Genomic DNA, 192,443 nt, shown 5'->3' with positions numbered 1-192,443 from the left:
GAGGCGTAGGAGGCGCCGCCGCCGCCGTGCACGTGCAGGTCGACGAAGCCGGGCACCACGGTGTACCCGGTCAGGTCGAGGTCACCCGGCTCGGGGTCACCACCGACGCCGGCGATGCGGTCGCCCGTGACGGTGAGGCGGTCGCCCTCGACGACTCCGCCCGACAGGACCAGCCGGGCGCCGGCCAGTGCGATGCCCTCGGGCCGGGCCGCCGATTCGATTCGCGCGGTGGTCACGCGGTCACCTCCATGGAGAGCAGATCCCAGGCGAGCAGGCCCGCGCCCAGGGACGCGGCGGTGTCTTTGAGCATGGCCGGTACGACCTCGGGGGGCATCTGGAAGGTCAGCCGCTCGGAAACCGCTGCGCGCAGCGGAGCGAAGAGGGTGTCGCCGGCCTCGGCGAGCCCGCCGCCGACGATCACCGTGGACGGGTCGAGCAGGCTCTGGGCGAGCACGATGCCGTCGGCGAGGGCGTCCACCGCGTGCTGCCAGACCGCGACCGCGCGGGGGTCCCCGGCGTCCACCGCGACGGCGCAGGATGCCGCGTCGGCGTCGGGGTCCCCGCTGGCCCCGGCCCAGGCGCGGGAGACGGCGGAGGCGGAGGCGAGGGTCTCCAGGCAGCCCCGGGCGCCGCAGCCGCACTGCGGGCCGCCCGGGCGGACCACGACGTGGCCGATCTCGCCGCCGTAGCCGTGGGCGCCGGCCTCGATCCGGCCGCCGATGCCGATGGCGCCGGCGATGCCGGTGCCCAGCGCGATGAACAGGAAGCGCTCCACACCCCGCCCGGCACCGAGGCGGCCCTCGGCGAGGCCGCCCGAGCGCACGTCGTGGCCGAGGGCGACCGGCATCGCGGTGCCGCCCGCCCCGGCCAGGCGCTCGCCCAGCAGCCTGCGCAGCGGCAGGTCCCGCCAGCCGAGGTTGGCGGAGAAGACCGCGATGCCGTTCTCCTCGTCGATCGTCCCCGGGACGGCGACGCCCGCCGCCAGCGGGGCGACGCCGAAGCGGCTGCGGCCCTCGTCCGCCAGATCGGCGGCGAAGTCGAGGATGGCGGCGACGACGGCATCAGTGCCGTGCTCCCGCCCGGTCGGTCGGCGTGCTTCGAACAGCACGGAGCCGTCCTGGGCGAGCAGCGCGGCCTTCATGCCGGTGCCGCCTACATCGAGTGCGATGACGTGCTTCACGGAGGACAGTTTCCCTTGGCTGGGTCGGAGAGGTCTAGTCCAGTTGTCGGATTGGTCTGGTCCAAAGTAGGTGAGCTTTGTCGCAGAACCATGTGGTGTGCGGCACTTTGCGCGGCCCCGGAGCGGGCGGTTTTCGCGCCGTTTCATTGCGCATCGTGCAATGACCTCCGCACTTCGATAACTACCCGGCGGGGAGGGCCCACAGGTGTGGACCACTGTGCACTGTCTTTGGCAGTGTTGCCGCCTCCCCCTGCCGGATCCCCCCGTCCGGCGCCCCGCTTCCTTTCACCCCCCGAAGGCGGTACCCGCGTTGATCAGGCGCGCTCAGGCCCCCACCCGGCTGCTCGGCACCGCGCTGGCCGGAGCGCTGCTGCTCACCGGCTGCGGCGGCCAGGACGACAAGACCGTCACCCTCAAGCTGGTGGCGGCCGACTACGGCGAGGACGCGGGCACCAGCTCCAAGCTGTACTGGGACGACGTCGCCCGGCGCTTCGAGGCCGCCAACCCGGACATAAAGATCAACGTCGACGTGGTGAGCTGGACCGACATCGGCAAGCGGGTCGACGACCTGGTGGCCGCCGGGAAGTCGCCCGACCTGCTGCAGACCGGCGGCTTCGCCGACCAGGCCGTGGCGGACCGGTTGTACCCGGCCGGGGACGTGCTCTCGCTGGAGACCCAGGCCAACATCATGGAGTCGTTCTCGCACGCCGGGCAGGTGCTCGGGACGCAGTACGGCATTCCGTTCGTCTCCTCGTCCCGGGTGCTGTTCTACAACAAGGCGGTCTTCCAGAAGGCCGGGATCACCCAGCCGCCGGCCACCTGGAACGAGCTCCGGCAGGCCGCCGAGAAGATCAAGGCCAAGGTGCCCGGGGTCACGCCGTACGGGCTGCCGCTCGGCCCGGAGGAGGCCCCGGCCGAGTCGATGCTGTGGACGCTGAGCGGTGGCGGCAGCCTCTCCGACGACGTCGGCAACTACACCATCGACAGCACGGAGAACCAGGCCACCTTCAACTGGCTGCGCACCAACCTGGTCGACACCAAGCTGACCAACCCCGACCCGGGGAAGACCAACCGCACGCCGATGTTCACCGACTTCGCGGCGGGCAAGGTCGCGATGCTGAACGGGCACCCGACGCTGCTGCGGATGGCCGCCAAGGGGAAGATCGACTTCGGCACGGCACCGATCCCCAAGAAGGACGGGCTGGCGAAGACGGGCAGCCTCGGGGTGGCCGACTGGATGATGGCGTTCAAGGCGAACGGGCACCGGAACGAGATCCGGAAGTTCCTGAGCTTCGTGTACGCCAAGGACAACCAGCTCAAGTTCGACGAGACGTACAACCTGCTGCCGGTCACCCAGGACGCCTTCACCGAGGTGACCAAGGACGGGCGGCACGAGGACCTGAAGCAGTTCGCGGCGGGGCTGACCAACGCGAGCTTCTACCCGTTCGGGGACCCGGCCTGGGCGGACGTCAGCAACCGGATCAAGACGGGGATCGGCGCGGCGGTGACGGGCGACGCCAAGCAGGTGCTGGAGGGGCTCCAGACGGCCGCGGTCAAGGAGGCGGCCCGGGTCCGCAAGTGACGGATCCCGGGCCGGCCGGCGGGCGCGGACGTCAGAGGCTGATGGCGTAGGCCTTGCGGAGGGTCTCGTGGACCGTCCAGGTGGTGCGGTCGCCGGCCCGCAGGACGGCGCAGTCGCCCGGACCGACCTCCAGGGTCGGGCCGCCGTCGATCTCGATGGTGGCCCGGCCGCTGAGCACCACGAACATCTCGTCGGCCTCGACATCGGTGACCACGCCGGGGGTGATCTGCCAGAGGCCGCGCAGCTGGCGGCCGTCGGGGGACTCGGAGAGCACCCGGCCGGAGACCTCGGGGGTGCCGGAGACGATCTGGGCCGGGTCGAGCGGGTCGGGTTCGAGCTCGGCGGTCGGGATGTGCAGGGCGAAGCTGGGCGTCATGGGGCTGACGCTAACCCGGGCGGGAGCCCGGCGGGGGGCGCAAGGTGTGTCCGGACCCCGGGGGAGAATGACACTCCGTAGTGGTGGACGGAGGTGGGTCGCGGATGGGTGCGGGCACGGGTGGGCTCGACGAGCGGGACACGGCGGTGCTGGAGCTCGAAGGACGGCAGTGGCGGACGGCCGGGGCCAAGGAGCGGGCGATCCGGGAGGAGCTGGGGCTCTCCAGTACGCGCTACTACCAGCTGCTGAACGCCCTGCTGGACCGGCCGGAGGCGCTGGCGCACGCGCCGGTGCTGGTGAACCGGCTGCGGCGGGTGCGGGAGGCGCGGCGCGCGGCCAGGTAGGCCGGGATGCGGCCCGGTAGCCGGTACGGGGACGGGGCCGGCGTGGGCCGTGCGGGGCGCGCGGGCATTCGGGCGCGTGCGGGAGGGTCGGGCCCGGGAGGCTGGGTAGGGTCCGGACATGGCTCTTGAGGAGATGGCGAAGCCGGGGACCGAGGCCGGGCGGACGGGGCTGGAGGCGATCCTGCGGGCGCCCCGGGAGGCGGTGGTGGCGCTCGACTTCGACGGGACGCTGGCACCGATCGTGGCGGATCCGAGTGCGGCACGGGCGCATCCGGGGGCGGCCGGTGCGCTGGCGGGGCTGGCGCCGCTGGTCGGGTCGATCGTGGTGGTGACCGGTCGGCCGGCGGCCCTGGCGGTGGAGTACGGCGGGTTCGGCGCGGTCGAGGGCGTGGTGGTGCTCGGGCACTACGGCGCCGAGCGCTGGGAGGGCGGCGAGCTGACGGCGCCGCCGGCGCACCCCGGAGTGGCGGCGGCGCGGGCCGCGCTGGACGGCGTACTGGCGCGGGCCGGGGCGCCCGCCGGGACGTGGGTGGAGGACAAGGGGCGCTCGCTGGCCGTCCACACCCGGCGGACGGCGGCACCGGAGCAGGCGTTCGAGCTGCTGCGCGCGCCGGTGGAGGCGCTGGCCGCCGAGCACGGGCTGGTGGTGGAGCCGGGGCGGCTGGTGCTGGAGCTGCGCCCGCCGGGGGTCGACAAGGGGGCCGCGCTGACCGGGTTCCTGCGCGAGCGGGGCGCCCGGGCGGTGCTGTACGCGGGGGACGACCTGGGGGACGTGGCGGCCTTCGCGGCGGTGGAGAAGCTGCGCGGCGAGGGGCTGGCCGGGCTGCTGGTGTGCAGCGGGACGGTCGACGGCGACGCGCCGGTGCGGGAGCTCGCCGACCGGGCGGACCTGGTGGTCGCGGGCCCGGCCGGCGTGGTGGAGCTGCTGACGGAGCTGGGGGCGGCGCTCGCCCGTCGGTGACGCCGCGGCGGCCGTCAGCCCAGCGCCGCCAGCTGGTCGAGGAACCACTGCTGCGGCGGCAGCGCCGTCGCGGCGGCGGCGAGCCGCTTGGTCCGGTCGGCGCGCTCGTCGGCGGGCATGGTGAGCGCCGCGTGCAGGGCCTCGGCGGTGGCGATGACGTCGTACGGGTTGACGCTCAGGGCGTCGTCGGCCAGCTCGGCGTGGGCGCCGGCCTCGCGGGAGAGCACCAGGGCGCAGCCGTGGTCGGAGACCACCGGGACTTCCTTGGCGACCAGGTTCATCCCGTCGCGGATCGGGTTGACCAGCGCGACGTCGGCCAGCCGGTAGGCCGCGAGCGAGCGCGGGAAGTCGTCGTTGACGTGCAGGATCAGTGGCTGCCAGTCGGCGGTGGCGAACTCCGCGTTGATCTCGGCGGCGAGCCGCTCGACCTCGGCGGTGTAGGCGCGGTACTCGGCCAGGTCGGTGCGGGACGGGTAGGCGAAGGCGATGTGGACGACGCGGTCCAGCCACTCGGGGCGGGTGCGGAGCAGGTGCCGGTAGGCCTGGAAGCCCCGGACGATGTTCTTGCTCAGCTCGGTGCGGTCGACCCGGACGACGGTGCGGCGCCCGCCGACGGCCGTGCGCAGGGTGGCGAGCCGCTCGTCGACGTCCGGGCGGTGGGACCGCTCGCGCAGGAAGTCGGCGTCGGCCCCCAGGGCGTGCACGCCGAGCCGGGTGGTGCGGCCCGCGTGGGTGACGGTGAGGGCGTCGCGGTCGACGGTGGCGCCGAGGACGGCCGCGCAGCAGTCGGCGAAGGCGAGGGCCCAGCGGCGGGTGAGGAAGCCGGCCCGGTCGGCGCCGAGGATGCCGGTGAGGACGCTCTCGGCGACGTCGTCCGGCAGCAGCCGGAAGTACTCGGGCGGGGCCCACGGGGTGTGCGAGAAGTGGCCGATGCGCAGGTCGGGGCGGGCGGCCCGGAGCAGGGCCGGGGCCAGCGAGAGGTGGTAGTCCTGGATCAGCACCGCGGCCCCGGGCGCGGCCTCGGCGGCGAGGGCGTCGGCGAAGGCGGCGTTGTAGGCGGTGTAGGACTGCCACTCGGTGCGGAACTCCGCGCCGAAGGAGGGGGCCGTCGGGGTGGCGTAGAGCAGGTGGTGGACGAACCAGAGGGTGGAGTTGGCGACGCCGTTGTAGGCGTCGGCGAAGGTCTCCGGATCTATGTCGAGCATCCGGACGGCCTGCCCGCCGACCTCGTGGCCGGCGCGGTCGAGGCGGCCGTCCGGGGCCTCCCGGGCGGCCCGGCGGTCGGCGTCGCCGAGCGCCGCGCAGACCCAGACGGCGTGCGGGTCGTCGATCGCGGAGAGCCCCGACACCAGCCCGCCGCCGCCTCGGCGCAGGGTCAGGGTGCCGTCGTCCGCCGTGCTGAAGGACACCGGTCCCCGGTTGGAGGCCACCAGGACGGCGGCGGAACCGGTCGCACTCGAACGTTCGGTCGTGAGATCGCCCATGGTTGGCATGTTGCCGTGGGCCCGGGTCGGCAAACCCCCGCCCGGCCCCCGGACCTAACCGCCGTGGCGGTTCGCGTACTCGGCGACGGTGTGCATCGGGGGCCGCTCCACCGCGGTGACCGGGTGGGTGTGCGCGGTGAAGGCGCGGGTCTGCGGGTCGCGGGTGAACTGGGTGAGCAGCGGGTGGACGAGGTCGGCCGAGGCCTTCAGCCGGTGGGTGCGGTCGAGGCGCTCCAGCGCGGTGCGGTAGATGGTGGCGGCCATCCGGCCGAGTGCCTGGCCGTCCTGGTGGCGGTGGTGGCGTACGCCGACGTCCACCTGGGCGAGGGCGTCCAGGCCGGCGAACTCCAGGGCGTCCACCAGGAGGCCGAGCTCGACGCCGTAGCCGGTGGGGAACGGCAGCCGTTCCAGCAGCGAGCGGCGCGCCGCGTACTCGCCGCCGAGCGGCTGCACGAAACCGGCGAGTTCCGGCCAGTGCAGGTTGAGCAGCGGGCGGGCGACCAGCTCGGTGACCCGCCCGCCGCCGGAGGGGACGACGGCGGCGTCGCCGGTGGCGGAGCCGCTCGACGCCACTTCGAGCGGGCGGTCGTACATGGCCTTGACCAGCTGGATGTCCGGCTCGGTGAGCAGCGGGCCGATGATGCCGGAGACGAAGGTGGGGTCGAAGGCCCGCAGGTCGGCGTCGACGAAGCAGACGATCTCGCCGGTGGTGACCAGCAGCGAGCGCCAGAGCACCTCGCCCTTGCCGGGGGCGGCGGGCAGCCGGGGCAGGATGTCGTCGCGGTGGACCACCCGGGCGCCGGCCGCGGCGGCCGCGGCGGCGGTGCCGTCGACGGAGCCGGAGTCGACGACGACGAGCTCGTCGACCAGGGGCAGCTTCTCCATCAGCTCGCGGCGCACCGTGCGGACGATGTCGCCGACGGTGGCCTCCTCGTCCAGGGCGGGCAGCACCACGCTGACGGTGCCGGCCGGGCCCGCCGCCTGCTTGGCCTCCAGCAGGGCGTGCACCGGGCGGTCGGCCGCGCTCCACGAGCGGCGGCGCAGCCAGGACGCCGCCTTCGGGAGGAGCGCGGGTGTCGGTTCGGCGGGCACGGAACTCTCCTCGGCGGATCGGGGTGGGACGGGGCATCTCGCGTGGCGGACGGTCCCGTTCAGGGTTGACGCCTTCGGATACAGTCTTCGTACAGCGATCGGACCTTCGCACGCCGGGGTCACCGCTGAGCAGGACCACAACTTCACAGAGCTCATCCAGAGGGACTGAGGGAACGGCCCGTTGACGTCCCGGCAACCTTCTCGCACGGCAGGCTTCGGCCCCGGCGGGACAGGTGCCAATTCCGTCCTGTGGCGCGCCCGCGTCACGGGGAAGATGAGGAGAGAGGCCTCCGCCATCATGGCTGTCGACACCGCCGCACCCGCACCCGCAACCGTTGATCTCGGCCCTGCCGTCGCACTGTCCTGTCGGGAGTGCGGCACCCGGTTCCCGCTCGGTCCCAGCTTCGCCTGCCTGGAGTGCTTCGGGCCGCTGGAGATCGCCTACGACTTCGGCAGCGAGGGCGCGGAGGAGCTCCGCAAGCGGATCGAGGCCGGTCCGGCGTCGATCTGGCGCTACGCCCCGCTGCTGCCCGTCCCGGCCGACGTCGCCGGCAAGCCGAACCTCAACCCGGGGTGGACCCCGCTGGTGAAGGCGGACAACCTGGGCCGCGAGCTCGGCTTCACCGCCCAGCTGCACGTCAAGGACGACTCGGGCAACCCGACGCACTCGTTCAAGGACCGCGTGGTCGCCTGCGCGATCGAGGCGGCGCGGGCGTTCGACTTCACGACCCTCTCCTGCTCCTCGACCGGCAACCTGGCCGGTGCGGTGGGCGCGGCGGCGGCCCGGGCCGGGTTCAAGTCCTGCGTGTTCATCCCGCACGACCTGGAGCAGGGCAAGGTCGTGATGGCCGGTGTCTACGGCGGCGAGCTGGTCGGCATCGAGGGCAACTACGACGACGTGAACCGCTTCTGCTCGGAGCTGATCGGGGACCCGGCCGGTGAGGGCTGGGGCTTCGTGAACGTCAATCTGCGCCCGTACTACGGCGAGGGCTCCAAGACGCTGGCCTACGAGATCTGCGAGCAGCTCGGCTGGCGGCTGCCGGAGCAGATCGTCATCCCGATCGCCTCGGGCTCGCAGCTGACGAAGATCGACAAGGGTCTGCAGGAGCTGATCAAGCTGGGCCTGGTCGAGGACCGGCCGTACCGGATCTTCGGCGCCCAGGCGGCGGGCTGCTCGCCGGTGTCGGCGGCCTTCAAGGCCGGCCAGGACGTCATCCGGCCGGTCAAGCCGGACACCATCGCCAAGTCGCTGGCGATCGGCAACCCGGCCGACGGCCCGTACGTGCTGGACATCGCCCGCCGCACCGGCGGGGCCGTCGAGGACGTCACCGACGCCGAGGTGGTGGCCGCGATCAAGCTGCTGGCCCGCACCGAGGGCATCTTCGCCGAGACCGCGGGCGGGGTGACCGTCGGCGTGCTGAAGAAGCTGGTCGAGACGGGGCAGCTGGATCCGGCCAAGGAGACCGTCGCGATCAACACCGGTGACGGCCTGAAGACGCTGGACGCCGTCTCCGACTCCGGGATGACCGCCGTCATCCGCCCGACGCTGGCCTCGTTCCGCGACGCCGGCCTCGCGACCGCCTGACCCGCCCGCAGCCCCGCCGCACCGCCGTTCCGCCGTTCTGCCCGAGGAGACCCCCATGAGCGCCACCGTCCGCATCCCGACCATCCTGCGCACCTACACCGGCGGCACCGCCGAGGTGACCGCCGAGGGCGCCACCCTGGGCGACGTCATCGCCGACCTGGAGAAGAACCACGCCGGGATCGCCGCCCGGATCCTGGACGACGCCGGCAAGCTGCGCCGGTTCGTGAACGTCTACGTCAACGACGACGACGTGCGCTTCGCGGAGGGTCTGGCCACCGAGATCAAGGACGGCGCGAGCGTCTCGATCATTCCGGCGGTGGCCGGCGGCTGCTGATCCGCCCCTTTCCGACCAGGCCGTTTATCGGCCGGGCCGTTTCCGACCGGGCCGTTCGTGCGTACGGAATTCCGATCTCCGTACGCGCGGGCGGCCCGTCGCATTCCGGCGGGAATATTTCGCGGTCCGGGGGAGTAGAGTGTCGCTCGTCCGGGAAGAGGGCCTCCCCTCCCCCCTCGCCCCGGTACTCGAATCCGTCCGCGCCCGTACCGCCGGTGTCTGTCCGGCCGCTGAGACCGGCGCCGGGGCCGTGACCGTGAAACATGTCAGGCCGATGTCAGAATTCTCGAAGGCATTTGGGTAATTCGTCCGCTATGTCCGGCGTGAAATGCCGATTTCCTCCCGCTTTGGCCTGGGCTGTCCCTTGACGGGCCGGGTGAATTCCCGGCGGTTGACCCTGTTGCAGAGGGCGTCGATCCGGATACATTCAGCCGCGGTCGACGCAATCACCCGCTCACCGGATGCCTTCCGGTGGTCTCCGCGGACGATTGTGGCGTGCACGGCTGCGCCCAGGGGGGGTTCCCCGGGCCGGCCTCAAACCAGACCCGGGCCCGCGACCTGCGGGCGCGTGAAGGGCCAGCACAGCACTAGGGGAGTTCGGAATGGCTCAGGGCACCGTCAAGTGGTTCAACGCGGAGAAGGGCTACGGCTTCATCGCGGTCGACGGTGGTGCGGACGTCTTCGTCCACTACAGCGCGATCCAGATGGACGGCTACCGCACCCTTGAGGAGGGCCAGCGGGTCGAGTTCGAGATCTCTCAGGGGCAGAAGGGCCCGCAGGCGGACATGGTCCGCGCCGCGGTCTGACCTTTCCGACCCCAGGAGTTCGGCTCGGCCCAATCGGCTGGTGCACCTCTTGCTTCACGACGGGCCCGTACGACACATGTCGTACGGGCCCGTCGGCATGTCCGGCGCACGGGCCGGCGCACGGGCCGGCGCGGCGGTCGGCGAGAGGCCGCCGGCGGCCCGGCGGGGGCCCGGCGAGGGCGGTCCGCGGGGGCGTGCGCGGCTCGCGGGTTGGGCGATTGGGCTTGCACTCGCCTACCCGGAGTGCTAATCATTGGCGTTAGCACTCACAGTGTGAGAGTGACAGCGGACCGGGTCGGTGAGGCCCCCGGGAGCGGTAGGGGAAAGGACCCCCGCACACCAGGGCCGTCCGTCGCGGGCACCCCTTGGTCCGAGCAGTCGACCGTGTCCCGGAGGACCACTTCTGATGGCCAAGATCATCGCCTTTGATGAGGAAGCTCGCCGCGGCCTTGAGCGTGGCATGAACCAGCTCGCCGACGCGGTGAAGGTCACGCTCGGCCCCAAGGGCCGCAACGTCGTGCTGGAGAAGAAGTGGGGCGCTCCCACGATCACCAACGACGGTGTCTCCATCGCCAAGGAGATCGAGCTCGAGGACCCCTACGAGAAGATCGGCGCGGAGCTCGTCAAGGAGGTCGCCAAGAAGACCGACGACGTCGCGGGTGACGGCACCACCACCGCCACCGTGCTGGCCCAGGCGCTCGTTCGCGAGGGTCTGCGCAACGTCGCCGCCGGCGCCAACCCGATGGCCCTGAAGCGCGGTATCGAGAAGGCCGTCGCGGCCGTCTCCGACCAGCTGCTGGCCCAGGCCAAGGACGTGGAGACCAAGGAGCAGATCGCCTCCACCGCCTCCATCTCGGCCGCCGACACCCAGATCGGCGAGCTCATCGCCGAGGCCATGGACAAGGTCGGCAAGGAAGGCGTCATCACCGTCGAGGAGAGCAACACCTTCGGCCTGGAGCTCGAGCTCACCGAGGGCATGCGCTTCGACAAGGGCTACATCTCCGCCTACTTCGCCACCGACCTGGAGCGGATGGAGGCGACGTTCGAGGACCCGTACATCCTCATCGCCAACTCCAAGATCGGCTCGGTCAAGGACCTGCTCCCGCTGCTGGAGAAGGTCATGCAGAGCGGCAAGCCGCTCGTCATCATCGCCGAGGACGTCGAGGGCGAGGCCCTGTCGACCCTGGTCGTGAACAAGATCCGCGGCACCTTCAAGTCCGTCGCCGTCAAGGCCCCGGGCTTCGGCGACCGCCGCAAGGCCATGCTCGGCGACATCGCCATCCTCACCGGTGGCACCGTGATCTCCGAGGAGGTCGGCCTCAAGCTGGAGAACGCCGGCATCGACCTGCTGGGCACCGCCCGCAAGGTGGTCATCACCAAGGACGAGACCACCATCGTCGACGGTGGCGGCGACAGCGACCAGGTCGCCGGCCGCGTGAACCAGATCCGTGCCGAGATCGAGAACAGCGACTCGGACTACGACCGCGAGAAGCTCCAGGAGCGCCTCGCCAAGCTGGCCGGCGGCGTGGCCGTCATCAAGGCCGGCGCGGCCACCGAGGTGGAGCTCAAGGAGCGCAAGCACCGCATCGAGGACGCCGTCCGCAACGCGAAGGCCGCCGTCGAGGAGGGCATCGTCGCCGGTGGTGGCGTCGCGCTGCTGCAGGCCGGTGTCGCGTTCGACAAGCTGGAGCTGGAGGGCGACGAGGCCACCGGTGCCAACATCGTCCGCGTGGCGCTGGAGGCCCCGATCAAGCAGATCGCGACCAACGCCGGCCTCGAGGGCGGTGTCGTGGTGGAGAAGGTGCGCAACCTCCCCGCCGGTCACGGCCTGAACGCCGCCACCAACACCTACGTCGACCTCATCGCCGAGGGCATCATCGACCCGGCGAAGGTCACCCGTTCCGCGCTGCAGAACGCCGCCTCCATCGCGGCGCTGTTCCTCACCACCGAGGCCGTCATCGCCGACAAGCCGGAGAAGGCCGCCGCGGCCGCCGGCGGCGGCATGCCGGGCGGTGACATGGACTTCTGATCCTTCCGGATCGGTCGACTCCCGATCGCACGGGCGGTTCCCCTCGGGGAGCCGCCCGTGCGGCGTTGTGTCCGGCTCCGTTTTGGGACAATGGGCGGATGGCTGCCACCGCTGACGACATCGAGACCGCCCTGCACAACGCGCGGGCGCTGATCCTGGCCGACCTGACCGCGCGGGACGTGGCGGACGCCGCCGTGGTGTCCCTGGTGGAGAACGCCGTGACGCACCGCCGCTGGTGGCTCGAACAGTGGCCGGACGGCGCCGACTACGTGCTCGGGCTGGTCGCCCAGGACGTCCAGGACGCGCTGCTGGAGGCGTACGGGCGCTGGCCGCTCTGCACCTCCTGCGCGGCCGACGGGGATCCGCACGCGCTCGGTGTCGAGCCCGAGCTGGGGCCGGAGCCGCACTGGGTCTGCGGCAAGGCGGGGGTGGTGGTGGCGCCCGTCGGGGAGCTCTCCTGATCGTGACCGGCCCGGCTCCGGCGCTCCGTGCGCCGGGCCGGGCCTTTGCGTGCGGTGCGCCGGGCCTTTGCGTGCGGTGCGCCGGGCCTTTGCGTGCGGTGCGCCGGGTACGCCAGGCGCGTCCGGTGTGCCCGGCGCGTCCGGTCAGCCTTCGAGCCGGCCGAGTTCGGCCGCCAGGTTGGCGCGGGCGGCGGCGTCGAAGCGCTCGCGGGCGACGGGGGTGCGGTAGAGCGCGGGCAGCGCCAGGAGCCCGCGCAGGACCCCGGCGCGCCCGGCGCGGAAGTCCGGCTCCGGGACGAAGGCGTACTCCTCGCGGACCGCGGCCGCGTAGGCGGTGTACGCCTGCGGGTCGCCGCCCAGGACGGCGAGGTCCGCGTCGCAGAGCACCTCGCCGCCGCGGTCGCCGGGCTCGGGGTGGTGCGTGACGGTGAGCCGGACCAGCCGGGCGACCTCGGCGGTCCGCCGCTCGGACAGCCCCGCCTCGCCGAGCGCCCGGACGGCGAGGGCGGCGCTGCGCTCCTCGTTCTCGGAGCGGTCCGGGCGGTAGACCGCGTCGTGGAACCAGGCGGCCAGCCGGACGGTGTCCGGGTCGTCGGCGTGCGCGGCGAGCGCGTCCACGTGGCCGAGCACCGCCCGCAGGTGGTCGGTGGTGTGGTAGCGGCGCTGCGGTTCGGCCCAGCGGCCCAGCAGGTCGAGACCGTACGGCAGGGGGTCCACGGCGGCGCCGCAGCGCTGGAGCAGGGCGGTCCAGTCGGCGAGCAGGTCGGCCGGGACGGGGGCGGCGGGCTGGTTCGGCATGGGCTCATTCTGGCGGGTGCCGGCCGTGGTGGGGCCGGGAATCCGGTGGGCCCACTGGACCGCATAGGTAGTTTGACGATATATGTAGTTCCATGACAGAACGAGCCATGCAGGAGCCGACGCTGCTTCTGCTCACCGCGCTGGCCGATGCGCCCAGACACGGCTACGCGCTCATCCAGGAGGTCGCCGCGATCTCCGACGGCCGGGTCAAGATGCGCACCGGCACGCTCTACGGCGCGCTCGACCGGCTGCTCCAGCAGGGCCTGATCGAGGTCGCCGCCGAGGAGGTCGTGGACGGCCGGGCCCGGCGCACCTACGCGCTGACCGCGGGCGGCCGAGCCGCGCTCTCGGCCGAGGCGGAGCGGCTGCGCGCCGTCGCCTCCGAGGCCGAACGCCGGCTGTCCGTCGTCCTCTCCAGGGTCAGGGGGAACCTCGCGTGAGCATGCAGACCATCGACCGGCCGATCGCCCTGCGGGCGGCGCTCCAGCTCTACCCGGCCCGCTACCGCCGCGAGCGCGGCGACGAGCTGGCCGCGGTGTTCGCCGACAGCACGGCGGAGGCGGACCGGCCCACCCTGCTGCGGGAGGCGCTGGACCTCGCCGCCTACGGGCTGCGGATGCGCGCCCGGCTGACCGCGGCCTCGGCGGCCGGGCGGCTGCTGGCGCTGGCCGTGCCGCTGGTCGCCGGTACCGCCGCGGGGGCCGGCCTGTACCCGTGGGTCAACGACCCGGACCTGATCGCCTGGAAGCTCGACTCGCCGCTCTCCTCGCCGCTCATGGTGCTGGCCGTCTTCGGGCCGCCGGTGGCCACGATGCTGCTGGCCGTGGCGGCGGTGCTGGGGCACTGGGCGGCGGCCAGGGTCCTCTCGGTGGCGGTGATCGGCACCGGTCTGGTGGGCCTGGCGGACTCCCTCGCGCTGGGGCACCTCGACGGGTGGTGGGTCCTCTACAGCTCCACCTCCGCGTTGCCGTTCGTGCTGTCCGGTCTGCTGGTGCTCGCCGCGCCGGGGGACCTGCTGGGCCGGCCGAGCTGGCAGAACCGGGCCCTGGTGCCGCTGGGGGCGGCCGTCGGCCTGCTGGTCGTCACCGCCCAGGGCGGGTACGACACCCACTACCTGATGAACGACCCGTGGGCCGCCCTGCTGCTGCTGGCTCCACTGCTGCTGGTGTCCTTCGCGGCGCGCGGCCTGCTGGTGCCGGCGGCGATCGGCCTGGCGGTGCTGCCGCTGACCGTCTCGTTCAGCCTCTTCAGCCTCTGGGAGTCGGCCGGTGGGATCTGGAACCTGTTGGCGATCGGCGGGGCCGGCGCTTCGTTCGTGGCGGTGGCCGGGCTCGGCTGGCGGGGTCTCGAAGGCATGCGCCGCTCGGAGGCGTGACCGATCGGCCGTACGGGTCTCGCCGGGGGCTTCGGGATGTGGCAGGCTGTCTGATATGTCTAGACCAATTTTCGAAGTCATCGCGCTGACGCCCCAGGACGCCCAGGCCGCCGAGTCGGGCGGCGCCGACCGCCTCGAACTGGTCACGGACATGGCCGCCGACGGGCTCACCCCGTCGGTCGAGGACTTCGCCAAGATCCGCGCCGCCGTGGAGCTGCCGCTGCGCGTCATGCTGCGCGTGCGGGACGGCTTCGGGCCGGGTGACCTGGACGAGCTGCGGGCCCGCGCCGCCGCGCTGCGGGCCGAGGGCGCCGACGAGTTCGTCTTCGGCTTCCTGACCGCCGACGGCGCCGTCGACCTCGCCGCCACCGCGGCCGTCGCCGACGCGGTGGCGGGCTGCCGCTGGACGTTCCACCGGGCGATCGACCACAGCGCCGACCGGGCCGCCCTCCGCGCGGCCGTGGGCGCGCTGCCCGGGCTGGACACCTTCCTCACCTCGGGCGCCGCCGGTGGCGTGGACGCGGGCCGGGACGTCCTGCTGGCCGAGCTGGCCAGGGCCGGCGAGCCCGGGTACGGGCAGCGGATCCTGATCGGCGGCGGCCTGCGGGCCGAGCACCTGCCGGGTCTGCGGGCGGCCGGCTTCAACGGCTTCCACGTCGGCGGCGCGGTGCGGGTCGACGGTTGGCAGTCCCCGGTGGACGCCTCCAAGGTCGCCGAGTGGCGGTCGCTGATCGATGGCTGAGCGTGAGAGCGCCGACGGCTGAGCGATCGGTGGCCGGCAGCTCGGTGCGAAGAAGGGGACCGGCGGTATCCGCCGGTCCCCTTCGCGCTGCTCAGCCCAGTTGCGCGGGCAGCGGCTCGGCGTGCAGCACCGCCAGCCCGGAGACGGCGCGGGTGAGCGACACGTACAGGCGGCGCAGACCGGTCCGCTCGTCCGGCTCGCCGGCCACCACCGCGGCCGGTTCGTCCAGCACCACGTGGTCGTACTCCAGACCCTTGGCCAGCGAGGCCGGGACGAGGGTCAGCCGGGCCTCGGCGCTGGTCTCGGCGCCGGGGGAGAGGTACGGCAGGCCGGCCGCGGTCAGGGCCTCGGCGAGCAGCGGGACGCGCGCGTCGGCGGCGATCAGACCCGTCGAGCCCTCGTGCTCCAGCGCCCGGTGGCAGGCCTCGACCACCGCCTTCTCCAGCCCCTCGGCCGGGACGGGGGTGATCGTCAGCGAGCCGGGCGCCGTACGGACGGACGTCGCCGGGGCGAGGCCGGGGGCGATCGCGGGCAGCAGCCGGGAGGCGTAGGCGATGACCTCCTCGGGGACGCGGAAGCCCTTGGTCAGCTCCTCGATGTGGGCGGCCGGCTTGCCCAGGTGGTGCAGGGCGTCCGGCCAGCTCGCCGTGGCCCAGGGGGTGGTGCCCTGGGCGAGGTCGCCGAGGACGGTCGCCGAGCCGGTCGTGCAGCGGCGGCCGACCGCGCGGTACTGCATCGGCGAGAGGTCCTGGGCCTCGTCCAGCACCACGTGGCCGAGCGAGGCCGTGCGCTGCACCAGGTCGGTCGCCTCGTCCACCAGGACGGCGTCGGCCGGCGTCCAGCGGGCGGTCCGCACCGAGCGGCCGGGCTTGGGCCAGAGGACGGTCCGCTGCTCCTCGGGGGTGAGGACGCCCTCCGCGCACCGCGCCAGGAACTCCGGGTCGGAGAGCAGCCGGTGCACCAGCTTGGCCGGCTCGACCGCCGGCCAGCACTCCTTGACCACCGCCTTGACCGCCGCGTTGCGGGCCACCGCGTCCTGCACCCGGTCGTCCGGGGCCTCGCCGCCCTGCTCCATCTTCAGCAGCACGGCGTGCGAGATCCGCTGCGGCAGGGCGTCCCTGGCCGCGCCGTAGCGGATGTCACGGCCCTTCAGCTCCTCGACGATCTCCGCCAGCTCGTACACCGGCACGCGCCAGCGGCGGGAGCCGCGGACCACCACGCAGGGCTCGGTGGGCGCGGTGATGCCCGCGCGCACGGCCCGGCGCAGCACCTCGGCCATCCGCGCGTCGCCCTTCAGCCGGGCCGCCTCCGCGTCGTCCTCGCCGCGCACCTCCACGTGCGCCACCAACTGCTGCACGGTGGCCTGGGCCACCTCCAGCTCGCCGAGGGCGGGCAGCACCTGCTCGATGTAGGAGAGGAAGGCGTTGTTCGGGCCGATCACCAGGGTGCCGGTGCGGGCGAGCCGCTCGCGGTGCGCGTACAGCAGGTACGCGACGCGGTGCAGGCCGACGGCGGTCTTCCCGGTGCCGGGGGCGCCCTGGACGCAGACCGTGCCGGTGATGTCGGCGCGGACGATCTCGTCCTGCTCGGGCTGGATGGTGGCGACGATGTCGCGCATCGGGCCGACGCGGGGCTTCTCGATCTCGGCGGCGAGCAGCGCGGAGGAGGTCTCCGTCTCGGCCGGGTCGGTGAGGTGCTCGTCCTCGTAGGCGGTCAGCTCGCCGCCGGTGTAGCCGAAGCGGCGGCGGCGCTCGACGTCCATCGGCTCGGTGCGGCTGGCCCGGTAGAACGGCTGGGAGACCGGCGCGCGCCAGTCGATCACCATCGGGTCGCCGTCGGCGTCGTGGACGTGCCGGCGGCCGATGTAGAAGTTCTCCCCGCCGGCCCCCTCGGAGAGTCCCTCGCTGATCGCGTGCGCGTAGTCGAGGCGGCCGAAGAAGAGCGGGGTGTGCGAGAGGTCGGCCAGGGCGGCGATCCGGGCCTCGATCTGGTTGTGGAGCACGACGGCGGTGACCCAGGTGCCGGTCACGTCGCTGATGTCCAGGGACTCGACGTCCTCGCGCATCGCACGCAGCGCGGAGCGGGAGGCGGCCAGGTGGTCGCGTTCGCGCTGGAGGGGGTCGGTGGTGGGGGTGGCGGGCACAGCGAACCTTCCCGGCTGCCCCGGAGACGGGCGCAGCGGATCGTTGGAGCTCACGGTGGGTACAGCCGACCGGTTGCCGAACGGTCGGCGCCTCCCCCGGCTGCCTGCGCGACTCAGCAGGTACCACGGTTCGGGAGGGGGCAGACGGATGATCCTAGACCCGGCGGCCTCGGGGTTCCACCCCGATACCCGGGGGGTGGCCGTCAGGGCCCCGTACACCTGGAGGACGACCTACGTCCTGCCCGGTACGGCCTTTGGGGTGATGTGTCCGGGGCGCCCGGAAACTACCGTGGAAGACATGAGCACCGTACACATCACGGCGCCGCGAGTGCCGTCCCAGAAGTCCGCCCCCGCCCGCCCGGCCGGGGCCACCGCCGCGGCCGGCCCCGGCCGCCGCCGCTCCCCGCTGACCACGGCCGTCCGCAACGTCGGCATCGTCCTCGACACCGCCGCGCGCGTGGTCTTCCTCGGGCGCGACGGCGTCAAGTACTGAGCGATCCCCCGTCGGGGCGCTCCCGGTCAGGGCCCGGTCAGAGCACGTCGTCCGCGTCGATGATGCGGTAGGCGTAGCCCTGCTCCGCCAGGAAGCGCTGGCGGTGCGCGGCGAAGTCCTGGTCGACGGTGTCGCGGGCCACCACCGAGTAGAAGTGCGCCGAGTGGCCGTCCGCCTTGGGGCGCAGGACGCGGCCGAGCCGCTGGGCCTCCTCCTGGCGGGAGCCGAACGTCCCGGAGACCTGGATGGCGACGGTCGCCTCGGGCAGGTCGATGGAGAAGTTGGCGACCTTGGAGACGACCAGCACGCTGATCTCCTTGGTCCGGAAGGCCTCGAACAGCTTCTCGCGCTGGGCGTTGCTGGTCTCGCCCTTGATCACCGGCGCGTTCAGCACCTCGCCGAGCTCGTCGAGCTGGTCGATGTACTGCCCGATGATCAGCGTCTGGTCCTTCTCGTGCTTCTTGACCAGCGCCTCCACCACCCGGCGCTTGGTCGCGGTGGTGGCGCAGAACCGGTACCGCTCCTCGGGCTCCGCGGTCGCGTAGGCGAGCCGCTCGGAGTCGGTGAGGGTGACCCGGACCTCGCAGCAGTCGGCGGGCGCGATGTAGCCCTGCGCCTCGATCTCCTTCCAGGGGGCGTCGAAGCGCTTGGGGCCGATGAGCGAGAAGACGTCGCCCTCGCGGCCGTCCTCGCGGACCAGGGTGGCGGTCAGGCCGAGCCGGCGGCGCGCCTGGAGGTCGGCGGTGAACTTGAAGACCGGCGCGGGCAGCAGGTGGACCTCGTCGTAGACGACCAGGCCCCAGTTGCGGGCGTCGAAGAGCTCCAAGTGGGCGTAGACGCCCTTCCGCTTGGTGGTCATCACCTGGTAGGTGGCGATGGTGACCGGGCGGATCTCCTTGCGCGTCCCGCTGTACTCGCCGATCTCGTCCTCGGTGAGCGAGGTGCGCTTGACCAGTTCGTGCTTCCACTGGCGCGCCGAGACGGTGTTGGTGACCAGGATCAGCGTGGTCGACTTGGCCTCGGCCATCGCCGCGGCGCCGACCAGCGTCTTGCCGGCGCCGCAGGGCAGCACCACCACGCCCGAACCGCCGTGCCAGAACCCCTCGACGGCCTGGGCCTGGTAGGGGCGCAGCTGCCAGCCGTTCTGGTCCAGCTCGATCGGGTGCGCCTCGCCGTCCACGTACCCGGCGAAGTCCTCGGCGGGCCAGCCGAGTTTGAGCAGCACCTGCTTGATCTGGCCGCGCTCGGAGGGGTGCACGACGACGGTGTCCGGATCGACCCGGGCGCCGACCAGCGGGGCGACCTTCTTGGAGCGCAGCACCTCCTCCAGCACGGGCCGGTCGGTGGTGGAGAGCACCAGCCCGTGGACGGGGTGCTTGGTGAGCTTGAGCCGGCCGTAGCGGGCCATGGTGTCGGCCACGTCCACCAGCAGTGCGTGCGGCACCGGGTAGCGGGAGTACGTGACCAGGGCGTCGACCACCTGCTCGGCGTCGTGCCCGGCGGCGCGCGCGTTCCACAGCCCGAGCGGGGTGACCCGGTAGGTGTGCACGTGCTCGGGCGCGCGCTCCAGCTCGGCGAACGGCGCGATGGCGCGACGGCAGTCGGAGGCCCTGGGGTGGTCGATCTCCAGAAGAAGAGTTTTGTCGCTCTGGACGATGAGCGGTCCGTCGTTCACGCGGGGAAGCCCTCCACTGGCTGACAGGTCTGTCGGGACGCAGACCCTCCAGTGTCGCGCATCGCGGCGCGAACCCGGGAGGCTACTTCCACTCGTGCACCGTGACCTTGCCGGTGCCGCTGCCGTCGGTGTCGTACTCGAAGAGCCCCACGGTGTCGTTGAGCTGGACGAAGGACTCGGACTGGCTCTCGAAGAACACCGCTCCGCGCCAGGCCATGGCGCCGCCGGGGCCGGTGAAGCGGCCGATGCCGCTGCCGTGCCAGCTGTACGTCTCGCCGCGCTCGCTCATGCCCACGCCCTGGCCCTCGCCGAACAGCGTGCCGTCCGAGCGCAGCTGCGACTCGTAGGTGGCGAACTCCTTGACCCCGACGCCGAGTACGTCGCCGGTCGCCTCGAACGAGACCTCGACCACGGGGTGCACGCCGTCCGTGGTGGCCAGCACCCGCCGGCCGGTGTCCTGGGTGGTCTGGGTGACTATCTGGTTGCCGAGCACGATGGCTCCCTTCGCGATCCCCCACCTTCCGGAGTACGCCGGGTACGGCCCGCGCGTCAACCGGCGGCAGTGACCGGCGGGCGGATCGGTCGTTGTGCCGGGCATGAACAAGTCGAAGCGCGCCCTCACCGCTCTCGCCCTCCTCGGTTCGGCCTTCGCCGCGACCGCCTCCTCCGCCGGCTCCGCCCACGCCCTCGCGGGCGTCGGCGAGGGCCCGGGCGGGTTGCTGGCCGCCCCCGCCTTCCTGCTCGCCGACACGGTCGGCGGCGGCAGCCTGCCGATCGGCCAGGGCGACATCTCGAAGCTGGCCGACAAGGCGATGGAGGAGAAGGCGAAGGAGCAGGCCGCCAAGCAGGGGCACTGACCGCGGGGGTGCACTGACCGCGGGGCCGCCGACCGCGCGGCGGCGGGTCCGGCCGTCCGCACCGCCGGGGGCGGGCGCTACTCCTCCAGCTCCGCCACGCCGGTGATCCGGTGCAGGGCGAACGTCCGGAGTTCGTCCGCATGGTGGTCGAAGGCGGTGACGTAGCCGCCCTCGACCTTGACCGGGTCGATGATGCGCTGGCTGGCGATCCCCTCGGCGTTCAGGTAGCCGATCCACATGCGCTCACCGAGCAGGACGGCGGTCTGCAGCGAGGCGAGCGTCTCGGCCGCCGCGGTGCGGGGGAGCCGGCGCGGGTCGGGGGCGGGCTCGCGGCGGACGGCGGTGGCGGCGCGGTCGCCGGCTCGGATGGCCTTGATGGCGGCCGCGAGCAGGGTGTCGTCGGGCGTCGGCGGGCCGTCCGGTACCGGGGTGGGGGCCGAGCGCGGCGGGGTGCGGTGGCTGTCCGGGCGGGTGATCAGGACGTCGCCCTCGGCGGATTCGGCCGCGGGCGCGTAGCCCATGGTGCGCAGGGTGGCGAGCAGCACGTCCGGCGGGGCCTGGGAGGCCAGCACGGTCGGGGCGAGCAGGCGCAGCCGCAGGTCGGCGGAGCGCCGGTCGGCCAGTACCTCGCCCAGCAGGGCCGGGTCGTCGCAGCGCAGGTACGAGGAGGCGGCGCCGACCCGCAGGATGCCGTGCCGCCGGGCCACGTCGTCGATCAGGTAGCTGAGCGGCTGCGGGACGGGCGTGCGCGAGTGCTGCTCCAGGAAGGCCTGGAGGTCGGCGGCGCTGCGGCCGGCGTCGAGGGCGCGGCGGACGGACTCGGGGGTGAACCGGTAGACGGTGGCGCCGCCCTTGGACTCGATGTCGGCGCAGAGCGCGAGCGCCTGGGCGAGCGGGGTGAGCAGCGGGCCGGGGGCGATCGCGGTGAGGTCCGGCTGGAGGATGACGTGGTCCAGCGGCTGCGGCAGCAGCGGGGCGAGCACCTCGGCGGGGTCGGCCTCGGCGGTGAGCAGCGCGCGGGCGGGGGCGGCCAGCGCACCTCGGCCGGTGATGCCGAGCAGTTCGGCCTCGGCGAGGGTCCAGGCCGTGAGGTCGTCCCGCAGGTCGCGCCCCGGCCCGGCGGCCGCGTTTGGCCCGGTGCCGGTGCCGTTACCGGTGCCGGCGGGCGGCGGGGTGACCGGGCCGCCGCGCAGCGGGCGCTGCCACCGCAGGGTGGGCAGCAGCTCGTCGGCGGTGGCCGGGGTGCCGGGCGGCAGCTCGGCGAGCAGGGCGAGGGCGGCGCGGCGCACGGACGGCGCCAGCGTGCGGTCGAGTTCGGGCCCGAGGGCGGCGCGCTGCTTGCCCTTGCCGTCCGGGGTGCCGGTGAGGGCGGGGACGCGGGTGGCGCCGAGCCAGCCGGCCGCCAGCAGGGCCCAGCGGTCGGCGGTGCTCTGCTGGAGCCAGCCGTCGAACGCCGGGGTCGGGGACCAGCGTTCGTCGGCCTCGCCGTCGGGGGCCAGCAGACCTGCGGTGTAAGCGAGTTCGAGCCAGAACGCGGTCTTCTGCTCGGTGCTCTCCAGGGCCTGCGCGGTGCGCTTGAGGTCGCGGACGCCGAGGCCGCCGGCGCGCAGGGTGGGCGGCGGGTTGAGGCCCCAGAGGTCGAGCAGCTCCTCGACCGTGCGGACGGCGGTGTACGCCTGCCCGGCGGCGGCGCCGTCCACAGCCTGTGGATCGCGCGGGGCGCCGGCCGGGGCCGGCTCGGGCTGGACGGGCTCGACCAGGCGGTGGGTGCGGCCGCCGCGCAGGTGCAGGGCGAGTTCGCGGGGCAGCACCACGCTGCCGGGGCTGCTGGGCAGCAGCAGGCCCCGGGCCAGCAGCCACTCGACCGGGCTCTGCGCGTCCTCGGCGGTGACCGGGCGGGTGGCGTCCGGGACGGTGCCGGTGGGCGGGCCCCAGACCAGGCGGTCCAGCAGGCGCAGGGCCGGCTCGGGGGCGGTGGCGAGCAGGGCGTCGCACCGGGCGCGGTCGGTGAGCAGCTCGGTGAGCGCGGCGACGGCGGTGACCGGGTCGGGGGTGGCGGGCTGCCCGGCGGAGACCAGCAACTGCTGGATCCGGGCCGGGGACATCCCGGTGGTCGCGTCGGCGAGCGTCGGGCCGAGGCCGGTGCGGCCGGGGTTGGCGGCGGTGGGCGCGAGCGCCTCGCGGGCCGCGATGACCAGCCGCAGTCCGTTGTCGGGGCCCCAGAGCAGCGCGCGGTCGCGCAGGGTGGTGAGGGCGCGGGGCAGTGCGGCGGCGACGGCGGCCCGGTCGGAGGCGCTCAGCGGGGTGGCGCCCGGGTGCGGCTTGACCTTGGCGGGGCCGGTCAGCAGGGTGCGGACGGTGGCCGGGGTCGCGCCGTCGGGGGCGGCGGCCAGGGCCTCGGCGACCTGCAGGGTGAAGCGGTCCAGCCGCTCCAGGGCGCGCAGCGCGGAGGCGCGGGAGGAGAGCCGGGCGGCGAGCTGGGTGAGGTCGCCGGGGACGGGGTTGAGCAGGTCGGGGCGGGACCGGAGCAGGGCGGCGAGGTCGTCGTCCGCGCGGGTGCGGAGCTCCTCGGCGAGGGTGCGGGGGCCGGCGGGCGCTTTGCCGGTGCGTTGGGGGCCCTGCTGTGTGGTCATTCGACCTAGGTTAGTCGCGTCGGGTGTCGGTGGGGATCCGTCGTCGGAGGGTGGTTCGCGCCGGTGGGAGGGGCGCTGGGCGCGCGGGCGCCCGGGCCGGTGGGCGGGACGGGCTCGCGTGGGCGGGGGCCGGGTGGGTAGCGTCACGATCAGCGGGAATCCGCGGGGAGCCGCGGAGCCCCGCGGGTCCTGCGAGGTCTTCGGGGACGGGCTCGGGCGAGGCGGGGTGGTGGTGATGGCGGACGGCGAGTGGTGGCGCAAGCGCGGGCCGTGGAGCGAGCCGTCGGGCGGCGGTGCCGGTGGTTCCGGCCGTGCTGGCCGTGCTGGTGGTTCTGCCGGTTCCGGCGGTGGCGCGGGCGGTGGTGACGCCGGTGGCCCGGCGGACGGGGACAGCGTGTACGCCGTCGGCGCGCCGGTGGTGCCCCCGCGCCCCTCCTCCCCGCCGTCCGCTCCTCCTGCCCCGCCCGCGCCCCCGCGGTCGAGGCCGGCGCCCGGGCCGGGCGACCCGGGCTCGCCGTGGGTGACGGAGTCGGTCCGGGACGCCCCGGCGGACCCGGACGCCCTGCCGCCGCCGCAGCTGTACGCGTCCTCCGACACGGGCGGTTGGGACCTGGTGATGCTCAACTTCTCGGACGGCCCGGGGGCGGCGATCAAGCCGATCCCGGAGCAGCGGGCCGAGGACGGGGCGGCGGACGAGGCGGCGGCCGAGGCCGAGCCGCCCGCCGAACCCGCCCCGGTCAAGGGCCGGGAGAAGTCCGCCGGCAAGGCGAGGGGCGGCGGCCGGGGCCGGGGCCGGGCGAAGACGCCACCGCGGCCCGAGACCGCCGGCAAGCCCCCGAAGCTGTCCGCGCCGGCCGGGCGCCGCCCGTCCCCGCTGCTGCTGCTCGCCTCGGTGACGCTGGTCGGCGGCGCCGTCAGCGGCCAGATCGTGGTGATGCTGGTGGGCTGGGCCCTCGGCTACATGTCACGGCAACTGAGCGACCTCACCCGCAAGTTCGCCATCCTCGGCATCCCCCTGGCGACGATCAGCGGTACCAGCCTCTGGTACTGGGGCCGCGCCCAGGGCCGTTGGGGCGGGGGCCTGCAGCCCGGGCAGCCGGCCGGCGAGATCGCCTGGTCGGCCGCGCCGGGCGTGATCCGCCTCGCGGCCGTGCTGTCGGCGGTGTTCCTGCTGGCCGTGGCGCTGAAGAAGCGTGCCCAGCCGAAGGGTTGAGCCCCTCGTCGGCCGGCGGGGGAGTCAGCCGTCGGCGATGGCGATCCGGTGGCGGAAGGTCGCCGCGACGCCCAGGTGCCGGACGATCCAGGCGGCGACCGTGGCCCGGGTGGCGGTGCCGGCGCCGGGCAGCGGGAGGTCGAAGGAGACGCGCGGGACGGCCGCCGGCGGGCCGTCCTTGAGCATCGGAGCGCGGACGACCGTCCAGGCGGTGTCGGAGTTGCTCAGGACCGCCTCCATCCGGGCCAGGTCGTGATGGATCTCCCGGTACAGCCGGTCGACCACCAGACGCGTCACCACCCTTTGGGCGAAGGGGAGATGACCGGTCTCCAGTCCGGCTGAGGACATCACCACGAGGTGTCCCACCCCGCCGGCCCGGGCGGCGGACACCAGCTCCCGTGCGCCGTCCGAGAAGACGGTGGTGGCCGCCCGGCCGGTCGTGCCGAGGGCCGAGACCACGGCGTCCTGGCCGGCCAGTGGTGCGAGCAGGGAGCCGGGCCGGCGGACGTCGGCCTGTGCGGTGCGCGGGGTGCCGTGCGCGAAGGGCGGTAGCCGGTCCGGGGTGCGGGCCACCGCCGTGACGGTGTGTCCGGCGGCGAGGGCGAGGTCGACAACCAGGCGGCCGGTGCGTCCGGCGGCGCCCACCACGGCGAGCTTCATGGAGTCCTCCCAGGGGGTCGGGGCGTCGGGCTGCGGTTCCCGGCAGGGGTTCTCGGCCCGGAGTCCCGGTGCGGTTCGGTCTTGTCATTCATTCAGACAGACTGTATGACTGAAATCAAGTGAACCACAGACCGACCAAAGGAGCGATGACACATGGGAGTTCGCTATCCCGACCTGGCCGGCAAGGTCGTCGTGATCACCGGGGGCAGTCGCGGCATCGGTGCGGAGACCGCCCGGGCGTTCGCCCGGCAGGGTGCGGCGGTCGCCGTCCTCGGGCGGGACGAGGCCGCCCTGGCCGCCGTCTCCGGGGAGCTGCGCGCGGCCGGGGCCGCCGCGCTCGGCCTCACCGCCGACTGCACCGACGCCGCCGCGCTCGCGCGGGCGGCGGCCCGGATCGAGGACGGGCTCGGCCCGGTCGACGTGCTGGCGGCGTTCGCCGGGGGGAACGGCCGGCCCGTGCCGACCGTCGAGGAGACCGAGGAGCACTGGCGGGCCGTCCTGGACACCGACCTCACGGCCACCTTCCTCACCGTACGGGCCTTCCTGCCGGGCCTGTTGGAGCGCGGCAGCGGTTCGGTGATCGCCATGGCGTCCACCGCCGGCCGGCTGCCCAGCGGCTCCTCCGCCGCGTACGCCGCCGCCAAGGCGGGGGTGCTGATGTACGCCCGCCACCTCGCCCTGGAGGTGGCGGGTGCGGGCGTCCGGGTCAACGCCCTCGCGCCGGGTGCCGTCCGGACGGAGCGGACGGCCACGGCCATGCCGCCCGAGGTGCAGGCGGTGGTGGCCGCCGCCCACCCGCTGGGCCGGCTCGGCGAACCGGCGGACATCGCGGCGGCCACGCTCTTCCTGGCCTCCGCGGCGTCCTCGTGGATCACCGGGCAGACGCTGGACGTCAGCGGCGGGCGGGTCATCGTCTGACCCCGTGCGGCCCTCGCCCGCCCGCCCGGTCGGGCCCGTCGGGGATACTGCCTGTTCACGAGGAGCCCGACGGCGGCGTCACCGGCGGCGGGGCGAGCGAGTGGAGGCGAGCACGATGAGCCCCCGGCCCTACCGGATGGGACAGCGGCAGGCGGACGTGGACGGGACGCGCGCGCGGATCGTCGAGGCCGCGCGGGCCCGACTGGTCGAGACGGGCGCGCTGTCGCTGGACGCGGTGGCCCGCCGCGCCGATGTCGCCCGGGCCACCGTCTACTACCAGTTCGGCTCGCGGACGGGCCTGCTGGAGGCGGTCTGCGACGCGCTCGCCGAGCAGGGCGGGATGGCCCGGATCGTCGAGGCCTTCACCCTGCCCGACCCCTGGCCGGCGGTGGACCGCTTCGTCGAGGTCATGGGCGGGTTCTGGGCGGTGGACCGCGTCTGCACCCGCCGGCTGCGCGCGCTGGCCGCCCTGGACGAGGAGGTCGGCCGGGTCGTCCGCGCGCGCGACGCCCGGCGCCGGGAGGGCGCGGGGGTGCTCACCGGCCGGCTCGACGGTGTCCCGCAGGACGCGGCGGCGGTGCTGTTCGTGCTCACCGGCTTCGAGACCTACGACGCGCTGGCGGAGGAGACGGTCGGCCCCGACGGCGATCTGCGGGCGGCCGTCCCGGCCGTGACCCGACTGGTGCGCGCTGCCCTGGGCGGACCGGCGGCCTGAAGGGGGCGGCCGGCGGGGCCAGCTCCTCCGGGGGCGCTCAGCCGGCCGACGCCGCGTCGGTCGGCACCGGAGCCGGGGCGGGAGCCGCGGCCGGGGTCGGGGTCTGCGTCGGGGTCGGGGTCTGGGCGGGAGTCCACAGCGGGTCGCGGCCGGAGGCGGCGAGGGCGCGGTCGAACAGGGGAGCGCCGGCCGGCACCGGTACCGGGTCGGTGAACCCGCCGTACTGGCGGTAGATCTCGGCGTACTCCTCGACCACCCCGAGGACGGTCCCGGCCAGGTCGTCCGCGACCTCGGCCCGCTGGCCGGTGGCCCGGGCGACGTCCCAGCCGTGCACCACCAGCTCCTTGATCAGCATCCGGGCGACGGCCGCCGCGGGCATCGCCGTCCCGCCCAGGTCCACGTCCCCCTCCCAGACGGCCGGATCGGCCCAGGCCGCCACGGCCCGGTCCAGCTGCGCCGCGTAGGCGTCGGCCCAGGCGGCGTCGGCGGTGAAGTCGCGCTCGGTCAGCTCCTGCGGCAGCGGCTCCCGGCGGGCCCGGCGCTCCAGGCCGTGGGAGGTGTAGAGCACCCAGTGGTTGACCAGCACCCGGGTGTCGAAGTCCGCGCAGGGGGTGGGGCCGTCCAGCTGTCCGGGCCGGACACCGCGGGCGAGGCGCGCTGCTTCCGTCGCGGCGCGGGCGAGCAGGGGGTGGAGTGGGTGACCGTTCATGTGCCGATCCTGGGCCTGCGGGTGGTGCGGGGTCTTGAAGAAACGCGACGGCTAGCCTGGCGGGTATGGCTCCCCCCGACCCCGGCTCCGCCCGCCCCGGATCGCCCGGCCCCGGCTCCCCGGGCCCCGGATCGTCCGGCGCCGGATCGCCCGGCCTCGGGCCCGGGGTGCTCCACCCCGGGCGGGCGGCGGGCGTGGTCGACCTGGCCCGCTACGAGCCCGCCCCCGGGCTGGCGCACCTCGTCGAGTTCCACTGGCTGGTGCGCTGGGACCGTCGCGGCCTGCCGTGCCACGAGCAGAAGGTGCTCGCCCACCCCAACGTCCACCTGGTCTTCGAGGCGCCGCGGGCCCGCGTCTACGGGGTCGACCGGTCGCTGTTCGTCCGACGGCTGGAGGGGGTCGGGCACGTGCTGGGGGTCAAGTTCCGGCCGGGCGGGCTCCGGCTGTTGACCGATCGCCCGGCGGCCGGGCTCGCCGACCGGGTGGTGCCGGCCGCCGAGCTCTTCGGGCCGGCGGTCGACCGCCTCAACGAGTCGGTGCTCCAAGGCGGTTCGGAGCGGATCGGGGCGGTGGAGGCGTTCCTGCTCGGGCGGCTGCCGGAGTCGGCGGCGGCGGACCCTTCGGCCGAGCTGGCCGCCGCGATGGTGGAGCGCGTCGCCGCCGGGTCCGATCTGCACCGGGTGGACGAGCTCGCCGCGGAGTTCGGGGTCTCCGTCCGCCGGCTCCAGCGGCTCTTCGCCGAGTACGTGGGCGCCACCCCCAAGTGGGTCCTGCGCCGCGCCCGCCTGCACGAGGCGGCCCGGCGCGCCGACCAGGGCGTGGACGTGGACTGGGCGGCGCTCGCCGCCGACCTCGGCTACGCGGACCAGGCGCACCTCACCCGGGACTTCACCGCGGCCGTGGGCATGTCGCCGGCCCGCTACGCCGGGGGCGGGCCGGGCTGAGCGGCCGGTGGGCGGGCTCGGCCCCGTTCGCGCTCGACCCGCAGGGCGCCGAGCAGGCCGGGGAAGGCCTCCTCGAACTCCTCGCGGCGCAGCGCGTTCATCCGCGAAGTGCCCACGTAGTACTGGCGGATGAGCCCGGCCTCGCGCAGCACGTGGAAGTGGTGGGTGGCGGTGGACTTGCTGACCGGCAGGTCGATCGTCCCGCAGGCGAGGTCCTCGGCGGCGGCGTCCAGCTCGGCGACGATCCGGCGGCGGACCGGATCGACCACGGCCTCCAGGACTTGCTGAAGGCTGATCCCCCGGACGTCCGGGTGCGGCGGGACGCGGTCCCGCTGCCCGTTGCGCTGCGTTGTCACCATCGATGCCCCTGCCTCTCGCGGCCATGGTACGGCAGCCATCAAAGTACGACGATCATCGAAGTTTGACAGCTGACGTACTTTCGGATTCAGTGAGCTGCGGCGGCGCGCACTCCGCACCGCCGTCACCGATCGGAAGGGGGCGATGCGCGATGGCCAGGACGGTACGGTTCCACGAGCACGGCGGGCCGGAGGTGCTGCGGCTGGAGGACGTGGAGGTCGGCGGCCCCGGCCCCGGCGAGCTGCTGATCCGGGTGGACGCGATCGGGATCAACCGGGCCGAGGTGCTGTTCCGCAGCGGCACCTACATCGAGACCCCCCGGCAGTTCCCCGCCGGGCTCGGCGCCGAGGCGGCGGGCGTGGTCGAGGCCGTCGGGGCCGGCGTGACCGGGTTCGAGCCCGGGCAGCCGGTCAGCGTGGTGCCCGCCTTCTCGATGAACGACCACCCCGTGTACGCCGAGCGCGCGATCGTGCCCGCCGCCGCCGTGCTGCACCGCCCCGACGGGGTCGGCGCCGTCGACGGCGCGGCCGTCTGGATGCCCTACGTGACGGCCTACGGCGCACTGGTCGAGGTCGGCGGCATGCGGGCGGGGGACACGGTCGTGCTGACCGCCGCCTCCAGCAGCGTGGGCCTGGCCGCGATCCAACTCGCCCACCGGGTGGGGGCGGTGCCCATCGCCACCACCCGCGGCCGAACCAAGCGGGACGCCCTGCTCAAGGCGGGCGCGGCCGAGGTGATCGTCACGGACGAGGAGGTCGTCTCCGAGCGCGTGCTGGCCCTGACCTCGGGCCGGGGCGCCGAGTTCGTCTTCGACGCCGTGGCCGGCCCCGGCGTGGCGGACCTCGCCAAGGCGGTCGCCCCCGGCGGCACGCTGCTGCTGTACGGGTGGCTGAGCGGCGAGCCGACCCCGTACCCGGCGTTCGAAATCGGCATGCCCGCACTGAACATGCGCAGCTACACGCTGCACGAGACGACGCGCGACCCGGAGCGGCTGCGCCGCGCGGAGGCCTTCATCGCCTCCGGTCTGCGCAGCGGTGCCTTCACGCCGGTGGTGGACCGCGTCTTCGGCCTGGACGAGATCGCCGAGGCCCACCGCTACATGGAGGCCGGCACGCAGGTCGGCAAGATCGTGGTCACCGTCGACCACTGACCGCCCGCGGCGGCCGTCGCGGGGGAGCGGCACGACAGCCCCCTCGCTCGAAGGAGCGAGGGGGCTGTCGTCGTGGCCGCCGGCCGGTCAGTACAGCGAGCCGGCGTAGCCCCAGGTGCCCGCGTACGCGCCGCTGAGGGCGTACGTCGAGGCGCCGGGCCGGTAGATGCCGTAGCTCATCCGGCCCTTGTTGAACCAGTCGCCGACCATCGGCCGGTCGCCCGGGTTGCCGAACACCGCCGTGGAGACGGAGCCGTCGTCGTGGCGGAGCGCGAAGGTCGCGGCGCTCGAACGGAAGATGCCCAGCTGGAAGTGGCCGACGCCGTCCCAGTCGCCGGCCACCGGGGTGTCACCGGCGTTGCCGAACACCGCCGTGGTGACGCTGCCGTCGTCGTGCCGGACGGCGAACGTCCCGGAGCCCGGCCGGTAGATCGCGAGCTGGGCGTGGCCGTTGCCGTCCCAGTAGCCGGGCACCGGGATGTCGCCCTGCTCGCCGAACGGGACGGTGGTGGTGCTGCCGTCCGCGTGGCGCAGGACGAAGGTGCCGGAGCGGTAGAGACCGAGCTGGTCGTACCCGACGCCGTCCCAGTCGGCGACGGCCGGGAGGTCGCCGGCCTGTCCCCACTGCAGCGTGGCCACGTCGGCCCAGCCGCCCTGGCCGGTGGGGCGCAGGGCCCAGAGGCCGTCGGTGAACATGCCGTTGGTGGCGGGCTTCCCGGCCGACCAGCGGCCGGCGATCGGCACCTCGCCGGGCACGCTGAAGTCGATGCCGACCTTGCCGTCGGCGGTCGCGGTCCGCGCGTGGTCGTCGGTGACGGTCAGTCGCACCTTGTACTGGCCGGGCTTGGTGTAGACGTGCTCGACGGGCTGGGAGCCGGGCAGGCCGGCGCCGGTGGCGCTCTGGCCGTCGCCGAAGTCGAGCGTGTAGGAGGACACCGGCCACGGGCTCCGGACCTGGTCGAGGTAGACCGCGATGCGCTGGGCCTGCGGGGTGCGGTAGATCGACACGTTGGCCGTCAGCGGGCCGGCCGGCTGCACGTCGACCTCGGTGACGGCCTGCTTGACGAGACCGTTGGTGTCCTTCGCGGTCAGCGTGACGGTGTACTTGCCCGGGGCGTAGGCGTGGGCCAGCGGCAGGGTCGGCGCGGACAGGACGGGAGAGCCGTCCCCGAAGTCCAGGGTCGTCGTGACCGGGTACCAGGGCGAGTTCGCGCCGCCGCTGAAGAGGACGTCCAGCGGGCGCCCGGGCAGGCCGTTGCTGTCGTCGAGCGACACGTAGAAGGGGTTCTGGCGCTCGACGGCGCCGCGGTCCTGGATGCCGCCGCCGGTACCGGTGTTGGGCACCAGCGGGTCGTCGACGCGCGGGTTGCCGAAGATGTCGGTGTCCAGGCGGCCGGGCGCGGTGGTGTCGGCCGAGTCCATCACCGCGGTGTCGGCGGTGGGGGCGACCTGGCCGATGCCCACGCCGTAGAGCTGGAACTTCGGATCGGTGGCGAGGTCGTGCTTGCCCTGGCCGACCGCGTTCGCGAAGTCGGTCGGGCTCCAGTACGCCGAGCCGTTCCAGGTGTAGGGGGCGCCGATGAAGGCGGGCGAGTGGACCACGTTGTAGTCGGCCCGGGTGCCCTCGGTGGATCCGGCCGCGACCAGCAGGCCGCTGCCGGGGGTCCGGCAGTGTCCGGCGATGTTCAGGACCACGACGTTGTTCACCACGGTCGCGCCGGCGGAGTTGCCGTTCAGTGCGATCCCGGCGGCGCAGCCGTCGCCGATCGAGTTGCTGTTGATCACGGTGCCGGGGGCGTCGGTGACCGCGATCGCACCGCCCTCGTTGGCCAGGAGGGCGTTCGTGGTGACGACCGTCCCGGTCACACCCGCTTCGACGCTGACACCGGCTCCGCCGCTGGCCCCGATCCGGTTGCGGCTGAGCGTGACGTCGCTGGTCTTCCCGGAGACGCGGACGGCGGGCCGGGGGTCGTTCTCCCGCCACCTGCCCGAGTACTCGATGGTGGTGCCGTCGACGGTGACCCGCGCGGAGTCCGTGACGAGGACGGCCTCCTCGGGGGTCTCCAGGGAGAGGTGCTTGAGGGCGATTTCCTGGACGCCGGTGAGCACGAAGGCGTGGGGCCGTTGTCCGCCGTCGCCGTGCACCTTGGCCGGCGGGGTCAGGGCGGGCTCGCCGAGGCCCTCGAAGGTGATCGGGTTCCCGGGAGTACCCGACTTCGTGAGCGTGACCTGCTCCAGGTAGTCGCCGCCGCCGATGTGGACGGTCTGGCCGGGCCGGGCGGTGTCGGCCGCGGTCTGGATGCTGCAGAACGGCTGGCTCTGCGAACCCGGGCCGGTGTCCGAGCAGGCCTCGCTGCGGTTGTTGACGTAGAGATGGGTCGCCTCGGCGTGCGCGGCGACGGCCGGCAGTACGGAGCCGATGACGGTGGAGCTCACGAGCGCGGCGGCTAGGCCGACGCGGCGTCCGCTGGACACGACTTGGTTCCCCCAACAGCTGATGTGTAGGCGCGCCGGGCACCCCGTGCCGGACAGATGTGATGATCATCCGTTTGGCGCGCGTGGATCAGTATCCACAGCCGGCGGGCCCCTGCGTGATGTGGGGGTGTACGAATGAGTAGGACTTGTGAAGGGCTGTCGGCTCGGGCGGATTCGGCGCCTGTGGAGCGGTTCGACCGGGCCCGACGTGACCGCCGTACCGTCGGAGGTGTGCTCCGACCTGTCCGCGGAGCCGATGAAGGAGGGCCACCTCCTGGGGGCGTGCGATGCCCTGACAACGCGCAGGCCCCCGCCCGATCCGGGGCAGGGGCCTCACCGCGCACGACAGGCGCTCAGTCCTCCGGGAAGAAGAAGTCCTGCGTCTGCCGCCGGTACGGCTGCGGGACGGCGGCCAGCCGGCGTGCCGGCCAGATGTCCGAGCGCTCGCTCAGGCTCAGCGCGCCGCCCTGGCGGACCAGCCAGACGTCCTCGTAGTCGAGGTGCAGCACGGCATCACCGGTCACCTGCCCGAGCAGGCCGAGCGTCAGCCGGACGGTGTCGTCCTGCTGGCCGGAGATGTCGGCGTCCTTGTCGAGGCGGAACGCCACCGAGACGGTCGCCCCGAACGGGCGGCCGCCGATCAGCGGGTCCCCCCACGGGATCGCCTTCGTCGCCACCACCCGGACCCAGGTGCCGTGGACGGTGACCGCGCCGTCGCCGACCAGCGTGCCGGCCGCCGGCTCGGCGCCGAACAGGCCCTGCGGGCGCGCGATGTCGTCGAGCTTCTCTGCGACCTCGGACGCGGTGAGCGGCGTCACCAGGTCGAGGCTGTAGGCAATAGCCATGCTGGGTGTCTCTCTCGCTGTGTCTACGGGTAGAAGTGGACGACGTTGCCGGACGAGTCGATGACCTTGATCTCCTTGAGACCCTCGATCGGCCAGTCCTGCAGCTGCTTGCGCATGGCGGCCGCGTCGACACCGCTGTCGGAGAGGTTCAGCACGATGCGGTCGGCCTGCCCCGAGTCCACCTTCTTCTGGATGCCGGTGGAGATGGAGCGCGGGTTGGAGGCGGTCGGCGCGTAGCAGTCGAACACCTCGCCCTCGATGCGGTAGTCGGGGTTCTTGGTCGTCCCGGTGACGTTCGGGTTCTGCTCGACCTTGTAGCCGTTGCGCGCCATGATCTCGGCCGACTCGTTCTCCCGCTGGAACGCGCGGACGGTCGTCGCGTCGGCGTTCTTCGGGATGGTGGTGGTGTGCCCCTCCGGTGTCGCGGCCGGGTCCACCCCCTTCGACGGCTGGGTGTGCAGCTCGCTCGACGCGCTGCCACCGCCGCCGCCCTCGCCCTCCATGTGGACCCGGCTGGACCCCATGGCGTCCTTGCCGATCTCGCTCGCGCCCATGCCGGCCACGCCGAGGCCGGTGGCGATGACACCGGCCGAGAGCACACCGACCGGCACGCCCACGACCGCGCCGACGCCGGTGAGGTCCAGGCCGACGCCGAGGACCTCGCCGCCCGCGCCGAGGGTGGCGAGGGCGAGCCCGCCCGCGACCTCCAGGGCGGCGCCCGGGTTGTGCAGCATGGCGTTGCCGACCGAGGCGAGGTCCTCCACGGCGACCTGGCCGACGTCCAGCAGGAAGTCCCCCGCGTCGGAGAAGAAGTCGCCCACGTCGTCCCAGAAGCCCGGCTCCTCGGGCGCCTTGTCGCGCGCGGTGGCGACGGTCTTCGCCGCCGCGTCACCGGCGGACTTGAGCTGGCTGCGGGCGTTGTTCAGCGTCGCCTTCGCGCCGTTGCGGGTGCCCTCGCCGGGGTCGGTGAACGGCAGCTCGTGACCGGCGTTCTTCTCCGCGTCCTGGTGGTCGCTCCTGGCCTTGCTGCTGGCGCTCTGGCCGGCGTCCCACTGCCGGATCGCCTCGGCCGCCTGCCCCTGCGCCCAGGTCAGGGTCGACTGGTAGGCGGTGAGCGCGGTGGCGGCGTTGTGGAAGCAGTCACCGGCCTCCAGCCACTTGCCCGGCTCGCCCTCGAAGGCGTCCCGGAAGGCGTCGCCGGCCTTGCCCGACCAGCCCTCGACGGTGTCGATCTTCTTCAGGCCCTCGCCGGTCGAGTGCAGGGTGTCCCCGTAGCTCTTGAGCCAGGCACAGGTGGAGGAGATCGATTCCGGATCGCCCGGTACGAGCTCCTTCGGGTCGGACGTGCCGCCCAGTTCCTTCGCCATCTACTTCGCCCCCGGGTCCTCGCCGCTGTCGCGGCTGAGGGTTCCGTTCAAGTGGCCGACGACGTGTCCGTCGACCTCGCGGTAGGCCTTCACGCTGGCGTTCAGCCGCGCCGTGACGGACTGGGCGTCCTTGGCCAGGTTCTCGACGCCCAGCTCCCAGCGGGTGCAGAACTTCTCGACGACGTCGGCCAGGTGGCCGTGCCCGAAGTCCTCCTTCTTCGGGTCGAGGTCGCTGACCTTCTTGAACTGCAGCTTCGCCAGGGTGTTCGTGATCCCCGAGGCCGCGTCGTCCAAGGCACCCAGATCGACCTTGAATCCGTCCGCCATGAGTCCCTCCCCCGTGTGCTTCGATCGGGCGCCGTACGGACGCCCGGGATCAGTGACGCGGGCCCGGATGGTCCGGTTCCGGCCCGGTGTGCTGATCATTGTCCGATTCGGTGAAGAGCGGCGACCACCCGGCCCCGACCACCCGGCCCCGGCCTCCCGGGGCGGCCCGCCTCAGGCCCCCAGGAAGCGCTGGAGCTCGGCGAGGACGAAGTTGGCGCCCGTGTACCCGATCCCCTGGAACCAGAGCTGGTCGTCCACCTCGAAGGCCCGGTGGGCGCGGACGGCGCCGAGCCCCTGCCAGGCGGGGGACGCCAGCACGGCCCGGGTGCCGGCCCGCTCCGGGTCGCCGTAGGTGGCGTACAGCAGCAGGTCGCCGTCGGCCCTGGCGATCTGGTCGGCCGGGACCTCGACGTCGAACTGGTCGACGTTCTGCGCGTCCGGCCGGCCGAGCTGGACGTCGGCCAGCACCGTGCCGAGGAAGTTCTGCCTGGCGTACAGCCGGATGCCGCCGCCCTCGACGAACCTGACCAGGCTGACCCGGCGCCCGGAGGCCTTGGCGTTGGAGAGCGCCTGGACCACCTGGGAGACGTGCCGCTGGTAGGAGGCGACGAAGGCCGCCGCCGCGTCCTGACGGTTCAGCGCCTGCGCGTGCACCTGGACGTCGGCCTTCCAGGGGTAGCCGGTGGTCTGGGTCAGCACGGTGGGGGCGATCTCGCGCAGCTGGTCGTAGCGGGCGCCGTCGCGGGTCTGGTTGGAGAGGATCAGATCGGGCCGCAGGGCGCGGATCGCGGCGAGGTCCGGGGCACCGATGTCGCCGACCCGGGTGATCCCGGCGAGCCGGGAGGTGGGCCAGTAGTCGGGGAACCCGGCGTCCAGGGGCGCCAGGGCCGCGCCGACGGGGGTGATGCCGAGGGTCAGCGCCGAGTCCAGTTCGGCGGTGTCCAGGGTGACGACGCGCATCGGTGCGCCCGGCACGGTGACCGGGCCCGTCGCGGCGGTGACGGTGACGTCGGGCACCGGGGTCGGGCTCGGTGTGACGGTCGCGGCGGCGGTTTCGGCGGGCAGGTCGGTGTGCCGGGTGCTGCACCCGGCGAGGGCGGCGGCGCCGAGCCCCGCGAGCAGGGTGCGGCGGGTGATCGGGGGCATCGGCGGTCCTCGGGCGGGGTGGACGGGGGGCGGGCGTGCCCGCGACGGCCGCAGGCGCGTCGATTATGTCCGAAATGCCCGCTAGGCGTCCGCCTTCACCGCCCACGGCGCGCCCGGGACGACCAGCGGGGTGCCGGTCACCGGGTCCGGGACGACCACCGAGTCCAGGCCGAACACCTCGCGCACCAGCTCCGCCGTCACCACCTCGGCGGGCGGGCCCTGCGCGACGATCCGCCCGGCGCGCATCGCCACCAGGTGGTCGGCGTACCGGGCGGCCTGGTTGAGGTCGTGCAGCACGGCGACCACCGTCCGCCCGCGCTCGACGTTGAGCCGCCGCACCAGGTCCAGCACCTCCACCTGGTGCGCGATGTCCAGGAACGTCGTCGGCTCGTCCAGCAGCAGGATGTCGGTGCCCTGGGCGAGCGCCATCGCGATCCAGGCCCGCTGGCGCTGGCCGCCGGACAGCTCGTCCACGCTGCGCTCGGCCAGCTCCGCGGTGGAGGTGCGCTCCAGCGCCTCGGCCACCGCCCGCTCGTCCTCGGCCGACCACTGCTGCCACCAGCTCTGGTGCGGCTGGCGCCCGCGCGACACCAGGTCGGCCACCGAGATGCCCTCGGGCGCGGTCGGGGACTGCGGGAGCAGCCCGATCCGCTGGGCGATCCGCTTGGTGGGCAGGCGCGCCAGCTCGGCGCCGTCCAGCAGCACCGCGCCGCGCGCCGGCTTCAGCAGCCGGCCGAGCGCGCGCAGCAGCGTCGACTTGCCGCAGGCGTTCGGCCCGACGATCACCGTCACCCGGCCGTCCGGGACGGTGAGGTCCAGCCCCTCCACGACCGTGCGCGCCTCGTAGGCGAGGGTCAGGCCCCGGGCCTCCAGTCGGTGGGCCGGCATCGGGCGGGCGGACATCAGGAACCTCCACGGCGGGATCGGAGCAGCAGCCACATCAGGTACGGCGCGCCGACCAGGCCGGTCACCACGCCGACCGGCAGCTCGGTGGGCGAGAGCAGCCGGCGGGCCAGCAGGTCGGCCAGGACGACCACCAGCGCGCCGGTCAGCGCCGAGCAGAACAGCGGGATCTGCGCCGAGCGGGCCAGCCGCACGGCGATCTGCGGGGCCATCAGCGCGACGAAGTCCACCGGCCCGGCCGCGCCCGCCGCGCAGGAGGCCAGCACGATGCCGAGCAGTCCCATGCCGAGCCGGATCCGGTCCAGCCGCAGGCCCAGGCCGACGGCGGTGGCGTCGTCGAAGGAGATCGAGCGCTGCGCCCGCGCCGCCCAGAGCGCCAGGGGCACGGCGGCCAGCAGGACCAGGGCGAGCCAGCCGGCCTGGTCGTAGCCGGAGCCGTTGAGGCTGCCGGTCATCCAGACCTTCGCCGCCTGCGCCTGGAAGCCGTCGCCCTTGGTGAGGAAGACCGAGGTGAGCGAGGAGAGCGCGACGCTGATGCCGATGCCGATCAGCACGAACCGCTGGGCGTGCAGCCCGCGCCGCCAGGCCAGCGCGTACACCAGCAGACCGGCCACCAGCCCGCCGGCCACCGCCGCGTACGGCACCTGGCCGGCCGAGCCGACCACGCCGTACGCCATCAGGCCGACCACGGTGGCGGTGGCGCCCCAGGAGACGCCGACCACGTCGGGGCTGGCCAGCGGATTGCGGGCGACGGTCTGGACCAGCGCACCGGCCAGGCCGAGGGCGGTGCCGACCAGCAGCCCGACCACCACCCGGGGCAGCCGGAACTCGCCGACCACCAGCTCGTGCGGGCTGGGCTGCCCCAGCACCACCTTCACCACCTCGGCGGGGGAGACGGTGGACTCGCCCAGGCAGAGCGAGGCGACCACGGTGACGGCCAGCGCCAGCAGCAGCCCGAGCACCGCGACGGCCGAGCGCAGGTGCAGCAGGAAGGAGGCGCGCCCGGCGCGCAGCACGGTGTAGCCCCGCAGGTGGACGGCGGACGCGCTCACGCGGCCACCACCTTGCGCCGGCGGACCAGGGCGACCAGCACCGGCACCCCGACCAGCGCGGTCATCACCCCGGCGGGCACCTCGGAGGGCGGGAAGAGCACCCGGCCGAGCGCGTCGGCGAGCAGCAGCAGCGCCGGGCCGAGCACGGCGGAGAAGGTGAGCACCCAGCGGTGGTCCGCCCCGGCCACCGCGCGGGCGGCGTGCGGGACGGCGAGGCCGACGAACGCGATCGGGCCGGCCGCGGCGACCGCCGACCCGGTCAGCACGGTCGCGCCGAGCGCGCCGACCGCCCGCACCCGGGCGGTCCTGGCGCCGAGCCCCTTGGCGGTGTCGTCCCCGAGCGCCAGCGCGTCCAGACCGCGCGCCACCGCGAACACCAGCACCGTGCCGACCAGCAGGAACGGCAGCAGCTGCCAGGCCACGTCGGCGGTGCGCCCGGAGAGCGAGCCGACGTGCCAGAACCGGAACTGGTCCATCGCGGCCGCGTCGGTGGTGAGCACCATGGTGTTGAGCGAGGCGATGAACGCGGACATCGCCGAGCCGGCCAGCGCCAGCTTGATCGGGGTCGCCCCGCCCCGGCCGCGGCCGGCCAGCCCGTACACCAGCACGGTGGCGATCACGGCCCCGGCGAAGCCGAACCAGACGTACCCGGTGAGCGTGGAGACGCCGAACGCGGAGATCGCCAGCACCACGCCGGCCGCCGCGCCCTGGCTGACGCCGAGGATGCCCGGGTCGGCGATCGGGTTGCGGGTGATGCCCTGCATCACGGCGCCGGCCAGACCGAGCGCCGCGCCGACCGCGAGGCCGACCACCGTCCGCGGCACCCGCAGCTCGCGGATCACCACCGCGTCGGTGCTGTCCCCGCCGTACAGCAGGGCGTGCAGGGTCTCGCCGAACGGGATGGTGCGGCTGCCGACGGCGAGGCTCAGCAGGACGGCGGCGGCCAGCAGGGTCAGTGCGGCGGCGAGCCACAGTATTCGGCGGCGCAGCAGCAACCGCTTGCCGGGCGCGGGCGCGGACCGGAGTGCGGCCGTCGGCGCGGTGGTGTCGGTCATGGCTCTCTCTCGCAGATAGCTCAGGCAAACCTAAGTTCCACGGAGAAGTCGGAGCAAATCGCTCCGGGACATCCGGCGGGAAGCCGGACCGGCGGGGCCGGAGCCCGGCACCGCGGCGGTGGGGTTGGATAGCCTGACGGTATGCCTGCGACTTCGGATGTCCCGCTCACCGTCGGCTTCGACCTCGACATGACCCTGCTGGACACCCGGCCCGGCATCCGGGCCACCTACCTGGCGCTCGCGGCGGAGACCGGCGCGTACATCGACGCGGACCTCGTGGTCACCCGGCTCGGCCCGCCGCTCCTGGACGAGCTGCGCAACTGGTTCCCGGCCGAGCGGGTGCCGGCGGTCGCCGACCGCTACCGCGAGCTGTACCGGGACCACGCCTTCGCCCCCACCGTCGCCCTGCCCGGCGCGCACGCCGCGATCGACGCGGTGCGCGCGCACGGCGGCCGGGTCGCGGTGATCACCGGCAAGTACGAGCCGAACGCCCGGCTGCACCTGGAGCACGCCGGGCTGCACGCGGACGCGCTGGTGGGGGACCTCTGGGCGGAGACCAAGGGCGTCGCGCTGCGCGAGCACGGCGCGACGGTCTACGTCGGGGACCACCTGGGCGACATCGTGGGCGCCCGGCACGCGGACGCCGTCGCGGTGGCCGTGGCCACCGGGCCGTACGGCGCCGAGGAGCTCCGGGCGGCGGGCGCGGACGTGGTGCTGGCCGACCTCACCGGCTTCCCGGCCTGGCTGGCCGGGCACCTGGCCGCGCGCCCGGTCGGCTGACCGCGCACCGGCGCGGACCCGGGCGCGCGCCCGGGGGCGCCGGCGCTCCGGCGGTCAGGCGCCGGCGTGCACCCGGCGGCGCTGGGCGCGCGCGGAGAGCAGCAGGCCGGTCAGGGCGAGCAGGAAGCCCAGCGGCATCAGCATGCTCAGCCAGTACGCGGCCGTCGGCAGCGGCGTCAGGTGCAGGAACAGCGGGACGAAGGTGACCAGGGTGGCGAGCGCGCCGAGCCCGAAGACGATCGCTCCGGCCTTGACGTAGGCGTCGCCGCGGTCGGCGCTCTGGCTGCTCACTGGGGTGCTCCTCTGCGGTCGGTCGGCCGTCCCAGTCTGGCAGAGGCCGCCGGTCGCGGCGGCGGCGGAGCGCTTCGCGGACGACTCGTCCGGTCACGTTGCGCAGTTTCCCGGAAGCTGGGAGTTTTGATCCCTGCTGGGCGGGGGTATGCAGGCTGTGCCGAGGGGTGCGACAGGTGCGCCCCGTCTCCTCAGACCGGGGGTGTGAGCCAGTGGAAAGCGCGAAGTCGCGCCCCGGCCATGCCGATACCGGGTCGCCGGTGGTCACCAGAGCCCGGTACGGATCTTCCGCGGACCGCGGATGAGGCAGTGACGGACCGTTAGTCTGCTCCCCACAGCGTGCTGACCATGAGCGCCCCCACGGGCGCGGAGCCGAGGTCGGCCCGCCCTTCCACCCAGTGATCCCCGGCCAGGGCCGGGATCCCTCACACCCACATCGAGGACTGTTCGAGATGCCCACCGGCCAGGTCAAGTGGTTCAACGAGACGAAGGGCTTCGGCTTCCTTTCGCGCGACGACGGCGGCGACGTCTTCGTCCACACCAAGGCGCTGCCCGCCGGTGTCACCGTGCTGAAGCCCGGCCAGCGGGTCGAGTTCGGCGTGGTCGCGGGCCACCGCGGCGACCAGGCGATGGCGGTGCAGCTACTGGACGCACTGCCGTCGGTCGCCGCCGCCACGCGCAAGAGCCCGGACGACATGGCGGCGCTCGTACAGGACTTGATCACCATGATGGACGCGGTGCTGCCCGGCCTCCAGCACGGCCGCTACCCGGCCAAGCCGACCGGCCAGAAGCTGGCCGGCGTGCTGCGCGCGGTGGCGGACCAGTTCGACGTGTAGGCCCCGCGCGGCCGGGCCCGGTTCGGCCGGGCCCGGCCGTTGCCCTCAGGCGTCCAGCGCACCCGGGTCGAGCGGGGGCACCAGCCCCTCGGCGGCGGCCCGGGTGAGCAGCGCCCGCACGGCGGCGTAGCCGTCCTCGCCGAGGTCGGCGGTGAACTCGTTGACGTACAGGCCGATGTGCTGGTCGGCGACGGCCGGGTCCATCTCCTGGGCGTGCGCGAGCACGTACTCCCGGCTGGCCGACGGATCCGCCCAGGCCTGCCGGACGGAGGCGCGGATCGCCTCGGTGATCGCGCGCAGCCGCTCGGCGCCGAGCGAGCGCCTGGCGATGATCGCGCCGAGCGGGATCGGCAGACCGGTCTCGCGCTCCCAGGCCTCGCCCATGTCGGCCAGGCTGCGCAGCCCGTACTGCCGGTAGGTGAAGCGGGCCTCGTGGATCACCAGACCGGCGTCCACCCGGCCGTCCCGGACGGCGGGCATGATCTCGTGGAACGGCAGGACGACGATCTTCCCCAGGCCGCCGGGCACCGCCTTGGCGGCCCAGAGCCGGAACAGCAGGTAGGCGGTGGACCGCTCGGAGGGGACGGCCACCGTCCGGCCGCTGAGGTCGTCGCCGGTCCCGGGGCGGGTGAGCACCAGCGGGCCGCAGCCACGGCCGAGCGCGCCGCCGCAGGGCAGCAGCGTGTACTCGTCCAGCACCCAGGGCAGGGCGGCGTAGCTGACCTTGAGGAGGTCCAGCTCGCCGCGCTCGGCCAGCCCGTTGGTGACGTCGATGTCCGCGAAGGTGACCTCGGGGGCGTCCGCGCCGGGCACCAGGCCGTGCGTCCAGGCGTGGAAGACGAAGGTGTCGTTCGGGCAGGGCGAGTGGGCGATGCTCAGCCGTTCAGCCACGGCGGGCCTCCTTGGACGTCGTCAGAAGCTCCGGGTAGGGGAGCGCGGCGAAGGCCCGCTCCAGCGCGGCCAGGGCCTCGCCGATCCGCCAGGCGGCCCGGTCGCGGGGGCCCACCGGATTGGACACGGTGCGCAGTTCGAAGGCCGGCACCCCGTGCCGGGCGGCGGCCTCGGCCACCCCGAAGCCCTCCATCGCCTCGGCCACCGCGCGGGGGTGGCGGGCGATCAGGGCGGCGGCGCGCTCGGCGCTGCCGGTCACCGTCGAGACGGTGAGCACGGTGCCGGTGACGACGGCGGGAGCGGGAGCGGCGGCGCCCAGCGCCTCGGCGGCCAGCGCCACGGCGGCCGGGGCGGGGGTGTGCAGGACCGTCCCGAAACCCAGCTCGGTGACGTCGGCGAAGCCCTCCGGGGTCTCCGCGCCCAGATCGGCGGCGACGATCGCCTCGGCGACCACGGTCGCGCCGACCGGCGCGTGCGGGGCGAACCCGCCGCCGATGCCGGCCGAGACCACCAGGTCGTAGCGGCCGACGGAGAGCGCCGCGGACGCGGCCGCGGCCGCGGCGGCCGGGCCGACCCCGCCCGCCAGCACGTCCACGGTGACCCCCGGGGGGTGCTCGGCGCGGTGCAGCTCACCGCCGGGCACCGGCACCGGGCCGGGTCCGGCGTCGCCCTCGGACCGGCCCAGGCCCCGCAGCACGGCCGAGGCCTCGGCGGGCACCGCGACGACGACGAGCAGCCGGCCCCGCCCGGGGGCCGACTGCTCGTCGTCGTGACGTGCGTGGAGTCGCGCGGTCATCGGACGGCCGGTCAGGCGTCCTGGGTGTTCAGCTGGAAGTACCAGACGCCGTAGATCGCGTCCGGCTGCTTCGGGTCCGACTCGACCACGGTGACCAGGGTCTTGCCGGTGGCGTTGAGGGCCTTGGAGGCCGACACCGAGCCGGAGTAGGTCGAGCCCTTGGCGGCGGAGGCGAGGATGAAACGCCCGCCCTGGGCCTGCTGGCCGCCGTTGGTGTTGGCCCACCAGCCGCGGTCGGCCACGTCCGGGGTCACACCGAGGCCGAGCTGGTCACTGGCGACCACGTCGGAGGTGGGGAGCTTGCCCGCGTCCAGGGCCTGGCTCGCCCGGTCCTGGCACTCCTCCTGCTGCTGCTCGGTGAGCGGCTTGCCGTCGTTGAAGCAGAACGGCCCGACCTCCATGGAGGAGCGGCCGACCGTGAGGGTCACACGGTGGCTGGAGGGTTCTTCCTGGCCCATCGCGTAGGCGATGGACCCGCCGACCGTGCCGGCGCCGATCACGACGACGGCGCCGACGGCGGCGATGACACGGGTGCTGAGGCTCATGCGTCAGAGGCTACCGGGCTTTGCCGATCACGCTACGCGGGGGTCGGCAACCGCGTGTTGCGCCCGGGGAGGCCCGGCTCGACCCGGCCCTGCCACGGACGGGACCTAGGCGACGCGCGGTGCGGCCGCGCGGCGCCGCACCCCCACCTTGAACAGCGCGCGGACGGTCCAGAGCAGCACCACGCCGACCACGGCGGCCGCCACCGACAGGCCCAGCGCGCCGTCCAGCGGCAGCAGGATGCCGACCGCGCCGCCGGCCACCCAGGACAGCTGGAGCAGCGTCTCCGAGCGGGCGAAGGCCGACGTCCGCACCGACTCCGGGACGTCCCGCTGGATCAGCGCGTCCAGCGCCAGCTTGCCCAGCGAGGCCGCCACCCCGGACGCCGCGGCGACCACCACCACCGTCACCACGCCGTACCAGAGCGCGGCGGCGGCCGTCGCGCAGGTGGCCAGCAGCAGCATCGCGGTGACCGTCGCCTCCGAGCCGCGGGTCCGCAGCCAGGAGCCGAGCACCGAGCCGAGCGCGTTGCCGGTACCGGCGGCCAGCGCCACCAGGCCGAGCGCCAGGGTCGGCTGCAGCCCGCCGATCGGATCGTCGCGCAGCAGGAACGCCAGGAACATCACCAGGAAGCCGACCAGCCAGCGCAGCGCCGACATCGCCCGCAGGGCCAGGATCACCGACGGCCCGACGGTGCGCAGGGACGCCTTCGGGGCCGCCGCGCCGGCGCCCTCGCCGTGCACCTCGGCGTGCAGGACGGCCCGCTGCTCGCCCTTGGCGGAGTCCACCTCGTGCGGCAGGTGGAAGGCCATCAGGGTGCCGACCACGAAGACCAGGAAGGCCCCGCGCAGCGGCCAGCCCGGCCCGATCAGGTGCAGCAGCCCGCCGACCCCGGCCGCCACCATGGTGGCCAGCAGCCCGGCCAGGGTGACCCGGGAGTTCGCCTTCACGAGTGACAGCCGGCTCGGCAGCAGCCGGGGCACCACCACGCTGCGCACCACCCCGTACGCCTTGGACGCCACCAGCACGCCCAGCGCCTCCGGGTACAGCGCCAGGCCGCCGCCGGCCACCGTGCCGGCCATCGTCCACGCCAGCACCGCGCGGGCCAGCATCGACATCGCCATCGCGGCCCGGCGGCCGTGCGGCAGGCGGTCCAGCAGCGGGCCGATCACCGGGGCCAGCAGGGCGAACGGCGCCATGGTGATCAGCAGGTAGAGGGCGACCCGGCCGCGCGCCTCGCCGGTGGGGACGGAGAAGAAGATGGTGGACGCCAGCGCCACGGTGATCAGCATGTCGCCGAAGGAGTTCAGCGCGTGCAGCTCGATCAGCTTGGCCAGGCCGGACTCCCCGGCGCCCTCGGCGGAGGTGGCCCGGCGGATCCGCCGGCCGGTGCCGTGCACGACCTTTCCGGTTCGCGAGCCGGCGGCGGAGGCGGTGCGGACCAGGAAGTGGCGGCGCGGCTCCGCGGCCCCGTCGAAGTCCTCGTCGGCCCGGTCGTCGACCGGCCGGTCCGGGTGCTTCACGAGGTCCACCGGCGGCCCGTCGTGACCGCCTCCGGGCGCCGTCGAGGCGCCCACCGGCTGCGGTTCGCCCGCAGCGAGGGCCGGAGCCTGCTGTCGCGGCACGGCGTTCGCCTCGTCGGGGCTGCCGGCCTGCGAGGCGCGCAGTGCGTGCTGCGACGGTTTTTCGTCCGCCACAAGCCCATCCTGCCCCAGAATCGGTTCTGCGACGCGGGATTCCGGTCCGCTCGGCGCGGCCCTTCCGGGGCCGGCGGCCGCCCCGGACTGTGCCGGGTGGCCGACCGGCGGGTAGCCTGCCCAGGGTCCGCCCGAACGCGCGCCGGACTCCGGGGGACCGGACGAGCGGCGCGGCCGGTATCCGTGGCGGCCCGTGGTCGCGCAGAATGGTCGAGGGACACCGAGCCGCGACGGAACAGGGCAACACGCCGTGGGCAACAGAAGAACTGGGAGAGAATCGACGCCGTGAGTGCTGCGATGCGAAGCCGTACCCCCGATCGGCTCTGTGCCGAGGCCGTCGAACTCGCCCGGCAGGCAGCGGACGAGGCCGTCGGAGCAGAGACCGTAGGGGCGCACCTCGGCGTCCAGGCGGATGCCGACCGCGTCGTCACCCACACCTTCGAGTGCCTGGACGCGGCATACCGGGGCTGGCACTGGGCCGTCACCGTCGCCCGCGCCCCGCGCGCCAAGAACGTCACGCTGGACGAGGTCGTGCTGCTTCCGGGCGACGACGCCGTCCTCGCGCCGCAGTGGGTGCCGTGGAGCGAGCGACTGCGACCCGGCGACATGGGCCCCGGGGACCTCCTGCCCACCGACGCCGACGACCTGCGCCTGGAGCCCGGCTGGACCGGCGAGGACGAGCCGTCGCCGAACTCCGCGGTGGCGCTGGCCGCCGACGAGGACGTGGTCGTCTCCGACCCGAACGTCCAGCCCGCGCCGGCCCGCGCCCAGATCGGCGCCATCGCCGAGGAGCTCGGCCTGGGCCGCAGCCGGGTGCTCTCCCGGCTCGGTCTGCACCTGGCCGCCGACCGCTGGGAGAAGGCGCACGGCCCGCAGACCCCGATGGCACAGGCCGCACCGGCCTCCTGCGCGAGCTGCGGCTTCCTCGTCCCGATCGGCGGCTCGCTCGGTCAGGCCTTCGGCGTCTGCGGCAACGAGTTCGGCCCGGCCGACGGCCAGATCGTCTCCTTCGCGTACGGCTGCGGCGGTCACTCCGAGGCGGCCGTCATCCCGGCCCCGCCGGCGCCGTCCGAGCTGATCCTGGACGAGCTGGTCGTCGAGCCGCTCCAGCTGCACCCCGACCGCACCTCCGGGTCGGTGGAGCCCGACGGCCCGGCCGAGGAGCTCGGCCACTCCTGAGTCCGGCAGCGCCGGCCCCGCCCGGCGGGGTCGGCCGGCGGGCCGTCGCCCGCACCGGGCGTCGTGGTCGCACCCCGCCGGGCGCGCCGGCGGCCCCGGCACCGGCCCGGCCGCACCCCGGTCCGGCGGGGGTGCCCGTACGGGGGAGAATGCCCCCCGTACGAAGTACAGGGCGGCGGAGGGTGGCAGTTCCAGTGGAACCTCGGATCATCGGCAGCGGCACGGACGAGCCCCACGCGGACCCCTTCGGCAGCGCCACACTGCGCCGCCGGGTGCTGGACGCCTGGGCCGCCTCCCCGGCCCGGTTCCGGGAGGACGCCAACGCCGAGGAGGAACTCGCCCTCGGCGGCTACCGCGACCGGCTGGTCGTCGAGTTGGCGCAGAACGCCGCCGACGCGGCGGCCCGCGCGGGCGGCGCCCCGGGCCGGCTGCGGCTCACCCTGGCGGACGGGGTGCTGGCCGCCGCCAACACCGGCGCGCCGCTGGACGCCGCCGCCGTCGAGTCGCTCTCCACCCTGCGCGCCTCCTCCAAGCGCGCCGACGAGCAGCCCACCGTCGGCCGGTTCGGCGTCGGCTTCGCGGCCGTCCTCGCCGTCACCGACGAGCCCGCCGTGCTCGGTGCCGCCGGCGGCGTGCGCTGGTCGCTCGGCGAGGCCCGCTCGCTGGCCGAGGCGCAGCCCGCGCTCACCGAGGAGCTGCGCCGCCGCGACGGCCACGTCCCGTTGCTGCGCCTGCCGTTCTCCGCCGAGGGCCCGGCCCCCGACGGCTACGACACGGTCGTCGTGCTGCCGCTGCGCGACGCCGCCGCCGAGGACCTCACCCGCCGGCTGCTGGCCGGGATCGACGACGCGCTGCTGCTCACCCTGCCCGGGCTCGCCGAGATCGTGGTGGAGACCGAAGAGGGCACCCGCACCCTCACCCGCGTCGCCACCGAGCCGCGCCCCGACGGCGCCACCGGGCCGCACCCCGACGGGGTCACCGAGGTGACCGTCACCGACGACGCCGACGGGCGGCTGCGGCGGACCGTCTGGCAGACCGCCGGCGCCTCCGGCAGCCTGGACGCCGCCCTGCTCGCCGACCGGCCCACCGAGGAGCGCGCCCGCCCGTACTGGACGGTGACCTGGGCCGTCCCGGTCGCCGCCGACGGCAGCCCGCAGCCGACCGGGATCGCCCCGGTGCTGCACGCGCCCACGCCCAGCGACGAGCCGCTCGGCCTGCCCGCGCTGCTGATCGCCTCCTACCCGCTGGACTCCACCCGCCGGCACGTCGCCCCCGGCCCGCTCGCCGACTACCTCACCGAGCGCGCCGCCGACAGCTACGCCGACCTGCTGCGCGCCCGCGGCGGCGACCTCGGCTCGCTCGGGCTCGTCCCCGGCCCGCTCGGCCAGGGCGCGCTGGACAACGCGCTGCGGGCGGGGATCCTCTCCCGGCTGCCCGGCACGCCGTTCCTGCCGCACCCGGCACCGGTCGAGGAGGGCACGCCCGCGCTGCGGCCCCGGGACGCCACGGTGCTGGAGGGCGCGGACGGCTCGGTCGTCGAGGCGCTCGCCCCGATCTTCCCCGGGCTGCTGCCGGCCGGTCTGGAGCGCCGCACCGAGCTGCGGGTGCTGAACGTGCGCCGGGTGCCGCTGGCCGAGGTGGTCGACCAGCTCGGCGGCCTGGACCGCGAGCCCGCCTGGTGGCGCAACCTCTACGCGGCGCTCGGCGCGGCCGACCCGGAGGCGCTCGGCGCCCTGCCCGTGCCGCTCGCCGACGGGCGGACGATCACCGGCCCGCGCCGCGTCCTGCTGCCCTCGGAGGACGCCGACTGGGCGGCCTTCCCCGGCTACCCCGAGGCGCTGGCCGGCGCGCTGGCCCTGCTCGACCTGCGGCTGGCCCACCCGGAGGCGGCGCACCCGCTGCTGGCCAAGCTCGGCGCCGGCACCGCCACCCCGGCCGGCGTGCTGGACACCCCCGAGGTGCGGGCCGCCGTCGCCCGCTCCTACGAGCTGGCCGAGGACGACCTGGACGCCGCCACCGACGTCGCCGACTCCGTGCTCGCCCTGGTCAAGGCAGCCGCCCCGGCGGTCGGCGAGCACCCGTGGCTGGCCCGGCTGGCGCTGCTGGACGACGAGGGCGAGCCGGCCCGCGCGGGCGAGCTGATCCTGCCGGACAGCCCGTTCGCCGCGCTCGCCCGGGAGGAGGACGCCGGCTGGGTCGACGACGATCTGCTGGACCGCTGGGGCCCCGAAGTCCTGGCCGCGGTCGGCGTGTTGGCGGAGTTCGTACTGGTCCGCGCCGAGGACGTGGTGCTCGACCCGGACGACCTGGAGCGGCTCGACCCGACCGCCCCCGCCGACCGGGCGGCCGGCGGCCACCCCACCGGGCTGCTGGACGAGGCGCCCGACGGCCTCGCCGAGTGGGCCGAGGACGCCCTGGAGGCGCTGCACGCCGACGACGCCGACTCGGTGGGCGTCCCGCCGGTCGCCGCCGAGCTGCTGGCCGTGCGCGACCTCGACCTGGTGGACGACGACGCGTGGCCGCAGGCGCTCGCCGCGCTCGCCCGCCCGCCGTACCGGGACGCCGTGGTCAACCCCGTCCGCACCCTGCTGCCCGACGGCTCGTACGCGGACCTGCCGCCGTACACCGCCTGGTGGCTGCGCGACCACCCGGTGCTGGACGGCCGCGAGCCGGCCGGGCTGCGCGCGGCCGGCGCCGACCCGCTGCTGCGCGGCCTCTACGACGAGGCCCGGACGACGCTGGACGAGCAGTTCCTGCACGCGCTCGGGGTGCGCACCACGCTGGCCGCACTGCTGGCCGAGCCGCACGGGCCGGACGAGCTGCTGGACCGGCTCACCGATCCGGCCTCCGCGCTCGGCCACCGCCAACTGCACGGCATCCACAGCGCGTTGGCCCGGGTCGAGGCGGACCGGATCGACCCGCTGGACGTCGTCCGGGCGCTGCCGCCGCTGGACCCGGAGACCGGCCGCCGCCCGGCGCACACGGTGATCGTGGACGCCACCGAGGCGGTCGTCGCCGACGCCCCGGACCTCGTCCAGCTGCTCCACAGGTACCCGCTGCTGCCGGTCGCCCCGGCGCTGGCCGCCGACCTCGCCGAGCGGCTGCACGTCTCGCTGGCCAGCGAGGTGGCCGGCGGCCGGGTGCTCTCCGAGGGGCAGCTGCACCGGGTGCCCGCCGTGGTCCGCGAGCTGCTGCCCGGCTGCCCGGTCGCGTACGAGGAGCACGAGGAGCTGCTGGTGGTCGGCCCCGACGGCGAGGAGGCCGCGGTGGACTGGCGGTGGGACACCGCGGGCGGCACCCCGGAGGCGCCCTACGACCCGGACGCGGCCGAAGCCACCGACGAGGACGACGAGTTCGAGCTGCCGCCGGTGCCGGGGCTGCTGCACGCCGCCACTCCGGAGGGGCTGGCGGCCGGTCTGGCCTGGTCGGTCGGGCAGTGGCACCGCCGGTTCGAGGTGCTGGCCGCGCTCACCGAGCCGGACCGCGCCTACGAGCTCTCGGCCGCCCGGGACTTCGAGGGCTGACCGGGCTGGCGGGCCCCCGGCCGGCCCGCCGGGCCGGCGCCCGGTCGGGGCGGCGGTCGGACCCGGCCGGGCGCGGGGAGCCCGCCCGGGGCCCGGTCCGCGCACCGGCCCGGGCGGCCGTGCCCAGCCGCAGGTAGAGGCCGACCGTGACGGCCAGCCAGACCGCCCCGACCACCACCGGGGCGGCCCTGCGCAGCCACGGGCCCGGCTCGATCAGCTCATGGGCGCCGACCAGCGCGAGGCCCGCCACCCCGGCCGCCAGCAACCCCCCGAGGAAGGCGGTGAACGCCTCCAAGTCCCCACCCCTGCGCGCCATTCGAGACCCCTTTCGGGGTCAATCATCGGCCTTGCGCCGCATGATCCGCCAGGTGACCTCCAGCAGCAGCCCGGCCACCAGGGCGATGCCGACGCCGATCCACGGATCCCGGGTGCCGGAGAGCGAGAGCTGGAAGAAGTCCGACAGCCAGGGCACCGTCAGCACCAGCGTGAACGCCCCGCCCATCGCCCCGATCAGCAGCAGCCGCCACCAGTTGTACGGCCGGGCCACGATCGCCAGCACCCACATCGCCACCAGGAACAGCGTCAGCGTCGCCACGCTGGTGTCGGACTCCAGGTCCGTGGCGTGGTCGGCCCGCGCCAGCGCGTACGCGGTGAAGGTGGCCGTGCCGGCGATGATCCCGCCCGGGACGGCCAGCCGCAGCACCCGGCGGACGAACCCCGTCCGGGCCCGCTCGTTGTTGGGCGCCAGCGCCAGGAAGAAGGCCGGGATGCCGATGGTGAGGGTGGAGAGCACCGTCGAGTGCCGGGGCAGGAACGGGTAGGGCGAGTGCGTGAAGATCACCAGCAGTGCGAGCAGCACCGAGTAGACCGTCTTCACCAGGAAGAGCCCGGCCACCCGCTCGATGTTGCCGATCACCCGGCGGCCCTCGGCGACCACCGAGGGGAGGGTGGCGAAGGAGTCGTTCAGCAGCACGATCTGCGCGACGGCCTTGGTCGCGTCGCTGCCGGTGCCCATCGCCACGCCGATGTCGGCGTCCTTGAGCGCCAGCACGTCGTTCACGCCGTCGCCGGTCATCGCCACGGTGTGCCCGCGCGACTGCAGCGCGCCGACCAGCTCGCGCTTCTGCTGGGGGGTGACCCGGCCGAAGACGGTGGTCCGCTCGGCGGTGTCGGCGAACTCCACCGGGTCGGCGGGCAGCCGGCGGGCGTCCACCGGGTTCTCGGCACCGGGCAGGCCCAGGTGCGAGGCGACCGCGCCGACCGAGACGGCGGCGTCGCCGGAGATCACCTTGGCCTGGACGCGCTGCCCCTCGAAGTAGCGCAAGGTCTCGGCGGCGTCCTCGCGCAGCCGCTGCTGGAGCACCACCAGGGCGAGCGGCTGGAGGTCGGCGGCCGGATCCGGCGCGTCCAGCGGGACGGGTGTGCGCCCGAGCAGCAGCACCCGCAGGCCCTTGGCGCCCAGCTCGTCCACCTCGGCCAGGGCCGGGTGGCCGGCGGGCAGCAGCACGTCCGGGGCGCCCAGCAGCCAGCTGGCCTCGCCGCCTTGCGGTTCCAGCAGCTGCACGCCGCTCCACTTGCGGGCGGAGGAGAACGGCATCGCCTCGATCACCCGCCAGTCGCCGGCGGGGCTGCCGCCCGCGGTGCCGCCCGCGTCGTCCCGGCCGTACGCGTCGATGACGGCCTGCATGGAGGGGTTGGGGCGGGCGTCGGCGCCGGCCATCACCCCGAGCGCGCGCTTGACGACGTCCGGGTCGGCGAGGGCGTGCCGGGCCGGCGGGGCGTCCGGGTGCGGGTGGCCGCCGGGGTGCGGGTGGCCGTCGGCCTCCGGCGGCTGCGGCAGGGTGCGCAGCTCGACGACGTCCATGCCGCCCTCGGTGAGGGTGCCGGTCTTGTCCAGGCAGACGGTGTCCACCCGGGCCAGCCCCTCGATCGCGGGCAGCTCCTGCACCAGGCACTGCTTGCGGCCCAGCCGGACGACGCCGATCGCGAAGGCCACCGAGGTCAGCAGGACCAGCCCCTCCGGGACCATCGGCACGATGCCGGCGATCATCCGGCGGACGGCCTCCCTCCAGTCCCGGCCCTCCACCGCGAGCTGGCTGATGATCAGACCGATCGCGGTGGGGACGAGCAGCCAGGTGATGAACCGCAGGATGCTGTCGATACCGCTGCGCAGCTCCGACTTCACCAGCGTGAACCGGCTGGCCTCCTCGGCCAGCTGCGCGGCGTACGCCGCGCGGCCGACCTTGGTGGCGGTGAACGCGCCCGCGCCGGCCACCACGAAGCTGCCGGACATCACCTGGTCGCCGGGCTGCTTGAGGACGGGGTCGGGCTCGCCGGTGAGCAGCGACTCGTCGATCTCCAGGCCGTCCGCCTCGGTGACCTCGCCGTCGACGATCACCTTGTCGCCGATGCCGAGCAGCACGGTGTCGTCCAGCACGATCTCGCCGGTGGCGATCTGCTGGACGGTGCCGTCCCGGCGGACCTCCGGCCGGGCCTCGCCGATCAGCGCGAGGCTGTCCAGGGTCTTCTTGGCGCGCAGCTCCTGGATGATGCCGATCGCCGTGTTGGCGACGATGACCAGGCCGAACAGGCCGTCCTGGAGCGGGCCGACGACCAGGATGATCCCGAACATCACGCCGATGATCGCGTTGAACCGGGTGAAGACGTTGGCCCGGACGATCTCCCGGGTGGAGCGGCTGGACCGCACCGGGACGTCGTTGACGTCGCCGCTCGCGACCCGCTCGGCCACCTCGGCGGCGGTCAGCCCGCCGCGCCTGCCGGGCAGCAGGCCGAGCGGGTGGGCGCCGTCGTGCCGGTCCCCGGGCGTCTCTTCGGCAGGCTGCGCAGGGTGCGTCATGGCACCGACTCTACGGGCGCCTTATGTCCGATGCGTGCTACTAAAGGACTATTCAGTCCGACTGGGTGGCCGGGTCCGTGCCGTCACCGGCGGCGGCCTGCGACGCGGCCTCGGCGGCGCGGTCGCGGGCGATGGCGTCCCGGCGGGCGCGGCAGTACCAGAGGCCGATCAGGCCGAGGCCCGCCCCGGAGAGGCAGATCCACGGCCAGCTGCCGTGGCCGTGGTCGGAGAGGGTGCCCTGGAAGGGGAGCAGGACCAGGAAGGCGACGAACCACAGCACCGTGCCACCGCCGACGATGGCGACGTCGTTGGCCTCCAGCGGCGGGGGCGAGGGGTGCAGCGGGCTCTTCGGCATGAGCCCTAGCGTACGGGGCGGGGCGCGGTTGTCCGCCACCGCGCGGGCCGCATCCGGGCGCCTTCGGCGGGCGGGGCCGGGCGGGTGGCGGGGTGGAGGTGGGGCGGTGCCGGCGTGTGGGTGGGGCGGTGCGGGGCGGGCTCGGGCTCCCCGTTCGTTCTACGCGCGAAGATAGCGCGTGTGCGATCGGGGAACTCATACTTGTGATTCCGGTTGGCCGCGCCATGCCCAGGACGCCTGTGTTCGAGCCCGTCCCACCGGGCCCGCCCGGCCACCGTCGCTCCGGGCGTCCACCCTCTCCTCAGCCCCCACCAGAGGACGCACGCATGCCTGTGGTCCAGCCGACCACCGAGTCGCCCGAGCCCGCCTCCAGCGCACCGAAGCCCCCCGCCGGTGCGCTGGACCGCTACTTCCGGATCTCCGAGCGCGGCTCCACCCTGTCGCGCGAGATCCGCGGTGGCATCGCCACCTTCTTCACCATGGCCTACATCCTGGTGCTCAACCCGATCATCCTGGCCAGCGCCACGGACATGACCGGAGCCCACCTGGACAGCGCCCAGCTGGTCACCGCGACCGCCCTCACCGCGGGCCTCACCACCCTGCTGATGGGCGTGATCGGCAACGTCCCGATCGGCCTCGCCGCCGGCCTGGGCGTCAACACCATCGTCGCGCTGCAGCTCGCGCCCAGGATGACCTGGCCGGACGCCATGGGCATGGTGGTGCTGGCCGGCTTCGCGATCATGATCCTGGTCGCCACCGGCCTGCGCGAGCGCGTCATGAACGCCGTCCCGCTCGGCCTGCGCAAGGCGATCGCGATCGGTATCGGCCTCTTCATCTGCCTGGTCGGCCTGGTCGACTCCGGTTTCGTCAGCCGCATCCCGGACGCCGCCCACACCACCGTCCCGCTCCAGCTCGGTGGCAACGGGCACCTGCTCGGCTGGCCGGTGCTGGTCTTCGTGCTCGGCCTGCTGCTCACCCTGGTGCTGGTCGTCCGCAAGGTGCCCGGCGCGATCCTGATCTCCATCGTCGTGATGACCGGCCTCGCCGTGGTGATCGACAAGGTCGCCGACATCCCGGCGATGAACTGGGGCCTCACCGTCCCCAGCTGGCCCGGGAACCCGGTGGCCGCCCCCGACTTCGGCCTGGTCGGCAAGGTCAGCCTGTTCGGCGGCTTCGAGAAGGTCGGCGTCCTCACCGGCGTCCTCTTCGTCTTCACCGTGCTGATGTCCTGCTTCTTCGACGCGATGGGCACCATCCTCGGCGTCGCCGACGAGGCCCACCTGCTGGACGAGAAGGGCGACCTGCCCGGCATCAACAAGATCCTGATGGTGGACGGCATCGCCACCGCCGCCGGCGGCGCGACCTCCGCCTCCGCCAACACCTGCTTCGTGGAGTCGACGGCCGGCGTCGGCGAGGGCGCCCGCACCGGCTTCGCGTCGATCGTGACCGGCGCCTTCTTCCTGGTCGCCCTCTTCCTGACCCCGCTCGCCACCATGGTCCCCGCCCAGGCCGCCACCCCGGCCCTGGTCACCGTCGGCTTCCTGATCCTGGCCAACTCGATCAAGGACATCGACTGGGCCGACTACACGATCGCCGTCCCGGCCTTCCTGACCATGGTGATGATGCCGTTCACCTACTCCATCACCAACGGCATCGGCTTCGGCTTCATCGCCTTCTGCGTCCTGCGCCTCGCCGCCGGCCGCGGCCGCGAGGTCCCGATCGCGATGTACGCCGTCTCGGCGGTCTTCGCCTTCTACTACCTGATGCCGGCCCTCGGCCTGCTCTGATCCGTCGATGCCGCCCGCGGCCCCGCACCCGTTCCGGCCGGTGCGGGGCCGCGGGCGTTTCAGAAGGAGGAGATCCGCAGCCCGGCGAGCTCCTCGGCGCGGTTGACCAGATCGGCCGGCCGGACCGGCGCGGAGGACGCCAGCGCGGCCATGCACAGGCCCGGGACGTCGACCGTCGTGGGCCACCAGTCGGCCGGGCCGGGGAGGGCGGAGACCACCCAGCGGCCTCCGAGCGGTGGGGTTCCGTCGCCGAGCCAGGCCCACCGGACGCGGTGGACGCAGTACAGGTACTCGCCGACCACGGCCATCAGCATCGCGAAGAGCCGGAGCCGGTGCCTGTCGGACAGGCCGGCCGGGTCGTCCAGCCCGAGTCCGGCCAGCTGTTCGCCGAGCACCCGGATCGCGGCACCGGGATCGGTCTGCATCAGGTCGGCCCGCGCGCCGACCGAGTCGAGGATGTCGGAGGTGAAGTCCCGGTTCTCGGCCGCCCAGTCGGCGGGGTCCTTGGGCTGCTTGTCGTGGTCTTCCATGCGGTCTGGATAGCACGGGCGGGAGAGCGTTCGCACGCCTGTGCCGGTGCGGCCGCGGGGCGGGCTCGGTGCTGTCCGCCCGAAGCGGCGGTCGTCCCGGGGGCGGGGTGCCGACTCCGGCCCCGGGTTCGGGCGGGGCAATGCCGGGCTTCGCCTGCGTACGGCGTGCGGGCTGGGGCAGAATCAGCCACGCCGACGGGGGGGCGCAGGTGACCGGCCGGGCGGCGTCCGATCACGTGGGGGAGCACATTGGTCGTCGGGCCCATTCCGATTCCCGGGCATCTGAAGTTGCCGGCCGGGCGGCAGGGCGTTGCCAGGCGCCTGCGCCGGAGCTGGCGCTCGCGGAAGGCCCTCACGGGCACCACGCAGTGGGTCATCGACTGGGGGATCCCGATGGCCACCGGCCTGGGTGTCCTCTACCTGTTCGCGGCGCGGGCGGGAGGCGCGGGCTCCGTCTACCGGACCCTCACCCTGATCGATCCGCCGAAGCACGTGCTCCTGTGGGTGGCGTCCCTGCTCGGCTGGCTCCTGGTGCCGGCCATCATCGGTGGATTCGCCGGGCACATCATCGCCCAGCGCATCAGCAGCGTGAAGGCGATCTCGACCAACAGCATGTTCCGGCGCCGACCGCTGAGCCGGCGCCTCAGGCCGCCGGGGCTGATCGACGACCTCGGGCCGTACTTCCACGGCACCTACGCGCAGCAGGAGTTCGTCGACGCCTGGGTCCGGGTGGTCCACCGCAACGACTGGACGAGGGCCCAGGACCACTGGGAGGTCTACATCCGGGACCTCATGTCGACCCAGCAGTACGCCCACCTCGACCGGCACGAGTGCCTGCGCCAGGCGCAGAACGCGGGCCGGATCGTGCTCAGGTTCACGGGCCGGACCGGGGACTGCATCGTGTGTGACAGGAGGCGGTGACCGGTGCGTTCCGAGGACGCGGTCGAGATCGTGCGGGCCACCCTGGCCCTGGCCTTCCCGACCGCCAGCGCGGAGGGGCTGACCCGGGCCGCGGAGACGGTGATCCGGTGGGGGTCGGAGGAGAGCGCCCAGCAGCTCGACGAAGAGCTGACCACCCGCATGCTGCTCGACCTGCTGGGGGCGGCCGGGGTGTCGCCGGCCGACTTCCGGCCCGCTGAGCCCGGCTGGCTGGCGCGGCGGTACGAAGGGGCCGCGCGGTACCGGACCTGGTCGCACTCCCAGGGCATGCCCCGGTTGCCCTTCCTCCCCCGGCCTCTGGACGAGCCGATCGAGCCGACCGGTCCCGACGGCCCGGACGGTCCGGACGGCCCGGACGGCCCGGACGGTCGAGGCTCCGCGTTCGAGCGCTGACCGACGCGGCGGCTGCGCCTGCCCCGGAGCGGGAAGTCGGCGGGTCCGACCTCCCACTCCGCGGGGACTACTGCACGCAGAACTCGTTGCCCTCGGGGTCGGCCATCACGACGTGCTCGCCGCCCGGCTCCTTGACGTGGCGCAGGGCGGTGGCGCCGAGGGCCTCCAGCCGCTCCACGGTGGCGTCGCGGTCGGCGGGGCCGGGGTGGAGGTCGAGGTGGAGGCGGTTCTTGGTGGTCTTCGGCTCGGGGACCAGCTGGAAGAGCAGACGGTGGCCGAGGCCGGTGTCGCTGACGGGGTCGAAGGGCTCGTCGGGGTGGCGGACGGCGGCCAGGGCCCGGAAGGCCGGGTGGCCGTCGACCTCGGTGAGGAGGTCGGGGGTGACCGCGCCGGCCGACAGCAGGCGTTCGATCAGGGTGCTGTGGTCCTCGATCCGGTACTCCAGGGCGGCGGCCCAGAACGCGGCCTGGCGGTGCGGGTCGGCGCAGTCGATGACGAGCTTCCAGTGCAGAGGCATGCCCCCGTGTATAGGGGGTGCGCGGCGCGTGATCAATCACCGGCGTGAAGGATCTGTCAAAAATGGGTCTGTGTAGGGCAGTTGGTGGTGGGCATACTGCCTGGACGGGAGACGGGGAGGGGGCTCTACCGATGGTGCAACAGGATCCGCCCGGGGGAGACGAGGCGAAGCTGCTGCCGGAGCTGTTCCGGACGGCGGACCAGGCCTCGCTGGACGGTCAGCGCGAGACGCTGCGCTGGTACCGGGGGCTGATCGGGATGCTGGTGATCGCGGCGGTGGTCGGCTCGCTGCCGGGGCCGGAGCACCAGGGGGACAGCGACATCACGCCGCTCTTCTCGGTGGTGGCGTTCCTGGTGGCCGGCTACTTCTGGTCACGGCTGCGCCGCAGCAACCCGCAGGGGCGGTGGTACGAGGCGCGGGCGGCGGCCGAGTCGGTCAAGACGCTCGCCTGGAAGTACTCGATGCGGGCCCGGCCGTTCGACGGCGAGGCGGAGTCGGCGGAGGTGGACCGCGGCTACCTGCTCCAGCTGGAGGACGTGCTGCACGCCTTCGAGGACCCGGAGATCGTGCCGCCGGGCACCGTCCCGGAGATCACCCCGGAGATGCGCCGGGTGCGGGCGGACAGCCTGGTCGCGCGCCGGACGCTCTATCTGCGCACCCGGGTGGAGGGGCAGCGCACCTGGTACCGCTCGCGGGCCGAGGCGTGCGAGACGCAGGCGGTCTCCTGGGGGCTGGGGATCGCCGCGCTGATCATCATCGGTGCGGCGGCGGCGATCGCGCAGGCGGTCGGCGCGCTGCCGGTGCACATCTTCGGTGCCAGTTCGGCGGCGGCCGCCGCGGTGATCGCCTGGACCCAGCTGAAGCAGCTGCGTCCGCTGGCCGCCGCGTACCAGCTGGCCGCGCGCGAGCTGGAGAACGTCGGCAACCAGCTCTCCGACCTCGACCTGAAGGCGCCGGACGCCGAGCCGCGGTGGGCCCGGTTGGCCGCCGAGGCGGAGGACGCGGTCTCGCGCGAGCACACCACCTGGCGGGCCCGGCGCGCCTTCCCCCGCTGAGACCGGCGAGGACCGGCGAAGACCGGCGAGGACCGCCGGGGCACTGCCGGAGGGGCCGCCCGGTAGGGCGCGGAATCGGGAGGTCGTGGGGAGATCGGGCGAAGCGTCCGGGGTGCCGTCGGCACAGGTGTGCAAGGTGGGTGAGGGTCGGCCGGGGAAGCCCCGGCCGTAATCGTTACGTGTCCATGCCCTGGTTTCATCGCCTGCGCGCACGACGTCAGTCACTGCCCGGAGGCCCCCTTTGCGCGTTCTTCTGATCGCCACCGCGTTCAACAGCCTGACCCAGCGCGTCCACACCGAACTACGCGAGCGCGGTCACGAGGTGGCCGTGCAACTCGCGCTCGGCGACGAGCAGATCCGGGCCGCGGTGGCCCGCACCGACCCCGAGCTGATCGTCTGCCCGATGCTCACCAAGGCGATCCCGGAGGACGTCTGGTCGACCAGGACCGTCCTGATCGTCCACCCCGGCCCCAAGGGCGACCGGGGCCCCTCCTCGCTCGACTGGGCGATCACCGAGAACGCCGAGCGGTGGGGCGTGACCGTCCTGCAGGCGGTGGCGGAGATGGACGCCGGGGACATCTGGGCGTCCGTCGAGTTCCCGGTGGAGGCCTGCGGCAAGAGTGAGCTCTACCGGGGCGAGGTCGCGGACGCCGCCGTGGAGGCGGTGCTGCTCGCGGTCAGCCGCTTCGAGGGCGGGCTGTTCACCCCCGAACCGCTCGACTACGACCGGCCGGACGTCCGCGGACAGCTGCGGCCCTTCCTCAGGCAGGAGGCCCGCCGGATCGACTGGTCCGCCGACGACACCGCCACCGTGCTGCGCAAGCTGCGCGCGGCCGACTCGCAGCCGGGCGTGCTCGACGAGCTGTACGGCCGCGAGTACTTCCTGCACGGCGGCCACCGCGAGGACGAGCTGCGCGGCCCCCGGCCCGGCGCGGTGATCGCCACGCGGGACGGCGCGATCTGCCGGGCCACCGTGGACGGCGCGGTCTGGATCCCGCAGCTGCGCCCGCGCCGGACGCCCGGCGGCCCGGCCACCTTCAAGCTGCCGGCCGCGACGGTGCTCGCCGACCACCTCCACCGGGTCCGCGAGGTGCCCGTCACCCCGGCCTCGGCGGCCGGGCGGGACACCTGGTCGGAGATCCGCTACCACGAGCGGGACTCCGTCGGCTTCCTGGAATTCGCCTTCGCCGGCGGGGCGATGAGCACCGAGCAGTGCCGCCGTCTGCTGGCCGCCTACCGGGAGGCGGCGGACCGGCCGACCTCGGTGCTGGTGCTCGGCGCCCCCCGGGACTTCTTCTCCAACGGCATCCACCTCAATGTGATCGAGGGGGCGTCGTTCCCGGCGCTGGAGTCCTGGGAGAACATCAACGCGATGGACGACCTGGTCGAGGCGATCCTGACCACCACCGACAAGCTCACCGTCTCGGCGCTGGCCGGGAACGCGGCCGCCGGCGGGCTGATGCTGGCGATCGCCGCCGACGAGGTCTGGTGCCGGGAGTCGGCGGTGCTGAACCCGCACTACCGGCTGATGGGGCTCCACGGCTCCGAGTACTGGACGTACACGCTGCCCCGGCGGGTCGGCGCCGAGCAGGCCGAGCTGCTGACCACCCGACCGCTGCCGGTGGGCGCGGCCCGGGCCGAGCGGCTGGGCCTGGTGGACCGGACGTCGGGCGGCAGCGCGGCCGAGTTCCGCCGCTGGGTGGAGCGCGAGGCGGACCGGCTGGCGGGCTCGCCGGAGCTGACCGGCCGGCTGGTGGAGAAGAAGCGCCGCCGGGCCGAGGACGAGGAGGCGCGGCCGCTGGCCGACCACCGGACGCAGGAGCTGCGGCGGATGCACCGCAACTTCTACCGGGACGGCGAGCCGTACCACGGGCTGCGGCGCGACTTCGTGCACAAGGTCTGCCCGGTGGCCACGCCGGAGCACCTGACGGGGCTGCTCGGCCGGCCGGAGTGAGCGCGGTCGGGCGGGGGCGTCGCCGATCGGGCGACGCCCCCGCCCGATGCGGTGCTCAGCGCCCGCGCGGGGCCAGCGGGGCGGCCCGGCCGATCAGGACCGGCTGCGCGTTGACGGTGCTGCGGCTGGGCGAGACCGCGAAGGCCAGCGAGCCGAAGAAGATGTAGCAGCCCAGCCCGACCACCAGCGGGAAGATGAACTGGAGCGCCATCACGCCGCCCTGGGTGCCCTGTTCGGCGTCGAGCCGGACGGAGACCGCCGCCATCCCGGTGTAGTGCATGGCGCACACCGCGACGCCCATCACCGGGGCCGCGGCCAGCACGGCGACGGTGCCCTTGATGTTCAGCGCGGCCCAGAGCGCGGCCGTCGCGGCGAAGATCGCGATGCCGACGGAGAGGCCCACCGTGGTGTGGTCGTAGCCGATGTGGCCGGGCAGGACCATCGCGGCCATGCCGAGGTAGTGCATCGCCGCCACTCCGAGCCCGGTGGTGAGCCCGCCCGCGAGCAGCGCGGTGCGGCGGTGCCGGCTGTAGCCGACGGTGAAGATGCCGAGGCCGACCACCGCGATCGCGACGAGCAGGCTGAGCACGGTCAGCCCCGGGCGGTAGGTGATCTCGATCCCGGTGACGGAGAAGCCGAGCATCGCGATGAAGTGCATCGACCAGATGCCCGCGCCGAGCGACGTCGACGCGAACAGCAGCCAGTAGGTCCGGGTGCGGCCTGACGAGACCAGCGCCCAGCGGGCGCTGCGCAGGGCGACGAAGGCGCCCAGACAGGCGACGAAGTACGAGACCGCCGGCGTCACCCAGCCGAGGTCGGCATGGTGGATCTCACCCACGAGGAACTCCCTGGACGGGTTGGGGGAGGACTGACGCCAGGAATCGGGCGGACTCGTCGGCCGGGAACGGCCGGTCATGGGTGGCGGCAGTGCCGGGACGCGGTACGCGCGGCGTCGTGGTCCTGCCCGGGGGAGACCTGGCGTGTGGTGCCCCTGACAACGGGGGACAGTAACCACTACCGGTGAGTCGCACAATGTTCGGTCATTTGGTGAAAGTGCAGGTCAGAGGCGCTCTTCACGTGACCGGCAAGATCTCGCCACCAAGCCCTGACGCCGCCCGCGCATGCACACCCCGCCTGCGCATGTGCGGCTCGGAGCCGCCCCGGGCGCCCCGGGACGGCCGTGCCGCCGCGCCGTGACCGGGCCCCGCGGCGGTGTCGGGTCGCCCCCGCGGGTCACTCCAGCGGAGCCAGTCCGAACGGGTGGCCGGCCGGGTCGATCAGCACCTTGAGCGTGCGGCCGTGCTGGTACTGCGGCTCGGTGGCGCCGAGCGCGAGTGCCCGGGCGGTGGCCTCCTCCAGGTCGTCGACGTAGAAGTCCAGGTGGAAGTGCTTGCTGCCGTCGGGCTCGGTCCACGGCTCCGGCCGGTACCCCGTGACCCGGCCGAACCCGAGCGGGCTGCCGCCCTCGGGGTTGTCCAGGATGGCGAAGCGCTCGTCCACGTGCCTGGTCTCCCACCCGAGCAGCTCGCCGTAGAAGGCGGCCAGCGCGACCGGGTCGGCGCAGTCGATGGTGACCATGGCGAGGCGGGCGAAGCCGGTGTCGTTCTGCTCGGCCTGCTCGGCGGCGACGTCGGTCATTTCTGGTCGGCCCTTTCGCTGGGGGTGGTGCTGGTCGGCCCTTCCGTCGGGGGTGGCCTGGCGTCGGGGGTCCGCGCGCGTCAGGCCCCGGATCCAGCATCGCACCGGGAGCCACGGAGGGCACGGCCAGCGGCCCGGACCGGGGGAGCCCGCTCCGGGGGCCGGGGTCGGGGTGGCCGGTCGGCAGGAGCGGCGCGCATCCGTCCGGATCGGTGCGGTTCGGTGGATCGGTGCACTTCAGTACAGAATCGGCACGTTCCGGAGGGCTGCACCTGATGGTTCATTGGATAAAGTTTCGGCGGCTATATCGATGGATTGGTGTTCATAGGGGGATCTGATGGCGATCGAGCTGCCCGGCGAGGTGGCGACGCTCCTCGACTTCATCGGCATTCACTGGCCCTCGGTCAACGAGGACAAAGTCCGCGAATTCGGGCAGCACGTCAAGGAGTTCGCGAAGGGGCTCGAGGACCTGCACGCGGACTCGACCGCGACGGTCCATCAGCTCGGCGGGGCGTACGAGGGCGCGTCGTACGAGGCGCTGATCGCCAAGTGGGCGCTGATGTCCGACAAGCACTTCAACGAGGTCGTCCAGGCGGCCCACGTGGTGGCGAAGGCGCTGGACGTCGCCGCGGACGTGATCATCGCCATGAAGATGGAGGCGCTCGCCGAACTCATCCTGCTGGCCGCCTCCTTCGTCGCCGCCCAGGCCGCCGCCGTGGCGACCCTCGGCCTGGCGGAGGCCGGGGTGATCGCGATCCAGCAGGCCGGGCGCAAGCTGATGTCCTACCTGGCGCACCAGCTGGAGGACCACATCATCTCCGAGGTGATCGAGGCGGCGATCACCCCGCTGGTGGAGATCGTCTCGGGGGCGGTGGCCGGGTTGGTGTTCGAGGCGGCCGAGGCCGCGCTGAGCGGCGGCGGCGGTTCGGCGGGCACCCAGTTCAAGATCGACCCCGCGGTCGTGGAGACGCACGCCCGGGCCCTGCACGAGCAGGCGGACAAGGTCGCCCAGCACGCGCAGCTCTTCGGCGCCCGAGTGGCGGGGCTGAGCTTCGAATGACCGATCCGATCGTCAAGGCGCTGCAGAAGAGCGCCAAGCAGGTGGGCAAGGCCCTGGCCGACGACACCGGCAAGGCCGTCAAGAAGATGTACAAGCAGGCCGGCGACAACCTGGCCAAGACCGCCAAGCACCACAAGGACAACGACTCCAGCACCGCCCACGGCTTCAACGAGAAGGGCAAGGAGAAGGCCGCGCCGCCGCCCATGGCGGGCAGCGGCAGCGGGGGCGACGGCCCGAAGACGCCGCCCCGGAAGTACTTCATCCACGACGACGGCCGGGTCCAGGAGGTCAAGGACGGCAAGCTGGTCGACCTGGACGGGAGCGACAAGTCCCTCAAGACCCTGCTGGACGGGACCTCGGACAAGGTCAAGGACGCCTCCCCGGACGACCTGAAGTCGACGTACAACGCGAAGAAGTACAAGAAGTCCGACACGGACAAGGACGGCAAGCCCAAGCAGGACGAGAAGGTCGTCAGCAAGAAGATCGACATCCCGACCCAGCTGTCCCGGGCCGTGGAGGAGGCCCGGCGCGCCGAGGGCAACTACGGCGGCAAGAACTACGCCTCGCTCAGGTACCGGGACGAGCACGGCGAGTTCATCCTGGTCGGTCGCAGCGACTACGTCCGGAGCCACTCGGAGCGGTCGATCGGCAAGCCGCTGCTGGGCGGCAAGGAAGGCAACGTCAGCCACCTCTACACCGAACGGGCGCCCTGCCAGGCCGGTCCGAACTGCGAGCGCTGGCTGGCCCGGCACTTCGAGTCGGAGAATCCCGACCTGAAGGTCACCCACGGCGTGGACTACGACAACAAGGTCCCCACGAAGGACCGCGACTGGGGCCACAAGGCCTATCTGAACCAGCTCGAGGAGGACCACTTCACGGGCAAGCATGATGGCACGATGGGCACGAAGGACTTCGACGCGCAGGGGCAGCAGGACAAGGCGGCCTCCAACGCGAAGCACCCCGCGAAGAAGCACAAGGGCCTGTGACGGCCGAGTACGAAGGATGGATGACTGGTGCTGGTACAGATTGACTGGCCCGTGGTCGTCGAACGGGCCGAACCCGGTGATCTGCTGAGGTTCCGGCCCGAGGTGGCGGCCCGGATCTGGCCGGACGGCGACGGCGCGCGCTTCGTGACGGAGGTCGGGATCCCGCACTCCAACGGGCTCTTCCGGATCCTGGAGGAGTTCGCGGACCGGGATCCGGCGAGCCCGGAGCGGGCCTTCGCGACCTGGCCCGGTTCCGAGCCGGTCGACACCCCGCACGGCAGGTTGCAGCCGCTGGGCATGCTCTACCAGGCGGTCGTCCTCGTGCACCTCGGCGACGGCACGGTCTGGGCCTCCGACCCGGATGCCGAGATCGAGTACGAGCTGATCCACGGGGACGTCTCCTCGCTGGGCTACCTCGTCTACAAGTTCGAGGTGGAGCGGCCGGGGCCGGACGAGCGCCCGGACCCCAACGACTGGGCCGAGGTGGAGGAGCTCGTCCGCGAGGGGATGGAGCGGTGGGACTCGCTGCCGTTCAAGAGCGAGTTCTGGACGTCGTTCCTCGACTCCTACCCCATGCTCTGAGAGGGCCGGTCAGGACGTGAACGCGGACAGGGACGACGACGAGCTGACGGCGGCGCTGCTGGCGCACTTCGGGCCGCGGGGCCTGCGGGCGCTGCCGATCGCGCCCGCGGGGCCGTTGCGGCACCCGGGGCTGCCGCTCCAGGTGGGCCCGTACTTCCGGGCGGCCGAGGAGGCGGACCCGCTGTCGGTGGGCGAGTACGCGGCCGCGGCCGGGCTGGACGCGGGGCCGGCCGCCGGGCAGCTGCGGATCGGCACGGACGGCGGGGCCGAGCTGTACTTCGCGCCGGACCGGTCGGTGCGGGCCGTGCTGCCGGGCGAGGAGCCGGTCGACCTGCCGGTCTGTTCCGGCGTGGCGGCGTTCGCGGCCGGGCTGCTGCTGCTCGACCGGCTGCTGCCGGCGGTCGCCGCGACCGACCGGCCGGAGGAGGCCTTCGCCGCCTACCGCGAGTTGCGCCAGGGCCTGCTGGCGGTCGACCCCGCCGCGTTCGAGGACCGCGAGGGCTGGTGGCCGCGGGTGCTGGACGACCTGCGGCGCCCCCTGAACGTCGAGTCGTCGGCGGCCTTCGAGGTGGCCGACGAGCAGGGTGAGCGGCGGATCGTCACGCAGGTGGGCGGCCCCGGGCTGCTGCACCCGGAGGAGGTGCTGTGGCACCGCCTCCGGGCGGACGGCGTCGAGGCCGAGCAGGTGGTCCGGGTGCACTGCGAGCTGGAGCCCTGCATGATGCCCGGGCACTACTGCGCGCGCTGGATGGCGCAGGAGTTCCCGCAGGCGGAGTTCACGCACAGCTTCGAGTACGGGGAGACGGCCACGTCCCGCGAGATCGGGGTCAAGGCATTGATGATCAGCCTGGCCGAGCGGCAGGGCTGAGTCCGGGCGGGGCCGAGTCCGGGCGGGGCCGATTCCGGACAGGGCACGGGCCCGAGCCGGGCCGGGCCCGCGCAGGGCCGGTCCGGGCACGGTGGGAACACGGGAGAGGGAAGCAGGGGAATGGTGCGGGACGGGCGACGGATGCCGCCGCTGGGGGCGGGGCGCAGGGCGGCCGGACTGGCACTGCTCGGCTGGCTGGACGACTCGCGGGCGCCGCGGCTCTGCCGGGTGGCGGGGCCGCCCGGGGCCGGCAAGTCGCACCTGCTGGCCTGGCTGGTCCGCGGCGGCACCGCGGAGGGGGTGCCGGGCGAGCGGCGGATCCACGCCGTGCTGCCCGCCGCCGGGGCCACCGTCCGGACGGCGGTCTGGTCACTGGGGCGCCAGCTCGACCTGGTCGCGCACGCCCCGGGCCCGCTGATCGGGGCGATCGCGGCGGACGGCCGGCCGACCCTGATCTGCGTCCCCGGGCTGGACGCGGCCGAGGACCCGGCCGGCCTGGTGACCGGACTGCTCGACCCGCTGCTCCGGCTGCCCGGCGTGCGACTGGTGATCGAGGCGACCACCGGGGGCGCGGCCGCCGGGGCGTTCACCGCGGTGCCCGCGCCGGCGGTGCTGGACCTCGGCGATCCGCAGTGGACGGACCGGGCGCGGTTCGCGCAGTGGGCGGCGGCCCGGGGCGGCGACGCGGCCGCCTACCCGCTGCCCGGCCCGGCCCTCGGGACGCCGGCCGCCCCGCCGGTGCCGCCGGCGCTCCCGGCCGGTGCCGACCTGCGGTCCGCCGGTGAGGAGGCGCTGTCGGCGCTCTGGGCGGCCGCCGCGGCCGGTGGCGACCCCGGCCCGCTGGCCGCCGACCCGCTGCTCTACGCGCTGGCCCGCCCCGTCCCGGTGACGGCGGCCGTCGAGCGGCGGGACGACGCGCTCGGCCGGGCCTGGCGCGCCGCCGGTCCGGCCGTGATCGAGGAGCCCGACCCGGCCGTCCGGGCCGCCGTGCTGCGGACCAGGCTGCTGGGCGCGGACCCGGCCGCCGCGGCCGCCGCGGCCGTCCTCGCGCAGCTGCCCGCGCCCTGGTCCGGGCGCTGGGCGCGCTGGGAGGGCGCCGACCGGGACTGGCCGGGCCCGTCCGTCGCGATCACCGCGGGGGCGGGGCCGTACCTGTCGCAGGTGCTGGTGGCCGACCCGACCGGCGCGGTGCGGACCTTCGACGCCGCGACCGGCCGCCGCGTCGGGGCCGTGGTGGTGCCGTCCCCGCGCCCGCTGCGGGGGCTGGCGGTGACGGCGGGCGGCTCCGCGGTGCTGCTGGACGCCTGGGGCCGGGCGGAGCTGGTGGTCGCGGCCGAGCCGCGGCCCGGGCTGGACGCGTACGGGCTGATGGCGGCGCTGGACGCGGTCCGCGCGGTGGCCGGCGGCCCGGGCGGCGGCCTGAGCGCCGTGGCGGCGATCGGCGGGCTGGCCGACTCCGCGCCGGCCTTCGGCGACGCGGCCGGAGCCGTGCACTGGTACCAGGACGGCAGGGTGGTGACCGAGCGGCTGCACCACGGGCCGGTCACCGCGCTGGCCGGCGCCGCGCTGGGCGGCGGACCGCTGTCCGATCCCGAGATCCCGCTGCTGGTGAGCGGCGGTTTCGACGGCGCCGTCCGGCTCTGGGGTCCGCGTTCGGCGCCGATGCCCGAGCCGTCCGACCGGCGCGGCTGCCCGGTGACGGCGGTGGCCGCCGGGGCGACGGCGGCCGGTCCGGTGGTGGCCGCGGCCTGGTCCGACGGGCTGGTCCGGGTGCGTGACCTCGGCACCGGCGGGGTGCTGGACCTGCGGACCGGCTCGGAGGTCTGGTCGCTGGCCCTGGCCGGGACGCTGCTGGTGCTGGGCATGCCGGACGGCCTCGCCGCGGTGGACACCCGGCCCCGGACGCCCGGGTACGGGGCGCCGGCCCCCGAGCTCCGGGCGGGCGCGGAAAGCAATTTTCCTTAGCGAGAGTAATGACATAGACTAAGGACATGCCCGAGATGTCCGAGCAGGACCTCGCAGCCGTCAATCAGCTGCGGTCGTCCACCATGCGCCTCTCCCGCCGCCTGCGTCACCAGCGGGTCGAGGAGTCGCTCAGCCCTACCGAGATGGGGGTGCTGGGCACCCTCGCGCGCTGCGGGAAGGCCACGCCGGGTGAGCTCGCCCGGAAGGAGCACGTACAGCCGCCCTCGATGACCAGGATCGTCGCGATGCTGGAGGAGAAGGGCCTGGTGCGGCGGGAGCCGCACCCGGAGGACCGCCGGCAGGTGGTCGTCAGCAGTACCGAACAGGCGGAGGTGATCCTCGCGGAGAGCCGCCGCCGCCGCAACGTCTGGCTCGCCGAGCTCGCCGAGGGTCTGGACGAGGAGGAGTGGGCCGCCCTGCGGGCGGCCGCGCCGGTGCTCTACAAGCTCGCACACCTGTAAGACACGCTCTGGGCCCAGCCGTTCCGGTCAGCCGCCGGAGGACGAAGGAGAACCGCATCACCGCAGCACCGACCACCGACACCAGGAACGCGACGACCCCCCGACGGGTCGTCGCGTCGCGAGGGGAGAGCACCGTGACACCGCCGGCCGCAGCCAGCGCCGCCATCCGCACCGACGACCCGACCACCGAACCCGCCGCGGCCACCGCCGCGGCCGCCGACGCCCAGGCACCCGCCCCGACGGGGCTGCCGGGCAACGGCGACGACGACCCCGACGAACGCACCGCGGCGGTCACCCCCGCCGCTCAGGAATCCCCGACCGGAGCCCGCTTCACCCGGCCCGGAGGGATGTTCTCCTCGCTGCGCGTCCGCAACTACCGTTACTACTTCGCCGGCCAGGTGGTTTCCAACACCGGTACCTGGATGCAGCGGATCGCCCAGGACTGGCTGGTCCTCAGCCTCACCGGCAGCCCGCTCGCGGTCGGCATCACCACCGCCATGCAGTTCCTGCCGATGCTGCTGCTCGGCCTCTTCGGCGGCGTGCTCGCCGACCGGATGCCCAAGCGCCGGCTGCTGATCTACACCCAGGGCGCAATGGGCCTGCTCGCCGTGGGCCTGGCCGTGCTGACCATCGGCGGCGTGGTGACGCCGTACTACGTGTACGCGTTCGCGCTGCTGCTCGGCCTCGTCACGGTGGTGGACAACCCCACCCGGCAGGCCTTCGTCTCCGAGATGGTCGGCCCCAAGGACCTCGCCAACGCGGTCAGCCTGAACGCCGCCAACTTCCAGACCGCCCGGCTGGTCGGCCCCGCCGTCGCGGGCCTGCTGATCGCCGCGGTCGGCAGCGGCTGGGCCTTCGCGGTGAACGCGCTCTCGTTCGCCGCCGTGATCGGCGGGCTGCTCGCCATGCGACCGGGCGAACTGCGCCCGACCGCGCCGATCGCCCGCGAGAAGGGGCAGTTGAGGGAGGGGCTGCGGTACGTCAAGGAGCGGCCCGAACTGCTCTGGCCGATGGTGCTGGCCGGTTTCATCGGCACCTTCGGGTTCAACTTCCCGACGCTGCTCTCCGGGTTCGCCCACGACACCTTCAAGGTGGGCGCCGGGCAGTACGGTCTGCTGAACACCGCGATGGCGGTCGGTTCGCTGGCCGGCGCGCTGCTCGCGGCCCGTCGCGGCGCCCCCAGGCTGCGCCGGCTGGTCGCCGCCGCGCTGGCCTTCGGCGCGCTGGAGGTGCTGGCCGCCTTCGCGCCCGACTACTGGTCCTTCGCGCTGCTGCTGACCCTGATCGGGGTGTTCGGGCTGAGCTTCAACACCTCGGTCAACTCGATGCTCCAGCTGGGCACCGACCCCGAGATGCGGGGCCGGGTGATGGGCCTGCTGGTCCTGGTGTTCACCGGCGGCACGCCGATCGGCGCGCCGGTCGTGGGCTGGGTGACGGCCTCGTACGGGCCCCGACTCGGGCTGCTGGCCTGCGGGTTGGTCTCGGCGCTGGCGGCCGGCGTGGTCGGCCTGGTGCTGGCCCGCAGCGCGGACCTGCGGGTCCGGGTCGATCTGCACCCGGGCCGCGGCGGACGGGTGGTGGCCTTCGTGCCGCGCACCGTCACCCCCGCCAAGTCGGAGCTGGCCGCCGCCTGCTGACGGACCGTCGGCCCCGGGCGCACCGCTCGGGCGCACCCGGGGAGCGGGGTCAGAGCCGGATCTCCAGGATCTGGCCCCGCCAGGGCCGGCCCTTGTACTCGGACTCGAAGGACTCGGTCTCGGTGAACCCGAGCGCCCGGTACTGGCCGACCAGGCGGCGGTCCTCGCTCGCGTAGCAGTCCACCCGGACCAGGCCGATGCCGCGCCGGCGGGCCTCGTCGAGGGCGTCGGCGATCAGCGCGGCGCCGATGCCGGAGCCCTTCAGCGAGCGGTCGGTGACCAGGTTGCGGATGTACAGCTCGCGCTCGTCGACCGGGGTGGCGTAGGCGTTGGCCTGCTCCGAGACCACGCAGCAGCCGATCGCGCGGCCCTCGTCGTCCGTCGCCAGCCGGATCAGGAACGGCTCGGCGGTGTAGCCCTCGATCCGGTCGATCATGGCCGGGTTGGTGCTCCAGGGCTGGTCGCCCCACTGGTCGGCCCGGCCCCGGGCGGCGAGCCAGGCCACCGCGCCGTCGAGCAGCGAGAGGATGTCGGCGGTGTCGGCGGGTCCGCCGGTACGGATCTTCATGAAAAAGGTTCTAGCCCAAACCGTGAGGAGAGGGAAGATGAGCCCATGAGGCTCTTTGTGGCGGTGTTGCCGCCGGTCGAGGCGTTGCAGGGGCTCGTCGACGCGGTGGCCCCGGTGCGCGATCTGCCGGGGGCGGACCGGCTGCGCTGGACGTCGGTCGAGGGCTGGCACCTGACCCTGGCCTTCCTCGGCGAGGTGCCGGTGGAGCGGCTGCCGGAGCTGGCGGACGGGCTGGCGGCGGTGGCCGGGGTGCACGCCGTGCACCGGCTGCGGCTCGCGGGCGCCGGGCGGTTCGGCGACCGGGTGCTCTGGGCCGGGGTGGAGGGCGAGGCGTGGGCGCTGCGGCGGCTCGCCGAGGCCGTGAACGAGGCCACCGCGGACGTCGTCGGCGAGGTGGACGCGTTCCGCTTCCACCCGCATCTGACCCTCGCCCGGGCCGGGTCCTCCCGGGGGCACCGGCGGGCGGTGCAGCGGCTGGCGGCGGCCGAACTGGACTCGCTGGCGCTGGCGCTGGGCGAGTACCGCGGGCCGGAGTGGGAGGCCGCCGAGCTGCATCTGATGAAGAGCGAGCTCGACGGCGGGTTCGCGCACTACGAGACGGTCGCCTCCTGGCCGCTGGCGCGCTGGAGCTGAGGCCCGCTCGCCGGGCCGGTGGCGGCCGGGGCCGGGCCCCCGTGCGTCCGGGCCGGATCGCCGCTCCTCGGGGCCCGGCCGCCAGGCGTCGGGGCCGGATCCGCGCCGGTCAGGGCCAGACCCGCATGGCGTCGGCGGCCACCCGCTCCAGCTCGGCCCGCCCGGCGCCGTCGCGGGCCCGCTGGGACATCCCCTGGAGCACGGTGGCGGTGAACTGCGCCAGTGCCGCCGGGTCGGTCTCGGGGGGCTCGTGACCGGCCGCGACGTCCGCCCGGATCAGTGACTCCAGCCCCCGGACGTTGGCGACGCGGATCGCCCGGACCGCCTGTTCGACCTCGGGCGAGGTGCAGTTCACCGTCGAGCTGATCAGCAGGCAGCCCCAGGGGTGGTCCGGGTCGGTGGCCTGGGCCGCCGCCTCGCGCAGCATCCGGGCGATGCCGGCCCGGGCGGTGGGCTCCTCGGCCAGCGCGTGGGTCGCGTACGCGCCGTGGCTCTCCCGGTAGCGGGCGACGACCTCCTCGAAGAGCGCCCGCTTGTCGCCGAAGGCCGCGTACAGGCTCGGCGGGCGGATGCCCATGGCGGCGGTGAGATCGGCGACCGAGGTCGCCTCCCAGCCGCGCTCCCAGAACAGCCGGAGGGCCTGCTCCAGGGCCGCCTCGCGGTCGAAGGAGCGGGGGCGTCCGCGCTGCGGGGTGCGGGTGTCCGCACCGGTGGCGGCCGGAGTGCCGGCGGCGGGGGTGGTGGCCATGCGCTTATTCTATATCGACCACTACAGAAGCTCTGGTACGGTTCATTTCATTAGCGACCGCTACAGAAATGAGGGGGCGTAGCCATGCGCACGCTTGCGGGCAGGACGGCACTGGTGACGGGCGGCAGCCGGGGGATCGGGCGGGGCATCGCCGAGCGGCTGGGGCGGGACGGCGCGCTGGTCGCCGTCCACTACGGCCGCGACGCCGAGGCGGCGGAGCAGGTCGTCAAGGCGATCGGGGCGGCCGGCGGCCGGGCCTTCGCGGTCGGCGCCGAGCTGGGGGTGCCCGGCGACGCCCAGGCGCTCTGGGCCGGCTTCGACGCGGCCCTCGCCGCGCACGGCGGGGGCGAGGGTCTGGACATCCTGGTGAACAACGCCGGGATCGGCCAGTACGGGCGGATCCACGAGGTGGCCGAGGCGGACTTCGACCGGGTCTTCGCGGTGAACGTCAAGGCGCCGTTCTTCGTCGTCCAGCACGGCCTGGACCGGCTGCGGGACGGCGGCCGGATCGTCAACGTCTCGTCCGGGGTCACCCGGGTCGCGTTCCCGACGGCCGTCTCCTACGCGATGACCAAGGGGGCGCTGAACACCCTGACGCTGACCCTCGCCCAGGAGCTCGGCCCGCGCGGGATCACCGTCAACGCGGTGCTGCCGGGCGTCGTCGACACCGACATCAACCCCTGGCTGGCCGACCCGCAGGCACGGGCCGCCGCGGCCGGCTACTCGGCCTTCGACCGGGTCGGCGAGGCGGCCGACGTGGCGGACGTCGTGGCCTTCCTGGCCTCCGACGACGCCCGCTGGGTCACCGGCCAGAACCTGGATGCCAGCGGCGGATCGAACCTCGGCGTCTGAAGGCCGGCGGGCCGGAGGTACGCTCGATGACCGTGGATCCCAAGACTCGTATGCGTATCGTGACCGGCGCCCTGCTGCTGCTGCTGGTGATCGTGCTGATCAGCTCGCTCGTGAACAAGTAGCGCGACAGACGGAAGGGCCACCGCCCGCAGGCGGTGGCCCTCACGCGTGTGCCGGCCCGCTCGGGGCCGCGCGACCGCGGTGCCGATCAGGGCCGCGCGACCGCGGTGCCGATCAGAGCTGCTCGACCACGTAGTCGATGCAGGCGGTGAGCGCCTCGACGTCCGCCGGGTCGATGGCCGGGAACATCGCGACGCGCAGCTGGTTGCGGCCGAGCTTGCGGTACGGCTCGGTGTCGACGATGCCGTTGGCACGCAGTGCCTTGGCGACGGCCGCGGCGTCCACCGCGTCGTCGAAGTCGATCGTGCCGACCACCTGGGAGCGCTCGGCCGGGTTCGCCACGAAGGGGTTGGCGAACGACGACTTCTCGGCCCAGCCGTACAGCCGGGAGGAGGAGTCGGCGGTACGGGCGACCGCCCAGTCCAGCCCGCCGTTGCCGTTCAGCCACTCCAGCTGGTCGGCCAGCAGGAACAGGGTGGCGATCGACGGGGTGTTGTACGTCTGGTCCTTCGACGAGTTGTCGATGGCCGTCGGCAGGTCGAAGAACGGCGGGATGTAGCGGCCGGAGCCGGCGATCTCGGCGGCGCGCTCCAGGGCGGCCGGGGAGAACGTCGCCAGCCAGAGGCCGCCCTCGGCGGCGAAGGACTTCTGCGGGGCGAAGTAGTAGACGTCGGTCTCGGTGATGTCGACCGGCAGGCCGCCGGCGCCCGAGGTGGCGTCCACCAGGACCAGCGAGCCCTGGTCGCCGCCGGCCGGGCGCCCGATCGGCATCGCGACACCGGTGGAGGTCTCGTTGTGGGTGAGCGCGTAGACGTCCACGCCCGCCTCGGCGACCGGCAGCGGGTGGGTGCCCGGGGCGGTCTTGATCACGGTCGGCTCGCCCAGCCAGGGGGCCGCCTTGACCGAGGAGGCGAACTTGGAGGAGAACTCACCGAAGTCGAGGTGCTGGGACTTCTCCCGCACCAGGCCGAAGGCCGCGATGTCCCAGAAGGCGGTGGAGCCGCCGTTGCCGAGGACCACCTCGTACCCCTCGGGGAGGGAGAAGAGGCTGCTCACGCCCTCGCGCACGCGCTTGACCAGGTTCTTCACCGGGGCCTGGCGGTGCGAGGTGCCGAGCAGGGAGGTCTCGGTGGCGGCGAGGGCACTCAGGGCCTCGGGGCGCACCTTGGACGGGCCGCAGCCGAAACGGCCGTCTGCGGGCTTGATGTCAGCGGGGATCTGGATCTGAGCCACGGGCGGCAGCCTACCGGCCGCGATTGCGGAAGTGTTACGGCAGTCCGCCCGCTGAGATGCGATCTTTACGGCCCCGAGCTGCGGAAACAGCGGGTCCGACGGAGTGTCGGACCCGCTGCTCACCAGGCGTTTTCAGTGCGCGATGGCCTCGTAGCCCTCGATGTCGCGCGGGCTGCGCGGGGCGGGGCCGATGTAGCGCGCGGCGGGGCGGACGAGCCGGCCCGTGCGCTTCTGCTCCAGGATGTGCGCCGACCAGCCGGCGGTGCGCGCACAGGTGAACATCGAGGTGAACATGTGCGCCGGGACCTCGGCGAAGTCCAGCATGATCGCGGCCCAGAACTCGACGTTGGTGGCCAGCACGCGGTCGGGGCGGCGGTTGTGCAGCTCCTCCAGCGCGGCCTTCTCCAGCGCCTCGGCGACCTCGAAGCGCGGCGCGCCGAGCTCCTTGGCGGTGCGGCGCAGCACGCGGGCGCGCGGGTCCTCGGCGCGGTAGACGCGGTGGCCGAAGCCCATCAGGCGCTCGCCCTTGTCCAGCGCGTTCTTCACCCAGGCCTTGGCGTCGCCGGTGCGCTCGATCTCCTCGATCATGCCGAGCACCCGGGACGGCGCGCCGCCGTGCAGCGGGCCGGACATCGCGCCGACGGCGCCGGAGAGCGCGGCCGCGACGTCGGCGCCGGTGGAGGCGATGACGCGGGCGGTGAAGGTGGAGGCGTTCATCCCGTGCTCGGCGGCGGACGTCCAGTAGGCGTCGATGGCCTTGACGTGCTTCGGGTCCGGCTCGCCGCGCCAGCGGATCATGAAGCGCTCGACGACCGTCTCGGCCTTGTCGATCTCGCTCTGCGGGACCATCGGCAGGCCCTGGCCGCGGGCGGACTGCGCCACGTAGGAGAGGGCCATCACGGCGGCGCGGGCGAGGTCGTCGCGGGCCTGCTCGGCGGAGATGTCGAGCAGCGGCTTGAGGCCCCAGACCGGGGCCAGCATGGCGAGGGCGGACTGCACGTCCACCCGGATGTCGCCGGAGTGGACCGGGATCGGGAACGGCTCGGCGGCGGGCAGGCCCGGGTTGAACTTGCCGTCCACCAGCAGGCCCCAGACGTGGCCGAAGGACACGTGGCCGACCAGGTCGTCGATGTCGACTCCGCGGTACCGCAGGGCGCCGCCTTCACGGTCGGGTTCGGCGATCTCGCTCTCGAAAGCGACGACTCCCTCAAGCCCGGGTACGAAGTCGGACATGCGACGGCTCCTTCAGCTCTGTGATCGGCGGCCCGCCGTGGTGGGGCGGTTCGCCAGTGACCGAATGGTGGTTGGCACTCGGTGCCAGCGTGACAGGCACGGGGTGCATTGCGCCATACACCACAGCGGTGATGTTTCCCGCAGGACCGCCCGACCTTCATCCGGAGGCCGGTCGCGCCCGGCGAATCTCCGGAATCAATCACCGGTTTCCGGACAATTGCCCGTAGCTCGGACGGCCGAGCGGTGGCGAGACACCTTATCTCCCACCGGGGTTTGTCCGGAGGTAGCGGTGCCGGTTGCTTGTCGTACGGGATGATGTTGACGTGCAGACCCCGGAACGCGCCCAGTCGACGCCCTCGAGCCCCGCCTCCCGGATCCTGGCCGAGGAGGCCCGGCCCGGGCCGGACCTCACCGTGATGCGCAAGCACTACACCCACGAGGGCCTGGTCGAGGAGAAGCTCGCGGCGGACCCGATCGCCCAGTTCACCCGCTGGTTCCACGAGGCGGACGAGGCCGGCCTGGTGGAGCCGAACGCGATGGTGCTCTCCACCGCCGACGTCAGGGGGCGGCCGAGTTCGCGGACGGTCCTGCTGAAGGGCTTCGACCGGCGCGGCTTCGTGTTCTTCACCAACTACGGCTCCCGCAAGGGCACCGAGCTGGCCGCCAACCCGCAGGCGGCCCTGCTCTTCCCGTGGATCGCGCTGGCCCGCCAGGTGATCGTGCAGGGCCGGGTGGAGAAGGTCGGCCGGGACGAGACCGCCGCCTACTTCCGCACCCGCCCGCACGGCTCCCAGCTCGGCGCCTGGGCCAGCGAGCAGTCCAGCCCGGTCGGCAGCCGGGAGGTGCTGGAGCAGCGGTACGCGGAGCTGGAGCGCCGCTACCCGGAGGGCGAAGGGGTGCCGGTGCCGCCGTTCTGGGGCGGGTACCGGGTGGTCCCGGAGAACGTCGAGTTCTGGCAGGGCCGCGAGAACCGGCTGCACGACCGGCTCTGCTTCCTCGCCGACCCGTCGGCGCCCACGGGCTGGCAGGTGGAGCGGCTCTGCCCGTGAGCGGGCCGCGGGCGGCGCGGCCGGCGCGGCTGGACGGATGACAGCGGCGCGGTGCGACCGGGTTCCTGAAGATGGGTCAGGTGTAGGATGCGCGTCGCGGACCGGCTCCGAATCCGAACCGAGCCCGCTGGGCCGCGAGACCGAGTGAGGGACTGATGGGCGTCACCGATGCGGGAATCGGCTCGGGAATCGGCTCCGACCTGGTCGACGTCACCGCGCTGCCCCTCGACGGGCTCGACGGGCTGCCCGACACCGTCCTCGGCGACCTGCTCCGCCGGGTGGTCGGCGACGTCCTCGCCCCGGGCGCCGAGCCGGTCGCCGCGTTCCAGTCCGCGCTCTAGTCCGTCCGACGTCGCCCGCCCCGCGGGACCGGGTGCACCGAGGCCGCCGGCCACGGTCTTCGCCAACTCCCCGGCACGACCGGCCGGGTCCACGACATGCTGGGGGGAGAGCGGCGCAGTCGCGGCGTGAACGGGTCCGGGGGGTGCAGTGCGGCCGTACTTCTTCTTCAGCTACGCGCGGCGGGACTACGAGGCGGGGGACGCCTTCGTCGACCAGTTCTTCAACGACCTGCGGGACGAACTCGGCCGGATCGAGCCCGCCGCCGGTGCCGACGAGCTCGCCTACCGCGACACCGAGCGGCTGCGGCTGGGCGACAACTGGGAGCAGCAGCTGGCCCAGATGCTGGCCCGCTGCCGCGCCATGGTCGCGCTCTACTCCCCGGCGTACTTCGCCAGCCTGTACTGCGGCAAGGAGTGGACCGCCTTCCGCGGGAGGGTCCGCCGCCACCAGGAGCTGGCCGGCGACGTCGTCCCGGCGCTGATACCCGTGCTCTGGGAGTCCCTGCCGGACGAACTGCCCGACGAGGTCCTGAAGATCCAGTACGTCCAGCTCGGCATGGGCGACACCTACGTCCGCTCCGGCCTGCGCGACCTGCTGCGCACCGACCCGCTCGGGGCGGAGTACCGGCACGTCGTCCGGGTGGTCGCCGAGCGCGTCCGGGACGCGGCCGCCCGCCGGCTCACCGAACTGCCCGAGTTCGACCTGGGCGCGATCCGCGGCTACTTCCCGGTGGCGCCGCCGGTCCGGCCGGCACCCACCGCGGGGATGGTCCGGCTGTTCGTCGCGGCGGGCCGCGCCTCGGACGCTCCCGCCGGCCGCGCCCCCGCCGCCGCCGCGCCGGAGGGCGGCGTCCACCGCGGCGGCTGGTACGGCCCCAAGCCCTGGCACTGGGCGCCCTACCACCCGCCGACCCAGCCGTCCCTGGTGGTCCGCGCCCAGCAGGTGATCACCGCGGCCGGGCACACCACCACCCTGGAGGAGATCGGCACCGGCCTCGGCGAGAAGCTCGACCAGGCCCGGGAGGACAACCAGGTCAGCGTCCTGCTGGTGGACCCCTGGATGGCCGGCAGCGAGCGCTACCGGCCGGCGCTGCGCGAGTACGACGACCAGAACCACCCGGTCACCGGAGTGATGGTGCCCACCGGCAGCGACGATCCGCTCGCGGGCCCGGAGCGCGACGCGCTGTGGGCCGGCGTGCGCGGCGTGTTCCGCCGCAACTGGCTGCGCCGGAGCGATCCGGAGCACCTGTTCCGGGTCGCGGTGCCCCGGGAGAGCTTCGACGACCAGCTCACCATCATGGTGACGGTTGCTCAGAACAAGCTGATGGACGACAACTTCGATTGGGGGGACGATGTCGACGGTGCTGCCTTCGGCCTCGGCCCCGGCGGTGCCGACGCCGGTCCGGCGATGCCCGGGCTGGCCATTCCGGCGTGGCCGCCAGGCCCTCGCCGCAGCCCGGACGGCGCGGCGGTGCCGCTGAGGGGGGAGCAGGACGATGTTCGCTGAGCCCGGTGTCGAGCAGGAGCGGACCGGACCGGGTTCGGTCGTCACCTTCTACTCCTTCAAGGGCGGCACCGGCAGAACGATGGCCCTGGCCAACGTCGGGTGGATCCTCGCCAGCCGCGGCCTGCGCGTCCTGGTGGTCGACTGGGACCTGGAGGCGCCCGGCCTGCACCGCTACTACCACCCGCTGCTGGTCGACCCGGAGTTGCGCGCCACCGACGGCCTGATCGACCTGCTGCGCTCCTACGTCAAGCAGGCGCTCCCCTCCGCGGCCGGGCCGTCCAGCCTCACCCCCGGTGCCTGGCTGGACGAACCGGGCCGTCTCGACGGCTACATCTGCGGCCTGGCCCTCGACCTGCCGCCCGGCGGACGGCTCGACTTCCTGCCCGCCGGCCGGCAGAACGCGGCCTACTCCGCCGCCGTCACCAGCTTCAACTGGCGCAGTTTCTACCACGGCCGGGACATCCGCGGCGGGGAGTTCCTGCGCGAGCTGCGCGAACGCTGGGCCCGCAGCTACGACTACGTGCTGATCGACTCCCGCACCGGGGTCAGCGACACCTCCGGCATCTGCACCGTGCTGATGCCCGACACCGTGGTCGACTGCTTCACCTTCAGCGCCCAGAACATCCGCGGCGGCGTCGACGCCGCCCGGACCATCGCCGAGGCCGAGGAACGGGCCATCCGGGTGCTGCCCGTCCCGATGCGCGTCGAGGACGCCGAGCAGGAACGGCTCGAGGCCGGCCGGGACTTCGCCCGCGAGGCCTTCGCCCCCTACCTCGGCCGCTGGCTGCCCGCCGAGCGCCGGGCCGGCTACTGGAGCGACGTCGAGGTCCCGTACAAGCCCTTCTACGCCTACGAGGAGGTGCCCGCCACCGTCGCCGACCGGCCGCAGGAGGCGCGCAGCCTGCTCAACGCCTTCGAACGGCTGGCCGGGTGGATCACCGACGGCCGGGTCCGCGCCCTGCGACCGCTCGGCGGCGAGGCCCGCCGCCGGCTCTACGGCGCCTACCTGCGCGCCACCCGCACGATGCCCCGCCAGGTGTACGTCAGCTACGCCCCCGAGGACCGGATGTGGGCCGAGTGGGCCGCCGCCACCCTGACGGGCTTCGGCTACCAGGCCTCGCTGCACAATGCCGCCGAGTCGTACGGCGGCCTGCCCGCCGAGGCCGCCGGACCGCTCGACGGCCAGGGCCGGGTGCTCGCCCTGCTCTCCCCCGAGTACACCGCGCTGCCCCGCGCCGCGGAGGTCTGGCAGCTCCTGGGCGGGCGCGAACTCACCACCGGCTCACCGCTGCTGGTCGCCCTGCGGCTGCAGGGCTCGGACGAGCCGGTGCCCCGGCCGTTCGTCGGCCCGGCCGCGCCCGACCTGGTCCGCTCCTCCGCCGTGCTCGCCGAGTCCCAGCTCTACAGCGAACTCGGCCCGCCGCCCGGCGCGAGCCGCCAACCCGACACCGACAGCGGCGAGTTCGCCGCTCCGGCACGCTTTCCCGGCGCCGCCCCGCAGGTCCAGGACGCGCCCTCGCGCAACGCCTCCTTCACCGGCCGCGGCCGACTGCTCGAACTGCTCCGCAACCGCTTCACCGCCGGACCCACCGCCGTGCTCAGCCAAGTCCTCTACGGCTTCGGCGGCGCCGGCAAGTCGCAGATCGCCGCCGAGTACGCCCACCGCTTCAAGGCCGCCTACGACGTGGTCTGGTGGGTGCCCGCCGAGGAGCCCGCCAACATCCCGCAGAAGCTCGCCGAACTCGCCCCCCGGCTCGGCGTCCAGAGCAGCGACGACGTCGCCCACACCGCCGCCGCGGTGCTCGACGCGCTGCGCCGGGGCCACCCCTACCGGCGCTGGCTGCTGGTCTACGACAACGCCGGGACCCCGGACGAGCTGGCGCCCTGGCTGCCGGCCGGCTCCTCCGGCGGGCACGTGCTGATCACCTCCCGCAACCAGGGGTGGTCCAAGCACGCCGGCCTGGTCGAGGTCGACGTCTTCCTGCGCGAGGAGAGCGTCCGGCTGCTGCGCCGCTTCAACACCGGCCTCGCCCAGGACGACGCCGACCAGGTCGCCGACCGGCTCGGCGACCTGCCGCTCGCCGTCGGCCAGGCCGCCGTCTGGCTCCAGGAGACCTCCATGCCGGTCTCCACCTACCTCGAACTGCTCGACGACGCGCTCACCGAGATGCTCGAACGCACCCGGCTGCGCCCCGCCGAGTACCCGCACTCCGCCGCCGCGACCTGGCGGATCTCGGTCGAGGAACTGCGCGGGGTCAACGCCCCCGCCGCCCAGATCCTGGAGATCTGCGCCTTCTTCGGCCCCGACGCCATCCCGATGCGGCTGCTGTACAGCCGGGCCGTCACCCACGCGCTGCGGCTGCCCCCGCGCGCGCCCCGCGACAAGCTGGCGATCGGCGAGTTCCTGCGCGCCATCAACCGGTACGGCCTGGCCCGCACCGACCAGGGCAGCGAGACCATCACCGTCCACCGGCTGGTCCAGGCCGTCCTGCGGGACCAGGTCGGGGAGGAGCAGCGCACCGGCATCCGGGCCGTGGTGCACGCCGCGCTGGCCACCGCGAACCCGGGCGACCCGGACATCCCCGCCAACTGGCCGCAGTACGCCGAACTCCTGCCCCACCTCTGGCCGTCCGGTGCCGCGAGCAGCGGTGACGAGGACGTCCGGCAGTGGATCATCGACTCGGTCCGCTACCAGTGGAAGCGCAGCCTGCACGAGTCCGGCCGGGAGCTCGCCGAGCGCACCCTGGAGCACTGGCGCCAGGACGGCTACGGAGGCTCCGGCTTCGAGGTCGAGAACGACGCCCAGACCCTGATGCTGCGCACCCAGCTCAGCAACATCCGCCGCTCCCAGGGCGCCCTCCAGGAGGCGTACGAGATGGACAAGGACATCCTGGAGCGGTTCACCGCCACCCTCGGCCCCGAGCACTCGCACACCCTCGCCGTCGCCAACAGCCTCGGCGCGGACCTGCGCTTCCTCGGCCGCTACGAGGAGGCCAGGGCGATGGACCGCAGGACCCTGGACGCCGCCCGGCGCACCCTCGGCCCGGACCACCCCCGCACCCTCATGATCACCAACAACCTGGCGGTCTCCGACTACCTCGCCGGGGACCGCAGGGCCGCCCTCGAACGGCACCGCAGCAACTACCTCCAGCAGCGCGACGCCCTGGGCGCGCACAGCCTGTACGCGCTGTCCTCGGCCAGCAACTACGCCCGCGACCTGCGCGAGACCGGCCGGCTGCGGGAGGCGCTGGACCTGCTGGAGGAGACCGTCCGGATCTACCAGCAGACCATCGGCGACGGCCACACCGACACCCTGCGCGCCCGCAAGAACCTCGCGGTCGCGCTGCGCCGGGCCGGCCGGTACAACGAGGCGCTGGAGATCGACGAGGACATCTACCAGCGCTACCTGGACATCAACGGCGCCGAGCACCCCGACACGCTGGCCGCCGCCACCAACCTGGCCAGCGACCTCAACGCCCTCGGTGACACCGACCGGGCCATCCAGCTCGCCGAGCGGGCGCTCGCCCGCTACCGGGACTACCTCGGCGAGACCCACCCCGTCACCCTGGCCGGCGCCAACAACCTCTCCGTCTACCTGCGGCTGGCCGGGCGGGTCGTGGAGGCCGGCGAGCTGTCCGCGCGCACCCTGCGGCAGTTCCGGGAGGTCCTCGGCGACAGCCACCTGTACATCCCGATCGCGATGATGAACCACGCCAACGACCTGGTGCTGACGGGGGAGGAGGCGGCCGCCCTGGCGCTGGAGGAGCAGGGGGCGCCGATGATGTCCGCCACGCTCGGCGCGGACCACTACGACACCATCGGCATCAACTCCAACCTCGCCCTCTCGCTGGCCGCGGCGGGGGAGGGGGAGCGCGCCGCCCGGCTGCGCGCCGACTGCGTCCGGCGGGCCCGGCAGACCCTGGGCGAGGAGCACCCGACCACGGTGGCGGTCAAGGCCGGGCTGCGGTTGGACTCGGACATCGAGCCGCCGTCGGTGTGACGGGGCCCGGGTGACGCCGTCGGTACGACTCCGTCCGTGTGACACGCTCCTGTTGACCCGTCAGGGGGCGCTAGGCTCGCCGGCATGGTGCCGTTCCGGCAGTATCTGCTGAAGATCCACAGTCGGTGCAACCTGGCCTGCGACTACTGCTACGTGTACGAGGCGGCGGACCGGAGCTGGCGGGGGAAGCCGCGGCGGATGGAACTGGCCACCGCCCGGCAGGCGGCCCTGCGGATCGCCGAGCACGCGGCGCGGAACGGGCTCGACGAGGTCGGGGTGATCCTGCACGGCGGCGAGCCGCTGCTCGTCGGCGCCGCGCACCTCGACGCCCTGCTGGGCGAGTTGGCCCGGGGGATCGGGACCCGGGTGCGGTTCAGCCTGCAGACCAACGGGCTGCGGCTGGTGACGGAGCCCGCGCTGCTGGAGGTGCTGCACCGGTACCGGGTCGCGGTGGGGGTGTCGCTGGACGGCACCGCCGCCGACCACGACCGGCACCGGCGCTTCCCGTCCGGCGCCGGCAGCTGGGCGCGGACGGCCGAGGCGGTCCGGCTGCTGGGATCGGCGGCGCACCGGGACCTGTTCGCCGGACTGCTCTGCGTGGTGGACCTCGCCGCGGACCCGGTCGCCACCTACGAGGCGCTGCTGGAGTTCGCGCCACCCCGGATCGACCTGTTGCTGCCGCACGGCACGTGGGAGGCGCAGCCGCCCGGGGTACGGCGCTCGCCGCCCCAGGCGCCCCCCGCCGGCGACCCGGACGGCGCCCCGTACGGGGAGTGGCTGATCGCCGCCTTCGACCGTTGGTACGGTGCGCCGCGCCGGGAGACGGGCGTCCGGCTCTTCGAGGAACTGGCCGTGCTGCTGCTCGGCGGCCGGGCGGCCAGCGAGGCGGTCGGGCTGGCACCGGTCGACCTGGTGGTGGTGGAGACGGACGGCGCCATCGAGCAGGCGGACAGCCTCAAGGCCGCCTACGACGGGGCTCCGGGGACGGGGCTGGACGTCCGGCGGCACGGCTTCGCGGAGGCCGCCGCCCACCCCGGCTTCCGGGCCCGCCAGCGCGGCCTGGCCGGTCTCGGGCCGGTCTGCGCGGCCTGCCCGCTGGCGGCCGTGTGCGGCGGCGGTCTCTACGCCCACCGGTACCGGGACGGGCGCTTCGACCTGCCGTCGGTGTACTGCGCCGACCTGGCCCGGCTGATCCGCCACATCGCGGCCCGGCTGCGGGCGGACGTGGCGGGGCTGGGTGCGGCTCCGGCGGTGGAACGGGCGGGTTGAACGGGCCGAGGAGAGTGGACGATGGGTGCGGGTGCGGGTGCGGGTGCGGGTGCGGGTACGGCGGCGGCCGGGGGCGTGGCAGGGCTGCCGCGGCACGGCGTGGACCGGGACGTCTTCCGGGCGATCGCGGCGGCCCGCGGCGGTCCGCAGGCCGTGCGAATGCTGCGCGCGGGGCAGCTGAGCAAGCGGGCGCTGCTGCTGCTGGCGCTGCGGCGGGCGCTGCCGGCCGAGGAGGAGGCCTTCCCGGCGGCGTACGCCGAGCTGCGCGCGCTGCGTTCGACCGACCGGGAACGCTGGGAACAGGTGCTGCTGCGACCGGAGTTGGACGCCTGGGCGGCCGACTGCCTGCGCGGACTGGCGGCCGGCGCGGCCGTGCCGCTCGCCGAGCTGGGCGAGTTCGTCCGGGGCGGCCCGGCGGGGGATCGCGCGCCGCTGGAGTGCGACGGGCTGCGCTGGACGCCCGTGATCGACCATGCCGGCCCGCGGTGGGCGGGGTACGGGCAGCCGGTCGCGGGGCCGCTTGCTGCGGACGAACTCGCCCGGTGGCGGGCGGCGCTGGCCCGGGCGTGGCGCATCCTGGTGCGCCGCCACCGCCCGCACGCGGAGGCCGTGGCGGCCTGTGTCACCACCCTGGTGCCGCTGCGCCCGGCTCCGGACGGTTCGGCGGTCAGCGCGGCGGCCCGCCGGGCGTACGGCGCGGTCGCGACCTCGCTCCCGGCCGAGCCGGTGCTGCTGGCGCTGGCCCTGGTGCACGAGTTCCTGCACGTCCAACTGGGCGCCCTGCTGGACCTCGTGCCGCTCCACCACCCCAACGGCGCCGCGGTGCACCACGCTCCCTGGCGTCCCGACCTCCGGCCGGTCGGCGCCCTGCTCCAGGGCACCTACGCGCACCTGGGCGTCGTGGACTTCTGGCGGGGCGAGCTGGCCGCCGGGGCGCCGGGCCGGGCCCGGGCGGAGCGGGAGTTCCTCCGCTGGCGGGCGCACACCGACGCCGCCGGCGACACGCTGCTGGGCAGTGGGGAGCTGACGCCCTCCGGCCGGGAGTTCACCGCGGAGATCGTGCGCAGGGTACGCGAATTCGATGAGGCGGGCGCTCGGCGCGCGACCGGTGAACGGGTGAATCCATGACCGTTCGAGCGGGAATTCCCGGAGTGGCCGCCGAATTCCGGAAGGAGAGCGCGCGGAGCCCGTCCGACCGCTCCGTTGGCGGTCGGTCAGGAGCCTTGAGGCGGAACCCTGTTGGCGGCGGAGCGGGGTGCGGCCCGCCGTTCGCAGGGTCGGCCGAGCGCCGGCCGTCACCGGGAGGCGCGCCCCCGTCGATCCGGCCCGGGGGTGCCCCGGCGGGCACCGCGTGCACGTCCCCGGGTCGGACCCAACGGGCTCGGCAGGTCTCTCGGCGCGTGGAAAGGCGAGTGCGCGACCGCTGAACGAGTGAATTTTGGGCTACGAGGCGCCCAGTTCCAGGGCGGATGCCGACTTGCCCGGCGAAGGTGCCGTGCATGGGCATCGCGTCGGCCTTGCTGGCGATAGATTGGAGCGATCGAGGTTACCCATCCTCGCCAGGGCCTAACCGCGCCATAAGGAACGAATATGACACCGGTAACCAGCACCAGGCCAGCCAGCACCCTGACGGACACTCAGGACGCGCTGGAACGCCCCTCCCTCGCCGACCTGGCCGCGCTGGGCGCGGAGGAGCTCACCGCCCGACTGCGCCGCGCCGTCCCAGGGGCGGATTCCGGACTGGTCCCGGTCGCGGCCTTCAATTCCTCGATCTGACCGACCCGTTCCTTTGTCGGTCCGGTTTTCCGCCGAGCGCATCCAATTGAATCAGATCCGGTGATGACGCGAATTCCGCTGCCATTGACGCAATTCGTGGTCAAGATGCACAGCCGTTGCGACCTCGCCTGCGACCACTGCTATGTCTACGAGCACGCGGACACCAGTTGGCGCGGGCGGCCGAAGGTCGTCGGTGACCGTGTCCTGGCCAGGGCCGCCGAACGCATCGGCGAGCACGCGGCCACGCACCGGCTGTCCGCCGTCCGGGTCGTCCTGCACGGGGGAGAGCCCCTGCTGGCCGGCCCGGACCGGTTGCGCCGCGCGGCCGAGGGGTTCCGGGCGGCGCTCCCGCCCGGCTGCGCGCTCGACCTGCGCATCCACACCAACGGGGTGCTGCTGAGCCCCGCCTTCTGCGAGCTGTTCGACGAACTCGGGGTGAAGGTCGGCGTCTCGCTGGACGGCGACCGTGCGGCCAACGACCGCCACCGCCGCTACGCCGACGGCCGCAGCAGCCACCCGCAGGTGCTGCGGGCGGTGGAGCTGCTGCGGCGGCCCGCGTTCCGGCACCTGTTCGCCGGGCTGCTGTGCACGATCGACGTCGAGAACGACCCGGTCGCGGTCTACCGCGCCCTGGCCGAACTCCAGCCCCCCGCCGTCGACTTCCTCCTGCCGCACTCCACCTGGGACGAGCCGCCGAAACGTCCCTCCGGCGCGGGGGCGGCGCCCTACGCGGACTGGCTGCTGGCCGTCTACGACCGGTGGGAGGCGGACGGCCGCCCGTTCGCCGTCCGCACCTTCGAGTCGGTCCACCGCACGCTCCGCGGCCTGTCCAGCCTCACCGAGTCGCTCGGCCTGGAGCCGTCCGACCTGGTGGTGCTGGAGACCGACGGCACCTTCGAGCAGGCGGACAGCCTCAAGACCGCCTACGACGGCGCGCCCGCGACCGGCCTCGACGTCTTCACCCACAGCCTCGACCAGGTCGCCCGGCACCCCGGCATCGCCGTCCGGCAGGCGGGGCTCGACGGCCTGAGCGAGACCTGCCGCGCCTGCCCCGTCGTCCGGTCCTGCGGAGGCGGTCTGTACGCCCACCGCTACCGAGGTGACGATGAGGGCGGCGGTTTCGACCATCCCTCCGTCTACTGCGGGGACCTCATGACGCTCATCAACGGCATCGCGGGCCGGGGGAATCCGCTGCCGGCCGTGCCCGCGCAGGCGACCGGACCGGTGGTGCCGGCAGCGCTCACCGAGCTCCAGCTCGACGAACTGGCCCGGGGGTACGGCGGCGCGGACACCGTCCGGGCGCTGGGCCGCTCCCAGCTCGCCCTGACCAGAGCCATGCTGGCCGCCGCCTGGGGCGCGTCGGGCCTGCGCCGGTCGGCCGCGTGGGACCTGCTGTCCGCCCTCGACCGCAGCGCGCCGGCGGCGCTGGACGCCGTCCTGGCCCACCCGTACGCGCGCGCCTGGGCGGCCCGGCGGCTCGCGGGGGAGCTCGGCGGGGGCCTCGGGCCGCTGGCCGCACTGGCCGCCGCGGCGGCGGTCCGGGCCGGTCGCGGGGACGCGCTGGCCGTACCCGTCCGTGACGGGGTGCTGCCGCTGCCCACCCTCGGGCGGTTGGTGGGGCTGCCGGACGGGGAGGCGGTGGTCACGGGCACGCCGGACGGCTTCACGGTCCGCACCGCCTCCGGGGAGGCGGTCACCGCGGCGGACCCGCGCTGGCAGCCCGTCCACCGGATCAGGCTGGCCGACGGCTGGACGGTGGGCCTGGAGGACACCGATCCGCAGCGCGACAGCCACGACCACCCCGTCGCGGACCGCCTGCCCGAGGCCGAGCGCCTCAACTGGGCCGGGGCGCTGCGCGAGGCCTGGGAGCTGCTCGGCCACGACCTGCCGGCCTACGCCGAGGGCCTCCGGGCGGGCCTGAGCACGGTGACCCCGCTGCGGCCGGGCCCGGCCGGGCGGGACCTCAGCGCGGCGGCCCGGCAGGCCTTCGGGGCCGTCGGCATCGCCCGGCCCGCCACCGCGCCGGTCCTGGGACTGTTGCTGGCCCACGAGTTCCAGCACGTGAAGCTGGGCGCGGTGCTGGACCTGCTGGACCTCTACGACCGGGCCGATGCCGCGCTCTACCCGGCCCCCTGGCGCCCCGACCCCCGCCCGCTCGAAGGGCTGCTCCAGGGCACGTACGCGCACCTGGCCGTCACCGAGTTCTGGGGCACCCGGACCCTCGCCTACGACGGCCTGCCGGGGACGGCCGGCGACCACGCGCGCCTGCAGTTCGCCCGGTGGCGCCGCTACACCGCCGAAGCCGTCGAACGGCTCGCCGGGTCGGGCTCGCTGACCCCGCTCGGCCTGCGCTTCACCGACGGGATGCGCGCGAGCGTCGCCCCCTGGCTGGAGGTCCCGCTGCCCGCGGCGGCCGAGCGGGCGGCCCGGGCGACGGCGGTGGTCCACGGTTGACCGCGCGACCGCACCGAAGCTGACCGCCCGCCCGCCCCGGACTCCCCCCGTCGGGGCCCTCACCCTGGGGAACCGTCATCCTCACCGAATCCCGCGTCCTCGAGAAGACCGAGCTGGTCGAGCGGTTCACCGAACTCGGCGTGCGCCCCGGCATGGTGGTCCACGTCCAGGCGTCCCTGCGGGCTCTGGGGCCGGTCCCCGGTGGCGCCGGGACCGTGGTCGACGCCCTGCTGGAGGCCCTCGACGCCCCGGCGCGCGGCACCCTGGTCGCCTACACGGCCACGCCCGAGAACTCCGCCACCTCCAGGATCCACGCCGCGGCCACCGCCGGCCTCTCCGCCGCCCAGGCGGAGGCGTACCGCGTGCGCATGCCTCCCTTCGACCCGGTCACCACACCCTGTTCACCGACCATGGGCGCCCTCTCCGAACAGATCCGCACCCGCGCGGGCGCCCTGCGCAGCCCCCACCCGCAGACCTCGTTCGCGGCGCTCGGGCCGAAGGCCGCGGAGATCACCCGCCGTCACGACCTCACGTCCCACCTGGGCCCCGACTCCCCGCTGGGCCGCCTCTACGACCTCGACGCCCGGGTGGTGATGATCGGCGTGCCGATGTCCCGCTTCACCGCCTTCCACCTGGCGGACCTGCGGATGCCCGACGTCCCGCTGCGCGAGTACCGCTGCTCGGGCCCGCACGGCTGGATCTCCTTCGAGGCGCCGGACCTGGACGACCTCCACTTCGAGGAGCTGGGCGACGCGGTCCTGCGCGAGGCCCGGACCGTCGCCGAGTCCCGGATCGGCGGCGCCCGCTGCCGGCTGGTCCCGGTCCGTGAGGCGGTCGACCTGGCCACCGCGGTCCTGCTGCGCCGCCGCGCCCCGGTCTGAGCCGTGCCCCGCCGCGCCCCGGTCTGAGCCCTGCGCCGCGGCGTCGCTCGTGCGCGCCGGGCGCGCCGGGGCGGCTCCGTGCGCGGGTCGGTCGGGGGCGTTCGTTTCGGTCATGTCAATCCGTGCCACCCGTTGTGCTATTCCATTGGGGCCGCAGTCGTTCCTACACTGAAGCCCCGCGTACGGGGACTCGCGGTGAAGAGGTTGCCGGCGAGCCAGGGGGAGGCGCGTGTGAACGACCATGGCTGGGACGAGGACGCCGCCCGGCCGTACTTCTTCCTCAGCTATGCCCACACCCCGAGAGCGGGGGCGCGCGGTGCGGGTGACCCCAACCACTGGGTGCGGCAGCTGTACCGGGACCTCTGCGAGGCGGTGCTCCAACTCACCACCGTGCCCGCGGGAGTGCCGGTCGGGTTCATGGACGAGTCCATGCACCAGGGGGAGTTGTGGGCCGAGCGGCTCTCCGAGGAGCTGGCCACCTGCCGGGTCTTCGTGCCGCTGTACTCGCCGCGCTACTTCAACAGCGTGCCGTGCGGCCAGGAGTGGCACTCCTTCACCCGGCGCCCGGTGTACCCGGCGAACCTCGACTCGGAGCGGACCAGCGGGATCGTGCCGGTGCTCTGGGCGCCGATGAGCCGCTACCGGCTGCCCCGGGTGGCGAGCGAACTCCAGTTCAACCACACCAGTTTCGGGCCGGACTACGCCACCGAGGGCCTGTACGCGCTGATGAAGCTCAGCTACTTCCGCTCCGCCTACGAACTCGCCGTGCACCGGCTGGCCCGGCGGATCGTCGAGGTCGCCGAGGAGACGGTGATCCCGGTCGGGCGCCGGCTGGACTTCAACGCCCAGCCCAGCGCGTTCGACGTCACCGCGCCCACCAAGCAGCTGCGGATCTCCGTCCTCTCCTACCACCAGGGCGAGCTGCCGGCGGACCGCAACCCCGACTACTACGGCACCAAGCGCACCGACTGGCACCCCTACCGGCCCGCGGCCGCCCGCCCGCTGGCCGAGCACGCGGTGCGGCTGGCCCGGCAGCTGGGGTTCCAGGCCACCGTGCACGAGTTCGACGACGAGGCCGAGGCGATCATCGCGGGCGGCGAACCCAGCGCGCCCGGCCTGCTGTTACTGGACCGCTGGGCGCTCCAGGACGAGCGGCGGCGCGAGCTGGTCCGCCGCTTCGACCGCTCCGACTCCACCTGGGTGAGCGTTCTGGAGCCGTGGAACCTGGACGACCCGGACTGCGTCGAGCGGCACCGGGAGATGGGCGAACTCAGCGACCAGATCCTGAGGATCACCCACCGGTCGGCCCGGCCCAGCTTCCTCGGCGCCGCCGGCGGGACGCCCGGGCTCGGCAGCCTGGAGGAGTTCGACGACGCGCTGCCACGGGCCGCGATGAAGGCCAAGTACGCGTTCGAGGGCCGCACCAGGACCGAGCCCGACGAACCGGCGCCGCCGCGGCCCAATCTGCGCGACGCCTTCCGGCAGGGGCGCGGCCGGGACGGGCCGGGCTCCACTCCCTTCGGCCACGACGACCACCCAGCCAGCGACTTAGGCGACCGCCCGGACGACGGGACGCCGCCCGGGGGAGGAACGACATGAGCGAGCGAACCATCCAGGGGTGCGCGTCTCGCGGAGCGACCGCCGAGCGCGGCGAGGTGGGGGCAATGAGCGAGCGAATCATCGGGGCCCGCGCGTTTCGCGGAGCGACCGCCGGGTGCAGCGAGGTGGGGGCATGAGCGAGAACCGCACCAGGAACCTCCGCATCGGCGGCCTGACCGCGGCCGAACTCGCCGCCCAGCGCGAGGCGGAGCAGGACCGGCAGGGCCGGGTCATCACCTTCTACTCCTACAAGGGCGGCACCGGGCGCACCATGGCGCTGGCCAACACCGCCTGGATCCTGGCGGCCAACGGCTTCCGGGTGCTCACCGTGGACTGGGACCTGGAGGCGCCGGGCCTGGCCAAGTTCTTCCACCCCTTCCTCGACCCGGCGGTGCTGGCCGGCACCACCGGGATGATGGACCTGATCGCCGAGTACCGGGAGGAGGCGCTGCGGCCGGTCGAGCACGAGGAGGGCTGGCACCTCGACTTCGCCCGGGTGCACCCGCACGCGCTCTCGCTCTCCTGGCCGCTGTTCCCCGGCGGCGGGAGCCTGGACTTCCTCTCCGCGGGCCAGTTCAACCGGGACTACTCCGAGGCCGTCACCCACCTGGACTGGGACATCTTCTACGACCGCTTCGACGGCGGGCAGTTCTTCGACGCGCTCAAGGCCGACATGAGCAAGCGCTACGACTACGTGCTGATCGACTCCCGCACCGGCCTGTCCGACATCGCCGAGATCTGCACCGTCCAGATGCCCGACGACCTGGTGGTCTGCTTCACCCTGAGCGACCAGTCGATCGACGGCGCCTCCCGGATCGCCCAGCACATCCACGACCGCTACCGCGAGCGCGGCATCCGCATCCTGCCGGTGCCGATGCGCATCGACGAGGGCGAGAAGGAGAAGGCGGACGCCGGCCGGGCGCTGGCCCGGATCCGCTTCGACGGCCTGCCGGCCGGCCTGTCGGGCGAGGAACTGGCCCACTACTGGGGCTCGGTGGAGATCCCGTACCGGCCGTTCTACGCCTACGAGGAGATCCTGGCGACCTTCGGCGACCAGGGCGGCACCCAGACCTCGATGCTGGCCGCCTGCGAGCGGCTGACCGGCGTGATCACCAACGGCCGGGTCGCCTCGCTGCCGACGGTCGACGAGGAGGTCCGGCTGCGCTACGTCGACGCCTTCACCCGGCGCCGCCCGTCCGTCCCGGCCGACCTCTACCTCTCCTACGTCCCCGAGGACCGGATGTGGGCGGACTGGATCGAGTCGGTGCTGACCAGGGCCGGCTTCCGGGTGCTGCCCCGGGACCTCAGCGCCGGCTCCGACCCGCGCCAGGAGACCGAACGCGGCATAGACGCCGCCTACCGGACGGTCGCCGTGCTCTCGCCCGCCTACCAGCGCTCGCCGCAGGCCCGCGCGCTCTGGGAGTCCGTGGTCAACTCCGACCCGTCCGGCACCCGCCGCCAGCTCGTCCCGGTCCGGGTCGGCGACGTCCGGCTCACCGCGCCGTTCAGCAACCGCAACCCGGTCGACCTGGTCGGCCGGGACGAGACGGCGTCCGTGCAGACCCTGTTGCGCGCCCTCGGCCGGGCCGACGTGCCGCTCGCCGAGACCACCGGCACCGGACCGCGCTTCCCCGGCAGCAAGCCGCAGGTCTGGGACGTGCCGCCGCGCAACCCCTCCTTCACCGGACGCGCCGCCGTCCTGGAGCAGCTGCGCAACCAGCTGCGCGGCGGCATGGCCGCCGTGCTGCCCACCCCGCAGACGCTTTACGGGCTCGGCGGCGTCGGCAAGACCCAGGTGGCACTGGAGTACGCGCACCGCTTCATGTCTGACTACGACCTGGTCTGGTGGATCGACGCCGAGCAGACCGAGCTGGTCGCCCCGGCGCTGGCCGACCTGGCCCGCCGGCTCGGTCTGCGGGTCGGCGACTCGGTCACCGAGGCCGCCGAGGCGGCCCGCGAGGCGCTGCGCCGCGGCGTGCCCACCTCCCGCTGGCTGCTGATCTTCGACAACGCCGACGAGCCGGCCGAGATCCGCCGGTTCTTCCCCGGCGGCTCCGGCCACATCCTGGTCACCTCCCGCAACCAGGCCTGGTCCGGGCACGCGGAGGCGCTGGAGGTGGACGTCTTCACCCGCGGCGAGAGCGTCGAGCACCTGTGCCGCCGCGCCCGCGGGCTCTCCCGCGCCGACGCCGACCGGGTGGCCGAGGCGGTCGGCGACCTGCCGCTGGCCGTCGAGGTCGCCGCCGCCTGGCTGGACACCACCGGCACGCCGGTGGACACCTACGTCGCCCAGCTGCAGGCCGAGGCCGCCCGCGCGCTGGCCGGCGCCCGCCCGGCCGACTACCCGACGCCGGTCGGCGCGACCTGGAACGTCTCGATCGGCCGGCTGCGCACGCAGTCCCCGGCGGCGGTGCGACTGCTCCAGCTCTGCGCGTTCTTCGCGCCGGAGCCGATCTCGATGAACCTGTTCTACAGCGACCAGATGATCCGCGCGCTGGTGCAGTACGACGCCGACCTCAGCGACAAGTTCATGCTGGGCAAGGTGATCCAGGCGATCGGCCGGTACGCGCTCGCCAAGGTCGACGCCGGCACCAACAGCTTCCAGGTGCACCGGCTGGTCCAGGCGGTGATCCGGGCCGAGATGACCGAGGACGAGCAGGAGATCGCCGTCCACGAGGTGCACCGCATCCTCACCGGGGCCCGGCCCGTCCTCGGCGACACCGACGACCCGGCCAACTGGCCCGCCTTCGACGAGATCTGGCCGCACCTGTCGCCCTCCAAGGCGCACAACTGCGACGAGGCGGACACCCGGCAGCTGCTCATCGACCGCGTCCGCTACCTGTGGAAGCGCGGCGAGCTGGACCGCGCCCGGGACCTCGGCCACGCCCTGGACGCGGAGTGGACCGGCAAGCTCGGCGAGGACGACCGGCAGACCCTGCTGCTGCGCTTCCAGCTCGCCAACGTGCTCCGCTCGCAGGGCAACTACGCCGAGGCGCTGGCCCTGGACGAGTCCACCCTGGAGCGCCAGCGGGCCCTGCTGGGCGAGCACCACCCGTACACCCTGATGACCGCGGGCTCGCTCGGCGCCGACCGCCGGGCCCTCGGCCGGTTCCAGGAGGCGCTCGACCTGGACCGCGAGATCCTGGACCAGTTCCGGGAGTTGTTCGGCGACGACAACCCGCGCACGCTCTCCATGGCGAACAACCTGGCCATCGACTTCCGGCTGGTCGGCGACAGCGAGGCCGCCCGCGAGCTCGACCAGGAGACCCTGGACCGGCGCACCGCGGTGCTCGGCCCGCGGCACCCGTACACCCTCTCCACCAAGTCCAACCTCGCCCGGGACCTGCGCGAACTCGGCGACTACCGGGGCTCGGTGGAGCTGCTGCAGGAGGTCACCAACGACCTCGGCGACGTGCTGGACCCGGACCTGCCGGAGAACCTGCGCAACGCCAAGTCGCTGGCCGTCTCGCTGCGCCGGACCGGCCAGCTGGCCGAGGCCCGCCGGATCACCAAGGAGACCTACGAGCGCTACCTGGAGCGCTACGGCGCCGACGCACCCGACGCGCTGGCCTGCGCGCTCAACCTGGCCGCCGACCACAGCGCCTCCGGCGACAAGGAGGCCGCCCGCGACCTCTGCACCACCGTGTACGAGGGCCACCGCCGGCTGTTCGGCGAGGAACACCCGTTCACCCTGGCCTGCGCCAACAACCTCGGCATCTACCTGCGGGGCAGCGGCGACATCCAGGGGGCCATCGCGCGCGGCCGGGACACCGTGGACGGGCTCACCGGCTCGGTCGGCCCGGAGCACCCGTACACCCTCAACGCGATGATCAACCTGGCCAACGCCCACGGGGACGCCGGCCAGCTCGGCCTCGCCGAGGAGCTGGGCCGCCGCGCGTACACGGGCCTGTGCGAGCGCTACACGCCCCGCCACCCGGACGCGGTGGCCTGCGAGGCCAACCTGGCCGTCACCCTGCGCGCCGCCGGGCGGCACAGCCAGGCCGCCGAGCTGCGGGCCCGGGCGATCGCCGAGCTGATCCGCCAGTTCGGCGAGGAGCACCCCAACACCGTCGCGGCCCGCGGCTGGAAGCGGATCAACCGCGACCTGGAGCCGCAGCCGGTGTGACCGGGGCGTCGCCGGGAGGACAGCACGCCGACACCCCGCCGCAGGGCCCGGAGCGTATGCTTCGGGCCCTATGAGCGAGCAGCCCCTGCCCCCGGTCCTGGTCACCCGCCGCCTCGCCCCCGGGGTGATCGAGCGGCTCACCGCGCGGCACGCCGTGACGCAGCACGACTCGGACCTGCCGATGGCCCGCGGCGAACTGCTGGCGGCGGTCCGTGGCCGGGCGGCGGTGATCACCACCCTGGACGACGTGGTGGACGGCGAGTTCCTGGACGCGGCCGGTCCGGGCCTGCGCGTCGTGGCCAACCACGCGGTCGGGCACCACAACATCGACCTCGCGGCCTGCGCCGCGCGCGGCGTGCTGGTCGGCAACACCCCCGGCGTGCTCACCGCCGCCACCGCCGACATGGCCTGGGCACTGCTGCTGGCCGCCACCCGCCGGCTCGGCGAGGGCGAACGGCTGCTGCGCTCCGGGCAGCCCTGGGCCTGGGCACCGAACTTCCTGCTCGGCCTGGAGCTGGCCGGCACCCCGCTGGGCGTCCTCGGCATGGGCCGGATCGGGCAGGCGGTGGCCCGCCGGGCCCGCGCCTTCGACATGCCGGTCGGCTACCACAACCGCCGCGAGCTGCCCCCGGAGCAGGCCGAGGGCGCCGAGTGGCTGCCCCTGGAGGAACTGCTCGCGAAGTCCACCGTGCTGGTGGTCACCTGTCCGCTCGGCCCCGCCACCCGGCACCTGCTGGACGCCCGCCGGCTGGCCCTGCTGCCGCCCGGCGCGGTCGTGGTCTCGATGACCGCCGGGGTGGTGGACGAGGAGGCGCTGGCCGCCGCGCTGGAGTCGGGCGCGCTGTTCGCCGCCGCCGTGGACAACTTCGAGCGCGAGCCCGCGGTGCCGTCCGCGCTGCTCGCCCAGGAGCGGGCGGTGCTGGCACCGCACCTGGGCAGCGCCACCGTGCGGACCAGGCAGGCGATGGGCGGCCTGGCGGTGGACAACGTCCTGGCGGTCCTGGCGGGCGGTGCGCCGGTCACCCCGGTGACCCCGGCCGCGGCCTGATCGAGGCCTGACTGAGGCCTGACTGCGGCCTGTCCGCGGCCCGGGCGGGCACGTGGCCGGGGCCTGCCGGGGCCCGTCGCGACCCGTCACGGCCCGGGCGGTCACGCCTGTGCGCCCGGGCGATCACCTCTGCACGGCGCGTCCGGTCACCCGGCCCGGCCCGATCGGTCACCCCGTCAGGGCATGAGCGGCCCGCCCGGTGGCCGGCCGGCCGGGGTCTGTCCCGCCGAGGTGTGGCCGGCCGCCCAGGCCAGCGCGGCGGTCATCACCCGGAAGGCGCCGAAGTGCGCGGCGCCGGGCTCCAGGAACAGCGCGGCCCCGGGGATGTGTTCGGCAAGCCAGCGCGAGTGCTCGACCGGGGAGAACTGGTCGTCCGCGCCGTGCCAGAGCCAGGTGGGCACGGTGATGTCCTGGACCTTGAAACCCCAGTCGGCGGTGAACGCCAGCACGTCGTCGATCCAGCCGTCGGCGCCGTGCCGGAACGCCTCGCGGTAGTTGCTCTGCAGCATCCGGCGCAGCCCGTTGTCGGCGACCACCTCCCGGTCGGTGGGCGGCAGCTCCGACCGCAGGCCCTTCAGCAGCCGGCCCGGGTCGGCCCTGATCTGCTCGGACCGGAACTGCATCGAGTCGGCGATCCGGCCGTGCCCGCGCTCGGCCTCCCGGTACGCGCGGACGTTGGAGGGGGTCATCCCGCCGTACCAGTCCAGGCCGGCCGCGTTCCGGGGCGCCAGGCCGACCAGGACGGCCACCCGGCTGACCCGGTCGGGCAGCAGCGCCGCACAGGCCAGCGCGTGCGGTCCGCCGCCGGAGCGGCCGAGCACCGCGAAGTCGGTGAGCCCGAGCGCGTCCGCGACGGTCCGCACGTCGGCGGCGGCCGCGCTCACCCGGCGGCCGGGCAGCCGGGTGGAGTCGCCGTAGCCGGGCCGGTCGTAGGAGATCAGCCGGACCCCCAGCCGGTAGAGCACGGTGCTGCGGGGGTGCGGGCCGACCCGGCTGCCGGGCATGCCGTGCATCAGGAACACCGGCCGGCCGCGCGGGTCGCCCACGATCTCGACGGCGAGGGCGCGGCCGTCGGCCGCCTTGACCATCCGTAATGACACGCGCGGCCTCCTCAGGCTCCGGTCCGGGCCCCGGTCGGGCCCGGTCAGTGGTCCCGGTCCGTCCCGCGGACCTCGCGGCGGGCCTGCCAGGTGGTGTGCTCCCGGGAGACCGCGTCCTCGGCGTCGCGGGCCAGCCGGGCCCAGATCTCCTCGGCGTCGGCCGACCCGACGTCCAGTCCGGTCAGCTGGCGGCGGATCAGCTCCAGCTCGTCGGCGGCCAGGGCGTAGGCGGCGGCCAGCGGCCGGTACTGGCGCAGCTGGGCCCAGGCGGCGACCGAGGCGGCCACCGCGGAGACCGTGCCGAGCGCGTCGTAGCGGAACCAGCCCATCGCCCGCAGGACGGCCAGCACCAGGCCGAGCAGCGGCAGCACCACACCCAGCACGCCGGTCCGGAAGCCGGCCCGGGCGCAGTACCGGGCCTTGGTCCGGTACCAGTCGTGCTGCACCTGGATCCGCTCCCGCAGGTACACGTCGCGGCGCACCGCCAGCGGCTGGGCGCGCAGTCCGCGCATCGCCTCGGTGATGCCGGTCCCGGCGCCGGCGTCCGGCGCGCCGCTCCCGCCGTCCGGCCCGCCGCTCCCGCCGTCCGGCCCGCCGCCCCCGGGGGCCGCCGTGCTCCCGGCCGTCGGGCCGAGGGCGCGGCTGCCCCGGAAGGCGTTCAGCACCCGGCCGAGCTGGAAGCGGTACAGCCCCTCGGCGTCCGGCAGGCTGCGCGGCGGCGGCTGGTACGCGTCGGCCCGGACGGCGAACTTCCAGGCCAGCGTCTTCACCGACTCCGCGGCCGCCCGGCCCTCGTACCAGAGGCCCTGCGGGTTCTGCCGGCTGATCACCAGGGCGAGGACGATCGCGCCCAGGTAGGCGACGGCGGCCGGCCAGGCCCAGGGCGCGCCGTCGGCGGAGCCGGCCGCGGCGGCGACCACGAGCAGCGCCAGCTCCCAGGCGGAGAGCAGCACGGACCGGCGCTGCCCCTGCAGCGAGGCGGAGTCGGCCACCCGGAACAGCTCGGGCAGCAGCTCCTGCTCGCACCCCCATCCCCTCGGACCCGCACCCGACGCCATCCTCGGCCCCCACCCGTCGCTCCGGTCGCACCGCTCTCCTGCCCCGACCGCCCGGCCGGTACGCCCGGCCGGGGCCCGGCCCGGCCGCATTGGCCGGGATACCGCCGGAGGTTGTCCCATACCGTGACACTCCGGGGCGCCGCACGGGGCGGCTCAGAAGGTGTAGAAGATCCGTTCCGCGTTGTCGGCCATCTGCTTGGCGTTCCACTCGGTGCCGCCGGGGACGTTGCCGGAGCGGAACAGCGGCGGGGCGGCGCCGTCGCCGTCGGCCGCCGCGTCGGCCAGCCGGCCGACCGCCGAGGCGACCACGGCCTGCATCAGCGCACTGGTGACGATGGTGGAGACCGGGCCGAAGGTGGTCTCGGCGCCCGGGTGGGTCAGCTCGCCGTCGCCGACCGCGATCTTGTTGTCCAGGACGACGTCGCAGTGGTCCTTCAGGTAGGTGCCGGACGGGTGCGCCGAGGGGACCTCCGCCGGGTACGCCAGCGAGGTCACCCCCACCACCTTCAGGCCGCGGGACCGGGCGTACTGGGCCAGCTCGACCGGCATGATCTGGCGGCCGGAGAGCGAGATGACGAAGAGCAGGTCCCCGGCGGTGGCGGGGGTGAGGTCCAGGGTGGTGGTGGCCAGGCCGGAGACCCGCTCCAGCGCACTGGCGAGCGGGGCCGGCATCACCGTCACCCCGGCCATCCCGGGGACGTCCAGCAGGTTGACCGGGACGAGCCCGCCGGCCCGGTAGACCACGTCCTGGGCGGCGAGCGAGGAGTGCCCGGAGCCGAAGGTGAAGACCCGGCGCCCCTCGCTGATCGCCCCGGCCAGCAGTGCGGCGGCCGCCTCGATGCTCCCGGCCTCCTCGGAGCGGACCCGCCGCAGGTGCTCGATCGCGGCGTCGAAGTACCGGCCGACCAGGTCACTCATCTGTTGCCTTCGCTCTCTGCCGGTGGGGGAGCCGGCCGGATGGGACGGCCGGGTGGTCCGGACCGCCGATGGAGAAAGCTACGGCCAGCACGGTGCTGCCTCACCGGTGTCGCTGTCAACAGGAACGAAAACCCGCCCCCGAAGCCCCTGCGCGGACCCGGTTGCCCGCCCGGTACGTCAGAATTGGCGATGAGGACACCGAGGAACGGAGCCAGCGGCGATGTCTGGGCTGATCGACACCACTGAGATGTACCTTCGCACCATCCTGGAGCTGGAGGAGGAGGGCATCACCCCGATGCGCGCCCGGATCGCCGAGCGTCTGGAGCAGAGCGGCCCCACGGTCAGCCAGACGGTCGGGCGAATGGAGCGGGACGGGTTGCTGCAGGTCGCGGGCGACCGCCACCTCGAACTCACCGAGGAGGGCCGCCGGCTCGCGGTGCGGGTGATGCGCAAGCACCGCATCGCCGAGTGCCTGCTGGTCGACGTGATCGGGCTGGAGTGGGAACAGGTGCACGAGGAGGCCTGTCGCTGGGAGCACGTGATGAGCGAGACGGTGGAGCGCAAGGTGCTCGCCATGCTCGGTCACCCCACCCAGTCCCCGTACGGGAACCCGATCCCCGGCCTGGACGAGCTGGGGGACGCCAAGGCGGAGGGCGAGGGCTTCGACGCCGCGCTCGTCCCGCTGGACTCGGTGCGGCCGGGCGACGGCGGCGCCAACGTGGTGGTCCGCCGGATCGGCGAGCCGATCCAGACCGACGGCGAGCTGATGCGCACGCTGCGCCGGGCCGGGATCCGGCCGGGCTCGACGGTGCGGGTCTCCGCCGGGGTCGGCGGGGTGCTGGTGGGCTCCGGCGACAACGCGGCCGAGCTGGGCAAGGAGATCGCCGCGCACGTCTTCGTCGCGCAGGCCTGACCACCGCGGGGGCGGCGCGCCCGGCGCGCGGCGCCACCCCGGTGGCCCGAGGTCTGGACGGCGCGGTGACGGCGAGGTCGTGACGGCACGAGGCAATGAGCAGGGCCCGGTGCTCCCGCGCACCGGGCCCTGCTCGTCCTCCCCGTCCCTCCCGCTCCCGCGGCACCGGCCTCCCCGAACCCGGCCGGTGCCACGGCCCCCCGCGCTCCCCTCCTGTTCCCTCCCGTCCCCTCCGTTCCCTCCCGGTTTCCCCTCCTGGTTCCCCTCCGCTCCCTCCCGACCGCCTCACCCGGCTTCCCCGTCCGAGCGACCCTTCCGGCGTCCCCTCACGATGGAATTCCTCCCCTCGGCAGATCATGGCAATCCTTGAGCGTTGTCACTCGTACGAGGGGCTTGTGCCGTTGACCAGCGGGTACATCGAAGCCTTATCCGCACATGCGTCTGACGGGCCCCGCCTCCGGTGGGAGGCAAGGCCCGTCAGTCGCGCGCGGGGTGTCGCGCATCGCGCGCCCTCACCCGATAGGCGTAGGGCGGCTGTTCTCGGGGCGGTGAATCATTCGGCCGATCCCGGCCCGCCCGCGCTCCGGGGCGCGGCCCGGGCCCCGGCCGGCCTCAGCGCACCGCCGCCGGCTGGGCCGGCTGCGGGCGGACCGAGGGCGCCTCGCGGCCGCACGCGTAGGCCAGCGGGCTGATCAGCTCGGCGGCGTCGGGCAGCCAGCGGTTCAGCGCGCTGGGCGAGCGGGCCCACTGGGCGAAGCCGCTCGGGCCGACCCGGGAGGGCGGGGCGACCGTCCAGTCGCCCTCGCCGCGGGCCACCAGGTCCAGCCGGCCCGGCGGCCAGCCGAGCCGGCGCAGCATCTCCGCCAGCTTGGCCGCCACTCCGGGCAGGACCAGGAAGTGCAGCCGCCGGCCGGACCGCCCGGGCGCGGCCGGGACGGCGACCACCGGGCCGAGCTGGAGGTCCATCCGCTCCATCCGGGCCAGCGCCAGACAGCCGGCCACCTCCGGCACGTCCAGGACGTCGAAGGACCGACCGGTGGGCAGCAGGATCGAGGCGTCGGGCCGTTCCGTCCACCAGCGCCGCACGGCTCCCGGACCGGCGCTCGCCTTGCGGGCCCAGTCCGCGTCGATCGGGTGCGCACCGGGCAGCGGGCAACGGTCGTCGCCGCAGGAGCAGCGGGCCGGCCCGTCGCCGTCGATCAGCCAGGCGCCCGGGGCGACCTCCCAGTGGCGGTTCTCGGCATAGCTGACGGCTTCGATGAGCAGCGGGGGGAGTCCGGCGTTGCCGCCCTGGTCGGGGGAGTCTGGGATGTCTTCCACGCGCTGCTCAACTACCGTGCGTGAGGCTGGTTACGGCCCGGCGGGAGCGGGTCTGCCGCGTAGCACCAATTGTCACCCGAACCGGTGAGGCAACCGAGTTGGCGTGGGCGGCGGTGGGCGCAGCGGGGGCGCACGGGAGCATTTACCAGGGCGCGTGGGGGGTGGGGATCGTCACCGTGGGTATCCCGGTGGCGTTGCTGATCGCTAACCTGGTGTCAGATTCCTTGGACGGTCGGACAGTCGGCAACAGATCAGCAGAATCGTCGCCCGCCGGCCGGGACCGGAGGGTGTGGGGAGGCGAAGCCAATGGCCGCGAGACCACTTGTCGCACGACAGCCCAACGAGCGTCTGCAGCAGCTGATCCAGGAGGCCAGCTGCTCGAACGCCGGCCTGGCGCGGAGGGTCAACCTCTGCGGGGCCGAACACGGCCTGGACCTGCGGTACGACAAGACCTCCGTCGCGCGCTGGCTCCGTGGCCAGCAGCCGCGGGGGCAGGCGCCGGCGGTCATCGCCGAGGCGCTCGGGCGAAAACTGGGGCGAGGTGTGTCGGTCGAGGAGATCGGCATGGCCGACGGCAAGAACCTCAGCTCCGGGATCGGGCTGCAGTTCGCGCCGACGCTGAACGCCGCGCTGGAGCAGGTCTGCGAGCTCTGGCGCAGCGACGTCGGCCGGCGGGACTTCCTGACCGGGGCGACGGTGGCGGCCTCCGCCCTGGTCGAGCCCAGCCGGGACTGGCTGATCACCCCGCCCGACCCGGTGGTGGCGCGCACCGGCGGACAGCGGGTCGGCCCGACGGACGTCGCGGCCATCAAGGCGACCACGGCGATGCTGGTCGACCTGGACCACCGCTTCGGCAGCGGGCACGTCCGCCCGGTGGTCGTCCACTACCTCAACAGCGTGGTCTCCGGCCTGCTCGGCGGCGCCTACCGGGAGGAGACCGGGCGGCAACTCTTCGCGGCGGTCGCCCGGTTGACGGAGCTGGCCGGCTACATGGCGGTGGACACCGGGCAGCCGGGACTGGCCCAGCGCTACTACATCCAGGCGCTCCGGCTCGCCCAGGCGGCCGACGACCGCGGCTACGGCGGCTACGTGCTGGCGGCCTCGATGAGCCACCTGGCGGCGACGCTCGGCAACCCGCGCGAGATCGCCCAACTCGCCCGCGCCGCACAGGAGGGCGCCCGCTCGGTGGCCACCCCGACGGCGATGGCGATGTTCTACGCGGCCGAGGCGCGCGGCCACGCCCTGCTCGGCGACGCCCGCTCCTGCGAGGCGGTGGCCGCCAAGGCGCTGGAGGCCATGGAGAAGCGCCGCCCGGAGGACGACCCGGACTGGATCGTCCACTTCGACGACGCCTACCTGGCGGACGAGCTGGCCCACTGCCACCGGGACTTGGAGCAGGCCGGCCAGGCCGAGCACTACGCCCGGCGGGCGCTCGACCTGCACCCGCCGACCAGGGTCCGGCGCCGCGCGGTGGACCTGGTGCTGCTGGCGACGGCCCAGCTGCAGCAGCGGGACCTCGAGCGGGCCTGCGAGACGGGCGCGCAGGCGGTCCGGCTGCTGAGCGGGCTGCGGTCCAACCGGGGCGTCGAGTACCTGGACGAGTTCCGGCGCCGGCTGGAGCCGTTCCGGGAGCAGCGGGTGGTTCGCGAGTTCCAGGCCCGGGCCGAGGCGGAGGCCGCCTGACCGGGGCGCCGCGCGGCGCGTGAGGGGCCGGTGAGGGATGGACCGCCCACGTGGTCACCCGGTTCGGTGAACCGGTAGCGTGGGCGCGACGTCCAAGGAACTGTGATGCTCCCAAGAACCGACGAGATGTGGTCCGCCGTCAGCGCGCGGTCGTGCACAGGTGAGGAATCGCGTTGAGCCAGCGCCGCTCGTACCCCAACTCGGGTGACTTCAACCTGGACGACCTGTTCCGCCCCGAGCCCGGTCAGCCACCGGGCCCGGGCGCCCAGGGCCAGCAGCAGCTTCAGCAGCCCGGCCAGCCCGGTCAGCAGCCGCCGGCCGGGCAGCCGCCCCTCCCGCCGGCCGGACAGCCCTCCGGGCAGCCGGAGTACCTCGGCGAGGGCGCGCACGCGCTGCCGACCCAGGCCATCCCGGCCCAGGGCGCCTCGTGGGGCGGCGCCCCGCAGCCCGGGTACGGCGCGCCGCAGCCCGGCCAGGCACCGGAGACGCAGTACCTGCCGCCCTACCCCTCGGGGGACCCGCAGGGGGCCGGCTACCCGGCGCAGCCCGGCTACCAGCAGCCCGCTCCGGGCTATCCGCAGCAGCCGGACCACGGCTACCCGGCCTACCAGCAGGCCCCGCAGGAGTACCCGGCCCAGCAGGGGTACGGCGGGCAGGACTTCCCGACCGCGCAGGTCACCGGCCGCGGCGGCAACGGCGGGCGGTCGTCCGGCAAGCTGATCATCGGCGGGGTGGTGGCCGGCTGCGTGGCCGCCGGCATCCTGGTCGCCGTCCTGATGAGCGGCGGCGACGAGGGCAAGACCGGCCAGGACAAGAAGGCCGCCCCGGTGACCACCGGCAGCAGCACGGCCGGCGGCTCGCCGACCGCGAGCGCTTCGGCGGCGACCGTCAGCCCGGAGGTCAAGGCCCAGGCCCAGGCCCTCTCCGACCTGCTGGGCACCGCCAACGACAGCCGCCAGGCGGTGGTCGGCGCGGTCGCCTCGGTGCAGAAGTGCGACAAGCTGCCGGAGTCCCAGCAGGCGCTGACCGACGCCGCGGGCAAGCGCCGGGACCTGCAGGCCAAGCTCGCCCTCCTCAAGACGGACAAGCTGCCCAGCGGCCCGCAGCTGGTCGAGCAGCTCAACGCGGCCTGGCAGGCCTCGGCGACCGCCGACGACGAGTACGCGGCCTGGGCCGCCGACGCGCAGGGCGCCTGCGACCCCAAGAAGATCGACAACCAGCACTACAAGAACGCCGTCCAGGCCAGCGGCACCGCCACCAACGCGAAGAAGCAGGCCTCCGGCCTCTGGAACGCCATCGCCGGTCAGACCGGCCTGCCCACCCGCGGCGACGGGGACCTGTAACTCGCCCGCTCGCGTCCGGGGCCCGGGGTCCGGGGCGGCCCGGGGTCCGGGGTCCGGGGTCCGGGGCGGCCCGGGAGCGGCAGGGGCCGTCGCCGGTCGCCCGGGACGGCCCCTCGCACCGCCGGCAGCCGTCAGGCCGGCGGCCGGCCCCCGGTGAGCACCCAGCGGACGTCCACGAAGCCCGGCTGCTGCAGGGTCAGCCGGCCGCCCTTGACCACCTGGTAGGTCACCCAGGTGTTGACCAGCCGCGGCGACTCGGTGCTGGGCAGCATGTTGGTGGTGCCCCAGTTCAGCGGCGGGGTGAGCCCGACGTCGATCTGCTCGCCGCCGTCCAGCAGCGCGGTCACGGTCTTGCTGGTGAGCGGCCGCCCGGCGGCGGCCAGCCGCTCGGACACCTGGCGGAACACCTCGTAGGCGACCCAGGTGGTCTGCACCCCGGGGTCCGAGACGTCGACGTTGCGGCCGGCGGCGGCGGAGTCGCCGCGCACCACCGAGCGCAGCGCGTCCCAGATCTTGGCGGACTCCGGCGGGTACCAGCTGGTGACGTAGGCGCCGGCCAGCGGGCCGCTGTCACCGCCGGTGGAGTCGACCACCGACTGCTGGACGCTGCCGATCACCGAGGCGACCCGGGTGTTCTTCGGGCCCAGCCGGCGGTAGGAGTCCAGCAGGTTGCCGGTCGGCTCGGCGCCCAGGGCGGAGGTGATGCAGTTCGCCGGCTCGTCCTTGCCGATCGCCTTGCGGGCGACCGGCGTGTAGTCGTTCGACTGCTCCGGTGCCTTGACGTCCAGCAGCTTGATCCCGGCCGGCTTGAGCGCGTTCGCCAGGTAGCCGAGCAGGCTGTCGCCGGCCGGGGTGTCCGGGCGGACCAGTGCGACGGCCTTGCAGCCGGCCTCCACCAGCTGCCGGCCGCTGCCGCCGATCAGGGCCGGCAGGCCACCGCCCACCGGGTACGACAGCGGGCTGCTGAACTCGGGCTGGGAGAGCCCGTACCCGCCGATCAGCGGGATGCCCGCGCGCTCCAGGACGGGCATGAAGTTGTCCCCGTACTGGCTGTAGGAGCCGAGCACGGCGACCGCCTTGGCGTCCACCGCCTGCTGCGCGCAGGCCGTGGCGCCTTCCGCGGTGTTGTGCTCGTTGCAGGTCAGGACCCGGACCGGCCGGCCGTTGAGGCCTCCCTTGGCGTTGAGGTCCCGGCCGATGGCCTCGGCGAGGGCCGTCATGCCGGGCCGGTCGGCGGAGCCGGTGCCGGCCGGGGCCCAGGTCATCACGGTCAGCTCGCCACTGCCGGTGGCGGCGTCGGCCGGTCCGCCGCACGCGGAGGCCGAGAAGAGGGTTGGGAGCAGCGCCACGGTGATGGCGGCTGCGGCGATCGGGCGGCGGTTGCGCCGTGCCGCGATCGGCTTCTGAGCCTGGGACGAGCCCCTTCGGCTGGTCATCGGTCTTCCCTCCCGGGGCGCTCTACTGCGCACCGGCACCAGCCAAGCCGGGGCGTCGCAAGCCGAGAGGGCCGAAAAGCGAACGGACGGCAAACGCCGCCCGAACTCCGGACAGGGACGCGTGTAGATCAGGAGGAGGAGCACGAACCGTCGGCGGGAACGTACGATCGTTCTCCATGTCCGCCAGCACAGATTCTTCGTATCGGTCTTCCCGAAACCCTTCTCGTCCGGGCCACCGCTCCAGCACGATGGGCGGCATGCCGCTCAACGACCTGCCCTGGTGGCGCTGGCGAGCCCGACTGCGCTCGGCGTTGCACATGCTGTCCGACCCCGGTTTCCAGCAGGAGACCTGGCTCTCCGGCCGGGAGGGCTTCGGCGACGTGACCGACGCCGTCTACCGGCTGGTCGAGGACACCTGGCTGGACCGCTGGTCCGCCGAGAAGTACGTCGGCACGATCTTCCGGGACTCGGCCGAGGCCGCGGTGGTGGACGTCGCGGTGCTGCGGGTGGTCCGGATCCTGCACCAGGTCGGTGCGGACGCCCCGGCCTCCGCCTACCTGGGCCACCACGGCTGGCCGGAGGCGGTCCGGGCGGCCCGCGAGGCCCACGTCAAGCTCGCGGTCAACGACGGCGAGGACCCGGACGCCCCGCCGCGCTCGCTGGACGTGCTGCGGATCCTGACCTCCTCCTGACCCCGCCCCGGGCCGTGCCGGCCGGGCGCGGGGCCGCCGCGTGCCCCGGCGCACCGGCTCCCGGTGCTCCGGCGCCGGTCCGGGCCGTCCCGCAGTGCGGGCAGCGGAACGGCCGCTGTCCAGGATGTGACACGCTGGACCGGTCACCAACAGCACGACCTCAGGACGGGATATCCCCACCGTGGAACAGCAGACGGCCAGCGCCCAGTACGTCCTCACGCTGTCCTGCCCCGACAAGCAGGGCATCGTTCACGCGGTCTCCAGCTACCTCTTCATGACCGGCTGCAACATCATCGACAGCCAGCAGTTCGGGGACGGGGACAGCGGACTGTTCTTCATGCGGGTGCACTTCTCCGCGGCCGAGCCGGTGAGCGTGGACAAGCTGCGGGCCAGCTTCGCCGCGATCGGTGCCTCGTTCGGGATGGAGTGGCAGATCCACCCGACCGAGGAGCGGATGCGGATCGTCCTGATGGTCAGCAAGTTCGGGCACTGCCTGAACGACCTGCTGTTCCGCACCCGGATCGGCGCGCTGCCGGTGGAGATCGCCGCGGTGGTCTCCAACCACACCGAGTTCCGTGACCTCACCGAGGGCTACGGCATCCCGTTCCACCACATCCCGGTCACCCGGGACAACAAGGCCGAGGCCGAGCAGCAGCTGCTGGACCTGGTGGCCAAGGAGAACGTGGAACTGGTCGTGCTGGCCCGCTACATGCAGGTGCTCTCGGACGAGCTCTGCACCGCGCTGTCCGGCAAGGTGATCAACATCCACCACTCCTTCCTGCCGAGCTTCAAGGGCGCCAAGCCCTACCACCAGGCCCACACCCGGGGTGTGAAGCTGATCGGCGCCACCGCGCACTACGTCACCGCCGACCTCGACGAGGGCCCGATCATCGAGCAGGAGGTGGCCCGGGTGACCCACGACATCACCCCGGACCAACTGGTCGCGCTCGGCCGGGACGTCGAGTGCCAGGCGCTGGCCCGCGCGGTGAAGTGGCACAGCGAGCACCGGGTGCTGCTCAACGGCACCCGCACGGTGGTCTTCGCGTAGGTCGGTCCGCTCCGGTTTGGCCCGGCCCGGTCCGGGGCCTGCCCGGCGGTCAGGGGCGGGAGAGCAGCGGAGCCGCCCGGAGCACCTCGCGGATCGCGACCCGGTCGCCGTGCTCGCCGACCGGCACCCGGTCCGGGTCGCGGTGCGCGGCCGCCAGCTGACAGAACTCCAGCCCGTCCAGGACCATCGAGGCCACCGGCTCGCCGGGCGGCCCGTACTCCGGACCGTCCAGCGGTATCAGCCACTCGCCGGCGGCCGGTCCGTCGATCACCAGCCGCACCTGGCGCCCGGGCCGGACCCGGCCGTCGGGCGACCCGCCCGCGGGTGCCCCGGCGAGTTCGGGCCGGGCGGCGCGCAGCCCCGCCAGTGCCATCGGGAGCATCCGCACCGCCAGGTCGACCATCTGCCGCAGGTGCTGCGGCGCCGGCGGGGCGTACGGGTAGGCGACCGCGCGGGCCACGTCCTCGCCGTGGACGTAGCACTCGAAGGCCCGGTCGACGAAGGCGTCGCGCAGCGGGACGGTGACCGGGCCGAAGTCCACGGGCGTGTTGCCCTGCGGGGCCAACGCGGCGGTGCGGACCAGCTCGTGGCAGTGCCGCCGCCACCGGGCCCGGACCCGCTGCGGCGGCTGCCCGGCCTGCTCGGCGGTCAGCCGGGCGGTGCGCTCGGCGATCCCGGCCCAGGGCGGTCCGCTCTGCCGGGGCACCCGGGGGAGCGCCGGAGCGGGCTCCTGCGGCGGCACCCGGCGGTCGGCCGCCGGTGCGGCGCCGCCCGGGACGGGGTCGGGCAGGCCGAGGGCGAGCGCCACGTAGCCGTCCACGGCGGCGAGATGGCAGAGCACCTCGGCCGGGCGCAGGTACTCGGTGCCGCCGTGCCACGGGAGTTCGGCGACCTCCTGCCACTCCTCGGGGCCGAGGTCGCGCAGCAGCGCGTCGAGCTTGGCGGTCTCCGCGGCGTAGGGAACGCCCCAGGCGGGGACGGGCAGTTCGGCCGGGCGCCGGGCCAGGCACCAGTCGAGCACCTGCTGGCGCAGCGGGCCGGGCTGGTCGAGCGGTTCGTCGGCGGAGAGCCAGCCGGCCGCGTCCCGCAGCCGGGCGGCCTCCTCGGCACAGGCCGGGCAGCTCCGCAGGTGCTGCTCCAACTCGGCGGCCTCGCGGCGCGGGCAGGCACCCAGGGCCCAGGCGCCGAGCAGCGAGCGCAGGGCCTCGTGCTGCTCCTCGGTGATCGTCACGTGCCCCCGCCCTCGTTCCCGTGGCGCTGTCCGTCGTGCTGCCGGCCGTCGTGCCGCCGGTCCTGGTGGCGCTGATCGCCGTGCCGCTCTTCGCCGTGCTGCTGTCCGTCGTGCCGCTGTTCCTCGTGGAGCTGCCCGTCGTGGCGCTGCCCGTCGTGGTGCGGGGCTTCCTGCCGCGGCCCGCCGTTGCACCCGTCGTGCCGGCGGCAGTCGGGGTGGCCCGCCTGCCGCTGGTGGGCGCGCTCCTCGGCGAGTTCGGTGGCCAGCAGCTCCAGGCCGAGCCGCATCCGCTGCTTGGCGGTCTGCTCGCTGATCCCGAGCCGGCGGGCCGTCTCCTGGTAGGTGCGGCCGTCGTAGTACGACACGGCGATGGTCTCACGCAGGCTCTGCGGCAGGGACTCCACCACGTACTGGACGCGGGCGGCCGTGGCCACGGCCCGGATCTCCTCCTCGGCGGGCCCGGCGAGGACGCCCGTGCCGCCGGTGCCGTCCACGCCGTCGCCGACGGGCGGCGCCTCGGCCGCGCGCCGGACCCGCAGGCGGTCGACGGCGCGGCTGTGCGTGAGGGCGCCGAGCCAGGAGCGGAGCGAGCCCTGGGCGGGGTCGAACGCCTCGGGGTGCTCCCAGACATGGGCGAATATCTCGCGGGTGAGCTGGGCGGCGGCGGCCTGGTCGGCGAGTATCCGCCCGGCCAGCCCGTGCACCATCGGCGCGAGCTGGTCGTACAGTTCGCCCAGGGCCGTCTCCTCGCCCCGGGCGAGGCGCCGCTGGAGTTGCTCGTCCCAGCGCGGGGCGCTGCCGGGGGTGGCCATCGGTAACCACCCTCCTGCCGTGGGGTTCGCTGCCGTGCCCAACGCTATCCTGCGGCCTTCCGGGAGCGGGCGGATTCGGTGCGGAATGGAACGCGTAGTTTCGGATCGTCACATCGTGGGATCTGCCGTCGATCCCGCTGTTCGAAGGCCGTTGGACATATGTCGCACGGGTGGTTCGCGAGTGGCGGGCGCTGCGTCCGGGGCGTCCGGCGGTAGGTTCGCCACTGCATGTCCGGCAGGTCGGCCCGGGCCGGACGATCGCCGGTGCGAGGCTCGCGAGAGTGAACGGGACAGTATGCACTGCCCTGTCCCCCGATCGCTGGAATATGCCCGAAGCGCTTGCTGCGGTCCGCCCGTCGAACCATCCTGAGGCGTATTCGTGTCGCAGCCGGAGCGCGACGGACGAGATGGCGTGGGCACGACGTACCGGGTGTGACGTACGGCGGCCCGGCCTGCGGCGGCCCGGCGGATGCCGGGACCAGCCGGCTGGACGATCCGGCCCGATCGAGACGATGGCCGAACTGCGAGTGCGGGTGGTGGAGCGGTGCAGGTTCTTCAGGTACAGCTTGCGGTGCAGGCGGACCCCGCCGAGGTCGGCCGGGCCCGCCGTTGGGTGCGCTCACGGCTGCTCAACCACGGCGTGGACCCGGACGCGCCGATCGCCGAGACGGTCGTCCTGGTCGTCTCCGAGCTGGTGACCAACGCCGTGGTGCACACCGGCTGTCCGGCCGTCCTGAGGCTCTGCTTCCCGGTCGACGGACCCCTGGCGGGGGGCGGCTCCCCGGTGCCCGGCGGCCCGGCGGACGGGACGGGCTGCGGCGCGCTGCGCGAGGCGGCCGCCATCGGCCCGCTCCGGGTCGAGGTCGCGGACGCCAGCCAGGCCGCCCCCGCTCCCCGGCACGCGGGCCCGGACGCCGACGCCACCAACGGGCGCGGCCTGGAGCTGGTCGAGCTGCTCTGCGACCGCTGGGGCTGGTATCCGGACGGTTCCGGCAAGCGGGTCTGGTGCGAGATCGGCGCCGACGCCCGGCCGGTGGACCCGCTGACCGCCGTGGACTGGGCCGCGCTGGCCCAGTGACGGCCCGACGATCAACGGGCCGAAACCTGACGCAACCATTCCGAATTTCGGACAACCCATTGACGTGACGTATTCGACTGATCACTCTTGGGAGCAGCTCTCCGTTGCGAGGGGACGCCGAGGGAACACCCGAACGCCGCTGCGGTGCTGCTGTCCAGGGGGATCATGTCAGCAGGGGGGCCGTGGTACGCCGATCGCGCGGTGGCTCCTTGGCGAGTGCGGTGGGCTTTGCGCGGGTTCAGGGCCCGTGCTTCGCGATTGGATGGCGGCGGGCCGTGCCGTGCTCGGGGTGCGTGCGGCCTGCCGCCGTCCAATTCGTCCACGTCGAGGGGCCGGTTTCGGTCACTCGCCGGCCGGGTCGTCCGCCGGTCCGGCCGCCCGTCAGCGTGACTGCTCCGCCGACCGGAAGGTGCGCCGGTACGCGCTCGGCGCGACGTCCAGGCGCCCGCGCAGCCGCAGCCGGAGCGAGGCCGCCGTGCCGAAGCCGGACTCCCGGGCGACCTGGTCGATCGTCAGGTCCGTGCTCTCCAGCAACTGGCGGGCGCGCTCGGCGCGCTGCACCGTCAGCCACTGGCCCGGGCTGCTGCCCGTCTCCTCGCGGAACCGCCGGGTGAAGGTCCGCACGCTCATGCCCGCCCGGTCGGCGAGCAGGCGCAGCGGTAGCGGCCGGTCCAGGTGTTCCAGCGCCCAGGCGCGGACGGCGGCGGCGCCGGGGCCGGCGTCGACGGCCGGGTGGGGGAGTTCCACGTACTGTTTCTGGCCGCCTTCGCGCCAGGGCGGGACCAGGCAGGTGCGGGCCACCGCGTTGGCCACCGCGCTGCCGTGGTCGCGGCGCACGATGTGCAGGCAGAGGTCGATGCCGGCCGCCACCCCGCCCGAGGTGAGCACGGATCCGTCGTCGGTGAACAGCACGTCCGGATCGAGCCGGACCTTGGGGTAGAGGGCGGCGAAGCGCTCGGTGTAGCGCCAGTGGGTGGTGGCCGGACGGCCGTCCAGCAGGCCGGCGGCCGCCAGGACGAAGGAGCCGGTGCAGATCGACACCAGCCGGGTGCCGGGCCGGATCCGGGCCAGGGCGGCGGTCAGGGCGGGGCCGAGGTCGGCGTCGACCTGCCGCGGGCCCGGGTCCGCGGAGGCCGGGATCACCACGGTGTCGGCCCACTCCAGGAGTTCGGGTCCGTGGTCGACGGCGATCCGGAAGTCCGTGCTGGTGGGGACGGGCCGGCCGTCCACGGTGCAGGTGGCCACCTGGTAGTGGGGGACGCCGTCGGCGTCCTTGGCCGACTCGAAGATCCTTGCCGGGATGCCCAGTTCGAAGGCGATCACCCCGTCGAGTGCCAGTACCGCGACCTTGTGCGCCATCGTCCGCCCCTCCGCTCCCTGCCGGTACCCGCCGCGGGGCCGCCGCCGGCCGGGTCCCGCGTGCCGGATCCGTCGGCCGGGCCCCGCGTCCCGGTTCGCCGACCAGCGTACGCCGGGCCGCTGGCCCGATTCTTGCGAAAGCTGGCAGTCAGGCCACTCGTGGCCGTTCGCCCTGTTCGGGAGACTCGGCCGGGTGAACGAACGCAACGCCCCCACGCCGGGCCCCGCCCCCACGCCGGGCCCGACCGTCACACCGGACCCCGCGCCGGGCCCCGCCCCGGCCGGTCCTCCGAAGCCGGGCCGGGCCGGCCGGCCCCGGCTGCACTATGCCTGGGTGGTCGCCGCCGTCTCCCTGCTGGTCCTGCTCGGGTCGGCCGGGTTCCGCTCCGCGCCCAGCCTGATGATGGACGCGCTGCACAACGAGTTCGGCTGGTCGATGGGGACGATCTCCAGCGCCACCTCGGTCAACCTCGCCCTCTACGGCCTCACCGCCCCGTTCGCCGCCGCGCTGATGGACCGTTTCGGCGTCCGGCTGGTGGTGGTCTGCGCGCTGCTGACCATCTCGGTCGGCTCCGGGCTCACCATGCTGATGCGCGAGCCCTGGCAACTGGTGCTCTGCTGGGGGGTGTTGGTGGGCCTGGGCAGCGGCTCGATGGCCGGGGCCTTCGCCACCACCGTCACCGGCCGCTGGTTCCGCGCCCGCCAGGGCCTGGTCACCGGCGTGCTCACGGCCGCCGGCGCGGCCGGCAACCTGATCTTCCTGCCGGTCGGCGCCTGGCTGGTCGAGCAGCACGGCTGGCGCTCGGCGGTCGTCGTCGTCTCGCTGGCGGCCAGTGCCGTGGCCGTCCCGGTGCTGCTCCTGATGCGCGAGCGCCCCGCCGACCTCGGCCTGTTCCCGTACGGCGCGACCGAGGCTCCGCCCGCGCCGACGGCCGACAACCGGGCGCTGGCCCGCTCGCTGCGGGTGCTCCGCGAGGCCTCCCGCAGCCGCGCCTTCTGGCTGCTCGCGGCCTCCTTCGCGATCTGCGGCGCGACCACCAACGGCCTGGTCGGCACCCACTTCATCCCCGCCGCCCACGACCACGGGCTGCCGGTGACCACGGCGGCGAGCCTGCTCGCGCTGATCGGGATCTTCGACGTGGTCGGCACGATCGCCAGTGGCTGGTTCACCGACCGCCTCGACTCCCGGACGCTGCTGGTCGCCTACTACGCGCTGCGCGGGCTCTCGCTGGTCCTGCTGCCGCAGCTGTTCGCCGGCTCGCTGGAGCCGCCGATCCTGGCCTTCGTGATCTTCTACGGTCTGGACTGGGTGGCCACCGTGCCGCCGACCGTCGCGCTCTGCCGCCGGCACTTCGGCGACGACGCGCCGATCGTCTTCGGCTGGGTGCTGGCCTGCCACCAGCTCGGCGCGGCCGCGGTGGCCGGGCTGGCCGGCCTCGCCCGGGACGCGCTCGGCACCTATGACCTCGCCTGGTACGCGGCCGGCGGGCTCTGCGCCGTCGCCGTCCTGCTCTGCCTGGCCCTGCGGGGGACGGCGCCGGTCCGGCCGGTCGCCGCCCTGCCGTCATGAGCCCGTCGTGAGCGGCGGCTAGGCTCGGCAGCCATGACGCTCGCCTTCACCCTCGATCCCGGGACCGGTCCCGATCTGCGCTCCGACATCGTCCGGCTCTGGACCGACGTCACCAACGCCGGCGGCGCGGTCGGCTTCGTGGCGCCGGTCACGGCGGACGAGGTCTGGAAGACCGCCGACGCGCAGTTCGACGGCGTCGCGCCGAACGGGCCGGACCGGCTGCTGATCGCGCACGAGCGGGAGAGCGGCCGGCTCGCCGCCCTGCTGTTCTTCGACTCCATGCGGTTCGGTCCGATGGACCACTGGCGGATGCTCAAGCGGGTCATGGTCCACCCCGACTTCCAGGGGCGCGGCTACGGCGCCGAGCTGATGGCCGAGGCCGAGCGGGTGGCCCGGGCCTGGGGGCTGGAGGGGCTGCGGCTGACCCTGCGCGGCGGCCTCGGCCTGGAGACCTTCTACGGCCGCTGCGGCTACACCGAGGTCGGCCGGGTCCCCGCCGCGATCCGGGTGGCTCCCGGCGACGACCGCGACGACGTCACGATGTGGCTCGACCTGCGCTGACGGCGCGGGCCGCGCGACGGCCGGACGCGGGGACGGGGACGGCGGCGGGCGTGGGGACGGGCGACCCGTTCCCCGCGCGGTCCGTCGGGCATGCTTCACTGGGAGACCGGTCCAGCCCCCCGCGCAGAGAAGGATGTGTCCTCCGTGAGCAGCAATGTGAGCAACAAGTCCCACGCCACGCTCCGTTACACCTCCCTGCGGGTCAGCATCTTCCTCGGCTGCCTGCTGGTCGCCCTGCTGCTGGGCCACTTCCAGGTCATCCCGGTCAAGGGACAGACCGGCGCGATCTTCCTGTTCCTGGTGGCCGCCGTGGTCTCGGCACCGCTGAGCTACGTCCTGCTGAGCCGCCAGCGCGACGAGATGTCGGCCCAGATCTCCGGCAAGGTCGACGGCATCCGCAACCGGACCGCGGAGCGGATCGCCAGCCAGAACGCCGAGGAGGACGCGGCCGACGACGCCGTGCGCGCCACCGCCGTGCAGGGCTGACCCGCACCGCCGCCGTGCCCGCCCCCGATCCCGATCCACGGCCCGAGCCGCCCGCGGACCCGCCGTCCGACTCGCCGGCCGGGCCGCCGTCCGGGCCCGCCCCGGCACAGGGCGAGAGCGCCAGCGGCACCTGGCCGGCCCCGGTCCGCAAGCCCACCGGGCGGGACGTCGCCCGGCTCGCCGGGGTCTCGCAGGCCACCGTCTCGCTGGTGTTCTCCGGCCCCGAGGCCGGCCGCCGGGTCTCGGACGCCACCCGTGAACGCGTCCGGGAGGCGGCCCGCAGCCTCGGCTACCGCCCGCAGGCGGCCGGCCGGCAACTGCGGCTCGGCCGCAGCGGCATGATCCTGCTGGCCGTGCCGAACATCCTCGGCCCGTTCTTCGGCCGGGTGCTGGAGGGCGTCCACGAGGAGGCCGGCCGGCACGGCCTGGCCGTCGTGGTCAGCTCCGGCTGGGGGAGCGCCACCCTCGCCGACGCGGCCACCACCAGCCGGTTCGACGGCCTGCTGATCTGTTCCCCGGACGACAGCCAGCTCGGCGAGCTGCCCTCCGACACCCCCGCCGTCTTCCTGGACGCCGACCCCGGTACCGACCGGGCCCGCCCGACCGTCGAGCTGGACGTGGCCGGGGGCATGCGCGCCGCCGTCGAGCACCTGGCCGGGCTGGGCCACCGGCGGATCGGCCGGCTGCGCTCCACCCACTCCGCCTACACCTTCCGGGTCCGCCAGGCCGCGTTCGAGCAGGCCGCCGAGGCGCTCGGCCTGGAGGTGGTCGAGCTGGGCGTCAGCCTCAACGAGGGCCAGCCCGCCGCCCGCAGCGCCGCCCGCCGGCTGCTGGAGGGCCCCGACCGCCCGCACGCGGTGATCTGCGACGACGACGTGGTGGCCTCCGGGGTCTACCAGGCGGCCGCCGAACTGGGCCTGCGGGTGCCGGGGGACCTCTCGGTGGTCGGGATCGACAACATCCCGGTGGCCGAGCTGCTCACCCCGCCGCTCACCACCGTCGACCTCCCCGGTGAGGAGCTGGGCCGGGCCGGGGTCGCGGCCCTCGCCGACCTGCTCCGCGGCGAGCCGGTCGTGCCGGTCGCGCCGCTGGCGACCTCGCTGGTGCTGCGCTCCTCGACCGCGTCCGCCACCCTCCGCGTCGGGTAGGTCCGCCGTCGCCGTCTCCGCGCCTCCGTCGGCACCGCTGCCACCGGAAAGGGCCGTTCGGACTAGTTCGAACAGGTGAAATACCGTCAGGATGTCTCGCGCCGCAGCAGTGGGCGAATAAACGGACGATGAGATTTCGCCATGCGGACGCTCCGATCCAGACCTCCACGCCTGCCACGCCTGGCACGGCTGGCCGCCGCCCTCGGGCTGCTAGGCGGCACCCTGCTCACCGGCACCCTGGGTGCCCCGCCCGCCGAGGCCGCCGTCACCTTCACCAAGACGGTCGACAAGGCCACCCCGGTGCCGGGCGAGAACGTCACCTACACCCTGCGCTACACCTGCTCGGTGACCGACTGCACCAACGGGCTGATCACCGACGCGCTGCCGGCCGGGATGGAGTTCGTCGGCTGGACCCCGGACCCGTCGACGGTCGACATCGCCGGATCGACCGTCCCCGCCGCCGGCGCCGTCGGCGGCACCATGGCGATCAAGCTCAAGGAGCTCACCCCGGGCACCACCGCCACCATCACGGTCGTGCTGAAGTACCCCAACTTCTCCACGGCGAACGGGACGAGGAGCACCAACTCCGCCACCCTCACCGCCGACGGCGAGCCGCCGCTGACCGGTACCGCCGACACCACCGCCGTCGTCCAGCCCAGCTACAACGTCACCAAGGGCGTGCAGGGCAGCAGCCAGGACGGCCGCCTGGTGACGTACCAGTTCAGCGCCTGCTCCAGCGCGGGCGTGCCCAACGTCGACCTGGACGCCAGCCGGCTGGTGGACACCCTGCCGGCGGGCGCCGTCGTCGACACCGGCCGCTCGCCCGGCTGGGTCCAGGACCCGCCCGGCTCCACCACCTGGGTCTACGACAACGGAGCCTTCCGGGCCGGCAACGGCCAGGCCGGCTGCCGGATCCCCGGCGTGCTGGTCGTCCACTACCCGGAGGACGCCTTCCCCAGCGGCACCACCGCGCCCAACACCGTGGTGCTCAAGGGCGACCCGCTCGGTGCCGAGCCCGAGCGCGACCTCTCCACCGCCGACACCACCACCCCGGTCTTCCAGCCGCCCGTCACCGGGGTCCAGGTCTCGGCCTCCAAGGTCTGGCAGAACGCGGTGTCCGGCGACATCGCCTCCTTCAGCCTCCGCCCCGGCAACGTGGCCGCCCCCGTCACCGGCCTGGTGATGACCGACCCCGGCAGCGGCACCACCGCCGGCCTCTACAACTGGCTCGCCCCGCAGTCCATCCAGCTGGAGGCGTGGAACCCGACCTCGATCGGTCTGCTGCTGGAGTACCGGCTCGACGGCGACGCCGGCTGGCTGCCGTTCACCCCGGGCAGCCCCTTCAACGGCTCCTCCTCCCGCCGGGTCACCTTCGTCCAGGGGGCCGGGGACCCGGCCAACGACACCCTCGGCATCCCGGCCGGCCGCCGTCTGGACGGGCTGAGGTTCACCTGGACCGGTCCGATCCCCACCGGTTGGAGCCCCGGCAGCGGCGTCCAGGTGCTCGCCCAGGTGATCACCCCCGGCCTCGACGGCCGGCCCGCGCCGGTGCCGCTGCACAACTGCGTCGACGTCCTCGGCACCGACGCCGGCGGCGCGACCTCGGCGGCGAGCGCCTGCGCCGACTCCACCGTCACCGCCGCCACCAACCTGGGCGCCGCCAAGACCACCGTCTCCGGCGCCGTCCTCTCGCCCGGCGGGACCGCCACCTTCCAGGTGATCCCGTACAACCACACCGGCCGCACCCTGGACCGCCCGCTGGTGCTCTACGACCTGCTGCCGCCCGGCATGGTCTACGTCGAGGGCTCGGCCCGCCGCGACACCGGCTGGCCCGACTCGGTGGCGCCCTCGGAGGTCACCGTCCTGCCCGGCCCCGACGGCCGCCAGCTGCTGAGGATGACCTGGCCGGCCGGCAGCCCGGACATGACGTACCTGCACGACAACCTCGCCTACCGCACCCTGATCGACGTCCAGGTGGCCGGCAGCGCCCGGCCCGGTGAGCTCACCAACGACGTCTACGTGACGGCGGACGGCTCCGGCCCGCCGGTGGCCTGCTTCTACTACGGCAACGACACCGGCGTCGCGGACACCCAGGACCTCGACCGCGACGGCGACACCACCGAGCAGCTCTGCCACGCGTCCTCCCGGGTGGAGGTGCAGGTGCCGGCCGTGCTGCGGGCCTTCAAGGAGGTCAAGGGCGACCGGGACGCCGACTACGGCAGCACCGGCACCGCCACCCCGGGCGGGCAGATCTCCTACCGGATGACCGTCCGCAACGACTCGCCGGACCCGGTGACCGACTTCGTCGCCTACGACAAGCTGCCGGTGCCCGGCGACGGCTATGTGCTGCGCCCGGACACCCCGCGCGGCTCCGCCTGGACGCCGTCGCTGGTGCAGCCGCTGGTCGCGAGCGACCCGACCGTGGTGATCGAGTACACCACCTCCGCCGACCCCTGCCTGCCCGGCGAGTTCGCCGTGGCCGGGCCGTGCGACGCCGGTGCGCAGTGGAGCACCACGTTCCCCGGTCCCGGGGCGGCGACCTGGTTCCGGGTGCGGCGGCCCGGTGCGCTGGAGTCCGGCGGCCAGTTCACGCTCACCTGGTCGATGATCGCCTCGATCGACGCCGGGGAGTCGGACTTCGCCTGGAACAGCTTCGCCTACACCGCGACCGACTCCGACGGCCGCCCGCTGCTGCCCGCCGAGCCCGCCAAGGTCGGCGTCGGCGTGGAGTGGCCGACCCCGCCGGACAACGCGCTCGGCGACTTCGTCTGGAACGACCTGAACAAGGACGGCGTGCAGCAGCCCGGCGAGCCGGGCCTGCCCGGCGTCCGGGTCGAACTGCTGGACGGCTCCGGGCGGGTCGTGCGGGACAAGGACGGCAAGCCGGTCGCGACGGTGACCGACGCGGGCGGGCACTACCTGTTCGAGCGGCTGCCGGACGGCGACTACGCCGTCCGCTTCGACCTGGCGACGCTTCCGAAGGACGCCACGGTGACGCAGCGGGCGGCCGGGAACGACCGCGCCCTGGACTCCGACGCGGACCCGGCGACCGGCGTCACCCAGGTGGTGCGGCTGGCCGGCGGGGCACGGGATCTCGACCTCGACCTGGGCGTGGTGGTGCCGGTGCCGCCGTCCCCGTCGCCGTCCCCCACGCCGTCCCCCACGCCGTCGCCGACGCCGACGCCTTCACCGACGCACTCGCCGACGGTGAGCCCGTCCCCGTCCCCGTCCCCGACCCCGTCGTGGTCGCCGTCGTGGTCGCCCTCGCCGTCCGCGTCCACGAGTGAGCCCTGGTCGCCGACGCACTCGCCGCACCCGTCGCACCCGTCGCACTCGACACCGGGCCACGGCGGCGAACTGCCCGGCACCGGTGGCGGCGTCGGCGCCCTCGTGGGCATGCTCGGCGCGGCCGTCCTCGGCGCCGGCCTGCTGCTCGCCCTGATCGCCTGGGGAGGTCGCGGCCGCCACAGCTGATCGAGGCCGGGGACGCCCTCACGGGCGACCCCGGTGAAGAGTGACTGCGCCCGTCGGCCAGACCACCCGGTCCGACGGGCGCAGTCACGTCCTGGGGTGGTTCAGCCCACCGGTACCGGCCGGGCCACCGGGGCCACCGGCAGGGGCTGGAACCAGCGGCGGGCGCCGAACAGCAGCAGCCCGCCCAGCGCGATCCCGCCGGCCGCGCAGAGCGCCACCGGGCGCAGCGAGTCCTCCGCGAGGTTGCCGGAGACGGCGTAGCCGAGCGAGTTGCCGGTCGCGAACAGCGTCACCAGCCAGGCGAACGCCTCGGTCACCGTGCCGACCGGGGCCAGCTCGGCGACCAGCACGAACGCGGCCGCCAGCAGCGGCGCCAGCCCGATCCCGGAGAGGAAGGCCAGCGCGGCCATCGCGTACGGCCCGGGCAGCAGCACCAGCGGCAGGTAGGAGACGGCCATCCCCAGCGCCATCACCCAGGTGCGGGTCGCCGTGCTGCTGCGCCACCGCACCGCGCCGTACCCGAGCGCGCCGAGCAGTCCGCCCAGCGCGGCCAGCGCCAGGAGCGTCCCCGCGCCGCCCGGCAGGCCGCCCTCGTGCGCCTCCGCGTAGGCGATGAACAGGACGTTCTGGGCGCCGACCGCCCAGCCGGCGCCGGCCAGGCCGATCAGCAGCAGCACCAGGCCCGGGGAGCGGAGCGGTCCGAGCAGGCCGGCCGAGTGGGCGCGCGGCGGCGCCTGCCAGGCCCGGGCCGGTCCGGCGGTGGCCACCACCAGGGCCCCGGCCAGCCCCAGCCCGGCCGCCACCCAGAGCGCCGCGACCGGGCTGAACGCGCCCGCGATCCCGGCCACCGCGAGCGGGCCGGCCACGTAGAGGATCTGCTGCGAGGCGGAGTCGAAGGCGTACGCGGTGTCGAGCTGCTCCTCCTCGACGACATCCGGCCACAGCGAGCGCAGGCAGGGTTCGAGCGGCGGCATGGCCAGCCCGGCGATCGCGGCGCCGACCGGCGCGGCCAGCGCCGATCCCGGCGCGAGCGCCAGCAGCGCGTACCCGCCGCCCGCGACCACGGCGGAGGCGAGCAGGACCCGGGGCTGCCCGGTGCGGTCCACGATCCGGCCCAGCACCGGCCCGCCCACGGCGGCCGAGATCGCGTAGGCGGCGGTGGCCAGCCCGATCCGGCTGTACGGGGTGCCGGCCTCGCGCAGGGCCAGCGCGATCACCAGGGCGGTCATGCCGGCGGGCAGGCGGCCGAGCAGGGTGCCGAGGAGCAGGCGGCTGACGTGCGGGGCACGGAGCAGGGCGAGATAGCCCATGGACGGTTCTCCGGGTCTGGGCAGGGGTGAGTGGGGGCCGCCATCCAAGTTATACGTATAACTGCCGAGCGGTCAATCGGACCGATTCGACGATCTGATGGTGCGTCAGCCTCGTTCGTGTCCGGATTTACCCTTGCGCCGTCCACATCTCAAACAAGTACTTTGAACATCTCAAACCTTTACTGCTAACGTATCGGCCATGACCACCTCAGGAGCAGCGCGGATGCACGGCTTGGGCTCGATGCCCACGGCCGCCCGCGCGTGCTGCCTGACGGGTGCTGTGGACAGCCCGCGCCGTTGTCGCGCCATGAGCTGTATTCAGGCGGCACGCCCCTGACGGGGCCGAGTCCTCCCCGTCCGGCCCACCCGCCGTGCCGCCTTCCTCGCCTCACCTCACCGTCAGCAACGCCCTCCCCGGAGCCGCACCGTCATGTCCACAGCGCCTGAGGCGACCTCGTCGCCGTCCGTGCTCGCCAGAATCCGCAAGACCCCGTTCTGGGTCCAGATCGTCGCCGGCCTCGTGTTCGGTGTCGGCCTCGGCTACCTGGCCCGCGCGGCCGACATCTCCTGGCTGGCCACCACCCTGGAGACCATCGGCAAGATCTTCGTCCAGCTGCTGAAGCTGGCCGTCCCGCCGCTCGTCTTCACCGCGATCGTGGTGTCCGTCGCCAACCTGCGCAACGTCACCAACGCGGCCCGGCTGGCCGTCCGGACGCTGCTCTGGTTCCTGATCACCTCGCTGATCGCCGTCGCGATCGGCCTGGGCCTGGGCCTGCTGACCAACCCGGGCGAGGGCACCGACCTCAAGACCGAGGGCCTCAAGGCGCCGAAGTCCACCGGTAGCTGGATCGACTTCCTGACCGGCATCTTCCCGACCAACATCGTCACCGCCTTCACCGAGGTCGAGGTCCTCCAGATCGTCTTCCTGGCGGTCGTGACCGGCGCGGCGATCATCAAGCTGGGCAGCAGGGCCGAGCCCGTCCTCAAGCTCAGCGAGTCCGTGCTGGAGCTGGTCCAGACCGCCCTCTGGTGGGTCATCCGGCTCTCCCCGCTCGGCACCCTCGGCCTGATCGGCAAGTCCGTCGCCAAGTACGGCTGGGACCTGCTGGAGCCCTTCGCCACGCTGACCATCGACGTCTACGTCGGCTGCGCGCTGGTGCTGTTCGGGGTCTACTCCCTGCTGCTGAAGTTCGTCGGCGGTCTCAACCCGCTCAACTTCTTCAAGGGCGCCTGGCCCGCCATCCAGCTGGCCTTCGTCTCCCGCTCCTCGGTCGGCACGCTGCCGGTCACCCGTCGGGTCACCGAGCGCCTCGGCGTCCCGAGCGAGTACGCCTCGTTCGCCGTGCCCTTCGGCGCGACCACGAAGATGGACGGCTGCGCCGCGATCTACCCCTCGCTGGCCGCGATCTTCGTCGCCCAGGTCTACGGCATCGACCTCGGCATCAAGGACTACCTGCTGATCGCCTTCGTCTCGGTCATCGGCTCGGCCGCCACCGCGGGCCTCACCGGCGCGATCGTGATGCTGACCCTGACCCTCTCCACCCTGGGTCTGCCCCTGGAGGGCGTCGGCCTCCTCCTCGCGATCGACCCGATCCTCGACATGGTCCGCACCGCGACCAACGTCGCCGGCCAGGCCGTCGTGCCGATCCTGGTGGCGGCCCGCGAGAAGACCCTCGACCTGGTCGCCTACAACAACCCGCACGGCGACCTGTACGAGGACGCCCCCGCGGTCACCGTCCCGGCGCAGGCCTCCGCGAAGGCCACCGCCGCGGCCTGACGACCGCGCACAACGGCCGACGGGCCCTCTCCCCGGTGCGGGGAGAGGGCCCGTTTCCGTCGGTTCAGCGAACCGTCGGTCCAGTGGCTCGGCGCGCCGGCCGTGTGCCGCGCACCGGCCGCGGGCTCACCAGCGGCCGGTCAGCGGGGTGTCGGTGCCCTCCCCGAAGCGCAGGCTGTAGAGCGGCGCCCCGGAATCCTGGAACGCACCGTAGAAGCTCGCCGCGCTCGGCCGGAAGATGCCGACCTTGTCCGTCCCGCTCCCGTTCCAGTCGCCCTTGACCGGGAGGTCGCCGGTGTCGCCGAACGGGACGGCGTGGTCGATGCCGATCGAGGTGTTGGAGTTGCTCAGGTAGAAGCCGTGCGTGCTCGGCCGGTAGATCCCGATGGTGTCCTTGCCCGTCCCGCTCCAGTTGCCGACCATCGGAATGTCCCCGAAGTCGCCGAACGGGATCGCGAGGGCGACGTTCGCGTTGTCGTTGGTGAGGTAGAACGCCCTGTCGCGAGGCCGGTAGATGCCGATGGTGTCCCGGCCCTGGCCGGTCCAGTCCCCGACCAGGGGGATGTCGCCGGTGTCGCCGAACGGGATCGCGAGGGCGACGTTCGCGTTGTCGTTGGTGAGGTAGAACGCCGCGTCGCCCGGCCGGTAGATGCCGATGGTGTCCCGGCCCGGCCCGCTCCAGTGCCCGGTGAGCGGAATGTCGTTGGTCGAGCCGAAGGGCACGGCGCGGACGAGGTTGCCGAGGCTGTCGGCCATCGCGAAGGTCTGGCCGGCCGGGCGGTAGATGCCCGGCTGGGTGGGCCTGCCGTTCGGCCTGGTGGTGACCTGGACGTCGAGGTAGTCACGGTCGATGCCGATCGTGACGCCGCCCCAGGTCTCGGTGGCGTTGCCGTCGTACTGGTGGGCCCGCTGGTGACCGGCCCAGGCGGTGCTCGGGATCGCCGGGTCGGCGGTGTCCGCCACACCGTTCCAGCGCGCGGTGAACAGCGCGTCGGGCATGGCGTAGCCCTTGCCGCTCGAGCCGGCGCCGACCAGGTCCGCGATGCCGGTCGAGGCGCTGCTGTAGACGCCCGAGTTGTAGCCCAGCGCGTGGAGTTCGGTGGTCCAGGCGGACAGGAACGGCTGGACGGCCCCGGAGTACGCCGCGACGTTGTAGGACTCGATGTCGTAGTACAGCACGCTCCCCGGGCCGAGCCCGAGGGCCGAGGCCTGCGCCACCGCGTCGTCGGCCGCGGCGGTGCCCTGGGCGGTCGGCGCGGTGATCTTCGAGGCCTGGGCGCCGACGTAGACCGGCATGAAGCGCCAGCCGGCGGCGTACTGCTGTTGCATCCAGGCGGCCGTCAGGTTGGGCTGGCTGCAGGCCCGGGCAGCCCCGCCGATGTAGATGCCGACGGCCTGGTAGGGCGACTCGGCCCGCCAGGCGGCCATCGCGGCGGCATCGGGCGCGGTGCAGGCGTCGAAGCCCTTGCCCGTGTACCTGGTCGCGTCGGCGGGCAGTGCGGGCGGAGTCGCGGCGGCCGCGGCGGGCGCTGCGGCGGCGGACTCGGGTGCGGGGGCTCCTGCGGCCGGGGCTCCCGCGACCGGGGCTCCTGCGGCCGGGGCTCCTGCGGCCGGGGCTCCCGCGACCGGGGACGACGGCTTGGCGGGTCGGGCCGGGCCCGGCTTCTTCGCCGAGTCGGTGGGGAGGCCGGCCGAGGCCAGGACCGTCCGGACCAGGGCCAGGTCGTCGCCGTACACAGCGGTGGCCGTGATGCCCGGGGCCGTGACGCGGACCTCGCGCTCGATCTCCGACACGGTGGTGGCGGACGGGGCGCCGTCGGCCCCGGGCTCCACGAGCAGCGCCTCCGTCCGTCCCACCAGGTGCGCGGGGCAGTTCTGACGGGTCCCGGGTGTGCCCAGGTAGACGGCGTGCTGGTCGAAGCGGACGCAGGCCGTCGGATCGGCCGTCAGGTCGATCACCGGCCAGTCGGCCGGCACCGTGAACGCATGGCCGAGGTAGGCGACGTTCTTGGTGGGGGCCGGCGACGGGCCGGGCGCGGCCTGGGCGGCGCCCAGACTTCCGGCGGAGAGCACGGCCGTCGCGCCGAGGGCGGTGAGTATTCGGCGGCGGGCGCCGGATTGCATGGTGATGACTTTCTCCCTGTGGGAAGCGGCCCGGGCGGTGCCGGGTGACACGGCTGGTCACGCACCCGGTACCGAGGTCGGGCCGGGGCGCGGCAGCACAGCATAGAGACGGCGACTGACGGATCGACAACGGCTTTTGCCGCCGGGGCCGCAACGCGCGGTCCGGCGTCGGCGCCCCCTGGGCGGTACGGGCTTCCCGCCCGCGCGGGAGCACGGGAGGCCGCCTGCCGGTGGTCCGATGCCGCTTCTGCCGACCGGGTGGGGGGACGGTTTCGCCCACCTCCGCGGTTCCCCTGCCCGGCGGGTTCGGGTCTGCCGGTCGGGCAGGCCGGCACCGTTCGGTGCGCGGAGTGCGGGGGCGAACCAGGTTCTCGGCGCAGCTCGTCGCGTGGTCGGCCGGGCGCGGTCAGTCGGCCGGGCGCGGTCAGTCGGTCGGGCGGCCGGTCGCCCGGAGGATCTGCCGTGCCCTCGTCAGATACCCCGCCTGGAAGCGGCTCTCGGCCCCGAGCAGCCCGAAGATCTCGGCGATGTACTTGCGGCAGGTCCGCAGTGAGACGCCGAGCCTGCGGGCGATGGTCTCGTCCCGCAGCCCTTCGCTGAGCATGGCGAGGATCGCGCGCTGCACCTCGTCGCGGACCTCGGCGTGCGGGTCGCAGGGGTTGTAGGGGGAGGCCAGGTTCCAGCTGCGGTCGAAGGAGTCGCAGAGGAAGGCGACCGTGGACGGGTCGCGCACCGCCACGGCGCCGCCGGCGGAGTGCGGGACGAGGACGAGCCGCCGGTCGAAGGCGATCATCCGGCCGCCGAGTTCGGCGAGCGTCCGGGCGGCGGCCCCGGCCCCGACCAGCTCGGCCACCCGCTCCTGGGTCGGGGAGTGGTAGCGGGCGGTGTGGTGGTGGAGGAGGCGGACGCGGACTCCGCGCCGGGCGAGGGCGAGTTCGTCCAGCGGCCAGGCCCCGTCCGGCTGGGTGATCAGCACCTCGGCGCGCGCGGCGGCCGCGGCCTCCTCGATCAGGGCGAGTACGGCGGCGTTCGACCCGACCGGTTCGAGCGGCGCCTGCGGTGTCCGGGCCGCGTACAGCTCGCTGAGCGCGGCCACCGTGGCCCGGGCGTCGCCGAGTTCGGCCAGGTCGCGGCGGAGGCGAGCCTCGGCGGTGACCACGGTGGCGCCGGCCGTGCGCGGGTCGACCGCCTCCCAGCGGCCGTCCGGGCCCGCGCGCAGCAGACCGGCGGCGGCCAGGGCCCGCACCGGGCCGGCCGTCTCGGCCGTTTCCACCGCCTCGGCCGCCTCGACGCCGCCGTGCTCGACGGCCTGGCGGTAGAGGTCGAACTCCTCCGGGCCGAGGGCGCTCAGCCTCTCCGTGATGTCCGGTTCCGTCATGGTTCGTCCCCCGTGCAGCTTGCTGTGGTTCACCATCATGCGGTCGTGCGGCCATCGACCACGAGCCCGCTCCGACGCGATGCTGATCACGGTTCGCGAGGCGCCTCCCCGAGCCGCGACCGCCCGCTCCGACCGCCCGCACCCCCCAGGGGACACCCATGTCCGGAAACGCCACCACCGCCGGTACCACCACCGCTGCCGGTACCGCCGACACCACTGCGCTGCTGCGCCGCCCCGACTTCGCCCGGCTCTGGACGGCCCAGACCGCCTCGCTGTTCGCCGCCCAGATCGGCGACCTCGCGCTCCCGCTCACCGCGGTGCTCGTCCTCGCCGCCGGTTCCGAACAGGTCGGCCTGCTCGCCTCGGTGGCCCGGCTGCCGTACCTGCTGCTCGCCCTGGTCGCCGGGGTGCTGGCGGACCGTATCCGGCGCCGCCGGCTGATGGTCGCGGCCGACCTCGGCCGGGCCCTCGTCCTCGCCGCCGTGCCGCTGCTCCACCGGGCCGACGCCCTGGGCATCGGCGTGCTCTACGCGGTCGCCTTCCTGGTCGGCTGCGGAACCGTGTTGTTCGACGTGGCCGCGCAGGCGTACCTGCCCCGGCTGCTCCCCCGGGAGGACCTGGCGCGCGGCAACGCGCTGCTCGGCTCCAGCCAGTCGGCGGCGACGATCGGCGGCCCGGCGCTCGGCGGACTGCTGGTGCAGTGGCTGACCGCGCCGGTGGCGGTCTGCGCGGCGGCGCTCTCCTACGCCGGCTCGGTGGTGAGCCTGCTGTCGATCCGCCACCGGGAGGAGCGCCGGCCGGCGCGGACGGCCGGGAAGCCGCTGCCCGAGATCCGGGAGGGGCTGCGGCTGCTGCTGCGCAGTGAGCGGCTGCGGACGATGGCGATCATGGCCGCCGTCTTCAACCTCTCCTTCACCGCCTTCGAGGTGGCCTACCTCCAGTACCTCCCGCGCACCCTGGGCCTGTCGGCCGGCGCGATCGGGCTGGTGCTGGCGGCCCTCGGTCCGGGCTTCCTGCTGGGCGCGGTGTTCGCGGCCCGGCTGCCGGTCCGGCTCGGCTACGGGCGGACGCTGGTGCTGACCGCCCTGGTGGCCAACCTGGTGATGCCGCTGACCGCCCTGGTGCACGGCGGGACGGCGCTCGCCGTCGGCGCGCTGATGGTGATCAACCTGCTCTTCGCGGCCTTCGGCACCGCCAACAACGTGACGGTGCTGACCATCCGCCAGTCGGTCACCCCGGACGGGCTCCAGGGGCGGGTGGCGGCGACGAACCGTTTCGTCGCGATGGGCGTGGCACCCCTGGGCGCGCTGCTCGGCGGCTGGCTGGGCGCCGGCCTCGGCCTGCGCGGCACGGTGCTGGTGACGGCGCTCGGCCTCTGCGCGGCGCTGGTGCCGCTCGGGTTCTCCTCGCTGGCCCGGATCGGGCGCGAGCTGCCGACCGCGCCCTGAGCCGGCCGGCGGGGCGAGGGCAGAGGCAGGGGGCCCGGCAGATGGCGCCGGGCCCCCTTGGGTACTGCTCTTGTGCTCATGATGACGGCCGCGGGGGCCGTCTGCGGACCCGAGGGGTCCCGAGCGATCAGGTCATCAGAGGATGATCAGATAGCGGTAACGTTCTCCGCCTGCGGGCCCTTCGGGCCCTGGGTGACGTCGAAGCTGACCGCCTGGTTCTCCTCCAGCGAGCGGAAACCGTTCGCGTTGATGGCGGAGTAGTGGACGAAGACGTCGGGGCCGCCGCCCTCCTGGGCGATGAAGCCGAAGCCCTTCTCAGCGTTGAACCACTTGACGGTTCCCTGAGCCATGCCGTTCTCCTTGCGAGGGACGTATTGGGGGCCACACCGTGTGGCACCCGGTCCGCTGCGCTGATCGCCCTGCCTCCGGACGGGTCCGGAGTTTTTCGATATTGCTGAAAAACTACAAAAAGCCTGCGGTTACATGCTCCGCAGGCTTCAAGTACTGCAAGGGGAATCAAACTGCAACTGAGGGCAACGCTAGCATGCGGCCGCTGTGACGACCAGGGGTGACTTGCGGGCCGGACAGGGCGTGTCGTAAGGCCGGTGCGAGGCATCCGGAACGACGGGCATACCCTGCGGGGAGGCGCACGAACAGCAAGGGAGCGGCGCAGTGGTGGTACCGGATGCGGAAACGCAGGAGCCCCGGGAGAACCCCCCGGTCAGGCCGCGGGTCGGGCATATTCAGTTCCTGAACTGCGTACCCCTCTACTGGGGGCTGGCCAGGACGGGCAATCTGCTCGACCTGGATCTCACCAAGGACACGCCGGAGAAGCTCAGCGACCAGTTGGTCGGCGGCTCCCTGGACATCGGCCCGATCACCTGCGTCGAGTACCTGCGACACGCGGACGAACTGCTGGTGCTGCCCGACATCGCGGTCGGCAGTGACGGCCCGGTGATGTCCTGCGTGATCGTCAGCAAGGTCCCGCTGGCCGAACTGGACGGACGCCGGGTCGCCCTCGGCTCCACCAGCCGGACGTCGGTGCGGCTGGCCCGGCTGCTGCTGGAGGAGCGCGAGGGCGTGCAGCCGGAGTACTTCAGCTGCCCGCCCGACCTGGACGCGATGCTCGCCGAGGCCGACGCCGCCGTGCTGATCGGCGACCCGGCCCTGCGGGCCTACCTGGGACAGGCGGCCGCGCAGGGCCTGACGGTGCACGACCTCGGAGCGATGTGGAAGGAGTGGACCGGGCTGCCCTTCGTCTTCGCCGTCTGGGCCGCCCGCCGCGACTTCGCCGAGCGCAGCCCCGACCTGACGGCGGCGGTGCACCGGGCCTTCCTGGAGTCCCGTGACCTCTCGCTGGTGGAGGCCCGTGCGGTCGCCGAGCACGCGGCCCGCTGGGAGCAGTTCGACGCCGGGGTGCTGGAGCGCTACTTCAGCGAGGCGCTGGACTTCTCGCTCGGCGAGCGGCAGTTGGCCGGCATGGCCGAGTTCGCCGGCCGGGTCGCCCACGACAGCGGCTTCGCCCCGGACGTCATGGTCCGGCTGCTGGAGCCGGCGCCGGTGGTGGTCTGACCGTCCGGCCGCCTGGCGGTCGGTCCGTTCCTTCCGCTCGTCCGTTCGTCCGCTTGTCCGCTTGTCCGCTTGATGGCGGGGTGGAGCGAGGGAGGGGGACAGGCGGGTGCCCGGGGGAGGGGTGCCGCCTGTCCCCCTTCGGCACGGGGTACCGCTTGTCCCCCTCCCGTCCCGCGCGGGCCGGTAGCGTCTGCACGCGAGATCCGTGACATCGGCGGCGCCCGGAGGCGACGGCGACGGCCGGGCGGCTGAGGGGAGCGTGCGGGATGCAGGCACTGGGGGCGGACGACCCGAGACAGGTGGGCGGGTACCGGCTGCTGCGACGGCTCGGCTCGGGCGGGATGGGCCGGGTCTACCTCGGCCGGACGGCCGGCGGCCGTACGGTGGCCGTCAAGCTGGTCCGCGGCGAGCTCGCGGAGGACGCCGAGTTCCGGGCGCGGTTCCGGCAGGAGGTCGCCGCCGCCCGCCGGGTCGGCGGAGCCTGGACGGCGCCCGTGCTGGACGCGGACACCGAGGGCGAGCACCCCTGGGTGGCCACCGGCTACGTCGCCGGCCCCGCGCTCGGCACCGCCGTCCGTGACTTCGGGCCGCTGCCCGAGCAGGCCGTACGGACCCTCGGCGTCGGGCTGGCCGAGGCACTGGCCCATGTGCACGGCCTCGGACTGGTGCACCGGGACGTCAAGCCGTCCAACGTCCTGCTGACCCTGGACGGGCCGCGCCTGATCGACTTCGGCATCGCCCGCGCGCTGGACGCGACCAGCGGCTTCACCCAGTCGGGCTACGTGGTCGGCTCACCCGGCTTCATGTCGCCGGAGCAGGCGAACGGACAGCCGGCCGGGCCGCCGAGCGACGTCTTCTCGCTGGGCGCGGTGCTCGCCTTCGCGGCCACCGGTGTGCAGCCCTTCGGCGAGGGGGTGAGCGTGGCGGTACTGCTCTACCGGGTGCTGCACGAGGAGCCGGACCTCTCCGGGCTCGCCGGGCCGCTGCGCCCGATCGTGCTGGACTGCCTGGCCAAGGATCCGGCCGCCCGCCCGACCCCGCAGCGGCTCCGGGACCGGCTGGACGCCGAGGGCGCGGCCACCGCCCGGCTGGGGCGGGGCGGCTGGCTGCCGCCCGCGCTGGCGTCGGGGGTCGGCCGCAGCGCGGTCGAACTGCTCGACCTGGAGGGGGAGGTGGACACCGGGGGAGCGGCCGTCCCGGACGGCGCTGTCCGGGACGGTGCTGGCTCGGGTGGTCCGGGTTCGGGTGGTCCTGCTTTGGGTGGTCCGGGTTCGGGGGCGGGCGCTTCGGGGGTGGGCGCCTCGGAGGGCCGGACGCCGACCGATCGCGTGCCGGTCGATCCGGTGCCGTACGACCGGGTGCCGCAGGACCGTGTACCGCGGGACCGGACGCCGACCGGGGCGGTGGAGCCGACGGCGGCGCGCCGGGCCCGGCCCGGGGTGGTGGTCGCGGTGGCGGTGGTGGTCGCGCTGGTGCTCTCGGCCGGCGGCTACGGCCTCTACCGGGGGTTCCGGGGCGAGGCGAGACCGGAGTACACGCCCATCGCCGGGACGACCGTCTCCTCCTCGTTCAGCTGGTCGGTCTCCTCGACCTCCAGCACGTCCTCGTCCACCTCCTCCTCGTCCACCACGCCCACCGGCAGCCCGGCGCCCCCGCCGGGCACCGCCTCCGGCCCGAGCGTCGTACCGCCCGGCTTCCTCGGTACCTGGCGCGGGGAGATGACCACCGACAAGGGGCTGCCCGCCGGGACCACCACGCTGGTGATCGGCCCGGCCGCGATCGGACAGGAGAACACCACCAGCCGCAACGCCGTCACCGGGCTGATCTCCATCAGCTGCGAGGGCGCCTGGACGCTGGACTCGGCCTCGGAGGGGAAGCTGGTGTTCACCTCCCGGCTGGTCCGCTCCTCGCTGCCGGGGGCGTGCAGCAGCGGCTCCAACACGGAGACGCTCACCCTGCAGAAGGACGGCAGCATCCGGTTCGGCTCGGCCGATCCGGCGGCCGGGAACCCGACCGGGACCATGCGGAAAGCGGCCTGACGGCGGAGCGCGAAAGCGCTGGCGTAGGCTGGTTCGGCCGTACCCGGAAGCACTGAAACACGCAGCAGTACCCGAGAGAGAGAAGGCCGCCAGGTGTCCGAGCTCGCAGCGACCACCCTCGATGCGCCCAGCACCGACCTGCAGGCCGTGCTCGACCGGGCGGCCGGCGGAGGCCGGATCAGCCCGGAAGAGGCCCTGGAGCTGTACCGCTCGGCGCCGCTGCACGCGCTCGGCTCGGCGGCCGACGCGGTGCGCCGCCGCCGCTACGCCGGTACCGAGCACATCGCGACGTACATCATCGAGCGGAACATCAACTACACCAACGTCTGTGTGACGGCGTGCAAGTTCTGCGCGTTCTACGTGCCGCCGAAGAGCGACAAGGGCTGGTCCCGCGACCTCGACGAGATCCTGCGCCGCTGCGCGGAGACGGTCGAGCTGGGCGGCACCCAGATCATGTTCCAGGGCGGGCACCACCCGGACTACGGCGTGGAGTACTACGAGCGCGCCTTCTCGGCGATCAAGGCGGAGTTCCCGCAGCTGGTGATCCACTCGCTGGGCGCGTCCGAGGTCGACCACATGGCCCGGATCTCGGGGGTGTCGATCGAGGAGGCCATCACCCGGATCCACAAGGCGGGCCTGGATTCCTTCGCGGGCGCCGGCGCCGAGTTGCTGCCGGCGCGGCCGCGCAAGGCGATCGCCCCGCTCAAGGAGTCCGGCGAGCGCTGGCTGGAGATCATGGAGGCGGCGCACGGCCTCGGCGTGGAGTCCACCTCCACCATGCTGATGGGCACCGGCGAGACCAACGCCGAGCGGATCGAGCACCTGCGGATGATCCGCGAGGTGCAGGACCGCACCGGCGGGTTCCGCGCCTTCATCCCGTACACCTACCAGCCGCAGAACAACCACCTCAAGGGCTCGACCCAGGCGACCGTCTTCGAGTACCTGCGGATGATCGCGATCGCCCGTCTCTTCCTCGACAACGTCGCCCACATCCAGGGCTCCTGGCTGACCACCGGCAAGGAGGCCGGCCAGCTGTCGCTGCACTACGGCGCGGACGACCTCGGCTCGGTCATGCTGGAGGAGAACGTGGTCTCGGCGGCCGGCGCCAAGCACCGGTCCAACCTCACCGAGCTGATCCACCTGATCCGGGCCGCCGACCGCGTCCCGGCCCAGCGCTCGACCACCTACCAGCACCTGCGGGTGCTGGACGACCCGGCCAACGACCCGGTCGACCCGCGGGTCGCCTCGCACATCGCCTCCACGGCGATCGCGGGCGGCACCGCGCACCCCGAGCTGAAGATCCTCGACAACGGCTGACACCGGCCGCAGCGGACGCGGCAGCGGCGGGCGCCCCGGCGGCCACCGCTGCCGGGACCGCCTGCCGTCGGGACGACCCCGCCGCGCCCACCTGACCGGTGCCGACCCCGCCCTGGTGACCTCGCCATGCTGACGCTGCACCGGGCCGCCCTCGTGCTGCCCGACCCGGCCGACCCCACCGCCCCGTCCATCGCCGACGGGGCGGTGCTGGTGCACGGCGAACTGCTCGCCGCCCTCGGCCCGTACGACGAGCTGGCCGCCGCCCACCCGCGCGCCCGGCTGCGCGACTGGGGCGACGGCCTGCTCACCCCCGGCCTGCGCAACCCGTACGGGTGCTGGCTGCTGGAACACGCGTACCACCCGGACCCGCGCGAGGGGATCGGGGACGCGCCGGTGCCCGGAGGGCTGTCGGTGGGGTCGGCGGGTCCGGTGGGTTCGGCCGCTTCGGCTGCTTCGGCTGCTTCGGCCGCTTCGGTTGACGAGGCGCGTTGCGGGGCGAGTGCCCGCCGCGGGCTGCAGCGGATGCTCGGCTTCGGGGTGACGGCGGTGGCCGGCCCGTTCGAGCGGGCTGCGGTGCGCACGGCGGTGGCCCGTTCGGGGTTGACCGCGCTGCCCGGCCCGGCCGGTGCCCCCGGTGCGGAGGGGCCGCTGGACCCGCTCGCCGTGCTGCCGCTGGCCTCGGCGGTGCAGGGGCGGCTGGCTGTCGGCGGGCGGGCCGACTTCGCCGTGTTCCGGCCTGCCGGTGCCGCTCGGCCTTCCGGTGCCGCCTGGTCTGCCGGTGCCGCCCGGCCCGAGGTTCGGGCTCCCGGGGGCGACGGGGCCGGGGCGGATTTCGGTGCGGGGTCCGGTGCCGGGTCCGTTGTGGGGCCCCAGGAGGGGTCCGGTGAGGGTTCCGAGGTGGGGCCGCGGCCGGGTGGCTGCCTGGCGACCGTACTGGCCGGGCGGTTGGTGTACCGCCGACGCTGAGTGCTGCCTACTCGTGGGTAGCCGGACTCCCGTGTGACGCACGGGAGTTCCTTCGTGTGCAGCCGAACTGCACTGGTGGCCATATTGTCTGATTCACCCTTCGCCGTGACCTGAGGGCCCGCCAGCGGATACGATCCCGGTCAGCTCAGTCCGTACCCTCACCACACACCGCCCGTCCCCACGGGTGGCGGGGCCCCGTCCCAGGCCCCGAAGGCTAGCCAGGACAGGAACCATGCGATCCGCGACCGTCCCCCCGCCGCGCTCCCCGCGGTTGGGCCGTGGTTGGTACCTCACCGCCGTGCTCAGCGCCGTGCTGGCCGTCGGCATGTGCCTGCTCGGTTGGCGTCAGGCCGAGCAGGCCGACCGGATCGGCGCGCACCCGGTGAGAGTGGACGGCGTCGTCACCCAGATGCCCACCGGCGGCGGCTCCTACAGCACCGTCAGCTACCGGGCCGCCGGCCAGCAGCACACCGCCGCCGCACTGCCGCTGGCGGACGGCGCCAAGGTCGGTGACGCGGTCTGCCTGGAGCACGCCGCCGACGACCCCGGTGCGGTCCGGATCTGCGGCGCCACCTACCCGCAGCCGGTCGGTGTCGGGCTGGCCCGGTTCAGCGTGCCGGTCGCCGTGCTGCTGTTCCTGATCTGCGTGCTGCGGATCCGTCGGCACCGCCGGGCGTTGGCCATTCGCAGTGGCAACGGGCGGTTCGCCACCACCGTCGCCCTGGCGACCGGCGCGCTGGCCGAGGGGATGCCCGCGATAACGCAGGGCAAGCGCTCGCGCCGGAAGCGGCGCTCGGGCGGGCGGCGCGGCCTGCACTGAGGCCGCGCGCCGTACCGCGCGCTCCGGCCGCCGTCGCCGCGTCGGGCGCTGTCGCCGGGTCGGCCGCCGTTGTCGGCCGCCGTCGGCCGCCGTCAGGGGCGTCAGGGGGCGTGCGGAGGGCCCGCGACGGGCGGACGGCGTGCCCCCTTGCCGAACTCGTCGGTGCCAGGGTGAACAATGGGGGCGTGACCCGAGCCTCTCTGGACAAGCAGCCGCACGAAGTCGCCGCCATGTTCGACGACGTCGCGGCCAAGTACGACCGCACCAACGACGTGCTCTCCCTCGGCCAGGCCCGCGCCTGGCGCCGGGCGGTGGCCGAGGCGGTGGCCGCCGGACCGGGCGATGTCGTGCTCGACCTCGGAGCCGGCACCGGCACCTCCTCGCTGCCCTTCGCCGAGGCGGGCGCCACGGTCGTCCCCTGCGACTTCTCGGTGGGCATGCTCGCGGAGGGCAAGCGCCGGCACCCCGAGCTGCCGCTCACCGCCGGGGACGCGACCAGGCTGCCGTTCGCCGACGGCACCTTCGACTCGGTGACGATCTCCTTCGCGCTGCGCAACGTGCAGGACACCGACGCCGCGCTGAGCGAGATGTTCCGGGTCACCAAGCCCGGCGGCAAGCTGGTGATCTGCGAGTTCTCGACGCCGACCTGGACGCCGTTCCGGACGGTCTACACCGAGTACCTGATGCGTGCGCTGCCGCCGGTGGCCACGGCCGTCAGCAGCAACCCGGACGCCTACGTCTACCTCGCCGAGTCCATCCGCGAGTGGCCGGACCAGCCCGCGCTGGCCGCCAAGCTGCAGGAGGCCGGCTGGTCCAAGGTCGCCTGGCGCAACCTCACCGGCGGGATCGTCGCCCTGCACCGGGCGTACAAGGTCTCGTAGCGCGCGAGCAGGTGGCCGGCGGTCGGCGCTCCTGGTCGGCGCCGGTCGGGACGGGCCGGGGCGCTCGGTCGGGGCGGTTCCGGTGGGCGTTCGGGTGTGAGCGGCCTGCGGGGTCCGTTCAGCCGCGCGGCCAGACCACGCCCTGCAGGTCCTCGATCGAGCGGTTGAGCCGGGTCAGCGCCGTCGCCAGCCCGGCCACCTCGGCCTCCGACCAGCCCTTCAGGACCCGGTCGAGCCCCTCCTGGTGGCGGCGGCGGTCCTCCGTGAGGGCCTCGCCACCGGCGACGGTGATGGCGAACTTGCGGGCCACCCCGCCGTCCGGGTCCGGGATGCGCTCCACCACGCCCGCCCGCAGCATCGCCGCCGCCTGCCGGTTCACGGTGGAGGCGTCCAGCTGGAACGCCTCGGCGAGCTGACCGATGGACATCGGCCCCTGCGCCTCGATCCGGGAGAGCAGCAGATAGGCGGAGCGCTCCAGCGAGCCGGCGGTGCGTCCGCCGGCCATCGCGTGATGGCGACCGATGAGCATCAGCTCCCGTTCGATGTCGGTCAGGTGGTCCCTCACGCGTGCCTCCGGGCGGCCGTACTCCCTGCGTCGTTCGCGTTCATGGTAACCATCGAGCAGTGATGTGCATGGTGCATGCACTATGTATAGTGCACATAACGAAGGGGATGTGCCCATGAAGAGTGCCGAGAACAACGCCGTGGGCGGCGCCGTGCCACCGACTGGCCGGACCGCCCGGCGTTCGGCGGGTGACGGGCCGGCGGGTGCGGCCTCGACCGGTGCGGGGTCGACGGGTGGCGGGTCGGGCGGCCGGGGGTCGGCCGGTGCCCGGAGCGGCGCGGTCGTCGCGGCGCTGGCCTTCGCCGGCATCGTGGTCGCCGTGATGCAGACGATCGTCATCCCGATCGTCCCCGCCCTGCCCGGGCTGCTCCACACCTCGGCGTCCAACGCCTCCTGGGCCCTCACCGCGACCCTGCTCGCCGGCGCCGTCGCGACCCCGGTCAGCGGGCGGCTCGGCGACCTCTTCGGCAAGCGCCGGATGCTGCTCGCCAGCCTGCTGCTGATGATCGTCGGCTCGGTGGTCGCGGCCCTCGGCTCCTCGCTGGTGCCGGTCGTCGTCGGCCGCGCGCTCCAGGGCGCCGCCGCCGGAGTCATCCCGCTGGGCATCAGCATCATGCGGGACGTCCTGCCGCGGGAGCGGCTCGGCTCCGCGATGGGTCTGATGAGCTCCTCGCTCGGCATCGGCGGCGCGCTCGGCCTGCCCGCCGCGGCCGTCGTCGCCCAGCGCGCCGACTGGCACTGGCTGTTCTGGGGTTCGGCCGGCCTCGGGGCGGTCGCGGTCGCCCTGGTGCTGCTGGTCGTTCCCGAATCGCCCGACCGCAGCGGCGGCCGTTTCGACGCGCTCGGCGCCGTCGGGCTCTCGGCGGGGCTGGTCTGCCTGCTGCTCGCTGTCTCCAAGGGCAGTGACTGGGGCTGGCTCGACGGCCTCACCCTCGGCCTGCTCGCCGCCGCCGTGGTGATCCTGCTGCTCTGGGGTCTGTTCGAACTCCGCAGTGACCAGCCGCTGGTCGACCTGCGGGCCACCGCCCGACGGCAGGTGCTGCTCACCAACGGCGCCTCGGTGGCGCTCGGCTTCGCGATGTACGCGCAGTCGCTCGCGCTGCCCCAGCTGCTGCAACTGCCCGAGGCGACCGGCTACGGCCTCGGCCGCTCGATGATGGTGGCCGGGCTCTGCATGGCCCCCGGCGGTCTGATCATGATGCTGGTGTCCCCCTTCTCGGCGAAGCTCTCCGCCGCCAAGGGCCCGCGGACCTCGCTGCTGGTCGGTGCGGTCGTGCTCGCCGTCGGATATCTGCTGGGCCTCCTGCTGCTGCACGAGGTCTGGCAGCTCGTCCTGGTCGGCTGCATCCTCGGCACCGGTATCGCCTTCGCCTACGCGGCCATCCCGGCGCTCATCATGGGTGCCGTCCCGCCCGGCGAGACCGCCGCGGCCAACGGGTTCAACGCGCTGATGCGTTCGATCGGCACCTCCTTCGCGAGTGCGGTGATCGGCGCGGTGCTCGCGCACACCGCCGTCTCCTTCGGGCCCGCGCAGGTGCCCTCGCTGGGCGGCTTCCGGGCGACCTTCGCGATCGGTGCCGGGGCGGCGGCGCTCGGGGTGCTGATCACCGCCTTCATCCCGCGCCGGCGGCGGGAGGCGGCGCCCGCCGCACTCGTGGTGCTGCCGGGCGGGGCCGAGGTCGGGGGTGCGGGCGGGGCCGAGGCCGGGGGTGTGGCCGAGGTCGGGGGCGGAGCCGGGGCCGGGGCCGGGGGCGGAGCCGGGGCTCGTTCCTAGGGTTCGGGGGTGCGTCGCAGGAGCCGCCCTCGGATTCCGGCCGGGGGGCGGCAACTAGACTGCCGGGGACAACGCCTCCGTCCCCCAGCCGTAGCTCCAGGAGAGTGCCCACCGTGTCCGAGACCGCAGCCGACCTGACGAAGCCGGACAGCACCGTGGAGAGCACCGCGGACGTCATCGTGGTCGGCGCGGGCCCGGCCGGCGCCACCACCGCGTACTACCTCGCCCAGGCAGGCCTGGACGTGCTGCTGCTGGAGAAGACCTCGTTCCCCCGCGAGAAGGTCTGTGGTGACGGCCTGACGCCCCGTGCCACCAAGCAACTGGTCGACATGGGGATCGACGTGTCGCTCGAGAACGGCTGGCTGCACAACAAGGGTCTGCGGATCATCGGCGGCGGCGTCCGGCTGGAGCTGGACTGGCCGGAGCTGTCCGCGTTCCCCGACTACGGCCTGGTCCGCAAGCGCGCCGACTTCGACGAGCTGCTCGCCCGTCAGGCGGAGAAGGCCGGCGCCCGCCTGTACGAGCGGTGCAACGTCAGCGGCCCGGTGCTGGACGACCGGACCGGTCGGATCGTCGGCGTCACCGCCCGGCTCGGCGACGAGAAGCGCGAGGTCACCTTCCGCGCCCCGCTGGTCGTCGCGGCCGACGGCAACTCCACCCGGCTCTCGCTGGCCATGGGCCTGCACCGCCGCGAGGACCGTCCGATGGGTGTCGCCTACCGGACGTACTTCACCTCCCCGCGCCATGACGACGACTACCTGGAGTCCTGGCTGGAGCTGTGGGACACCCGTGCCGGCGACCGCAAGCTGCTGCCCGGCTACGGCTGGATCTTCGGTATGGGCGACGGCACCTCCAATGTCGGTCTCGGCATCCTCAACTCCTCGCCCGCCTTCGGCGAGCTGGACTGGCGCGACGTGCTCAAGGCCTGGTGCGCCAGCATGCCGGCGGAGTGGGGCTACACCCCCGAGAACATGACCGACCCGATCCGCGGCGCCGCTCTGCCGATGGCCTTCAACCGGCAGCCGCACTACACCCGCGGCCTGCTGCTCGTCGGCGACGCCGGCGGCATGGTCAACCCGTTCAACGGTGAGGGCATCGCCTATGCGATGGAATCCGGCCAGATCGCGGCCGGCGTCATCGTCCAGGCCAACGCCCGGGTGACGGACGCCGGTCGCGAGCGTGCCCTTCAGGCGTACCCGCGCATTCTCAAGGACGTCTACGGGGGCTACTACACCCTCGGTCGCGCCTTCGTGAAGCTCATCGGCAACCCCAAGGTGATGCAGCTCGCCACCCAGCGCGGCCTGACCCACCCGATGCTGATGAAGTTCGTCCTCAAGATGCTCGCCAACCTGACGGACCCGCAGGGCGGTGACGCCATGGACCGCATCATCAACGGCCTCGCCCGCGTCGCCCCGAACGCCTGACCGGTAGCTCTCGGGCCCGGCGCCACTCCTGCCCCGGCGGGAGGGCCCGGGCCGCTACTGTTCCCGGCGGCTGGTGGTCGAACGCTGCTCGACGTAGGCGAGGCGGTCGGCGAAGACCTGGGCGGCGTCCGGGGTGAGTGTGCGCAGGGCGACCAGGGCGGTGAAGACGACGTCGCAGAGCTCGTGCTGGACGTCCTCCCAGGTGTGGGTCACCCCCTTGCGAGGGTTCTGCCCGGTGACGCCGACCACGGCGGCGCCGACCTCGCCCACCTCCTCGGAGAGTTTGAGAATGCGGAGCAGGCGCTCCTCCTGCGGGGAGAGCACGCTCTCCCGGTCCAGCCAGGCGACCAGTTGGTCGACGCTCTCCCAGATCCTGCTGTCCATCTGCGCTGCTCCCGTACGGCCTCGGTGACGTCGACCACCGTACGGGAGCCGGGCACGGGGCTCAGCGGGAGCTGATCTTCACGTTCCGGATGTTCACCGGGAGGGTCGGGAAGCCGTCGCCGGGGTTGTTCTGGTCGTCCTCGCCGCCGGCGGCGATCTTCTGCAGGACGTCCAGGCCGGAGGTCACCCGGCCGAACGGGGTGTAGGCGGGGGAGAGCTTGGTGTCCTTCCAGACGAAGAAGAACTGGCTGCCGTTGGTGTTCGGCCCGGCGTTGGCCATGGCCACGGTGCCGGCCGGGTACGTGGCACCGGTGAGGTTCTCGTCGGGGAAGGAGTAGCCCGGGCCGCCGCTGCCGGTGCCGGTCGGGTCGCCGCACTGCAGGACGAAGATCCGCTGAGTGGTGAGCCGGTGGCAGTGGCTCCGGTCGAAGTAGTCGTGCTCGGCGAGGAAGCGGAACGAGAACGTCGTGCAGGGTGCCTCGGCGGTCAGGGCCTGGAAGGTGATCGCACCCTGACTGGTCTTCAAGGTCGCGCTGTAGGGCTTGGCGGCCTTCTTGGCGTTGAAGACCGGGATGCCCTTGAAGTTGTCGGCGGGCACCGCCGGGGTGTAGGTGCAGGTAGGGGCCGCGGGCGAGGCGGGTGCGGCCGGCGCGGTCTCCGCGGCGGCGGTGCCGGTGGTCGCGGCGAGCAGGAGGACGCTGGCGGCGGCGGGCAACGCCCAGTGCTTGCGCTTCATGTGACGGGCCTTCCGGGGGGTGGTGGACGGCTGCATTGTCATGGCGACATCATCCACGCCCGGGGGTGGATCCGGTAGACGCCGGGGCGGGAGGTGGGCGGTGTGCCGCTGGGGCTGGTGTCGTGCGGAGGTTCCGGCCACCGGGGGGGGGCGGGGGCCGGGGGCCGGGTCGGGGTTGGGCCCCCCGGGGTCGGGTCGGGTCGGGTCGGGTTGGGCCTCTGGGCCTCGGTCGTGGCTGGCGTCGGGAACGGGTGTCGGGCGGGTGTTCGGCGGGCGGGCGTTCAGTGGGTGGGCGTTCAGTCGGCGCCGGGTGTGGTGAACAGGCCGGCGCGGGCGGCCAGCGCGGCGACGTCGGCGGCCTGTTCGGCGGCGCGGGTGTCCAGGGGCTCGCCGGAGACGAACAGGCGGTAGTAGAGCGGGGCCGTCGCCGCCCGCACCACCTCGCTGCCGTCCGTGCTGGGGGGCAGCTCGCCCCGTTCGACGGCCCGGGTGGCCACTGCGGCGGCCTGGCGGTGCCGGGCGGCGAAGAAGGCTCGCAGGGCGGTGGCGCCGATGTCGGAGCGTTGGGCGGCGGCGATCAGTGCGGTCGGGGTCGGGCCCAGCTCGGGGTCGGTGAAGACGGAGTACACCTCGTATGTGATCCGGCGCAGGTCGGTGGCGAGGTCGCCGGTGTCGGGGAGCGGCCATGGCTGGTCGGCGGAGGCGGTGAGCGCGTCCGCGACCAGTCCGTCCACCCCGCCCCAGCGGCGGTACAGGGTGGCCTTGTGCACGCCCGAGCGGGCGGCGATCGCGTCGACGGTCAGTCCGTCGTACGCCCTCTCGGTCACCTCGGCGAGCGTCGCGGCGACCACGTCCGCCCGCACCCGGGCGCTGCGTCCGCCGGGGCGGGGTGTGGGGGTTCGAGCTTCCTCGCTCACGGTCGACTCCAGTCGCTTCAGTGGGTGCGGCGGCCGCAGTGCCGCGCGATCCCGATCTTAATGCGACACAAGTCGCCTTTCGGTGCCGGAGGGAGGCGATCGAAGTCGAAAACCGTTGATCGCGGGCGGCTCGGTGCGCGAAGATGGCGGGCCCTTGGTGCAGGCCCCTCGAGAAGGCCTGCGGTGCTCCGAGATCCGTCCGATGTCGTACGGGATTCTCCTCGTCGGTTCCGTTCGCTTCGGAGAGGTCCTGCCCATGCGCACTTCGTCGTCCTTCCTTCGTGATGTACCGGTGCTGCTGGTGGCAGTGGTGTGGGGGTCGAGCTTTCTCGCGGTGCAGCAGGTGGCCGAGCCAGGGACGGTGGTGGCGATGCTGGTGCTGCGGTTCGGTCTGGTGCTGCCGCTGCTGGGGCTGCTCGCACGGCGGGCACTGCGGGGGATGAGCCGGGCCGAGTGGCTGGGCGGGGCCGTCCTGGGCCTGGTGCTCGGTGGGGTCTTTCTGCTGGAGACGTACGGCGCGGTGCACACCTCCGCGACCAATGCCGGCCTGATCATCAGCCTCACGATGGTGTTCACCCCGCTCGCCGAGAGCGCGCTCTCCCGGACCTCGCTGCCGCGGGCGTTTCTTGCGGCGGCCGGGCTGGCGGTGGTGGGTGTCGCCCTGCTCACCGGCGGCGGCGGGCTGAAGGCGCCGACAGTGGGTGATCTGTTGGTGCTCGGCGCCGCCGTGGTGCGGACCGTGCACGTGCTCGCCATGGCCCGCGTCCGAGCCATTCGGGAGACCGACACGCTGGCTCTCACCTGGGTCCAACTTGCTACCGCCACAGTGGTGTTCGCCGTGGTGGCGCCGATCGCCGGACCGCTGCCGTGGACGGTCGCCGCCTCGTACGGCCCCACCGAGTGGGCCTGGTTGTTGCATCTGACGCTGCTGTGCACGCTGTTCGCCTTCTTCGTGCAGATGTGGGCCGTCCGTGCCACCTCGCCGTCCCGGGTCAGCCTGCTGCTCGGCACCGAGCCGCTCTGGGCCGCCGTCTTCGGGATCACCCTCGCCGGCAACCACTTGGGCCCGCTCGCCCTCCTCGGGGGCGCACTCGTCCTGGTCGCCACCGAATGGGGGCGCCGTACCGCTGTCGGGAAGGGGCGGGACGAACTCCGGCCGGTGGAGGTGGAGCCGACGCCGGTCTGAGCGTGTGCGGTCGTCATCGGCGCCCCAGGGTGCGGCGGGCGTAGGCGATGGTGACGACGGCGACCAACGGACCCCAGGCGACCAACGGGAGGTAGCAGAGGGTCATGATCAGGCCGGCGGCGCCATGGGGGGCTTCCGGGTTGTTCATCGCGGCTGCCCAACCGCCGAACAGGGACGACATGCCGACCCAGATGAGAGCGGCGGAGCCCAGCGTGGCCGGGACGATCGCGGCGAGCGGATGGACGGTGCGGCCACCGATCAGGGGGATCCAGCGGGGCACCACCTCGCCCCAGGGGCGGACCAGGCCGACGGTGAGGAAGGCCAGCGCTTCGGCCAGAACGCTCAGCAGTACGACGTAGGCGGTGCCCCAACCCGGGGTGTAGCGATCGGCCGTCGCGGCGAGCTCGCCGCTGAAGCCGACCGGAACGCCCAGCCCGAGGGCCACCCGCCAGAGCCCGGACGGCACGGTTGTCCAGACGGTGGCCCTGGCGGCGAGATCGGCCCAGCGGGGGACGCCCGATGCGGTGTTCCGCGGGCCGTTGGCCGTGCCGACGGCCGGCTTGGCGGCGGTGGGCCTACTGAGGCTGGCGGGGCGCGTGGGCACTGGCACGGTGGCGGTCACGGCGTTCGTCATGGCGGTGAACTCCCTTCGCGGCCGGCCCCGGTGGCCGATCCGACGAATCAAGCCTGGCGGCCGGCCAGGGGGATTAACAGCTGCCGATCGGGCTGTTCTGGCTGCTCAGAACGCATGCGGAAATGTGCCGATCGGCACAGGCGGCGAGCATCGGTGCTCCATAAGCTGTTCGTCGAAGGGAGGCGATGATGAGTCAGATCCTGGCGTTGGCCGTTCCCGTCGCTGTGCTGCTCGGTTGGGCGGCGCGGACGCGGTGCGGGGTTGTGGTCGTGGCCGGTGTGGCCGGGGCGGGTTCGGTAGCGGTCACGGCGGGAGTCTGGGCTGCCGGCCGTTGGGCCGAGTCGGACCGGTGGTGCGGGCTGGTCGGGTTGCTCGAACTCGCCTCGCTGCTCCTGCTCTTGGTCTCGACGCTGCGGGCCGAGGGCGGGCGACGGTCCGCGGTGGTGGCCTGGACGATCGCGGGCGCGGTGGCACTCTGGCCGTCCCGCTTCCAGGGCATCGTCGGGCCGGGAGACGCATTGACCCTCTTCGGCTTCGGGTCGGTGTTCGCGGTGCCGGCCGTGCTGATGGGGGTGTACCTGCGGGGGCTTGACGAGACCCGGCGCCGCTCGGTGGCCGCCGCACGCCGCACCCAACGGCTCGACCTGGCGCATGACCTGCACGACTTCGTCGCTCACGATGTCAGCGGCATGGTCGCTCAGGCACAGGCGGGCATGGTGCTGGCCGCCTCGGACCCGGCCAGGGCGGTGGCGCTGTTCGAGCGGATAGAGCGGGCCGGGCAACAGGCGCTGGCCTCGCTCGACCGGACCGTCAACCTGCTGCGCAGCGAGGAGACGGACACCGCGGAGCGCGGACCGCAGCCGGGCCTGGCCGAGCTCGTCGAGCTCACCGATCGGTTCGCGGAGTCCGGTGGTGTCAGCGTGCGACTGGATGCTCCGGCCGACCAGCCCGGAGTGCCCAGGGAGGTGGCGGCGACGGCATACCGGGTCGTGGTCGAGGCATTGACCAACGTCCGCCGGCACGCGCCCGCCGCGCGCGTGGTCGACGTCCGGGTGCGGCGTGAGGGGCGGTGGCTGGAGGTCGCCGTGCAGGACGACGGTGGCGCTCCGCAGCAGTCCGGTACGCGCTTCGGCGAGGCGTTCCGAGGCGGCAGCGGACTCGCGGGGCTGGCAGCCAGGGTGGAGGCGCTGGGCGGAGCGCTCGCCTCGGGGCGGAAGGGTTCCGAGGGCTGGCTGGTCACGGCGACGATTCCATTGGAGGGGCGATGAGTATCCGGGTCCTTCTCGCGGACGACGACGAGGCGATTCGCAGCGCGTACCGGATCATCCTGGACGCTCAGCCCGACATCGAGGTGGTGGGCGAGGCCGAGGACGGCGCGGTGGCGGTTGAGCAGGCCAACCGGTTGCAACCGGACGTGATCCTCGCGGACATCAGGATGCCCAGGCTGGACGGGCTGGAGCTGACCCGGCGGTTGGGCGAGGAGTTCCGGGTCGTTGTGGTGACGACCTTCGACCTCGACGAGTACGTGCATGCTGCGATCCGCGCCGGCGCGGCCGGGTTCCTGCTGAAGCGCTCCGGACCGGCGCTGCTCGCCGAGGCGGTGCGGGCAGCGGTCGCGGGGGACGCGTTGATCAGCCCGCAGGTCACCGTGCGCCTCCTGCGCCAGCTGTCGCATCAGGATCAAGGGCCCCATCAGGCGCAGCCGGCACGGCAGGCGACGCATCGGGAGCGCCCGAGGCCGGAGGTCGTGGAGGAACTCACCGCAAGGGAAAAGGAGATCGCCCAGCTTGTCGCCGGCGGGTCGACCAATGCGGAGATCGGCTCGCAGCTGTTCATCGCCGCCGGGACGGTGAAGAACCACCTGGCCACGATCCAACGCAAGATCGGTGCCCGTAACCGCGTCGGCATCGCGGCCTGGGTGTGGGAGAGCGCTTCCTGAACAACGGTCCGGGTGCGCGCGGACGCCTCGGTGGCACCCGGCCCCCGACCCAACGGCCGCCGCGCCAGTGCGACCGGGAGGCCTCGCTCCGCCGCGACCCACCCCGGTCACGGAAGGCGCCCCCGGAACACGGCCCGGAACACGGCCCGGAACGCGGCCCCGGAAGGCGCCCCCCAAGGGGCCCCGAACGTGCCACCCCAACGTGCCCCTGAAGGCGCTCCCGAACGCGCCCCGAAGGCGCCAAGCCAGCGCGTGGCGGGCCGCGAAAACGGACGCTCGCGCGCTTGTGAACGAAGGGTCAAGCGGGCGTTCGGAGGGCCGCCACCCCTGCGAGTGAGGCGCTATAACACGTCAACATGACGCCAGGAAATTTGCTCTGGTCGACGCATAGTTGATATAGGAGCGACGCCCTGACCTGCCGCTTCGCAGATGAATACGACTTATTGTGACCATTTGACTGCTTTGCGTTGACAACTCTGGTCATGTTCACTTTCGCCACCATTCCAGGGGTGGCGTAGATCACAAAGATCCCCGTGAACTGCGTGTCGCAGATCACAAGCCGACGGGCATAGGATGCGCTCGTTCCAGGCTTTGTGAACTGCCTCACATGAGGTGGATCTCGGGAACTGGAACGCGGGTCCACCACAGCGTGACCCGTCGGTTCCGATCTGCAGTCAAGGACGACTGGACGGAGGGAGCGGGGGCTATGAATGCCTACGCGCCGATCCTCGTACTCGGTGCCATCGCGGCGGCGTTCGCGGTCGGTTCCGTCGCGATGGCCTCAGTGACCGGCCCCAAGCGCTACAACCGGGCCAAGTTGGAGGCGTACGAGTGCGGCATCGAGCCGACCCCGCAGCCCGTGGGCGGCGGTCGGTTCCCGATCAAGTACTACCTGACGGCGATGCTCTTCATCGTCTTCGACATCGAGATCGTCTTCCTTTATCCGTGGGCGGTGAGCTTCGACGCCCTGGGGATCTTCGGACTGGTCGAGATGCTCCTGTTCATCGCCACCGTCTTCGTCGCGTACGCCTACGTCTGGCGCCGCGGCGGCCTGGAGTGGGACTGAGTGCGGGGCGGCCGCTGACTTTGTGAACGGGCGGACAAGCCCGGACGGGTGCAGGGGCCCGAACCAGCGCACGGACCACAGGACTTGAGGGCACTGAGGGCATTGAGAGGGATCTGATGGGAATCGAGGAGAAGCTGCCGAGCGGCTTTCTGCTCACGAGTGTGGAGACAGCCGCGGGCTGGGTGCGCAAGGCGTCGCTCTTCCCGGCCACCTTCGGACTCGCCTGCTGCGCGATCGAGATGATGACCACCGGGGCCGGCCGCTACGACCTGGCCCGGTTCGGGATGGAGGTCTTCCGGGGCTCCCCCCGGCAGGCCGATCTGATGATCGTGGCAGGTCGGGTGAGCCAGAAGATGGCGCCGGTCCTGCGCCAGGTGTACGACCAGATGGCGAACCCGAAGTGGGTCATCTCGATGGGGGTCTGCGCCTCCTCGGGCGGGATGTTCAACAACTACGCGATCGTGCAGGGCGTCGACCACATCGTCCCGGTGGACATCTACCTCCCCGGGTGTCCGCCCCGCCCGGAGATGCTGATGGACGCCATCCTGAAGCTGCACGACAAGATCCAGCACGAGCCGCTGGGCGCGAACCGGCGCCGGGCCGAGGAGTTGGGCGAGGCACTGGCCCTGCAGGCCACCCCGGTGAGTGAGATGCGGGGGCTGCTGCGATGAACGACCAGGTACCCGAGACCCGCCGCGACCAGGAGCAGCCGCGCCGAGAGATCCCCGTCGAGGTGGTCGGTCGGCGACAGGGCATGTTCGGTGCCGAGGGCAGCGGTGACACTTCCGGCTTCGGCGGGCTCAACGCCCCGATCGCCCTGCCGCCCGCCACCGAACGCCCCTACGGCGGTTGGTTCGACGAGGTCGCGGACGAGCTGGAGGGCGCACTGGAGGAGCAGGGCCTCGAACCGGCGGACGTGATCGAGAAGACCGTCGTCGACCGTGCCGAGCTCACCTTCCACATCGCCCGTGAACACCTGCTCCGGACCGTGCGCACCCTGCGCGACGACCCCGCGCTCCGCTTCGAGCTCTGTCTCGGCGTGAGCGGCGTGCACTACCCGGGCGACCAGGGCCGTGAGCTGCACGCGGTCTACCACCTGCGCTCGATCACCCACGGCCGGCTGATCAGGCTGGAGGTCACCGCGCCCGACGCCGATCCGCGGATCCCGTCGGTGGTCAGCGTCTATCCGACCAACGACTGGCACGAGCGCGAGGTCTACGACTTCTTCGGCCTGATCTTCGAAGGCCGCTCGGCGCTCACCCGGATCATGATGCCGGACGACTGGCTGGGGCACCCGCAGCGCAAGGACTACCCGCTCGGCGGCATCCCCGTCGAGTACAAGGGCGCCCAGATCCCGGCTCCCGACCAGCGGAGGTCGTACAGCTGATGAGTACTCAGCACTACGAAGAGGCGGCGGCCGGCGAGGCCGCCCGGGCCGGTGCCCGCGAGACGACCGAGGGCCGGGTCTTCACCGTCACCGGAGGCGACTGGGGCGAGGTGGTCGAAGCCGTCGGCCGGGCCGACGACGAGCGCATCATCGTCAACATGGGGCCCCAACACCCGTCCACCCACGGCGTGTTGCGTCTGATCCTGGAGATCGACGGCGAGACGGTGAAGGAGGCCCGCTGCGGCATCGGCTACCTCCACACCGGCATCGAGAAGAACATGGAGTTCCGCAGCTGGGTCCAGGGCACCACCTTCGTGACCCGGATGGACTACCTGACCCCGCTGTTCAACGAGGCCGCCTACTGCCTCGCGGTCGAGAAGCTGCTCGGCATCACCGACGACATCCCGGACCGGGCCAGCGTCATCCGCGTCATGATGATGGAGCTCAACCGGGTCTCCTCGCACCTGGTCTGCCTGGCCACCGGCGGTATGGAGATCGGCGCCCTGACGCTGATGACCTACGGGTTCCGTGACCGCGAGACCGTCCTGGACATCTTCGAGCTGGTCACCGGCCTGCGGATGAACCACGCGTACATCCGCCCGGGCGGCCTCGCCCAGGACCTCCCGCCCGGCGCGGTCGACCAGATCCACGAGGCGGTGAAGACCCTCCGCGTCCGGCTGCACGAGTACGACAAACTCGCCACCGGCAACCCGGTGTTCAAGGCGCGCCTGGTCGACGTCGGCTTCCTCGACCTGCCCGGCTGCCTGGCCCTCGGTGCCACCGGCCCGGTCCTGCGTTCCACCGGTCTGCCGCACGACCTGCGCAAGACGGACCCGTACTGCGGCTACGAGGACTACGACTTCGAGGTCGCGATCGCCGACAGCGCCGACTCCTACGGCCGCTTCCTGATCCGGCTGGAGGAGATGCGGCAGTCGCTGCGGATCGTCGAGCAGTGCCTGGAGCGGTTGCGCCCCGGCCCGGTCATGGTGGCGGACAAGAAGATCGCCTGGCCGGCCCAGCTGGCCGTCGGCCCGGACGGGATGGGCAACTCGCTCGACCACATCCGCAAGATCATGGGCACCTCGATGGAGGCCCTGATCCACCACTTCAAGCTGGTCACCGAGGGCTTCCGGGTCCCGGCCGGCCAGGCGTACGCGGCGGTCGAGTCGCCCAAGGGCGAGCTGGGCGTGCACGTGGTCAGCGACGGCGGGACACGCCCGTACCGGATCCACTTCCGGGATCCGTCGTTCACCAATCTGCAGTCGATGGCGGCGATGTGCGAGGGCGGCCAGATCGCCGACGTGATCGTCGCGGTGGCCGGGCTCGACCCGGTGATGGGAGGCGTGGACCGGTGACAGACGTCCAGTTGGGGATGCCGGCGCTGCCGGCCAAGCCGTACCCCGAGGAGGTGCACGCCCGTCTGGTCGACGACGCGAAGGAGCTGATCGGCCGCTACCCGGTGGCCCGGTCCGCGCTGCTTCCGCTGCTGCACCTGGTGCAGGCCGAGGAGGGCTTCGTCAGCCCGACCGGCATCCGGTTCTGCGCCGAGCAGTTGGACCTCACCACCGCCGAGGTCACCGCCGTCGCGACCTTCTACACCATGTACCGGCGCCGGCCGGCCGGGAAGTACCACGTCGGGGTCTGCACCAACACCCTCTGCGCGGTGCTCGGCGGCGACCAGATCTTCGACGAGCTCCAGCAGCACCTCGGGATCAAGAACAACGAGACCACCGAGGACGGCGAGATCTCGATCGAGCACATCGAGTGCAACGCCGCCTGCGACTACGCCCCCGTCGTGATGGTCAACTGGGAGTTCTTCGACGACCAGACCCCGGAGAGCGCCCGGCGGCTGGTCGACGACCTGCGGGCGGGCCGGGAGGTCCACCCCACCCGCGGTGCCCGGCTCTGCAGCTTCAAGGAGTCCGCCCGGATCCTGGCCGGCTTCCCCGACGAGCGCCCCGGCGCCGTCGACGAGTCCGGTGCCGGTGGCGCACCCTCGCTGGCCGGACTTCGGCTGGCCAAGGGCGAGGCCCTGCCCGGCACCGGTGGCACCCGGGTCGTCTCGCCCCGTCACGAAGGGACCGAAGCGTGATGACCTCCGCCGAGCCGGCCGAGAAGCTGCTCACCCCCGTACTCTCCGCCTCCTGGGACGACAGCCGCCCCTGGACGCTCGCCACCTATCGCCGCCACGCCGGGTACGAGGGCCTGAAGGCGGCCCTCGCGATGCCCCCGGACGACGTGATCGCGCTGGTCAAGGACTCCGGTCTGCGCGGTCGCGGCGGCGCCGGCTTCCCCACCGGGATGAAGTGGCAGTTCATCCCGCAGAACGACGGGAAGCCGCACTACCTGGTGGTGAACGCGGACGAGTCCGAGCCGGGCACCTGCAAGGACATCCCGCTGCTGTTCGCCAACCCGCACGCGCTGATCGAGGGCATGATCATCGCCTCCTACGCGATCCGCTGCGACCACGCGTTCATCTACCTGCGCGGCGAGGTCGTCCCGGTGCTGCGCCGCCTCCAGGCCGCCGTCGCCGAGGCCTACCAGGCAGGGCTGCTCGGCAAGAACATCCTGGACTCCGGCATCGACCTCGACATCACCGTGCACGCCGGCGCCGGCGCCTACATCTGCGGCGAGGAGACGGCCCTGCTGGACTCGCTGGAGGGGCGCCGCGGCCAGCCCCGGCTGCGCCCGCCGTTCCCGGCGATCGCCGGTCTCTACGCCTGCCCGACGGTGGTCAACAACGTCGAGTCGATCGCCTCGGTGCCGCCGATCCTGGCCCGCGGCAAGGAGTGGTTCAAGGGCCTGGGCACCGAGAAGTCCCCCGGCTTCACGCTCTACTCGCTCTCCGGTCACGTCACCAACCCCGGCCAGTACGAGGCCCCGCTCGGCGTCACGCTGCGCCAGCTGCTGGACATCAGCGGCGGCGTCCGGTCCGGGCACCGGCTCAAGTTCTGGACGCCGGGCGGCTCCTCCACCCCGATGTTCACCGACGAGCACCTCGACGTCCCGCTCGACTACGAGGGCGTCGGCGCGGCCGGCTCGATGCTCGGCACCAAGGCCCTCCAGGTCTTCGACGAGACCACCTGCGTGGTCCGGGCCGTCACCCGCTGGACGGAGTTCTACGCCCACGAGTCCTGCGGCAAGTGCACGCCGTGCCGCGAGGGGACGTACTGGCTCGTCCAGTTGCTGAAGCGGATCGAGGCCGGCGAGGGCGTCGAGGGAGACCTGGAGAAGCTGCTCGACATCGCCGACAACATCAACGGCAAGTCCTTCTGCGCGCTGGGCGACGGCGCGGCCAGCCCGATCGTCTCCTCGCTCCAGCACTTCCGGGCCGAATACGAGCAGCACCTGGCCGAGCGCCGCTGCCCGTTCGACCCGGCCGCCTCCACCGTCTGGGCCGACGGCCCCCGCCCCGGCCACCAGTCCGCCACCGAAAGGGAGGTGCACGCGTGACGATCACAGAACCAGCCACCTCCAAGGCCGCGGTCGACCTGGTCACGCTCACCATCGACGGCGTCGAAGTGCAGGTCCCCAAGGGGACGTTGGTGATCCGGGCCGCCGAGCAGATCGGCACCCAGATCCCGCGCTTCTGCGACCACCCGCTGCTCGACCCGGCCGGCGCCTGCCGGCAGTGCATCGTCGAGATCGAGGGGCAGCGCAAGCCCGTCGCCTCCTGCACGATCCCGGTCGCCGAGGGCATGGTGGTCCGGACGCAGCTCAGTTCGCCGGTCGCCGAGAAGGCCCAGCGCGGCGTGATGGAGCTGCTGCTGATCAACCACCCGCTGGACTGCCCGGTCTGCGACAAGGGCGGCGAGTGCCCGCTGCAGAACCAGGCGATGTCCACCGGGGACACCGACTCCCGCTTCGAGGGGATGAAGCGGACGTACGAGAAGCCGGTGCCGATCAGCACCCAGGTGCTGCTGGACCGCGAGCGCTGCGTGCTCTGCGCCCGCTGCACCCGCTTCTCGCAGCAGATCGCCGGGGACCCGTTCATCGACCTGGTCGAGCGCGGCGCCCTCCAGCAGGTCGGCACCGGCCAGGGCGACGACTTCGAGTCGTACTTCTCCGGCAACACCATCCAGATCTGCCCGGTCGGCGCGCTCACCTCGGCGGCTTATCGTTTCCGCTCCCGCCCGTTCGACCTGGTCTCCTCGCCGAGCGTCTGCGAGCACTGCTCCTCCGGCTGCGCCCAGCGCACCGACCACCGGCGCGGCAAGGTGCTGCGGCGCCTCGCGGGCGAGGACCCGGCAGTCAACGAGGAGTGGAACTGCGACAAGGGCCGGTTCGCCTTCCGCTACGCGCAGCAGCGCGACCGGCTCGCCACCCCGCTGGTCCGCGACCCCGCGACGGGTGAACTCGTCGCCGCCTCCTGGCCGGAGGCGCTGGCCAGGGCCGCCGAGGGGCTGCGCGGTGCCCGTGCCGGCGTGCTCACCGGCGGCCGCGTCACCGTCGAGGACGCCTACGCCTACGCCAAGTTCGCCCGGGTGGTCCTCGGGACCAACGACGTGGACTTCCGGGCCCGCCCGCACAGCGGCGAGGAGGCGGACTTCCTGGCCGCCGCCGTCGCCGGCCGCGGCACCGACCTGGACGGCAGCGGCGTCGACTACGAGGCGCTGGAGGCCGCCCCGGCCGTGCTGCTCGCGGGCCTGGAGCCCGAGGAGGAGTCGCCGATCGTCTTCCTGCGGCTGCGCAAGGCCACCCGGGCCGGCGGCCTCAAGGTGTTCTCGATCGCCGCCTACGGCTCGCGGGGCCTGGCCAAGCTGCGCGGTGCACTGCTGCCCGCGGCCCCCGGCACCGAGGCCGAGTGGCTCTCCGCCCTCGCCTCCGACGAACCGCTGAACGACGACGCCGGCCGCGCCGCCGAACTGCTCCGCACCCCCGGTGCCGTCATCCTGGCCGGTGAGCGATTGGCCGCCGCGCCCGGTGCACTGACCGCCGCGCTGCGCCTCGCGCACGCCACCGGCGCCCGGCTCGCCTGGATCCCGCGCCGGGCCGGCGAACGCGGCGCCGTCGAGGCGGGCGCGCTGCCCGGGCTGCTGCCCGGCGGCCGTCCGGTCACCGCTCCGGCGGCCCGGGCCGAGGCCGCCGCCGCCTGGGGGGTGGCCGAACTCCCGGCCCGGCTCGGCCGGGACACCGACCAGATCCTCGCGGCCGCCGCCCACGGCGCCCTGGACGCGCTGCTGGTCGGCGGCGTCGACCCGGACGACCTGCCGGATCCGGCGCTCGCCGAGGAGGCGCTGGCCACCGTGCCGTTCGTGGTGTCGCTGGAGCTGCGCCCGTCCGCGGTCACCGCGCAGGCCGATGTGGTGCTGCCGGTCGCCGCGGTGGCCGAGAAGGCCGGGACGTTCCTGGACTGGGAGGGCCGGGTGCGGATGTTCGAGGCCGCGCTCAAGCCCGACCAGCAGATGAGCCGGCACCTGTACCCGGACGGCCGGGTGCTGAACATGCTGGCGGACGCGCTGGGCCACCGGTTGGGCCTGCCCGACGTCCGGGCCGCCCGGCTGGAGCTGGACCGGTTCGAGCCGTGGACCGGCGACCACCCGGCGGCCCCGGCCGCGCACCCCGCGCTGCTGCCCCGGCCGGCCACCGGCCAGGCGGTGCTGGCCGGCTGGCGTCAGCTGCTGGACAACGGCTCGCTCCAGCAGGGCGATCCGCACCTGGCCGGCACCCGGCACCCGGCCGTCGCGCGCATCTCACCGGCCACCGCCGAGGAGGTCCGGGCCACCGAGGTGCCCGCCGCGACCTCCACCGGGGCCCCGGCCGGGACGCTCGTCCCGGCCCTGCGGCTGACCGGTCCGGCCGGGTCGCTCACCCTGCCGCTGGAGATCACCAAGGACATCCCGGACCGTACGGTCTGGATCCCGCTGAACTCCACCCCGGGTGGCGCCTACCGCACCCTGGGCACCACCGTGGGCCACCTGGTCACGATCGCCGCCGACACGATCACCTCCGACACGATCACCGCCGACACCGGCGAGGAGCGAGCCGGAGAAGGCAGCGCCGCGGCACCGGCCGCCCCGACCGCCGCCCCGACCGCCGAGGGGGAGGACCGATGAACCTCGCCGCGTACGAGACCCTGGGCTTCTTCGGCCGCGACCCGTGGTGGCTGGTCCTGCTCAAGGCCGTCTTCTGCTTCGTGTTCCTGGTCGGCACCGTGCTGATCGCGATCATCTGGGAGCGCAAGGTGGTGGGCTGGATGCAACTGCGCATCGGCCCCAACCGGAACGGCCCGTGGGGCATGCTGCAGTCGCTCGCGGACGGCGTGAAGCTGGCGCTCAAGGAAGACCTGGTGGTCAAGGGCGCCGACAAGGTGGTCTACATCCTGGCCCCGATCGTCTGTGCCATCCCCGCGTTCATGGCCTTCGCGGTGATCCCCTTCGGCCCGGCCGGCGACGAGGTGTCGATCTTCGGCACCCGGACCCCGCTGCAGCTGACGGACTTCCCGGTGGCGCTGCTGTACATCCTGGCCACCGCCTCGGTCGGGATCTACGGCATCGTGCTGGCCGGCTGGTCGTCCGGCTCGACCTATCCGCTGCTCGGCGGGCTGCGCTCCTCGGCGCAGATGATCAGCTACGAGATCGCGATGGGCCTGTCCTTCGCGGCGGTGTTCATCTACTCCGGCTCGATGTCCACCTCGGAGATCGTCTCCTCGCAACAGCCGACCTGGTTCGCGGTGTTGCTGCCGGTCTCCTTCATCGTCTACATCATCGCCATGGTCGGCGAGACCAACCGGGCGCCGTTCGACCTCCCGGAGGCCGAGGGCGAGCTGGTCGGCGGTTTCAACACCGAGTACTCCTCGCTGAAGTTCGCGATGTTCATGCTGGCGGAGTACGTCAACATGGTCACCGTCTCGGCCGTCGCCTCCACGCTCTTCCTGGGCGGCTGGCGGGCGCCCTGGCCGGTCTCCACCTTCTGGGAGGGGGCCAACCACGGCTGGTGGCCGATGCTCTGGATCACGCTGAAGATCCAGCTGCTGATCTTCTTCTTCATCTGGCTGCGCGGGACCCTGCCCCGGCTGCGCTACGACCAGTTCATGAAGCTCGGCTGGAAGGTGCTGATCCCGGTCTCGCTGGTCTGGCTGGTCATGGTGGCCAGCGTCCGGGCCCTGCGGAACGAGGGCTACGACTTCGGCGAGGTGGTGCTGTACGTCGGCGCACCGGCGGGCGCGATCCTGCTGCTGGCCCTGCTGCGGGACGCCCTGAAGCGCAAGCCCGAACCGGCCGGCCCGGAGGCCGAAGGCGCGCCGCCCGGCGACGGGTTCGACCCGATGGCCGGCGGCTACCCGGTACCTCCGCTGCCCGGCCAGCAGCTCCCGCCGGTCCCGCGCCGGCGCAGCCGCGCCCCGAAGCAACTCCAGGACGCCCTCAACGGGGCCGACCATTCCGAAGGGAGCTGACCGAGATGTCGTCCGACCAGAACGACAGGACCGACAAGCCGTCCGTCCTCGGGCCGGCCGCAGGCTTCGGCGTGACCTTCAAGGCCATGTTCAAGAAGCGGATCACCGAGCAGTACCCGGAGGAGAAGAAGCCCACCGCTCCGCGCTTCCACGGCCGCCACCAGCTGAACCGGCATCCGGACGGCCTGGAGAAGTGCGTCGGCTGCGAGCTCTGCGCCTGGGCCTGCCCGGCCGACGCGATCTACGTGGAGGGCGCCGACAACCGCGAGGAGGAGCGCTACTCGCCGGGTGAGCGGTACGGGGTGGTCTACCAGATCAACTACGCCCGCTGCATCCTCTGCGGCCTCTGCATCGAGGCCTGCCCGACCCGGGCACTCACCATGACCAACGAGTACGAACTCGCGGACTCCTCGCGCAAGGACCTCATCTTCACCAAGGACCAGCTGTTGGTCGGCCTCTCCGAAGGCATGGTCGACAGCCCGCACTCGATCTTCCCGGGCGCCGACGAAGGCGCCTACTACCGGGGCGAGATCACCGCGGCGGCGCCCGGGACGGTCCAGCAGGAGCGCACCGACCGGGAGAAGGAGGCCCAGCAGTGACCGCACTGAACCTCGCGGAGCGCGGCGCGGCCCTCGCCGCCACCGGGACGACCTCCACCGGTGAGGCCGTCCAGTTCTGGGTGCTCGCGGTGATCGCCGTCGGCGGAGCGCTCGGCATGCTGCTGATGAGGAAGGCCGTGCACAGCGCGCTCTGCCTGGCCGCCACCATGCTCGCCCTGGCGGTCTGTTACATGGCCCAGGGCGCGGTCTTCCTGGGCGTGGTGCAGATCGTCGTCTACACCGGCGCGATCATGATGCTGTTCCTGTTCGTGGTGATGCTGGTCGGCGTCACCAGCGCCGACTCGCTGAAGGAGCAGCTGAAGGGCCAGCGGTTCGCCGCCGTCCTCTGCGGGCTCGGGTTCGGCGTGCTGCTGATCGCCGGCATCGCCAACGCCAAGCTGGACACCTTCACCGGCCTCGCCGAGGCCAACGCCGAGGGCAACGTCCAGGGTCTCGCCCGGCTGATCTTCACCAAGTACGTCTGGGCCTTCGAGGTCACCGGCGCGCTGCTGATCACCGCCGCGATCGGCGCCATGGTGCTGACCCACCGCGAGCACGTGAAGGCTCCGAAGACGCAGCGCGAGCTCGCCGCCCAGCGGGTCAAGGACAACATCCAGCTGCCGCCGCTGCCCGCGCCCGGCGTCTACGCCCGGCACAACGCGGTCGACATCCCGGCCCTGCTGCCGGACGGCACCATCGCCGAGGACTCGGTGATGGAGACCCTGCGCGAGCGCGGCCAGATCCGCGACGTCAGCCAGGAGATGCTGCGGCGGATGGCCGAGCTGGAGTCCACCACCGCCGACTGGCTGGGCCGCCCGCCGTCCGAGCGCCCGCCGGTCGCCGGTCCGCGCAAGGCGTTGGAGCCGGTGCCGAACAAGCGGCCGGCCTCGGCCGGCCACGACGAGGAGGGCGCGGAGTGAATCCGGTCAACTACCTCTATCTCTCCGCCCTGTTGTTCACCATCGGAGCCTCCGGCGTGCTGATCCGGCGGAACGCGATCGTGCTGTTCATGTGCGTGGAGCTGATGCTCAACGCCTCGAACCTGGCACTCGTCACGTTCTCCCGGCTGCACGGCAATCTGGACGGCCAGATCATCGCGTTCTTCACCATGGTGGTCGCGGCGGCCGAGGTCGTGGTCGGCCTCGCCATCATCGTGTCCATCTTCCGGACCAGGCACTCGGCTTCGGTCGATGACAGCAACCTGATGAAGCTGTAGGCGGAGGGCCTTCGGTGAACTCTCTCATTCCGCTGCTGGTGGCGGCTCCGCTGGCCGGTGCCGCCCTGCTGCTCCTCGGTGGCCGCCGCTTCGACCGGTTCGGCCACTGGCTGGCCACCGGGCTGGCCGCGCTCTCGTTCGGCTTCGGGCTCACGCTCTTCTCGGACCTGCTGGGCCGCGAGGCCGAGGACCGCTCGATCACCGAGCACCTGTACAGCTGGATCCCGGTGAACGGGTTCCAGGCCGATGTCGCGTTCCAACTCGACCAGCTCTCCATGACGTTCGTCCTGCTGATCACCGGCGTGGGCACGTTGATCCACCTCTACTCGGTGGGCTACATGGCGCACGACGAGCGCCGGCGGCGTTTCTTCGCGTACCTGAACCTCTTCCTGGCGGCCATGCTGCTGCTGGTGCTCGCCGACAACTACCTGCTGCTGTACGTCGGCTGGGAGGGCGTCGGCCTCGCCTCGTACCTGCTGATCGGCTTCTGGCAGCACAAGCCGAGCGCCGCGACGGCCGCCAAGAAGGCGTTCATCGTCAACCGGGTCGGCGACATGGGTCTCTCCATCGCCATCATGCTGATGTTCGTGGAGTTCGGCTCCTTCGCCTTCGGCCCGATCCTCGGTTCGGAGGGGACGGTCGGCGCGGCCGGGCAGGCCAGTGAGGGCAAGCTGACCGCCATCGGCCTGATGCTGCTGCTGGCGGCCTGCGGCAAGTCCGCCCAGGTGCCGCTGCAGTCCTGGCTCGGGGACGCCATGGAGGGCCCGACCCCGGTCTCGGCCCTGATCCACGCGGCCACCATGGTGACCGCCGGCGTCTACCTGATCACCCGCTCCGGGGCCGTCTTCAACCTGGCGCCGGACGCCCAGACCGCCGTGGTGGTGGTCGGCGCGGTCACCCTGCTGTTCGGGGCGATCGTCGGTTGTGCCAAGGACGACATCAAGAAGGCGCTGGCCGGCTCGACCATGTCGCAGATCGGCTACATGATCCTGGCGGCGGGTCTCGGCCCGATCGGTTACGCCTTCGCGATCATGCACCTGGTGACCCACGGCTTCTTCAAGGCCGGGCTCTTCCTCGGCGCCGGTTCGGTCATGCACGGCATGAACGACGAGGTGAACATGCGTCACTACGGCGGCCTGCGCAAGTACATGCCGATCACCTTCGTCACCTTCGGCCTCGGCTACCTGGCCATCATCGGGTTCCCCGGTCTGTCCGGCTTCTTCTCCAAGGACAAGATCATCGAGGCGGCCTTCGCCAAGGGTGGCACGGAGGGCTGGATCCTCGGCCTCTGCACCCTGGTCGGCGCCGCGATCACCGCGTTCTACATGACCCGGGTGATGATCCTGACCTTCTTCGGCGAGAAGCGCTGGCAGCCGGACGCGGACGGCAACGACCCGCACCCGCACGAGTCGCCGAGCACCATGACCATCCCGATGATCGTGCTCGCCTTCGGTTCGGTCTTCGCCGGCGGGCTCTTCGTCCTGAACGACTCCTTCGTCACCTGGCTGGAGCCGGTCACCGGTCACTCGGAGGGGAACTCGCCGCTCACTCCGCTGGTGGTCACCCTGCTCACCACGGTCTGCATGCTGGTCGGTGTCGCGGTCTCGTACCTGATGTACGGCCGCTCCGCCGTCCCCGTGGTGCCGCCGGTCGGCTCCCCGCTCACCCGGGCCGCCCGTCGGGACCTCCTCCAGGACGACTTCAACCACGCCGTCCTGGTCCGCCCCGGTTCGGCGCTCGCCGCGGCGCTGGTCTACTTCGACAGCCGCGGCCTGGACGGCTTCGTCAACGGCCTGGCCGCCACCATCGGCGGGATCTCCAGCCGGCTGCGGCGGATCCAGAACGGCTACGTCCGCTCGTACGCGCTCTCCATGTTCGGCGGCACGCTGGTGCTGGTCGCCACGACTCTCCTGATGAGGTCCGTCTGATGGATAGGGATTACACAGACCGTCGGGGAGGCGCGGCATGAGTGCCCTGCTGACCGCCACCTGCGCCGTCCCGGCGGCCGGCGCGGTGCTCACCGCCGCGCTGCCCGCCGGGACGACCGGGCCCCGGCGGCGGACCACCAAGGTCGTCGCCCTGGGCGTCTCGGCCGTCACCCTGGCCCTGGCGGCCACCGCGGTCGCCCGGTTCGATCCCGACGGCGCCCGCTACCAGCTCACCGAGTCCTACAGCTGGATCCGTTCCTTCGGCATCACCTTCTCGCTCGGCGTGGACGGCATCGGTGCCGTGCTGGCCCTGCTCACCGCCGTCCTGGTGCCGATCGTGATGCTGGCCTCCTGGCACGACGCCGATCCCGCCCCAGGGCAGGACGGCCCCACCTCCTTGCCCGCCCGCGGGAAGGAGGGGGCCGGGGTCGCCGCGCCGGACGGGACGTTCGAGAACAGGCGCCGCACCCAGGGGTACTTCGCCCTGATCCTGGCGGTGGAGGCGATGGTGATCGTCTCCTTCTACGCCACCGACGTCTTCCTCTTCTACGTGTTCTTCGAAGCCATGCTGATCCCGATGTACTTCCTCATCGGCGGCTTCGGCGACAAGGCGGGCGGCTCCGAGTCGGCCCGTCAGCGGTCCTACGCCGCGGTGAAGTTCCTGCTGTACAACCTGCTCGGCGGTCTGGTCATGCTGGCCGCCGTGATCGGGCTGTACGTGATCGCGCAGGACCAGGGGTTCGGCACCTTCGACCTCCGGACGCTGACCACCGCGATCGCCGACGGTCAGCTGGTGCTCAGCGGCACCGCCGAGAAGGCGCTGTTCCTCGGCTTCTTCTTCGCCTTCGCCGTGAAGGCCCCGCTCTGGCCGCTGCACACCTGGCTGCCCAACGCGATGGGCGAGTCCACCGCCGGAACGGCCGTGCTGATCACCGCGGTGGTCGACAAGGTCGGCACCTTCGCGATGCTCCGCTTCTGCATCGGGCTCTTCCCGGACGCCTCGAAGACCTTCGCCCCGGCGATCCTGGTCCTCTCGGTGATCGGGATCATCTACGGCGCGCTGCTGGCCATCGGCCAGAAGGACATCAAGCGACTGGTCGCGTACGCCTCCATCTCGCACTTCGGCTTCATCATCATGGGCATCTTCGCGCTGACCAGCCAGGGTCAGAGCGGAGCCACCCTCTACATGGTCAACCACGGCATCTCCACCGCTGCGTGGATGCTGGTGGCCGGCTTCCTGATCTCCCGCCGCGGCTCGCGGCTGATCGCCGACTACGGCGGCGTGCAGAAGGTCGCCCCGGTGCTCGCCGGGACGTTCCTGATCGGCGGCCTGGCCACGCTGTCGCTGCCCGGGCTGGCGCCCTTCGTCAGCGAGTTCCTGGTGCTGGTCGGCACGTTCACCCGGTACCCGGCGATCGGCATCGTCGCCACCTTCGGCATCGTGCTCGCCGCGCTCTACGCGCTGCTGCTCTACCAGCGCACCATGACCGGCCCGGTCAAGGCCGGGGTGCACGGCATGCCCGACCTCAAGGCGCGCGAACTCGCCGTCGTCGCCCCGCTGGTGGCCCTGACCATCCTGCTCGGTGTCTACCCGAAGCCGCTCACCGACATCGTCAACCCGTCGGTGGACGCGACACTCTCGCAGGTCCACGAGACCGACCCGGCGCCGGCCCACCCGGTCGCCGCCACCTCAGGAGGTGAGCACAAGTGAGCACCACCGGTTGGCTCGCCGCCGCCGGCGGCAACACGTCGAGCATTCCGGCGCCGCACGTCGAGTACGGCCAGCTCTCCCCGATGCTGGTGGTGTTCGGCGCCGCCGTGACCGGCATCCTGCTGGAGGCCTTCCTGCCCCGGCGCCACCGGCACTGGGCACAGGTCTCGGTGGCCCTGCTCGGCCTGGTCGGCGCGTTCACCGCGGTGGTGGTGCTCGCCGCCCAGGGGTACGGCTCCACCAAGGTCGACCTGCTCGCCATGGGTGCGGTCGCGCTCGACGGGCCCGCGCTGTTCCTGCAGGGCGTCATCCTGCTGGCCTCCGTGGTCGCCGTGCTCACCTACGCCGAGCGGAAGTTGGAGCCCAAGGCCGGGGGTGAGCCGGCCGACGCGTTCGCCGCGCAGGCCGCCGCCACGCCCGGCGGCGAGCAGGAGCGCGCCGCGATCCGGGCCGGCTTCGCGACCAGCGAGGTCTTCCCGCTCACCATGTTCGCGGTCGGCGGCATGCTGCTGTTCCCCGCCGCCAACGACCTGCTGACCATGTTCGTAGCGCTGGAGGTCTTCTCCCTCCCGCTCTACCTGCTCTGCGCGCTGGCCCGGCGCCGCCGGCTGCTCTCCCAGGAGGCGGCGGTCAAGTACTTCCTGCTCGGCGCCTTCGCCTCGGCGTTCTTCCTGTTCGGCACCGCGCTGCTGTACGGCTACGCGGGCAGCGTCCGGCTCGGCGAGATCTCGGACGTCATCTCCGGCAAGGCCCTGGCCACCCCGGCGCTGCTCTCCACCACGCAGAACGACGCCCTGCTCCTGGTGGGCCTGGCGATGCTCGCGGTCGGCCTGCTCTTCAAGGTCGGCGCGGTGCCCTTCCACTCCTGGACCCCGGACGTCTACCAGGGCGCCCCGACCCCGGTCACCGGGTTCATGGCGGCGGCGACCAAGGTGGCCGCCTTCGGCGCCATGCTGCGGCTGTTCTACGTGGCCTTCCCCGGCCTGCGGCTGGACTGGCGGCCGGTGATGTGGGGCGTGGCCATCCTGACCATGGTGGTCGGCGCGATCCTGGCCGTCACCCAGCAGGACGTGAAGCGGCTCCTCGCCTACTCCTCCATCGCGCACGCCGGGTTCATCCTCACCGGCGTGATCGCCACCAGCAAGCAGGGGCTCGGCTCCGTGCTGTTCTACCTGCTGGCGTACTCCTTCGTGACGCTCGGCGCCTTCGCCGTGGTCACCCTGGTGCGCGACTCCAAGGGCGAGGCCACCCACCTGTCCAGCTGGGCGGGGCTGGGCCGGAGGTCCCCGCTGGTCGCGGCGGTCTTCGCGCTCTTCCTGCTGGCGTTCGCCGGCATCCCGCTCACCTCGGGCTTCACCGGGAAGTTCGCGGTCTTCCAGGCCGCGGCGGCCGGCGGCGCGACCCCGCTGGTGATCGTGGGTGTGCTCAGCTCGGCGGTGGCCGCGTTCTTCTACATCAGGGTCATCGTGCTGATGTTCTTCTCGGACCCGCAGCCCGGTGGGCCGACCGTGGCCATCCCGAGCGCCTTCACGGCCACCGCGATCGGTATCGGGGTCGTGGTCACCATCGGCCTCGGGGTACTGCCGCAGTACTTCCTGGACCTGGCGTCGAAGGCCTCGCTCTTCGTCCGCTGAGTTCCGCCGTCCGGGTGCTCCGCCGCCCGGGCTCCGCTCCACCGCTCCACCGCTCCACCGCTCGACCGTCCGGCATCGGTTCCGGCGTCCGGGCGGTGCTCCAGCGCTCCGTCGTCCGGGCCGCGCGCTCCGTGCGCGCGGCCCGGCCGTGTCGTCTCCGGATCGGCTCCCACCAGCGAGTCCGGCCCGATCATGACAGGATCCGCACGCCCGTGCAGTGATCCACTCGCGACCGGATACCCTGCCTGTATGGCCAGCGGCGGCACTCAGGGACCAGGCCGCTAGATCGACCAGGGACAGAGGAGTGGTCTTCGTGACCGTCGTGGGACCCTTTGGGCTCAGCGTGCAGGACCGCGATCTGACCCGCGATGTCCAGTCCGGGATGGACGCGGTGGAGATCGCGCTCACCGAGGCCGTGAAGAGTGACGTCCCGTTCATCACCGTGACCGCCAGCCACCTGATGGAGGCCGGCGGCAAGCGCTTCCGCCCCCTGCTGGTGATGCTCGCCGCGCAGTTCGGCGACACCAACGCCCCGGGCGTGGTCCCGGCTGCCGTGGTGGTCGAACTGACCCACCTTGCGACGCTCTATCACGACGACGTCATGGACGAGGCCCCCGTGCGCCGCGGGGCACCCAGCGCCAACTCGCGCTGGGACAACTCGGTCGCCATCCTCACCGGCGACTTCCTCTTCTCCCGCGCCTCCCAGGTGCTCGCCGACCTCGGCCCGGAGGCCGTCCGGCTGCAGGCCGACGCGTTCGAGCGGCTGGTCACCGGCCAGATCCTGGAGACCGCCGGCCCCGGCCCGGAGGACGACCCGCTCCGCCACTACCTCGACGTGCTGGCCGGCAAGACCGGCTCGCTGATCGCCGTCTCCTGCCGGATCGGTGCCCTGATGGCCGGTGCCGAGCCGTGGGTGACCGACATCCTCAGCGCGTTCGGCGAGCGGATCGGCATCGCCTTCCAGCTGGCCGACGACGTGCTCGACATCGCCAGCGACGGCCACGAGTCCGGCAAGACCCCCGGCACCGACCTGCGCGAGGGTGTGCCGACCCTGCCCACCCTGCTGCTCCAGCAGATGCCGGTGGACGAGTCCGATCCGGCCGACCTGCGACTGCGCGAGCTGCTCGAAACCGACCTCAGCGACGACGAGCCGCACGCCGAGGCGCTGCGCCTGCTGCGCCGCCACCCGGCGCTGGAGCACGCCCGCCGGGAGACCCTGCGGCATGCGGAGGAGGCCCGCGCGCTGCTCGACCCGCTGCCCGACGGCGCGGCCAAGGCGGCTCTCCAGGGCCTGTGCGACGCGGTGGCCATCCGCACCATGTGACGGGCCCGCCCGGCGGTGGCCGGGCGGGCAGGCGCGCGAGTGGTCGGGCGGACCGGTGGCCGTGCGGTGGCCCGGTGGTGACTGGACGACGGCCGGCCGCTGTCCGCCGCGGGCCCCGTGCCGGCGGCCGCCGGGATGCACCGCCCGGCAGCCCGGGGCGTCCGCGGATAGGGAAGACTGACACCCGTCAGCACCACCCGTCAGTACCGCCCGCAGCGCCGCCAACCCGGAAGGCCACCATGCTTCGCGTCGTCATCGCCGAGGACTCCGTCCTGCTTCGGGAAGGCCTGACCAGGCTGCTGACCGATCGCGGTCTGGAGGTCGTGGCGGGTGTCGGCGACGGCGAGGCGCTGCTGAAGGCCGTCCACGAGCTGGCGGCCGCCGACTCCCTGCCCGATGTGGTCGTCGCCGACGTGCGGATGCCCCCGACCCACACCGATGAGGGCGTGCGCGCCTGCGTCACGCTGCGCGGCCTCTACCCCGGCGTCGGTGTCCTGGTGCTGTCGCAGTACGTGGAGGAGCGCTACGCCTCCGAGCTGCTGGCCGGCTCCACGCGGGGCGTGGGGTACCTGCTGAAGGACCGGGTCGCCGAGGTCCGCGAGTTCGTCGACGCCGTGGTCCGGGTCGCCGAGGGCGGCACCGCGCTGGACCCCGAGGTGGTCCAGCAGCTGCTCAGCCGCAGCCGCAAGAGCGACGTACTGGCCGGGCTGACCCCGCGCGAGCGGGAGGTGCTCGGCCTGATGGCGGAGGGCCGGACCAACGCCGCGGTGGCCAAGCAGCTGGTGGTCTCGGACGGCGCGGTGGAGAAGCACGTCAGCAACATCTTCCTCAAGCTGGGCCTGGCCCAGAGCCCCGAGGACCACCGCCGGGTGCTCGCGGTGCTCACCTACCTGAACTCGTAGCGGGGCCGGTGGCCGGCCCGCCGCGGGCCGACGACGGGCGTACGCGGGGCGCGCGCACGCCGCGGTGCGCCCGAACGGGCCTGGTCCCGCCCGGCGCGGGCCTGGTCACGGACCGTGTTGCTATGACATCCGGTGGTGATTTCCCGCCGCATTGGGTAGTTCCGTCCAAGGCAATCCTTACCCGCATAGGATGCGAGAGGTGCACCAGGCGGACGGGGCACACGGCTCACGCCCGCGGCTGGTGCCCACGAGGAGGTCCGCGGCAGTGACCAGTCAGGTCGATCAGTCAGAAGCGGTGGACGGCCCGGACGGCGACGGAGGCCGTTCCGGGTCCGGTGAGGGCCGCTCCGGCCCCGCCGTGCCGGCCGGTCCGCAGCCCAGGCGCGCCAAGCCGATCCGCAGATTGGACCGGGTGATCATCCGATTCGCCGGAGACTCCGGCGACGGTATGCAGCTCACCGGTGACCGCTTCACCTCGGAGACGGCGTCCTTCGGCAACGACCTCTCCACTCTGCCCAACTTCCCGGCCGAGATCCGGGCCCCCGCCGGAACGCTCCCGGGTGTCTCGTCCTTCCAGCTCCACTTCGCCGACCACGACATCCTGACCCCGGGGGACGCGCCCAACGTCCTGGTGGCGATGAACCCGGCCGCCCTGAAGGCCAATGTGCCGGACCTGCCGCGCGGCGCGGAGATCATCGTCAATACCGACGAGTTCACCAAGCGCGCGCTGGCCAAGGTCGGCTATCCGGCCGACCCGCTGGCCGACGGCTCGCTGGAGGCCTACCACCTGCACAAGGTGCCGCTGACCACGCTGACCCTGGAGGCGCTCAAGGACAGCGGGCTGGCCCGCAAGGACGCCGAGCGCGCCAAGAACATGTTCGCGCTGGGCCTGCTCTCCTGGATGTACCACCGGCCCACCCACGGCACCGAGTCCTTCCTGCGCAGCAAGTTCGCCAAGAAGCCGCTGATCGCCGAGGCCAACATCAGTGCCTTCCGGGCGGGCTGGAACTTCGGCGAGACCACGGAGTCCTTCGCGGTCTCCTACGAGGTGCCGCCGGCCAAGCTGCCGCCCGGCCGCTACCGCAACATCTCCGGCAACCTGGCCCTGTCGTACGGCCTGATCGCCGCTGCCGAGCGTGCCGGGCTGCCGCTCTACCTCGGCTCCTACCCGATCACCCCCGCCTCGGACATCCTGCACGAGCTGAGCAAGCACAAGAACTTCGACGTGCGCACCTTCCAGGCGGAGGACGAGATCGCCGGGATCGGCGCGGCGCTCGGCGCGGCCTTCGGCGGCGCGCTCGGCGTGACCACGACCTCCGGTCCGGGCGTGGCGCTGAAGAGCGAGACCATCGGCCTGGCCGTCTCGCTCGAACTGCCGTTGCTGGTGGTCGACATCCAGCGCGGCGGCCCGTCCACCGGTCTGCCGACCAAGACCGAGCAGGCGGACCTGCTGCAGGCGATGTTCGGCCGCAACGGCGAGGCGCCGGTGCCGATCGTCGCCCCGGCGACCCCGGCCGAGTGCTTCGACGCGGCCCTGGAGGCGGCCCGGATCGCCGTCACCTACCGCACGCCGGTGTTCCTGCTGTCGGACGGCTACCTGGCGAACGGCTCCGAGCCCTGGCGGATCCCCGAGGTCGCCGAACTGCCCGAGATCACCCCGGACTTCGCGACCGGCCCGAACCGCGAGGACGGGTCGTTCTGGCCCTACCAGCGCGACCCGCAGACGCTGGCCCGCCCCTGGGCGGTGCCCGGCACGCCGGGTCTGGAGCACCGCATCGGCGGGATCGAGAAGCAGGACGGCACGGGGAACATCTCCTACGACCCGGCCAACCACGACTTCATGGTCCGCACCCGCCAGGCGAAGGTGGACGGCATCGCCGTCCCCGCGCTGGAGGTCGACGACCCTCCCTCCTCGCCCGCCGACGGGCAGGAGGGGTCCAGTGGCGCGGCGCGCGTCCTGGTGCTCGGTTGGGGCTCGACGTACGGGCCGATCACCGCGGCGGTCCGCCGGGTCCGGGCCGACGGCGGGCGCATCGCCCAGGCGCACCTGCGGAACCTGAACCCCTTTCCGGCCAACCTGGGCGCGGTGCTCAAGAGTTACGACAAGGTCATCGTTCCCGAGATGAACCTCGGGCAGCTGGCGCTGCTGCTGCGCGCCAAGTACCTGGTGGACGCGCAGTCCTACAACCAGGTGCGCGGACTGCCCTTCAAGGCGGCCCAGTTGGCGGACGTGCTGTGGGCGGCGATCGGCAGCCTGGACGAGTCGGCGAGCGTGTCCACGGCCGGCTCGGCGGGGGATGCGGCGGCCGGCGCGGCGGGTGGTCCGGCAGGCGGTTCGGCGGATGGGCCGGCAGGCGGTTCGGCAGCCGGTCCGACAGGTGGTTCGGCGAGCGAGGAGGACAACCGATGAGTGAGCAGTTCCCCTCCTTGAAGCTGGTGCCCAAGGCCGGCGCGCCGCAGAGCGCCAAGGAGTTCAAGACCGACCAGGAGGTGCGCTGGTGTCCCGGCTGCGGGGACTACGCGATCCTGGCGGCGGTGCAGTCCTTCATGCCGGAGCTGGGGATCAAGCGGGAGAACACCGTCTTCGTCTCCGGCATCGGGTGTTCCTCGCGCTTCCCGTACTACATGAATACCTATGGTGTGCACTCGATCCACGGTCGGGCACCGGCCATCGCCACCGGCCTGGCCTCCTCGCGGCAGGACCTGAGCGTCTGGGTTGTGACGGGTGACGGCGACGCCCTGTCGATCGGTGGCAATCACCTGATCCACGCGCTGCGCCGGAACGTCAACCTGAAGATCCTGCTGTTCAACAACCGGATCTACGGCCTCACCAAGGGCCAGTACTCGCCGACCAGCGAGGTCGGCAAGATCACCAAGTCCACACCGATGGGCTCGCTGGACGCGCCGTTCAACCCGCTCTCGCTGGCCATCGGTGCCGAGGCCACGTTCGTGGCGCGGACCATCGACTCCGACCGCCAGCACCTCCAGTCCGTGCTGCGGGCGGCGGCGGAGCACGAGGGCACGGCGCTGGTGGAGATCTACCAGAACTGCAACATCTTCAACGACGGAGCCTTCGAGATCCTGAAGGAGTCGGGCACCCGGGACGAGGCCCTGATCCGTCTGGAGCACGGGCAGCCGATCCACTTCGGCGCCGACCACTCGAAGGGTGTCTTCCGCGCCGCCGACGGCGAGCTGTACGTCGATGCCGTCACCGCCGACAACGCGGCGTCGGTGGTCGTCCACGACGCCCATGCCGCCGGCCCCGCGGCGGCGTTCGCGCTCTCGCGGATCGCCGACGCCGACACCCTGCACCACACCCCGATCGGCGTACTGCGCAGCGTTCGGCGTCCGGTGTACGACGAGCTGATGGCGGGCCAGCTGACCGCGGCGGCGGCGCAGCGCGGCCCCGGGGACCTCGGTGCACTGCTCGCGGGCAGTGACACCTGGACGGTGGACTGACCCGACGCCACGGCAGGAACGACGGCGCCCCTCGGCTCGGCCGGGGGCGCCGTCCTGTTGTTCCGGCCGCTCCGGTTCTTCCGTCGTTCCGGTCGGCTACTGCTGGGCCCACTCGACCAGCTGGATCACCACGCCGTTCGGGTCGGTGACCTGGAAGAGCTTCTCGCCCCACGGCTCCTCGCGCAGCGGCATGGTGATCGTGACGCCCTCGTTCCGGAGCCGCGCCTCCTCGCCGGTCACATCGGTGACGACGAAGGCCAGGATCAGCCCGGCCGCGTGCTGGTCCCGGACATCCTCGGGCAGGACCTCGATGCCGCGCCGCAGGTAGACGACATTCATTCCGGCGTCGTCGCGCCCGAGCGAGACGAAGCCGTCGGCTGCCATCTGCTCGACGAATCCGAAGTGCTTCCGCAGGAAGTCGGCGGAGGTGGTGACGTCCTCGACAGTGAGCGAAACAGCGGAACCGGTGATCTGCATCAGGAGGTGCCCTCTCGTCGGCGATTATCCCGTACGCAGTACACTGTACATTGTACAGAGTATCGCGCCAGAGCTGTTTCCGGTCATCCCGGTGGCTGGATGTCGCCGGGAGGGCCGCGTGGCCGTGAGCCTGAAGGGGGCTGAGGCGAGAGGGCTGAGGCGAAAGGGGCGAGGTGAAGGGGGGCGGCCGGGCCGCGAAGGCTCAGTCCAGCCCGGGGAGAGGGTCCTGGTCGACCTCGTGGCGGGGGACGCGTTCGGCGGGGTCGCGGCACTCCGGGCCGAGCCGGAGGATCCGGGACTCCGGGTCGTGGAGCGGTCGGTGGCAACGCCGGCAGGTGACGCGGGAGCGGACGGCCTCGGGTGCGGTGGTGCCGGGGAGGGGTTCGGGGGCGGCGTTGGTCATGGGGCAGACGGTAGCCGGGCGGGTGGCGTGAAAGGATCGCCCCATGCCCAGCGACCGCAGCAGCGCAGGAGATCCGGCGCGTACCCTCGCCCTGCTCTGGGGGCTGACGGCGGAGGAGAAGCCGGGCCGGCGCGGACCCAGGCAGGCGCGGTCCACGGCGGAGATCGCCGCGGCGGCGATCGTGCTCGCGGACGCCGAGGGCGTGGACGCCGTGACGATGCGGCGGGTCGCCCAGGAGCTCGGGCTCTCCCCGATGGCGCTGTACACCTACGTCCCGGGCAAGGCCGAGCTGCTCGATCTGATGCTGGACAGCGTCTACGCGACGATGCCGCGCAGCGCCCCCGTCGACGGGGGCTGGCGGGCCAGGGTCGCCGCGGTCGCCGACGACAACCGCGCGCTCTATCGCTCCCACCCCTGGGTCGCGAGCGTTTCCACCAGCCGTCCGCCGTTGGGGCCGGGGCTGATGGCCAAGTACGAGTACGAGCTGCGTGCCCTGGAGGGCACCGGCCTGCCGGACGTGGAACTGGACGCCGCGCTCACCCACCTGCTGGGCTTCGTCCAGACCTGCGCCCGGATGGGCGCCGACGAGCGGGCCGCGCGACAGGACAGTGCGATGACCGACGAGCAGTGGTGGGCGGCCAACGCGGACCTGCTGGCCCGGGTCTTCGACGTCGAGCGGTACCCCGTTGCCGCCCGGGTCGGTGCGGCCGCCGGGGAGGTGTACGGAGGCGCCTACAACGCGGATCACGCGTACGCCTTCGGGTTGGCCCGGGTGCTGGACGGGCTCGCGGCGCTGATCGAGGAGAACTCGCAGCGCTGATCGGGGGCACCCCGCCGACGGGCCGCGATTCTGTAGACCGGTCGGTCTGTTGTGGGCACCTTATGTAGACCGGTCTGCAGATTCGACGCTCCGGACGACGGGGATTCTATGGACCGGTCTACATATATGGGCCCGATATGCAGGCCAGACATGCAGGCACGACATGCAGGCACGAATAGGCAGACCGACCGACATATGTAGACCGACCGACATAAAAAGCGCCCTCCGGCTACCCGGTTCAGCGCGGGCGGGCGTCGTATCCGGTGCGAGCCTCCTGGACGGCGGGGACGCGCTTCTCCGACCAGTGGGCGAGGGCAGCCACCAGCTCGGCGGCCTCCCGGCCGAGCGGGGTGAGGCTGTAGTCCACCCGGGGTGGGATCACCGGGTAGGCCTCGCGGAGGACGAAGCCGTCGCGCTCCAGGGTCTGCAGGGTCTGCGCGAGCATCTTCTCGCTCACCCCCGAGACCCGGCGGCGCAGCTCGCTGAAGCGGTAGCCGCGCTCGTTCAGCGCCGCCAGCACCAGGACGCCCCAGCGGCTGGTGACGTGCTCCAGCACGCCGCGGGAGGGGCACATGCGGTCGTAGACGTCCGGCGGGGGCAGTTCGCGGAGCGGGGCGGCCGGAGGGGGAGTGGGCGTGGTGGCTTCGCCCTGGGTCATTACCTGCATATCAGTACCCTACTTTGAAGTGCGTACTTTCGATAGGTTAGTGCCACCCCTAGGGTGAGTGTCGAAGCCAAGTTCAACGGGCAACGACCCGATCCGACCGAGGGAGCAGCAACATGTACGTCGTCACCGGTGCCACCGGACAGCTCGGCCGACTGGTCGTCGAGGGCCTGCTGGCCAAGGTTCCCGCCGGCGAGGTGGCGGTGGCCGTCCGCTCCGCGGAGAAGGCCGCCGACCTTGCCGCCCGTGGCGTGACCGTCCACGTCGTCGACTACGACCGGCCGGAGAGCCTGGCGAGTGCCTTCGCGGCCGGTGACCGGGTGCTGCTGATCTCGGGCAGCGAGGTCGGCCGCCGGATCCCGCAGCACACCGCGGTGGTCGAGGCGGCGCGCGCCGCCGGCGTCGCGCTGCTCGCGTACACCAGTGCGCCCGGTGCGGCCACCTTCCGGCTGGCGGACGAGCACAAGGCCACCGAGGCGGCGATCCGCGAGTCCGGTCTGCCCTTCTCCTTCCTCCGCAACGGCTGGTACACCGAGAACTACCTGGGTGACGCGGCCGGCACGGTGGCGCGCGGCGTGGTGGTCGGCAGCGCCGGGCAGGGCCGGGTGGCCAGCGCCCCGCGCCGGGACTACGCCGACGCGGCGGTCGCGGTACTGGTCGGTGACGGCCACGGGGGCGGCCACGAGAACACGGTGTACGAGCTCAGCGGCGACGCCGCGTGGAGCCTGCCGGAGCTGGCCGCCGAGTTGGCGCAGGCCTCGGGCAAGCCCGTCGAGCACCGCGAGGTGACCCCGGCCGAGCACCGCGCGGTCCTGGTCGGCGCGGGCCTGCCGGAGGGTTTCGCCGAGGTCCTGGTGGACGTTGACGCGGGCATCGCGCGCGGCGAGTTGGCCGGTACTCCGGGCGACCTGGCCGGGCTGATCGGCCGTCCGACCGTCCCGCTGGCGGAGAGCGTGCGTACGGCGCTCGGCGCCTGACGCCCGGGGCCCGCCGGGAGCGGCCGCCGGGAGCGCCCGCCGAAAGCCGCCGGGTGCATCCGCCGGCGATCTCAGCGGCAATCCCGCCGGCGGTCCCGTGTCATGAGCAAAAAGCAAATACGGAGATGACAGCCTGCCCCCGCGCCCGCTACCGTCGGCTCGACATACGTGCGCGCGGAGGGCAGGCCGTCCATGGCAGAGACAACCCAGCAGGAGGCCGGCAGAGGCCTTTGGTACGGACTGGCCGCCTACGGGATGTGGGGGCTCTTCCCGCTGTTCTGGCCCCTGCTGGAGCCGGGAGCGGCCGACGACATCCTGGCCAACCGGATGGTCTGGTCCCTGGTCGCGGTCGTCCTGCTGCTGCTCGCGCAGCGGCACTGGAGCTGGATACGCCCGCTGCTGCGCCAGCCCCGCCGGCTCGCCATGCTGGGCGGGGCCGCCGCGGTGATCTCGGTCAACTGGGGCGTCTACATCTGGGCGGTCAACGCCGGCCACGTCGTCGAGACCAGCCTCGGCTACTTCATCAACCCGCTGGTCACCATCGCCTTCGGCGTGCTGGTGCTCAAGGAGCGGTTGCGGGTGGCGCAGTGGGCGGCCGTCGGCATCGGCGCCCTCGCGGTGGCGGTGCTGACCGTCGGCTACGGGCGGCTGCCCTGGATCGCGCTGACCCTGGCGCTCTCCTTCGCCACCTACGGGTTGCTCAAGAAGAAGGTCGGGCTGAGCGGGCTGGAGAGCCTGGCGGCCGAGAGCGCCTTCATGTTCCCGTTCGCCCTGGGGTACCTGGTCTACCTGGAGGTCTCCGGTCGCGGCACCTTCGGGCACACCGTGGCCGGTTCGTACGGCTGGGGGCACTCGGGGCTGCTGATGCTCAGCGGGGTGATCACCGCGATCCCGCTGCTCTGCTTCGGTGCGGCGGCGGTCCGGGTGCCGCTCACCGTGCTCGGGCTGCTGCAGTACCTGGCGCCGGTGTTCCAGTTCCTGATCGGTGTCGCGGTCTTCCACGAGTCCATGCCGCCCGCCCGCTGGGCCGGCTTCTCCCTGGTCTGGGCCGCGCTGGCGGTGCTGACCTGGGACGCGCTGCGCCGGGTACGGGCGGACCGGGTGGAGCGGGCCGCCGCCCTGGCCCGGAGGATCGCCGACGCCCCGGTCGTCGAGCCCGCCCCGGCACCGGCGACCACCCGCTGACCCGTCCGGGGCCCACAGCCGGGCCGGCCAGGGCCCAGGACGGCCCGGCCCCGGCCCCGGCCCGCTACGCGGTGATGTCCCGGCTGGTGAAGCGGGACCACGCGGCCGAGCCGAAGACGGCGACGTACGCGGCCTGCAACCCGAGGTTGTCCAGGACGCCGTCCCAGTACATCGGTTCGCGCAGCAGGTCCCCGAAGCTCAGCCAGTGGTGGGTGAAGAGGAACGGCTGGATCGCGTGCAGCTGGGGGAAGCTGTCGAGGATCTGGACGGTGATCACCAGGCCGACGGTGGCGGCCATAGCCGCGATGCCGCTGCCGGTGAGGGTCGAGATGAACAGCCCGATCGCGACCAGCCCGGCCAGCGAGGCGGCCACGACCATCGCCACCAGCACCGCCCGTAGCAGTGCCGGGCCGAGGCCGATCGTCTCCCCGGAGATCAGTGTGACCTCCCCGAGCGGGAACAGCGCGGCGCCGGTGGCGAGCGCCGCCAGGGCGACCGTCACCGTCGCCGCCAGGCAGAACACCAGTCCGGCGGTGAACTTGGCGGCCAGCAGCCTGGTCCGGCCGGCCGGCGCGACCAGCAGGTAGCGCAGGGTGCCGCCGGCCGCCTCGCCGGCCACCGAGTCGCCGGCGACCACGCCGACCGTCATCGGCAGGAAGATCGGCAGGGCCACGGCGAGCGCGGTGAACACCAGGAAGAGGCCGTTCTGCGTCACCTGCGCGATGAAGGCGGGGCCCTCGCCGCCGCGCGGCCCGTCCGTCTCGATCCGGACCACCACGCCGATCAGGACCGGCAGCACCGCCAGGATCCCCAGCAGCACCATCGTCCGCACCCGGCGGAAGGTCAGCAGCAGCTCGCTGCGGAACAGCGCCAGGAACCCGGCCGCCGTCTGCGGCCGCCGCCCGGTCACTCGCACCGCCGGCGCGCCCAGCGCGCCCTCTGGACCCACTGCGCCCTCTGCCCTCAGCGCCTCCGGCGCGCCCGGAGCCTCAGCCCGCGACATCGAAGCCCTCCCCGGTCAGCGCCACGAAGGCGTCCTCCAACGTGCCCCGCTCCACTCCGAAGCCGCGCACCCGTACTCCGGCCGAGACCAGTGCCGCACAGAGCTCCGGCAGGCCGTCGTCGGTCGGCGCGCCCGCTTCGCCGTCCACCCGTTCCTCGCTCACCAGCAGGTCGGAGACCCCGTGCGCCGCCAGCACCTCGGAGGCCAGGGCCACATCGGGGGTGCGGACCACCAGTCGGCCCTGGGCCCGGGCGGCCAGCTCGGCGACGGTGCCCTGCACCACCAGCCGGCCGCGCGACATCACCGCGGCGTGCGTGCAGACCTGCTCGATCTCGTCCAGCAGGTGCGAGGAGAGGAAGACCGTGGTGCCCTCGGCCGCGACCTCCCGGATCAGCGCCCGGATCTCCCGCATGCCCTGCGGGTCGAGGCCGTTGGTCGGCTCGTCCAGGACCAGCAGCTCGCGCGGCTGGAGCAGTGCCGAGGCCAGGCCGAGCCGCTGCTTCATGCCCAGCGAGTACGCCCGGGCCTTCTTGCCGGCCGCGGCGGTCAGGCCCACCCGGTCCAGGGCTTCGGTGACCCGCTGCCGGCGGGTGCGCGGGTCGGCGGTCGGATCGGCCGCGTCGAACCGGGCCAGGTTGTCCCGGCCGGAGAGGAAGCCGTACAGCGCCGGGCCCTCGATCAGCGCGCCGACCCGTGGCAGCACCGTGGTGACGGACTGCGGCATCGACGCACCGAGCACGGTGGCCACGCCCGAGGTCGGCGCGATCAGGCCCATCAGCATGCGGATGGTGGTGGTCTTGCCGGAGCCGTTGGGCCCGAGGAAGCCGAAGACCGAACCGCGCGGGACGGCCAGGTCCAGCCCGTCCACGGCGAGCTGACCGCCGCGGAAGCGCTTGGTCAGGCCCTGAGTCCTGATCACGTCATCGGTCGGGACCGCGCCGGAGAAGCCGGAGCCGCCGACGGCACCGACCACAGGAGCACCAGGAGCACCGGGCACACCGGGCGCACCGGGAGCAGAAGGAGCAACAGAAACAGCAGCAACAGCGGGAACGGCGGGAACGGCCGTGGGGGCCGGGTGCCCTGCGGCACCCCGCCCCCCGGCCGGCTCCGTAACGTCCCCCGTTACGGGAGCCCGGGTCACCTACTTCACCCCGGCCGCACTCTGCAGCACCGGCAGCGTCACCGCGCCCGCGAAGACCCGTCCGTCATCGGTGACCAGCACGTTCAGCACCTTGGTGCTGATCAGCGAGCCGCCCGCGACCGGCTTGCCGAGCGCCTTCGCCAGCGCCAGCGGGCTCTGCAGCGCGGCCGGGCCGCCCTTGCCGTGCCGGCCCTGCCCGCCCTCGGCCGGCGCCGTGACGTCGCCGGTGGGCAGCTTGGCGCTCAGCACCGCGGTCCAGCCCTCGCCGACCACGTTCAGACCGTCGACGGCGCCCGCCGCGTCCTTCGCGGCCTGCTCCGACGGAGCCGCCGGAGCCGCTGGCCCGCCCTCGGCCTTGCGCTCCGTCACCTTGGCGCCCTTGGGCACCGTGAAGTCGAAGGTCTTGGCGGCCGGCTTCGCGAACGACACCTCGGTGAAGTGGACGTCCAGCACGGTGCTCCCGTCGGAGCCCTTGACCACGACCGCGAGCGGCACGCCGTTGTCGGCGGCCACCGAGATCCGCACCTCGCCGATGGTCGAGCCGGACTGGGTGGGCTTCACGCTGAGCCGGTACGCCTTCTGCCCGGCCACGTTCGTCGTGCCGTCCACGGTGACGGCCGTGGTGCCCGCGCCCGCCGCCAGGAACTGCCGCGCGGCGTCCTGCGGGGTGGTCGGCACCCCGGTCAGCGGGGCCTTGCCCGGGTGGCCCCCGGGCCGGGCGCCCTGCGGGCCGGTCAGGTGGACCGCCTCGTTGGTGGAGCTGTCCCAGGCCCAGGCCTGGTCGCCGTTGTGGACCAGCTCGTACCCGGCCAGGTTCTCGATCAGGCCGATCCGCTGGCGGTCCGGTCCGTCCACCGCGACCCGCAGGGTGTGCGTGCCGTCGAGCAGCCCGGCCAGCTTGGCCTCCGGCGCGGCGGCGGACGACCCGCCGGACCCGGCGCCCGAACCGCCCGGGCCGCCCGTACCCGGACCCGAGCCGCCCGCGGCACCGATCCCGCCGCCGGCCGCGAGCAGCTGGCTCGGCACCCCGAGGTCGGCGGAGACCGAGACCGTCCCGGAGAGTGTCTGCGCCTGCGAGCCGAGCGCCTTCGCCACGAGCTGCTCCGCCGTCAGCGTCGGCAGCTCGGGCGGGGAGTCGTCGGCGAGCGCCGGTACCAGCCCCACCCCGGCGGCGATCACCGCCGCCACTGCCACCGGCACTGCCACCCGCACCGCGGTGCGCCGCCCCGAGCGGTAGGGCACGCCGCCGTCCTGGTGTCGTTCAGTCGTCGTGTCGTCCGTCATAGCGTCCAACCCCTCCGTAACCGTGACCGACTGCCTGTCTGCTCCATTACAAGGCCCCGGGGCGCCGGAGTCATCGCCCTGCAGGGCCAGATCGGGGTCGCCCTCGCGGTGCAGACGACCCTGATACGGCCTCAGGGTCGGCTCCTCCGGACGTACCGGAACTGGCGTAGGGTCGCGCCATGGACGCAACCTTCCCCCCGACTGCGAACGCGATGCGGCGCGCCCTGCGCCGTGCCCGGGACGGTGTCGCGCTGGACGCGGCCGAGGCTGCGGTGCTGCTCCAGGCCAGAGACGCGGACTTGGCGGACCTCTGTGCGAGTGCCGCCCGGGTGCGCGACGCCGGTCTCGCGGCGGCCGGCCGGCCGGGCGTCATCACGTACTCCAAGAGCGTCTTCATCCCGCTCACCCGGCTCTGCCGCGACAAGTGCCACTACTGCACCTTCGCGACCGTCCCCGGCAAGCTGCGCCGGGCGGCGCAGGGCACCGCGGGGACGCTGCCCGGGCGCAGCCACGGGATGTTCATGTCGCCGGACGAGGTGCTGGAGGTGGCCCGGCGCGGTGCCGAACTGGGCTGCAAGGAAGCCCTGATCACGCTCGGGGACAAGCCGGAGGACCGCTGGCCCGAGGCGCGCGAGTGGCTGGACGCGCACGGTTACGACGACACCATCGCCTACGTCAGGGCGATGTCCATCCGCATCCTGGAGGAGACCGGCCTGCTGCCGCACCTCAACCCCGGGGTGCTGAGCTGGACGGACTTCCAGCGGCTCAAGCCGGTCTCGGCCTCCATGGGCATGATGCTGGAGACCACCGCGACCCGGCTCTGGAGCGAGCCCGGCGGCCCGCACTACGGCTCGCCCGACAAGGAGCCGGCCGTCCGGCTGAGGGTGCTGGAGGACGCCGGGCGCAGCTCGGTGCCGTTCACCAGCGGGCTGCTGATCGGCATCGGCGAGACGTACGAGGAGCGCGCGGAGTCGCTGTTCGCGCTGCGCCGGATCTCCCGCGCCTACCACGGCATCCAGGAGCTGATCCTGCAGAACTTCCGCGCCAAGCCGGACACGGCGATGCGCGGCATGCCCGACGCCGAGCTGGACGAGCTGGTCGCCACCGTCGCCGTGGCGCGGCACATCATGGGCCCGGCCGCCTGCCTCCAGGCGCCGCCGAACCTGGTGGACGGCGAGTACGAGCGGCTCATCGGTGCGGGGATCGACGACTGGGGCGGCGTCTCGCCGCTGACGCCCGACCATGTGAACCCCGAGCGCCCCTGGCCGCAGATCGACCGGCTCGCGGAGCACTCGGCGGTGGCCGGGTTCGAGCTGCGCGAGCGGCTCGCCGTCTACCCCGAGTACGTCCGGCACGGCGAGCCCTGGCTGGATCCGCGGGTGCTGCCGCACGTCCGGGCGCTGTCCGACCCGGAGACCGGCCTCGCCCGCCCGGACGCCGTGGTCCAGGGCCACCCCTGGCAGGAGCCGGAGGACCTGCCCGCCTCGTACGGGCGGACGGACCTGCACGCCACCATCGACACCGAGGGCCGCACCGGCGACCGCCGGGCCGACTTCGAGGACGTGTACGGGGACTGGCAGGTGCTGCGCGAGCAGGTGCTCGCCAAGGGCGCGCCCGAGCGGCTGGCCGGCGATCTGCGCGGCGCGCTCGCGGTCGCCGCCGACGACCCCACGCGGCTGACGGACGACCAGGCGCTGGCGCTGTTCCACGCGGACGGTCCGGCGCTGGACGCGCTCTGCCGGATCGCCGACGACGTGCGCCGTGCCGCGGTCGGCGAGGACGTCACCTACTGCGTCACCCGGAACATCAACTTCACCAACGTCTGCTACACCGGCTGCCGCTTCTGCGCCTTCGCCCAGCGCCGCACCGACGCGGACGCCTACACCCTCTCGCTGGAGCAGGTGGCCGACCGGGCGGCGCAGGCCTGGGACGTCGGCGCCACCGAGGTCTGCATGCAGGGCGGCATCCACCCGGACCTGCCCGGCACCGCCTACTTCGACATCGCGCGCGCGGTGAAGGAGCGGGTGCCCGGCATCCACGTGCACGCCTTCTCGCCGATGGAGGTGGTCAACGGCGCGACCCGGACCGGCCTCTCCATCCGCGACTGGCTCCAGCAGGCCCAGGCGGCAGGCCTGGACACGATCCCGGGCACGGCCGCCGAGATCCTGGACGACGACGTCCGCTGGGTGCTCACCAAGGGCAAGCTGCCCGCCGCGACCTGGGTGGAGGTCGTCACCACCGCGCACGAGCTCGGCATCCGCTCCTCGTCCACGATGATGTACGGGCACGTGGACACTCCCGCCCACTGGCTGGGGCACCTGCGGCTGCTGGCGGAGATCCAGCAGCGCACCGGCGGTTTCACCGAGTTCGTGACGCTGCCGTTCATCCACACCAACGCCCCGGTCTACCTGGCCGGCATCGCCCGGCCCGGGCCGACCGCGCGGGACAACCGGGCGGTGGTCGCGATGGCGCGCCTGCTGCTGCACCCGCACATCCCCAACATCCAGACCAGCTGGGTGAAGCTGGGGGCCGAGGGCGCGGCCGAGATGCTCCGCTCGGGCGCCAACGACCTGGGCGGCACGCTGATGGAGGAGACCATCTCGCGGATGGCCGGTTCGGCGTACGGCAGTTACAAGTCGGTCCGGGACCTGAGGGCGATCGCCGAGGCGGCCGGGCGCCCGCACCGGCAGCGCACCACCACCTACGGCGAGGTGCCCGCCGAGCGGCTGGCCGCGGCCCTGGCCTCGGACGGCCATCTGCCGGAGCTGCTGCCCGTCCTGGACTAGCCACCGGCGCGCAGGGGGCGGAGCGGCGACCAAGACGGCCTGCCGGGTGCTCGCACCCGGCAGGCCGTCGGCGTCCGGCGGCGCCGGGCCCGGTCCTAGCCGACGAGCAGCTGGCTGCGCAGGTCGCGCAGGTCCTGCCGGTCCAGGCCGAGGCCGGACTTCAGGTAGCCGTCGAAGGAGCCGTACTTCTTCTGCACCTCGTCGAAGCCGGCGGCGAGGTACTCCGCCCGGACCTCCAGCAGCGGCTTGTAGACGGCCTGGTAGGCCGGCGGCAGCTGGGCCAGGGTGGCGGCGTTCTCGGCGGCCCGGTAGGTGTTGCTGGCCAGGTAGTCGGCCTCGACGCTCTCGCGCGGCACGCCGAGGGCGGTGAGCAGCGCGGCGGAGGCCCAGCCGGTGCGGTCCTTGCCGGCGGTGCAGTGGAAGAGGACGTTCTCGTCGTCGCGCTCCACCAGCGAGTTGAGCACGGAGTGGTACGCCGTCCGGGCGCTGTCGGCGGAGACCATGGTGCGCTCGGCGTCGGTCATCGCCTGGACGGCGGCCTGCGGGGTGGTGACGTTGAAGGCGCCGGTGTCGGCCACGCCGAGCACGTTGGCGTTCACGGCGGTGGCGCCGGCCGGGAGGCGGTCCGGGGCGGTCTTCTGCTCGGCCGGCGTGCGCAGGTCGAAGACGGTCCGGATGCCGAGGCGGCGCAGCTTGGCGAGGTCCGGCTCGGTGAGCTTGGAGAGGTCGCCGGAGCGGTACACGACGCCCATCCGCACCCACTGGCCGTCGGCGGTGCGGTAGCCGCCCGCGTCGCGGAAGTTGGGGGCGGAGGCGAGGTGCAGCGAGCGGTCGGCGACGACCAGCGGCGCACCGCGGTCCGGGACCAGCTCGAAGTACCAGCGGTCGGCGGCACCGAGGCCGGTGACCGTCACGGTGGCGGTGCCGGCGCCCTTGGCGACCGCCTTGCGGTGGCGGATGTCGTCCTGGTCCGTGCCGGCGTAGACGGTGACGCCCCGGGCGCCGGGGGCGGTCCAGGTCAGCGTGAAGCCGCCGTCGGCCTGCTGGGTGACGGTGGCGGCGGTGAAGGGGATGGCGTGCGCGGTGTGCCGGGCGGCGGCCGGGGCGGGGGAGGCGGCCGGGGCGGCGACGGCGAGCGCCGGGGTGCCGAGGGCCAGCGCGCCGGTGAGCGCGAGTGCGGTGGCCAGGCGGGTGCGGGAGATGGTCATGGCCCGGCACGGTAGGCAGTCCGGGGTGGTCGGCCGTGGCCTGCGCGTGGCGCCGTGGCAACATTTTGTTGAAGTGCTGGTGTTCGAGGGAATCGCTCGACTTGTTCGGCCATTCGAATACAGTGCGAGGGCGCGCGACCGGCCGTGCGTCGCGCGGCCCGATTCCCGGACGAAAGGCACCCCGTCGTGATGCCACTGTGGTCACGAGCCCAGCAGCAGGACTTCCGCAGCCGGGTGCGGGGCTGTCTGCTCGGCGGTGCGATCGGCGACGCGCTCGGTGCGGGCATCGAGTTCGACTCGCTGGAGAAGATCCGTGCGGCGCACGGCCCGCGCGGGGTGACCGGCTACATCCCCGCCTACGGGCGGCTCGGGGCGGTCACCGACGACACCCAGATGGTGCTCTTCACGGTCGACGGGCTGATCCGCGCCCACATCCGGCGGGACACCGGCAGCTGGCACCCGCCCACCGACCTCCACCTCGCCTATCTGCGCTGGGCCGCCACCCAGCGGGACTGGGGCCCGGACGAGCGCCGGGCCGACCTCGGCTGGCTCGGCCGCGAGGAGTGGCTGTACGCCCAGCGCGCCCCCGGCCAGGCCTGCCTGTCCGGCCTCTCCGGCCCGGACGCGGACCGCCTCGGCACCGTGGAGGTGCCCAAGAACCCGCACTCCAAGGGGTGCGGCACGGTGATGCGGGCGGCCCCGTTCGGACTGCTCACCACCTGGGAGCCGAGCCTGGTGTTCCAGCTGGCGGTGGAGTGCTCGGTGCTGACGCACGGCCACCCCAGCGGGTACCTCTCGGCCGGCGCGTTGGCGGTGATCGTCCAGACGGTGGCCCGCGGCGGCACCCTGGAGGAGGGCGTCCACCTGGCGCTGGCCCTGCTCTCCGAGCGGCCGGCGCACGAGGAGACCACGGCGGCGCTGCGGGCGGCGCTGGACGCGGTGCGGGCCGGGGAGCCGTCGGCCGAGCGGGTCGAGGCCCTGGGGGAGGGCTGGGTCGCGGAGGAGGCGCTGGCGATCGGGGTGTACTGCGCGCTGGTGGCCCACGACGTGCGCTCGGGCCTGCTGCTGGCGGTGAACCACTCGGGGGACAGCGACTCCACCGGCGCGATCTGCGGCAACCTGCTCGGGGTGCTGCACGGGGACAGCGCGCTGCCGCCCGGTCTGGTGGCCGCGCTGGAGGGGCGCGGCGCCGTGCTCGAACTGGCCGACGACTTCGTCCTGGAGCTGATGCACGGGCCGGAGCTGCACGGCCGGGACACCCCGGAGGGCGCCGCCTGGGCGGCCCGCTACCCGGTGCTGAGCTGACGGTCCGCCCGGTCCCGGCCCGCGCGGGGGCTGTCGGGTCCGCCCGGTCCGCCCCGCCCGGCCGCCCGTTCGGGGCCCGGACACGTAGGTGCCCGTAGCGGCGCCCGCGGCCCCGGGGGAGGGCGGCGGACACCGCTACGGGCAACTGCGCCGAGAACGGTGCGGTGGCTCAGAAGCCGCCGAACACCCCTGCTCCGGCATCGACGGCGAACGCCTTCCAGGCCTCGGCCGAGAAGTGCAGCTGCGGGCCCTGCGGATCCTTGGAGTCCCGTACCGCGACGGCGTCCGCAGCCGGCGTGGCAATCTCCACACAGGCGCCGTTGCCGCCGCTGTGGGTGCTCTTGCGCCAGATCGTCCCGTTCTCGAAGGTGGTGCTCATGCGTGGTATCCCTCTTCAATCGTGGCTATCAGTGACCGGCTCTCGGCCACCCCGAGCGCCGCTGCCCGCAGGTGGTCGTAGAGACTGGTATAGCGGCGCACGTCGGCGTCCTTCTCCAGGTAGAGATCGCTCGTCACCCCTTCGAAGTAGACAACCGTGGAATCGGCTGACTCGGGGAACTCCAGCAGGGAGAATGTCCCGGTCATGCCGGGGTGGGCGCCGTGAGAGAACGGGATCACCTGGATCGTGATGTTCGGGCGCTGGCTCAGCTCCAGCATGTGCTTCAGCTGATCGGCCATCACCGCCCGGTTTCCGACCTCGCGGCGCAGGACCGCCTCGTCTATGACGGTCCAGAGACTGCCCAGCTGGTTCTCGCCGTTGACGCGGTCCTGGCGCTTCATCCGGACCTGCACCCGCCGCTGGACGGAGAGCGCGTCGGTGTCCGGCTGGGTGCCCTCGACCACGGCCTGCGCGTACAGCTCGGTCTGCAGCAGCCCGGGGACGAACGAGGACTCGTAGGCGCGGATCGAGGAGGCCTCGGCCTCCAGTCCGATGTAGACGCTGTACGGGGTCGGCATGTCGTTGAAGTCGTGCCACCAGCCCCGCTGGCGGGACTCCCGGGCCATCTCCATCAGGCTGGCCCGCATGGACTCGTCCGTCACGTTGTAGACGTCGCAGAGGTCGCGCACGTCGCGCTGGCTGATGCTGCGGCGTCCGTTCTCCAGCCGACTGATCTTCGACTGGGAGACCATCAGCCGGCCGGCCACCTCCTCCGCCGTCATGGCCAGCCCCTCGCGCAGTTTGCGGAGTTCGGAGCCCAGGCGCCTGCGGCGCACGGTGGGGTTGATGTTCGCGGACACGTCGACCTCCGGCCGGACCTCTGGTGATCGTTGGAACGGCAGTCCTCGGAACACAGTGGAAATTGGGACCAACCCCCCTGACTTGGAGCAGCATGCCACCTTGGATCAGGTCGGCGCCGGGGAATCGCAGGAGCGCAGTAGAACACATCATCGGAAAAGCGCTTCGGCGAGACAGCGGGCGTCCCCGAGTGGTAGGGCGGCATCGCGGCTCGATCCGGTAGTGCTGCGGTGGCGGTGCGGTGGGTCGTACGGGCGCGGTGTGCGCCCGTACACGTGCTGGTGGCACATGCTCGGGCGGGCGGGACAGGGCTCCGCCGAGGTGCCCCGGCCGCCCCTGCGGGGACGGCGGAGGGGCGGCCGCCCGGCGACTTCCGTCGCGGGCGACCGCCCCTTCTTCCTGCTGGTTGCTCACCGCCGGGTGGCGGCGCGAGCGGTGCGGCGTGCGCCGTCCCGCACGCTGCCCCGGCCGGGCCCGGGCGGTGCTCCGGTCGCGCCCGGCAGCGCGGCGCGGTGGTGCGGCAGGTGGTGCGGTGCTTCGGGTGGTGCGGTGTGCCGGAGTGCGGTGCTCCGCGGTGCGGCCGTGCGGTCGGTGCAGTGCGGAAGGTGCAGGTGTGCAGAGGGTGCTGCCGTGCGGCCGCAGGCGGTGCCCGGCCCGTGGTGCGCCGGTGTCAGCGGACGCCGACGCGGGGCGCCGTGACCCGGCCGCCGCTCCCACTGCGGCCCGCCGCACGCGGGCCGGGTCGGTCCGCGCCGATCGGAGCGCCGCCGCCTTGGGATGAACGGTTCTGCTGCGACGGCAGGCCGTTCTGCACGTCCATCACGGCGTGGGCGACCATCCCGCCCAGCGGGTCGTAACGGATCAGGTCCCGCAACCGTGACCGCGAGGACCGTCCCTCGTTGCCCGGGTACAGATGCTTCCCCAGACCCACCGAATGGGCTAGGGCGGCCAGTGCGGCCGTCCGCGGGTCCGGCGGTACGCCGGTGCGGATCGCGGTGTCCAGCCGCTGCTTGATCGCGGCGTTGGTGCAGTCGTCGGACGCCTGGTAGCGCGTCGTCGGCAGCACGCCGCACATCTGGCCCGGCACGGCCGTGACCATGCCGCACCTCTCCAGGTGCGCCAGATACGTCTGCCTGAGCCCCAGTCGGGGCCCGCCGATCCAGTGCGCCGCGCGAACCGGGCTGCCGCGTCGGCGCAGCAGTTCCAGTGCGTGGTCCAGGGTCGGGTCGCCTGTCGGCCGTGGCAGTACCACGGCGATCCGATCGCCCTCCGGGACGATCCGTCCGGCCAGGGACAGCTCGACGAGCTGGGCCCCGGCGAGTCCGAGGTCGAGGGTCTGCGGCTGCGCCGTGGTACCCGTGGTCGGGTCCAAAGCGAGCAGCAAGAGTTCCTCGGGAACAGTTCTGCGGCTCTTGCCCATCCAAGCCTCCCCGCGTGGATGAATGACAGCGTGACGCCTCTCACACGGGCTTGTCGAGTACGCCTCCGAATCGTGACCTTGCAGCGGGGGCGGGGAACCGGCGGAGGCAGGCCCGGCGTCTGATCGGTGAACGGACCGCGGTGCGGCCGTGCGGCGGCAATAAGCGCCGGTCGGGCGGGGTGTGGGCGACCGGAACGGTCGCCGGTGGCGGAGACTGTACAGGTACACGGGGCGGGGCGTCGGCTTCCCGAAATCGGGTCTGCCGGTGCCCCGCCGGGCGTTGAGGAGGCTGGGTTACGTGGGCGAGTCCCCCGACAGGGTGCTGCGGGACGGCGAGCGGAGGCGGGAGCGGGACGAGGAACGGAGCGGTGTCGTCGCCGATGCCGCTGCGACGGCGCCGGCCGTGGAGCCGGCCGAGCCGGAGGACGCCGCCGCCGTGACGGACGCCGCCGTGACGGATGCGGAGGCCGGTGCCGACGCTGCTCCGGACGCCGCCTCCGAGCCCGCCGCTGCTTCCGCGGAGCCCGCTTCCGAGCCTGCTGCCGAGCCGGTTGCCGAGCCCGTTGCCAAGCCGGCCGACGATGCTGCCGGTGCGACGGCCGGTGCGACGGCTGGTGCGGCGGGCGGTGCGACGGCCGGGCCCAGGGCGGGATCCACCGTCCACCTCCGCGTCCGGGATGTGGACACCAGGACCACCATGCTCCGCCTCCCCGTGGACAACGCGACCACCGCGCTGCGGCTGCCCGAGGAGCTCCGCACCCCGGCGGGTACCGGTGCGGGCCAGGGCGGTCCGGCGGTGGAGCCGTCGGTCGACGCCCCCGCCGAGAGGCCCGAGCGCCCGACCGGCCCCGACCCGCGTCTCGCCATGCGGACGGGTGCGGCGATCCCCGGAAAGCCCTCGGCCGAGCCTGCGGCGCCCGCCGAGCCGACCGAGCCCGCCGAGCCCGCCGAGCCGACCGAGCCCGCCGAGGAGTCGAAGGGCACTGCGGAGCCGAAGAGTCCCGAGCCCCCGAAGGCTCCCGAGCCGCCGCAGCCCGCGGACGCGGCCCGGCAGACCGGGCCGGCCGAGAAGCTGGAGAAGCCCCGGGCCCTGCGGGCACCCGGCTCGGGCACCGTGCCCGAGCCCGTTCCCGAGCCGCACCCGGCGCCCCGGCCCGTCCCCGAACCGGAGCCGGTGCCCGATCCGGAGCCCGCCCCGGCCCCGAAGCCCGCCCCGAAGCCGGTGCCCGCGCCGGTCCCCGAGCCGCTCCCCACCCCCGACCCCCGGCCGTTGCCGCCCGCGCCGCCGCTGCCCAGGCCCGAGCCGCTGCCATCCCCTGAGCCGCTGCCAGCCCCCGAGCCGGCGCCCGCTCCGGAGACGACGGCCGAGGCGATGCAGGTGCTGGCGGCGCTCAACGCCCGCCCCGTTTCGCCGCTGCGCCGCGCGCTCAAGCGGATCACCATCTGGACGGTCTTCCTGGCCGTCGTCCTCGGCGCGGTGGTGGTCGCGCAGCTGCTCCGCCCGCTGCCGGACGCCAAGGTGAAGCTGACCACCGCGGGCAGCTTCAGCTTCGGCGGTGACCCGCTCGACCTGGCCTGGCCGGCCAAGGGCCAGTCGGCCGCCGAGGTGGTCGGTGTCGGCAGCCTCGGCAGCTCCGGCCCGGAGACCCCGGCCTCGATCGCCAGTGTCACCAAGGTCATGAACGCCTACCTGATCCTGCAGTCGCACCCGCTCAAGAAGGGGGAGAGCGGCCCGAAGATCACCGTCGACAAGCAGGCCGCCCAGGAGTCCGGCAACGTCGACGAGTCCAGGGTCACCCTCACCGAGGGCCAGCAGCTCACCCAGTACGAGGCGCTGGAGCTGCTGATGCTGCCCTCGGCCAACAACGTGGCCCGGTTGCTGGCGCGCTGGGACGCCGGCTCGGAGGACGCGTTCGTCAAGAAGATGAACGACACCGCCGCCAAGTTCGGCATGGCCAACACCACCTACACCGACCCGGCCGGCTTCAGCCCGGACACCAAGAGCACCGCCAAGGACCAGCTGAAGCTGGCCGAGCAGGTGATGCAGGACGCGATCTTCCGGCAGATCGTCTCGACCCCGGACACCACCTTCAACAACCAGAAGATCTCCAACACCAACACCCTGATCTCCCCGAAGAACGGCATCATCGGCGTCAAGACCGGCTCCAGCACCCCGGCCGGCGGCTGTCTGATGTGGGCCGCGTACAAGGAGATCGGCGGGGTGAAGCGGCTGATCCTCGGTGTCACCCTGGGCCAGCCGGCGACCACCGCCGAGCCCAGCATCCTCAAGATCGTCCAGAACGTCAGCGCCAAGCAGATCCAGGCCGCCCAGAACGGGCTGACCGGTCAGACCCTCGCGAAGCAGGGCGACGTCGTCGGCCGGATCGACGACGGGCTCGGTGGCACCGTCCCGGTCGTCGCCACCAAGGAACTCACCGCCGCCGGCTTCCCCGGCATCAGCGGCACCCTCACCCTGGACCCGGCGAAGATCGGCCACACGGCCAAGGCCGGCACCCAGGTCGGCGTGCTGAGCGTGGGCGCGGGCGACAACAAGGTCGAGGTCCCGGTGGCCCTCCAGGCCGATCTGGCGCCGCCGTCCATCCTGTCGCGGCTGACCCGGATGCTCTGACCGGTACGCCCCACCCCGCACCTCCCACCGCTACGCGCGAACCCTGATCACCCCTCGGCGGGGGAACCGGCCATCGGTTCCCCCGCCGACGCGCGTCAGCCGGTCCGGGGCCCGTTCGAGCCACCGTCGTTCGGGCCGCCCTCGTCCGTGGCGACTCCGGTCGCACCCTCCCCGGTCGCACCCTCCCCGTCCGCAACCGTCTCGCCCGCCTCGGCCGCGTCGAGCCGGGCGCCGCCCCAGACGCCGGGCTCGGTACGGGAGCCCAGCCAGTGCGCGACCGTCTCCTCCTCCGAGATCACCCGGCCCAGCGCGATCGCCAGCGTCAGTCCGGTGAACATCACGATGAGCCAGGAGAGACCGGTGAAGACCACCCCGTACGGTCCGAACTGCGTCACGCTGTGCGCCATCGCGCGCGGCAGGTAGACCCGCGCGGCGATGCCCAGCCCGGCCACCACCACCCCGCAGAGCAGGGCCCCGGGCAGCAGCGGCAGCCAGCGCACCCGGCCGACCAGCAGCAGGTGTTGCGTCCACCACCAGAGCGCCGTGGCATCGAGGAAGGTCAGCGGCACCCCCAGCCAGGCGCCCAGGCCGAAGCCGTCCCGTACCGGCGTCTGGAACACCAGGCAGACCAGCCACACCAGCAGCCAGACCAGCCAGCGCCAGGCCACCACCCGGGACCCCGACTTGGGCAGGTCCCAGCAGCGCTCGCAGACCCGCTGCATGGCCCGGCTCAGCGTCGTCGCCGACACCAGTGTCACCAGGGCGCCGAACACGCCGATGGTGGTCTCCTGGTCATGGCTGGTCTGCAGCATCTGCTGCACCGACTGCTGCGCCGCGCCCTCCAGCCCCAACTCCTTGCGGAGCGAGCGCACCACGCCCTCGCGGACCGCGGCGGGGGTGAACACCGCCACCACGAAGAGCGCGGGCAGCGCGCTCAGGAACGCCTGGGCGGCCAGCCGGGTCGCGCAGTCCAGGAGGTTCACCCGCAGCAGCTGGCCGAGCGCCCGGCCCACCAGCGGCACCTGCTCGGGCAGCCCGCGCGCGAGCCGGGCCAGCTCCGCCGACCGCTCCTTCAGCCGGGCCACCCGTCCGGCCGGGTGCTCGCTCACAGGCGTCCTCCTGGGGCATGTCCCGACCGTGGGCGGGTGGGCCGCCGGGGGCGCCCTCGTCACCGTGCTCCATGGTCACCCGGTCGCCGGACGGCCGCATCCGCTGCGGCGGCCTGCCCGGCACCCGGGCGGGGCTCAGCCGGTGGTGCCGTCCAGCAGCGCGAGCGTCACCCCGCCGAGCGGCATCACCCGGTCGGGCGGGCCGTACCTCGCCCGGAGGGCCTGCGCCTGCTCCGGGGGCACGGCGGACAGCGGCTCGGTGGTGTCCCCCAGGACGAGCAGCCAGGTCCGCTGCCCCTGCCCCAGGCACGCGGCCGGCTGCGGACAGGCGGTCGGGAAGAGGTCCTGGGCCGCGAGGGCGCTGCGCTCGACGAAGACCGGGAACGGCCGGACGTCCTCGGGCAGGTAGTAGGAGACACCCTGCTCGACCATCGCCCAGCTCTGGTCGCCGAGCGGAGTCGCCAGCCCGTCCCCGGGCCGGTAGCCGGCCGTGATCAGATCGGCCGCCGCCCGGTACGGCTCGCGGGAGAAGGAGTGCGAGCCCGCGTACCGCACCGAGGACTGCTTGGGCAGCGCCACCAGGGCGGGCACCGCGACCAGCCCGAGGGCGAGCAGCGCGCCCGCGGCCCGGACCTGCCGCGGCGTCCGGCTGCGCCGCGCGGCCGCCGCCACCGTCGTGTAGACCGCCTGCACCCCGCCGCCGGCCAGCGCCGCCCAGGCCGGCACCGTGAAGAGCAGGTAGCGCTCGACGAAGTACGAGGTGCTGCCGTGCGACACCAGCCAGACGCCGACCACCGGCAGCACCGCGAGCAGCAGCAACTGGAGCGAGGCCTGGCGGCGCCCGGGCAGCACCAGCGCGAGCAGGCCCAACAGGACGAAGGTGTGGAACACCGGGGCCGAGCCGAACAGCGGCTCACCGAAGTGCCGCAGCTGGTAGAGCGTCGGCGTGCCGATCCAGCCCAGCTGCCGCCCGGACTGCCGGCTGCCCAGCAGCACCACCGGCAGCACCGGCAGCGCCGCGACCAGGACGGCCAGCGGGTACTGCCAGAACAGTCGCCGCTCCACGGCTCCGCGCGTCCGCCACAGGTGCAGCAGCACCACCGCCAGCTGGCCGGCCAGCGTCGCGAACGAGATCAGATGGCCGACGCCCGCCACCGCCATCGCCGCGCAGTACGGTGCCCAGCGCCGCAGCGCCGGCCGCTCCAGCGCGCGCAGCAGGAACCAGGTGGCCGCCGCGACCGCGCAGGTCACCAGGGCGTACGAGCGGGCCTCCTGCGCGTACCGGGAGATCAGCGGCACCACGGTGAACAGCAGCCCGCCGCCGATCGCCGCCACCCGGCCGCCGAACAACCGCTGCGCGGTGAGCGCCACGAACGCGGCCGCCCCGGCCATCGCCAGCACGGAGGGCAGCCGCAGCGCGATCGCGGAGTCGCCGAACATCGACGTCCAGCCGTGCATCAGGAGGTAGTAGGCGCCGTTGCTGGCGTCGATGTGCCCGAGCAGCCCGAGCAGATCGCCGAGCGGGCGGGTGGCCACCGTCCAGGTCGCCACCTCGTCCCGCCAGAGTTCGGGCGTTCCGAGCCGGTAGCCACCGACGCAGAGCATCGCCAGCGCCGGCCAGAGCCACACCTGTCCCAGGGCCCGGAGGACCGGGTTCCGCCGGCCGGCTGATGTCATGGTGGAGCGCCTCGTCCTTGCGGTGGTGCGTTGTTGCAGGCGTGCCGGGGCCGGCGCGGACGCCAACGCCCCGCGCCGGGAGGCCGGTTCGCTCCAGGCTACTGGAGCAGGATGTGACGCACCGTCGCCGGGCACCATCGGCATGCTTCCCATGATCCCACCTTGTCGTACACCATTCGCACGCGGACTCCCCGGCTCGCTGCCGCGCCACCGACGGCCCCGCCCCGGTCGACGGCCCGCCCGACCGACGGCCCGACCCGGCGTGGCCGCGCCCCGATCCGCTAGGCTGTCAGCGGTCGGCCGGTGCTCCTCGCACCACGCGCGTCACGCGCGTATCCCGACCGCGAACGACCCCGCCTCAGTAGCTCAGGGGATAGAGCACGGCTCTCCTAAAGCCGGTGTCGCAGGTTCGAATCCTGCCTGGGGCACAACGAACGCGCAGGCCGCAGGCCCTCCGCCCATCCGGGTGGAGGGCCTGCGGCGTTCCTGCGCACCTCGTCGGCCGGACGGTCGCGGTTCCCGCATCTCGGGGCGCCGTCACGGGGTTCTCGTGAGGGGACCGCCCGGGCGTGCGGAGCGCTGTGGGCGTCCCCCCGTGATCGGTCCGGAGATCGGCGGGGGCCGCGATCGCGCGAGCCGGCGCCGGCCGTCGGAGCGGACGGTGCCGTCGGCCCTCCGTCCGGGCCCGTCGGGGCGTGACGGTCCGTCTGGGGCACGCGTGCCCGGCGTCCGGAGAGCGGTGGCCGCGCCGTGCGTGACCGCCCCGCGTCGGAGCGGTCGGGGTCGGCCGTACCGCTCGGGGAGGAGGGGTGCGGCCCGGGGTCGGCCCCGGGGGTGATCAAGGAAGCTGGATCGCGCCGACGGGGGAGGCCCGCTGGTCGCCCTGGCCTCGATCATGATCCTGACGGTGCATCACGGCCGGTCGGGCGGGTCGAACCCGAGGAACGATGGCGACGTACCGGCACACCGTGGCCGAGCTGCGTGGACAGTTCCGGCCGGAGCGCCGTCGCCGAGGTGGGCCCGGCCGACATCCGGGTGGACGGGGGCGCGGCGCAGGCCCGAGCTTCTCGGTGGCGATCGCCGACCTGGTGTCGCGGCCACCCTGGTGGTGAGCGTCGGCGAGCGGGCCCGGGAGATCGGCGTGCGGCGGGCGATCGGGATGTCCCGGCAGCAGCGGCGCCGGATGCTCCCGCTGGAGGCCGTCCTGCTCTCGCTTGCCGGGGCCGGCGGCTAGCGGACCGCGCCGTCCGGGCGGTCGGTGGCCTCCTCGAAGGCCGGGTCGTAGGGCGCGGGGGCGACCGGGGAGACCAGGACGCGCTGGACCCTCGGCCTGGTCCGCCAGTTGACCCGCCGGATGTCCCGGGCCAGCGCGCCGGGCCGCCGGAGTTCGACGGCGAGGGTGACCGCGCCCAGGACGACCCCGGCGGCCAGCCACCCGCCCAGCACGTCGCTCGGCCAGTGGACGCCGAGGGCGATCCTGGTCCAGCCGATCGTCAGTACCGTCAGCGCGGCGACCGAGCAGGCGGCGATCCGCCCGCCGCGCGAGCTCCGGTGCCAGACCAGCCCGACCAGGACGGCGCAGGTGATCGCGGAGGCCATCGCGTGCCCGGACGGAAGGGCCGGGCCGCCGGCGTGCGAGACCGGGTCGGTGAAGTGCGGCCGCGGGCGGTCGAAGGAGAGCTTCAGCACCCACAGGAGGCCCCAGCCGATCAGGGTCTGTGCCGCTGTCCAGCAGGCCAGTACCCGGGCCCCGATCAGCCAGAGCCAGACCGCGGCCGCGCCGAGCAGCGTACGCATGGTGATCGTGCCGCCGATGTCGGAGACCATCTGTATCGAGGCGACCCAGACTCTTCGGCCCCGGGCGTCGCTGTGCAGGCTGTCGGTCCACCCCTGGTCGAGGTGGGCCAGTGGGGACCAAGCGGTCTGCACCAGGGTGGCCAGGACGGCGAACAGCACGGCACAGCCCACCGCGAGCGCCGCGTGCCGGAGCAGGTGGCGGTTACGCGGGGTGAGGGAGGGCGAGCTGTTGGTCAGGTGCATGGCTGACACCTTCCCAGTGTGTTGTGCTGATCGGACGCCGGGGCGATAGCGATTTGGCATCTTTTGTGCGGAGAACCTGCGTGCGCCGGGGCGCGAGCGCGGGCGGCTTCGGGGTGCGGACGTGCTGCGAGGGGTGGTTCGGGCCGGGCGGTGCGGGAACGCGAGCGGCTGCCGGCGGGTTCACAGAAGTGAAGAGCGTGCAAAGGAGCGGGTCGGCGGCTCGGGCGCCGGCGTCCCCGGGCTCGGTCGGGGTGTCGCCCGGCCGCGGGGCCGGGCTGTGGCGGTCGCTCCCGACCGGTCACCCGGCCGACACCTGTGGTGCCGGAGCGGTCACCCTCCGTCCAGGATCGCGGTGAAAACCGGCAGGATACTGCATCGCTGGAAGAATCTGAGCGACTTGGGAATGTTGTCCGGAATCTGTTCGTTGGATCGTTACGTGTGAGCCCCTCGGGGCCCGCATTTCTTGCCCTCTCGGGGGCAGGCAGGCAGACCTCGGCAATACCAGCAAAGGGAGCAAGCATGGCCACCCGTGCCGTCGTTCGCGACAGGGCCGACCGGACTCGCGCGGCCCGCCCGACCAACCTTGAGGCCGACCGTGACCTGGTCGGCATGTACCTCGACGAGATCGCCAGGACACCCCTGCTCGATGCCGCCGAGGAGGTCGAGCTCTCGCTGCGGATCGAGGCCGGCGTGTACGCCCAGCACCTGCTGGAAGAGGCGGAGCTCCCCAAGGGCGTCAAGCGGGAGGAGCTGGAGGCGATAGCCGAGGACGCCGAGCGCGCCAAGGACGTCTTCATCCGCTCCAACCTCCGGCTCGTGGTCGCCGTCGCGCGGCGCTACCCGCGCAGTGGCCTCCCGCTGCTGGACCTCATCCAGGAGGGCAACGCCGGCCTGGTGCGTGCGGTGGAGAAGTTCGACTACGCCAAGGGTTTCAAGTTCTCCACCTATGCCACCTGGTGGATCCGGCAGGCGATCACCCGGTCCATCGCCGACCAGTCGCGCACCATCCGGCTGCCCGTCCACCTGGTCGAGGAGCTGGGCCGGATCCGGCGGGTCCAGCGCGAGAAGTCCAAGGAGCTGGGCCGCGAGCCCGAGCCGGCCGAGATCGCGGCCGAGCTGGACACCACCGAGGCGCGGATCAAGGACGTGCTGGACTGGGCGCGCGACCCGGTGAGCCTCAACATGTCGGTCGACGACGAGGGCGAGACCCAGTTCGGCGACCTGGTCGAGGACACCGGGGCGACATCCCCGGAGGACGCCGTGATGGTCATGCTCCGCCGCGAGGAGCTGGACGGTCTGATCGGGCGCCTGGACGACCGGACGGCCTCGATCATCCGGTCGCGGTACGGGATGGAGGACGGGCGGGAGCGGACGCTCACCGAGGTCGGCAAGCAGCACGGGCTGACGCGTGAGCGGATCCGCCAGATCGAGAAGCATGCGCTGGCCGAGCTGAAGCGGATCGCCGACCACGCGGGCTTCGAGGCCGCCTGAGGCCCCCCGGGTGCGGTCGGCCGCCGTGTGCGGCGCCGGTGACCGCGGCGCCGGTCACTGTCGTGGGCCCCGGTGCGGACTGCTCCGCACCGGGGCCCACGTGCGCGCCGGGAGGGCGGGCGGAATCGGGGCGGGGAGCCTCTAGGCTGGAGGAGTGGACGATGTGCGAGACGGAGGCGGGCCGGTGAACGAGCAGCAGCCCGGGCAGGACAGTGTGGACGCGACGGACGCGACGGCTGCCGCCGCGGCCGTGAAGACGGCGGGTGACGCCAAGACCGCGACCGGCGGTACCGAGGCGGCGGCGAAGGCCCGGCTGGTCTTCCGCGACCCGCTGGACCAGCAGTCCCGCGACGACACCGACGCCGGTTGGGGCGGGCGCCCGGGAGCGGGGGAGAGCGGTGCGCGGGGGCTGGACTGGTACCTGAGCCAGCGCCCGCCGCACCACGGCGACTGACGGCGAGCCGCTCAGCGCTGCTGCGTGACCAGCGCGTCGCGGATCTCGGTGAGCAGGAGGACCTCCTTGGCCTCGGCCTCCGCCTGGACCTCGGCGAGGCTCTTGCGCCGGGCGGAGTACTTGGTCATGGGCAGGATCAGGCAGAAGTAGACGACGGCTGCGGTGATCAGGAACTGCAGGAGGGCGCTCAGCACCGAGCCCCACAGGATGAGGATGCCGGCCGTGACCTCGCCGGTCGCGCTCACCTCGCAGGGGCCCTTGAGGCAGGAGCTGTACGAGGCCAGGTCCTTGGCTCCGAAGGCGCCGACGATCGGGTTGATCACGCCCTTGACGAAGGCGTTGATGACGTTGGTGAATGCCGCGCCGATGACGACGGCGACGGCCAGCTCGACGACATTTCCACGCAGAAGGAACTTCTTGAAGCCATTCATGCCGCGTGAACGACGAAGTCGTTGACCGGTTACGGGTGATCTTCAAGGTCGCTCGATTGACAACCCGTCCGGCCGACCGGCGCGGCGTCCGGCGGGGACAGGCCCGCCCGCGCGGGCCCGAAGGCCAGCACCGCCGCCAGTGCCAGCAGGAGCAGGGCGGGCACCCCCGGCCGGTGTCGGAGGGCCCGGCGGAGCCGGTGGAAGCGGCCGCCTCCACGCCGGATCGGCGGGAAGGGCGGCACCTCCCGCCGCGGTGGGACGGCCGGCGCGGGGAGCGGCAGCGGGAACGGGAGGGGGAGGCTCGTGGTCGACATGGGCACCGCCGGTGGTCGCAGGGCGCCGGCCCGAGAAGCGGGTCGGCTCTTCCGATCCACACTCTGAGCGGCCCGCGAGTTCGGCGGAAGCGCTTTCCCCAGGCCTGTGGACAACTCGGCCCTGTGGACAACTTCGTACCCCCGTGCGGGGCAATCGCCTCGCAGCAGGTTGACCGCCGGAGCAGGTTGATCGCCGCAGCCGGTGGACGCCGGGCCGCCGGGACGCCGAGACGCCGGTCGAGCCGGCCCACCCGAGCCCGAGCCGACCCCGAGCCCGACCCAGACCCCGACCCCGCCCGTACCCGGGCATGCGAAAGGCCCGCGGGTCGCGCACCGGCGCGGGCCCACGGGCCTTCCGAAGTCTGGACTCAGCCGGCCGGCTTGGCCGCCGGAGCCGGGCTCGCCGCGGGGGTCGAGCCGCCCGAGGACGAGGTCGAGGCCGCCGACGAGGACGAGCTCGACGAGGTCGAGGCCGACGAACCGGTGCCCACCGAGCTGCTGGACGACGAACGGCTGTCGGTGCGGTAGAAGCCGGAGCCCTTGAAGACCACGCCCACGGCCGAGAAGACCTTGCGGAGTCGTCCCTGGCAGTCGGGGCACGTGGTCAGCGCCTCGTCGGTGAACTTCTGCACCGCCTCCAGGCCGTTGCCGCACTCGGTGCACTGGTACTGGTACGTGGGCACTTGTCTTCCTCCTGGCACTCTCGCCTGATGAGTGCTAACGATGGTCAATGATGCGGCATTCCGCTGGATCAGTCCAGCGACTCGAATGTGAGATGAGTCGGGGGCGCGCCGAAGCGGCCGGTCCCACCCCGGGCCCGGGCCCGGCAGGGACCGGCCGGAACGGGCCCGCGGCGACCGCGAACCCCGCCCGCCGCGAACCCGCCCACCGCGCGACTCCACCCGGCGCCGCGCCGCCGCGCCGCCGCGCCGCCGCGCCGCCGCGCCGCCGCGCCGCCGCGCCGCCGCGACGCCGCGCCGCCGCGCCGCCGCGCCGCCGCG

167 protein-coding genes, 1 tRNA gene, 1 pseudogene and 1 riboswitch are annotated in these 192,443 nt (G+C 73.6%); of the genes and pseudogenes, 100 read left to right on the top strand and 69 right to left on the bottom strand.

Features of this window, described 5'->3' with window-relative positions; translation table 11 throughout:
- Nucleotides 1–236 (bottom strand): annotated as a pseudogene (locus ACWDRR_RS17210) (N-acetylglucosamine-6-phosphate deacetylase); the annotation flags it as partial.
- Nucleotides 233–1,180, bottom strand: coding sequence for an ROK family protein (locus ACWDRR_RS17205; protein WP_449773004.1), 948 nt, complete (start codon nt 1,178–1,180; stop codon nt 233–235). The gene ACWDRR_RS17205 and the pseudogene ACWDRR_RS17210, both read right to left, overlap by 4 nt.
- 310 nt (nt 1,181–1,490) lie before the next feature.
- On the opposite strand from ACWDRR_RS17205, the gene ACWDRR_RS17200 reads away from it, so the two are divergent.
- The gene (locus ACWDRR_RS17200; protein ID WP_449773003.1) at nt 1,491–2,762 is read left to right on the top strand and encodes an extracellular solute-binding protein; all 1,272 of its coding nucleotides are present in this window, start codon (nt 1,491–1,493) and stop codon (nt 2,760–2,762) included.
- A gap of 31 nt (nt 2,763–2,793) precedes the next feature.
- Here ACWDRR_RS17200 and ACWDRR_RS17195 read toward each other — a convergent pair whose 3' ends face one another.
- Nucleotides 2,794–3,138, bottom strand: a complete 345-nt coding sequence (locus tag ACWDRR_RS17195; protein ID WP_449773002.1) for a cupin domain-containing protein — start codon at nt 3,136–3,138, stop codon at nt 2,794–2,796.
- A 104-nt stretch (nt 3,139–3,242) separates the two neighbouring features.
- On the opposite strand from ACWDRR_RS17195, the gene ACWDRR_RS17190 reads away from it, so the two are divergent.
- Both ACWDRR_RS17190 and otsB read left to right on the top strand, forming a co-directional pair.
- Nucleotides 3,243–3,482 carry a DUF3263 domain-containing protein gene (locus ACWDRR_RS17190; RefSeq protein ID WP_449773001.1) on the top strand — a complete coding sequence of 80 codons (240 nt, stop codon included), beginning with the start codon at nt 3,243–3,245 and terminating at the stop codon, nt 3,480–3,482.
- Between the two features lie 118 nt (nt 3,483–3,600).
- Nucleotides 3,601–4,443 carry a trehalose-phosphatase gene (gene otsB, locus ACWDRR_RS17185; protein WP_449773000.1) on the top strand — a complete coding sequence of 281 codons (843 nt, stop codon included), beginning with the start codon at nt 3,601–3,603 and terminating at the stop codon, nt 4,441–4,443.
- Between the two features lie 14 nt (nt 4,444–4,457).
- On the opposite strand, the gene ACWDRR_RS17180 is transcribed toward otsB, so the two are convergent.
- Both ACWDRR_RS17180 and ACWDRR_RS17175 read right to left on the bottom strand, forming a co-directional pair.
- Complete coding sequence (locus ACWDRR_RS17180) at nt 4,458–5,927, bottom strand: alpha,alpha-trehalose-phosphate synthase (UDP-forming) (RefSeq protein WP_449772999.1); 1,470 nt, start codon at nt 5,925–5,927, stop codon at nt 4,458–4,460.
- 54 nt (nt 5,928–5,981) lie between these two features.
- Entirely contained in the window at nt 5,982–7,019 is a 1,038-nt protein-coding gene (locus ACWDRR_RS17175; RefSeq protein ID WP_449772998.1) for a glucosyl-3-phosphoglycerate synthase, read from the bottom strand.
- 149 nt (nt 7,020–7,168) lie between these two features.
- Nucleotides 7,169–7,300: riboswitch (SAM riboswitch) on the top strand.
- A gap of 17 nt (nt 7,301–7,317) precedes the next feature.
- On the opposite strand from ACWDRR_RS17175, the gene thrC reads away from it, so the two are divergent.
- From thrC to ACWDRR_RS17150, 5 genes are all read left to right on the top strand, one after another.
- Nucleotides 7,318–8,604, top strand: a complete 1,287-nt coding sequence (thrC, locus tag ACWDRR_RS17170; RefSeq protein WP_449772997.1) for a threonine synthase — start codon at nt 7,318–7,320, stop codon at nt 8,602–8,604.
- A 55-nt stretch (nt 8,605–8,659) separates the two neighbouring features.
- Nucleotides 8,660–8,938, top strand: a complete 279-nt coding sequence (locus ACWDRR_RS17165; RefSeq protein WP_387883020.1) for a ubiquitin-like small modifier protein 1 — start codon at nt 8,660–8,662, stop codon at nt 8,936–8,938.
- A 602-nt stretch (nt 8,939–9,540) separates the two neighbouring features.
- Nucleotides 9,541–9,744, top strand: coding sequence for a cold-shock protein (locus ACWDRR_RS17160; RefSeq protein WP_030289665.1), 204 nt, complete (start codon nt 9,541–9,543; stop codon nt 9,742–9,744).
- 406 nt (nt 9,745–10,150) lie between these two features.
- Nucleotides 10,151–11,773, top strand: a complete 1,623-nt coding sequence (gene groL, locus ACWDRR_RS17155) for a chaperonin GroEL (protein WP_209412901.1) — start codon at nt 10,151–10,153, stop codon at nt 11,771–11,773.
- Nucleotides 11,774–11,871: 98 nt separating this feature from the next.
- Nucleotides 11,872–12,234 (top strand): hypothetical protein, encoded by a 363-nt coding sequence (locus tag ACWDRR_RS17150; protein ID WP_449772996.1) that lies wholly within the window; start codon nt 11,872–11,874, stop codon nt 12,232–12,234.
- A 144-nt stretch (nt 12,235–12,378) separates the two neighbouring features.
- Here ACWDRR_RS17150 and ACWDRR_RS17145 read toward each other — a convergent pair whose 3' ends face one another.
- Nucleotides 12,379–13,032, bottom strand: a complete 654-nt coding sequence (locus tag ACWDRR_RS17145; RefSeq protein ID WP_449772995.1) for an HD domain-containing protein — start codon at nt 13,030–13,032, stop codon at nt 12,379–12,381.
- Between the two features lie 92 nt (nt 13,033–13,124).
- Between ACWDRR_RS17145 and ACWDRR_RS17140 the strand changes: the two genes are divergently transcribed.
- The 3 genes from ACWDRR_RS17140 to ACWDRR_RS17130 are packed head-to-tail and all read left to right on the top strand — an operon-like array spanning nt 13,125 to nt 15,149.
- Nucleotides 13,125–13,472 carry a PadR family transcriptional regulator gene (locus ACWDRR_RS17140; protein ID WP_449772994.1) on the top strand — a complete coding sequence of 116 codons (348 nt, stop codon included), beginning with the start codon at nt 13,125–13,127 and terminating at the stop codon, nt 13,470–13,472.
- Nucleotides 13,469–14,407 carry a hypothetical protein gene (locus ACWDRR_RS17135; RefSeq protein ID WP_449772993.1) on the top strand — a complete coding sequence of 313 codons (939 nt, stop codon included), beginning with the start codon at nt 13,469–13,471 and terminating at the stop codon, nt 14,405–14,407. Before ACWDRR_RS17140 ends, ACWDRR_RS17135 begins: the two co-directional genes overlap by 4 nt.
- A gap of 55 nt (nt 14,408–14,462) precedes the next feature.
- The gene (locus tag ACWDRR_RS17130) at nt 14,463–15,149 is read left to right on the top strand and encodes a copper homeostasis protein CutC (protein ID WP_449772992.1); all 687 of its coding nucleotides are present in this window, start codon (nt 14,463–14,465) and stop codon (nt 15,147–15,149) included.
- A 91-nt stretch (nt 15,150–15,240) separates the two neighbouring features.
- On the opposite strand, the gene ACWDRR_RS17125 is transcribed toward ACWDRR_RS17130, so the two are convergent.
- Nucleotides 15,241–17,292: a HelD family protein gene (locus tag ACWDRR_RS17125; protein ID WP_449772991.1), complete on the bottom strand. Its 2,052-nt coding sequence runs from the start codon at nt 17,290–17,292 to the stop codon at nt 15,241–15,243.
- Between the two features lie 298 nt (nt 17,293–17,590).
- Here ACWDRR_RS17125 and ACWDRR_RS17120 point away from each other — a divergent pair, with 298 nt between their 5' ends.
- A complete protein-coding gene (locus tag ACWDRR_RS17120) occupies nt 17,591–17,785 on the top strand; it encodes a hypothetical protein (RefSeq protein ID WP_449772990.1) in 195 nt (64 codons plus the stop codon).
- Nucleotides 17,786–17,822: 37 nt separating this feature from the next.
- Here the strand turns inward: ACWDRR_RS17120 and ACWDRR_RS17115 are convergent, their stop codons facing one another.
- Both ACWDRR_RS17115 and ACWDRR_RS17110 read right to left on the bottom strand, forming a co-directional pair.
- Nucleotides 17,823–19,460 carry a DNA repair helicase XPB gene (locus tag ACWDRR_RS17115; RefSeq protein WP_387883038.1) on the bottom strand — a complete coding sequence of 546 codons (1,638 nt, stop codon included), beginning with the start codon at nt 19,458–19,460 and terminating at the stop codon, nt 17,823–17,825.
- Between the two features lie 82 nt (nt 19,461–19,542).
- Nucleotides 19,543–19,953 (bottom strand): hypothetical protein, encoded by a 411-nt coding sequence (locus tag ACWDRR_RS17110; protein ID WP_449772989.1) that lies wholly within the window; start codon nt 19,951–19,953, stop codon nt 19,543–19,545.
- A 103-nt stretch (nt 19,954–20,056) separates the two neighbouring features.
- On the opposite strand from ACWDRR_RS17110, the gene ACWDRR_RS17105 reads away from it, so the two are divergent.
- Complete coding sequence (locus ACWDRR_RS17105; RefSeq protein WP_449772988.1) at nt 20,057–20,317, top strand: hypothetical protein; 261 nt, start codon at nt 20,057–20,059, stop codon at nt 20,315–20,317.
- Between the two features lie 77 nt (nt 20,318–20,394).
- On the opposite strand, the gene ACWDRR_RS17100 is transcribed toward ACWDRR_RS17105, so the two are convergent.
- The gene (locus ACWDRR_RS17100; RefSeq protein ID WP_449772987.1) at nt 20,395–22,950 is read right to left on the bottom strand and encodes a helicase-associated domain-containing protein; all 2,556 of its coding nucleotides are present in this window, start codon (nt 22,948–22,950) and stop codon (nt 20,395–20,397) included.
- A 520-nt stretch (nt 22,951–23,470) separates the two neighbouring features.
- Between ACWDRR_RS17100 and ACWDRR_RS17095 the strand changes: the two genes are divergently transcribed.
- Entirely contained in the window at nt 23,471–24,163 is a 693-nt protein-coding gene (locus ACWDRR_RS17095) for a hypothetical protein (RefSeq protein ID WP_449772986.1), read from the top strand.
- A gap of 24 nt (nt 24,164–24,187) precedes the next feature.
- Here ACWDRR_RS17095 and ACWDRR_RS17090 read toward each other — a convergent pair whose 3' ends face one another.
- Nucleotides 24,188–24,823 carry an NAD(P)-dependent oxidoreductase gene (locus tag ACWDRR_RS17090; protein ID WP_449772985.1) on the bottom strand — a complete coding sequence of 212 codons (636 nt, stop codon included), beginning with the start codon at nt 24,821–24,823 and terminating at the stop codon, nt 24,188–24,190.
- A 153-nt stretch (nt 24,824–24,976) separates the two neighbouring features.
- Here ACWDRR_RS17090 and ACWDRR_RS17085 point away from each other — a divergent pair, with 153 nt between their 5' ends.
- Both ACWDRR_RS17085 and ACWDRR_RS17080 read left to right on the top strand, forming a co-directional pair.
- Complete coding sequence (locus tag ACWDRR_RS17085) at nt 24,977–25,741, top strand: SDR family NAD(P)-dependent oxidoreductase (protein ID WP_449772984.1); 765 nt, start codon at nt 24,977–24,979, stop codon at nt 25,739–25,741.
- A gap of 115 nt (nt 25,742–25,856) precedes the next feature.
- Complete coding sequence (locus tag ACWDRR_RS17080; RefSeq protein WP_449772983.1) at nt 25,857–26,456, top strand: TetR/AcrR family transcriptional regulator; 600 nt, start codon at nt 25,857–25,859, stop codon at nt 26,454–26,456.
- Nucleotides 26,457–26,493: 37 nt separating this feature from the next.
- On the opposite strand, the gene ACWDRR_RS17075 is transcribed toward ACWDRR_RS17080, so the two are convergent.
- Entirely contained in the window at nt 26,494–27,165 is a 672-nt protein-coding gene (locus ACWDRR_RS17075; protein WP_449772982.1) for a TIGR03086 family metal-binding protein, read from the bottom strand.
- Nucleotides 27,166–27,230: 65 nt separating this feature from the next.
- Between ACWDRR_RS17075 and ACWDRR_RS17070 the strand changes: the two genes are divergently transcribed.
- Entirely contained in the window at nt 27,231–28,109 is an 879-nt protein-coding gene (locus ACWDRR_RS17070; RefSeq protein ID WP_449772981.1) for an AraC family transcriptional regulator, read from the top strand.
- On the opposite strand, the gene ACWDRR_RS17065 is transcribed toward ACWDRR_RS17070, so the two are convergent.
- Entirely contained in the window at nt 28,085–28,468 is a 384-nt protein-coding gene (locus ACWDRR_RS17065) for an ArsR/SmtB family transcription factor (RefSeq protein ID WP_449772980.1), read from the bottom strand. The two genes, ACWDRR_RS17070 and ACWDRR_RS17065, sit on opposite strands and share 25 nt — an antisense overlap.
- Nucleotides 28,469–28,617: 149 nt before the next feature.
- On the opposite strand from ACWDRR_RS17065, the gene ACWDRR_RS17060 reads away from it, so the two are divergent.
- Nucleotides 28,618–29,616 (top strand): zinc-dependent alcohol dehydrogenase family protein, encoded by a 999-nt coding sequence (locus ACWDRR_RS17060; RefSeq protein ID WP_449772979.1) that lies wholly within the window; start codon nt 28,618–28,620, stop codon nt 29,614–29,616.
- 87 nt (nt 29,617–29,703) lie between these two features.
- Here the strand turns inward: ACWDRR_RS17060 and ACWDRR_RS17055 are convergent, their stop codons facing one another.
- The 8 genes from ACWDRR_RS17055 to ACWDRR_RS17020 all read right to left on the bottom strand — a co-directional run bounded on the left by ACWDRR_RS17055 (nt 29,704) and on the right by ACWDRR_RS17020 (nt 38,786).
- A complete protein-coding gene (locus ACWDRR_RS17055) occupies nt 29,704–32,091 on the bottom strand; it encodes a PKD domain-containing protein (RefSeq protein WP_449772978.1) in 2,388 nt (795 codons plus the stop codon).
- Between the two features lie 353 nt (nt 32,092–32,444).
- Nucleotides 32,445–32,936, bottom strand: a complete 492-nt coding sequence (locus tag ACWDRR_RS17050) for a SitI3 family protein (protein ID WP_449772977.1) — start codon at nt 32,934–32,936, stop codon at nt 32,445–32,447.
- Between the two features lie 23 nt (nt 32,937–32,959).
- Complete coding sequence (locus ACWDRR_RS17045) at nt 32,960–34,303, bottom strand: putative T7SS-secreted protein (protein WP_449772976.1); 1,344 nt, start codon at nt 34,301–34,303, stop codon at nt 32,960–32,962.
- Nucleotides 34,304–34,630 (bottom strand): hypothetical protein, encoded by a 327-nt coding sequence (locus tag ACWDRR_RS17040; RefSeq protein WP_449772975.1) that lies wholly within the window; start codon nt 34,628–34,630, stop codon nt 34,304–34,306.
- A gap of 171 nt (nt 34,631–34,801) precedes the next feature.
- Nucleotides 34,802–35,776, bottom strand: coding sequence for an ABC transporter substrate-binding protein (locus ACWDRR_RS17035; RefSeq protein WP_449772974.1), 975 nt, complete (start codon nt 35,774–35,776; stop codon nt 34,802–34,804).
- Nucleotides 35,777–35,857: 81 nt separating this feature from the next.
- The gene (locus ACWDRR_RS17030; protein ID WP_449772973.1) at nt 35,858–36,679 is read right to left on the bottom strand and encodes an ABC transporter ATP-binding protein; all 822 of its coding nucleotides are present in this window, start codon (nt 36,677–36,679) and stop codon (nt 35,858–35,860) included.
- Nucleotides 36,679–37,731: a FecCD family ABC transporter permease gene (locus ACWDRR_RS17025; protein WP_449772972.1), complete on the bottom strand. Its 1,053-nt coding sequence runs from the start codon at nt 37,729–37,731 to the stop codon at nt 36,679–36,681. The genes ACWDRR_RS17030 and ACWDRR_RS17025 overlap by 1 nt, the downstream gene beginning before the upstream one ends.
- On the bottom strand, nt 37,728–38,786 hold the full coding sequence (locus ACWDRR_RS17020) for a FecCD family ABC transporter permease (protein WP_449772971.1): 1,059 nt from the start codon (nt 38,784–38,786) through the stop codon (nt 37,728–37,730). Before ACWDRR_RS17020 ends, ACWDRR_RS17025 begins: the two co-directional genes overlap by 4 nt.
- Before the next feature lie 141 nt (nt 38,787–38,927).
- Between ACWDRR_RS17020 and ACWDRR_RS17015 the strand changes: the two genes are divergently transcribed.
- Complete coding sequence (locus ACWDRR_RS17015) at nt 38,928–39,566, top strand: HAD family hydrolase (protein ID WP_449772970.1); 639 nt, start codon at nt 38,928–38,930, stop codon at nt 39,564–39,566.
- A 54-nt stretch (nt 39,567–39,620) separates the two neighbouring features.
- Here the strand turns inward: ACWDRR_RS17015 and ACWDRR_RS17010 are convergent, their stop codons facing one another.
- Entirely contained in the window at nt 39,621–39,857 is a 237-nt protein-coding gene (locus ACWDRR_RS17010; protein WP_360624839.1) for a hypothetical protein, read from the bottom strand.
- A gap of 452 nt (nt 39,858–40,309) precedes the next feature.
- On the opposite strand from ACWDRR_RS17010, the gene ACWDRR_RS17005 reads away from it, so the two are divergent.
- Nucleotides 40,310–40,693, top strand: coding sequence for a cold-shock protein (locus ACWDRR_RS17005; protein WP_360624836.1), 384 nt, complete (start codon nt 40,310–40,312; stop codon nt 40,691–40,693).
- 45 nt (nt 40,694–40,738) lie between these two features.
- Here the strand turns inward: ACWDRR_RS17005 and ACWDRR_RS17000 are convergent, their stop codons facing one another.
- The 4 genes from ACWDRR_RS17000 to ACWDRR_RS16985 form a co-directional block, all read right to left on the bottom strand.
- Nucleotides 40,739–41,584 carry a 1,4-dihydroxy-6-naphthoate synthase gene (locus ACWDRR_RS17000; RefSeq protein WP_449772969.1) on the bottom strand — a complete coding sequence of 282 codons (846 nt, stop codon included), beginning with the start codon at nt 41,582–41,584 and terminating at the stop codon, nt 40,739–40,741.
- A complete protein-coding gene (locus tag ACWDRR_RS16995; RefSeq protein WP_449772968.1) occupies nt 41,577–42,380 on the bottom strand; it encodes a futalosine hydrolase in 804 nt (267 codons plus the stop codon). Before ACWDRR_RS16995 ends, ACWDRR_RS17000 begins: the two co-directional genes overlap by 8 nt.
- 11 nt (nt 42,381–42,391) lie before the next feature.
- Nucleotides 42,392–42,925: a hypothetical protein gene (locus tag ACWDRR_RS16990; protein ID WP_449772967.1), complete on the bottom strand. Its 534-nt coding sequence runs from the start codon at nt 42,923–42,925 to the stop codon at nt 42,392–42,394.
- Between the two features lie 105 nt (nt 42,926–43,030).
- Nucleotides 43,031–44,368: an MFS transporter gene (locus ACWDRR_RS16985; protein WP_449773013.1), complete on the bottom strand. Its 1,338-nt coding sequence runs from the start codon at nt 44,366–44,368 to the stop codon at nt 43,031–43,033.
- Between the two features lie 549 nt (nt 44,369–44,917).
- Between ACWDRR_RS16985 and ACWDRR_RS16980 the strand changes: the two genes are divergently transcribed.
- Together ACWDRR_RS16980 and ACWDRR_RS16975 are read left to right on the top strand one after the other, a co-directional pair.
- Entirely contained in the window at nt 44,918–45,799 is an 882-nt protein-coding gene (locus ACWDRR_RS16980; protein WP_449773012.1) for a DUF3027 domain-containing protein, read from the top strand.
- A gap of 194 nt (nt 45,800–45,993) precedes the next feature.
- Complete coding sequence (locus ACWDRR_RS16975; protein ID WP_449772966.1) at nt 45,994–49,323, top strand: sacsin N-terminal ATP-binding-like domain-containing protein; 3,330 nt, start codon at nt 45,994–45,996, stop codon at nt 49,321–49,323.
- Here the strand turns inward: ACWDRR_RS16975 and ACWDRR_RS16970 are convergent.
- Genes ACWDRR_RS16970 through ACWDRR_RS16960 form a run of 3 tightly spaced genes read right to left on the bottom strand, consistent with a single transcriptional unit; the run spans nt 49,268 to nt 52,535 of the window.
- Complete coding sequence (locus ACWDRR_RS16970; protein ID WP_449772965.1) at nt 49,268–49,639, bottom strand: hypothetical protein; 372 nt, start codon at nt 49,637–49,639, stop codon at nt 49,268–49,270. The genes ACWDRR_RS16975 and ACWDRR_RS16970 overlap by 56 nt on opposite strands.
- Before the next feature lie 18 nt (nt 49,640–49,657).
- Nucleotides 49,658–52,180 (bottom strand): HAD-IC family P-type ATPase, encoded by a 2,523-nt coding sequence (locus ACWDRR_RS16965; protein ID WP_449772964.1) that lies wholly within the window; start codon nt 52,178–52,180, stop codon nt 49,658–49,660.
- A gap of 52 nt (nt 52,181–52,232) precedes the next feature.
- Complete coding sequence (locus ACWDRR_RS16960; protein ID WP_449772963.1) at nt 52,233–52,535, bottom strand: DUF2530 domain-containing protein; 303 nt, start codon at nt 52,533–52,535, stop codon at nt 52,233–52,235.
- 326 nt (nt 52,536–52,861) lie between these two features.
- Between ACWDRR_RS16960 and ACWDRR_RS16955 the strand changes: the two genes are divergently transcribed.
- Nucleotides 52,862–54,322, top strand: coding sequence for an NCS2 family permease (locus tag ACWDRR_RS16955; protein WP_449772962.1), 1,461 nt, complete (start codon nt 52,862–52,864; stop codon nt 54,320–54,322).
- 59 nt (nt 54,323–54,381) lie between these two features.
- Here ACWDRR_RS16955 and ACWDRR_RS16950 read toward each other — a convergent pair whose 3' ends face one another.
- Nucleotides 54,382–54,852: a hypothetical protein gene (locus ACWDRR_RS16950; RefSeq protein WP_449772961.1), complete on the bottom strand. Its 471-nt coding sequence runs from the start codon at nt 54,850–54,852 to the stop codon at nt 54,382–54,384.
- Between the two features lie 288 nt (nt 54,853–55,140).
- Here ACWDRR_RS16950 and ACWDRR_RS16945 point away from each other — a divergent pair, with 288 nt between their 5' ends.
- Together ACWDRR_RS16945 and ACWDRR_RS16940 are read left to right on the top strand one after the other, a co-directional pair.
- Entirely contained in the window at nt 55,141–55,773 is a 633-nt protein-coding gene (locus tag ACWDRR_RS16945) for a DUF6313 family protein (RefSeq protein ID WP_449772960.1), read from the top strand.
- A gap of 3 nt (nt 55,774–55,776) precedes the next feature.
- The gene (locus ACWDRR_RS16940; RefSeq protein ID WP_449772959.1) at nt 55,777–56,184 is read left to right on the top strand and encodes a hypothetical protein; all 408 of its coding nucleotides are present in this window, start codon (nt 55,777–55,779) and stop codon (nt 56,182–56,184) included.
- Nucleotides 56,185–56,251: 67 nt separating this feature from the next.
- On the opposite strand, the gene ACWDRR_RS16935 is transcribed toward ACWDRR_RS16940, so the two are convergent.
- Nucleotides 56,252–56,701 carry a VOC family protein gene (locus ACWDRR_RS16935; RefSeq protein ID WP_449772958.1) on the bottom strand — a complete coding sequence of 150 codons (450 nt, stop codon included), beginning with the start codon at nt 56,699–56,701 and terminating at the stop codon, nt 56,252–56,254.
- A 131-nt stretch (nt 56,702–56,832) separates the two neighbouring features.
- Here ACWDRR_RS16935 and ACWDRR_RS16930 point away from each other — a divergent pair, with 131 nt between their 5' ends.
- Together ACWDRR_RS16930 and ACWDRR_RS16925 are read left to right on the top strand one after the other, a co-directional pair.
- Complete coding sequence (locus ACWDRR_RS16930) at nt 56,833–57,756, top strand: DUF4231 domain-containing protein (protein WP_449772957.1); 924 nt, start codon at nt 56,833–56,835, stop codon at nt 57,754–57,756.
- Nucleotides 57,757–57,997: 241 nt separating this feature from the next.
- The gene (locus ACWDRR_RS16925; RefSeq protein ID WP_449772956.1) at nt 57,998–59,710 is read left to right on the top strand and encodes a hydrogenase maturation protein; all 1,713 of its coding nucleotides are present in this window, start codon (nt 57,998–58,000) and stop codon (nt 59,708–59,710) included.
- 55 nt (nt 59,711–59,765) lie between these two features.
- Here ACWDRR_RS16925 and ACWDRR_RS16920 read toward each other — a convergent pair whose 3' ends face one another.
- Complete coding sequence (locus ACWDRR_RS16920) at nt 59,766–60,548, bottom strand: MHYT domain-containing protein (protein ID WP_449772955.1); 783 nt, start codon at nt 60,546–60,548, stop codon at nt 59,766–59,768.
- A gap of 395 nt (nt 60,549–60,943) precedes the next feature.
- Nucleotides 60,944–61,348 (bottom strand): VOC family protein, encoded by a 405-nt coding sequence (locus tag ACWDRR_RS16915; RefSeq protein WP_449772954.1) that lies wholly within the window; start codon nt 61,346–61,348, stop codon nt 60,944–60,946.
- Nucleotides 61,349–61,685: 337 nt separating this feature from the next.
- Between ACWDRR_RS16915 and ACWDRR_RS16910 the strand changes: the two genes are divergently transcribed.
- The 7 genes from ACWDRR_RS16910 (at nt 61,686) to ACWDRR_RS16880 (ending at nt 68,907) form a co-directional block, all read left to right on the top strand.
- Nucleotides 61,686–62,408, top strand: a complete 723-nt coding sequence (locus ACWDRR_RS16910; RefSeq protein ID WP_449772953.1) for a WXG100 family type VII secretion target — start codon at nt 61,686–61,688, stop codon at nt 62,406–62,408.
- Entirely contained in the window at nt 62,405–63,394 is a 990-nt protein-coding gene (locus tag ACWDRR_RS16905) for a nucleic acid/nucleotide deaminase domain-containing protein (protein ID WP_449772952.1), read from the top strand. Before ACWDRR_RS16910 ends, ACWDRR_RS16905 begins: the two co-directional genes overlap by 4 nt.
- 27 nt (nt 63,395–63,421) lie before the next feature.
- Nucleotides 63,422–63,976 (top strand): SUKH-4 family immunity protein, encoded by a 555-nt coding sequence (locus ACWDRR_RS16900; RefSeq protein WP_449772951.1) that lies wholly within the window; start codon nt 63,422–63,424, stop codon nt 63,974–63,976.
- A 16-nt stretch (nt 63,977–63,992) separates the two neighbouring features.
- Nucleotides 63,993–64,844 (top strand): nucleic acid/nucleotide deaminase domain-containing protein, encoded by an 852-nt coding sequence (locus ACWDRR_RS16895; RefSeq protein WP_449772950.1) that lies wholly within the window; start codon nt 63,993–63,995, stop codon nt 64,842–64,844.
- 120 nt (nt 64,845–64,964) lie between these two features.
- Entirely contained in the window at nt 64,965–66,809 is a 1,845-nt protein-coding gene (locus ACWDRR_RS16890; protein ID WP_449772949.1) for a hypothetical protein, read from the top strand.
- A 26-nt stretch (nt 66,810–66,835) separates the two neighbouring features.
- Complete coding sequence (locus ACWDRR_RS16885) at nt 66,836–67,270, top strand: MarR family winged helix-turn-helix transcriptional regulator (RefSeq protein WP_360624765.1); 435 nt, start codon at nt 66,836–66,838, stop codon at nt 67,268–67,270.
- Between the two features lie 245 nt (nt 67,271–67,515).
- The gene (locus ACWDRR_RS16880; protein ID WP_449773011.1) at nt 67,516–68,907 is read left to right on the top strand and encodes an MFS transporter; all 1,392 of its coding nucleotides are present in this window, start codon (nt 67,516–67,518) and stop codon (nt 68,905–68,907) included.
- Between the two features lie 49 nt (nt 68,908–68,956).
- Here ACWDRR_RS16880 and ACWDRR_RS16875 read toward each other — a convergent pair whose 3' ends face one another.
- Nucleotides 68,957–69,475 carry a GNAT family N-acetyltransferase gene (locus ACWDRR_RS16875; RefSeq protein WP_449772948.1) on the bottom strand — a complete coding sequence of 173 codons (519 nt, stop codon included), beginning with the start codon at nt 69,473–69,475 and terminating at the stop codon, nt 68,957–68,959.
- A 45-nt stretch (nt 69,476–69,520) separates the two neighbouring features.
- On the opposite strand from ACWDRR_RS16875, the gene thpR reads away from it, so the two are divergent.
- The gene (thpR, locus tag ACWDRR_RS16870; RefSeq protein WP_449772947.1) at nt 69,521–70,108 is read left to right on the top strand and encodes an RNA 2',3'-cyclic phosphodiesterase; all 588 of its coding nucleotides are present in this window, start codon (nt 69,521–69,523) and stop codon (nt 70,106–70,108) included.
- A gap of 109 nt (nt 70,109–70,217) precedes the next feature.
- Here the strand turns inward: thpR and ACWDRR_RS16865 are convergent, their stop codons facing one another.
- Nucleotides 70,218–70,856 carry a TetR/AcrR family transcriptional regulator gene (locus tag ACWDRR_RS16865; protein ID WP_449772946.1) on the bottom strand — a complete coding sequence of 213 codons (639 nt, stop codon included), beginning with the start codon at nt 70,854–70,856 and terminating at the stop codon, nt 70,218–70,220.
- Between the two features lie 84 nt (nt 70,857–70,940).
- Between ACWDRR_RS16865 and ACWDRR_RS16860 the strand changes: the two genes are divergently transcribed.
- On the top strand, nt 70,941–71,708 hold the full coding sequence (locus ACWDRR_RS16860) for an SDR family oxidoreductase (RefSeq protein WP_449772945.1): 768 nt from the start codon (nt 70,941–70,943) through the stop codon (nt 71,706–71,708).
- A 234-nt stretch (nt 71,709–71,942) separates the two neighbouring features.
- Here ACWDRR_RS16860 and serC read toward each other — a convergent pair whose 3' ends face one another.
- Nucleotides 71,943–73,061 carry a phosphoserine transaminase gene (serC, locus tag ACWDRR_RS16855; RefSeq protein WP_449772944.1) on the bottom strand — a complete coding sequence of 373 codons (1,119 nt, stop codon included), beginning with the start codon at nt 73,059–73,061 and terminating at the stop codon, nt 71,943–71,945.
- Between the two features lie 132 nt (nt 73,062–73,193).
- Nucleotides 73,194–74,294, bottom strand: a complete 1,101-nt coding sequence (locus ACWDRR_RS16850) for a citrate synthase 2 (RefSeq protein ID WP_449772943.1) — start codon at nt 74,292–74,294, stop codon at nt 73,194–73,196.
- Nucleotides 74,295–74,710: 416 nt separating this feature from the next.
- Between ACWDRR_RS16850 and pdxH the strand changes: the two genes are divergently transcribed.
- From pdxH to ACWDRR_RS16790, 12 genes are all read left to right on the top strand, one after another.
- Nucleotides 74,711–75,343, top strand: coding sequence for a pyridoxamine 5'-phosphate oxidase (gene pdxH, locus ACWDRR_RS16845; RefSeq protein ID WP_449773010.1), 633 nt, complete (start codon nt 74,711–74,713; stop codon nt 75,341–75,343).
- Nucleotides 75,344–75,498: 155 nt separating this feature from the next.
- Complete coding sequence (gene fxsA, locus ACWDRR_RS16840) at nt 75,499–75,684, top strand: FxSxx-COOH cyclophane-containing RiPP peptide (protein WP_449772942.1); 186 nt, start codon at nt 75,499–75,501, stop codon at nt 75,682–75,684.
- Between the two features lie 148 nt (nt 75,685–75,832).
- Nucleotides 75,833–77,191, top strand: a complete 1,359-nt coding sequence (locus ACWDRR_RS16835) for a TIR-like protein FxsC (RefSeq protein WP_449772941.1) — start codon at nt 75,833–75,835, stop codon at nt 77,189–77,191.
- Nucleotides 77,181–81,191: an FxSxx-COOH system tetratricopeptide repeat protein gene (fxsT, locus tag ACWDRR_RS16830; protein ID WP_449772940.1), complete on the top strand. Its 4,011-nt coding sequence runs from the start codon at nt 77,181–77,183 to the stop codon at nt 81,189–81,191. Before ACWDRR_RS16835 ends, fxsT (ACWDRR_RS16830) begins: the two co-directional genes overlap by 11 nt.
- 84 nt (nt 81,192–81,275) lie before the next feature.
- Nucleotides 81,276–82,460, top strand: coding sequence for an FxsB family cyclophane-forming radical SAM/SPASM peptide maturase (locus tag ACWDRR_RS16825; RefSeq protein WP_449772939.1), 1,185 nt, complete (start codon nt 81,276–81,278; stop codon nt 82,458–82,460).
- Nucleotides 82,461–82,481: 21 nt separating this feature from the next.
- Nucleotides 82,482–83,588 carry an aKG-HExxH-type peptide beta-hydroxylase gene (locus ACWDRR_RS16820; RefSeq protein ID WP_449772938.1) on the top strand — a complete coding sequence of 369 codons (1,107 nt, stop codon included), beginning with the start codon at nt 82,482–82,484 and terminating at the stop codon, nt 83,586–83,588.
- Nucleotides 83,589–84,050: 462 nt separating this feature from the next.
- Nucleotides 84,051–84,236, top strand: coding sequence for a hypothetical protein (locus tag ACWDRR_RS16815; RefSeq protein WP_449772937.1), 186 nt, complete (start codon nt 84,051–84,053; stop codon nt 84,234–84,236).
- 63 nt (nt 84,237–84,299) lie between these two features.
- Nucleotides 84,300–86,690 (top strand): FxsB family cyclophane-forming radical SAM/SPASM peptide maturase, encoded by a 2,391-nt coding sequence (locus ACWDRR_RS16810; RefSeq protein WP_449772936.1) that lies wholly within the window; start codon nt 84,300–84,302, stop codon nt 86,688–86,690.
- Between the two features lie 140 nt (nt 86,691–86,830).
- Nucleotides 86,831–87,571, top strand: coding sequence for an aminoglycoside N(3)-acetyltransferase (locus ACWDRR_RS16805; protein WP_449772935.1), 741 nt, complete (start codon nt 86,831–86,833; stop codon nt 87,569–87,571).
- A 231-nt stretch (nt 87,572–87,802) separates the two neighbouring features.
- The gene (locus tag ACWDRR_RS16800; protein WP_449772934.1) at nt 87,803–89,170 is read left to right on the top strand and encodes a TIR-like protein FxsC; all 1,368 of its coding nucleotides are present in this window, start codon (nt 87,803–87,805) and stop codon (nt 89,168–89,170) included.
- A gap of 133 nt (nt 89,171–89,303) precedes the next feature.
- On the top strand, nt 89,304–93,296 hold the full coding sequence (fxsT, locus tag ACWDRR_RS16795) for an FxSxx-COOH system tetratricopeptide repeat protein (RefSeq protein WP_449772933.1): 3,993 nt from the start codon (nt 89,304–89,306) through the stop codon (nt 93,294–93,296).
- Between the two features lie 70 nt (nt 93,297–93,366).
- Nucleotides 93,367–94,344, top strand: coding sequence for a 2-hydroxyacid dehydrogenase (locus ACWDRR_RS16790; RefSeq protein WP_449772932.1), 978 nt, complete (start codon nt 93,367–93,369; stop codon nt 94,342–94,344).
- 176 nt (nt 94,345–94,520) lie between these two features.
- Here the strand turns inward: ACWDRR_RS16790 and ACWDRR_RS16785 are convergent, their stop codons facing one another.
- The 3 genes from ACWDRR_RS16785 to ACWDRR_RS16775 all read right to left on the bottom strand — a co-directional run bounded on the left by ACWDRR_RS16785 (nt 94,521) and on the right by ACWDRR_RS16775 (nt 97,420).
- Nucleotides 94,521–95,432: an alpha/beta fold hydrolase gene (locus ACWDRR_RS16785; RefSeq protein WP_449773009.1), complete on the bottom strand. Its 912-nt coding sequence runs from the start codon at nt 95,430–95,432 to the stop codon at nt 94,521–94,523.
- A gap of 56 nt (nt 95,433–95,488) precedes the next feature.
- Nucleotides 95,489–96,502, bottom strand: a complete 1,014-nt coding sequence (locus tag ACWDRR_RS16780) for a DUF4231 domain-containing protein (RefSeq protein ID WP_449772931.1) — start codon at nt 96,500–96,502, stop codon at nt 95,489–95,491.
- A 153-nt stretch (nt 96,503–96,655) separates the two neighbouring features.
- On the bottom strand, nt 96,656–97,420 hold the full coding sequence (locus tag ACWDRR_RS16775; protein WP_449772930.1) for a sugar isomerase domain-containing protein: 765 nt from the start codon (nt 97,418–97,420) through the stop codon (nt 96,656–96,658).
- Between the two features lie 220 nt (nt 97,421–97,640).
- Here ACWDRR_RS16775 and ACWDRR_RS16770 point away from each other — a divergent pair, with 220 nt between their 5' ends.
- Nucleotides 97,641–98,333 (top strand): metal-dependent transcriptional regulator, encoded by a 693-nt coding sequence (locus ACWDRR_RS16770; protein ID WP_449772929.1) that lies wholly within the window; start codon nt 97,641–97,643, stop codon nt 98,331–98,333.
- Nucleotides 98,334–98,945: 612 nt separating this feature from the next.
- Here ACWDRR_RS16770 and ACWDRR_RS16765 read toward each other — a convergent pair.
- Nucleotides 98,946–99,644, bottom strand: a complete 699-nt coding sequence (locus ACWDRR_RS16765) for a bifunctional DNA primase/polymerase (protein WP_449773008.1) — start codon at nt 99,642–99,644, stop codon at nt 98,946–98,948.
- Between the two features lie 315 nt (nt 99,645–99,959).
- Here ACWDRR_RS16765 and ACWDRR_RS16760 point away from each other — a divergent pair, with 315 nt between their 5' ends.
- Together ACWDRR_RS16760 and ACWDRR_RS16755 are read left to right on the top strand one after the other, a co-directional pair.
- Nucleotides 99,960–101,336 carry a transcriptional regulator gene (locus ACWDRR_RS16760; protein ID WP_449772928.1) on the top strand — a complete coding sequence of 459 codons (1,377 nt, stop codon included), beginning with the start codon at nt 99,960–99,962 and terminating at the stop codon, nt 101,334–101,336.
- Nucleotides 101,337–101,509: 173 nt separating this feature from the next.
- Entirely contained in the window at nt 101,510–102,679 is a 1,170-nt protein-coding gene (locus tag ACWDRR_RS16755) for a hypothetical protein (protein ID WP_449772927.1), read from the top strand.
- Between the two features lie 131 nt (nt 102,680–102,810).
- Here ACWDRR_RS16755 and ACWDRR_RS16750 read toward each other — a convergent pair whose 3' ends face one another.
- Nucleotides 102,811–104,115: an ABC transporter substrate-binding protein gene (locus ACWDRR_RS16750; protein WP_449772926.1), complete on the bottom strand. Its 1,305-nt coding sequence runs from the start codon at nt 104,113–104,115 to the stop codon at nt 102,811–102,813.
- Between the two features lie 248 nt (nt 104,116–104,363).
- Between ACWDRR_RS16750 and ACWDRR_RS16745 the strand changes: the two genes are divergently transcribed.
- Together ACWDRR_RS16745 and purU are read left to right on the top strand one after the other, a co-directional pair.
- Entirely contained in the window at nt 104,364–104,807 is a 444-nt protein-coding gene (locus ACWDRR_RS16745) for an SCO4402 family protein (RefSeq protein ID WP_442906840.1), read from the top strand.
- A gap of 181 nt (nt 104,808–104,988) precedes the next feature.
- Complete coding sequence (gene purU, locus ACWDRR_RS16740; RefSeq protein WP_449772925.1) at nt 104,989–105,855, top strand: formyltetrahydrofolate deformylase; 867 nt, start codon at nt 104,989–104,991, stop codon at nt 105,853–105,855.
- Nucleotides 105,856–105,904: 49 nt separating this feature from the next.
- Here the strand turns inward: purU and ACWDRR_RS16735 are convergent, their stop codons facing one another.
- Both ACWDRR_RS16735 and ACWDRR_RS16730 read right to left on the bottom strand, forming a co-directional pair.
- Nucleotides 105,905–107,086 carry a zf-HC2 domain-containing protein gene (locus tag ACWDRR_RS16735; protein WP_449772924.1) on the bottom strand — a complete coding sequence of 394 codons (1,182 nt, stop codon included), beginning with the start codon at nt 107,084–107,086 and terminating at the stop codon, nt 105,905–105,907.
- Nucleotides 107,083–107,898, bottom strand: coding sequence for a sigma-70 family RNA polymerase sigma factor (locus ACWDRR_RS16730; RefSeq protein WP_449772923.1), 816 nt, complete (start codon nt 107,896–107,898; stop codon nt 107,083–107,085). Before ACWDRR_RS16730 ends, ACWDRR_RS16735 begins: the two co-directional genes overlap by 4 nt.
- A gap of 544 nt (nt 107,899–108,442) precedes the next feature.
- On the opposite strand from ACWDRR_RS16730, the gene ACWDRR_RS16725 reads away from it, so the two are divergent.
- A complete protein-coding gene (locus tag ACWDRR_RS16725; RefSeq protein WP_449772922.1) occupies nt 108,443–108,976 on the top strand; it encodes an ATP-binding protein in 534 nt (177 codons plus the stop codon).
- Nucleotides 108,977–109,357: 381 nt separating this feature from the next.
- Here ACWDRR_RS16725 and ACWDRR_RS16720 read toward each other — a convergent pair whose 3' ends face one another.
- Nucleotides 109,358–110,335 (bottom strand): GlxA family transcriptional regulator, encoded by a 978-nt coding sequence (locus ACWDRR_RS16720; RefSeq protein WP_449772921.1) that lies wholly within the window; start codon nt 110,333–110,335, stop codon nt 109,358–109,360.
- A 193-nt stretch (nt 110,336–110,528) separates the two neighbouring features.
- Here ACWDRR_RS16720 and ACWDRR_RS16715 point away from each other — a divergent pair, with 193 nt between their 5' ends.
- The 5 genes from ACWDRR_RS16715 to ACWDRR_RS16695 all read left to right on the top strand — a co-directional run bounded on the left by ACWDRR_RS16715 (nt 110,529) and on the right by ACWDRR_RS16695 (nt 117,574).
- A complete protein-coding gene (locus ACWDRR_RS16715; RefSeq protein ID WP_449772920.1) occupies nt 110,529–111,905 on the top strand; it encodes an MFS transporter in 1,377 nt (458 codons plus the stop codon).
- Between the two features lie 33 nt (nt 111,906–111,938).
- A complete protein-coding gene (locus ACWDRR_RS16710) occupies nt 111,939–112,466 on the top strand; it encodes an N-acetyltransferase family protein (RefSeq protein ID WP_449772919.1) in 528 nt (175 codons plus the stop codon).
- 144 nt (nt 112,467–112,610) lie between these two features.
- Nucleotides 112,611–112,952, top strand: a complete 342-nt coding sequence (locus ACWDRR_RS16705; protein WP_449772918.1) for a DUF4229 domain-containing protein — start codon at nt 112,611–112,613, stop codon at nt 112,950–112,952.
- A gap of 14 nt (nt 112,953–112,966) precedes the next feature.
- Nucleotides 112,967–114,100: a LacI family DNA-binding transcriptional regulator gene (locus ACWDRR_RS16700; RefSeq protein ID WP_449772917.1), complete on the top strand. Its 1,134-nt coding sequence runs from the start codon at nt 112,967–112,969 to the stop codon at nt 114,098–114,100.
- A 141-nt stretch (nt 114,101–114,241) separates the two neighbouring features.
- The gene (locus tag ACWDRR_RS16695) at nt 114,242–117,574 is read left to right on the top strand and encodes an SdrD B-like domain-containing protein (RefSeq protein WP_449772916.1); all 3,333 of its coding nucleotides are present in this window, start codon (nt 114,242–114,244) and stop codon (nt 117,572–117,574) included.
- A gap of 101 nt (nt 117,575–117,675) precedes the next feature.
- Here ACWDRR_RS16695 and ACWDRR_RS16690 read toward each other — a convergent pair whose 3' ends face one another.
- Nucleotides 117,676–118,884 carry an MFS transporter gene (locus ACWDRR_RS16690; RefSeq protein WP_449772915.1) on the bottom strand — a complete coding sequence of 403 codons (1,209 nt, stop codon included), beginning with the start codon at nt 118,882–118,884 and terminating at the stop codon, nt 117,676–117,678.
- Between the two features lie 430 nt (nt 118,885–119,314).
- Here ACWDRR_RS16690 and ACWDRR_RS16685 point away from each other — a divergent pair, with 430 nt between their 5' ends.
- Nucleotides 119,315–120,661 carry a dicarboxylate/amino acid:cation symporter gene (locus tag ACWDRR_RS16685; RefSeq protein ID WP_449772914.1) on the top strand — a complete coding sequence of 449 codons (1,347 nt, stop codon included), beginning with the start codon at nt 119,315–119,317 and terminating at the stop codon, nt 120,659–120,661.
- A 126-nt stretch (nt 120,662–120,787) separates the two neighbouring features.
- Here the strand turns inward: ACWDRR_RS16685 and ACWDRR_RS16680 are convergent, their stop codons facing one another.
- Together ACWDRR_RS16680 and ACWDRR_RS16675 are read right to left on the bottom strand one after the other, a co-directional pair.
- A complete protein-coding gene (locus ACWDRR_RS16680; RefSeq protein WP_449772913.1) occupies nt 120,788–122,785 on the bottom strand; it encodes a DUF1906 domain-containing protein in 1,998 nt (665 codons plus the stop codon).
- A gap of 424 nt (nt 122,786–123,209) precedes the next feature.
- Entirely contained in the window at nt 123,210–124,163 is a 954-nt protein-coding gene (locus ACWDRR_RS16675; protein WP_449772912.1) for a LuxR C-terminal-related transcriptional regulator, read from the bottom strand.
- A gap of 158 nt (nt 124,164–124,321) precedes the next feature.
- On the opposite strand from ACWDRR_RS16675, the gene ACWDRR_RS16670 reads away from it, so the two are divergent.
- On the top strand, nt 124,322–125,611 hold the full coding sequence (locus ACWDRR_RS16670; RefSeq protein WP_449772911.1) for an MFS transporter: 1,290 nt from the start codon (nt 124,322–124,324) through the stop codon (nt 125,609–125,611).
- A gap of 146 nt (nt 125,612–125,757) precedes the next feature.
- Here the strand turns inward: ACWDRR_RS16670 and ACWDRR_RS16665 are convergent, their stop codons facing one another.
- Nucleotides 125,758–125,961: a cold-shock protein gene (locus ACWDRR_RS16665; RefSeq protein WP_057227626.1), complete on the bottom strand. Its 204-nt coding sequence runs from the start codon at nt 125,959–125,961 to the stop codon at nt 125,758–125,760.
- 322 nt (nt 125,962–126,283) lie between these two features.
- Between ACWDRR_RS16665 and ACWDRR_RS16660 the strand changes: the two genes are divergently transcribed.
- The 6 genes from ACWDRR_RS16660 to ACWDRR_RS16635 all read left to right on the top strand — a co-directional run bounded on the left by ACWDRR_RS16660 (nt 126,284) and on the right by ACWDRR_RS16635 (nt 133,206).
- On the top strand, nt 126,284–127,183 hold the full coding sequence (locus ACWDRR_RS16660; RefSeq protein ID WP_449772910.1) for a menaquinone biosynthetic enzyme MqnA/MqnD family protein: 900 nt from the start codon (nt 126,284–126,286) through the stop codon (nt 127,181–127,183).
- Nucleotides 127,184–127,449: 266 nt separating this feature from the next.
- On the top strand, nt 127,450–129,222 hold the full coding sequence (locus ACWDRR_RS16655) for a serine/threonine-protein kinase (RefSeq protein WP_449772909.1): 1,773 nt from the start codon (nt 127,450–127,452) through the stop codon (nt 129,220–129,222).
- Between the two features lie 93 nt (nt 129,223–129,315).
- Complete coding sequence (gene mqnC, locus ACWDRR_RS16650; RefSeq protein WP_449772908.1) at nt 129,316–130,539, top strand: cyclic dehypoxanthinyl futalosine synthase; 1,224 nt, start codon at nt 129,316–129,318, stop codon at nt 130,537–130,539.
- A 126-nt stretch (nt 130,540–130,665) separates the two neighbouring features.
- Entirely contained in the window at nt 130,666–131,505 is an 840-nt protein-coding gene (locus tag ACWDRR_RS16645) for an imidazolonepropionase-like domain-containing protein (RefSeq protein ID WP_449772907.1), read from the top strand.
- Between the two features lie 232 nt (nt 131,506–131,737).
- Nucleotides 131,738–132,325, top strand: a complete 588-nt coding sequence (locus ACWDRR_RS16640; protein ID WP_449772906.1) for a hypothetical protein — start codon at nt 131,738–131,740, stop codon at nt 132,323–132,325.
- 185 nt (nt 132,326–132,510) lie between these two features.
- Nucleotides 132,511–133,206 (top strand): demethylmenaquinone methyltransferase, encoded by a 696-nt coding sequence (locus ACWDRR_RS16635; protein ID WP_449772905.1) that lies wholly within the window; start codon nt 132,511–132,513, stop codon nt 133,204–133,206.
- A gap of 118 nt (nt 133,207–133,324) precedes the next feature.
- On the opposite strand, the gene ACWDRR_RS16630 is transcribed toward ACWDRR_RS16635, so the two are convergent.
- Nucleotides 133,325–133,735 carry a MarR family winged helix-turn-helix transcriptional regulator gene (locus ACWDRR_RS16630; RefSeq protein ID WP_449773007.1) on the bottom strand — a complete coding sequence of 137 codons (411 nt, stop codon included), beginning with the start codon at nt 133,733–133,735 and terminating at the stop codon, nt 133,325–133,327.
- Between the two features lie 151 nt (nt 133,736–133,886).
- Here ACWDRR_RS16630 and ACWDRR_RS16625 point away from each other — a divergent pair, with 151 nt between their 5' ends.
- Together ACWDRR_RS16625 and ACWDRR_RS16620 are read left to right on the top strand one after the other, a co-directional pair.
- Nucleotides 133,887–135,545 carry an MFS transporter gene (locus ACWDRR_RS16625; RefSeq protein ID WP_449772904.1) on the top strand — a complete coding sequence of 553 codons (1,659 nt, stop codon included), beginning with the start codon at nt 133,887–133,889 and terminating at the stop codon, nt 135,543–135,545.
- Nucleotides 135,546–135,679: 134 nt separating this feature from the next.
- Nucleotides 135,680–136,969: a geranylgeranyl reductase family protein gene (locus tag ACWDRR_RS16620; protein WP_449773006.1), complete on the top strand. Its 1,290-nt coding sequence runs from the start codon at nt 135,680–135,682 to the stop codon at nt 136,967–136,969.
- Nucleotides 136,970–137,023: 54 nt separating this feature from the next.
- Here the strand turns inward: ACWDRR_RS16620 and ACWDRR_RS16615 are convergent, their stop codons facing one another.
- The 3 genes from ACWDRR_RS16615 to ACWDRR_RS16605 all read right to left on the bottom strand — a co-directional run bounded on the left by ACWDRR_RS16615 (nt 137,024) and on the right by ACWDRR_RS16605 (nt 139,006).
- A complete protein-coding gene (locus ACWDRR_RS16615) occupies nt 137,024–137,353 on the bottom strand; it encodes a MazG-like family protein (protein WP_449772903.1) in 330 nt (109 codons plus the stop codon).
- A gap of 61 nt (nt 137,354–137,414) precedes the next feature.
- The gene (locus ACWDRR_RS16610; protein WP_449772902.1) at nt 137,415–138,131 is read right to left on the bottom strand and encodes a peptidylprolyl isomerase; all 717 of its coding nucleotides are present in this window, start codon (nt 138,129–138,131) and stop codon (nt 137,415–137,417) included.
- Between the two features lie 254 nt (nt 138,132–138,385).
- Nucleotides 138,386–139,006 (bottom strand): TetR/AcrR family transcriptional regulator, encoded by a 621-nt coding sequence (locus tag ACWDRR_RS16605; protein WP_449772901.1) that lies wholly within the window; start codon nt 139,004–139,006, stop codon nt 138,386–138,388.
- 256 nt (nt 139,007–139,262) lie between these two features.
- On the opposite strand from ACWDRR_RS16605, the gene ACWDRR_RS16600 reads away from it, so the two are divergent.
- Nucleotides 139,263–140,192 carry a DMT family transporter gene (locus ACWDRR_RS16600; protein WP_449772900.1) on the top strand — a complete coding sequence of 310 codons (930 nt, stop codon included), beginning with the start codon at nt 139,263–139,265 and terminating at the stop codon, nt 140,190–140,192.
- A 13-nt stretch (nt 140,193–140,205) separates the two neighbouring features.
- Here the strand turns inward: ACWDRR_RS16600 and ACWDRR_RS16595 are convergent, their stop codons facing one another.
- Nucleotides 140,206–140,826, bottom strand: a complete 621-nt coding sequence (locus ACWDRR_RS16595; RefSeq protein ID WP_449772899.1) for a hypothetical protein — start codon at nt 140,824–140,826, stop codon at nt 140,206–140,208.
- A 368-nt stretch (nt 140,827–141,194) separates the two neighbouring features.
- On the opposite strand from ACWDRR_RS16595, the gene ACWDRR_RS16590 reads away from it, so the two are divergent.
- The 20 genes from ACWDRR_RS16590 to ACWDRR_RS16495 all read left to right on the top strand — a co-directional run bounded on the left by ACWDRR_RS16590 (nt 141,195) and on the right by ACWDRR_RS16495 (nt 165,387).
- Entirely contained in the window at nt 141,195–142,094 is a 900-nt protein-coding gene (locus ACWDRR_RS16590; protein ID WP_449772898.1) for a sensor histidine kinase, read from the top strand.
- Nucleotides 142,091–142,765, top strand: coding sequence for a response regulator (locus ACWDRR_RS16585; RefSeq protein WP_449772897.1), 675 nt, complete (start codon nt 142,091–142,093; stop codon nt 142,763–142,765). Before ACWDRR_RS16590 ends, ACWDRR_RS16585 begins: the two co-directional genes overlap by 4 nt.
- Nucleotides 142,766–143,471: 706 nt before the next feature.
- Entirely contained in the window at nt 143,472–143,831 is a 360-nt protein-coding gene (locus ACWDRR_RS16580) for an NADH-quinone oxidoreductase subunit A (RefSeq protein WP_449772896.1), read from the top strand.
- Nucleotides 143,832–143,947: 116 nt separating this feature from the next.
- Nucleotides 143,948–144,502: a NuoB/complex I 20 kDa subunit family protein gene (locus tag ACWDRR_RS16575; protein ID WP_449772895.1), complete on the top strand. Its 555-nt coding sequence runs from the start codon at nt 143,948–143,950 to the stop codon at nt 144,500–144,502.
- Complete coding sequence (locus ACWDRR_RS16570; RefSeq protein WP_449772894.1) at nt 144,499–145,218, top strand: NADH-quinone oxidoreductase subunit C; 720 nt, start codon at nt 144,499–144,501, stop codon at nt 145,216–145,218. Before ACWDRR_RS16575 ends, ACWDRR_RS16570 begins: the two co-directional genes overlap by 4 nt.
- Entirely contained in the window at nt 145,218–146,573 is a 1,356-nt protein-coding gene (locus tag ACWDRR_RS16565; RefSeq protein ID WP_449772893.1) for an NADH-quinone oxidoreductase subunit D, read from the top strand. Before ACWDRR_RS16570 ends, ACWDRR_RS16565 begins: the two co-directional genes overlap by 1 nt.
- Complete coding sequence (gene nuoE, locus ACWDRR_RS16560; protein WP_360624617.1) at nt 146,570–147,310, top strand: NADH-quinone oxidoreductase subunit NuoE; 741 nt, start codon at nt 146,570–146,572, stop codon at nt 147,308–147,310. Before ACWDRR_RS16565 ends, nuoE begins: the two co-directional genes overlap by 4 nt.
- Nucleotides 147,310–148,671 (top strand): NADH-quinone oxidoreductase subunit NuoF, encoded by a 1,362-nt coding sequence (nuoF, locus tag ACWDRR_RS16555; protein WP_449772892.1) that lies wholly within the window; start codon nt 147,310–147,312, stop codon nt 148,669–148,671. Before nuoE ends, nuoF begins: the two co-directional genes overlap by 1 nt.
- Nucleotides 148,668–151,274 (top strand): NADH-quinone oxidoreductase subunit G, encoded by a 2,607-nt coding sequence (locus tag ACWDRR_RS16550; RefSeq protein WP_449772891.1) that lies wholly within the window; start codon nt 148,668–148,670, stop codon nt 151,272–151,274. Before nuoF ends, ACWDRR_RS16550 begins: the two co-directional genes overlap by 4 nt.
- Complete coding sequence (nuoH, locus tag ACWDRR_RS16545; RefSeq protein WP_449772890.1) at nt 151,271–152,614, top strand: NADH-quinone oxidoreductase subunit NuoH; 1,344 nt, start codon at nt 151,271–151,273, stop codon at nt 152,612–152,614. The genes ACWDRR_RS16550 and nuoH overlap by 4 nt, the downstream gene beginning before the upstream one ends.
- 5 nt (nt 152,615–152,619) lie before the next feature.
- Nucleotides 152,620–153,213 (top strand): NADH-quinone oxidoreductase subunit NuoI, encoded by a 594-nt coding sequence (gene nuoI / locus ACWDRR_RS16540; RefSeq protein WP_449772889.1) that lies wholly within the window; start codon nt 152,620–152,622, stop codon nt 153,211–153,213.
- A complete protein-coding gene (locus ACWDRR_RS16535) occupies nt 153,210–154,133 on the top strand; it encodes an NADH-quinone oxidoreductase subunit J (protein WP_449772888.1) in 924 nt (307 codons plus the stop codon). The genes nuoI and ACWDRR_RS16535 overlap by 4 nt, the downstream gene beginning before the upstream one ends.
- Nucleotides 154,130–154,429: an NADH-quinone oxidoreductase subunit NuoK gene (gene nuoK / locus ACWDRR_RS16530; protein WP_209412994.1), complete on the top strand. Its 300-nt coding sequence runs from the start codon at nt 154,130–154,132 to the stop codon at nt 154,427–154,429. Before ACWDRR_RS16535 ends, nuoK begins: the two co-directional genes overlap by 4 nt.
- A 14-nt stretch (nt 154,430–154,443) precedes the next feature.
- Nucleotides 154,444–156,357, top strand: coding sequence for an NADH-quinone oxidoreductase subunit L (nuoL, locus tag ACWDRR_RS16525; protein ID WP_449772887.1), 1,914 nt, complete (start codon nt 154,444–154,446; stop codon nt 156,355–156,357).
- A 37-nt stretch (nt 156,358–156,394) separates the two neighbouring features.
- Complete coding sequence (locus ACWDRR_RS16520) at nt 156,395–158,068, top strand: NADH-quinone oxidoreductase subunit M (RefSeq protein ID WP_449772886.1); 1,674 nt, start codon at nt 156,395–156,397, stop codon at nt 158,066–158,068.
- Nucleotides 158,065–159,702: an NADH-quinone oxidoreductase subunit NuoN gene (gene nuoN / locus ACWDRR_RS16515; RefSeq protein WP_449772885.1), complete on the top strand. Its 1,638-nt coding sequence runs from the start codon at nt 158,065–158,067 to the stop codon at nt 159,700–159,702. The genes ACWDRR_RS16520 and nuoN overlap by 4 nt, the downstream gene beginning before the upstream one ends.
- A gap of 313 nt (nt 159,703–160,015) precedes the next feature.
- Entirely contained in the window at nt 160,016–161,026 is a 1,011-nt protein-coding gene (locus ACWDRR_RS16510) for a polyprenyl synthetase family protein (RefSeq protein ID WP_449772884.1), read from the top strand.
- Nucleotides 161,027–161,265: 239 nt separating this feature from the next.
- The gene (locus tag ACWDRR_RS16505) at nt 161,266–161,928 is read left to right on the top strand and encodes a LuxR C-terminal-related transcriptional regulator (protein ID WP_449772883.1); all 663 of its coding nucleotides are present in this window, start codon (nt 161,266–161,268) and stop codon (nt 161,926–161,928) included.
- A 265-nt stretch (nt 161,929–162,193) separates the two neighbouring features.
- Nucleotides 162,194–164,338 carry a 2-oxoacid:acceptor oxidoreductase subunit alpha gene (locus tag ACWDRR_RS16500; RefSeq protein WP_449772882.1) on the top strand — a complete coding sequence of 715 codons (2,145 nt, stop codon included), beginning with the start codon at nt 162,194–162,196 and terminating at the stop codon, nt 164,336–164,338.
- Nucleotides 164,335–165,387, top strand: a complete 1,053-nt coding sequence (locus ACWDRR_RS16495) for a 2-oxoacid:ferredoxin oxidoreductase subunit beta (protein WP_449772881.1) — start codon at nt 164,335–164,337, stop codon at nt 165,385–165,387. The genes ACWDRR_RS16500 and ACWDRR_RS16495 overlap by 4 nt, the downstream gene beginning before the upstream one ends.
- Before the next feature lie 96 nt (nt 165,388–165,483).
- On the opposite strand, the gene ACWDRR_RS16490 is transcribed toward ACWDRR_RS16495, so the two are convergent.
- Together ACWDRR_RS16490 and ACWDRR_RS16485 are read right to left on the bottom strand one after the other, a co-directional pair.
- Entirely contained in the window at nt 165,484–165,864 is a 381-nt protein-coding gene (locus ACWDRR_RS16490; protein ID WP_449772880.1) for a VOC family protein, read from the bottom strand.
- A 202-nt stretch (nt 165,865–166,066) separates the two neighbouring features.
- Entirely contained in the window at nt 166,067–166,267 is a 201-nt protein-coding gene (locus ACWDRR_RS16485; protein WP_449772879.1) for a DUF6011 domain-containing protein, read from the bottom strand.
- A gap of 43 nt (nt 166,268–166,310) precedes the next feature.
- Between ACWDRR_RS16485 and ACWDRR_RS16480 the strand changes: the two genes are divergently transcribed.
- Nucleotides 166,311–167,087, top strand: coding sequence for a TetR/AcrR family transcriptional regulator (locus tag ACWDRR_RS16480; RefSeq protein WP_449772878.1), 777 nt, complete (start codon nt 166,311–166,313; stop codon nt 167,085–167,087).
- 238 nt (nt 167,088–167,325) lie between these two features.
- On the opposite strand, the gene ACWDRR_RS16475 is transcribed toward ACWDRR_RS16480, so the two are convergent.
- Entirely contained in the window at nt 167,326–167,661 is a 336-nt protein-coding gene (locus ACWDRR_RS16475) for a winged helix-turn-helix transcriptional regulator (protein WP_449773005.1), read from the bottom strand.
- A gap of 206 nt (nt 167,662–167,867) precedes the next feature.
- On the opposite strand from ACWDRR_RS16475, the gene ACWDRR_RS16470 reads away from it, so the two are divergent.
- Nucleotides 167,868–168,728 carry an SDR family oxidoreductase gene (locus ACWDRR_RS16470; RefSeq protein WP_449772877.1) on the top strand — a complete coding sequence of 287 codons (861 nt, stop codon included), beginning with the start codon at nt 167,868–167,870 and terminating at the stop codon, nt 168,726–168,728.
- 192 nt (nt 168,729–168,920) lie between these two features.
- On the top strand, nt 168,921–169,913 hold the full coding sequence (gene rarD, locus ACWDRR_RS16465; RefSeq protein WP_449772876.1) for an EamA family transporter RarD: 993 nt from the start codon (nt 168,921–168,923) through the stop codon (nt 169,911–169,913).
- Between the two features lie 64 nt (nt 169,914–169,977).
- Here rarD and ACWDRR_RS16460 read toward each other — a convergent pair whose 3' ends face one another.
- From ACWDRR_RS16460 to ACWDRR_RS16450, 3 genes are all read right to left on the bottom strand, one after another.
- The gene (locus ACWDRR_RS16460) at nt 169,978–170,916 is read right to left on the bottom strand and encodes an ABC transporter permease (protein ID WP_449772875.1); all 939 of its coding nucleotides are present in this window, start codon (nt 170,914–170,916) and stop codon (nt 169,978–169,980) included.
- Entirely contained in the window at nt 170,903–171,889 is a 987-nt protein-coding gene (locus ACWDRR_RS16455; RefSeq protein ID WP_449772874.1) for an ABC transporter ATP-binding protein, read from the bottom strand. The genes ACWDRR_RS16460 and ACWDRR_RS16455 overlap by 14 nt, the downstream gene beginning before the upstream one ends.
- A 168-nt stretch (nt 171,890–172,057) precedes the next feature.
- Entirely contained in the window at nt 172,058–173,341 is a 1,284-nt protein-coding gene (locus ACWDRR_RS16450; RefSeq protein WP_449772873.1) for a LolA family protein, read from the bottom strand.
- A 179-nt stretch (nt 173,342–173,520) separates the two neighbouring features.
- Here ACWDRR_RS16450 and ACWDRR_RS16445 point away from each other — a divergent pair, with 179 nt between their 5' ends.
- Nucleotides 173,521–176,127, top strand: coding sequence for a bifunctional FO biosynthesis protein CofGH (locus ACWDRR_RS16445; protein WP_449772872.1), 2,607 nt, complete (start codon nt 173,521–173,523; stop codon nt 176,125–176,127).
- Between the two features lie 95 nt (nt 176,128–176,222).
- Here ACWDRR_RS16445 and ACWDRR_RS16440 read toward each other — a convergent pair whose 3' ends face one another.
- On the bottom strand, nt 176,223–177,335 hold the full coding sequence (locus ACWDRR_RS16440; protein ID WP_449772871.1) for a tyrosine-protein phosphatase: 1,113 nt from the start codon (nt 177,333–177,335) through the stop codon (nt 176,223–176,225).
- A 189-nt stretch (nt 177,336–177,524) separates the two neighbouring features.
- Here ACWDRR_RS16440 and ACWDRR_RS16435 point away from each other — a divergent pair, with 189 nt between their 5' ends.
- The gene (locus ACWDRR_RS16435) at nt 177,525–178,640 is read left to right on the top strand and encodes an ADP-ribosylglycohydrolase family protein (protein WP_449772870.1); all 1,116 of its coding nucleotides are present in this window, start codon (nt 177,525–177,527) and stop codon (nt 178,638–178,640) included.
- A gap of 169 nt (nt 178,641–178,809) precedes the next feature.
- Here ACWDRR_RS16435 and ACWDRR_RS16430 read toward each other — a convergent pair whose 3' ends face one another.
- From ACWDRR_RS16430 to ACWDRR_RS16420, 3 genes are all read right to left on the bottom strand, one after another.
- On the bottom strand, nt 178,810–179,019 hold the full coding sequence (locus ACWDRR_RS16430) for a DUF397 domain-containing protein (protein ID WP_449772869.1): 210 nt from the start codon (nt 179,017–179,019) through the stop codon (nt 178,810–178,812).
- A complete protein-coding gene (locus ACWDRR_RS16425) occupies nt 179,016–179,879 on the bottom strand; it encodes a helix-turn-helix domain-containing protein (RefSeq protein ID WP_449772868.1) in 864 nt (287 codons plus the stop codon). Before ACWDRR_RS16425 ends, ACWDRR_RS16430 begins: the two co-directional genes overlap by 4 nt.
- A gap of 668 nt (nt 179,880–180,547) precedes the next feature.
- Nucleotides 180,548–181,297: a GOLPH3/VPS74 family protein gene (locus ACWDRR_RS16420; RefSeq protein WP_449772867.1), complete on the bottom strand. Its 750-nt coding sequence runs from the start codon at nt 181,295–181,297 to the stop codon at nt 180,548–180,550.
- A gap of 298 nt (nt 181,298–181,595) precedes the next feature.
- Here ACWDRR_RS16420 and ACWDRR_RS16415 point away from each other — a divergent pair, with 298 nt between their 5' ends.
- Entirely contained in the window at nt 181,596–183,926 is a 2,331-nt protein-coding gene (locus ACWDRR_RS16415; RefSeq protein ID WP_449772866.1) for a D-alanyl-D-alanine carboxypeptidase, read from the top strand.
- 95 nt (nt 183,927–184,021) lie between these two features.
- On the opposite strand, the gene ACWDRR_RS16410 is transcribed toward ACWDRR_RS16415, so the two are convergent.
- Both ACWDRR_RS16410 and ACWDRR_RS16405 read right to left on the bottom strand, forming a co-directional pair.
- Entirely contained in the window at nt 184,022–185,035 is a 1,014-nt protein-coding gene (locus ACWDRR_RS16410; RefSeq protein ID WP_449772865.1) for a YhjD/YihY/BrkB family envelope integrity protein, read from the bottom strand.
- Nucleotides 185,036–185,170: 135 nt separating this feature from the next.
- On the bottom strand, nt 185,171–186,712 hold the full coding sequence (locus tag ACWDRR_RS16405) for a glycosyltransferase family 39 protein (protein WP_449772864.1): 1,542 nt from the start codon (nt 186,710–186,712) through the stop codon (nt 185,171–185,173).
- Between the two features lie 355 nt (nt 186,713–187,067).
- Between ACWDRR_RS16405 and ACWDRR_RS16400 the strand changes: the two genes are divergently transcribed.
- Both ACWDRR_RS16400 and ACWDRR_RS16395 read left to right on the top strand, forming a co-directional pair.
- Nucleotides 187,068–187,140, top strand: a tRNA-Arg gene (locus ACWDRR_RS16400).
- Between the two features lie 467 nt (nt 187,141–187,607).
- The gene (locus ACWDRR_RS16395) at nt 187,608–187,946 is read left to right on the top strand and encodes an FtsX-like permease family protein (protein WP_449772863.1); all 339 of its coding nucleotides are present in this window, start codon (nt 187,608–187,610) and stop codon (nt 187,944–187,946) included.
- On the opposite strand, the gene ACWDRR_RS16390 is transcribed toward ACWDRR_RS16395, so the two are convergent.
- Nucleotides 187,943–188,752, bottom strand: coding sequence for a phosphatase PAP2 family protein (locus ACWDRR_RS16390; RefSeq protein WP_449772862.1), 810 nt, complete (start codon nt 188,750–188,752; stop codon nt 187,943–187,945). The genes ACWDRR_RS16395 and ACWDRR_RS16390 overlap by 4 nt on opposite strands.
- 519 nt (nt 188,753–189,271) lie before the next feature.
- Between ACWDRR_RS16390 and ACWDRR_RS16385 the strand changes: the two genes are divergently transcribed.
- Both ACWDRR_RS16385 and ACWDRR_RS16380 read left to right on the top strand, forming a co-directional pair.
- Nucleotides 189,272–190,243 carry a sigma-70 family RNA polymerase sigma factor gene (locus tag ACWDRR_RS16385; RefSeq protein ID WP_329489273.1) on the top strand — a complete coding sequence of 324 codons (972 nt, stop codon included), beginning with the start codon at nt 189,272–189,274 and terminating at the stop codon, nt 190,241–190,243.
- Nucleotides 190,244–190,427: 184 nt separating this feature from the next.
- Nucleotides 190,428–190,697: a hypothetical protein gene (locus ACWDRR_RS16380; protein WP_449772861.1), complete on the top strand. Its 270-nt coding sequence runs from the start codon at nt 190,428–190,430 to the stop codon at nt 190,695–190,697.
- An 11-nt stretch (nt 190,698–190,708) separates the two neighbouring features.
- On the opposite strand, the gene mscL is transcribed toward ACWDRR_RS16380, so the two are convergent.
- Nucleotides 190,709–191,128, bottom strand: a complete 420-nt coding sequence (gene mscL / locus ACWDRR_RS16375; protein ID WP_449772860.1) for a large conductance mechanosensitive channel protein MscL — start codon at nt 191,126–191,128, stop codon at nt 190,709–190,711.
- 682 nt (nt 191,129–191,810) lie between these two features.
- Complete coding sequence (locus ACWDRR_RS16370; RefSeq protein WP_449772859.1) at nt 191,811–192,125, bottom strand: FmdB family zinc ribbon protein; 315 nt, start codon at nt 192,123–192,125, stop codon at nt 191,811–191,813.
- Nucleotides 192,126–192,443: the final 318 nt, after the last annotated feature.

Source organism: Kitasatospora sp. NPDC003701, from assembly GCF_053587085.1.
Note: the sequence above shows the minus strand (reverse complement) of the source record. Positions and strands in the feature narration are given on the sequence as shown.

Bases quoted from the DNA above. Each gene is read 5' to 3' on its own strand.
- ACWDRR_RS17195 (WP_449773002.1), bottom strand. From the start codon at position 3,138: ATGACGCCCAGCTTCGCCCTGCACATCCCGACCGCCGAGCTCGAACCC.
- ACWDRR_RS17190 (WP_449773001.1), top strand. From the start codon at position 3,243: ATGGGTGCGGGCACGGGTGGGCTCGACGAGCGGGACACGGCGGTGCTG.
- otsB (WP_449773000.1), top strand. From the start codon at position 3,601: ATGGCTCTTGAGGAGATGGCGAAGCCGGGGACCGAGGCCGGGCGGACG.
- ACWDRR_RS17180 (WP_449772999.1), bottom strand. From the start codon at position 5,927: ATGGGCGATCTCACGACCGAACGTTCGAGTGCGACCGGTTCCGCCGCC.
- thrC (WP_449772997.1), top strand. From the start codon at position 7,318: ATGGCTGTCGACACCGCCGCACCCGCACCCGCAACCGTTGATCTCGGC.
- ACWDRR_RS17165 (WP_387883020.1), top strand. From the start codon at position 8,660: ATGAGCGCCACCGTCCGCATCCCGACCATCCTGCGCACCTACACCGGC.
- ACWDRR_RS17160 (WP_030289665.1), top strand. From the start codon at position 9,541: ATGGCTCAGGGCACCGTCAAGTGGTTCAACGCGGAGAAGGGCTACGGC.
- groL (WP_209412901.1), top strand. From the start codon at position 10,151: ATGGCCAAGATCATCGCCTTTGATGAGGAAGCTCGCCGCGGCCTTGAG.
- ACWDRR_RS17150 (WP_449772996.1), top strand. From the start codon at position 11,872: ATGGCTGCCACCGCTGACGACATCGAGACCGCCCTGCACAACGCGCGG.
- ACWDRR_RS17145 (WP_449772995.1), bottom strand. From the start codon at position 13,032: ATGCCGAACCAGCCCGCCGCCCCCGTCCCGGCCGACCTGCTCGCCGAC.
- ACWDRR_RS17140 (WP_449772994.1), top strand. From the start codon at position 13,125: ATGACAGAACGAGCCATGCAGGAGCCGACGCTGCTTCTGCTCACCGCG.
- ACWDRR_RS17130 (WP_449772992.1), top strand. From the start codon at position 14,463: ATGTCTAGACCAATTTTCGAAGTCATCGCGCTGACGCCCCAGGACGCC.
- ACWDRR_RS17120 (WP_449772990.1), top strand. From the start codon at position 17,591: ATGAGCACCGTACACATCACGGCGCCGCGAGTGCCGTCCCAGAAGTCC.
- ACWDRR_RS17105 (WP_449772988.1), top strand. From the start codon at position 20,057: ATGAACAAGTCGAAGCGCGCCCTCACCGCTCTCGCCCTCCTCGGTTCG.
- ACWDRR_RS17100 (WP_449772987.1), bottom strand. From the start codon at position 22,950: ATGACCACACAGCAGGGCCCCCAACGCACCGGCAAAGCGCCCGCCGGC.
- ACWDRR_RS17090 (WP_449772985.1), bottom strand. From the start codon at position 24,823: ATGAAGCTCGCCGTGGTGGGCGCCGCCGGACGCACCGGCCGCCTGGTT.
- ACWDRR_RS17085 (WP_449772984.1), top strand. From the start codon at position 24,977: ATGGGAGTTCGCTATCCCGACCTGGCCGGCAAGGTCGTCGTGATCACC.
- ACWDRR_RS17080 (WP_449772983.1), top strand. From the start codon at position 25,857: ATGAGCCCCCGGCCCTACCGGATGGGACAGCGGCAGGCGGACGTGGAC.
- ACWDRR_RS17075 (WP_449772982.1), bottom strand. From the start codon at position 27,165: ATGAACGGTCACCCACTCCACCCCCTGCTCGCCCGCGCCGCGACGGAA.
- ACWDRR_RS17070 (WP_449772981.1), top strand. From the start codon at position 27,231: ATGGCTCCCCCCGACCCCGGCTCCGCCCGCCCCGGATCGCCCGGCCCC.
- ACWDRR_RS17065 (WP_449772980.1), bottom strand. From the start codon at position 28,468: ATGGTGACAACGCAGCGCAACGGGCAGCGGGACCGCGTCCCGCCGCAC.
- ACWDRR_RS17060 (WP_449772979.1), top strand. From the start codon at position 28,618: ATGGCCAGGACGGTACGGTTCCACGAGCACGGCGGGCCGGAGGTGCTG.
- ACWDRR_RS17050 (WP_449772977.1), bottom strand. From the start codon at position 32,936: ATGGCTATTGCCTACAGCCTCGACCTGGTGACGCCGCTCACCGCGTCC.
- ACWDRR_RS17045 (WP_449772976.1), bottom strand. From the start codon at position 34,303: ATGGCGAAGGAACTGGGCGGCACGTCCGACCCGAAGGAGCTCGTACCG.
- ACWDRR_RS17040 (WP_449772975.1), bottom strand. From the start codon at position 34,630: ATGGCGGACGGATTCAAGGTCGATCTGGGTGCCTTGGACGACGCGGCC.
- ACWDRR_RS17035 (WP_449772974.1), bottom strand. From the start codon at position 35,776: ATGCCCCCGATCACCCGCCGCACCCTGCTCGCGGGGCTCGGCGCCGCC.
- ACWDRR_RS17030 (WP_449772973.1), bottom strand. From the start codon at position 36,679: ATGTCCGCCCGCCCGATGCCGGCCCACCGACTGGAGGCCCGGGGCCTG.
- ACWDRR_RS17020 (WP_449772971.1), bottom strand. From the start codon at position 38,786: ATGACCGACACCACCGCGCCGACGGCCGCACTCCGGTCCGCGCCCGCG.
- ACWDRR_RS17015 (WP_449772970.1), top strand. From the start codon at position 38,928: ATGCCTGCGACTTCGGATGTCCCGCTCACCGTCGGCTTCGACCTCGAC.
- ACWDRR_RS17005 (WP_360624836.1), top strand. From the start codon at position 40,310: ATGCCCACCGGCCAGGTCAAGTGGTTCAACGAGACGAAGGGCTTCGGC.
- ACWDRR_RS16995 (WP_449772968.1), bottom strand. From the start codon at position 42,380: ATGACCGCGCGACTCCACGCACGTCACGACGACGAGCAGTCGGCCCCC.
- ACWDRR_RS16990 (WP_449772967.1), bottom strand. From the start codon at position 42,925: ATGAGCCTCAGCACCCGTGTCATCGCCGCCGTCGGCGCCGTCGTCGTG.
- ACWDRR_RS16980 (WP_449773012.1), top strand. From the start codon at position 44,918: ATGCGAAGCCGTACCCCCGATCGGCTCTGTGCCGAGGCCGTCGAACTC.
- ACWDRR_RS16970 (WP_449772965.1), bottom strand. From the start codon at position 49,639: ATGGCGCGCAGGGGTGGGGACTTGGAGGCGTTCACCGCCTTCCTCGGG.
- ACWDRR_RS16965 (WP_449772964.1), bottom strand. From the start codon at position 52,180: ATGACGCACCCTGCGCAGCCTGCCGAAGAGACGCCCGGGGACCGGCAC.
- ACWDRR_RS16960 (WP_449772963.1), bottom strand. From the start codon at position 52,535: ATGCCGAAGAGCCCGCTGCACCCCTCGCCCCCGCCGCTGGAGGCCAAC.
- ACWDRR_RS16955 (WP_449772962.1), top strand. From the start codon at position 52,862: ATGCCTGTGGTCCAGCCGACCACCGAGTCGCCCGAGCCCGCCTCCAGC.
- ACWDRR_RS16950 (WP_449772961.1), bottom strand. From the start codon at position 54,852: ATGGAAGACCACGACAAGCAGCCCAAGGACCCCGCCGACTGGGCGGCC.
- ACWDRR_RS16935 (WP_449772958.1), bottom strand. From the start codon at position 56,701: ATGCCTCTGCACTGGAAGCTCGTCATCGACTGCGCCGACCCGCACCGC.
- ACWDRR_RS16930 (WP_449772957.1), top strand. From the start codon at position 56,833: ATGGTGCAACAGGATCCGCCCGGGGGAGACGAGGCGAAGCTGCTGCCG.
- ACWDRR_RS16915 (WP_449772954.1), bottom strand. From the start codon at position 61,348: ATGACCGACGTCGCCGCCGAGCAGGCCGAGCAGAACGACACCGGCTTC.
- ACWDRR_RS16910 (WP_449772953.1), top strand. From the start codon at position 61,686: ATGGCGATCGAGCTGCCCGGCGAGGTGGCGACGCTCCTCGACTTCATC.
- ACWDRR_RS16905 (WP_449772952.1), top strand. From the start codon at position 62,405: ATGACCGATCCGATCGTCAAGGCGCTGCAGAAGAGCGCCAAGCAGGTG.
- ACWDRR_RS16890 (WP_449772949.1), top strand. From the start codon at position 64,965: ATGGTGCGGGACGGGCGACGGATGCCGCCGCTGGGGGCGGGGCGCAGG.
- ACWDRR_RS16885 (WP_360624765.1), top strand. From the start codon at position 66,836: ATGCCCGAGATGTCCGAGCAGGACCTCGCAGCCGTCAATCAGCTGCGG.
- ACWDRR_RS16875 (WP_449772948.1), bottom strand. From the start codon at position 69,475: ATGAAGATCCGTACCGGCGGACCCGCCGACACCGCCGACATCCTCTCG.
- thpR (WP_449772947.1), top strand. From the start codon at position 69,521: ATGAGGCTCTTTGTGGCGGTGTTGCCGCCGGTCGAGGCGTTGCAGGGG.
- ACWDRR_RS16865 (WP_449772946.1), bottom strand. From the start codon at position 70,856: ATGGCCACCACCCCCGCCGCCGGCACTCCGGCCGCCACCGGTGCGGAC.
- ACWDRR_RS16860 (WP_449772945.1), top strand. From the start codon at position 70,941: ATGCGCACGCTTGCGGGCAGGACGGCACTGGTGACGGGCGGCAGCCGG.
- ACWDRR_RS16850 (WP_449772943.1), bottom strand. From the start codon at position 74,294: ATGTCCGACTTCGTACCCGGGCTTGAGGGAGTCGTCGCTTTCGAGAGC.
- pdxH (WP_449773010.1), top strand. From the start codon at position 74,711: ATGCGCAAGCACTACACCCACGAGGGCCTGGTCGAGGAGAAGCTCGCG.
- fxsA (WP_449772942.1), top strand. From the start codon at position 75,499: ATGGGCGTCACCGATGCGGGAATCGGCTCGGGAATCGGCTCCGACCTG.
- fxsT (WP_449772940.1), top strand. From the start codon at position 77,181: ATGTTCGCTGAGCCCGGTGTCGAGCAGGAGCGGACCGGACCGGGTTCG.
- ACWDRR_RS16825 (WP_449772939.1), top strand. From the start codon at position 81,276: ATGGTGCCGTTCCGGCAGTATCTGCTGAAGATCCACAGTCGGTGCAAC.
- ACWDRR_RS16820 (WP_449772938.1), top strand. From the start codon at position 82,482: ATGGGTGCGGGTGCGGGTGCGGGTGCGGGTGCGGGTACGGCGGCGGCC.
- ACWDRR_RS16815 (WP_449772937.1), top strand. From the start codon at position 84,051: ATGACACCGGTAACCAGCACCAGGCCAGCCAGCACCCTGACGGACACT.
- ACWDRR_RS16810 (WP_449772936.1), top strand. From the start codon at position 84,300: ATGACGCGAATTCCGCTGCCATTGACGCAATTCGTGGTCAAGATGCAC.
- fxsT (WP_449772933.1), top strand. From the start codon at position 89,304: ATGAGCGAGAACCGCACCAGGAACCTCCGCATCGGCGGCCTGACCGCG.
- ACWDRR_RS16790 (WP_449772932.1), top strand. From the start codon at position 93,367: ATGAGCGAGCAGCCCCTGCCCCCGGTCCTGGTCACCCGCCGCCTCGCC.
- ACWDRR_RS16785 (WP_449773009.1), bottom strand. From the start codon at position 95,432: ATGGTCAAGGCGGCCGACGGCCGCGCCCTCGCCGTCGAGATCGTGGGC.
- ACWDRR_RS16780 (WP_449772931.1), bottom strand. From the start codon at position 96,502: ATGGCGTCGGGTGCGGGTCCGAGGGGATGGGGGTGCGAGCAGGAGCTG.
- ACWDRR_RS16775 (WP_449772930.1), bottom strand. From the start codon at position 97,420: ATGAGTGACCTGGTCGGCCGGTACTTCGACGCCGCGATCGAGCACCTG.
- ACWDRR_RS16770 (WP_449772929.1), top strand. From the start codon at position 97,641: ATGTCTGGGCTGATCGACACCACTGAGATGTACCTTCGCACCATCCTG.
- ACWDRR_RS16760 (WP_449772928.1), top strand. From the start codon at position 99,960: ATGGCCGCGAGACCACTTGTCGCACGACAGCCCAACGAGCGTCTGCAG.
- ACWDRR_RS16750 (WP_449772926.1), bottom strand. From the start codon at position 104,115: ATGACCAGCCGAAGGGGCTCGTCCCAGGCTCAGAAGCCGATCGCGGCA.
- ACWDRR_RS16745 (WP_442906840.1), top strand. From the start codon at position 104,364: ATGGGCGGCATGCCGCTCAACGACCTGCCCTGGTGGCGCTGGCGAGCC.
- ACWDRR_RS16730 (WP_449772923.1), bottom strand. From the start codon at position 107,898: ATGGCCACCCCCGGCAGCGCCCCGCGCTGGGACGAGCAACTCCAGCGG.
- ACWDRR_RS16720 (WP_449772921.1), bottom strand. From the start codon at position 110,335: ATGGCGCACAAGGTCGCGGTACTGGCACTCGACGGGGTGATCGCCTTC.
- ACWDRR_RS16710 (WP_449772919.1), top strand. From the start codon at position 111,939: ATGACGCTCGCCTTCACCCTCGATCCCGGGACCGGTCCCGATCTGCGC.
- ACWDRR_RS16695 (WP_449772916.1), top strand. From the start codon at position 114,242: ATGCGGACGCTCCGATCCAGACCTCCACGCCTGCCACGCCTGGCACGG.
- ACWDRR_RS16690 (WP_449772915.1), bottom strand. From the start codon at position 118,884: ATGGGCTATCTCGCCCTGCTCCGTGCCCCGCACGTCAGCCGCCTGCTC.
- ACWDRR_RS16685 (WP_449772914.1), top strand. From the start codon at position 119,315: ATGTCCACAGCGCCTGAGGCGACCTCGTCGCCGTCCGTGCTCGCCAGA.
- ACWDRR_RS16680 (WP_449772913.1), bottom strand. From the start codon at position 122,785: ATGCAATCCGGCGCCCGCCGCCGAATACTCACCGCCCTCGGCGCGACG.
- ACWDRR_RS16675 (WP_449772912.1), bottom strand. From the start codon at position 124,163: ATGACGGAACCGGACATCACGGAGAGGCTGAGCGCCCTCGGCCCGGAG.
- ACWDRR_RS16670 (WP_449772911.1), top strand. From the start codon at position 124,322: ATGTCCGGAAACGCCACCACCGCCGGTACCACCACCGCTGCCGGTACC.
- ACWDRR_RS16665 (WP_057227626.1), bottom strand. From the start codon at position 125,961: ATGGCTCAGGGAACCGTCAAGTGGTTCAACGCTGAGAAGGGCTTCGGC.
- ACWDRR_RS16655 (WP_449772909.1), top strand. From the start codon at position 127,450: ATGCAGGCACTGGGGGCGGACGACCCGAGACAGGTGGGCGGGTACCGG.
- ACWDRR_RS16645 (WP_449772907.1), top strand. From the start codon at position 130,666: ATGCTGACGCTGCACCGGGCCGCCCTCGTGCTGCCCGACCCGGCCGAC.
- ACWDRR_RS16640 (WP_449772906.1), top strand. From the start codon at position 131,738: ATGCGATCCGCGACCGTCCCCCCGCCGCGCTCCCCGCGGTTGGGCCGT.
- ACWDRR_RS16630 (WP_449773007.1), bottom strand. From the start codon at position 133,735: ATGCTCATCGGTCGCCATCACGCGATGGCCGGCGGACGCACCGCCGGC.
- ACWDRR_RS16625 (WP_449772904.1), top strand. From the start codon at position 133,887: ATGAAGAGTGCCGAGAACAACGCCGTGGGCGGCGCCGTGCCACCGACT.
- ACWDRR_RS16615 (WP_449772903.1), bottom strand. From the start codon at position 137,353: ATGGACAGCAGGATCTGGGAGAGCGTCGACCAACTGGTCGCCTGGCTG.
- ACWDRR_RS16610 (WP_449772902.1), bottom strand. From the start codon at position 138,131: ATGACAATGCAGCCGTCCACCACCCCCCGGAAGGCCCGTCACATGAAG.
- ACWDRR_RS16600 (WP_449772900.1), top strand. From the start codon at position 139,263: ATGCGCACTTCGTCGTCCTTCCTTCGTGATGTACCGGTGCTGCTGGTG.
- ACWDRR_RS16595 (WP_449772899.1), bottom strand. From the start codon at position 140,826: ATGACGAACGCCGTGACCGCCACCGTGCCAGTGCCCACGCGCCCCGCC.
- ACWDRR_RS16585 (WP_449772897.1), top strand. From the start codon at position 142,091: ATGAGTATCCGGGTCCTTCTCGCGGACGACGACGAGGCGATTCGCAGC.
- ACWDRR_RS16580 (WP_449772896.1), top strand. From the start codon at position 143,472: ATGAATGCCTACGCGCCGATCCTCGTACTCGGTGCCATCGCGGCGGCG.
- ACWDRR_RS16575 (WP_449772895.1), top strand. From the start codon at position 143,948: ATGGGAATCGAGGAGAAGCTGCCGAGCGGCTTTCTGCTCACGAGTGTG.
- ACWDRR_RS16570 (WP_449772894.1), top strand. From the start codon at position 144,499: ATGAACGACCAGGTACCCGAGACCCGCCGCGACCAGGAGCAGCCGCGC.
- ACWDRR_RS16565 (WP_449772893.1), top strand. From the start codon at position 145,218: ATGAGTACTCAGCACTACGAAGAGGCGGCGGCCGGCGAGGCCGCCCGG.
- nuoF (WP_449772892.1), top strand. From the start codon at position 147,310: ATGACCTCCGCCGAGCCGGCCGAGAAGCTGCTCACCCCCGTACTCTCC.
- nuoH (WP_449772890.1), top strand. From the start codon at position 151,271: ATGAACCTCGCCGCGTACGAGACCCTGGGCTTCTTCGGCCGCGACCCG.
- nuoI (WP_449772889.1), top strand. From the start codon at position 152,620: ATGTCGTCCGACCAGAACGACAGGACCGACAAGCCGTCCGTCCTCGGG.
- ACWDRR_RS16520 (WP_449772886.1), top strand. From the start codon at position 156,395: ATGAGTGCCCTGCTGACCGCCACCTGCGCCGTCCCGGCGGCCGGCGCG.
- ACWDRR_RS16505 (WP_449772883.1), top strand. From the start codon at position 161,266: ATGCTTCGCGTCGTCATCGCCGAGGACTCCGTCCTGCTTCGGGAAGGC.
- ACWDRR_RS16495 (WP_449772881.1), top strand. From the start codon at position 164,335: ATGAGTGAGCAGTTCCCCTCCTTGAAGCTGGTGCCCAAGGCCGGCGCG.
- ACWDRR_RS16490 (WP_449772880.1), bottom strand. From the start codon at position 165,864: ATGCAGATCACCGGTTCCGCTGTTTCGCTCACTGTCGAGGACGTCACC.
- ACWDRR_RS16485 (WP_449772879.1), bottom strand. From the start codon at position 166,267: ATGACCAACGCCGCCCCCGAACCCCTCCCCGGCACCACCGCACCCGAG.
- ACWDRR_RS16480 (WP_449772878.1), top strand. From the start codon at position 166,311: ATGCCCAGCGACCGCAGCAGCGCAGGAGATCCGGCGCGTACCCTCGCC.
- ACWDRR_RS16475 (WP_449773005.1), bottom strand. From the start codon at position 167,661: ATGTGCCCCTCCCGCGGCGTGCTGGAGCACGTCACCAGCCGCTGGGGC.
- ACWDRR_RS16470 (WP_449772877.1), top strand. From the start codon at position 167,868: ATGTACGTCGTCACCGGTGCCACCGGACAGCTCGGCCGACTGGTCGTC.
- rarD (WP_449772876.1), top strand. From the start codon at position 168,921: ATGGCAGAGACAACCCAGCAGGAGGCCGGCAGAGGCCTTTGGTACGGA.
- ACWDRR_RS16460 (WP_449772875.1), bottom strand. From the start codon at position 170,916: ATGTCGCGGGCTGAGGCTCCGGGCGCGCCGGAGGCGCTGAGGGCAGAG.
- ACWDRR_RS16450 (WP_449772873.1), bottom strand. From the start codon at position 173,341: ATGACGGACGACACGACGACTGAACGACACCAGGACGGCGGCGTGCCC.
- ACWDRR_RS16445 (WP_449772872.1), top strand. From the start codon at position 173,521: ATGGACGCAACCTTCCCCCCGACTGCGAACGCGATGCGGCGCGCCCTG.
- ACWDRR_RS16440 (WP_449772871.1), bottom strand. From the start codon at position 177,335: ATGACCATCTCCCGCACCCGCCTGGCCACCGCACTCGCGCTCACCGGC.
- ACWDRR_RS16435 (WP_449772870.1), top strand. From the start codon at position 177,525: ATGCCACTGTGGTCACGAGCCCAGCAGCAGGACTTCCGCAGCCGGGTG.
- ACWDRR_RS16430 (WP_449772869.1), bottom strand. From the start codon at position 179,019: ATGAGCACCACCTTCGAGAACGGGACGATCTGGCGCAAGAGCACCCAC.
- ACWDRR_RS16420 (WP_449772867.1), bottom strand. From the start codon at position 181,297: ATGGGCAAGAGCCGCAGAACTGTTCCCGAGGAACTCTTGCTGCTCGCT.
- ACWDRR_RS16405 (WP_449772864.1), bottom strand. From the start codon at position 186,712: ATGACATCAGCCGGCCGGCGGAACCCGGTCCTCCGGGCCCTGGGACAG.
- ACWDRR_RS16395 (WP_449772863.1), top strand. From the start codon at position 187,608: ATGATCCTGACGGTGCATCACGGCCGGTCGGGCGGGTCGAACCCGAGG.
- ACWDRR_RS16390 (WP_449772862.1), bottom strand. From the start codon at position 188,752: ATGCACCTGACCAACAGCTCGCCCTCCCTCACCCCGCGTAACCGCCAC.
- ACWDRR_RS16385 (WP_329489273.1), top strand. From the start codon at position 189,272: ATGGCCACCCGTGCCGTCGTTCGCGACAGGGCCGACCGGACTCGCGCG.
- mscL (WP_449772860.1), bottom strand. From the start codon at position 191,128: ATGAATGGCTTCAAGAAGTTCCTTCTGCGTGGAAATGTCGTCGAGCTG.